Consider the following 163,580-nt stretch of genomic DNA (forward strand, 5'->3'; position numbering starts at 1 on the left):
TCTTCACGCAAAATTTCCTTAATCCGGTCAGGAGAAAATTCTACTTCTGATGCGTACTTTTTTCAGGGGGGATTACCACTTCAACGGCAGTTAATCAAATTTTGGTCACAAAAACCATTCATCAAAATGGCTGCCCAGAATGCACCATTTCCTCAAAAAATAGATACTTTTTGTGTTGTGCAGGGCGTCAGCACCCGATGGCCCTTGACCAGCCTATGGATGACGCGAAAGTAAATGCTAATGGGGGGATAAAGCATGCTTCTGCTGTACGAATGGGCTAGCCGTACAAGGATGCGCTCACTTAATGAGGAATGATGACTCAAGGCTACTGGCCATTTGCATACTGTCCCCGTAAGGAGCTCTACCATCCATTTTCGAGATGTCCAACAGCGCACCATTGCCGTAGCCGATCGGCATGATGATCATGGTGCGATGTGAAGGTCGTCGAGTCGAAGCGACGGATCTGCTGACCGACACCGGTGTCGGTGGAAGTGAACACGCTGGCCACCTTGCCGACTAATACACCTTCCGCCCGAACTCCGCTGGACTAGCGACCGGACTACCTTGTCTACGTTGCCATGCGCTGCTTTGAAGGCCTCAGGATTAAACAATAGGTGATTGGTCACCTGTCTGTGGGGGCATGGATATCAGGGTGCACCATGGTGCACAATCGAGAACGGAGCTATTCACCCGTAAAACCGGGTCATAGCGGAAGGAGACCACTACACGGATACACGCTTTAGGCCCCAAATGCCCAATAAGGGTTCGATTCCCTTCACCCGCTCCACTTCTTCTTTGCGCTTTCAGTCTTCAGAAAGCGACATGTCTGTGCAGTACCTTCTTACACCGCCCGACCACTTTTCTTCACGCTGTACATCACCGTATCGGCATGGTGCAACAATTGCTGCGCGACCTCTCCGTGATCCGGGTAGACCGCCACCCCAATGCTGGGCAGCACATGCAAGGTATGGCCCTCGATAAGTAATGGCTGACCGAGGTTCAGGCAAATTTTCTGCGACACAATCTGTGCATGGTCCGGATGCTTGAGGTTATCCAGCACGACCACGAACTCATCCCCGCTCATCCTCGCCACCGTGTCGCTTTCACGTACGCAATGTTTCATGCGCCTGGCAATCTGCTGCAGCAGGCAATCGCCGATGCCGTGTCCATATTGATCATTGATCTGCTTGAAATGATCCAGATCGACATACAACACGCCGACAAATCCGTGCTCTCGCCTCGCTTTGGCCAATGCCCGGTCGAGCCGTTCATACAGTGATTCGCGGTTGTAAAGTTGTGTCAGGGGATCGTACTGCGCCAAGTACTGCAAGCGGGCATGTAATTGCTTGCGCTCAATCGCTGCAGCCACTTGAGTCGACACATATTGCAGCAGCTCTTGATGCTGCTCGGTATAGCGCTCTTGGCCCAGCGAGCTTTTAACCAGCAGCGCGCCAATAATGCCCTTTTGCGTCGCCAGCGGCACACACAGCCTCGAAGGCGCATCCGGCAAACTGTGCAACATCGGTTGCCCGGTACGAATAACGTGCTCACTTAACTCAAGGGCTTCATTTTTTTGCCGTTGCGGGTGGTCATCCACGTGATAGGGAAAGCTCAACGTACCTTGAGCCTGATCCCACAAGGCCACGGAGAAATTCAACGCGGGCAGCCATTGCCCGATGAGCAGGTGCACGCGCTTGAAAAGCTGCATCAAATCTTCAGCACCATGGGCTGCCTCAGAGATATCAAACAACGCTTGCTGCCTCGATTCGGCGTGCTTGCGCTCGGTAATGTCACGCGCAACGGCGATGCGCATCTGCCAGGTCTCGGACCAGCGGGCAGACCACAATATATGCACGATCCGGCCGTCTTTGTGCAGGTAGCGATTTTCAAAATTAAGTTTGGGCTCGCCCCCCATGACCTCCTGAGCCGCTTGCAACGTGCGCGCTCGATCAGCGTGCAACACCAGCTCAATCATGTACGTTCCGATCAGTTCATCCTGGGTGTACCCGAAGATGCGCTCGCAGGCAGCACTTACAAAGATAAAACGCCCCTGACGGTCCACCACGCACACGGCATCAAGCAACAGGTCGATGAAACTGGATTGAGAAAGGTAGCTTTTAATATCCATTGGGCAGCTCTAAGCCAGAAGGTAAAACCTCACACTCCATCCTCTTCACACACCACTTCCCCCGGCTGTTTCCTTGCAGCTCAGGTCACACCAGACTCAACCATAAACCGGGTAATGCATGCGCCAATGCGCTGACCGCAAACCCGATGAACATGACGCCACACAAACGCGTAATCAGTAATTGATGGCGCTGATACAGCGCGCGAACGTGTCCGGCCCCGACAATCCCGACCAGAATGGCATAGGCCGCCGCTCCGCCCACGAAACTGAGGGCAATTAACCACGGCAACATCGCCCAAGTGAGCAACTCGGCGCGACTGGAAAGCAAGGCCGTGAACGTAGCAACGGCAACGGGATAGGCTTTGGGGTTGGTCAAGCCGAAGAAAATGCCGTGGGCAAAAGGCTGGCGGGCAGGACCCTGCTGCGCCCCGCTGCCAGGCTGTGCACGCACGGCACGCAAGCCCAGCCAGAAAAGGTAGAGGCCGCTGAGCAAACCCAGGACGTTGAATGCGGTACTGCCAAATTCCCGGGCACCGACAATGGCGACCAGTGCGGTGCTGCACCAAATCACATCGCCCAGCAGATGCCCGCACAAGAAACCCGCACCCGCGCGGCGACCACGGGCAGCGCCGATGCCAAACACTGCCAAAACACCCGGACCCGGCGTGATGCCATAAATGAAGCCCGAGGCCAGTACTGCCAACAACAACGAAGGTGTCATGCAAAAACGCTCCAGAAATCCTGCTCACGCTCTCCAAGTGCCCATGAGGCCGCTTGATTTTGCACGTTCTGAAACGTTATGTAACCGTATTGAGCAAAACAGTTGCTCGCCGGGTAAAACAGCTAGCGACGCCCCACCAGGTTCACCACGAGCCGATCCACCCACCCCCAGACACGTTGTTTGACGCGCCGCCATAAAGGCCGCGATTGCCACGCCTGCAAACTGACGGCCTGACTCTGGGCAAAGTCCGTGACAAAGCTTGCCGCTACGGCCTGAGTCAGCGCCGGGTCCAGCGCCTCCAGATTGGCTTCGAGGTTGAAGTGCAGGTTCCAGTGATCAAAATTGCACGAACCTATGCTGACCCATTCATCGATCAGCACCATTTTCAGGTGCAAAAAACACGGTTGGTATTCATAGATCTTTACACCCGACTTGAGCAGGCGCGGGTAATAACGATGCCCGGCATAACGTACCGAAGGGTGGTCGGTGCGGGGGCCGGTGAGCAACAAACGCACATCCACGCCCCGGTTGGCAGCCCGGCGCAGTGACCGGCGCACTTGCCAGGTCGGCAAGAAGTAAGGCGTTGCCAGCCAGATACGCTGCTGTGCGCTGTTAATAGCCCTGACCAGCGACTTCAAAATATCGCGATGCTGGTGAGCGTCCGCGTAGGCAACACGGCCCATGCCTGCGCCCATGGTGGGCACCCTGGGTAAATGAGGTAACCCGAAGTGCGTGGCGGGTTTCCAGGCTTTGCGACTGATGTTGGCGCGCCATTGGCGGTCAAACAGCATCTGCCAATCCAACACCAAGGGCCCTTGAATTTCGACCATTACTTCATGCCAGTCGCAGGTGTTGGTGTCGGGTTGCCAAAACTCATCTGTCACACCCGTACCACCGACCACGGCTAATCGTTGATCGACCAGCAACAGCTTTCGATGATCGCGATACAGATTATTCAGGCCTTTGCGCCAACTGATGCCGTTGTAGAAGCGCAGCTCTACCCCGGCATCAATCAGCCTGCGACGCAGCCCCAGGGTAAATGCCAGGCTGCCATACCCGTCGAACAGGCAACGCACGCGCACATCGCGCGCGGCGGCCTGCTCCAGCGCGACCACAATGGCCTCGGCACACGCGCCGCTTTCGACGAGATAAAGCTCAAGGTCAATGTGTGTCTGGGCGTCGGCCATCGCAGCGAGCATACGCGGGAAGAATTGCGGGCCGTCGATCAGCAACTCGAACTGATTGGCGTCGCGCCATGGAAACACTGCGCCGGCCATCTCAACGGGCCGTGAAGATCAAGACCGCACCCACCGGCACTGAAAAACTGATTGCGGACAAGCCCGCCAGTTTGCGCAGTGTTTCAAGCGCGGGCTGCAAACCGAAATCCTCGGCCTGCACCACCAGCGGTTCCAGCGTTACCACTTGAAACCGGTGTTCATCCAGGCGGGTGGCCAGCAGCTCAGCATCATAGGTGTGCTGTTTGCCACGCAAGCTGACCGTGACCGGCAAACGCAGCTCAAACTGTGCGCCCGGCGCCAGGTCGTTAATCGGTTGAAGGTCAATTTGCGCAGTGATTTGTGCTTCAGGAAAGTGCTTGAAATCGAACAACACATCACGCATGCGCTCATCCAGCAACGGCACCGCGCTGTTGATCGAATCCATCTCGATCCTCAATTGCGCCAGCCCTTTGCGATCCACTTTGCCGTGCAAAACCAAAAAACGATGCACATTGGCAACGTTGGCATTTTGCGTGGTGATAAACGATAGCCGCGACGACTCGCCATCCAGGTACCAATTGGCTTGCGCGGACAGGCTTACGCCCAGGGTCAGCAAGATCGCGCACACAGAAGACAAACACGCTTTAAACATAAGAACTCTTCAGCAATTAGACGTGGGCGAACATTACCCCGAGCCGGGGCACATGCAAGCGATGCGAGGGATTTTTTTAGCTTATGGGGTAGGACGCCAGCCGACTCCAACAGTTCATCAGGCGCAGAGCGGCGCAGCGTCTGTCATGCAAGCATCACCCAATTGTCATGGCGATGACATTGCACCTGCCTAGCCTGACGTTGCACCCCTCAGTCGATTGGCAGTCACCCTCGGCGGGCACAGGCCTGCATGGAGATTCGCAATGTCTCAAATCGCCCGCATTCGCGACACCGCTCAAGAACGACGCCTGCAGGCCGAACGCCTGATCGGCCCCGAAGCGTTGCGCGAGGCACAGGCCCTGCGTTTCCGGGTATTCAGTGATGAGCTCAAGGCCAAGCTGAAAGGAGAAGAAGGCGGCCTCGATCAGGACGACTTCGACAGGCATTGCGCACACATCGGCGTGCGCGATCTGAACAGCGGCCATCTGGTCGCCACCACGCGGCTGCTGGACCACACGGCGGCCCGCAGTATCGGGCACTTTTACAGCGAAGAAGAATTCAACCTGCACGGGCTGGCGCACCTGCAGGGGCCAGTCCTTGAAATCGGGCGAACCTGCGTCGACCTTGCCTACCGAAATGGCGGGACCATCGCCGTGCTGTGGGGCGAATTGGCGGAAGTCCTCAACCAGGGCAATTACTGTTACCTGATGGGCTGCGCGAGCATCCCGATGCAGGACGGAGGCGTTCAAGCCCACGCCATCATGCAGCGCTTGCGTGAACGTTACCTGTGCACGGAACACCTACGCGCCGAGCCGAAAAATCCGATTCCTAAACAGGAAATACCCACCAACGTCATCGCCGAAATGCCACCACTGCTCAAGGCTTATATGCGTTTGGGAGCGAAAATATGCGGCGAACCTTGCTGGGATGAGGACTTCCAGGTGGCAGATGTATTCATTTTGCTTAAACGTGACGAGCTGTGCCCGCGTTACGCCCGACACTTCAAGGCGGCCATGTAATGGACCGCATACGCCGTTATGGCCGAATGATCCGCGTATTGAGCGTAGTGGGACTGGGGCTGGGCATGGCCAGCGTGTTTGCCATGATGGAACGCCTGAAACTCTCCAGTACCCAGCACAGGCGCCAGTGCTGGTCGCAGTTTTTCATGGCGCGCCTGAGCAATGCCCTGCCCTTTCGCATCAAAGTGTTCGGCCAGTTACCGGACGCCTCGATGCTGTGGGTCAGCAACCATGTGTCATGGACCGACATCGCTCTGCTCGGCCAATTGACGCCACTGTCATTTTTGTCGAAAGCCGAGGTGCGCGGCTGGCCAGTCGCAGGATGGCTGGCCGTCAAGGCTGGCAGTCTGTTTATCCGGCGCGGTGCTGGCGACAGCCAATTGATCCGCCAACAGATGAGTCACCATTTGAGTCAGGGCTTGCCGCTGCTGATGTTTCCCGAGGGCACCACGACGGATGGCCGCTGCGTACGCACGTTCCATGGCCGACTGCTGTCAGCGGCCATCGACAGCGGCGCGCACCTGCAACCTGTAGCGATTCGTTATCTGCGTGAAGGCACGACTGACCCGATTGCGCCCTTTATAGGCAATGACGATTTGCTATCGCATCTGAGGCGGTTGTTCAGTCACGACACGGCTGACGTGGAGATCCACCTGCTCGAACCCATAGCGTGCCTGCATCAGGAACGGGCAGTCCTCGCTTTCCGTGCGCAACAAGCCATCGAACGCGTGCTCGCGGCCCCCCCACAGACGGGGCCTGCGAGTACAGCCCAGGCGGGTTTGTTACTGCATCACTAACTCAAGGCGCGGTCACCCGCTCAGCGCATGAGCGGCGTAAGCCTGTAGCTCAGGGTAGAACGCTCGAAAGTCTTGGCTTAAAGGCTGATACAGCGCATCCAGGTCCTGCATGGCACCCGCCAATTCCTGAGGGCGCGACAGGCGTTGGGCAATCCCGGTAAATACCCGTCCCAACGTTTGATAGTCCCGATAAGAACCCAACCAGTCATGAGCTGCCATGTGCGGGGCAATGACGGCCAATCGACCGGGCAACTGCGGCTCGGCACCCAGCACACGATAAAACCCCGCCGTGAAGCGCTCCAGCGGCACGTCGGCATAGTGCCCCCAATCGCGGGCCAGGCAATGGTCGAAGAACACGTCGAGTACGATGCCTGCATACCGCCGCCGCGTGCGACTAAACCGCGCCAGAGCCTGAGTCACCAGCGGGTGAGCGTCGGTGAAGGCATCGATGTTGCGGTGCAACTGAATGCCGGACTCAATCCCCGGCCTGAATTCGCCTTGCAGCGGTCCTTTGACAAAGTCGCCATACAGGCTGCCGAGTAATTCTTCAGGGCGCTGGCCGCCAAGGTGCAGATGTGCGAGATAATTCATGGCGCGCAGTTTAGCACTGCACCTCCAATATCGTTATAACCCGATATACCGATTTATACTGATATCAGATCAAAATCATATTTGTATATCGCGATATTACGATTTAAAGTTCGCTTCATCGCGATATAACGTTGTAACTCATTGAGCACTGCCACCATGAACATCGACCTCGACGAAATAATAAAAGCGCTGGCACACCCAGTACGCCGAGAAATCCTTCACCTGCTTAAAGAACCGGAAAAATCATTTCCCGATCAACTGCACTCCACCGAGCACGGAGTGTGCGCAGGTCAATTTGACCAGCACTGCGGCCTGTCTCAGTCAACGGTGTCAGCACACCTAGCAACGTTACAACGCGCTGGCCTGATTACTAGCCAAAAGCACGGCCAATGGCACTTTTTCAAACGTAACGAAGACACCATCCGAGCCTTCCTCGAACAATTCAACCAAACGCTTTAACAAGGATTTTCATGCCCCTCTCGCTCCTTATCCTGGCGCTCAGTGCCTTCGCTATCGGGACCACTGAGTTCGTCATCATGGGCTTGTTGCCCGATGTCGCTGCCGACCTTGGTGTGTCCATTCCCGGTGCTGGCTGGCTGGTAACCGGTTACGCGTTGGGCGTGGCCATCGGCGCGCCGTTCATGGCGCTGGCGACTGCCAAACTGCCACGCAAGGCCGCGCTGGTGGCATTAATGGGCATTTTTATCGTCGGCAACCTGCTGTGCGCAGTGGCCAGCGATTACAACGTACTGATGTTTGCCCGCGTAGTCACAGCACTTTGCCATGGCGCTTTTTTCGGCATTGGCTCGGTCGTGGCCGCGGGGCTGGTGCCAGCCAACAAACGCGCCTCTGCCGTCGCCCTGATGTTCACCGGTCTGACACTGGCAAACGTGCTGGGCGTGCCCTTGGGTACCGCGCTGGGGCAAGCCGCTGGATGGCGCTCGACATTCTTCGCCGTCACCGTCATCGGTGTGGTCGCACTGATTGGCCTGATCCGTTTCTTGCCAACCAGGCGTGACGAAGAAAAACTCGACATGCAAGCAGAGCTCAGAGCGCTCAAAGGCGCTGGCATCTGGCTGTCCCTGAGCATGACCGCTTTGTTTGCGGCGTCGATGTTCACCCTGTTCACTTACGTGGCGCCGTTACTGGGCGACGTTACTGGCGTGTCACCGCGGGGCGTGACCTGGACCCTGCTACTGATCGGTCTTGGCCTCACCGTCGGCAATATTATCGGCGGCAAACTGGCTGACAAGCGGCTGGCGGCCACACTGATTGGCGTCTTCATCGCCATGGCCGTGATATCGACTGTCCTGACCTGGACCAGCGTGGCCGTGATTCCAACCGAAATCACCTTGTTCCTCTGGGCCACCGCCTCGTTTGCGGCCGTACCGGCGCTGCAAGTCAACGTCGTGACGTTCGGCAAAGCCGCCCCCAATCTGGTTTCAACCCTGAACATCGGCGCATTCAACATCGGTAACGCATTGGGAGCCTGGGTAGGCGGCAGCGTGATAGCCCACGGCTTCGGCCTGACCAGCGTGCCGCTGGCTGCCGCAGCGCTGGCGGTCCTGGCGTTGTTGGTGACCCTGATTACTTTTCGCCAGGGCGGTAATCCCGAACTGGCCACTGCCACACACTGATACGAGAGGTTACAGACATGACCACCCTTTTCGACCCCATCAAACTGGGCGAGCTGGAACTGCCCAACCGCATCATCATGGCGCCGCTGACTCGCTGCCGCGCCGATGAAGGCCGCGTACCCAATGCGCTGATGGCTGAATACTACGTACAACGTGCCTCCGCTGGCCTGATCCTCAGCGAGGCAACGTCAGTGACACCGATGGGCGTTGGCTACCCGGACACTCCGGGGATCTGGTCTGACGCTCAGGTACGTGGCTGGACCAATATCACGAAAGCACTGCATCAAGCGGGCGGGCGCATCTTCCTGCAACTGTGGCACGTGGGGCGCATCTCCCACCCCACCTATTTGAACGGCGATACGCCGGTTGCACCGAGCGCTATTGCTGCTAAAGGCCATGTCAGCCTGGTGCGTCCGAAAGTTGATTTCCCCACGCCGCGTGCACTGGAAACAGCAGAGATTGCCGATATTGTCGAGGCGTACCGTACCGGTGCTGAAAACGCCAAGGCCGCTGGGTTTGATGGCGTCGAGATTCACGGCGCCAATGGGTATTTGCTCGATCAGTTCCTGCAGAGCAGCACGAACAAGCGCACGGATCAGTACGGCGGTTCAGTGGAAAACCGTGCCCGCCTGCTGCTGGAAGTGACTGACGCCGCTATCAGCGTCTGGGGGCCGGGTCGTGTGGGTGTGCACTTGTCGCCTCGGGCAGACCTGCACGATATGGGCGATGAGAACCTGGCTGAAACCTTTGGCTATGTCGCACGGGAACTGGGCAAACGCGGTATCGCATTCATCTGCTCACGTGAAGCAGAAGGTCCCGACAGCCTGGGCCCGCAATTGAAAGAGGCCTTTGGCGGCCCTTACATCGCTAATGAGCGTTTTACCCAAGACAGCGCCAACGCATTGCTGGCTGCTGGCAAAGCAGACGCCGTGGCCTTTGGCGTGCCTTACATCGCCAACCCGGACTTGCCTGAACGTTTCAAGGCGCACGCTCCGCTCAATGAGGCCCACCCGCAAACTTTCTACTCCCATGGACCGGAAGGCTACATCGACTACCCGACGTTGTAAGCCGCCCAAGCGTATTGCGACTTTAGATACGCCATAAAAAACGCCCAAGGCCTGATTGACCTTGGGCGTTTTGCTTTTAATAAGGGGGGTAACACGCAGACATGGTTCACAGAGTGCAAACGTCCGTCTATGGCATTGATACCAGATAAAAAAGGGGCGGTTTGACCCGCCCACATTTATTCCCTAATCCCTTTTTTCCCTTTCATCATCCTGATGAATCGCTTCCTGCGATGTCCTTCAACGTCCATCCTTGAGCGCTGTATCGATCCGTCGATACAGTTCTGATATTAGAGATTTCCAAACTTGCTGCAAGCACACCAGATATAGATTTTTATTACACGGCCGAACCCGAATAAACAGAAAAAACTATTAATATCAGATAGTTAAATATTAAACAGCGTAAGAAAATCTGATCACTCAACCTTTCACCAACCTTTCACTTACAAAAAGAGTAAGTAATGGCTTACAAAACAGCGAACCAAAAAACCATTTTTTCCGCTGACACTTCACTTCAAATACCAAAGTCTTAGACCTCCGCGGGAAATGCATGCCCTAACCAGTAACTTTTTCCTACCGATAGAGGTGATAAAGAGATCCACTCCACTCCGAATGTCCATGAACATAACGAGTGTGACGCATAAAAAAACCCCGGCTTTTAGCCGGGGTTCTGGGTGCTACAAGACTTACTGGAACAATGATTCGCTGGAAAGTCCATTACGTTCAAGAATCTCGCGCAAGCGCTTCAATCCTTCGACCTGAATCTGGCGTACACGCTCACGCGTCAGGCCAATTTCCAGCCCTACATCTTCAAGCGTACTGCTTTCATGGCCTCGCAGCCCGAAGCGGCGAATGACCACCTCACGCTGCTTATCGGTCAGCTCCGACAGCCACTGATCAATGCTTTGCGACAAATCATCGTCCTGCAACAGTTCACAAGGATCTGTAGGACGATCATCCGTCAGGGTATCGAGCAGGGTTTTATCGGAATCAGGACCCAAAGAAACATCCACCGAGGACACTCGCTCATTGAGGCCCAGCATGCGCTTGACTTCAGCAACGGGTTTTTCGAGCAGATTGGCGATTTCTTCAGGGGAAGGTTCGTGATCGAGCTTTTGCGTCAGTTCACGCGCTGCTCGCAGATAGACGTTGAGTTCTTTAACGACATGGATCGGTAAACGAATAGTGCGGGTCTGGTTCATGATCGCCCGTTCAATCGTTTGGCGGATCCACCAGGTGGCATATGTCGAGAAGCGGAACCCGCGTTCGGGATCAAATTTCTCGACTGCCCGAATAAGGCCCAGGTTGCCCTCCTCAATCAGGTCGAGCAGCGATAGCCCACGGTTGACATAACGACGGGCAATTTTCACGACCAGCCGCAAGTTACTTTCAATCATGCGCTTACGCCCGGCCGGATCTCCGCTTTGCGACAAACGCGCAAAATGGACTTCCTCTTCGGGAGAGAGTAACGGGGAAAAACCGATTTCATTGAGATACAACTGAGTCGCATCAAGCGCCCTGGTGTAATCAATGTACTTGTGCTGCTTTAAAGCAGATGAGCTTTTGGACTTGGTACGAACTGCTGGGGTTGAAGCATCTTCTTCTGACATCGAGTCCATGACGATATCAGGGTCCATAAGGAGCACCTCATCGTCGATGTCAAACCCCGGCGCTTCTTTGTTGAGAGCCATTTTATAGTCCTTTGTTGAGTTCGACCTCAAGCTCTAGCGTCGCCTGATCCTTGGCAAAGCTGGAGCCCATTCCTTTACTACATCAAGGAACGGGCTGGAAACTGATCAACGGCGCGGCAGGAATTGCAGTGGATCTACAGGCTTACCTTGTCGGCGAATCTCAAAGTGAAGTTTCACCCGGTCTGTACCCGTTGACCCCATTTCGGCAATTGTCTGACCAACCTTGACCTGTTGCCCCTCCCGAACCAAAAGCCTGCGATTATGACCGTAGGCACTGACATAGGTATCGCTGTGTTTAATGATGACTAATTCGCCGTAGCCCCTTAATCCACTCCCGGCGTAAACCACTGAGCCATCCGACGCAGCTAAAACAGGCTGTCCCAAATCTCCGGCGATATCAATACCTTTATTCAAACTACCGTTTGAAGAAAATTTACCGATCAAAATACCGTTCGCAGGCCAGCCCCACCCTTTGGGAGCAGGCCCGGCAGGCAATGGCGCCGGGGCGACCGCGGTCTTTGTTGCTGTGGCCTGGCGCTTGATGACAGTGGTTTTACTGCCCGATGAAGGCGAGGTGACAGTACTGGTCGCGACAGCTGTCGGACGGGTGCCGGCTCGTCCGTCAAAGCGGATGGTTTGCCCCGGCACGATCGTAAAGGGTGCCCCGATGTTGTTACGGGCAGCCAGCGCCTTCCAGTCCCACCCGTAGCGAAACGCAATGGAGAATAGGGTGTCGCCACGCCGGACCACGTATTGCCCAGTGGTCACGGCCGGACGCTGGGCCACCCCATTACGGTCGACAACACGCACGCCGTTTTTTGGCGAACTGGAACAGGCCGCCAGCAAGGCAAGCGTGGCACTCAGAAGTAAACCGACCACCAGTCTGTGATAGCTATTGGTTCTCATACGCTGCGCAATGACTGTGAGACTCACCCGCCGCTCCCTTTGATGGTGGCTAAATATTAGATGGCCAGTACCGGCCGAAATGTGGCGCAAGTATAACTGGCAACGCAGCTATTACAGACAGTAAAGCCGACGCTTAAACACGCCGTATAAAGCGCGTGTAAGGCTAAACAGAGCCTTGGCGTCGGGCTATATGACCCCCGCCTGCCCCTATAATTCAGCGCAGATGAATGAGGGTCAGGCCAACGGGCCATTCAAAAGCGGTACAAAACGCACATTACCGATAACGCGACGCGCAAAACCATGCTCCTCGCGCACAATTAACATCAGTTGTTGCACCTCACCCGCACCCACCGGGATCACCAGACGGCCGCCCGGTGCCAATTGATCCAGCAACGCCTGGGGAACATCGGTTGCAACAGCCGTTACGATAATACCGTTGTAAGGCGCCAGCGCTGGCCAGCCTTCCCAGCCATCGCCCCAGCGAAACACAACATTGCGCAAGTTGAGCGCCTGCAAACGCTCTTTGGCACGGTCCTGAAGCACCTTGATGCGTTCGACCGAGAAGATGCGTTCAACCAGTTGCGAAAGTACTGCCGTTTGATAACCGGAGCCGGTGCCGATCTCCATGACCTTGTCCAGCGGGCCGTCTTCAAGCAGCAGCTCGCTCATGCGCGCCACCATATACGGCTGGGAAATCGTTTGGTTGTTGCCGATCGGTAATGCGGTGTCTTCGTAAGCCCGGTGCGCCAGCGCTTCGTCCACAAACAGGTGACGCGGGGTGCGACGAATAACCTCAAGCACGTGTTGGTTGACGATACCTTCGTCAACCAGGCGCTGAATCAGCCGCTCACGAGTACGCTCGGAAGTCATGCCAATACCGCGATGCATCAGGCCACTCTGTTCACGCCCCATCAACCCAAGCCCTCAAGCCAACCATCGAGGCATTGGAATGCCTCGCCAAACGTGCGATCAAGCTGCAACGGCGTAATCGACACATAACCTTGCATGACCGCATGAAAGTCCGTCCCCGGTCCGCCATCTTCAACATCGCCCGCGGCAGCAATCCAGTACCCGGCCTTGCCACGAGGATCGACCACATGCACCGGCGCCGCTGCTCGCGCCCGGTGCCCCAGACGCGTGAGCTGGATACCGCGAATCTTGTCCAACGGCAAGTTGGGAATATTCACGTTGAGCACAGTTCGCGGCGGCAGGACCAATTGGTCATGGGCTTGCACCAGCTTGCGAGCGTAGTAAGCAGCCGTCGGCAAGTTCTCCAGCTGACGCGACACAAATGAAAATGCGAACGACGGCCGTTGCAGAAACCGTCCTTCCAGCGCGGCTGCGACGGTTCCCGAATACAGCACATCATCCCCAAGATTGGCCCCAAGGTTGATCCCGGAAACCACCATATCGGGTTGCGGGTCCAGCAGACCGTGAATGCCCAGATGAACGCAATCGGTCGGTGTGCCATTAATGCTGACAAACCCATTGGCCAAGGTATGCGGGTGCAGCGGACGGTCAAGCGTCAGCGAACTGCTAGCACCACTTTTATCCTGGTCGGGCGCAATCACCACGCACTCGGCATAATCGGCCAGTGCAGCGTGAAGCGCTGCAAGGCCCGGGGCACTCACCCCATCATCGTTAGAAATCAGAATACGCATAGGCTGTCCGTTTGACCCAACGGCACCAGATCAACAAGTTCGCGCACCAGAACAGTGGCGAAGCATCCGGCCGGCAGTACAAATTCCAGTTGCAGAATGTCAGGCTCTGGATAATGCCACGTCAACCGGCCAATGGGCAGCCGCAGAATGCGTCGTTCGTGACTCATGCCCGCACGGACCAGCCAATCGCGCAGATCAGCTTCACGCTCGGCAATCGACTGTTCCAGTTCATAGGGTGCGCCCCGGGTAGGAGAATCACCCTCGCCCCACTGCGGCCCGGTAGGGTGCAAGTCCAAAATGGCCAGACGCGGATCGCTGCACTCAGCCTCACCGGCGAGAAAGAAACTCCGGCTGTCGGTAAAGGCCAAGAGGTCGCCCACTTGCGCTTTTTGCCACGTTCCGTCGGCAACGCGAGCGGCCAATACTTGATTGAACAGATAACTGCGGGCTGTCGACAGCAGCCGTGAACGCACATTGCGCTGTTCGGGCAAGGCCTTGCGGGCGGCGTATTCACGCGCCTCCCCCAAATTGCCGCCCTGCCAGCCAAAACGCTGAGTGCCGAAATAATTGGGAATACCCTGGCGGGCAATCAGCTCCAGACGCTGCTGCAGCGCGTCCTTGTCACCCGCCAGTTGAGTCAGACGCAACGTGAAGCCGTTTGCCGCGTGGGCTCCGCGCTGCAACTTACGCTTGTGACGCGAAGTCTTGAGGATTTTCAGCGTGTCATTTTCAGCCGAAGACAGATCCGGATCAGCCTTGCCCGGTAACTGAACGCTAAACCACTGGCGGGTTAGCGCCTGACGATCCTTAAGCCCGGCATAACTGACCGTACGCAAGGGCACGCCAGCGGCCTTGGCAATCCGGCGCGCGGCCTCTTCAGTATTCAGCCCCCGCTTTTCGACCCACAGCCATAAATGCTCGCCATCCCCGGACAGGGGAATATCCAGCACTTCATCGACCTGAAAATCGTCAGCCGTGGCTTTGAGCACAGCCGTACCCAATGCGTCGCCATAAGCACGCGGGCCCAACAGATCACGTTCATTCATGCGCGAACCAACAATGCGATCGAATGCACGGCAATGCCTTCCTCACGACCGACAAAGCCAAGCTTTTCAGTGGTGGTGGCTTTTACGTTTACCTGGTCCAAATCAACCTCTAGATCCGCGGCAATCCGCGCGCGCATCGTTTCAATATGCGGTGCCATTTTTGGCGCCTGAGCAATGATGGTGTTGTCGACATTGCCGACCTTCCAGCCTTTGGCGTGGATAAGGCCTACCACGTGACGCAGCAGGACACGGCTGTCAGCCCCTTTGAAGGTAGGGTCGGTGTCCGGGAAGTGCTTGCCGATGTCGCCCAGTGCCGCAGCCCCCAGCAATGCATCACTGAGCGCGTGCAGCAGCACGTCGCCATCAGAGTGAGCCAAAAGGCCAAATTTATGTGGGATTCGCACACCGCCCAAGGTAATAAAGTCGCCTTCAGCGAAACAGTGCACATCATAGCCGTGGCCAATACGCATAAAAAAACGCCCCGATTAAGTCAGGGCGTGATTCTACCTACTTTGGCCCGCCTTGGGCGCTATTAGGCACCCAGTGCGTTGGCGTGATGGCGCAGGTGATCATCAATGAAACTGGCGATAAAGAAATAGCTATGGTCGTAGCCCGGCTGCACGCGCAACGTCAGCGGGTAATCGGCCAGTTCAGCAGCCTTTTGCAGCACGTCAGGTTTGAGCTGGACAGTCAGGAAGTCATCCCTGCCCCCCTGATCAACCAACAGCGGCAACTTCTCACGCGCCTGAGCCAACAGCGCACTGGCATCCCACTCACGCCAGCGCGAACGTTCTTCGCCCAGATAATAAGAAAACGCTTTTTGCCCCCAAGGACAATCCATCGGATTGCTGATGGGCGCAAACGCCGAAACGGACTGATAACGCCCAGGATTACGCAGTGCGCAAACCAGAGCACCGTGACCGCCCATCGAATGGCCGCTAATCCCGCGTCGCTGGGAAGCGGGGAAATGCGCTTCAACCAACGCGGGCAACTCCTTCACAACGTAATCATGCATCTGATAATGCTGAGCCCAAGGTTGCTGGGTAGCGTTCAGATAAAACCCCGCGCCCAGACCAAAGTCCCACGCACCGTTCGGGTCACCGGGCACACCGTCGCCGCGGGGGCTGGTGTCCGGCGCCACAAGGATCAAACCCAGCTCAGCCGCCATTTTCATGGCACCCGCTTTGTGCATGAAGTTCTCGTCGGTACAGGTCAGCCCCGACAACCAGTACAGCACAGGCAATGTCGCCCCCTGCTCGGCTTGGGGCGGCAAATACACGGCAAACACCATGTCACACCCGAGCACCTGCGAACGATGCCGGTAGCGCTTGTGCCAGCCACCGAAGCTTTTCTGGCAGGAAATATTTTCCAGTGTCATGGACAACTCCAGGCCGCCAGCCCCAATTGCGTGAGGCTGGCCGCTGCCGATTAGAAATGGATGACCGTACGGATGCTTTTACCTTCATGCATCAGGTCGAAAGCCTTATTGATGTCTTCCAGCCCCATGGTATGGGTGATGAAGGTATCCAGCGGGATCTCACCGCTTTGTGCCATGTCGACATAGCTCGGCAACTCAGTACGTCCGCGCACGCCACCAAAGGCAGAACCACGCCAGACGCGGCCGGTCACCAGTTGGAACGGACGGGTGGAGATTTCTTGCCCGGCACCCGCCACGCCAATGATCACCGACTCGCCCCACCCCTTGTGACAGCATTCAAGTGCCGCACGCATCAATTGCACATTACCGATGCATTCAAAGGAGAAATCCACGCCACCGTCCGTCATATCCACAATGACGTCCTGGATTGGACGATCAAAGTCTTTTGGATTGACGCACTCAGTGGCGCCCAACTGCTTGGCAATTTCAAATTTGGCCGGGTTGATATCAATCGCAATAATCCGCGAAGCCTTGGCTTTCACAGCACCAATGATTGCTGACAAACCAATCCCGCCCAGACCGAAAATAGCGACGGTATCGCCGGGTTTGACCTTGGCCGTATTAATAACGGCACCGATGCCCGTCGTCACGCCACAGCCGAGGAGGCAGACTTTTTCAAGCGGAGCATCCTTGGAGATTTTGGCCACCGAGATTTCCGGCAACACGGTGTACTCAGAAAATGTGGACGTGCCCATGTAGTGAAAAATGGGCTGACCCTTGTAGGAGAAGCGGGTAGTGCCATCAGGCATCAGGCCTTTGCCCTGAGTCGAGCGAATCGCCTGACACAAGTTGGTCTTGCCCGACAGGCAGAACTTACATTGACGGCACTCCGGGGTGTACAGCGGGATGACGTGATCGCCTACGGCTACCGATGTAACACCCTCACCGATGGCTTCAACGATTGCGCCGCCTTCATGGCCCAGAATCGACGGAAAAATGCCTTCCGGGTCTGCACCCGACAAGGTGTACGCATCGGTGTGGCAAACGCCCGACGCCACAACCCGCACCAGCACTTCGCCTGCCTTGGGCATGGCAACATCCACTTCCACGATTTCCAGCGGCTTTTTGGCCTCAAAGGCTACGGCAGCACGTGACTTGATCATCGATCGTCTCCAGCAAAGTAAAAACAAGACATGGAGTGTAAATCAGCGCTGACTGATTAATAATCCAGCCAAAAGCAAAACATTATTGCCAGGCAGGGACAATCCTCCATGAACGAGAACCGCTGGGAAGGTATAGACGAATTTGTAGCCGTCGCGGAATGCGGTCAATTCACAGCAGCTGCCGAACGTCTCGGGGTTTCGTCTTCCCATATCAGCCGTCAGGTAGCACGGCTGGAGGAACGGTTGCAGACCCGATTGTTCTACCGCAGCACCCGGCGCGTGACGCTGACCGAAGCCGGGCAGACATTCCTGCAACATTGCCAGCGGTTGCAGGATGGACACGAAGAAGCATTACGTGCGATAGGCGACCTCGCCGGCGAACCAAAAGGATTGCTGCGTATGACGTGCGCCGTCGCATATGGCGAACGCTTTATCGTGCCGCTGGTGACGCGGTTCATGGCCCTGTACCCACAATTGCGGGTGGACATCGAACTGAGTAACCGTCCACTGGACCTGGTGCACGAAAGCCTGGACCTTGCGATCCGGCTGGGCCGCTTGCAGGACTCAAGTTTGGTAGCCACCCGCCTGGCTCCACGGCGCATGTACCTGTGCGGCTCCCCTTCCTATCTGGAACATTACGGGCGCCCCCACAGCGTGTCGGAACTGGGCCGGCACAATTGTTTGATTGGCAGTTCGGACCTCTGGCAATTGCAACAAGACGGTCGGGAGTTTTCGCAGCGCGTGCAAGGCAACTGGCGTTGTAACAGTGGGCAGGCGGTGCTGGATGCGGCGTTGGTGGGGGTAGGGCTGTGTCAGTTGCCCGACTATTACGTGCTGGAACATTTAAAAAGCGGCGCGCTGGTGTCTTTGCTGGAGTCGCATCAACCGCCCAATACGGCAGTCTGGGCCCTCTACCCACAGCAGCGGCACTTGTCGCCCAAAGTCAGGCAGTTGGTGGATTATCTGAAAACAGCGTTGGCCGAGCGCGAAGAATACTCAACCAGCCAGCAGTGAGCTTACACCCACCCGTGGGCAGACATGCTTCGAGGGACAAGGATTGAACATCATCAGGCAATGATTGCCACCTTTGCGCCCTGGCAACAACGGCCTGGGCGCGACGATCAGGCCTTAGCGGTTGGACCAACGCAATCGCAGCCACTCAAGGTCTTCAGGGCGGGTGACCTTGATGTTGTCGGAACGCCCTTCAATCAAACGCGGGGACAAGCCTGCCCACTCCATCGCAGAAGACTCATCGGTGATGTTGGCATCGGCCACAAGGCTATCGGCCAGCGCACGGTGCAGTGCACCGAGGCGGAACATTTGCGGTGTATAGGCTTGCCAGATGAGCTGGCGATCGACGGTTTCGACGACACGACCATGTTTGTCGACCCGTTTTAGGGTGTCGCGCGCCGGGACGGCGAGTAAACCACCGACTGGATCATCCGACAGCTCACTGAGCAGTCTGTCCAAGTCCTCTCGGGCCAGATTGGGCCGTGCCGCATCGTGCACCAATACCCAGTCATCGTCAGTGGCCCCTTGAGCATGCAAATGCAGCAGCGCATTTAACACCGAGTCTGCACGCTCACGACCGCCGTCCACCCGCACGACACGTGGATCAACCGCACAAGGTAAACCCGGCCAGAAAGGATCATCGCAGGCGACACTGACTACCAGCCCCAGAAGACCGGGGTGATCGAGAAAACAGCCAAGGCTGTGTTCGAGAATACTGCGTCCGCCCAACTGCAAGTATTGCTTGGGACGGTCCGCGGCCATTCGGGCTCCTACGCCCGCGGCAGGAATCACGGCCCAAAAGGCCGGCGAGGTACTGCTCATTGGGCCAGCTGATAGAGGGTTTCGCCCTCCTTGACCATGCCCAACTCATGGCGTGCCCGTTCTTCAACGGTTTCCATGCCTTTTTTCAGCTCTGACACTTCCGCATCCAGCACGCGGTTGCGCTCAAGCAAAATTTCGTTTTCAGCACGCTGATCGGCGATTTGCTGGGTCAGGTCGGTAACCTGCGCCAAACTGCCATTCCCCACCCACAGGCGATACTGTAGGCCAGCCAGCAGCAAGAGCAAGATAAGGAACAACCAATTGGGACTGCGCATCGAATATCAGGTATCCAGTGAAAAGACAGCCATGCCGACAAACCTAAACCACGAATAGTACAAAGCCTGGACGAACCAGGCTTGTACGTGTAGCCACCAGATTAGTGTCAAACCACTCGCGCTGGCGAGCCTTCCTACACAATCTGCTGTCTTTTTATCACTTACCGCTTAGCCGCGAAACTCGCCACGGCCGTTGTACGTGGCTTTCGCCCCCAACTGCTCTTCGATACGCAGCAATTGGTTGTACTTGGAAACGCGATCAGAACGGCACAGGGAGCCAGTTTTGATCTGGCCAGCCGACGTCCCCACTGCCAGATCGGCAATCGTGGAGTCTTCAGTTTCGCCAGAACGGTGCGAGATCACAGCCGTGTAACCAGCTGCCTTGGCCATCTGGATGGCTTCCAGGGTTTCGGTCAGTGTGCCGATCTGGTTGAACTTGATCAGGATCGAGTTGGCGATCTTTTTATCGATGCCTTCTTTCAGGATCTTGGTGTTGGTCACGAACAGATCGTCACCTACCAGCTGTACTTTCTCGCCGATTTTATCGGTCAGGATTTTCCAACCATCCCAGTCAGACTCGTCCAGACCGTCTTCGATGGAAATAATCGGGTAACGCTGCGTAAGGCCCTTGAGGTATTCAGCGAAGCCTTCGGAGTTGAAGACTTGACCTTCACCCGACAGGTTGTACTTGCCGTCTTCATAGAACTCGCTAGCCGCACAGTCCAGTGCCAGCGTCACGTCGGTGCCCAAGGTGTAGCCGGCATTGGCGATGGCTTCAGAGATGACTTTCAAGGCATCTTCGTTGGAGGCAAGGTTTGGCGCGAACCCCCCTTCGTCACCCACGGCGGTGTTCAGGCCACGGGCCTTGAGCACAGCTTTGAGGTGATGGAAGATCTCGGTGCCCATGCGCAACGCGTCGGAGAAGGTCTTGGCGCCTACTGGCTGAACCATGAACTCTTGAATGTCGACGTTGTTATCGGCGTGCTCGCCACCGTTGATGATGTTCATCATCGGAACCGGCATCGAGTAAACACCCGGTGTACCGTTCAGGTTGGCGATGTGGGCGTACAGCGGCAGGTCCTGGTCTTGTGCGGCGGCCTTGGCGGCAGCCAGGGACACGGCGAGGATAGCGTTGGCACCCAACGAGCCTTTGTTTTCGGTACCGTCCAGCGCGATCATCGCGTGGTCGAGCGCCTTTTGGTCAACCGGGTCTTTACCCAGCAGCAAATCACGAATAGGGCCGTTAATGTTGGCAACGGCTTTCAGCACGCCCTTGCCCAGGTAACGGCTCTTGTCGCCATCACGCAGCTCCAATGCCTCACGGGAACCGGTAGAAGCACCGGACGGCGCGCATGCGCTGCCGATGATGCCGTTGTCGAGAAGCACGTCCGCTTCCACAGTGGGATTGCCACGGGAGTCGAGAACTTCACGACCTTTGATGTCGACGATTTTTGCCATTGTTGTAAATACTCCAAAGTTGACGAAAACGACGCAGCTGAGGGAAATCTGGTCATCGTCGGCAAGGGTCGAATAACAGGCAGCCTTGCAGACGATAAGGCTCGGGCCCTGAGGCCCGAGAAATCGTGCGGTACTTTACCGGAGAATCGAAGGTTAAGCGGTTTCTATTGTCGGAAAACTCTTAACCAACTCATCCAGAGCCTTCAGTTGAGCCAGGAAAGGCTCAAGCTTGTCCAGGCGCAAGGCACAAGGGCCGTCGCACTTGGCGTTGTCAGGGTCCGGGTGGGCTTCCAGGAACAGGCCTGCCAGGCTTTGACTGATGCCGGCCTTGGCCAGATCAGTCACTTGGGCGCGGCGACCGCCAGCAGAATCGGCGCGACCACCAGGCATTTGCAGCGCGTGGGTCACGTCGAAGAATACCGGGTATTCAAATTGCTTCATGATGCCGAAGCCCAGCATGTCGACCACAAGGTTGTTGTAGCCGAAGCTGGAACCCCGCTCACAGAGGATCAACTGATCGTTGCCCGCTTCTTCGCATTTGCTCAGGATGTGTTTCATTTCCTGAGGTGCGAGAAACTGGGCTTTTTTGATGTTGATCACGGCGCCAGTCTTGGCCATGGCCACGACCAGATCAGTCTGGCGCGACAGGAAAGCGGGCAACTGAATGATGTCGCACACTTCGGCGACCACGGCTGCTTGCGCAGGCTCGTGGACGTCGGTGATCAGCGGCACACCAAATGCTTGCTTGATGTCCTGGAAAATCCGCATGCCCTCTTCCAGGCCTGGGCCACGGTAAGAGCTGACAGATGAGCGGTTAGCCTTGTCGAAGCTGGCCTTGAACACATAAGGGATACCGAGCTTTTCGGTAACACGTACGTACTCTTCGCACACCTGCATGGCCATATCACGGCTTTCCAGCACGTTCATGCCACCGAACAAGACCATAGGCTTGTCGTTGGCAATTTCGATATTGCCTACGCGAATAATCTTTTGCGCCATGCTGTTTACGCCTTCTTCTCGTGTTGCGCCAAAGCGGCTTTGACGAAACCGCTGAACAGTGGGTGGCCATCACGTGGTGTCGAGGTGAACTCAGGGTGGAACTGGCAAGCCACGAACCATGGATGATCCGGCGCTTCTACCACTTCTACCAACGCACCATCGCCGGAGCGACCGGTGACTTTCAGGCCTGCTTCGATCAGTTGAGGCAGCAGGTTGTTGTTCACTTCGTAACGGTGACGGTGACGTTCAACAATCACGTCCTTGGCGTAGCAATCATGCACTTTGGAGCCAGCCTGGAGCTGGCAGTCCTGCGCACCCAGACGCATGGTGCCGCCCAGGTCCGACGTTTCAGTACGGGTTTCAACTGCACCGGTGGCGTCTTCCCACTCCGTGATCAAGCCGACAACCGGGTGGCCGCTGCTGCGATCGAATTCGGTGGAGTTGGCGTCTTTCCAGCCCAATACGTTGCGTGCGAACTCGATGACCGCTACTTGCATGCCCAGGCAAATACCCAGGTAAGGCACCTTGTTCTCGCGAGCATATTGAACGGCAGTGATTTTGCCTTCTACGCCGCGCAGGCCGAAGCCGCCCGGAACGAGGATGGCATCACAGCCTTCCAGCAGTTCAGTGCCTTTGTTCTCGATGTCTTCGGAGTCGATGTAACGCAGGTTGACCTTGGTACGGTTGGAAATACCGGCGTGGCTCATCGCTTCGATCAGCGACTTATACGCGTCCAGCAGCTCCATGTACTTGCCGACCATCGCGATGGTGACTTCGTGCTCCGGATTGAGCTTGGCATCCACGACCTTGTCCCACTCGGACAGGTCGGCGGTGTTGCACTGCAAGCCAAAACGCTCGACAACGAAATCATCCAGACCCTGAGCGTGCAGCATGCCCGGGATCTTGTAGATGGTGTCGGCGTCTTCCAGCGAAATCACGGCGCGCTCTTCAACGTTGGTGAACAACGCGATCTTGCGACGCGAAGATACATCCACGTGGTGGTCGGAGCGGCAGATCAGCACGTCCGGCTGCAGGCCGATGGAGCGCAATTCTTTAACCGAGTGTTGGGTCGGTTTGGTTTTCGTTTCGCCAGCGGTGGCGATGTACGGAACCAGAGTCAGGTGCATCAGCATGGCGCGCTTGGCGCCCACTTCGATGCGCAACTGACGGATAGCTTCGAGGAACGGTTGCGACTCAATGTCACCCACAGTGCCGCCAATCTCAACCATCGCTACGTCGGCATCGCCGGCGCCCTTGATGATTCGACGCTTGATTTCGTCAGTGATGTGCGGAATTACCTGAATGGTTGCACCCAGGTAATCACCACGGCGCTCCTTGCGCAGAACGTGTTCGTAAACACGGCCCGTGGTGAAGTTGTTGTTCTGGGTCATTGTCGTGCGGATAAACCGCTCGTAGTGACCCAAGTCCAGGTCGGTCTCGGCGCCGTCGTGTGTGACGAACACTTCACCGTGCTGGAACGGGCTCATGGTGCCCGGATCAACGTTGATGTAGGGGTCCAGCTTCAGCATGGTGACCTTAAGTCCCCGCGCCTCCAGGATGGCTGCCAATGAAGCCGAGGCAATGCCTTTCCCCAATGAAGAAACAACACCGCCCGTGACGAAGATGTAGCGCGTCATGAAAAACCCTAGAAGTCTGCGTTAAAGCGGTCAGAGCCGCCGGGGAAAGCGAAGGAAGGCCGAAGCCCCCAATCACCAGCATTAGTCACAGTGCACCTTTCGAAAAACTGCTGCGTTGAAACAGACCGATGGCAACCATCGGTGCGATACAAGCCACACATTTTTTTAAAATCGCCCAGCAAAGACTGCTTGGTAATCGGCAACTTCTGTAATTCCGGTGAATCTACAGAAGCTGTATCAAGAAGGGAGCGTAGTCTACCGGAAAGCCCCTTTCAGCTCAAACCTTGATCGCTTGAAGTTGGCAGCCACTTCAATTGCCAGTGTCCACTGGGGTCAGCGTCCAGTCCGGCGAGGTTTGCCACTGCCAATAACCGGTCATTTTGGTACAGAAGCGGCAATCTGCCACGGGCAAACGGCGGCACGCCACGTTCATTAAGCAAGCGCTTGAGGTCACGATGACCGCGCTCGGCCAGCGACATGACCTCCCCGCCTTGACGATAGCGCACCTGCAATGGCCCCTCGGGCACCTCGCCCTCTATACGTAACAGCCCGTTCCCGGGCAACGACAAGGGTTTAGCGGGCTGGTCCCACGTGATTGGCGCAGTCGGCTGACGCAGCCATTGACCCGATAGCCACCAAATTCGCCCGCCAGCGCGATGCAGTTCGCCGTCAGCCAGACACCAGGCAGGTCGCGCATCAACGCCAGCATCACGCAACGCCTCCCAACCAGCCCAGTGCGCGGTATCAGGCAATCGCGTAAGACCGGCCAGCCAATGCCGCAAAGCGTTGCGTTGACGGGCAGTCGACAAACGGTCGATAGGATCAAGCGTCAGAGATGGCAAACCCAGCCAGGCAAACGCTGTCTCGACAGCGGCAGCTGCCAGATCCTGCTCAGCGAGTTCGCTCAGCAACCCTTGCGCTTCGGCACAATGATCAGCCGCCCGCGACAACGTAGTAGTCACCTGCGGCCAACGCCTTGACAGTACGGGCATTACTTCATGGCGCAAGTAATTGCGGGACAAACCGATGTACTCATTGAATGGATCTTCAACCCAATGCAGACCGTTAGCTTGTGCGTAAGCCTCAAGATCGGCACGCGAAATGTCCAATAACGGACGCCCCAATACCCCTTGACCTAAACTGCGCTCGCGCGGCATGCCGGACAGCCCGCTCACACCTGCACCGCGCAACAACCGAAACAGCAGGGTTTCAGCCTGATCATCGCGATGTTGCCCCGTGAACAGCACTTCCTGAGGCCGGATAAGGGTCTCGAACGCCCCATAGCGTGCCTCCCGCGCCGCCCGCTCAATGCTTGCACCTGCTGGCACCTGAACATGCACAACAGTGAGCGGCACGCTCAGGGCATCACACAGCAACTGACAGTGCGCCGGCCACGTATCCGCTACCGCCTGTAGGCCGTGATGAACATGGATGGCAGTCAGCGGGGGAAATGAATGGGTTGGGTGCAGGTGAGCGAGAAGGTGCAGCAGGACAGTCGAGTCGAGACCGCCGGAAAGGGCAATCCGCCAAGCCGAGGCATTGCGCCACGGCTTGAGCGCTTCGAGCAACTGGATTGTCAGGTTTGACATCGCACAATCCTGCAGAAGCGACGGGATCGCCCCTGCATCTGTCAGTCTCGCCTTGATTACAGACCGTAACTCATCAAACGGTCATAACGACGCTGCAACAAAGTTTCGTTGTCCAGCTTCTTCAACATGTCCAACTGAGAAATCAGCTCTGCGCGAATCGTTGCAGACGCGGCTACAGGGTCGCGATGCGCGCCACCCAATGGCTCACCGATGACTTTATCAACGATGCCCAGGCCTTTGAGACGCTCAGCGGTAATCCCCATCGCCTCGGCGGCATCCGGCGCTTTCTCAGCGGTTTTCCACAGAATCGACGCGCAACCTTCAGGCGAAATCACAGCATAGGTGGAGTACTGCAACATGTTCAACTGATCGCAGACGCCAATGGCCAACGCACCGCCCGAACCACCTTCACCAATAACAGTGGAAATGATCGGGGTCTTCAGGCGCGCCATGACCCGCAGGTTCCAGGCAATGGCTTCGCTCTGGTTGCGCTCTTCAGCATCAATACCCGGGTAGGCGCCCGGCGTGTCGATGAAGGTCAGGATCGGCATCTTGAAGCGCTCTGCCATCTCCATCAAACGGCACGCCTTACGGTAACCTTCAGGGCGGGGCATACCGAAGTTGCGACGAACTTTCTCACGCACTTCGCGGCCTTTCTGATGACCAATCACCATCACTGGCTGATCGTCCAGACGCGCGATACCGCCCACAATGGCAGCATCGTCGGAGAAATGACGGTCGCCATGCAGCTCATCGAACTCAGTAAAGATGTGGTCGATGTAATCCAGCGTGTAAGGACGACGCGGATGACGGGCCAAACGGGCGATCTGCCAACTGGTCAGCTTGCCGAAAATATCTTCAGTCAGCGTTTTGCTTTTGTCTTGCAGGCGAGAGATTTCATCGCTGATGTTCAGCGAATTGTCATTACCGACCAGGCGCAACTCTTCGATTTTGGCTTGCAGGTCAGCAATCGGCTGTTCGAAATCAAGAAAATTCGGGTTCATAAGCATCCGTCTTGGGTCGGCGGCAAAGCATGCCAGCAGGCAGAAAGCCCAGTCTTGACTGGCACTTTCAACCCGACTGGGGCAGCCGGTTGATCTGTATCGCGCCTACCTTAAGGGACAGGCGCTCTCAGGTCGAGATTAAAAATTCAGGTCGAGATCAGGACGCGTCTCACGCCCCTGACCGTCAACGGTATTGGAGGAAGACGTTGTCTCGCCCAAACTGGTCACGCAAGGCTTGAATCAAGCTGTCTGCCGGATCGATTCTCCAGTTCTCGCCAAACTGCAACAGGGTCTTCGCATCCCCGCCGGTGTACTCCATGGTGATCGGACAGGCGCCGCGATGCTTCTTCAGCACCTCGCCCAACTGCCGCAACTGATCACCCTTGAGCGCCGCGTGATGGACTTTCAGGCGCAAGCTCTCGGCCAGGCTGGTACGCGCATCTTCCATGCTCATGACCCGCTTGACCCGCAGGCGCAAGCCGCCCGAGAAGTCATCGTTACTGACCTCCCCTTCAACCACCACCATCGCATCGGTCTGCAACAGCGACTGAGCGGAATGGAACGCTTCAGCAAACAATGAGGCTTCAATCCGGCCGGAACGATCATCCAGCGTGATGAACCCCATCTTGTCGCCTTTTTTGTTCTTCATCACCCGCAGGGCGATGATCATGCCGGCAACCGTCTGCGTATCGCGGGCAGGTTTCAAATCGATAATGCGCTGACGGGCGAAACGGCGAATTTCGCCTTCATACTCGTCGATCGGATGGCCCGTCAGGTACAGGCCCAAGGTGTCTTTCTCACCCTTCAGACGTTCCTTGAGCGTCAGTTCCTTGGCCTTGCGATGGTTGGCATAAACATCGGCGTCTTCTTCAACAAACACGCCGCCGAACAGGTCATCGTGGCCACTGTCGTGTGTACGCGCCGTTTGCTCGGCCGCTTTGATCGCCTCTTCCAGCGCCGCCAGCAAAACCGCACGGTTCTGATCAATGCTCGCCTGATAGGCTTTTGGCTCGTCATGGAAGCAAGGCCCCAGACGGTCCAGCGCGCCACTGCGGATCAAACCGTCAAGGGTGCGTTTGTTAATGCGCTTGAGGTCAACCCGCGCACAGAAATCGAACAGATCCTTGAACGGCCCGTCCTGACGCGCTTCGGTAATCGCCTCGACCGGCCCCTCGCCCACGCCCTTGATCGCCCCGAGCCCGTAAATGATGCGACCTTCGTCGTTCACCGTGAACTTGTATTCGGAGGCATTCACGTCCGGTGCGTCGAGACGCAGCTTCATCGTGCGCACTTCTTCGATCAAGGTCACGACCTTGTCGGTGTTGTGCATATCCGCCGACAGCACGGCCGCCATGAACGGTGCCGGGTAATGCGCTTTCAGCCACGCAGTTTGGTATGAAACCAACCCGTAGGCGGCCGAGTGAGATTTGTTGAACCCATAACCGGCGAATTTTTCTACCAGGTCAAAAATGTTACCGGCAAGGTCAGGATCAATGTTGTTGTTGGCGCAACCTTCAATGAAACCGCCGCGCTGCTTGGCCATTTCTTCAGGCTTTTTCTTACCCATGGCTCGACGCAGCATGTCCGCGCCGCCGAGGGTGTAACCTGCCATCACCTGCGCAATCTGCATCACCTGTTCCTGGTACAGGATGATGCCGTAGGTCGGGGCCAGAACCGGTTTCAGGCCTTCGTACTGATAATCCGAATGCGGGTATGCCAGTTCAGCGCGACCGTGCTTACGGTTGATGAAGTCATCCACCATGCCCGATTGCAGCGGCCCCGGACGGAACAGGGCCACCAGTGCGATCAAGTCTTCCAGACAGTCGGGCTTGAGCTTTTTGATCAGCTCTTTCATGCCGCGCGACTCAAGCTGGAACACGGCCGTCGTCTCGGCTTTTTGCAGCAACTGGTAGGTCGGCTTGTCATCCAGCGGAATAAACGCGATATCCAGCGGCGGCTCGTCGACCTTGGCACGGTCGCGGTTAATGGTTTTCAGCGCCCAGTCAATAATGGTCAGCGTGCGCAAGCCGAGGAAGTCGAACTTCACCAGGCCCGCGGCTTCAACGTCATCCTTGTCGAACTGAGTAACCAGGCCGTCGCCTTCTTCATCGCAGTAAATCGGCGAGAAGTCAGTCAGCTTGGTCGGTGCAATCACCACACCACCGGCGTGCTTACCAACGTTACGCACAATGCCTTCGAGTTTGCGCGCCATTTCCCAGATTTCGGCAGCCTCTTCATCCACTTTGATGAAGTCGCGCAGGATCTCTTCCTGTTCGTAGGCCTTTTCCAACGTCATGCCGACTTCAAACGGAATCATCTTCGACAAACGATCTGCCAGGCCGTAAGACTTGCCTTGCACACGCGCAACGTCGCGAATCACAGCCTTGGCCGCCATCGAACCGAAGGTAATGATCTGGCTTACAGCGTTGCGGCCGTATTTTTCTGCCACATATTCAATGACCCGGTCCCGACCATCCATGCAGAAGTCGACGTCGAAGTCGGGCATCGATACCCGTTCCGGGTTAAGGAATCGTTCGAACAGCAGGTCATATTCCAACGGATCAAGGTCGGTGATCTTCTGCACATAAGCCACCAGAGAACCGGCACCCGACCCCCGCCCAGGACCTACCGGCACGCCGTTGCTTTTGGCCCACTGGATGAAGTCCATCACGATCAGAAAGTAACCGGGAAATCCCATCTGGATAATGATGTCCAGTTCGAAATTCAGCCGGTCGACGTACACCTGCCGCCTGGCGTCGTAATCGTCGGTAGTGTCCTTGGGCAGCAGAACGCTGAGGCGCTCTTCAAGACCATCAAACGAAACTTTGCGGAAATACTCGTCGATGGTCATGCCATCGGGAATCGGGAAGTTAGGCAAAAAGTGCTTGCCCAACTTCACTTCAATATTGCACCGTTTGGCAATTTCGACGGTATTTTCGAGTGCTTCCGGCAAATCGCTGAACAGCTCAGCCATTTCCTCAGCGCTTTTCAGGTACTGCTGGTCACTGTAGTTCTTGGAGCGGCGCGGATCGTCCAGCGCTCGTCCCTCGCCAATGCAGACGCGGGTTTCATGGGCTTCAAAATCCTGCTGTTTGAGAAAGCGCACATCGTTGGTCGCCACCAACGGTGCACCAATCTTGTCGGCCAATGCCACGGCGGCGTGCAGATGCTCTTCATCGTTGGGACGATGAGTACGCTGTACTTCCAGGTAAAAGCGGTCAGGAAACACATCCATCCATTCGCGAGCCAGCGTCTCGGCTTCCTCAGTGTTACCACTGATCAACGCGACACCGATCTCGCCTTCCTTGGCTGCCGACAGCATGATCAGCCCTTCGGCGGCTTCGGCGACCCATTCACGCTCGATGATGACCTGGCCATTGCGCTGCCCATCAATAAAACCCCGAGAAATCAGCTCCGTCAGGTTTCGATAACCCACGCCGTTCATCGCCAGCAGGCTGATGCGACTCAACGGGTTTTCCGGGTCTTTATTGGACAGCCACAGATCCGCGCCACTGATCGGCTTGATGCCGCCACCCATGGCCGCTTTATAAAACTTGACCAGCGAACACATGTTGTTCTGATCAGTCACAGCCACGGCAGGCATGTTCATACCCGCCAAGGTTTTGATCAGCGGCTTGATCCGCACCAGGCCATCGACCAGGGAATACTCAGTGTGCAGGCGCAGGTGAACGAATGAAGCCGGCATGGTGATCCTGTCTATTAGCTTTGGGAAACAACAAGGCCCGGATTGTACCGGGCCTTGGCAAAAACATCAGCCTTGCGGCTAAACCTCGGTCAAGCCCTCGCGCGCTTCGCAGGCACGACGCACCGGACCGAAGGATTTGCGATGAATCGGTGTAGGCCCCAGACGCTCAAGCGCCTCAAGGTGTACCGCCGTCGGATAACCTTTATGACCGCCAATGCCATAACCTGGGTATTGCAGTTCAAAGGCTGCCATTTCGCGGTCACGGCTGACCTTGGCCAGAATCGACGCAGCAGCAATGGCTGGTACTTTGCTATCACCCTTGATTACGGCTTCAGCCGGCATGGCCAGTTTGGGACAACGATTGCCGTCGATCATCGCCAGTTTCGGGGTGATGCTCAAGCCTTCTACGGCGCGCTGCATCGCCAACATAGTGGCATGCAGGATATTCAGCTCGTCGATTTCTTCGACTTCTGCGCGGGCAATGCACCAGCTCAGGGCCTTTTCGCGAATTTCGTCGTACAACTTTTCACGGCGGGCTTCTGTCAGCTTTTTTGAGTCATTAAGACCGGCGATCGGCCGTGCAGGATCCAGAATCACAGCTGCCGTGACCACTGCACCACACAGCGGGCCGCGACCGACTTCGTCCACACCGGCCACAAGGTCTTCGACCAGATTGAAGTCCAATCCGATTTGCATAGTCACTTTACTCACTTGGATTGTGCGATCAGCTCAAGCACTGCTTTAGCGGCCTGATTGGACGCGTCGAGACGTAATGTTCGATGAATTTCGTCGAAACCCCGGGTTTGATCCTGACCATTGTCCAACAGTGGCAACAGCGTGCTGGCCAATGCCTCGGGGGTTGCAGCATCCTGCAGCAACTCGGGCACCAGCATCCGCTGAGCCAGCAAGTTGGGCAATGACACGTAAGGGCTTTTTACCAGACGCTTGAGAATCCAGAACGTAACCCGCGACAGGCGATAAGCCACCACCATCGGGCGCTTGTACAGCAACGCTTCAAGGGTTGCGGTGCCCGAGGCAATCAACACTGCGTCACAGGCAGCCAATGCCAGGTGCGAACGCCCGTCGAGCATGGTCAAGGGCAAATCGCGCCCTACCATCAACTGCTCGATTTGCTCGCGGCGTGCAGCACTGGCGCAAGGTAGTACAAAGCTAACCTCAGGTCGTGCTTCGCGAATTTTCTGCGCAGCGTCGAGGAATAAACCGCCCAGCTTGCCCACTTCCCCGCCACGACTGCCTGGCATCAGAGCGACCAACGGTCCGCCAGGTAATCCTAGCTCTGCACGTGCAGCTGCTTTATCGGCTTCAAGTGGAATGGTGTCAGCCAGCGAATGGCCAACGAAACGCACGGGCACACCGTGCTCTTCGTAGAATTTGGCTTCGAAAGGCAGCAACGTGAGCATCAAGTCGCAGCCTTCACGGATTTTCAGCACACGCTTTTGCCGCCACGCCCACACGGACGGGCTGACGTAATGCACGGTCTTGATCCCGGCACGGCGCAGCTGAAGTTCGATGTTGAGGGTGAAGTCCGGCGCATCGATTCCGATGAACACATCAGGCTTTTCGGCAATCAGGGTATGAACCAGCTCTTTACGGCGCTTGAGCAGCTCGCGCAGACGGCCGAGCACTTCAACCAGCCCCATCACAGAGAGACGCTCCATCGGGAAGTAAGAGCGCATGCCCTCTGCCTCCATCAGCGGACCGCCCACACCGATAAATTCGATTTCCGGGTGCTGAGCCCTGAGCGCCCGCATCAGGCCTGAGCCCAAAATGTCACCGGAGGCTTCACCTGCCACCAGCGCAACACGCAACTTGGCCATGATCAGCGGGTAATGCCGCGGGTCGAGGAACGAATGGATTCCACAAACAGCGCGACTTCAGGGAATTGCACAGAGGGCTCAGCCAATTCGGCAAGCGCTTGTTCTACCGTCAGACCCTGGCGATAAACCACTTTGTAGGCTCGGCGCAGGGCGTGAATAGCCTCTTCACTGAAGCCACGACGGCGCATGCCTTCAAAGTTCATGCTGCGGGCTTCGGCAGGGCTGCCAAACACTGTGACAAAGGCCGGAACATCTTTGCCAATAGCAGTGCCCATACCTGAAAAGCTGTGAGCACCAATGTGACAGAACTGATGAACCAGCGTGAAACCCGAGAGAATCGCCCAGTCCCCCATGTGCACATGGCCCGCCAGCGCGGCGTTGTTGACCAGAATGCAATGGTTGCCGATCACGCTGTCATGCCCGATATGGGCATAAGCCATGATCAGGTTGTGATCGCCAAGGGTCGTCTCGGCACGGTCCTGAACCGTGCCGCGATGGATAGTGACGCCTTCGCGGATCACATTGTGATCACCGATCACCAGGCGTGTTTCTTCGCCCTTGTACTTGAGATCGGGGGTATCTTCGCCCACCGAAGAAAACTGGTAGATACGATTGTGCTTACCGATTTTGGTTGGGCCTTTGAGAATTACATGCGGCCCAATCACTGTCCCCTCGCCGATTTCCACACCTGCGCCGACGATCGACCAAGGGCCGACCACGACGTCGTCGGCCAGTATGGCCGTCGGATCGATGATTGCGCGAGGGTCAATCAAACTCATAGTTTGCGTTCCGCACAGATAATTTCAGCAGAGCATACCGGCTTGCCATCAACTGTTGCCTGGCACTCGAATTTCCAGATGGAGCGCTTGCAGCTCAGGAACTTGGCTTCCAGGATCAACTGATCGCCTGGCAAGACTGGCTGACGGAAGCGCAGCTTGTCGGAACCGACGAAGTAATACAGCGTCCCGTCTGCAGGTTTCACGTCCAGCATCTTGAAACCCAGAATGCCCGCAGCTTGCGCCATGGCTTCGATGATCAACACGCCGGGCATGATCGGATGCGCCGGAAAGTGACCGTTGAAGAACGGCTCGTTGATGCTGACATTCTTGTAAGCACGAATGCGCTTGTTCTCGACATCCAGATCCACCACTCGATCCACCAGCAGGAAAGGGTAACGGTGAGGCAGATATTCGCGAATCTCGTTGATGTCCATCATTTCGTGGGGAAGCCTGTAATAAAGATTGGGCGCGCGCTACGAAGGCACGCTCCTCTAGCAAATCAAGAACGCAAACCCTTGGCCCTGCGCTCTTGATATGGAAATAGTATTAGCTTTCAGATGAAGCGATACCGTCGGGGGTCACTTCTCGACGCGTTTTTCCAGTTGTTTCAATCGTCGCGCGATATCGTCCAACTGACGAATACGTGCCGCACTCTTGCGCCATTCAGCTGCCGGCTGCATCGCCGTTCCGGACGAATACGCGCCTGGTTCGGTAATAGAGTGAGTCACCATGGTCATTCCGGTGAGGAAAACGTTGTCGCAGATCTCGATATGCCCCACCAAACCGACACCACCGGCCAACATGCAGTGCTTGCCGATTTTAGTACTACCAGAAATCCCGACACACGCGGCCATCGCCGTATGGTCACCGACCTGCACGTTGTGCGCGATCTGAATCTGGTTGTCGAGTTTGACGCCATTGCCAATGACCGTATCCGCCAGGGCACCACGGTCGATGGCAGTGTTCACACCGATCTCGACATCATCCCCAATGGTCACGCCGCCGATCTGGGCAATTTTTTGCCAGACACCCTTTTCGTTGGCAAAACCAAAACCTTCGCCACCCAGCACGGCACCCGACTGAATCACGACGCGCTTACCGATGCGAACATCGTGATAAAGCGTCACACGCGGAGCCAGCCAGCCACCCTCGCCGATTACACAGCGAGCACCGACAAAGCAATGAGTCCCGACAGTCACGCCCGCCGCAATTCGTGCGCCGCTTTCAATCACTGCAAAGGCGCCGATGCTGGCCGCAGGATCTACCACTGCATCAGCCGCAATCACAGCCGAAGGATGCACACCGGCAACTGCCTTGGGCTTGGGGTCAAACAGGTGGGAAATACGGGCGTAGGCCAGATAAGGGTCCGGTACCACCAAAGCATCACCGGCATATTCTTGCGCGTCGTCCGGCTTGAGCAAAACGGCTCCAGCCTGGCAATCGACCAGGAATTTGCGGTACTGCGGGTTGGCCAGAAAGCTCAACTGAGCTGGGCCAGCCTCTTGTAAAGTGGCTAGCCCAGTGATTTCTTTCTCCGCGCTGCCACGCAATGTGGCACCGAGGAACTCGGCCAATTGGCCGAGTTTTATAGTCGCAGTCATAATTACTTCAGCTGATTCATGCGCTCAATGACTTGGCGAGTGATGTCGTATTGAGGTTTGACATCAATCACTGCACCACGCTCGAACACCAGGTCATAAGCGCCTTTCTTGATGACTTCTTCAACAGCGCTGTCCAGTTTTGGCTTCAGCTGTTTCAGCATTTCACGGTCAGCAACGGCTTTGGCTTCGTTCAGTTCCTTGGACTGGAACTGGAAATCACGGGCCTTTTGCTTGAATTCAAGCTCCAGACGCTCACGCTCACCTTGCTGCATTTTGTCGCCGCCTTTGACCAGACGATCCTGAATGCCTTTGGCACTGCTTTCCAGGGACTTCAGTTTGGTCAGTTGCGGACCGAATTTCTTCTCGGCATCTACGGCGTAACGCTTGGCAGCGTCAGATTCCAGTAGCGCCATCTGATAGTTCAGCACAGCAATTTTCATGTCGGCAAACGCCGGACCTGCTACCAGAACCGAAGCCAGGAGAACCAATTGAGTCAACTTACGCACGATGCACTCCTACTAAATCCGTTGTTTATCTAAAGTCAGGCTTTTAGAAAGTCTGGCCGAGGGAGAACTGGAACACCTGGGTATCTGCGTCATCCGGTTTCTTGATCGGCATGGCCAAGCTGAAGCTCAACGGGCCAAGTGCAGTCACCCACGTTACGCCAACACCCACAGAGCTGGCCATATTACTAAAGCTGATATCGCAATCTTTGGTGGTCGACTTGCAGTTTGTGTCGAACACATTACCCACATCCCAGAACACCGACGTGCGCAGGGAGCGTTGATCTTTGACGAACGGCATAGGGAACAGGACTTCGGCACCGCCCTGGATCAGCACGTTACCGCCGAACGGTAGCGGATCTTGATCCGGGTCGCTCTTGTTGGGCGTGCTGCGCGGGCCCAGCGCACTGTCCTTGAAGCCACGAACCGAGTTGAAACCACCGGCATAGTAGTTCTCATAGAACGGCAGACCCGAGGTCGAACCATAACTGTCACCATAACCCAGCTCTGTGTGCAGACGCATGGTGTAGGTATCGGTCAACGGCTGGAACAACTGGGCACGGTAGTCCAGCTTATAGAACTGGAGGTCGCTGCCCGGAATCGTTGTTTCAAGCGTCAGGCTTTGCGAACTGCCGCGAGTCGGCAACACGCCTTTGTTCAGGGTCGATTCGGACCAGCCCGCAGAGGCCTTGAAGTTCAGGAACTTGTCGCCTTCCTTGTTGATGAAATCGAAGATTTCGTCAACGGTGTAAGTGCCTGTACTGATTTCATCCTGCTGCACGCTCAGACCATAGGTCAGACGCGAGGTATCACTGATCGGATACCCCATGGTGATACCGGCGCCCAGACTGTCAACCGAGTAGTTTGCTACATCAACATCAAGGTCTTTGTAGTCGGTCGTGCGGTAGAACGCGTTGTAACCCAGGCTCACGCCATCAGCGGTCCAGTACGGATCGACATAACTGAAGTTGTAACGACTCTGGTATTCACTGCGGGTCAAACCTACGCTGACGCGGTTACCCGTACCCAGGAAGTTGTTCTGGGTGATCGAACCACCCAGGATCAAACCGGCGCTTTGGGCAAAGCCGACGCTGGCGGTGATCGAACCGGAAGCCTGCTCTTCTACGGCGTAGTTCACATCAACCTGGTCGTCTGTACCGGGCACAGCCGGCGTTTCAACGTTCACTTCCTTGAAGAAGCCCAAACGCTCAAGACGAACCTTTGACTGGTCGATCAGGTATGTCGATGCCCAACCACCCTCCATCTGACGCATTTCACGACGCAGCACTTCGTCTTCCGACTTGGTGTTACCGCGGAAGTTGATACGGTTGACATAAGCACGCTTGCCCGGATCAACCACGAACGTGATGGCTACAGTGTGGTCTTCAGGGTTTGGCTGAGGTACGCCGTTAACGTTGGCGAAGGTGTAGCCTTCGTTACCCAGACGACGGGTAATCAGTTCGGAAGTAGTGGTCATCAGCTTGCGCGAGAACACTTGGCCCGGCTGCACCAGCAACAGCGACTTGATCTGATCTTCAGGGACCTTGAGGTCACCGCTCAGCTTCACTTCGCCAACATTGTATTTTTCGCCTTCGTTCACGTTGACCGTGATGTAGACGTTTTTCTTGTCAGGGGTGATCGACACCTGAGTCGAGGCGATATCCATGTTGATATAGCCACGGTCGAGGTAGTACGAGCGCAGGCGCTCTAGGTCACCGGACAGTTTTTCACGCGCATACTTGTCGTCATTCTTGAAGAAGGACAACCAGTTGGTGGTTTTCAGTTCAAACAGGTCAACAAGGTCTTCTTCCGGGAAGACGGTATTACCCACCACGTTAATGTGCTGGATGGCCGCCACGGTGCCTTCGTTGATGTTGACCTTGAGGGCAACACGGTTGCGAGGCTCGGACACGACTTCAGTGTCGACCGTTGCCGAGTAACGACCTTGGGCAACGTACTGACGCTGCAGTTCGTTACGCACGCCCTCGAGGGTGGCACGCTGGAAGATTTCACCTTCGGCAAGACCCGACTGTTTCAGACCTTTCATCAGGTCATCAGTGGAAATGGCCTTGTTACCGTCAATGGTGATGCTCGAAACGGAAGGACGTTCGACAACCGTAATGACGAGCACATTGCCATCACGACCCAGTTGGATATCCTGAAAGAAACCGGTTTTGAACAACGCACGAGTGGATTCCACCAACCGGCGGTCATCCGCTACCTCACCCACGTTCAGCGGCAACGCGCCAAACACGCTACCAGCGGAAACCCGCTGCAGCCCGTTGACACGAATATCAGAGATAGTGAAGGACTCGGCGTGAACTTCGGCGATCATCAGTACGGTGAGAACCGCAGTTAGCAGCAGACGTTTCATGAAGTCCTTTCTTATTCCAACTGGCAATAAACAAACTGCCGCAAAATGCGGCAGATTCGCAATTCAGCGAAGCGTTTACAGACGTCCCAGATCGTTGACCAAGGCAAGCAACATCACCCCGACCACCAAACTGATACCGATCTGCATTCCCCAACCCTGCACCCGATCCGACAAGGGACGACCACGCGCCCACTCGATCAGATAAAACAACAAATGCCCCCCATCCAGTACCGGGATGGGCAACAAGTTCAGAACCCCAAGGCTGATACTCAGATAAGCCAGGAAATTCAAGAAATCCGCGACACCCGACTGGGCAGAAGCGCCCGCCACTTTAGCAATGGTTATCGGTCCACTCAAGTTTTTTACCGAGAGCTCGCCGAACAACATTTTCTTGAGTGAGTCGAGCGTCAATACGCTCATCGTCCAAGTCCGTTTGGCGCCCTCGCCGATCGCGGCGAGCGGGCCGTAACTGACCTCGCGAATCATCTCCGGCGGCCAGTCCACACCTTTGACCCCAGCCCCCAGATAACCGGTTGCTGCCTTGCCCTCACCGCGAGCAGCCAGTGCAACTGGAATGTCAATCGGCATCCCGTCGCGCTCAACGCGCAATACGATTTTCGCCTCAGGACGAACCCGGACCCAGTCCACCACCTGCTGCCAGTCCTTGATCGGCTGATCATTCATGGCCAGCAGTTTGTCACCGGTTTTGAGGCCCGCAGCTTGTGCCGGCCCTTTTGGATCAAGCTCAGCTAATACGGCTGGCAACTCCGGACGCCAAGGACGAATTCCCAGCGAGCTGATTGGATCAGGCTCATTAGCGCCCTTCAACCAGTCATGCAGAACCAGCTCATGAGTGGACTCGGAAGTCCCTCCCGCCTCACGAACCGCCACTTGAATCGAACCGCTCTCGCCAAGGCGACGCACCAGCTGCAGATTTACATTGGACCAACCCGAGGTGGGCTCTCCATCAATCGAAACGATTTCCTGCCCGGCAACCAGACCTGCTTGCGCTGCCAGACTGCCGCCTTCAACAGCACCGATGACAGGACGGACTTGCTGGCTGCCCAACATGGCCAGAATCCAGAAAAATACCATCGCCAGCATGAAGTTTGCGACAGGGCCCGCGGCAACGATGGCAATACGCTGCCCGACTGTTTTGCGATTGAAGGATTGACTCAGCTGCTCAGCGGGCACCTCCCCTTCTCGCTCATCAAGCATTTTGACGTAGCCGCCCAACGGGATGGCTGCCACTACAAACTCCGTGCCCTGGCGGTCGTGCCAGCGCAGCAAGGGCGTGCCGAAACCCACAGAGAAACGCAGAACCTTGACGCCACAACGGCGCGCCACCCAAAAGTGACCGAATTCATGAAAAGTGACCAACACCCCCAACGCAACCAGGGTGCCAACAATCATATAAAGCGCACTCATCTACTTTCTCCGTGATCCTGTCCGGTTCCGGCAAGCAGCACTGATCAGCCCTGACGGCTCAACCATTGATCAGCCAACTCCCGTGCCTTGGCATCGGCGGCAAATACTGCCTCTAACTCATTAACGGGAACCACTGACTCAGTGCTTAAAACGTCTTCAATCAATTGTGCAATCTGCGGGTAGCGGATTCGCCCATCAAGGAAGGCCGCCACCGCCACCTCATTGGCCGCATTGAGCATGGCCGGCGCACTATCACCAGCGGCGGCAGCCTCACGGGCCAGGCGCAGACAAGGAAAGCGCTGTTCATCCGGACGCTGGAAGTCCAGGCGTGCAACAGAAAACAGATCCAGAGGCGCGACCCCCGAATCAATACGCTCTGGCCACGCCAAGGCATTGGCAATCGGCGTGCGCATGTCAGGATTACCCAACTGCGCAAGCACCGATCCGTCTACATAGTCCACCAGCGAGTGAATGACGCTTTGCGGATGAATCACCACCTCAACCTGAGCAGGCTTGGCATCGAACAGCCAGCACGCTTCAATCAACTCAAGGCCTTTGTTCATCATACTCGCCGAATCGACCGAAATTTTTCGCCCCATCGACCAGTTAGGATGAGCACACGCCTGATCGGGGGTGACATGCTCAAGGTCAGCCAAGGGCGTTTCCCGGAAAGGACCACCCGAGGCCGTCAGCAAAATCCGACGCACGCCCACCTGACTCAGCCCACGAGAAAAATCCTGCGGCAAACACTGAAAGATCGCATTGTGCTCGCTATCAATGGGCAACAACACCGAACCGCTACGACGCACCGCCTGCATGAACAAGGCGCCAGTCATGACCAGCGCCTCCTTGTTCGCCAACAGGATTTTTTTACCGGCATTGACTGCCGACAAAGTAGGGCGTAGCCCGGCAGCACCAACAATGGCTGCCATGACCGCATCCACTGAAGGCGCTGACGCTATTTCACACAAACCCTGCTCACCTGCCAACACTTCGGTGTTGAGGCCCGCCGCGCGCAGGTCAGCCTGCAGCTGACGAGCGGAGCGCTCGTCAGGAACCACTGCAACCTGAGGCTTGTGCTGAATGCACAAGGCCAGCAGTTCCGCGAGACGGCTATAACCGCTCAGCCCAAATACTTGGTAGCGATCAGGGTGGCGAGCAATGACATCCAGCGTGCTAAGCCCAATCGAACCTGTAGCACCCAGAACTGTAATCTGTTGAGGACGGCTCATGACGCGGCCATCCACAGCAACACGGCAAACACAGGAATGGCCGCGGTCAGACTGTCGATGCGATCAAGCACACCGCCATGCCCCGGCAGCAAATTACTGCTGTCCTTAATGCCGGCCTGACGCTTGAACATGCTTTCTGTGAGGTCGCCCACCACTGAAATCAATACGATGATGGCAGCGCCCGCCAAGGCAGCAAGCATCTGAGGCGCACTCCAACCGCGCACCACACCGACAACCGCCGTGATCAGCAAGCTCAGTATCAGACCGCCAAAAACACCTTCCCAACTTTTACCCGGACTGACTTTAGGGGCCAGCTTGCGCTTGCCGAACTTGCGCCCGGAAAAGTACGCGCCGATATCAGCGCCCCACACCAGAACCATCACCGCCATGATCAGCCAATTACCCAGCGGCATTGCCTTGATCATCACCAACCCTTGCCAGGCCGGTAGCAAGATCAGCAAGCCGATTACCAGCTTGACTGCAGTACTGGACCAGCGTGACGCGGAATCTGGAAAGGTGAGGACCAAAAACGTCGCCAACGCCCACCAAACCACTGCAGCCACCAATACCCACGGGGCAAGGTCAGGCAACAGGTGCAGGCCGAACAGCAACAAGGCCACGACGAATGCAAAACCGACACGTGCCGTTTGAGCGGCAAATCCGGCAAGGCGCGCCCATTCCCACGCCCCAAGGGTGACCACCAGCCCGATGAAGAGCGCGAAGTTGGACCCTTCAAGAAGGAAAAAGCCGCACAAAGCGATTGGCAGCAGGATAAGTGCAGTGATGATGCGTTGCTTAAGCATTAAACCCGGGCTCCAGCCTCAACCTGCTCGCTCGTTTTACCGAAACGACGCTGGCGAGAAGCGAAATCAGCCAGTGCATTACGCATGGCTTCGTGTTTGAAGTCCGGCCAGAACAGGTCGGAGAAGTACAGCTCGGAATAGGCCAACTGCCACAGCAGGAAGTTGCTGATACGGTGCTCGCCCCCTGTGCGGATACACAGATCAGGCAAAGGCAGATCACCCGTTACCAGGCAGGTTTGCAACAAGTCCGGCGTGATGTCTTCAGGCTGCAAATGACCGGCCTGAACCTCACGCGCCAGACGTTGCGCAGCCTGCGCAATGTCCCACTGCCCGCCATAATTGGCAGCAATTTGCAGGACAAAGCGCCCGCTGCCTGCGGTGATCGTCTCCGCTTCGCGCATTGCTGCTTGTAGCTCGGGATGAAAACGGGAGCGATCGCCAATAATACGCAGGCTGATGTTGTTTTCGTTGAGACGCTTGGCCTCACGACGCAGCGCCTTGAAGAACAAATCCATCAAGGCACTGACTTCAGCCGCAGGACGCTGCCAGTTTTCGCTGGAAAACGCGAACAGGGTGAGCACTTCGACCTTAGCCTCGGCACACACCTCAATCACGGCACGGACTGCATCCACGCCAGCTTTATGCCCAGCGACACCCGGCATAAAGCGCTTCTTCGCCCAGCGATTATTGCCATCCATGATAATCGCGACATGTCGCGGCACGGATGGCGACACAGCCTGCTTGGTCTTTTCCATAAAACGCCCTGACCCTTATACGGCCATCAGGTCCGCTTCTTTCTGCTTGGTAGCCGTTTCGATATCCGCGACAGCCTTGTCGGTCAGTTTCTGGATCTCGTCAGCAGCGCGACGCTCTTCGTCTTCACTGATTTCCTTCTCTTTGACCAAGTCTTTCAACTGGCTCAACGCGTCGCGACGGATGTTACGCACGGCAATACGCGCATCTTCAGCTGCGTCACGCGCCTGCTTAGCGAATACCTTACGGGTTTCTTCCGTCAGGGCCGGCATGGAGATCAACAGCAATTCGCCCAGGTTGGTCGGATTGAGGTTCAAACCAGCACTTTGAATCGCTTTATCCACGGCCTGAAGCATGTTGCGCTCGAAAGCCACGACTTGCAGGGTGCGAGAGTCTTTAACGGTAACGTTAGCTACCTGGCTCAGCGGGGTATCAGCACCGTAGTACGGCACCATTACGCTGCCCAAGATGCTTGGGTGAGCCTTGCCGGTACGAATCTGGCCAAATGCATGGCTCAGCGATTCCAGCGATTTCTGCATGCGCGTTTGTGCGTCTTTCTTGATTTCGTTGATCATTGTTGACCTTCCTCGATCAGAGTACCTTCAGCGCCGCCGTGAACGATATTGAGCAGGGCGCCGGGTTTGTTCATGTTAAAGACACGCAATGGCATCTGGTGGTCGCGGCACAGACAAATAGCTGTCAGGTCCATCACGCCCAGCTTGCGATCCAGCACTTCATCGTAAGTCAGATGATCGAACTTCTCGGCATGCGGGTCTTTGAATGGATCAGCGGTGTACACACCGTCAACCTTGGTGGCCTTGAGCACGACATCGGCGTCGATTTCAATGGCGCGCAAGCAAGCGGCAGAATCCGTTGTGAAAAATGGATTACCGGTGCCCGCAGCGAAAATCACCACTTCTTTCGCGTTCAAGTGACGCATGGCCTTGCGACGGTCGTAGTGATCCGTCACACCCACCATGGAGATGGCCGACATTACGATGGCGGAGATATTCGCACGTTCCAGCGCATCGCGCATCGCCAGGGCGTTCATCACGGTCGCAAGCATCCCCATGTGGTCGCCAGTAACGCGATCCATACCCGCAGCGCTCAACGCAGCGCCACGGAACAGGTTGCCACCACCAATCACCAAACCTACCTGAACGCCGATACCCACCAATTGGCCGACTTCCAGCGCCATGCGGTCGAGCACCTTGGGGTCGATCCCGAACTCTTCAGAGCCCATCAGGGCTTCGCCGCTTAGCTTGAGTAGAATGCGTTTATAGCGAGCTTGATAACCACTGCCCTGCTGAGCCATTGCGAATCTCTCCTGCCGCGTTTTATAAAAAATCTGTGCGAGGCCGTTTTCAGCCTGCGCTTACTCTAGCTCGGTGCTGCACAACAGCACCATCGGATCACGATTTTGTAAACCGGTTCCGCCGGGCAAGGTAAAACCTTCACCCATTTGAAAAGAGGCTGCGCGCGTGAGCGGGCAGCCTCTTGGGGTCGACAGTTGAAACCGTCTTATTGCTTGTTGGCTGCAGCCACTTGAGCAGCAACTTCTTCAGCGAAGTTGTCAACTGGCTTCTCGATGCCTTCGCCTACTTTGAAGTAAGTGAAGGAAACGATTTCAGCACCGGCCTTCTTGGCCAGCTCACCGACCTTGATTTCAGGGTTCTTGACGAACGCCTGCTCAACCAGGCTAGCTTCAGCCAGGAACTTGCTGATACGGCCTTTGACCATATTTTCAACAATGTTTTCTGGCTTGCCTTTGATTTTTTCTTCGTTCAGCTGCAGGAACACGGCTTTTTCGCGCTCGATTGCTTCTTCAGAAACTTCCGAAGGCAGCAGGAACTCAGGGTTGCTAGCTGCTACGTGCATGGCGATGTCACGAGCCAGTTCAGAGTTGCCGCCTTTAAGCGAAACCACAACACCGATTTTGTTGCCGTGCAGGTAAGCGTCAACCACGTCACCTTCAACACGCACCAGACGGCGAATGTTAACGTTCTCGCCAACTTTGGCAACCAGCGCTTCACGAGCAGATTCTTGAGCGGCGATCAGCGGAGCTGCGTCGGTCAGTTTGTCTGCAAACGCTTTTTCAACGCTGTCAGCCACGAATTTTTTGAAGTCGTCTTGCAAAGCCAGGAAGTCAGTTTGCGAGTTGACTTCAAGAATAACGGCAGACTTGTAATCGTCAGCAACTTTAACTGCGATAGCGCCTTCAGCAGCAACGTTGCCTGCTTTTTTGGCGGCCTTGATGGCACCCGAAGCACGCATGTCGTCGATGGCTTTTTCGATGTCGCCGCCAGCCTTGGTCAAGGCTTTCTTGCAATCCATCATGCCTTCGCCGGTACGCTCACGCAGTTCTTTAACCAACGCTGCAGTAATCTCTGCCATTTCAAAATTCCTCTTGGATAGGTTTTCAACCATTCCACCCGACCAAACGGGCGTTCAATTCGTGTGAAGCCTGCCTCGATGTAACCCTGCCAGCCGCAATTTGATACAGCAACGACAGAGGCCTGTCCAACAAATGGATTTCGAGGTGGCAAAAAGGGGGCCAAGCCCCCTTTTTGCGTACTGAGTAAACGCTAGGCGTTTATTACTCAGCCTTCAACCGCTGCAGCTGGAGCGTCTTCGACGAAAACGTCGGTGCCGCCAGCAACGTGGTTACGGCCACGGATAACAGCGTCAGCCATCGCACCCATGTACAGCTGGATGGCGCGGATTGCGTCATCGTTGCCTGGGATGATGTAGTCAACGCCTTCCGGGCTGCTGTTGGTATCGACAACGCCGATTACCGGGATGCCCAACTTGTTAGCTTCGGTGATCGCAATGCGCTCGTGATCAACGTCGATAACGAACAGAGCGTCTGGCAGACCGCCCATGTCCTTGATACCACCCAGGCTACGATCCAGCTTTTCCAGATCGCGAGTGCGCATCAGCGCCTCTTTCTTGGTCAGCTTGGCGAAAGTACCGTCTTCTGCCTGCACTTCAAGGTCACGCAGACGCTTGATGGAAGCACGGATGGTTTTGAAGTTGGTGAGCATGCCGCCCAACCAGCGGTGATCCACGTACGGCGAACCGCAGCGTGCTGCTTCTTCAGCAACGATCTTGCCAGCGGAACGCTTGGTGCCGACGAACAGAATCTTGTTTTTGCCCTGGGCCAGACGCTCTACGAAAGTCAGAGCTTCGTTGAACATTGGCAGGGTTTTTTCAAGGTTGATGATGTGAATCTTGTTACGCGCGCCAAAGATGTATTTACCCATCTTCGGGTTCCAGTAACGGGTTTGGTGACCGAAGTGCACACCGGCCTTCAGCATATCGCGCATAGTGACTTGGGACATGATAGTTCCTTAGTAAGTCGGGTTAGGCCTCCACGTATCCCAATGACCAACCAGCAGCTTCGAGCTGAAGGCACCCAGGTCATCGTGTCGACACGTGTGTGGGTTTGTGCTCACCGGGCTATACCCGGAAAGCGGCGCATTTTATAACACAAGACAGCCAAAAAACGAAACACGGATTCTGACTTTCTTCTACGCGCTTTTGCGCAAGCAGCGCAATAGCGCCAGAATGCGCCATTCCATTAAGAGAAGCGATGGCGCAAGGCTCATGATTAACGCCGACCGTCTGTTAGAATCTCGTTTTTTCGCGGTGTGGGACGCCAATTGTCACTTCACACCTGCAATCCCGTTGAAGAGCGCTAGCGCGCGAAGAGAGCCCGTATGACCGTCACCCTCAAAACCCCCGAGGACATCGCAAAGATGCGAGTCGCCGGCAAACTGGCCGCCGACGTCCTGGAAATGATCGCCGAGTACGTCAAACCCGGTGTTACCACCGAAGAACTGGACCGCATTTGCCACGATTACATCGTCAATGTGCAAAAGGCCATCCCTGCCCCGCTCAATTACAAGGGCTTCCCGAAGTCGATCTGCACCTCGGTCAATCACGTGGTCTGCCACGGCATCCCGGGCGACAAGGCCCTGAAGGACGGCGACACCCTGAACATCGACGTCACGGTGATCAAGGATGGCTACCACGGCGACACCAGCCGCATGTTCCACGTCGGTAAAGTACCGGTCTGGGCCGAGCGCCTGTCGCAAGTGACCCAGGAATGCATGTACAAAGCCATCGAAATCGTCAAGCCGGGCTGCCGCCTGGGCGATATCGGCGAAGTCATCCAGAAGCACGCCGAAAAGAACGGTTTTTCAGTGGTGCGCGAGTTTTGCGGCCACGGCATCGGCAAGGTATTCCATGAAGAGCCGCAGATCCTGCACTACGGCCGCGCGGGGACCGGCATGGAGCTAAAGGCCGGCATGACCTTCACCATCGAGCCGATGATCAACCAGGGCAAGGCAGACACCAAAGTACTGGGTGATGGCTGGACCGCAATCACCAAGGACCGCAAGCTGTCGGCCCAGTGGGAGCACACCCTGCTGGTGACCGACACCGGCTACGAAATCTTCACCCTGCGCAGCGATGACACCATCCCGCGCGTTTCGGCCTGATGTTTGCAGTCGCTTCTTTATAGATAGCCACAACCCAGCAATAGGAAAGCCAATCGATGCCGCAGGTGGATCCCGAACTTTTTGACCGTGGCCAGTTCCAGGCCGAGCTGGCATTAAAGGCAAGCCCCATTGCCGCATTCAAAAAGGCGATCCGCCAGGCACGTGAAGTGCTCGACGACCGTTTTCGCAAAGGGCGCGACATTCGTCGCCTGATCGAAGATCGCGCCTGGTTCGTCGACTGCATCCTGAATCAGGCCTGGGATCAGTTCAGCTGGAGCACCGACGCTGACATCGCCCTCGTGGCCGTGGGCGGCTACGGCCGTGGCGAGCTGCACCCCTACTCCGACATTGACCTGCTTATCCTGCTGGATAACGCCGATCACGAAATTTTTCGCGACTCCATTGAGCGCTTTCTGACACTCCTTTGGGACATTGGCCTGGAGGTCGGTCAGAGCGTGCGCTCGGTGGACGAATGCGCCGAGCAGGCGCGGGCCGACCTCACCATCATCACCAATCTGATGGAAAGCCGCACCGTGGCGGGGCCTGAACATTTGCGCCAACGCATGCTGGATGTCACCAGCACCGCGCACATGTGGCCCAGCAAGGATTTCTTCCTGGCCAAGCATGCCGAACAAAAAGCCCGGCATCACAAGTACAACGACACCGAATACAACCTGGAGCCTAACGTCAAAGGCTCACCCGGCGGCCTGCGCGACATCCAGACCATCTTGTGGGTAGCACGGCGCCAATACGGCACCCTGAGCCTGCGCGCACTGGCCGGGCAGGGATTTCTGGTGGAGAGCGAGCACGCCCTGCTCGCCTCCTCCCAAGAGTTTTTATGGAAGGTTCGCTACGCCCTGCACATGCTGGCCGGGCGCGCCGAAGACCGCCTGCTGTTCGACCACCAGCGCAGCATCGCTGAACTGCTGGGTTTTACCGGCGATGACACCAAGCACCTCATCGAAAACTTCATGCAACAGTATTACCGGGTGGTCATGAGCATCGCGCAGCTCAGCGACTTGATCATCCAGCACTTCGAAGAGGTGATTCTCGCCCCTGACGACGAAGCGCCGCCGACCCCTATCAACTCGCGCTTCCAGCTGCATGACGGCTATATCGAAGCCACCAGCGACAACGTGTTCAAACGCACACCGCTCGCCATGCTGGAAATCTTCCTGCTAATGGCCCAACGCCCGGAAATCAAGGGCGTGCGCGCCGATACGATTCGTCTGCTGCGTGAACACCGCTACCTGATCGACGATGATTTCCGTAACGACATCCGCAACACCAGCCTGTTTATCGAGTTGTTCAAATGCAAAATCGGCATTCACCGCAACCTGCGACGAATGAACCGCTACGGTATTCTCGGACGCTACTTGCCTGAATTCGGCTTTATCGTCGGCCAGATGCAGCACGACCTGTTCCACATCTACACCGTCGACGCCCACACGCTTAACCTGATCAAACACCTGCGCAAATTGCAGTACACCCAGGTGTCCGACAAGTTTCCGCTGGCCAGCAAGTTGATGGCCAAGCTGCCGAAACCAGAACTCATTTACCTGGCAGGCCTTTACCACGACATCGGCAAAGGCCGCCACGGCGACCATTCCGAGATTGGCGCCGTGGATGCCGAAGCCTTTTGCATCCGCCATCAACTCCCGCAGTGGGACACGCGCCTGATCGTGTGGCTGGTGCAAAACCACCTGGTGATGTCGACCACCGCCCAGCGCAAAGATCTGTCCGACCCGCAAGTGATCCACGATTTCGCCCAGACGGTCATCGACGAAACCCACCTCGACTACCTGTATGTGTTGACCGTAGCCGACATCAACGCGACCAATCCGACGCTATGGAACTCGTGGCGGGCCAGCTTGTTGCGCCAGCTCTACACCGAGACCAAGCGCGCTTTGCGGCGCGGGCTGGAAAACCCGGTCGACCGCGAAGAGCAGATCCGCCAGACCCAAAGCGCCGCGCTCGACACGTTGGTGCGCAATGGCAACGATCAGGACGATGTCGAGCAGCTCTGGTCGCAGTTGGGGGATGACTATTTTCTGCGCCACACCTCCTCCGATGTGGCATGGCACACCGAGGCCATCTTGCAACAACCGGCAGACGGCGGCCCGCTGGTGCTGATCAAGGAAACCACCCAGCGCGACTTCGAAGGTGGCACGCAGATATTCATCTACGCCCCCGACCAGCACGATTTCTTCGCCGTGACGGTGGCGGCGATGGACCAACTCAACCTGAACATCCACGACGCGCGCATCATCACCTCCAGCAGCCAGTTCACCCTCGACACCTACATCGTGCTCGATAACGATGGCGACTCGATTGGCAACAACCCCGAGCGCATCGAAAAGATCCGCAAGGGCCTGACCGAAGCCCTGCGCAACCCGGATGACTACCCGACCATCATCCAGCGCCGCGTACCGCGCCAGCTCAAGCATTTTGCCTTCGCGCCGCAGGTAACGATCCATAACGATGCACAACGCCCCGTAACGGTGCTCGAACTCAGCGCTCCCGACCGGCCCGGGTTACTGGCACGCATCGGCATGATCTTCCTGGAATTCGATCTTTCCCTGCAAAACGCCAAGATCGCCACCTTGGGCGAGCGCGTCGAAGACGTTTTTTTCATTACCGATGAGAACAACCAACCCTTGTCTGACCCACAACTGTGCATACGGCTGCAGGAAGCAATCGTCGAGCAATTAACGGTCAATAAAGATTCCGCCCCAGAACCGTGGCGCCTGAGCATTTAAGCGCCGCCGAGTGAGATCCGCACCCGATGAACAACGCTCTGAACCAGTTGCAGCCTTACCCGTTCGAAAAATTGCGCGCCTTGCTGGGCAGCGTGCAGCCCAATGCCGACAAGCGCCCGATTGCGTTATCGATTGGCGAGCCGAAACACCGCTCCCCCGATTTCGTGGCCAAAGCCCTGGCTGACAACCTTGACCAGATGGCGGTCTACCCGACCACATTGGGCATCCCGGCCCTGCGCGAGTCCATTGCCCACTGGGCCGAGCGCCGTTTCAACGTGCCCGCGGGCTGGCTCGACCCGGCGCGCAACATCTTGCCGGTTAACGGCACCCGCGAAGCACTGTTCGCCTTCACTCAAACCGTGGTCAACCGTGGCGACGACGCGCTGGTCATCAGCCCGAACCCGTTCTACCAGATCTACGAAGGCGCCGCCTTTCTGGCCGGGGCCACGCCGCACTACCTGCCATGCCTGGCTGAACACGGCTTCAATCCCGATTTCGACGCCGTTTCGGCCGACACGTGGCAGCGTTGCCAGATCCTGTTCCTTTGCTCACCTGGCAATCCGACAGGCGCACTGATCCCGCTTGAAACCTTGAAAAAGCTGATTGCGCTGGCCGATGAACACGACTTCGTGATTGCCGCCGACGAGTGCTACAGCGAACTCTATTTCGACGAAACCACCCCGCCAGTCGGCCTGCTCAGCGCCTGCGTGGCCTTGGGTCGTGAGGATTTCAAACGGTGCGTGGTGTTCCACAGTTTGTCCAAGCGCTCTAACCTGCCAGGGCTGCGGTCCGGTTTCGTCGCAGGCGATGCCCAAATCCTCAAGGCGTTCTTGCTGTATCGCACCTACCACGGCTGCGCCATGCCGGTTCAGACCCAACTGGCCAGTATTGCTGCCTGGAACGATGAAGCCCACGTGCGCACCAACCGCGACCTGTACCGCGAAAAATTTGACGCGGTGCTGGAGATTCTGAGCCCGGTCATGGATGTACAGCGCCCGGATGGCGGCTTTTATCTGTGGCCGAGCATTGAAGGCGACGATGCTGCGTTCTGCCGCGACCTGTTTGCCGAAGAGCACGTGACCGTAGTGCCAGGTTCGTACCTGTCACGCGAAGTCGATGGTTTCAACCCGGGCGCAGGCCGCGTGCGCATGGCACTGGTGGCCCCCTTGGCTGAATGCGTGGAAGCCGCAGGACGGATTCGCGCGTTTATTGAACGCCGCACCTAATGCTTTGAATCTGCAGGAGCGAGCATGTTCGCTCCTGCACTCAGGCACACGCACTGCTTACTTTACGGTCCCCAGATTCGCTTCACTCAAGTCCAGGTCACGCAGGATTTCGCTAAGCACTTCATCGCCAATTTCGTGATGACGACGCAGGCTGTAAAGCTCCAGACGCTGCGCCCTGAGCGCTTTAAGGCGCAAGCGCCCTTCCAGATCATCCATCTTCGATGCCAAGGCCTGGGCCTCTGCAGAATCATTGAAGACGTCAAGCTGATGCCGGTATTCAGACATGATCCGCGCCTTCAACTCAGCAGCCAACGCTGCCTGGGCAGCATCCGGCGGATCGTTAGGATCAATCACCTCTTCGGTCTCCAGGGCATGGATGGCCGCCTCTGCCGTACGGCGCCACGCCTCACGCACCTCATTGCGCATTGCGTCATCCGAGCTGCGGGCGATCCCGCGCAACAATAACGGCAAGGCAATACAGGCCACGATCAACGAGAGCAAAATCACACCGGCCGCAATGAAGATCAGCAGCTCACGCTCGGGGAAATCAAGGCCCTCATTGAGCAGCAAGGGGATCGACATCACACCCGCCAGCGTCACCGCCCCGCGCACACCGCCCACGGTCAGGATCCAGCAGGAGCGTGCAGTCGGCACCATCGTCAACTCTTCCTTACCGCGCCAGCGTCGCAGCAAACCTGACAAGCGCCAGATGCTCTGCACCCAGATAAAACGCAGCGCGATCAGGACCAGGAAAATCACCACCACATCCAGGATGCGATACATCAGCGTGGGCCAGAGGTGGGTTTCCAGCCTGACAACCGCCTTGATGATGTCGGGCAGTTGCAGACCCAGCAGCAAAAAAATCAGCCCGTTAAACGCAAACTCCAATAAGCCCCACACGCTGCGGTTCAGTAACCGGGTACTGGTTTGACGCGGCAACAAGTCCAGCCAGCTCTGCATCATCCCCGCCGCGACCGCCGACAAAATACCTGACGCACCCAGACGCTCGGCCAGTACGTACGCGGCAAAGGGCAACAACAGCATAAATACAACATGCGTCGCAGGGTCATCCCAGCCGCGAGCAATCATCCACGAGCGCATGCGCCCGACTACCCAGCTCAATGCCACACCGATGGCCAGGCCGCCACAGGCCACCAACATGAAAGTCACACTGGCATTGGCCAGCGAAAACACGCCTGTAATCGCAGCTGCCAACGCGAACTTGAACGTAACCAGACCTGTTGCGTCATTCATCAACGCTTCGCCTTGCAGCATATGCATCAAGGGCGCCGGCAAGCGGTTTTGCGCAATGGCTGAAACCGCCACCGCATCAGTCGGGGACAGGACAGCGGCGAGCGCGAACGCAACAGGTAACGGAATAGTCGGCAGCAGCCAGTGAATGAAATACCCCGCCCCCACCACCGTAAATAAAACCAGACCGACGGCCAGCGTCAGGATCGGCCCTCGCAAGCGCCAGAACTCGCGCTTGGGGATGCGCCAGCCATCCGAGAACAACAACGGCGGCAAGAACAGAAACAGGAACAGCTCCGGGTCCAGCGCCACGTGCAGCCCCAACGTCGGCCAAGCCAGCAAGGCGCCGGCAGCGATTTGCACCAAGGGCAACGGCAACGGGATCAAACGCCCCAATAGACGCGAGACACCCACCAGCATCAGCAGGATGAGGACGGTATAGGCGGTTTGCATATCAGCAGGGTTCCCGAACAAGCCGTTTTAAACAAAACAGCTTTTAACTAAACATAAGTGGCAACACTTTTCCATCAAGAGCCATAGTAGCCTTTAACCACTAACTCTGACCGCTGAACAAAAGTCGCAATGGCCTGATGACATGTCACATCACTGTGGCAACCTCTACGGCTGGCGCATCCGGCGCGCCGGTCGTGGCATAATCCGCGACCGCTCATTTTCCGCATCTCCAAAGGAGGGGCAATTTCCGTGACCGATTCGAGCAAGACGTTGCACCTTTTTGGCATCAAGGCCTGCGACACCATGAAAAAGGCTCGCACCTGGCTGGATGAACATGGGGTGCCATACGATTTTCACGACTACAAAAGCAGCGGCATCGACCGTGATCACCTGAACCAGTGGTGCAACGAGCACGGCTGGCAGGTGGTGCTCAACCGGGCAGGTACAACCTTTCGCAAACTCGACGACGAACACAAAGCCGATCTCGACCAAGCCAAAGCCGTTGAACTGATGCTCGCCCAACCCTCGATGATCAAGCGCCCGGTGCTCGATCTCGGAGACAAAACCCTGATTGGCTTCAAGCCAGATCTTTATGCGGCGGCCCTTCTTTAAAAGGCTTAAAGGCCACGGACCCGCCCATTTATTTTTGTAAGAGGTAATTGCATGTCTACTACCCTGTTCAGCGCAGCCTTCGGCGTCGGCACCCAAAACCGTCAAGGCGCATGGCTGGAAGTGTTCTACGCACAGCCCCTGCTCAACCCGTCGGCCGAGCTGATCGCCGCCATCGCCCCGATCCTGGGCTACACCGGCGGCAATCAGGCAATCACCTTCACCACGGCCCAGGCCGCCCAGATGGCTGAAGCCGCCAAACCTGTGGACGCGGCCCAGGCAGCCCTGCTGACCCGTCTGGCTGAAAGCCACAAGCCGCTGGTCGCCACGTTGCTGGCCGAAGACGCTGCCCTGACCTCCACCCCAGAGGCATACCTCAAGCTGCACTTGTTGTCGCACCGCCTGGTCAAGCCCCACGGCCTGAGCCTGGCGGGTGTGTTCCCGCTGCTGCCAAACGTCGCCTGGACCAGCCAGGGTGCCATCGACCTGAGCGAGCTGGCTGAGCGTCAACTCGAAGCCCGCCTGCGTGGCGAGCTGCTGGAAGTATTCTCGGTCGACAAGTTCCCGAAAATGACCGACTACGTTGTTCCGGCTGGCGTGCGCATCGCTGACGCGGCCCGTCTGCGTCTGGGTGCTTACATCGGGGAAGGCACCACCGTGATGCACGAAGGTTTCGTTAACTTCAACGCTGGCACTGAAGGCCCGGGCATGATCGAAGGCCGTGTATCGGCAGGCGTATTCGTCGGCAAGGGCTCGGACCTGGGCGGCGGCTGCTCGACCATGGGCACCCTGTCGGGCGGTGGCAACATCGTGATCAAGGTCGGCGAAGGCTGCTTGATCGGCGCCAACGCCGGTATCGGCATCCCGCTGGGCGACCGCAACACAGTGGAATCTGGCCTGTACGTGACCGCTGGCACCAAAGTGGCCTTGCTGGACGAACATAACCAACTGGTCAAAGTGGTCAAGGCGCGTGAACTGGCCGGTCAACCTGACCTGCTGTTCCGTCGTAACTCCGAAACCGGCGCTGTGGAATGCAAAACCCACAAGTCGGCCATCGAGCTGAATGAAGCCCTGCACGCTCACAACTAAGCGTCTGTCTGCCACTGACGGGGCCGGCTTCCGGCCTCGTCAACTGAGCCCTGAACACCATGTTTTTGTCTTCTCCCTGGCGGGCTGACTTTCCGGCCATCGCCGCCTTGCAGCGTCAAGACCAGACCTATCTGGACAACGCTGCTACCACACAAAAACCCCAGGCCCTGCTCGACGCACTGACGCACTACTACGCCAGTGGCGCCGCCAATGTGCACCGGGCCCAACATTTACCGGGCGCCCACGCAACCCAGGCGTTCGAAAACAGCCGTACAAAAGTCGCTAACTGGCTGAACGCCAGCGACTGCGGCACCGTGGTTTTCACCCACGGCGCGACCTCGGCACTGAACCTGCTGGCCTATGGGCTGGAACATCAATTTGCAGCGGGCGATGAAATCGTCATCAGCGCCCTTGAACACCACGCCAACCTGCTGCCGTGGCAACAGCTGGCCCAGCGCAAGCACCTCAAACTGGTGATTTTGCCGCTCAACGACGACGGCATCATTGACCTGCAAGCCGCCGCCGAACTAATCACCCCGCGCACCCGCCTGCTGGCCGTCAGCCAGCTGTCCAACGTCCTTGGCGTATGGCAGCCCTTGCCTGCCTTGCTGTCACTGGCCAGGGCACAGAATGCGCTGACCGTGGTCGATGGCGCACAGGGCGTGGTGCACGGTCGGCACGATGTGCAGGCGCTGGGTTGCGACTTCTATGTTTTCTCCAGCCATAAGCTCTATGGCCCGGACGGGCTGGGCGTGCTCTTCGGGCGCCATGACGCCTTTGCCCGCCTGCGGCACTGGCAATTGGGTGGCGAGATGGTGCAAGACGCCGACTACCACCACGCAACCTTCCGCCCGGCGCCCTTGGGTTTTGAAGCGGGCACCCCGCCGATTGCCAGCGTGATCGGCCTGGGCGCGACCTTAAGTTATCTGGCAAGCCTGGATCAGCGGGCCGTTGACGCTCACGAAGCCGCCTTGCACGCCCTGCTGGTAGAAGGCCTGAAGCAGCGCAAGGGCGTTCGCCTGCTGGGCAACCCGCAACTGGCACTCGTCAGTTTCGTGGTGGATGGGGTGCACAACGCCGATCTGGCGCATTTGCTCACCGAACAAGGGATAGCAGTCCGCGCTGGCCATCACTGCGCAATGCCACTCCTTAAAAGCATGGGTTTGGCAGGCGCCATTCGCGTCTCGCTGGCGCTGTACAACGATTCTGAAGACCTGGAGAGATTCTTCGTCGCGCTGGATCAGGCACTGGAGTTACTGCGATGACCTTACCCGCAGACGCGCAAGCGGCGCTCGACAGCTTTGAACAGTGTTCGGGCTGGGAGCAGCGCGCCCGCTTGCTGATGCAATGGGGCCAGCATCTGCCTGCGCTGGATGAGCACGCCAAGACAGATGCCAATCGCGTGCACGGCTGCGAAAGCCAGGTATGGCTGGTCGGTGAACTGAAAGACGGTCACTGGCAGTTTGCCGCCAGCAGCGATGCTCGCTTGATTCGCGGGCTGGTGGCACTGCTGCTGACGCGGGTTAACGGCTTGACGGGCGAAGAACTCAAACACGTGGATTTACCCGCCTGGTTCGAACAGTTGGGCCTAAGCCGTCAACTGTCCCCATCGCGCAGCAACGGCCTGAACGCCGTGTTACAGCGGATGCGGGAACTGGCGCTCAGCTAACAGCCCCGCAGCCCGGTCAGGCTGCCGGTTTTTCTGAGTTCACACCGTCAGACGCCGCTGCCGGTGGGAGCGGGTCAGGCTGAATACTCTGTTGATGCTTCAGCTTTTCTGAGGGGCGACGCACCCCCGCCACGATTTTGTCCACCGCCTTGGTGGCCGCGACCATGCCGAAGGTCGCTGTCACCATCATCACCGCGCCGAACCCACCAGCACAGTCCAGCTTGACGCCATCCCCGACAAAACTTTTCTGCAAGCAAATGCTGCCATCCGGCTTGGGATAGCGCAGTTGCTCAGTCGAGAACACACAGGGCACGCTGTAGTGACGGGTCACCGTGCGCGAGAACCCGTAATCGCGACGCAAGGTGGAGCGCACTTTTGAGGCCAGCGGATCGTTGAAAGTACGGTTCAGGTCGCACACTTGAATCAACGTAGGGTCGATTTGCCCGCCCGCACCACCGGTGGTGATGATCTGAATCTTGCGGCGCTTGCACCAGGCAATCAGCGCCGCTTTCGCATTCACGCTGTCAATACAGTCGATCACGCAATCGATGTCCGGGGTGATGTACTCGGCCATGGTTTCACGGGTCACGAAATCAGCCACCGCATGCACCGTGCACGCAGGGTTGATCTCACGCAGGCGCTCGGCCATCACCTCGACTTTGTCCCGACCAACGGTCGAGCTCAAAGCATGCAGTTGCCGATTGATATTGCTGACGCACACGTCATCAAGGTCGAAGAGCGAAATTTCACCCACGCCGCAGCGGGCGATGGCTTCGGCTGCCCACGAACCGACACCGCCCACGCCCACGATTGCCACATGGGCACAGCGCAGCCGATCCATGCCTTCCAGACCATACAACCGGGCGACACCGGCAAACCGCGGATCTTCTGTACTCATAACCACCACCCCAAAAACCGGCGCGCATTATAGGGGTGTCTTGCGACGCTTGAGTACATTTCCTACAAGACTTCCGACTAAGCCTGCTTTAATAACCTACTAAGCAACAAGATAAGAGCTACAAGTAATAAAGAAAGAACTTAAGTCGACTATCGCTGCCAAATGCCCAACCTTTCGCCGCCTGCTGTACGCCCAGTGAAAACGCAGTGTAGGATGCGCGCCGTTTGGCACCTGCCGACCGATCTTCGTTCCACTCCCTTTGGAACCCGAAATAGTTATGTCATCGCGTAAATTTGGACTCAATCTGGTGGTGGTTCTGGCCATTGCCGCACTCTTCACCGGCTTCTGGGCGCTTATCAATCGCCCGGTCTCTGCGCCCAACTGGCCCGAGCAAATCTCCGGTTTTTCGTACTCGCCGTTTCAACAAGGCCAGTACCCGCAGAAAGACCAGTACCCGTCCGACGATGAAATGCGTCGCGACCTGGAGATCATGAGCAAGCTGACCGACAACATTCGTACCTATTCGGTCGACGGCACGTTGGGGGACATCCCCAAGCTGGCGGAAGAGTTCGGTTTGCGGGTCACGATCGGTATCTGGATCAGCCCTGACAAAGAGCGCAATGAGCGCGAAATCCAAAAAGCCATCGAACTGGCCAACAACTCACGCAGCGTTGTACGCGTGGTGGTCGGCAACGAAGCCCTGTTCCGTGAAGAGATCACCCCCGAAGAGCTGATCGTGCTGCTCGACCGGGTGCGCGCAGCCGTCAAAGTGCCCGTGACCACGTCCGAGCAATGGCACATTTGGGAGAAATACCCGCAACTGGCCAAGCACGTAGACTTGATTGCCGCGCACATCCTGCCGTACTGGGAATTTATCCCGGTGGACAAGGCCGGTGAATTCGTACTGGACCGTGCCCGGGACCTGAAAAAGCTGTTCCCGAAAAAACCATTGCTGCTGTCGGAAGTTGGCTGGCCAAGCAACGGCCGCATGCGCGGCGGTGCAGATGCCAGCCCGGCCGATCAGGCCATTTACCTGCGTAACCTGGTCAACACCCTGAACCGCCGGGGCTACAACTATTTCGTCATCGAAGCGTTCGACCAGCCGTGGAAGGCCAGTGACGAAGGCTCTGTGGGCGCCTACTGGGGCGTGTACAACGCCGCCCGCCAGCAGAAATTCAACTTCGAAGGTCCGGTCGTGGCGATCCCGCAATGGCGCGTCCTGGCCATTGGCTCGGTGGTCATGGGCCTGCTGTCGCTCGCGCTGTTGCTGATTGATGGCTCGGCGTTGCGCCAGCGTGGTCGCACCTTCCTGACGTTCACCGCGTTCCTGTGCGGGTCGGTACTGGTGTGGATCGGTTATGACTACAGCCAGCAATACAGCACCTGGTTCAGCCTTACCGTGGGTTTCCTGCTCGGGCTCGGTGCCCTCGGGGTGTTTATCGTGCTGCTGACCGAAGCGCACGAACTGGCGGAAGCCGTGTGGATTCGCAAGAGGCGCAGGGAATTCTTACCGGTCGAGAGCGACGATGCTTACCGACCCAAGGTCTCTATTCACGTGCCGTGCTACAACGAGCCGCCCGCGATGGTGAAACAGACCCTCGACGCGCTGGCCAACCTCGATTACCCGGACTTCGAAGTGTTGATCATCGACAACAACACCAAGGACCCGGCGGTCTGGGAACCGGTCCGTGACTACTGCGCCACCCTAGGCCCGCGCTTCAAGTTCTTCCACGTGGCCCCGCTCGCCGGCTTCAAAGGGGGCGCGTTGAACTACCTGATCCCGCACACCGCGCCGGACGCCGAAGTCATCGCCGTCATCGATTCCGATTACTGTGTGGACCGTAACTGGCTCAAACACATGGTGCCGCACTTCGCCGATCCGAAAATCGCTATCGTGCAGTCACCGCAGGACTACCGCGATCAGACTGAAAGCACCTTCAAAAAGCTCTGCTACTCCGAGTACAAAGGGTTCTTCCACATCGGCATGGTGACCCGTAACGACCGCGACGCGATCATCCAGCACGGCACCATGACCATGACCCGCCGCTCAGTGCTCGAAGAACTGGGCTGGGCCGACTGGTGTATTTGTGAAGATGCCGAGCTGGGCCTGCGGGTATTCGAAAAAGGCTATTCCGCTGCCTATTCCCACAACAGCTACGGCAAAGGGCTGATGCCCGATACCTTCATCGACTTCAAGAAACAGCGATTCCGCTGGGCCTACGGAGCGATCCAGATCATCAAGCGCCACGCTGCCAGCCTGCTGTGGGGCAAGGGGTCTCAACTGACCCGGGGGCAGCGTTATCACTTCCTCGCGGGCTGGTTGCCGTGGGTGGCTGACGGCATGAATATTTTCTTCACCGTCGGCGCCCTGTTGTGGTCGGCAGCGATGATCATCGTACCGACACGCGTCGACCCGCCGTTGCTGATTTTTGCCATCCCGCCGCTGGCGCTGTTTGTGTTCAAGGTCGGCAAGATCATCTTCCTGTACCGCCGCGCCGTGGGGGTCAACCTCAAGGATGCATTTGCCGCAGCACTGGCCGGATTGGCGTTATCGCACACCATCGCCAAAGCGGTGCTGTACGGATTTTTCACCACCAGCATTCCGTTTTTCCGTACCCCCAAGAACGCCGACAACCACGGCTTCTGGGTGGCGATCTCGGAAGCACGGGAAGAAGTGTTCATCATGCTGCTGCTCTGGGGCGCCGCGGTCGGGATCTTTTTCGTCCAGGGGCTGCCAAGCAACGACATGCGTTTCTGGGTGGTGATGTTGCTGGTGCAATCGCTGCCGTATCTGGCGGCTCTGGTGATGGCCTTTATGTCCTCTCTGCCAAAACCGGTGGAAGCGTCTGAAGAACTGCCTGCTGCATAAATTGACAGCAACCACTAAACGGCGGCCTCTGGTCGCCGTTTTGCTTTAAGATAACCGCCCTTTGGCGCCAGCCCTGCAGGCGCGAGCGTGCTCGCGATCAATCCTGCGCCCTTACACGCCCAGCTTCGGAGTCCACCACCATGACGGCCCACGCCGACCTCTCGCCGACCCTGCAACTTGCTTGCGATCTGATCCGTCGCCCTTCCGTGACGCCAATCGACGCCGATTGCCAGAAGCTGATGATGCAGCGCCTGGGTGATGCCGGTTTCAAACTGGAACCGATGCGTATTGAAGACGTGGACAATTTTTGGGCCACCCACGGCAAACAGGATGGCCCGGTGCTGTGCTTTGCCGGTCACACCGACGTGGTGCCGACCGGCCCGGTGCAAGCCTGGCAGAACGACCCGTTTGATGCGCTGATCGACGAGCACGGCATGCTGTGCGGGCGTGGTGCTGCGGACATGAAAGGCAGCCTGGCCGCCATGCTGGTGGCCGCTGAACGCTTCGTGGCGGATTATCCGGACCACAAGGGGTCAGTCGCTTTTCTGATTACCAGCGACGAAGAAGGCCCGGCTCATCACGGCACTAAAGCCGTGGTTGAGCGTTTTGCTGCGCGCAAAGAGCGTCTGGACTGGTGCATCGTGGGCGAACCGTCGAGCACGACGCTGGTGGGCGACGTGGTTAAAAATGGTCGTCGCGGCTCTCTGGGCGCCAAGCTCACGGTACGCGGCGTTCAAGGTCACGTAGCCTACCCCCACTTGGCGAAAAACCCGATTCACCTGGCCGCCCCGGCATTGGCCGAACTGGCCGCCGAGCACTGGGACAACGGCAACGACTTCTTCCCGCCGACCAGCTTCCAGATCTCCAACCTCAACTCGGGGACTGGCGCGACCAACGTGATTCCCGGCGAACTGGTGGCCGTGTTCAACTTCCGTTTTTCCACCGAGTCCACAGTCGAAGGGTTGCAGCAGCGCGTGGCCGACATTCTCGATAAGCATGGCCTGGACTGGCACATCGAGTGGGCGTTGTCGGGGCTGCCGTTCCTCACCGAACCCGGCGCCCTGCTGGACGCCGTCTCGTCGAGCATCAAGCAAGTCACCGGCCGTGAAACCAAAGCCTCCACCAGCGGCGGCACCTCGGACGGGCGCTTTATTGCCACCCTCGGGACGCAAGTGGTTGAGCTGGGGCCGGTCAACGCGACAATCCACCAGGTCAACGAACGCGTGCTGGCCAGCGACCTCGACGTGCTGACCGAAATCTACTACCAAACCCTGATCAAGTTGCTCGCCTGATGCTCGCCTGCCCTATTTGCTCCGAACCGCTGACGGCGGTCGATAATGGCGTGGTCTGCCCGGCAGGCCATCGTTTTGACCGTGCGCGTCAGGGTTACCTGAACCTGCTGCCGGTGCAGCATAAAAACAGCCGCGACCCCGGTGACAATCAGGCCATGGTTGAAGCGCGTCGCGACTTCCTCAATGCGGGGCATTACGCCCCCGTGGCCAAGCGCCTGGCGGAACTGGCAGCCGAACGCACGCCGCAGCGCTGGCTCGACATCGGTTGTGGCGAGGGGTACTACACCGCCCAAATCGCTGAAGCCTTGCCTCACGCTGATGGCTATGCGCTGGATATTTCCCGCGAAGCCGTTAAACGCGCCTGCAAACGCAACCCGCAGCTGACCTGGCTTATCGCCAGCATGGCCCGCGTGCCGTTGGCAGACGCCAGCTGCCAGTTTTTGGCCAGCGTCTTCAGCCCGCTGGACTGGCTGGAAGCCAAGCGCTTGCTCAGCCCCGGCGGCGGCCTGATGCGTGTAGGCCCGACCCGCGGGCACCTGATGGAGTTGCGCGAGCGCCTGTACGACGAAGTTCGCGATTACACCGACGATAAGCATTTGGCGCTGATTCCCGAAGGCATGCAGCTGCAACACAGTGAAACACTGACATTTGAATTGCACCTGAGCGAGCCGCAGGACCGTGCCAATTTGTTGGCCATGACGCCACACGGCTGGCGCGCCAGTGCCGAACGTCGCGCAGCTGTCATCGAACACCCTGAGCCGTTAATCGTGACCGTGTCCATGCGCTACGATTTTTTCGTGCTTCAATAACCGACTTAACGGCCAAGGGAGCTCCCCTTGGCCCGACTAATCCGCGAGTGGATTTTTCAGACACGCAGTGAGGACATCCATGCGCCAACCCGATATCGAGATTTACCTGAAGGATTCCGACGTTACTTACAAAGACGTCGAAGCCTGGCTGTCAGACGTGCTGGGCGAATGCTCGAAATGGACTAAGAAAGGCAATACCTATAAATGCACGGCGGGCAAAGTGCCTGTGACATGGTTTCCCAAAGCCGTCGGCAAATGGAACAGCCTGCTCCTGGACAGTGACCAAACGCCGTGGGAAGACGACATCGCCTGCGCCAAGGCCGCGTTTGCGGCGCTCAACATCGAAGTGCGTTGCGCACCGGGCAGTTGGGCAGAAGAACAGGGCGAGGCAGACGCTGACCGCTGGATTCGCATCAGCGCAGACGGTGAAGAAGAAATCACCTGGAAAACCGGTTCCTGAAACACTCAAACGCGTAGTGGCTGCTGCAGGGTGTGACAGGCCAGCAGTGCCGAGGTCCGCAACAGCGGAAGTCCTGCGGCCTGTTACCCGGCCTGCAGCAGCGACTACACGTGGCGATTACAGGCCCACCACATCCTCGGCTTGTAGCCCTTTGTCCCCCCTCACCTGGGTGTATTCAACCTGCTGCCCTTCCGCCAGCGAGCGATGGCCTTCGCCGCGAATGGCACGGTAGTGCACAAACACATCAGCGCCACCGTCACACTGAATGAACCCATAGCCTTTGGCGTCGTTGAACCATTTCACATTGCCGGTTAACCGCGTAGTCATACTTGCATCCCCTTATTGTTTTTAATGGGCTTGCTCATTCAGCCCTTCGAGAACTTTCGCTCGAACTTATACTTTGCTGAAAACGTCTTACACTTCTTGGCGAAAGTGCACCGAGTATAAGTCAGCGAGAAAAACACTCAATCAATATTACTTCGCTGCTTTTTTGCCGATTTTCCAGAGATACGGCACACTACGCGACCGAGTAAGCACTCGTTTTAATCCACTCATGCAGAAGCCGTATGACCCGTTCCCCGTTTCGCCGTCTTGTGTTTGGCGCCCTGCGTCGCCTGCTGTACCTATGGGTACGCTCGGAGACCATTAATCAGTCGTCTTTCACCCTGAACCTGGACCGCAGCCGGCCAGTGTTCTACGTCCTGCAATCGCCCTCCATTACCGAACTGGCCGTGGTTGATGCCGAGTGCACCAAGGCGGGCCTGCCGCGCCCGGTGCTGCCGGTGGCCGTCGGGCAGATGGTCGAGCCTGCCGCGTTCTTCTACTTGACGCCCGAGCCCGACTGGCTGGGCCGTCAGGACAAGCGCGGCGCTCCGCCGACCCTCACCCGACTGGTGGACAGCCTGACGCTGCACCCCGGCGAAGATGCGCAAATCATCCCGGTCAGCGTGTTCTGGGGCCAATCCCCCGACAGCGAATCGAGCCCCTGGAAGCTGTTGTTTGCCGACAGCTGGGCCGTCACCGGGCGCCTGCGCCGTTTGCTGCGCATCCTGATTCTGGGCCGCAAGACCCGCGTGCAGTTTTCTGCGCCCATTCACTTGCGCGAACTGGTCGACCACAACAAAGGTCACGAACGCACCGTGCGCATGGCCCAGCGCATCCTGCGGGTGCACTTTCGCAACCTGAAAACCGCTGTGATCGGCCCCGACCTGTCGCACCGTCGCAACCTGGTCAAAGGCCTGATCAACGAACCGGCCGTGCGTCAGGCAATCCTCGATGAAGCGCGGCGTGAAAACATCTCGGTCGATAAAGCCAAGGCCCAGGCGCTGCGTTACGCCAACGAAATCGCCTCCGATTACACCTACACCGCTATCCGCTTTCTGGAAGTGGTGCTGAGCTGGTTCTGGAACAAGATTTACGACGGGATCAAGGTTAACCACATCGAAGGTGTGCAAGACGTCGCGCAAGGTCACGAAATCATCTACGTCCCGTGTCACCGCAGCCACATCGACTATTTGCTGCTGTCCTACTTGCTGTTCCGCAACGGCCTGACCCCACCGCACATCGCGGCCGGGATCAACCTCAACATGCCGGTTATTGGCAGCCTGTTGCGCCGCGGCGGCGCGTTTTTCATGCGCCGCACATTCAAGGGCAACCCGCTGTACACCTCGGTATTCAACGAGTACCTGCACACACTGTTCACCAAAGGCTTCCCGGTGGAGTACTTCGTCGAAGGCGGACGCTCGCGCACCGGGCGCATGCTGCAACCCAAGACCGGCATGCTGGCCATCACCCTGCGCAGCTTCCTGCGCTCGTCGCGCATGCCCATCGTGTTCGTACCGGTGTACATCGGCTACGAGCGGGTGCTTGAAGGCCGTACTTACCTGGGCGAACTGCGCGGGGCGAGCAAGAAGAAAGAGTCGATTTTCGACATTTTCAAAGTCATCGGTGCCCTCAAGCAGCGTTTTGGCCAGGTAGCCGTCAACTTCGGCGAGCCGATCAAACTGGCCGAGTTTCTCGACCATGAGCAGCCAGACTGGCGCCAGCAAGCATTGGGGCCGACGTACCGTCCTGAATGGCTCAACGCCACGACCCATCGTCTGGGTGAGAAAGTGGCACAGCACCTGAACGAAGCAGCCGCGATCAACCCGGTCAATCTGGTGGCGCTGGCGTTGTTGTCTACCAGCAAACTGGCACTGGACGATCGCGCCATGGCGCGGGTGCTGGACCTGTACCTCGCGCTGCTGCGTCGCGTGCCTTATTCACCGCACACCACCTTGCCCGAAGGCGACGGCCGTGCGCTGATTGAGCACGTGAAGGACATGGACCTGCTGTCCGAACAAAGTGATGCGCTGGGTAAAATCCTGTACCTGGATGAGCAAAATGCCGTCCTGATGACCTACTACCGCAACAACGTGTTGCATATCTTTGCCTTGCCGTCGTTGCTGGCCAGTTTCTTCCAAAGCGCTTCGCGCATGACCCGTGAGCAGATTCTGCGTTACACCCGCGCTCTGTATCCGTACCTGCAATCCGAGCTGTTTATCCGCTGGTCGCTGGACGAACTGGACGCCGTGGTCGATCAATGGCTTGAGGCCTTTGTGGAGCAAGGTCTGTTGCGCTTTGAGAATGATGTGTACCTGCGCCCGGCACCGAGTTCGCGGCACTTTGTGTTGCTGACGCTGCTGTCCAAAAGCATCGCCCAAACCCTGCAACGTTTTTACATGGCCATTTCGTTGTTGCTCAACAGCGGCCAAAACACCTTGAGCGCCGAGGAGCTGGAAGACCTGTGCACGATGATGGCTCAACGCCTGTCGATCTTGCATGGCCTCAACGCCCCGGAGTTTTTCGACAAGAGCCTGTTCCGTCACTTTATCCAGACCTTACTGGAAGAAGACGTCCTGCGGCGCGATGCCAATGGCAAGTTGAGCTATCACGAGTTGCTTGGCGAATTGGCCGAAGGCGCTGCCAAACGCGTCTTGCCTGCCGAGATTCGCCTGTCGATCCGTCAAGTGGCACTGCACCGGGCTGAAGACGCCGAAGAGCAGGGTCAACCGCCGCTCTCGCTCGAGAAACACCTTTAAAACGCGGTAAAGCCTGTGTTGATGCCCATGGCGTCACGCAGGCTTGCCCTATTCACCTCATCGTTTTGATGCCTACTGAAAGGAAGCCTCTTTATGAAAAAAGTCCTGATCCTCAGCCTCACAGCCCTGCTGGGCGCATGCAGCTCAATGCACTCAACACCTCAGGCCACCCTCGACGGCGAAGTGTTCTACCTGCAACGCATCGCCCTGCCACCTACCGCCACACTTGAAGTGAGCTTGCAGGATGTGTCGCTGGCCGACGCTCCGGCTGTCACGCTGGCCAAGCAAAGCGGTCCGATCAAGGGCCAAGTCCCGCTGCCGTTCCATTTGACGTATGACCCGGCGAGCGTCAAGCCCGGCCACACCTATGCCATCAGCGCCCGTATTGAAGACAATGGCCAACTGCTCTTCATCAACACGGAACGCAACAGCGTGGACCTCAACGCAAAAACCCTGCAGCCACTGCGTCTGCGCGTCGATCAAGTGGCTCACTGATCAACCCGCGCCAAGACCTGCCGTGCGCAGCGGCAGGTCTTGTGCAGAGACGTTGCTCAGACCTTTTTCACACGGAACCACGCCGCATACAGGGCTGGCAAAAACAGCAAAGTCAGCGCAGTCGCCACGATCAGCCCGCCCATAATCGCCACGGCCATCGGGCCAAAGAACACACTGCGTGACAGCGGGATCATCGCCAGCACCGCCGCCAGCGCAGTCAGCACAATCGGCCGGAACCGGCGTACCGTGGCCTCGATAATCGCCTGCCAGGCATCCAGCCCCGCCGCTTTATCCTGCTCAATCTGGTCCACGAGGATCACCGAGTTGCGCATGATCATCCCCGACAACGCAATCGTCCCCAGCATTGCCACGAACCCGAACGGCTGGTTGAACACCAGCAGGAACAGCGTTACACCGATCAGGCCCAGCGGCGCTGTCAGGAACACCATCGCCATGCGCGAAAAGCTGCGCAGTTGCACCATCAGCAAGGTCAGTACCACCACGATAAACAGTGGCACGCCGGCCTTGACCGAATTCTGGCCGCGCGCAGAGTCCTCTACCGTACCGCCCACTTCCAGCAAGTAACCGTCCGGCAACTCAGCCCGCACATTTTCAAGTGTGGGAAGAATCTGCTGCACCAGGGTCGCCGGTTGTTCCTTGCCATAAATGTCGGCGCGCACGGTGACGTTGGGCAGACGGTTGCGGTGCCAGATGATGCCTTCCTCGAAGCCATATTCCAACGTCGCGATCTGCGACAAGGCGACGCTCTGGCCGTTATCCGTGGGCACCGCCAAACTCGGCAGCGACGTCAGTTCCGTGCGCTCATGGGGCGTACCGCGCAACAGGATTTCAATCAACTCGTTGTCTTCCCGGTATTGGCTGACCGTCGAGCCCAACAGCGTGCTTTGCAGAAAGCGCGACAGGTTCGCAGTACTCACGCCCAAGGCCCGTGCGCGGTCCTGATCGACGTTCAGGTACACGACCTTGCTCGGCTCTTCCCAGTCCAGGTGCACGTTAACCACATGCGGATTTTCACGCACCTTGGCCGCCACTTTACGCGCCAGCGCCCGCACTTCTTCAATGTGCTCACCGGTCACGCGGAACTGCACCGGGTAACCCACGGGTGGCCCGTTTTCCAGGCGGGTGACCCGCGAACGTACCGTCGGGAACTGTTCGTTGAGCGTGTCAATCAGCCAGGTGCGCAAGCGCTCGCGGTCTTCAATGGTCTGTGCCAGCACCACAAATTGCGCAAAGCTGGCCGCGGGCAGTTGCTGGTCCAGCGGCAAGTAATAACGCGGTGAGCCTGTTCCGGCGTAAGCCACGTAATTGACAATGCCGGGATGGCCTTTGAGCAAGGTTTCCAGGCGCTGCACCTGTTCGGTGGTATTGCTCAGCGACGCGCCTTCAGCCAGCTTCAGGTCCACCATCAGCTCCAGACGGCTGGAGGCCGGGAAGAACTGTTGCGGTACGAACTTGAACAGCACGACTGAGCCCATGAACAGCACCACCGTCAGGGCAATCACGGTTTTGCGGCGGCGCACGCACCACTCCACCAGGCGCCGGATACGTTGGTAAAACGGTGTGCCGTACGGGTCGGGAGCACGCTCGCCCGCGCCATGTCTGGCAGCATGACGCTTCGCCAGGTCAGGGAGCAGCAACGCCCCCAAATAAGGTACAAACACCACGGCCGCGATCCACGACGCCAGCAACGCTATGGTCACCACCTGAAAAATCGAACGCGTGTATTCCCCGGTACTGGACTGCGCCATGGCAATCGGCAGAAAGCCCGCCGCTGTAATCAGCGTGCCGGTCAGCATCGGGAAAGCCGTACTGGTCCAGGCAAAACTCGCCGCCTTGAACCGGTCGTAACCTTGCTCCATTTTGATGGCCATCATTTCAACGGCGATGATGGCATCGTCCACCAGCAAACCCAGCGCCAATACCAAGGCCCCGAGCGAAATCTTGTGTAGACCGATACCGAAGTAATGCAGGGCTGCAAACGTCATGGCCAGCACCAGCGGGATGGTCAGCGCCACCACCATGCCGGTGCGTACGCCCAATGAAAAGAAACTCACCAGCAACACAATCACCAGCGCCTCGACCAACACCTGCACGAATTCCCCCACGCTGGTTTTAACCGCTGCGGGCTGATCCGAGACTTTGCTCAACTGCAAGCCGGCTGGCAGGTTTTTCTGGATTCGGGAAAACTCGGCCTCCAGCGCCTTGCCCAGCACCAGAATGTCGCCGCCGTCTTTCATCGCCACGGCCAGACCAATCGCGTCCTGGCCCATGAAGCGCATGCGCGGTGCGGGTGGATCATTGAACCCACGACGCACATCCGCCACGTCCTCGATGCGCAAGGTGCGTTCGCCCACACGTATAGGGAAACGCTCGATCTCTTCTACCGTTTTGAAATTACCGCTGACCCGCAGCTGCACGCGCTCGGTCGGGGTTTCAAAAAAACCGGCGGTTGAGACCGCATTTTGTTCTTCCAGTGCTTTTTGTACCGCTTCCAGCGGCAACCCCAGCGTGGCCAGTTTGAGGTTTGAGAGTTCGATCCAGATTTTTTCGTCCTGCAAGCCGAGCAGTTCGACCTTGCCTACATCTTTTACCCGTTGCAGCTGGATCTGGATGCGATCGGCGTAGTCCTTGAGCACCGCGTAGTCGTAACCTTCGCCGCTAAGGCTGTAGATATTGCCGAATGTGGTACCGAATTCGTCGTTGAAAAACGGCCCCTGAATCCCCGGCGGCAAGCTGTGCCGAATGTCGCTGATCTTTTTTCGAACCTGATACCACAGCTCGGGGATTTCGTTGGAGTGCATGGAGTCTCGGGCCATGAACGTCACTTGCGACTCGCCGGGGCGCGAGAACGAAACAATGCGCTCGTACTCCCCGGTTTCCATCAGCTTCTTTTCGATGCGCTCAGTGACCTGACGCGACACTTCTTCAGCCGTGGCGCCCGGCCACAATGTTCGAATGACCATGGCCTTGAAGGTGAACGGAGGGTCTTCACTCTGGCCTAATTTGGTGTAAGAAAGCCCGCCGACGATGGCCAGCAGCAACATTAAAAACAGCACGATCTGACGATTACGCAACGCCCACGCCGAGAGGTTAAAGCCCATGGCGATTACTCCTTCGCCGCGATGTTGATCGTTCGGTTGGACCGATCAACAGGCCGTATCTCCTGCCCGTCGTGCAACACATGGACACCCGCCGCCACCACCCAATCTTCGGGCGACAGTCCTTCCAGTACCGGCACGCTGCTCTCGCCATACGCTCCGACCCGCACGGCCACGTGCTGCAAGGTGTTGCCCTGGCCGACACGCCAGACGTAGGTTGCGCCGTTTTCCGCGCTGAGGGCTGAAAGCGGCACGGATAGCGCGTTCACGCCATCCTGCGCAATGAACACCCGCGCACTCTGCCCCAGTTCGGCAGGCACAGTGCCCGCCGTGAACGCTATGCGCGCGGCAAAGGTGCGCGATTGGGGATCAGCCGAGGGCGACAGTTCGCGAATCCGCCCGCTAAAGCGCTGACCGGGTTGCGACCACAGCTCAACCGACACCGGCAGTCCGGTCTTGAATCGGCCGAAAGCCTGCTCCGGCAGGCTGATCAACACGTCACGCTCTCCGTCGGCGGCCAACGTGAAAACGGTCTGTCCTGCTGATACGACTTGTCCGACTTCAACCTGGCGCCGCGCAATCACGCCGTCTTGCGGGGCGCGCAGTACGGCGTAGCTGGCCTGATTACTGGCCACGTCCTGTTCCGCCTTCAGTTGCTGAAGCTTGGCTTCGCCCGCACGGTAGAGATTTTCAGCGTTATCAAACTGCGAGCGGCTGACCATCTGCCGCTCCAACAGGGTTTTGTAGCGGTCGCGCTCCGAACGCACCAGATTCAGGTTGGCTTGCGCGGCCGCCACCTGAGCGCGGGTGGCATCGAGCTGCAGGCGGACGTCTTGGGGGTCCAGCTCGGCCAGCGGTTGATTGGCCTTGACCCGCTCGCCCTCATCGACCAACCGTTTAGTGACCTTGCCAGGAATGCGAAAGGCCAGCTGCGGGTCAAACCGGGCACGGACTTCGCCCGGATAACTGTGGGTGGCCAGTGCCGAAGGCTGGGGTTGCACCACGATTGCGGGACTGATGTTCACCTGAACAGGCTCCTCATGCCCGCACGCGGCTAACAACAACACCAAACAGACAGGCACAGCGCGGGGCAAGGCATGACGCAACATGGAGACGACCTTTCGCTTATGGGGCTTGGAATATTTATACTGGCCGGCATGTTATTAATACCAAACTCACCAGTCCAGTAATAAACGGAAATGTCTGATCATCCTTTAATGCCCAATGCCCCCGGGCGCCCCAAAGACATGGCAAAACGCCATTCCATCCTTGAGGCGGCCAAATCTCTGTTCTTGAGCAAAGGGTTTGCCAGCACCAGCATGGACGCTGTAGCCAATCTGGCTGGCGTCTCGAAACTGACCGTCTATAGCCACTTCACCGATAAAGAAAAGTTGTTCTCGGCCGCGATCATGGCCACGTGCTCAGAGCAGTTGCCCGATTTGTTTTTTGAGTTGCCCGCTGGCGTACCGGTTGACGCTGTGTTGTTAAACATTGCGCGAGGGTTTTACACGCTGATCAACAGTGAGGAGTCACTCAACCTGCATCGTTTGATGATGACGTTGGGCAGCCAGGACCCGAAGCTGTCGCAGATTTTCTTCGAAGCCGGACCAGAGCGGATCGTGCTGGAGATGGGACGACTGCTCAACCATATACACCAGACCGGCGCGTTGCACATCGACAAGCCTGAGGCGGCAGCGGAACACTTTTTTTGCCTGATAAAAGGCGGGCCTAACTTCCGCCTGTTGTATGGCTACGGCGAACCATTAACCACCGATGAGGCGCACACCCACGTGCAGGATGTCGTGGACCTGTTCATGCGCGCCTACCGACCGGTTTGAAAGGGCTGAGCTCCCCCCATCCGCACAGGGAGACTCGCACCTTGCATCGCGTTAGGGTTTCAACGCTTTCTTCGGATAAATATCGTAACGGCTCGATTTTCCGTCCAGCGCGTGGCTGGGTTTTGGCCCGGCAATGCACGGCGCTTTGCGCGGGCGCTTGACCACCACGCGGTGAGTGGCCAGTGCCAACGCGGCCTCAAGCAGGGCGGGCGCATCGTTGTCGTCCCCCACCAACGGGCGGAAAAGGCGCATTTCCTTCTTCACTAATGCCGTTTTCTCACGGTGCGGAAACATGGGGTCGAGGTAAATCACCTGCGGCGGTTCGCCTTCCCAACTGCGCATCACCTCAATGGAGTTGCCTTTAAGCAAGGTCATGCGCGACACAATCGGCGCCACCTCAGCGTCATTCAGCCCTCGCGCCAAGCCATCTTCGAGCAAAGCACCAATCAAAGGCTGGCGCTCGATGAGGCTCATTTCGCAGCCAAGGCTGGCCAGGACAAACGCGTCCTTGCCCAACCCTGCCGTGGCGTCCAGCACCCGCGGGCGTACGCCCTGCTGAATGCCCACAGCCTTGGCAATCATTTGCCCGGTGCCCCCCCCAAACAAGCGCCGATGAGCCGCGCCGCCTTCCACGAAATCAACACGCACCGGGCCCGGCGCATCCGGCCCCAACTGCTGCAACTGCAAACCCTGGGCTGAGACTTGCAGGGCGAACTCGGCATCTGTTTGGCCCATCGTCAGGCCGAGGCGCCCGGCCCACTGCTCAGCCAAGGCTTGATATGCCTCGTCCAGTGCCTCGACGATGATGCGACAGCCCGCTGTTTGCTCACTCATTTAAAAACACGCTCAAAAATTTAATGATCGGCAAACGCTGCCGATAAATGAAATATCCGGCATTTTGCCAGACCCGGGCGTCGACCGAGAGCTATGTCAGACATTCATTCCACATCGATAGGCTTTATCGCACCGATTAGCGATTTTGGCCGTCACAATTCGCAAATCACGGGCAGCGTCAATCACCTGTGGAAGGACTTCTACGCCCAGGCATTGGTCGAGCAGTCCGGTACTGACGAATGTTTAGCGCTCGAAACCGAGCCGCTTGAGGTGGAGGAAGACGTCGAACCACGCGGTGGGAGTGACCTGCTGAGCAACATCGTGACGCAGCGCCATTGCGAGGTGAAAGATACCGAATTGCGCCCGCCCGAAGCGCTGTTCTTACCGATCGCCGAATTCGAGCTGGATTTGCTGCCGCCCATTGCCAAGCCGTATCCACCGGATGAGCTGTTTGCCCAACAGCAGCAACAAGACTTCGACAGCCACTGGGTGCGTCCACTGGTGATGGCGGCCGGTCATCCATTGCCTGAGCCGGGCCCGGCCCCCGCGCCGCGTCCGCTGCATCTGCCGATTGCCGAGTTCGAGCTGGACTTGCTGGACAAACCCGCCGAACCGTTCGATGCCATGACGCTGATTGAACAGCAGCGGGCCATGGACTTCGATCTGGCATGGGCACGTCCGCTGATCGTCAACAACCTGCGCCTGGCCGCTTAAAGCAGCCCCAACTGTTCGGTGGTTTGCGGGGCATACAGCGTTGGCAATGCAGGCAAGCCCGGTAAACGTTCGCTTAATTGCGCGTGAAAACGCCGCGCCAGCTCAGGCGCCAGGTGATTGTCTGGCGTATGAAGAAACACATAGGGCGTACGCCCCTCCTCGATCCAGCCCGCCACTTTTTCAATCCACGGCACTAAAAACTCATCGTTGGCGTGCAGTTCAGGCCGGCCAATGAAGCGCACCTGCGGGCATTGGGTAAAGGCTGCCGGCCGGGGTGGCACGCGCGGCTTCTTCGATTGGGCGTGAAGCACTGCAGGATCGGTCGAAGTGCAACTGAACAGCGCACGGGAATCAAGGCAGATGCGCTCCACCCCCCGGTCCATCAACACGCGATTGAGCACCCGTTCAGCGTCACCGCGTTCGAAGAACGCCGGATGACGCACCTCCACCGCCAATGGCCGCTCCAGCGCGTCTATAAAGCTCACCAGCTCGGCAAGACGCTGAGGGCCGAAGCTCGCTGGCAGTTGCAGCCACAGCGGGGCGACACGCGCTCCCAGCGGCTGCATGAGCTGCAAGAAGTCATCCACGGCGGCTTGTTGAGTGCGCAAATCACCGCCATGGCTTATTTCACGTGGAAACTTGGCGGTAAAGCGGAAATGTTCGGGCAAGCTCTGCACCCAGCGCTCGACAGTGCTGGGCTTGGGGTTGGCATAGAACGTGGTGTTGCCCTCGACGGCGTTGAACACGTGGGCGTACAGGCTGAGAAACTCCGTAGAGCGGGCATTCTGCGGGTACAGGCCTTCGCGCCAGGTGTTATCACTCCAGGACGGGCAACCAAGGTAATACGGGAGTAAAGGGTGAGTCATGGCTCAAATGTACAGGTCCAGCCCCAGCACTTCGGTGTCCCACTCAACAAAACCGGCGGTGGTCAGGTAGCTGGTGAGGGCGCTGGCGACTTTTCTGTTCATGACGCGCTGAAAAATCATGTCTTGCTGACGCGCAGGCACTTGGCTGACACGTTCGCCCGAGGACGATCCACGCGAAGGTTGCGGGGCGTTTTCGAAGACGATTTCACTGTCTTCCACCGACTCGTCAACCTGCGCGCTGCCTTTACGCGGCTTGCGCTTGATCGGGTAGGACTGTGAGGAAAAGCCGTCTATTCGCATGGCTGCAAGCTCGGTAGCAATGATGGCAATTTAGCGGCACCGGCCGAACTAAGCAATTGCCCAAGTGAACACTAGACTGCAAAACCCCGAAAAGGTTTAAAACCCGCTATCGATCAGTGTAGATGCTGGCGGACCGGGGCATAGGCCACGCGTGTTTCCAGGAGGTTGGGCGGGTGCGTTGCACCCGAGCGCCATGCAAACAAGGGGGCCGTTCAGGGGCGGGCTTTGGGGGTCGCGACTTTGTCGCGCAGGTACACCGGCTGTGCATCGTCGGCGACGATGGCTTCACCACGGGCCCAGGCAAAACGGGCCAGGGTCAACAGGTCTTCAGCGTGTGGCAACATGCCCGCCTCCATGGCGTATGGCTTGAGGCTCAGGCGGTCGGCGTAGCCCCAACCGGTGCCCGCGCCGAACCAGTCGCCGCTGGCGCCCTCAGGCAAGTGTGCCGCTTCAGGCGCCAGTACCGCTTCAGCCCCCACCAGGCGCATCTCACCCGCGTCTTCGCGGTAGCACCCCCAATACACTTCATCCATACGCGCATCAATCGCGGCCGCTACTTGAGTGGCACCGTGCTCACGGTGGGCGCGCTGTGCCAGCACCGCCAGGTTCGAGATGGGCAATACCGGGCGGTCCAGCGCAAATGCCAGGCCCTGAACCACACCGATGGCAATCCGCACGCCGGTAAACGCGCCCGGCCCACGACCGAACGCAATCGCGTCGACCGCCGACAATTCAACGCCCGCTTCAGCCAGCAAGGTCTGGATCATCGGCAACAGCTTTTGCGCATGCAGGCGCGGGATGACCTCGTAGTGGCTCGTGACCTTGCCATCGTGCAGCAAGGCAACAGAGCAAGCTTCAGTCGCGGTATCCAGGGCCAGCAAGGTGCTCATCGGTGTTCCCGTCAGAATCAAAATTTAAAAAGTGCCGCAGTATAAACAACAACAGCCCGCAAGCGGGCTGTTGTCTCAGAGCAAATCGACGATCAGCTCAGTGCTGCAAGCACCTTGGCGGTGATGGCTTCAACCGAACCCACACCTTCAACGTGGCTGTACTTCGGCTTGCCGTTGGCCGCGGCAAGCTTCTGGTAGAACTCCACCAGCGGCTTGGTCTGAGAGTGGTAAACCGACAGACGATGACGCACGGTTTCTTCGGTATCGTCTTTACGCTGAACCAGATCGTCACCGGTCACGTCGTCTTTGCCTTCCGCTTTAGGCGGGTTGTAGACGATGTGGTACACACGGCCCGAAGCTTCGTGGACACGACGACCAGCAATGCGCTGAACGATTTCTTCGTCTTCTACGGCGATTTCCAGCACATGGTCCAGTTCAACACCGGCTTTGACCAGGGCTTCAGCTTGCGGAATGGTGCGCGGGAAGCCGTCAAACAGGAAACCGTTTTTGCAGTCTTGCTGGCTGATACGCTCTTTCACCAGGTTGATGATCAAGTCGTCGGAGACCAGACCACCGCTGTCCATGACGCTCTTGGCGATCAGGCCCAGCTCGGTACCGGCCTTCACAGCTGCGCGCAGCATGTCGCCTGTGGAGATTTGCGGGATGCCAAATTTTTCAGTGATGAACTTTGCCTGAGTACCTTTACCGGCCCCGGGAGCTCCCAGCAGAATGACGCGCATCGATGTGCTCCTCAAATTTTTTATTTAAATGACAACAGACTCGCCTCTTTGGGCCAATCTCAGAATCGGGTGATGGCCATCAAAATGGCCAAGGGCTGACCAAGATACACAGCAGGCCCGGCCCACACAAGACAGCAAAAGTAGGAAAAATCAGAGGCTGATACGCCCTTGCGACGGGGTGTCACAGGTCGCTACCTAACAATAAAGTGTCGCGCCCCAAACGCAGCAGCAGAAGATCCGGCCTCTGCCGCACACGCTGGGGCACACCAACTGAACCGGCTTTTTTCTTAACCGGTGTTACGCAAGCCCGCTGCAATTCCGGCCACAGTTACCAACAATGCCTGTTCCAGAGGGCTGTCTTGCGCGGCCTCCTGACGTCGCGAACGCGCCAGTAATTCGGCCTGCAACAGATGCAGCGGATCCAGGTAAGTGTTACGCAAGCGTATGAATTCCAAGGTTTCAGGGCTGTGCGCCATGAGTTGCGACTGCCCGGTCAAACCCAATACCACGCCACACGCATGCGACAATAAGTCGCGCAAGTGCGCACCCAACGGCAGCAGTTCAGGGCTCACCAAACGTTCGTCATACAGCCGGGCGATATCCGCATCGGCCTTGGCCAACACCATCTCCAGCATGTCGATGCGGGTGCGAAAAAACGGCCACTGCTCGCGCATCTGTGCTAACTGCTGGCCCTCACCGCGCTCAAGGGCATTGTTGAGCGCCGTTTCCCAACCCAGCCAGGCGGGCAGCATCAGGCGCGTTTGCGTCCAGCCGAAAATCCACGGGATTGCCCGCAAGCTTTCAATTCCGCCCGCACGCCGTTTGGCCGGACGGCTGCCCAATGGCAAACGGCCGAGTTCCTGCTCCGGGGTGGACTGACGAAAATACTCAACGAACTGCGGATTGTCCCTCACCACCGCGCGATAGGCTTTCACCCCGTCGGCGGCCAATTCGTCCATCAGCACACGCCAGCCCGGTTCAGGTAAGGGGGGTGGCAACAAGGTCGCTTCGAGCACGGCGGCCAGGTACAGGTTGAGGTTTTGCTCTGCGATATCAGGCAGACCAAATTTGAAGCGGATCATCTCCCCCTGTTCCGTGGTGCGGAAACGGCCTGCTACCGACCCCGGCGGTTGCGACAAAATCGCCGCATGCGCCGGACCGCCACCACGTCCCACAGTGCCACCACGGCCATGGAACAACAGCAATTCGACGTGTTGATCGCGGCAGATGTTGACCAGCGTTTCTTGCGCCCGATACTGCGCCCAGGCCGCTGCCGTGGTCCCTGCATCCTTGGCCGAATCGGAATAACCAATCATCACTTCTTGCGGCCCCTGCAACCGCGAACGGTAGCCGGGCAATAGCAACAGACGCTCTATGACCGGGCCGGCATTGTCCAGGTCGGCCAACGTTTCGAACAAGGGTACAACCCGCATGGGGTGCTCCAGCCCCGCCTCTTTAAGAAGCAACTGCACCGCCAGCACATCCGAGGCGGCGCCGGCCATCGAGATGACATAAGACCCCAGCGAAGCCCCCGGCGCGGCGGCGACTTCCTTGCACGTGGCCAGCACTTGCGCCGTCTCGGCACCTGGTTTGAAATAGCCCGGCAGCAAAGGCCGACGGTTGGCCAGTTCACGAATCAGGAAGGTCAGGCGCGTGTCTTCATCCCAGTCTTCGTAACGCCCAAGCCCCAGGTAATCGGTAATTTCAGTCATTGCCGAGGCATGTCGCGCCGCGTCCTGACGGACATCCAGGCGCACCAAAAACAACCCGAACGTCACGGCACGCCGCAAGAAATCAAGCAACGGGCCCTGCGCAATCACTCCCATGCCGCAGGCATGCAGCGATTGATAACACAGCTGCAACGGTGCCAGCAGATCACCGTTGTCATGCAATACGCCGTCGGGCGCCGGTTGGTTCACGCTCAACGAACCGTGCGCCCAGTTTCGCGTAATGCGCAGACGCTCACGCAGCTGTTTTAGCACTGCCCGATAGGGTTCGGCACTGTCCCCGGCCGCGGCCAGCAAGTCGGGCGTGGCCTGTTGCATCGATAAGTCGGCGGCCAGTTTATCGAGGTCACGCAAGTACAGATCGGCGGCCATCCAGCGGGCCAGCAACAACACTTCGCGGGTAACACTGGCCGTTACATTCGGGTTGCCATCACGATCCCCACCCATCCACGAGGCAAAACGGATCGGTGCGGCATCCAGCGGTAAATGCTGCCCCGTGGCTGCGTGCAAAGCTTCGCTAGCCTTGCGCATCATGTTCGGCACGGCCTGCCACAGCGAATGCTCAATGACCGCGAACCCCCATTTGGCCTCATCAACCGGTGTAGGGCGGGTGCGGCGGATTTCTTCGGTGTGCCACGCTTCGGCAATCAGCCGTTGCAGGCGCTGCTCAATGTGGGATTTTTCACTGCGGGTCAGGTCGCGATGATCTTGTGCGGCCAGTTGCGCAGCAATCGCATCGTACTTTTGAATCAGCGTGCGGCGCGTCACTTCAGTCGGGTGCGCCGTGAGCACCAGCTCGATTTGCAACGTGCTGACTTGTTGCGCCAGTGATTCAGGGCTGTGCCCTTCGGCCAGCAAGCGTTCGAGCAAGGTAGGCAAGACCAGGGCTTCAAAGGGTTCGGGCTGGCCCTCTTCGCGGCGATGAATGAGCTCGTACTGCTCCGCAATATTGGCCAGGTTCAAAAACTGGTTGAAGGCGCGTGCCACCGGCAGCACTTCTTCATCACTCAAGTCCCCGAGAATCGTGCTCAATTCTTCGCCGGTGGTACCACGGCGGTCGTCCTTGGCGCCCTGACGAATGCGCTCGATCTTGGCGAGAAACGCTTCGCCGTACTGGTCACGGATCGTATTCCCCAACAACTCACCCAACAGGTGAACGTCATCGCGCAAGCGTGCATCAATATCGGTCATCAGCAATTTCTCCAGCGGTATCCGGGGACAGCTCCTGCCTCAAGAGTGCGTCGCAAGCGCCCTCCGTGGCAAGCCGCAAGGCGGATAAAAAGAGTCGCTGGCTGACGCGTTTCAGCACAGTCTGGACGATGGCACTTTAATACCCCCTTGCGCCCGGCAAACCCTTACGGCGCCTCGCGTACGCTCTAAGTCGGGGCTTTTGCCCAAGTGCTCAACCTTGAAAACACCTGACTGAGCAGTCACAAGTTTTTAGGCAATCTGCCACCTTTTTTTTTGAACTATTCAAAAATCGCTTCGGTCACACCCAGTAACCATCACTGCCGGGGCAGGGAAATCAACACTCCGGGTGACATCACAGGCAATCCTGTTTGACGCCACTGACGTGATGGAATTTGAAGTTTTTCAGGAGTTACCTAATGGAGTTGAAGACCATGATGACCCGCACTGTCAAAACCACCTCACCTCGCCTGCGCGGGCTAAAACTGGCTGCGCTGGCAATCGGTACCAGCTTCGTTCTGGCCGGTTGTGCTGGCAATCCACCCTCGGAGCAATACGCAGTGACTCAATCGGCGGTGAATAACGCCGTGAGCGCTGGCGGTACTGAATACGCCCCGGTTGAAATGAAGGCTGCGCAAGACAAGCTCAAGCAAGCCGAGCTGGCCATGCACGACAAGAACTACAAGGACGCCAAGCGTCTGGCTGAACAAGCCGAGTGGGACGCCCGTGTAGCCGAGCGTAAAGCCCAGGCCGCCAAAGCCGAGAAGGCCGCTCAGGATGCTCAGAAAGCCGTTCAGCAACTGCGTCAGGAAGGCATGCGCCCGCTGCAGTAAGTCGCCTGTTTTGACTGCGGCTGACGACACAGCATTCCTCATCGATAGAAAGGACTAAATATTATGCGCAATACCGTACTGATCCCTGCCCTCCTGGCTCTAAGCGTTGGCCTGGCGGCGTGCTCGCACCAGCCAAACGTGAACCTGGAAAATGCCAAGACCAATTTCTCGGCCCTGCAAACCAACCCTGAAGCGACCAAAGTCGCAGCGTTGGAAACCAAAGACGCCAGCGAGTGGCTGGACAAAGCGCAGAAGGCTTACCTGGACAAAGAAGACGAGTCCACGGTTGACCAGTTGGCTTACCTGACCAACCAGCGTGTTGAAGTGGCCAAGCAAACCATCGCGTTGCGCACTGCTGAAAACAAAATCAAAAACGCTGGCTCCGACCGCGCTCAAGCGCTGCTGGATGCCCGTGATGCACAAATCAAGCAACTGCGTGGCCTGAACGCCAAGCAAACCGAGCGCGGTACGCTGGTAACGTTCGGCGACGTACTGTTTGATTTCGATCAGGCAAGCCTGAAGGCCAACAGCCGTGACAGCGTCACCACGCTGGCCAACTACCTGATCAAAAACCCTGACCGCAAAGTGATTGTTGAAGGCTATACCGATAGCAAAGGGTCGGCGGCTTACAACCAGGGCCTGTCCGAACGTCGCGCCAATGCGGTTAAAAACGCACTGGTACGCGCCGGTGTCGAACCTTCGCGCATCGTCGCGCAGGGCTATGGCAAGGAATACCCGGTTGCCGATAACGCTAGCAGCTCTGGCCGTGCCCAGAACCGTCGCGTTGAAGTGACCATCTCCAACGACAACCAGCCAGTCGCGCCGCGTTCGTCGATGCAGTAAGCCTACACGCGTAAACACAAAAGCCCCGCCTGAGTCATCAGGCGGGGCTTTTTGCTGCGTGCGTTAGAGCGCCGCGACGTTACTGCTCCAGTTTCGGGGTTTCCTGGCCCAGGCAGTGGACGGCTTGTTTTTTGTTGTTGACCAGCACGCCGGTCAGGCCTTTTTGCTCGGTGTCGAACAGCACGATGATCCCGTCCACGCACTGGGCAACCTGATTGGCCGGAGTCAGAGAGATTTTGTAATCCTCACCCGGAATCGTCTTGAGCATGGTGAAGTCGTTGAGCAGCAACGCATCTTCCGGTTTGGCGAAATGCAGGTAGCCGTAGTACCACAGGGCGCTTACGGTGCCGATGATGGTGCAAATACCGGTAATGATCAGCGGGATAGCGTTACGTTCTTCACTCATGGTTGGCTCTCTGGTTCAACGTTTTTCGAATTCGGGGGGGGCGGGGTAATTGGGGATTTCACCCAAGCGCCTCACGCCCGTGAAATGTTGCGGGTCTTGCAGGTAGCGCAGCATGACCTCGCGCCAGGTCGGGTCGCCAAAGGTCTGCACATGCCCGCCACGGGTCAGTTGCAACACCTTGGGCGGGGGCGCAGCTTGATACAGCCGGATGCCATTGGAAAGCGGCACAACCGGATCGTCCACGCTGTGGAAGATCAACAAGGGCACACCCTCCAGGTTCGCGATGGCATACAAGGCGCTGTCCGCGTCCGGCACCAGCCAGGACAGCGGCACTTGCAGCGGCCAGGTCAGCCACGACGTGCTCAGGGCAAACAGCCCCACTTCGCGGTAACTGGCGGGCACTCCGTCGAGCACCATGGCGCTGACACGTGCGCGTTGCGCCGGGTGTTCACTCAAGTAATGAACCGCCATCGCCCCGCCAAGGCTCTGTCCCAACACAATCAGCGGCTGGCCGTTGACCGATGGCTCTTTTTGCACCCAGTCAAAGGCCGCGTCGATGTCCTGATACACCTCGGGCAACCGGGGCGAGCCTTGCGACAATCCGTAACCGCGATAGTCGAGCATCAGCACCTGATAGCCCTGTGCAGGCAGCCAGGCTGTGGCGCCCAAGTGATAAGCCAGGTTGCCGCCGTTACCATGCAGGTGCAGCACCGTGCCTTTGAGCGGTACGCCGGGCTTGGCAGGCAGCCACCAGCCGTGGAGCCGTGTGCCATCAGCGGCGGTCAATGTCACATCGCGGTAGTCCAGCCCCGCCACCGTCGGCGTGATCGGCTGGCCAGGTTCCGGATAAAACAGCAGGGAGCTGCATCCGCTGAGTGCCAGCAGCAGCCAGCATGCAGCCAGGGTTTTGATCAAACGAGCCACCATGTGTAAATGCGCCGTCGCTGTCGAGGTTCGAGCGGCCTTGAACCCGCTTAGAGGATGTTGGAGTAATCCGCTTCGATCCGGTCCAGGCTCAAGTGGTTGAGGAAGTTGGAGAAGCACATCCAGGCCGCCAGTGCGTTCATGTCGCGGAACTGTTCCGGCAGGTACTTGGGCGCAACCACCAGGCCTTCGTCGACCAGTTGGCGCAGGGTCCGCATGTCTTCCAGCGTGGTTTTGCCACAAAACAGCAGCGGCACTTGTTCCAGCTTGCCTTTACGCACGGCCAGCTGAATGTAGTTGTAAACCATGATGAAGCCCTTGAGGTAGGACAAGTCTTTGGTAAATGGCAGGCCATTTGGCACCGAGCCACGGAAAACCCGACTCGCATTGCCGTAGCTTTCCGGCATTTCAAAGCCTTGCTCACGGAAGAATTCATACACCTGCATGAAGTCCGCGCCCTCCTCCACCATATGAATGGCGCGGGTGCGGTTGGTCAATTTGCGCAGGCGACTCGGGTAGGAAGCAAACGTGATGATCTCCATCAAAATGGCCAGGCCTTCCTGAGTGACCGTCGACGAGGGCGGACCTTTGGCGAGGAACGTACAGATCGGCTGGTTAAGGCCATTGAGCGTAGTGCCCACATGAACCAGCCCTTCGTGGACCTCAAGCGCACGCACGTCGCGGTGGTTGAACATCGCATCGGTGCGGATCTTGATGTAATCAGCACCCGCCGCCGCATCCGCGACAATGCCGTCAGACTCAAATACCCGGATGGTTTCTTCGGCCTCGCCAAATACCTTGTTCAGCCGCGTTTGCAACAGGTGCACGGCGTCTTTGGCAGTCAGGGTTTTAGCTTCGTCCTTGAGCGCACCGCGGTCGTCGATGTTGTCCAGGTAGTCAGACATCATCAACCCCAGGTCCGCCAGCGTCGGGTCGCCCGCATGAAACGCATCGGACGCAGCGCCATACAGCTCTTGCGAGATCAGCCCGAAATCTTCGGTGCCGCGCGCTTCGAGCATGCGCACCACCATGCGGTACTCCTTGCACATGCGGCGCATGATTTGCCCGACCGGGTTGAACTGGCCCAACTGGCGAGTGATATCACGTTCGATGTTCTGAAATTCGAGCTTCACGGCGCCCGAATCGAAAGACAACGGCCGCCCCAGGTAATAATCCCGATCAACCGCTGGCATTTGTTTGCCCTTGGCCTTGAGAAACCCCTGACGGATGCTGTCGTCCCACTTCACCGCATCCAACACGCGGATCGGGGTCTGAGCCAGCACGATGCGGTCTGACAATGTGCGAATCGTGCGTTGGTAATCGTCCACCCGGTGCTCCTTGAAAAAGGCGGTTACTTGGCCGCGCGCTGATAGCGGGCGGTTTCGACAAAGACGTCGGAGTTGGCCGGGTCATCCAGGTAAGCAAAGACTGTAGACGATGGACTGTCGATCTGAACGCCTGCGCCTTCGGGGGTTTCAACCGTGTCGCCGGCCAACGCCGACTGGCCGATGGCCTGACGGATTTGCTCAAGGTCCAGCTCGTAAATCACCAGCTCGCCCCCGTCGGTCAATTCAAACCCGTTCAGCGTGAAATTACCGCCCAGTTTGGCCGGTACGGCTGCCGAGGCGTACCAGCGGTTGCCGTGTTTGGCGACGATGAATCGGTAGCGTTGACGCGCCTTGGGTTCACCTTTGGGGTACACCTCGGCCTGATAGTGGGTTTTATCGATGGCACTGATGCTCAGGCGTCGCGCCTGCCCCCAGGCATCCTTGCTGGTCCATTTGCCGAGCAGTGCCTGAGGCGCCGTTTGCGCCTCCAGCGGCGCTTGCTTGAACGTCACCAGACAGCCGTTCAACAGTAAACACGCCACCGCCAACAGCATTACACGCCAACCTTTCATGCCTGCATCCTTCTATAGAGCGGCCAACACCAAGTGCATGTAGCGCGTAAGGATAGCGAGCCTTTGTGCATCGGCTGCTGGCTGCGCGCCATTAAGTAGGGCCTGATATTCCATCCGACCGATAATCGCCGTCAAGACATTGGCATCGTGCTGCGGCTGTTTGGAGCCCAGAACTTGAAAGATCTGACACGTACCCTGCAGAAAAATCTGCTCGTGGGCCCGCACCAGCACCGCCAGCCGGGGGTTAAGCAGGGCCGCCTGATGAAACGCCTGCTCGGCGCGCAACTGATCGCGTCGGGTCATCAACTGGTGCTCAACATAGTTCGCGGTCATGGCGGCAATCTCATCCGCCAGTTGCGAGCGCGACTGCGGACTGCCATCACCATACGCCACCAGTTCGCGCAGCTTGCCTTCGGTGCTTTGCCATAACTTGGCCATAAAGGCGGCACTGCGTTCGACATACTGCGCAAAGGTGTCGTTGATCAGGTCATCAATGTCCTTGAAGTAATACGTGGTAGCCGACAGTGGCACCCCGGCTTCGGCAGCGACCGCCCGGTGCCGGACGCCACGTGCACCGTCGCGCACCACGATACGCATGGCCGCATCCAGAATCAGTTGCCGACGCTGTTCACTGCCATGGCGACTGGCTTTGCGGCCCTGGTATTGAACACTCTCGGCCACCGCAGTGGCGACATCGACGGCACCCGTTTGAGCCTTGGCAAGGTTCACGAAGGTTTCCTTTGAAGAAGACGAAAAAAGCCTGAAAACCGCAGGCACCGGGTTTACCACAACGTTGGCGCCGCACGCCGTTTCACGGGGCATCCTTGTACGACAGGCAATAAAAAGCCGCCCTGAACGGCGGCTTCTTATTCAGCATCGTTACGCTTGCGGGCGCATGTGCGGGAACAGGATCACATCGCGGATCGACGGGGAGTTGGTCAGCAGCATCACCAGACGGTCGATGCCGATACCTTCACCTGCCGTTGGCGGCATGCCGTATTCCAGTGCACGCACGAAGTCGGCGTCGTAGTGCATGGCTTCGTCGTCACCGGCGTCTTTGTCGGCCACTTGTGCCATGAAGCGCTCTGCCTGGTCTTCCGCGTCGTTCAACTCGGAATAGGCGTTGGCGATTTCACGGCCACCGATGAACAACTCGAAACGGTCAGTCACGTTCGGGTTTTCATCGTTGCGACGGGCCAGCGGGGACACTTCGAACGGGTACTGCGTGATGAAGTGCGGCTGTTCCAGCTTGTGCTCGACCAGCTCTTCGAAAATCATCACCTGCAGCTTGCCCAGACCTTCAAAGCCCAACACCTTGGCGCCAGCCTTTTTAGCAATGGCACGGGCCTTGTCGATGTCGTTCAGGTCGTCAGCGGTCAACTCGGGGTTGTACTTGAGGATCGAGTCGAACACAGACAGACGCACAAACGGTTCACCGAAGTGGAACACTTTGTCGCCGTACGGCACATCGGTGCTGCCCAGAACCAGCTGCGCCAGCTCGCGGAACAGCTCTTCGGTCAGGTCCATGTTGTCTTCGTAGTCGGCATACGCCTGGTAGAACTCAAGCATGGTGAATTCTGGGTTGTGGCGCGTCGAAACCCCTTCGTTACGGAAGTTACGGTTGATTTCGAAGACTTTCTCGAAGCCGCCAACCACCAGACGCTTGAGGTACAACTCAGGCGCGATACGCAGGAACATTTCCATGTCCAGCGCGTTGTGGTGAGTTTCAAACGGCTTGGCTGCCGCACCGCCCGGAATGGTTTGCAACATTGGTGTTTCGACTTCAAGGAAGTCGCGCGCCATCAGGAAGTTGCGGATATGCGCGATGACTTGCGAACGCACACGGAAAGTGTGGCGCACGTCTTCGTTGACGATCAGGTCAACGTAACGCTGGCGATAACGTTGCTCGGTGTCGGTCAGGCCGTGGTGCTTGTCGGGCAGCGGACGCAAGGATTTGGTCAGCAGGCGCACGTGGGTCATTTCAACGTACAGGTCGCCTTTGCCGGAGCGGGCCAGGGTGCCTTCGGCGGCGATGATGTCGCCCAGGTCCCAGGTTTTGACTTCGGCCAGGGTTTCTTCCGGCAGGGTCTTGCGGTTGACATAGACCTGGATGCGACCGGTCATGTCCTGAATCACCATGAACGAACCACGGTTAAGCATGATGCGACCCGCAACCTTGACCGGGATGGCGGCTTCAGCCAGCTCTTCCTTGGTCGCTTCGGCGTACTTCTTCTGCAGGTCGGCGCAGTAGCTGTCACGACGGAAATCATTCGGGAAGGCATTGCCTTTGGCGCGCTCGGCAGCAAGTTTTTCCTTGCGCAGGGCGATCAGGGCGTTTTCTTCCTGTTGCAAATCTTGCGGGTCGAGTTGTTGGTCGCTCATGTTTTAAAAATTCCATCACAGGTTCGTTGCCCCCGCCTTGCGGCAGGGGGAAGCGGGCTTCGGCGCGCCGTCAAGGCATCGCGTCAGCTGCGCACTTTACGTTTGTTGCGCGACTTACAGCCCTTGTTTCAGGCTGGCCACCAGGTACTCGTCGATGTCGCCGTCGAGCACTTTGTCGCAATCGCTGCGCTCGATGTTGGTACGCAAATCCTTGATGCGCGAAGCGTCAAGTACATACGAGCGGATCTGGTGACCCCAGCCGATGTCGGACTTGGTGTCTTCCAGGGCCTGGGAAGCGGCGTTGCGCTTCTGGATTTCCTGCTCGTAGAGACGTGCCCGCAACATTTTCATCGCGGTGTCTTTGTTTGCGTGCTGGGAACGTTCGTTCTGGCAGCTCACCACGGTGTTGGTCGGAACGTGGGTAATACGCACGGCCGAGTCAGTGGTGTTTACGTGCTGACCACCCGCACCGGAGGAACGATAGGTGTCGATCCGCAGGTCCGAGGGGTTAATGTCGATTTCGATGTTGTCGTCGATTTCCGGCGAAACGAACACGGCCGAGAATGAGGTATGACGACGGTTGCCCGAGTCGTACGGGCTTTTGCGAACCAGACGATGGACGCCGATCTCGGTGCGCAACCAACCGAAGGCGTACTCGCCTTTGATGTGCACGGTCGCACCTTTGATCCCGGCCACTTCACCGGCGGACAATTCCATGATGGTGGCATCGAAGCCGCGCTTGTCGGCCCAACGCAAATACATCCGCAACAGGATATTGGCCCAGTCTTGCGCTTCGGTGCCACCAGAGCCTGCCTGAATGTCCAGGTAAGCGTTGTTGGCGTCCATCTCGCCACTGAACATGCGGCGGAATTCGAGTTTTTCAAGGGACTCGCGCAGGCGTTCGACTTCAGCCGACACGTCATCTACAGCGGCCTGGTCTTCTTCCTCGGCGGCCATCAGCAGCAGGTCCTTGGCATCCGCCAGGCCTGTGTGCATCTCGTCGAGGGTTTCTACAATTTGCGCCAGCAGGGAGCGCTCGCGCCCCAGTTCCTGGGCGTACGAAGGGTTGTTCCAGACACTCGGATCTTCAAGCTCGCGATTGACCTCGGTCAGACGCTCATGCTTTTGATCGTAGTCAAAGATACCCCCGAATGGTTTCGGAGCGCTCTGACAGGTCCTTGATGCTGTTAAGGATTGGGTTGATTTCCATGGCTGGCGGCACTCGTAGGCGATTTTTACAAAGCCAAAGAGTATACCGAAAATATACCGTTACAGCAGCCCGCCCAGCGGGGTAATGCAGGCCAATTGCCGCAGCCTGTCAGCGTTATCGGCCGTAGGTATACCCTTCGCCTTGCCAACCCTTCTCATGGCGCAACTTGGGAAAAATCTCCCAATTTAAAGGAAACGGACTACACGCCTGCGCATTGCACATCAAACCTGGCTCGCTATACCTAAAACAACAGCGCCACGAACACCCCCCTCGCCTGCGCCTTTGCACGCGCACGGGTTAACCCTGCGGACACACCAGGAGCATGACGATGAATAACCCGAGGCTTAGCCCGCACGGCTTTCAACGCAACTCACGGCATGTGAACAAACGCAACCTTGAACTGCTGCTGTCATTCGCCACCCCACAGGGCAATCTGCTGGACATCGGCTGCGGCACCGGCAACAGCCTGTTGTTTGTGGACGCCAACAATATCGAACATTACGTTGGCATCGATCACTCCAAAGACAAGATCGCCTACGCCAACCTGGTGCATGCCGCACCGAACGTGCGCTTCATCGTCAGCGACTTTCTGGACTGCAACCTTGAACGCCTGCCGGTCTTTGATGCGGTGGTGTGTGCCGGTTGCCTGCAAGGCTTCGTGCCCAACGAACAAGCCGTAATCGACAAGCTGTCGTCAGTGGTCAAACCGGGCGGTCAGGTGTTTTTATCCTGCGCGTTCGATTTCGATTACTTGCCCGATGAGCGCTTCATTCAGGAGCGGGCGCTGATGGAAATTCGCCATCAATACCCCTGTATCAGCGAACCCGTGGTGTTTGATGATTTCCGGCTCAGCCGCAGTGCCCTGCTGGACACACTGAACGACTTTGAAATCATCCGCTCACAGCGCATTGAAGAAACCGTTGAATTCGAAAACCTCAACGATTTCAGGGACTGGCATTGGGGGGCGAGCGCGAAGGTGCGCAACCAGTTTGACGAAACTATCCGTGAGCAGGCCATCACTGACTATTACCAGACGCTTTATACCCACTATTGCGCGGGGCGCTATAAAACGGCGTATTCCTCAGGCCTGATGTTGCTCAGAAAAAGACGCGCGTGAAGGCTTTCAAACGGTATCGCCGCAAGCGAAGTAACAGGCTGCGACAAGCGCCGCACCTGGCTTTTCAAGTCGCGGCGACAGGCACCGGCGGCGTCGGTTACTCGATGCCGACCTGATTACGGCCATTGTTTTTAGCCAGATAAAGGCCTTTGTCGGCCGCCGAAATCAACTCTCGGCAGTTGCCGCTGTGCTGCGGGGTCATGGTGGCCAGACCGATGCTGATGGTCAGGCTGCTGCCGTCGGCCGGAGCAATGTGCGGGATTTTGAGCGCCGCCACAGCCTGACGCAGCTTTTCAGCCACCAGCCGTGCACCGCCTTGAGAGGTGTTGGGCAATACAATCGCAAACTCCTCCCCCCCGTAACGCGCCGGCAAGTCCGAAGGCCGGCAGCTGGCATCACGGATCGACGCGGCCACTTTGCGTAGGGCTTCGTCGCCGTCCAGATGACCAAAGGTGTCGTTGTAGGACTTGAAGTAATCCACGTCGATCATCAGCAATGACAACTGGGTTTGCTCACGCAGGGCCCGGCGCCATTCCAGTTCCAGGTATTCATCGAAGTGGCGGCGATTGGACAGTCCGGTCAAGCCGTCTGAATTCATCAGGCGCTGCAACACCAGATTGGTGTCCAACAGTTGCTGCTGGCTGACCCGCAGTGCGCGGTAGGCAGCATCGCGTTGTAACAGCGTCATGTAGGAGCGCGAGTGATAGCGAATGCGGGCCACCAGCTCAATGTTGTCCGGCAGTTTCACCAGGTAGTCGTTGGCGCCCGCTGCAAAGGCTGCACTCTTGATCAGCGGGTCTTCCTTGGTCGACAACACGATGATCGGGATATCTTTGGTGGCCGGGTGGTTGCGGTATTCGCGCACCAGCGTCAAACCATCGAGCCCAGGCATGACCAGGTCTTGCAAAATCACCGTCGGTTTGATGCGAATGGCCTGGGCAATGGCATCGTGCGGGTCGGCGCAAAAGTGAAAGTCGATGTTCTGCTCAAGGGCCAGGCCCCGGCGCACGGCTTCGCCGATCATCGCCTGATCGTCCACCAGCAATACCATGGCGGCGTTTTCGTCAGTTTTGACGTCGTCCATCTGCAAGTCATTCATGCGCGTTCACCTGAATTACCACCTTCAAGCCAGTCCTGCCGGGTTGTGTCAGTCATGTATGAAAGATCTCCAGCAAGCGTGGCGCAATCGTGTCCAAGGGTCGAATTTCAACAGCCGCATCAATCGCCGCTGCCGCTTTGGGCATGCCGTATACCGAACTGCTTTGCTGGTCCTGGGCGATGGTCAAAAACCCTTGCTGGCGCATGAGTTTAAGCCCCTGCGCGCCATCGCGACCCATGCCGGTCAACAATACGCCCACGGCCTCACCGTCCCAGTACCGGGCCACACTCTCGAAAAACACATCAATCGAGGGCCGATAAATTTCGTTCACCGGCTCGGCGGTGTAAGCCAGCGTGCCGTTTTTTAACAGGCGGATATGGTGATTGGTCCCGGCCAACAACACCGTGCCGGCTTGCGGCGTTTCGCCATCACGGGCCAGCCGGACATTCACCCCGCACGAGCTGCTCAGCCATTCGGCCATACCGGCGGCGAACACCTGATCCACATGTTGCACCAGCACAATCGCCGCCTGAAACGTCCGCGGCAGGCCTTTGAGCAGGGTTTCCAGCGCTGCGGGGCCGCCCGCCGACGATCCGATGGCCACCAACCTGCGCTGCTCCAGTGATTTGCGCGGCGGAGCCTCGACGGCATGCACCCGCTTAGGGGGCTGCTGGCCCATCAACCAGCCAATGTTAATGATCTTGCGCAACAACGGCGCCGCAGCTTCTTTAGCATCGCCTGCGCCCAATGCCGGGGTATCGACAACGTCCAGCGCGCCGAAACCCATGGCTTCAAACACGCGGTGCACATTCTGCTGCCGGTCAACGGTGACGATCACAATCGCACACGGGCTTTGCGCCATGATCTGGCGCGTGGCCTCCACGCCATCCATGACCGGCATAATCAGGTCCATCAAAATCAAATCGGGCGTGTCCTCGGCACACAGGCGCACCGCTTCTTCGCCGTTACACGCCACCCACACCAAATGATGCTTGGGCTCGAATGCCAACGCCCGGCGCAAGGCCTCTACCGCAAGGGGCATGTCGTTGACGATGGCAATTCTCATGTCTGGGCTCCTCCAATGAGCTCAACCACTGCATCAAGCAGCGCATCGTCATGGAAACTGGCTTTCGCTAAATAGTAGTCGGCTCCTGCATCCAGGCCGCGCCGACGGTCTTCTTCACGGTCTTTATAAGACACGACCATCACCGGCATCGATTGCAGGCGGTTGTCGCGACGCAACAGGGTGACCAGCTCGATGCCGTCCATGCGCGGCATGTCGATATCGGTAATCAACAAATCGAAATGCTCGGCACGCAGCGCGTTCCAACCATCCATACCGTCCACCGCGACCGCCACGTCGTAACCGCGATTGAGCAACAGCTTGCGCTGCAGTTCGCGCACAGTGAGCGAGTCGTCGACCACCAGAATGCGCTTGCGCGCCACCTCGGCGGTGTGCCGGTTGCGCCGGTCAATGCGTTCCAGACGCCCAGTGTTAAGGAGTTTATCGACCGAGCGCAGCATGTCTTCAACGTCCACAATCAGCACCGGCGAGCCATCGTCGAGCAGTGCACCTGCCGAAATGTCCTGCACCTTGCCCAAGCGCGGGTCCAGGGGCAATACCACTAAAGTGCGCTCCCCGATGAACCGTTCGACCGCCACGCCGTAGACCACCTCGCGCTCACGAATGACCACCACCTTCAGGGTCTCGTCATCATTCTGGCCGGCAGGACGCTGTAGCAACTGGCTGGCGGCAACCAGCCCCACGTGCTGCCCTTCGTGCCAGAAGTGCTGGCGGCCTTCGACCTGCACGATGTCCTCAGGCGCAAGGTCGCGCATGCGTTCGATGTGCGCCAGCGGAAAGGCATACGCTTCGTCGCCCACTTCAACGACCAGGCTGCGCACCACCGACAGGGTGAGCGGTACTTCAAGATGGAAACGACTGCCCTGCCCGCTGACCTGCTCCAGCACAATCGACCCACGCAGCAGGCGCACCATGTGCTGCACTGCATCCAGCCCGACGCCACGCCCCGACACTTCAGTCACGGTGTCGCGCAGGCTGAACCCCGGCAGGAATAAAAACGTCAGCAGTTCTTCTTCACTCAACTGCGCGGCCGTGGCCTCGGTGGACAACTGGCGCTGCACGATGGAGCGGCGCAAGCGCTCAAGGTCGACGCCGCCGCCGTCATCGCTCAACTCCAGCACCAGCAGCCCGGCCTGATGCGAGGCACGCAAGCGAATCTCTCCTTCGGCCGGTTTTCCGGCGAGCAACCGCTGCTCGGGGGATTCAATGCCGTGGTCCACCGCGTTGCGCAGCAGGTGCATCAGGGGCGCTTCGAGCTTTTCCAGCACGTCACGGTCCACCTGGGTTTTCTCGCCTTCAATTTCCAGGCGGATCTGTTTGCCCAAGCTGCGCCCCAAATCACGCACCATGCGCTCTTGCCCGGCCAGCACATCGGCGAACGGGCGCATGCGGCAGGCCAGCGCCGTGTCATACAGCAACTGCGCACGTTGACTGGCGTGCCAGCCAAACTCGTCCAGTTGTGCGGTCTGCTCAGTGAGCACGTGCTGCGACTCGGCCAATAAGCGCCGGGCTTCGCTCAGCGCCTCTTCGGCCTCAGGCGTAAGGTTGAGCACCTTGAGCTGATCGCCCAAATGGTCCAGCGCCCGCAAACTGGTGGTTTGCATGCGCTTAAGGCGTTGCATCGTCGCCAGATAAGGCTTGAGCCGCTGGGTTTCCACCAGCGACTTGCTCGACAGGTCAAGCAAGCTGTTAAGGCGCTCGGCCGTGACGCGCAACACCCGCTCACCGCCTTCGGTCAATCGCTGCGGGCGGCGCGCCGGTTCTGCCGCAGGCGCAAGCTCGGGCAGCGGCGCCAGCTCGACCGGCGCAGGCGCCTCAGACACCACAGGTTCGGGCGCAAGCAACAAGTGCGACACATCAAAGGGCGGTGGCGCCACGCGCGCCGCAGGCGCTGAAGGCTCGACCAGCCGGTTCATCAAGGCTACATACGCCTCAATGTCAACCGACGTGACCGTATTGCCCGGCGTTGCAATGCGCATTAACAAATCCGTGCCCTGCAACAAGGCATCAATGTGCTCGGGTTGCAGGTACAAGCGCCCTTCCTGCGCACTGACGAGGCAATCTTCCATGACATGGGAAACGCTGACCCCGGCCTCCACACCGACAATCCGCGCTGCACCCTTGAGCGAGTGAGCCGCGCGCATGCAGGCTTCCAGCTGATCGGCCTGGGTCGGGTTACGCTCCAGCGCCAACAAACCGGCATTGAGCACTTGGGTCTGGGCTTCGGCCTCCAGACTGAACAACTCCAGCAACGAGGCGTCGCGCATTTGCTCGGGGGTCATGTGAGGCTCCGGGTAATCGCACCGAGCAACTGCTCTTCATCCAGCCAGCGCAGGCTGCGGGTTTTCCATTGCAAGACACCACGGGTGTAAATGGCGCTGGCGTGATCGCCCGACAGCGACGCAGCAGTGAGCACGCGTTCTTCAATCGTGTGAATGCCATCGACCTCGTCCACCGGCACCACCACCGGCCCGCCGGGTGCAGCCACAATCAGCATGCGAGGCATCACCCGCTGCGCGGTCGTCACACTCACTGTCGGGTCCAGCCCCAGCAACTCCACCAGCGACAGACAAGGCACCAGCGCGCCGCGCACATTGGCCACGCCCATCAGGGCACGGGAGCGTTGATGCGGCAGCGAATGAATCGACTGCAAAGGCGCAACTTCATCCAGGCAGCGGGTCGCCAGCCCCAACCACTCGCCGCCCATGCGAAACACCACCAGCGAGCGGGTCGCATGGGCGTGTTCCAACGCCTGTGGCGCGGCAAATTCCTGCTCGTCCTGAACAAAGGCATAACGATCGAGCAAGCGCGTGGCGGCCGCCGCATACACGGCACAATTACGGCAATGAATGTGTTGGGGCAGCAACGGGCAGGATTTATCGCCGTACACGCCAATGCGGTTCCAACAATCATCAATCGTCTGGGCTTCGGTATGGATCAAACTTTGGGCGGACAGACCGTTCATGATTTGCGCTCACTGTGAAGGGCACGCTCGTTACGCGCAGCCCGGGCCTGCAAACGCTGGGCGCCGGCCACATCGCCCTGCGAGGCCAGCAACGCCGCCAAATGCGCCAGCGCCTCTGCATGTTGGGGTTCCAGGTACAACGCCTTGCGATAAAACCCTTGGGCCTGCGCGGTTTGACCTTCGACATCGCTGAGCAGGCCCAACCAGTAAAACACCTGGGCTTGCGGGCCATGCTGGTGCAATGCCTGTTCGCACAAGGCGCGGGCTTCGCGGCTTTTGCCTTCATTGGCCAACCGCGCAATGGTCTCCAGCACGCCGTCAGCCTCCTGCACGGACGCATGCGCTGCCTGAATGGGCGGCGGTTGCGGGGTGAGCGGGCGCGCCGCAAATGGACGACTGACCGCCACCACGGGCAGCGGCAAGGGCCGAACCTGCGGTGTGCGTTCGACTTGGGTTGGCAACACGGCGGGCAGCGCTTGGCTGTGACAAAAGGCAAAAGATTGCGCAGCGCTGATCGAACGCATGCCCAGGCCGTGCAGCAAACTGCCCTCGGCCGGGCCGATAAACAGCACCCCGTCCAGACGCGTCATGCGCGTGAGGGCGTCCAGTGCCTGCTGTTGGGTGTTGAGGTCGAAATAAATCAACAAATTGCGGCAAAACACAAAGTCATAGGGCGGTTGACTCGCCGTCAGGGCCGGGTCCAGCACATTACCGACCTGAAAGTGGATCTGATTACGCACCCGCGCCGACACGTGATACCCATCCGCCTCGAGGGAAAAATGCCGCTCGCGAAAACTGATGTCCTGGCCGCGAAACGAATTCTTGCCATACACCGCACGCTGGGCGCGTTGAATCGAAAGCGGGCTGATGTCCAGCGCATCGACCTTGAACTGATGCGCGGCAAACCCGGCGTCAAACATTGCCATCGCAATCGAATACGGCTCCTCGCCAGTGGAGCACGGCAGGCTCAACAGACGCAGCACCCGTGGACGCGTTTGCGCTGCCAGCCGCTCACGGGCCAGGCGCCCCAGCGTAGAAAAGGATTCGGGGTAACGAAAAAACCAGGTCTCGGGCACGATCACAGACTCAATCAGCGCTTGCTGCTCGTCGGCCGAGGCATTGAGCCGCTGCCAATACTGATCGTGATCCTGCATGTTGAGCGCGGTGCAACGCTGGCGCACGGCCCGTTCAATAATCGCCGGGCCCACGGATGCCACATCAAGCCCGATGCGCCGTTTGAGGAAATCAAAAAACCGTTGATCGGCACTCATGGGCGGGCCTGCCGGGTCGCGTCGAGGCTCTGCTCGGGGAACAACAACAACCCGCGCACGGCAGGCGTCAGCAACTCATCCACGCGAATCCACTGCAACAGGCCGTCCTTGTCTTTGCGCACCGGTCCCAAATACGGCGCCTCGCGGTTATCCAACCCGTACGGCTGAAAGTCCGCCGGGTCACAGCGCAGGGTTTCACTGGCCTGTTCCAGCACCAGCCCCAGCAAGTGACCGTGATGGCGCACCAACACCAACCGCGTGCTGGTGCGGGCCACGGCGGGTTGGCCGAACGTCATGGCACTGACATCAATCACCGGCACCATGTGCCCGCGATGAGCAAACACCCCGGCCACCCACGCGGGGGCGTGGGCAATGGGCTTGAGCGGTAAACGCGGCAACACCTCCACCACGTCAACCGCCTGCAGGGCATAGCGTTCAGTGCCGATAAAAAACACCAAAAACAGGCAATGCTTCGACGCCTTGACGGCTTCGCGCGGCGCGAGAGGAGCACTCATCAGACTTTGAAACGCGACACGCCGCTGCGCAGCCCGACCGCCACCTGACTCAACTCATCAATGGCAAAGCTGGCCTGACGCAGGGACTCAACCGTCTGGCTGCTGGCATCCCCCAATTGCACCAACGCGTGGTTAATTTGCTCGGCGCCGGTGGCCTGGGCCTGCATGCCTTCGTTGACCATCAACACCCGCGGCGCCAGCGCCTGAACCTGATGAATGATCTGCGACAACTGCTCGCCCACCTGCTGCACCTCCGACATGCCGCGGCGCACCTCTTCGGAGAACTTGTCCATGCCCATCACCCCGGCCGACACCGCCGACTGAATCTCGCGCACCATCTGCTCGATGTCATAGGTGGCCACGGCGGTCTGATCCGCCAGACGACGCACTTCCGTCGCGACCACGGCAAACCCGCGCCCGTACTCACCGGCCTTCTCGGCTTCAATCGCAGCGTTGAGTGACAGCAAGTTGGTCTGATCGGCCACCTTCACGATGGTCACCACCACCTGATTAATATTGCCGGCCTTCTCATTCAGAATCGCCAGCTTGGCGTTCACCAGATCGGCGGCGCCCATGACCGAATGCATGGTGTCTTCCATACGTGCCAGCCCTTGTTGGCCGGAACCGGCCAAAATCGACGCCTGATCCGCCGCCGACGTCACCTCAGTCATGGTGCGCACCAGATCCCGGGACGTGGCCGCGATTTCGCGGGACGTCGCGCCGATTTCCGTGGTAGTGGCGGCGGTTTCAGTGGCCGTGGCCTGTTGCTGCTTGGACGTGGCGGCAATCTCGGTCACCGACGTGGTGACCTGCACCGAAGAACGCTGCGCCTGCGACACCAGCGCCGTCAGCTCGGCCATCATGTCGTTGAAGCCCGTTTCGACGGCACCGAACTCGTCTTTACGCTCAAGGTTCAGGCGCTTGCTCAAATCCCCGGAACGCATGACTTCAAGGATCGACACAATGCGCTGCATCGGCGACATGATAGAACGCAATAACAGGAAGCCCAGCAGCCCCGCCGCCAGCACCGCAATCGCCAGCGAAATCAACATACTGGCCTTGGCCGTCAACACCGCAACGGAAATGTTGTTACTGGCCCGGATAGCGGCGTTCTGGTTTTCTTGAATCACCTTGTTGAGCTGCTGACGACCGGCACTCCAATTGGGGGTCAATTGTGCGTTCAACAGGCTGCGAGCCTGCGGCATGTCGTTCTTTTCAAACAGCCCGAGAACCGCGTCCAGCGACTGGTCGTACTTTTTATGAAGCGCGACAAAGTCTTCATACAGCGACTTGTCTGCGTCACCGCTGATGGTGGCGCTGTAACCGGCGAGTTCTTTTTCAAGACGGGTTTCGTAGGAGGTGTAGAGCTCTTTTTCGTCCTTGGTCAGGGGACGGCCCTCGCCTTCGTTCATCAGGTGCAGGGTTTGCACGTAACTGTCGACCCAGGCACTGCGGATCATGGAGCTGTGGTACAGGCCCGGGATCGAGTCGGTGCGGACTTTGTCTTCACTGGTTTCGATTTTGACCAAGCGTGAATACGCCGCGACGATCATCAACAGCATGATGGCAATGATTACGGCAAAGCTCGCCAAGATGCGTTGGCGTAACGTCCAGTTCTTCACAGTCGATCCTCGGGGTGCCGTTGAAATGTGGGGGAGTATAGCCGAGGGTTAGGGAGGATTCGTACGGGGTTTGAGACCGATCTCACATCGATTAGCTAAAAAACTTACTCGGTAATGCATCTGCTTTAGTGGCAAGACACACCGAGGTCTTTCTTGATCTTGATCTTGATCTTGATCTTGATCTTGATCTTGAAAAGTTTCCCTGCCGCCACACGATCGCACGCACACCGCAAAGGCCCCTCACAGCAGGCTGAACGCAGGTGCTGTTGCGGGGGTGGGTCGGCAGGAGCCGAGCCAGCCGTGCTGGGCCATGGATGGCCCGTCACGGCGTGCCCCCGCAACAGTGCCGGAGTGAAGGCACCGTCGAGCCTGAGCGAGGCGGCCGTATGGCAGGGCAAGGACCTTTTGCTTACTTTTGGGGCTGTTTGCCAAAAGTGAGCCGCCGTAAGGGCGGAACCCGTAGAAGGCCTTCACACATCCAACGGATATGTACACAGTTGCTTTAACAGGAACAGGGCGTACATATCCGGCATCAGCGCCTAACTGGATGATTGGTTTCGCTCTTACAGCGAGTCCCTTTTGTCAAACAGCCACAAAAGGAACCAAAAAGGCCTTGCCCTGCCATACGGCCGCCTCGCCTAGGCTCGCCGGTGCCCTCGCTCCGGCGATATAACGGGGGCACGCCGTGACGGGCCATCCATGGCCCAACACGGCTGTCTCGGCTTCCTGCCTCGTCACCCCCGTCATACCGCCTGCGCTCGGCCTTCTGTGAGGGGCCTTTGCGGTGTTCTCACGTTTGAGTGGCGGCAGTAAAAGACCTTCTGCGGTGTTCCCAGGGTTGAGTGGTAGCAGTAAAACGGGTTGGGAGATCGCGTTTAAAAAACGCCGTCTGGAAAGACTCAACTCGGCTGCAAGCGCCACCCCAACACGTTGAGCAAATCACACCCGTCACGCAACAACACTGCTGCGGTGGCTGCCAGATGCTTGAGGTCAACCGCATCCGCCTCCTGCACCTCGCGGCTGGAAAAGGTTTCCATCAATTGGGTAACCGCCAGCACACGGGCCGTGGCATTGGCATGCAACACATCAAGCGGGGCGTTTCGGTCAATCAATAAGGCGGGGATCGTGCAGTCGATGGCTGTTAGCGGGATATATGGGGAATGGCTCATGAGTGATTCCTTAAATTTCGTATTCAAGTCACCCTCTTCCGTCGCCAAACGAAAGCAGGTGGCCGCTGTACGCAGGTTGGCGAACCGGTAAATTTAAGAAAACCCGGCAGATCCGAAGATCTCCCACGCACAGCAGCCATATAGCATCGCGATGCAAAATACACGCTTTGCCAAAGACAACAACTGCCCTTCGAAAATTATCTGTCCAGATCGCCAAACCCGGTCGCCCCGAGGGGCGAGCGCAGACTATAGGCGTGACCGAACAACCTCATCAATCAGCAAACCTGTACGAAACCTCCCGCAATTACGTGCGTACAAATCGTAGTGCGACGTCACGCCCGTGCAGCACACGGCGGCTAGGCCGCCTGGTGAACCTGACTTTCCAGCTCAGCCTTGAGCCCCGGCTCCAGCTTGAGCTGTTTGGCCAGTTCGTCCAGGTAGGCACGCTCCATGAAGTGTTCTTCGTCCACCAGCATCACGCTGGCGATGTACATTTCGGCCGCCATTTCCGGGGTGCTTGCCGCACGTGCCACTTCGGCCGGGTCCAGCGGTTTGTTCAGTTCGGCTTTTAACCAGTCCTGCAAACCCGAGTCGCCACTGATTTTGTGAAACTCGCCTTCGATCAATTCACGCTCACGGTCGTCGATGTGGCCATCGGCTTTGGCCGCCGCGACCAGCGCCTTGAGGATGGCCTGGCTGTGCTGTTCAACTTGCACGGGCGGGATGCGGTCGATGGTTTGCGGTTCGGTTTGCGGCGCGGTGCCTTGGCTGGCCTGCCAGTTGCCGTAGGCTTTGTAGGCTAATACGCCCAGCGCCGCCAAGCCGCCGTAGGTGATGGCTTTGCCGCCGATTTTGCGCGCGCTTTTGTTGCCCAGCAGCAGGCCCATGGCTCCAGCCGCCAAGGCGCCGCCGCCCGCCCCCGAAAGCAGGCTGCCTAGCCCGCCCGATCCACCGAGCAATCCGCCAAGTGCGCCTTTGTCGGCACCCGCGCCGGGTTTTGCAGCACCCGTTTTGTTTTGCAATAACTCTTGGCCAGACTTGAGTAACTGATCGAGCAATCCACGCGTATTCATACACAGCCTCTAGCAACAGGGTTGGGGGAGTCAGCAGGCCGACAGAGTAGTTCGCGGCCACGCAACGCAGTCAGTTGGTTTGCTTCCAGATGTTGCGCCAAGCTTGCCAAACCTACATTAATTGAACCTGAAGACGGCCCGGCACTACCCGCGCAGGCGCGGGGTGGGCCGGGCTGGGTTCATTCGCGCAGGTCTGATTCGTGAATGGGTTGATCGCGATGGGTGGCGCGCTGGTATTGCGCAGGCCAGGTCGCCTGTTTGCCGCCCAGGTCGTCATCGGCATGCAGCGGCCAGTAAGGGTCGCGCAGCAGTTCGCGGGCCAGCAGGATCAGGTCGGCCTGGCCGGTGCGCAGGATGTGTTCGGCCTGCGCTGGTTCGGTAATCATGCCGACCGTGCCGGTGGCGATGCCCGATTCTTTGCGGATGCTTTCGGCAAAGCGGGTCTGATAACCCGGCCCGACGGGGATTTCGGCGTTGGCCGATGTGCCCCCCGAAGACACGTCGATCAGGTCGACACCCAACGCTTTGAGCCGCCGCGCCAGTTCGACGGTTTCGTCGGGGTTCCAGCCGTCTTCTACCCAGTCGGTGGCCGATACCCTGACGAACAGGGGCAGTTCTTGCGGCCACACTTCACGCACCGCCTCGGTCACTTGCAGCACCAAACGAATGCGGTTTTCGAACGAACCGCCGTATTGATCGCGGCGCTGGTTGCTCAACGGCGAGAGAAATTGATGCAGCAAGTAGCCGTGAGCAGCGTGGACTTCAACCACCGAAAACCCGGCTTCAAGCGCGCGTTTGGCGGCGCCGGCAAAGGCCTGGATGACGTCCTGGATCTGGCTTTCGTCCAGTTGCGTGGGCACGGTGTGGCGTGGGTCAAAGGCGATGGGCGATGGCCCGACCGGCACCCAGCCGCCGTCTTCCACCTTGATGCTGCCTTGTTTGCCTAACCACGGCCGCCAGGTGCTGGCCTTACGCCCGGCGTGGGCCAACTGGATGCCAGCGACGGCGCCTTGGGCGCGAATAAAGCGGGTGATGCGTTGCAGCGGTTCGATCTGTTGGTCATTCCACAGGCCGAGGTCTTGCGGCGTGATGCGACCATCGGCCGTGACAGCGGTGGCTTCGGTGAAAATCAGCCCGGCACCGCCCACGGCGCGGCTGCCCAAGTGGACCAAGTGCCAGTCGTTGGCCAACCCGTCAACACTGGAGTACTGGCACATGGGCGACACCGCAATGCGGTTCAAGAAGGTCAGTTGGCGCAGGGAATAGGGTTCAAGCAGCAGGCTCATGGGTCACCTCTCATGTCAGTGGGCAAGCTCCAGACGGCTTGACGTCGGTTTGCCGACCAAGCTCTACCCAGAGATTAGTCGACAACACTGAAAGAGGTGGGGTTCAAATCCGCCGTGGCTCAGCGCGGCTCGATGTGGGCGATCATCAGCTGCACGGTCTCGTTGCCACGAAACTCATTGAGGTCGAGTTTGTAGGCCAGTTCAACCCAACGGATGGTCGGATTGGGCCACACCTCGCGGTCGATGCCGAACGCAATGCCGTCCAGTTTGACGCTGCCGCATTCGGTTTTGAGTACCACTTTAAGGTGCCGTTCACCGACGATGCGTTGCTCAACCAGCTGGAACACGCCGTGAAACAGCGGCTCGGGGAAGTGTTGCCCCCATGGGCCGGCATTGCGCAAGGCGCGGGCCAGCTCAAGGTGAAACTCTTCGACGGTCAGGCTGCCATCGGACAGCAGGCGCCCCATGAGGTCTTCTTCACGCAGTTGTCGCCGCACTTCTTCATCGAACGCCTGGCTGAACCGCTCAAAGTTCGCCACCGGCAAGGTCAATCCGGCGGCCATGGCGTGGCCGCCGTATTTGGCGATCAAGTCAGGGTGTTGCGCTGCAACCACGCTCAACGCGTCGCGGATGTGAAAGCCCGGCACAGAACGCCCCGACCCTTTGAGCAAGCCGTCACCCGCATCGGCAAACGCAAACGTGGGCCTGAAATAGCGCTCTTTGAGGCGCGACGCCAGAATCCCGATGACCCCTTGGTGCCAGTCCGGGTCGAACAGGCACAACCCGAACGGCATCGAGTCGACCGGTAATTCCTTGAGCTGGGCCAGCGCTTCGCGCTGCATGCCTTGCTCAATGGATTTGCGGTCCTGGTTCATGTCGTCCAGTTGGGCGGCCATGGCGCGCGCGGCGTTGGCGTCGTCGGTGAGCAGGCATTCGATGCCCAGGCTCATGTCGTCCAGGCGCCCCGCCGCGTTCAGCCGTGGGCCGATGATGAAGCCGAGGTCGGTGGAGGTGATGCGCGCAGGGTCGCGTTTAGCCACTTCCAGAATGGCCTTGAGCCCCGGCCGTGCGCGACCGGCGCGAATCCGTTCCAGGCCCTGATGCACCAGAATCCGGTTGTTGGCGTCCAGCGGCACCACGTCCGCCACACTGCCTAATGCCACCAGATCCAGCAGTTCAGCGATGTTCGGCGCCTTGCTGTGTTCGTATCGGCCCAAGCTGTTCAAACGCGCACGCAGCGCAATCAGCACATAGAAAATCACCCCCACCCCGGCCAATGCCTTGCTGGGAAACTCGCAGCCCGGCTGGTTAGGGTTGACGATGGCATCGGCGGCAGGCAATTCAGTGCCCGGTAAGTGGTGGTCGGTGACCAGCACCTTCAGACCGGCCTTTTTCGCCGCTGCGACCCCTTCTACGCTGGAAATGCCGTTGTCGACCGTGATGAGCAACTGCGGCTCGCGGGTCAGGGCAACTTCGACGATTTCCGGGGTCAGCCCGTAGCCGTACTCAAAGCGGTTGGGCACCAGGTAATCGACATGCGCGGCCCCCAGTAACCGCAGGCCCAGCATGCCGACGGTGCTGGCCGTCGCGCCATCGGCGTCGAAATCGCCGACGATCAGGATGCGCTGACGCTGGTCCAGCGCCTGCACCAGCAAATCCACGGCGGCATCAATGCCTTTGAGCTGCTGGTACGGAATCAACCGCGCCAGGCTCTTGTCCAGTTCAGCGGGCGACTGCACGCCACGGGCGGCGTACAACCGTGTCAGTAACGTCGGCATTTCGCCCAGAAAAGGCAGGGTTTCAGGCAATGGACGAGGTTCGATGCGCATAGGCGGGGGATGTGTCTCTGTGTCTGAAGGTTGAAAGATTCACGCAGGGCGAGGATTAACCGCGCTCGCCGGTCAACCACTGCAATTGCACTTCGTGCTGGCCGCGATCATCGGTCACGAATATCGTGCCTTCGCTGATCATCACGTCCCACTTGATGACCCGGGGCATGTCTTTGGCCAAGGTTTCGAGGACGTCTTGCGGCACGGCCGCCACGTTGACGTTTTTCAGGTTTTTGATCGCCGGGATCACTTTGCCTTCCCAGACGCGCAGGCTGCCGTAGGCCAGCAAACTGGTGCGTTCTGTGCGGCGCGAACACCAGGTCAGGCGCTCGGCGTCAGGCTGGCCGACTTCGATCCAGTGCAAAACACGGTCATCCAGGCTTTTTTCCCACAGCGCCGGTTCGTCTACATCAGACAGGCCGCGGCCGAAGGACAGTTGTTCGTTGTACCAGAAGGCATATGCCAGCAAACGCACGGTCATGCGCTCTTCGGTTTCCGAAGGGTGACGGGCGATGGTCTGTTTTACGCTCTCATACACACCGCGATCCAGATCGGTGAGGTTGAGTTCAAACTTATAAGTCGTGGACGGCTGGGCCATGAACGGGCTTCTTGATACGGAGAAAGGCGGCAAGTCTACCCGATACGCCAAGGATCAACGAACTCTGCGGCTTCTTGCGCGCCCGCTCCTATGTTAAAAGGCTGTACTCGCACGCTCCCGGACAAGGATTACTCATGCCCCTCGCTGCCAAACCCCTTTCGGGCCTTAAGGTTGTCGAACTCGGAACGCTGATCGCCGGGCCGTTTGCTTCACGTATTTGCGCCGAATTCGGGGCGCAGGTGATTAAGGTCGAATCCCCGGATGGGGGCGATCCCTTGCGCAAGTGGCGCAAGCTGTACGAGGGCACGTCGCTGTGGTGGTTCGTGCAGGCGCGCAACAAAAAATCCCTGACGCTCAACCTCAAGCACCCCGAAGGCATTCAGGTGCTCAAGGCGTTGCTGGCCGACGCGGATATCCTGATCGAAAACTTCCGACCCGGTGTGCTCGAGAAGCTTGGGCTGGGGTGGGACGTGTTGCATGCCTTGAATCCCAAGTTGGTCATGGTCCGCCTGTCGGGCTTTGGCCAGACCGGGCCGATGAAGGATCAGCCAGGGTTTGGCGCCGTGGGGGAGTCGATGGGCGGGTTGCGTTACATCACCGGCTTCGAAGACCGGCCGCCCGTGCGCACCGGCATTTCCATTGGAGACTCGATTGCCGCGCTGTGGGGCGTGATCGGTGCATTGATGGCCTTGAGGCACCGCGAGGTGAATGGCGGCCAGGGCCAAGTGGTGGATGTGGCGTTGTATGAAGCCATTTTCGCGATGATGGAAAGCATGGTCCCCGAATTCGATGTGTTCGGTTTTATTCGCGAACGCACGGGAAATATCATGCCCGGTATCACACCTTCTTCGATCCATACCAGCCTGGACGGCAAGCACGTTCAGATTGGCGCCAACGGCGATGCCATTTTCAAACGGTTTATGCAGCTGATTGGCCGTGACGATTTGGCAAACGACCCGCTGTTGGCCAGCAATGACGGGCGCGACGCGCGACGCGATGAGCTGTACGGCGTGATTGATCGTTGGGTGGCCTCGCTGCCGCTGGAGGCGGTGCTTGAGCAATTGAATACGGCGCAGGTGCCGGCCAGCCGTATTTTCTCGGCGCAAGACATGTTCAGCGACCCGCAGTTTCTGGCGCGGGAAATGTTTTTGAGTGCCAAGCTGCCCGACGGCAAGGACTTTAAAATGCCAGGCATTGTGCCCAAGCTCTCCGACACACCCGGATCGGCTGAGTGGGTGGGGCCTGAGTTGGGTGCCCATAACAACGAAGTGCTCGGTGCGCTGGGCTACGACGCCTCGGCCATTGCGGCACTGAAACACAACGGCGCCATTTAGCAGAGGGGTTCATCTCCCTTTTCAAACGCAGTAGAAGGAACACCGCACCATGACGATTCGCTCACGGCGGCCATGCCGTTGGGCTCAACTCATTCCGTGGGCGCTGCTGGGCTGGGCGTGCATGAGTTCAGGGGCCGAAAAACTCACGTGGCTGATGCGCGACTTGCCCCCGCTAACCGTCTTTGAGGGCCCGCAAAAAGGTCAGGGGGTGATTGATCAACTCATGCCCTTCCTGATCGCCAACCTGCCTGAATACGAACATGTGGTGGTGCAGGTCAATCGGGCCCGCGCCATGCAAATGCTGCAAGACCCGACCCTGACGTGCGACCCGGCGCTGGTGTGGAATCCGGCACGTGCGCGTTCAATCGCCTACTCAGCGCCGGTCATGGGCTTACACAGTAACGGGCTGGTAATCCGCAGCAGCGATCAGCCGAAGATCGCGCCTTATGTCACCGATCACGCCGTGGACCTCAAGCGCATGCTCAATGCCCAAGGCATGCGGCTGGGGGTGGTGGCCAAGCGCAGTTATGGCATGTGGATCGATGAACAACTGGCGCACAGCGAAGACCGCCAGGTGTTTGTTCACCACGGCAATGATGCGCTGGGCAGTCTCTTGCAAATGCAGCATGCAGGCCGACTGGAAGGTGTTTTGGGGTATTGGCCCGAGATTCAGTCCAAGTCCCGGCAACAAGGTTTGCCGTATGAGACGCTGCTGTTCTATCGGATTTTGGGCGCGCCCGCTTATCAGCCGATTTATATCGGTTGCTCCGACACCCCTGCCGGCCACGAAGCGTTGGTCCGGATTAACCGGGCATTGGCAACGTTGGGGCCGGACGCCTTGCGCGAGGCAGAAGCTCGGTGGCAAGAGCCCGGCCAGCCAGACGACTACTTGAATGGACAAACAGCCCCGCCTAAACGTCCGCTCTCGCGCTGACAAATTTTGCTCAAAAAAAACCCCGAGCAGTGGGGAGTCAACTCGGGGTTTAACAGGATCATGTGATCCGCTCGACAGGCTTCAGGCATCGGAGCAAAACGCTTGATCCCGTCGATGAAAAATCTGACAAGCCAGTAGGAAAAAAGGTTCCCTGGTGCAGCAATCATATTTGCTCAGTGGGCCAAAGCGTTGAAACACGGAACCTGATAAGCCTGCAACAACTGGTTCAAGCGACTCAATGTGACGGGTTTGGCCAGGCAACCTAGCACCTTAAGGCCTTGACTGCGTGCCAGATGCGCGGCCGTTTCAACCACCTGCGGCGCAGCACTGGATTGAATGATCAGTGCCGAAGCATTTCGGTGCTCCGCCAGTTCACGGATCAACTCAAGCCCGGAGAGGTTGTCCAGGTAAAGGTCGCAAATGGCGATATCGATAGCACCGCGCACAGCGAGGGAATGACGTGCTGCTTCCAGGCTTGAAGCCGTGAGCACATCAAAGATGCGGCATGCGTTCAACATTTGATGGATGGCCATCAACTGAAACGGATTGTCTTCAAGGATCAGTACTTTCAGATTTTGCATCATCAGCCTTTACAGCAGCGGAACGATTTCTCGAATGGAGCGCACTGTAGAAGGCTCGAACTGAACAAAACATAAGACAAATCTTGAATTTCGGTAAGAAAACCCTACGCAGCACTACATCTTCGGGCCCGTAGACAATTGCCTCAAGGTAGATCCCACTTTCTGAATTCCGCCCCATCAAACCACCCCCCCACCAGCCCTTCCAACTGCCCGGTGGAAGAATAAAAGGGAACAGTCCACTGATAAATCTCAGTACTGCAGGCCTTGAATACCAGTACGCGTTTTTTATAAAAGGGCTTTCGGCTTCGAATAACGCTCAATAACTCTTGATGTAACTGCTCAGCCAACGGCGGCGGATAAAGATTAACTTCAAGACTGGTTAACCCTTGAATCCGCTCCAGCTTGACGGACAAACGCTCTTCATAACTGCGGTTGCAGGTGACCAGCTCACCTTTTACGCCGACGACAAAAATGGGGCTGGGTATACCGTCCAGGTAGCGGCGCTGGAAATGGATGCCTTCTCGTAACTGTGCTTCGCGCGCTTGCCCGAGCCTAATTTGTTTATGCAGGCGCCTATTGCATAAAAACAGCACCAGGCCTGCCACCAGCAAAGCGGTCACTGGCACATACAACCAGGGTGAGTGATAAAAAGAGCCCTCGACGAACGGCGCTTTACCCACCCCGCCCAGCCACTTGCTTCTCAACGTCCGGATTTCCGTCATGGTCATGGCTTCCAGCGCCTTGTTCACAATGCTCAAGAGCTCGGGGTGCTTTACATGCACTGAAAACGTATCAGCCGACCAGCGACCATCAACGGTGCGGCCCACCTTGAGGCGGCCCGGCGGATAGAGGTACGCCTGTGTCTCGCTTTGAATCGTTGCATCTGCCTCGCCTTTTTCCACCAGGCTCCTGGCCTGATCGAAACTGGCAACCGTGCGTATTTCAACCTCCGGATGCTCGCGCCTGATCATGGCTTCAAGGGCATGCCTGGCGGGCAGTGCCAAAACTTTGCCGGACAGCTGTTCCAGCGAGCCCAGCCGGGAATCATGGGTGCGAACGATAAACACCCACGGCGCCCCGCCGTAGGAGTACGTGAAGTTGAGAAACGCCTTGCGCTCCGGACTGATCGATAACGTGGCATTCATCTGCCCTTGACCGCTCTTGAGCAGGCTCAACGTTTGAGCGGTCGAAAACGACTCTTCATGAACGAATTGCAGACCGGTCATGCGTGAAATGCGCGCGAGGATATCAATGCTCAAGCCTTCCCACTCACCCACGGCGTTCTTGAAGGTGTAAAGCGGAAATTGCTGGCTTACCACCGTGACCACCGGGTTGGCCTTGATCCATTCACGCTCATTGGGGAGCAAATCTATATGTTGCTGGGCAATGCTTCCCTCTAACCCGTGGGTCCAGCGTGAAAGGATAAGCTCCGAGAGGGTGTCATCCACGCTGTCGAGTACCTGATTGATCAGGTACGTTAATTGACGGTCTGCAAGACGGGTAGCAAAGGCGAACCCCGAGACCGGTATGGCGCTGTCATCGATGATGCGCAATCTTGAAAAAGGGCGGATGCTCTTGAAGGCCTGAACAATGATTTCATTACCGATGAAAGCATCGATATCCCCTTCTATCAGTGCCTCCATGGCACTGTGCATATTGGGCGTGATGATGATTTCGCTGTCTGGATAGAACGCGTGGGCGGCTTGAATATCGATGTAACCGTCCACGAAGCCGATCTTTTTGCCGGCCCATTCAACGATGGATTCAGATTCCGAATCACGCCCGACAATGACTGGCTGATCAACCATGTAATGCTGCGAGAACTCGATGCCCTCGATCCCTCGCTCAAACCCACTGGCGCTGGTCAATACATCAATCTTGCCCGCCAGCAGTTCGGCGACAGCCTGATCGCGCTTGCGGTAGCCAAGCACCTCGACCTCAGCCCCTAACTTGTCCCGAATAATGCTCAGATAATCGGCGCTGATACCTTGATAACGATTTCGGTCGTTGGTTATATCGATGGGTTCGTAATCATCGATCGTGATCCCCACGCGAAGCTTCCCGTGCTCTTGCAGCCAACGCTTTTCTTCGCTGTCCAGACGCAACGGCTTGAAACTGGCAAAGCTTGGGGGCAGCTTGAAGGGTAATCCGTGTGCGGCATCGACCGTCTGCATAAAACTCAGCAACCCGATAACCAGCACGGCGTAGATCCATGATTCAAATGCCTGAAGAGTACGTGACATGGCAGCTTCCTTGACCGACAACTCGCCAGCCTTGGAGGGCGAGAACGGCGCAAGTTTGCCACGCAGAAACAAAAAAGCCCGTCAGGCGACGGGCTTCAATGTATGTAGGACAAGACCTTTTACAAGGCTTTACCCCGGTTGCCATGCTGGCTGACAAAGGCTTGAACGGCTTTGAGATCGTTTGCCAGAACGGTGTAACGCTCTTCTCGCGCAAACAAATCAGAAAGATGCGCTGGGAGTTGCAATGCCTTTCCTACGCCTGCCTTCTCAACCGCCTCAGGGAACTTCACCGGGTGAGCCGTGCCCAGAATCACCATGGGGATGTCCAGGCTGCGGCGGCATTCACGTGCTGCCTTCACGCCAATGGCCGTGTGCGGGTCCAGCACTTCGCCGGTTTCTGCGAACACCTGGGCGATCGTTTCACAGGTCTGGGTGTCATCAACGGCCAACGAATCAAACAGGCGGCGGGCTTCGGTCCAGCGATCGTCTTCAACGCTGAAGTGGCCGGTTTGCTTGAACGTGTCCATCAGCTCGGCAACCAGCGCACCGTTACGCCCGTGCAGGTCGAACAACAAGCGTTCGAAGTTCGAGGACACCATGATGTCCATCGACGGCGACAGGGTCGCGTGCAGGGTTTCTTTGGCGTACTGGTTGCCGCTCATGAAGCGGTGCAGGATGTCATTGCGGTTGGTGGCAACAATCAACTGATTGATCGGCAGCCCCATGTTGCGCGCCAGGTAACCGGCGAAGATGTCGCCGAAGTTGCCCGTGGGCACCGAGAACGACACGGAACGGTGTGGCCCGCCCAGTTGCAAGGCCGCGTGGAAGTAGTAAACGATCTGGGCCATGATCCGCGCCCAGTTGATCGAATTCACGGCAACCAGACGCGTGCCCTTCAGGAAACCCTGGTCCGCGAAGCTGGCCTTGACCATTTCCTGGCAGTCGTCGAAGTTGCCTTCGATGGCCAGGTTATGGATGTTGTCACCAAACAGCGTGGTCATCTGGCGACGCTGCACTTCAGACACCCGGTTATTGGGGTGCAGAATAAAAATGTCCACGTTTTCGCAGTGCTTGCAGCCTTCAATCGCCGCCGAACCGGTGTCACCGGAGGTGGCGCCGACAATCACCACCCGCTCACCGCGCTTTTCGAGCACGTAGTCGAGCAAGCGACCCAGCAGTTGCAGGGCGAAATCCTTGAATGCCAGCGTCGGGCCGTGGAACAGCTCCAGCACCCATTCATTGCCATTGAGCTGACGCAAAGGCGCGACGGCCGCGTGGGAGAACACGCCGTAGGTTTCTTCGAGAATCTTTTTGAAATCGGCATCCGGGATGCTGCCTGTCACAAACGGACGCATCACGCGAAATGCCAGCTCGTGGTAAGGCAGGCCGGCCCACGAGGCGATTTCTTCCTGGGTAAAGCGTGGCAGGTTTTCCGGCACGTACAGGCCGCCATCACTGGCCAGACCGGCCAGCAGGACATCTTCAAAATTCAGGGCCGGTGCCTGGCCGCGGGTACTGATATAGCGCATTAGGGCGAACCTTCAAGGTGAGCGGCAAGCCGTGGCGTCATGGCCCCCGTCAACGCCGGATGGCGCGTTAGCGGGGGCAAGCGCCTACAGCCTGCCGCTGGTCATTAATTTAGATGTTCCACGCGGATGCGGACCACTGAACCGACTACGCCTTGCAACGCTTCCAGCGCGGTGATGGCGTCGTTCATGTGCTGCTCAAGCACGCGATGGGTCAACAGAATCATGGGCACCAGGCCGTCATGCTCTTCGACTTCTTTCTGCATGATCGATTCGATGTTGATGCCGCGCTCGGACAGGATGCTGGCCACTTGCGCCAGAACGCCGGGATGGTCCTTGGCCTGAATGCGCAAGTAGTACGCGCTTTCGCAGGCTTCGATCGGCAGAATCGGATGATCAGACAGCAAGTCTGGCTGAAAGGCCAGGTGCGGCACACGGTTCTCGGGGTCGGAGGTCATGGCACGTACCACGTCGACCAGATCTGCCACGACCGAGGAAGCGGTTGGCTCCATGCCGGCGCCAGCACCGTAGAACAAGGTCGAACCTGCGGCGTCACCGTTGACCATCACGGCGTTCATTACGCCGTTGACATTGGCAATCAGGCGGTCGGCCGGGATCAGAGTTGGGTGAACCCGCAGCTCAATGCCGCTGGCCGTGCTGCGGGCAACGCCTAGGTGCTTGATGCGGTAGCCCAATGCTTCGGCGTAGTTCACGTCAGCGGTTGTCAGCTTGGTGATGCCCTCGGTGTAGGCTTTGTCGAATTGCAGCGGAATACCGAACGCGATAGACGCCAGAATTGTCAGCTTATGGGCAGCGTCAATGCCTTCAACGTCGAAGGTCGGATCGGCTTCGGCATAACCCAGCGCTTGCGCTTCTGCCAGAACGTCTTCGAAGGTCCGGCCTTTCTCGCGCATCTCGGTGAGGATGAAGTTGCCCGTGCCATTAATGATGCCAGCCACCCAGTTGATGCGGTTTGCAGACAAGCCTTCGCGGATTGCCTTGATGACCGGAATGCCGCCCGCGACCGCCGCTTCGAACGCAACAATCACGCCCTTCTCCTGGGCTTTGGCGAAAATTTCGTTGCCATGAACGGCAATCAGCGCCTTGTTGGCCGTGACCACATGCTTGCCGTTTTCAATGGCTTTGAGCACCAGCTCGCGGGCAACGGTGTAACCGCCGATCAACTCGATCACGATGTCGATTTCAGGGTTGGTTGCAACAGCGAATACATCGTTGGTAATGGGGGTACCGGTAATGTCGCACTGAGTGTTTGGCGTACGCATCGCAATTTGCGCAACCTGGATGCCACGCCCGGCACGGCGGGCAATCTCCTCGGCGTTACGCTTAAGTACGTTGAAGGTGCCGCCACCGACGGTCCCTAGTCCACAGATGCCTACTTTGACCGGATTCACGCTGAACTCCCCATAAAACGGCCGACGCTGGGTCGGCCGTGGAAAACAACCGTGGTCTGCCACGGTTCTCTATTAATGGACGGGTCATTGAACGACCCGCCCATGCTCGTCAAAGGCTTACTGTGACGAGGCAGGATTATTTAACACTGAGTGCCAGCTTGCCAACCTGTGCAGCCGGCTGATACCCCGGAATGACCTGGCCATCGGCCAAAACGATTGCCGGTGTACCGTTCACGCCAATGGACTGACCCAGTGCGAACTGCTTGGACACGGGGTTGGCGCACTTGGGCGCATCAACCGTTTTGCCATTGGTCATTTTGTCCATGGCGCTTTTCTTGTCCTTTGAGCACCAGACCGCTTGCAACTGTTGATCACCGGCCGAGCCCAAACCCTGACGCGGGAACGCTACATAGCGCACTTCAATGCCCATTTTGTTCAGCTCAGGCACTTCTTCGTGCAGCTTGTGGCAGTACGGGCAGGTGGTGTCGGTAAACACCGTGATGTGCGATTTGGTTTCGCCTACCGCCGGGTACACAACGGTTTCTGCTGCAGGAATCCCGTTGATCAGCTTGGCGACGCTGACGCGCTCGGCCTTTTCGGTCAGGTTGACCGGCTTGCCGTCTTTGAGCTGAAACATGTAGCCCTGCACGATGAACTGGCCGTCAGCGCTGGCATACAGCACACGGCTGCCTTTGAGCTTGACTTCGTACAGGCCCGCCATCGGGCTGGCACTGATGCTTTCGACCGGAACGTCCAGTTGCAGCGTTTCAAGGCTTTTACGAATGGCTTGCTCGGCGCCGGTATCGGCAAACGAAAAGGTACTGACCAACGCAATGGCTGCGGCGGCAAAGATCTGGGTCACGCGCATGAGAACTCCTGAAGGCGGACAAAACGGCCGAATGTGAATACCCCGGGGTAAAAAGGGGTGTAGCGGCTCGTTTTCTAAACCGGCAAAGCCTACCACAGTTGGCCCGCAAGGCCGACTGTGGCTGATGCAAGGCCTGAGACGGTACTTCATCCACGCGGATGGTGTTTGGCGTGCAAGTCTTGCAAGCGGGCGCGGGCCACATGGGTGTAGATCTGGGTGGTCGAGAGGTCGCTGTGCCCAAGCAGCATTTGCACCACCCGCAAGTCCGCCCCGTGATTGAGCAAATGGGTTGCGAAGGCGTGGCGCAGCGTATGCGGCGACAGTGATTTGTCGATACCGGCTACTTTGGCCTGGTGCTTGATGCGGTGCCAAAAGGTCTGGCGGGTCATTTGCTCCCCGCGCTGACTGGGGAACAGCACATCACTGGGACGGCCGCTCAAGAGTTCATGCCGGGCGTCACGCAGGTAGCGTTCAACCCACACAATCGCCTCTTCTCCCATGGGCACCAGCCGCTCTTTACTGCCCTTGCCCATGACCCTCAGCACACCCTGGCGCAAGTTGACCTGCTCCAGCGTCAGGCTGATCAACTCGGTGACCCGCAACCCGCAGGCATACAAGACCTCCAACATGGCGCGATCGCGCTGGCCGATGGCTTCGCTCAGGTCAGGGGCGGCCAGCAACGCTTCGACATCGGCCTCGGACAAGGATTTGGGCAAGGGTCGACCCAGTTGAGGCATATCGACTTGCAGCGTCGGGTCCACCGCAATCACTCTTTCGCGCAGCAAGTAACGATAGAACCCACGCGCTCCTGACAGAAACCGCGCCGTAGAACGCGGTTTGTAGTGTTGATCGAGGCGCCAGGCCAGATGGTCGAGTAGCAACTCGCGCCCAGCGTTGGGCAATCCGATCCCGCGCTCCTGTAACCAGCCATTGAAGAGCGCCAAATCACTGCGGTACGCGTCACGGGTGTTGTCAGACAGGCCTTTTTCCAGCCACAAGGCATCCAGAAAACGGTCAATAAGCGGGTCATCTATAGCTGGCATTGGCGCTCGAAACGCGCAGGCATCGAGCCGCGCATAAATAAATAGTGAACAGTGAAAGTGGCCACTAGTCTTTCATAGCCGGCTCGCCGCATAAACAGAAAGCATCTATCACACACCCCCAAGGGACGCTTTATGAATGAACAACAGATCCTTCTGGCGTTTGGGGGCATCGGAATCGCTGCGCTGGGCTGCCAATGGCTGGCCTGGCGCCTGAAACTGCCGGCCATCCTGTTCTTGTTGCTAACAGGCATCGTGCTTGGACCGGTACTGGGTTGGCTAGACCCGCAAACACTGTTTGGCCCGCTGCTGATGCCGCTGGTGTCGTTGTCGGTGGCCTTGATCCTGTTTGAGGGAAGCCTGACGCTGCACCTGTCCGAATGGCGTGAAATTGGCACGGTTGTCCGTCGTCTCGTCACCTTGGGAGCACTGTCGACCTGGGCCGTCATTACCGTGGCCACTCATTGGCTACTGGGTTTTGACTGGCTACTGGCATTGTTGTTCGGCACCCTGACGCTGGTCACCGGGCCGACGGTCATCGTACCGATGCTGCGCGTGGTGCGGCCCAAGGCGTCGATTGCCAATATTTTGCGCTGGGAAGGGATTGTCATTGACCCGATTGGTGCCTTGCTCGCCGTGGTGGTCTATAGCTTCATCATTGCCCGCGCTTCGGGCGATGGCTTGAGCCACAGCTTGCTGACATTTGGCGGCGTGATTGTGTGCGGCAGCCTGTTCGGGATCGTGGGCGGCTGGGTATCAGGGCACGTGTTACGCAAGCAATGGCTGCCCGAATACTTGCAAAGCCTTGCCACATTGGCGACCGTGCTGGCCGTGTTCATTGCCTCCAATCAGGTCATGCATGAGTCCGGTCTGCTGGCCGTCACGCTGATGGGCATGTGGATGGCCAATATGAAAGGTGTGGATGTGCGCAACATTCTGCACTTCAAGGAAAACCTCAGCGTTTTCCTGATCTCAGGCCTGTTCATTCTGCTCGCCGCGCGCCTTGACCTGCACGCCATGATTGGCTTGGGCCCGGCAGTGCTGGTCTTGCTGCTGGTCATTCAATTTATTGCACGCCCGCTGAATGTGCTGCTCTCGACATGTGGCTCAAAACTGAACTGGCGTGAGCGCACCCTCCTCGCCTGGATTGCACCGCGTGGCATTGTGGCCGCTGCGGTATCGGCCATTTTTGCCATCCGCCTGGACGAAGCCGGTCACCAAGGGGCACTGTTACTGGTGCCTCTGACCTTCGCAGTCATCATCGGCACTGTCATCGTGCAAAGCGCTACAGCCCGACCGCTCGCACGCTTGCTCAAGGTGGCCGAGCCACCTCCCAGCGGTTTTTTGATTGTCGGCGCCAACGGCCCGGCCCGCGTGATAGGCAAAGCCTTGCAGCAATTGGGCAGTCGGGTGCTGCTGACGGATTCGAGTTGGGAGAACATTCGCGCGGCCCGCATGGAAAACCTGCCGACTTACTTCGGTAACCCGGCGTCAGAGCATGCCGAATCGCACCTGGATCTGGTCGGGTTAGGGCACCTGCTCGGGCTGTCCCCTTCCGGCGAACTCAATGCGCTGGCCGCCATGCGTTTTCGTCATGAGTTCGGGCCGCATCGCCTGTTTGCACTGGCCAACAGCCAGGAGAGCCGTCGCTCGGATAAACACCGGGCCAGCCATCAACACCGGGGGCGGGCGCTCGGGGATCATGCGCTGACGTACAGTCAATTGCTGAGTGAACTCAATCAGGGCGCGCAGATGTACAGCACACACCTCACAGACGCGTTCACCTGGGAAGACTATCAGGCGCTGCACGGGGAACGTGCAAACCTACTGTTTGCCCGGGACACATCAGGCTGGATACACGTGATCACGCCGCAAAGCGACGTGATCCCCGAGGCTGGCTGGACATTACTGGCATTGATCAGGCCCGCGTAACGGGCGCCAGTTATTACTGGGCAAAGCCCGGCAGCACGGGCACAGGGCGCTTGTCGTCGTCGATGGCCACAAAGCTGAACAAGCCCTGGATCGCGAGTTCACGCCCGTCGCTGCTCATACTCTCAACGTACACCTGCACCTCTACTTTAAGGCTGGTGTTGCCCACTTTCACCACGCGCCCCACCAACTCAACGATTGAGCCCGCTGCGATCGGGTGATTGAAATTGATGGGGTCAGTGGACACCGTCACCAGTGGCAGGCGACAGAAACGGGTCGCGGCAATGAACGACACCTCATCCATCCAGGCCAGTGCAGTGCCGCCAAACAGCGTGTTGTGGTGATTGGTGGTCGAAGGGAATACGGCTTTTGTGATGCGGGTGACTGACAGTTCTGTACGACGTTGAATCTCTTGCTCACGCGGAGTCATGCTTTTTACTACCTACAACTGGACAAAGGTCTGACAAATTTCAGGCAACAAAAAAGCAGCCCGAAGGCTGCTTTTTTCTGCATCAGGAAGCTGGACTTAAGCCAGTTTTTCCTTGATGCGAGCTGCTTTACCGGACAGGTCACGCAGGTAGTACAGCTTGGCTTTACGAACGTCACCGCGACGCTTCACAGCCATGCTGTCGATTTGCGGGCTGTAGGTCTGGAAAGTACGCTCTACGCCAACACCGTTGGAGATTTTACGAACAGTGAAAGCACTGTTCACGCCACGGTTACGCTTGGCAATCACTACACCTTCGAAAGCTTGCAGACGCGAACGATCGCCTTCCTTCACTTTCACCTGAACGACGATGGTGTCGCCCGGGGCAAAAGGAGGGATCTCTTTAGTCATCTGCTCTGCTTCGAGTGCAAGGATGATTTTGTTAGTCATGCTGTGCTCCTAAGGTAGATCGTCGGATCTACCATCGATACGTTGTTAACTATCGTCCCGCGCGAGGATGTATTCCTCGAGCAGCTTCTTCTCTTCTCCAGAAAGCGAGCGGCTTTCCAGAAGATCGGCGCGTCGTTCGTAGGTCCGCCCAAGGGACTGCTGCAAACGCCAACGCCGGATGTGTGCATGATTGCCACTAAGCAATACGTCGGGAACACGCTGATCCGCATACACCTCCGGTCGGGTGTAGTGCGGGCAATCAAGCAGACCATCCGTAAAGGAATCTTCCTCGGCGGAGTCCGCATGCCCTAAAGCTCCAGGCAGCAGTCGTGTAACCGCATCAATCAGAACCATTGCCGGCAGCTCGCCGCCAGACAATACATAGTCGCCAATCGACCACTCTTCATCGACATAAGCGTCTATAAAACGCTCGTCAATGCCTTCATAACGACCTGCAATGAGGATTAATGCTTCCTCATTCGCCAGTTCGCGTACCGCCGACTGATTCAGTTGACGGCCTTGGGGCGACAGATAAATTACCTTCGCCGCCTCTCCGGCTGCGTTTCTGGCCTGAACCAGCGCATCTTCCAGAGGCTTGATCTTCATCACCATGCCCGGACCACCGCCAAATGGGCGATCGTCCACAGTGTGATGCCGGTCCGTTGTGTAGTCTCGCGGATTCCAACAGGTGAGCTGCAAGAGCCCTTGTTTCACCGCGCGACTGGTGATGCCGTAGTCGCTGATGGCGGAAAACATTTCGGGAAACAAACTGATCACTTCTACGCGCAATTTAGCCACGCTTAGAAGTCCGCATCCCAATCCACCTTCATCTCGCCCGCTTCCAGGTCGATGCTCAACACGCATTGCTCTGTATAGGGCAACAAGCGATCACGATCGTCCAGGCTACCTGGGCAAGGTTTGACTTCCATGACATCGTTCGAGCCAGTTTCCATCAGATCAACAACCTTGCCGAGCAATTGCCCTTCGAGGTTGGTCACTTTAAGACCCTGCAGCTGGTACCAGTAGTACTCGCCTTCGGTCAGCTCAGGAAACAGGTTGCGCGGCACGCAGATCTCAAATTCGCGAAGAAGACCTGCTTCATCACGATCATCAAGACCCTTGAGCTTCACGACCAGAAACTTGCCGTTATGAGAACGGCCACTGACCAGCTCTGCCTGTCGTACATCATTGCCACGCCGAAGCGTCAGCTTTTTGTAGTCCAACAGGTTATCAATTGGATCCGTAAAGGAATAAACCTTCACTTCGCCGCGCACGCCGTGAATTGAGTAGATTTTGCCGATAACGATCAAATCATCAGCAGTTTCAGGCGTCACGCTCATATTGCTCAGGCCGCAGCCTTAGCGTTTTCTTTAACCAGCTGAGCAACACGCTCAGACAGTTGGGCACCAACGCTCAGCCAGTAGGCGAGGCGGTCTTCTTTAACGGAGAAACGAACTTCTTGACCACGAGCAACCGGGTTGAAGAAGCCAATTTGTTCCTTGTGGGAACCGTCACGTGGGTTACGGCTGTCGGTAACGGTCAAGTGGTAAAACGGGCGCTTTTTGGAGCCGCCAAGGGCAAGACGGATTGTTAGCATGTGTAGATCTTTCCTGTAGTCGGTGCTGCAAATCTAAATGCACAGCGGGCATAGGTGCCCGAAAGGCCGCATATTCTAAGGAATATCCGGACTTTTGCAAATGTCTTTTTCTGGCGCCTACGTGGCGTTACATCCAGATCTGCTATAAGGCCGCCACGAATGGCGGCAAGTCAGCTCCCGCACAGTGCGGGTTTGCTGGAGATCTCGCAGGACTGCGAGCTGTGCAAGCGCAAGCGCTTGCACAGGTGAATTACATTTTCGGCATGCCGCCGCCGGGCATCATCGAGCCCATGCCGCGCATCATTTTGGCCATGCCGCCTTTGGTAGAAAATTTCTTCATCATCTTTTGCATCTGCTTGTGCTGCTTGATCAAGCGCCCGATGTCCTGCACTTGCGTGCCGGAACCCATGGCAATACGACGTTTGCGCGAACCGCTGATCAGGTCAGGGTCACGACGCTCGGCCGGGGTCATGGAGTTGATGATGGCTTCCATTTGCTTGAATTGCTTTTCTGCTGCGCCCTGGGCATTGCCCATTTGCGCCAGATTCACGCCACCCATGTTCGGCAGCTTGTCCATGAGGCCGCCAAGGCCGCCCATGTTTTTCATCTGTTGCAGTTGATCGCGAAAATCTTCGAGGTCGAAGCCTTTGCCTTTCTTGAGCTTTTTAGCCAGCTTGTCGGCTTTTTCTTTATCGAGGGTCTGTTCGGCTTGCTCGATAAGGCTGAGCACATCGCCCATGCCCAAAATACGTGACGCAATACGATCCGGATGGAACGGGTCGAGCGCATCGCTCTTCTCGCCCATGCCGAGGAACTTGATCGGCTTGCCCGTGATGGCGCGCACCGACAGCGCCGCACCGCCACGGGCGTCACCATCGACCTTGGTCAGGATCACACCGGTCAGCGGCAGCGCATCACCAAAGGCCTTGGCCGTGTTGGCGGCGTCCTGGCCGGTCATGGCATCTACCACAAACAGGGTTTCAGCTGGCTTGACCGCCGCGTGCAACTCCTGAATCTCAGCCATCATGTCGGCGTCGATGTGCAGGCGACCGGCGGTATCGACGATCACGACATCAATGAACTTGAGCCGCGCTTCATTTATAGCTGCTTGCGCAATGGCCACCGGCTTCTGGCTGATGTCGGACGGGAAGAAAGTCACGCCCACTTCACCCGCCAGGGTTTCCAGCTGCTTGATCGCCGCCGGACGATACACGTCGGCGGACACGACCATGACGGTTTTCTTTTTGCGCTCTTTAAGGAAGCGCGCCAGCTTGCCGGCGGTGGTGGTTTTACCCGCGCCCTGCAAACCGGCCATCAAAATCACGGCAGGCGGCGTGACGTTGAGGATCAGGTCCTCGTTCGCCGCACCCATCAGGCTTTCAAGTTCAGCCTGGACGATCTTCACAAACGCCTGGCCCGGCGTCAGGCTGCGCGACACTTCAGTGCCGACAGCGCGCTCTTTGACCGCGTTGACGAAGTCTTTGACCACTGGCAAAGCCACGTCGGCTTCCAGCAACGCCATGCGCACTTCGCGCAGGGTGTCTTTGATATTGTCCTCGGTCAGCTTGGCCTTGCCGGTGACATGGCGCAGCGTCTGCGAGAGACGGTCGGTTAAATTTTCAAACATGCGCGATCCTTTCAGGCCCAAAGTAGACCGGGGTTATTGCGGCCCAGCCCGTGTAAAACTGATGCTCGGCGAGCCTGCGGCGTGGGCAGGTCGCGGATTATAGCGAAGACTGATCGCGGCGGACACCTTACCGTCAGCTTATGTGGCTTTCGTGTTCAGGCGGTTGTATGCCAAACTCAGCCCTTTCGGGCTTGCCTAACAGGATTTATGCTCCCCTTGTCACCGAGTTTGCTCCCCAGCCTCGCCGCCGCGTGTCTTTACGCCGCTGCGACTTTCTATCAAGGCAATTGCTTGCGCCATGGCGCAAAGGCAAACAAACGCCTGTTGGTGACGCTCGGCATTCTTGCCGTCATCACTCACGCCGCGAGCCTTTTTACCCATTTGATGACCCCTGCCGGTCTGGAGCTGGATTTTTTCAGCGCCGCCAGCCTGATTGCGGTCGCCGTGATAGCAGTAACGCTGGTCGCCTGCGCCCGCATCCCGGTCGAGAATCTACTACTGCTTCTATACCCGCTGGGGGCCCTGACAGTGCTGCTGTCCGAATTCGCCCCGCCCGGCACGGTACAAGTCATTAATGAAGAGCCCGGTATCCTGGCCCATATCCTGCTGTCGATTTTGGCTTACGGCATGTTCACCATTGCGGTGTTTCAGGCGCTGCTACTGTCACTGCAGAACCACCAGCTCAAACACAAGCACCCCAAGGGCCTGATCAAAAACTTCCCGCCCCTGCAAACCATGGAAAGCCTGCTGTTTGGTTTCTTGTGGGCAGGCTGGACGCTGCTGTCGCTGTCGCTGATCTCGGGCTGGCTGTTCCTGGGCAACCTGTTTGCTCAACATCTGGTGCATAAAACACTGCTGGCGTGCCTGGCCTGGATCGTGTTCAGCGTGCTGTTGTGGGGTCGCCATCACCTCGGGTGGCGAGGCCACAAAGCCATCCGCTGGACGTTTGCCGGGTTCTGCCTGCTGATGCTGGCCTACTTTGGCAGCAAGCTGGTTCGCGAATACATTCTGCATATTTGACGGGCGATGATTATGGATAGCTTGCCCCCCGGGCCGCTGCTGGCCTTATTGGCTCTGGTGTTTGCAGGGCTGGGATTTTTTATTGGTCTGCTGTCGCGCAAGTCGCGATCCGTGGTTCAGCGTGCCGAGCCCCACTCGCTTCACAGTGCCCTGCCCCAGGAAGACGATGAACCCAACAATCGTCCGCCCTTACTGGCCGGCATTCACGCGCTGGATAACATCACGGTCAATGACATCCTGATCCCGCGGAGCGAGGTCGAAGGCCTTAACCTCGACGACCCGATAGAGGACCTGATCGAGCAGTTACGCCAAACCAAACGCACGCGCCTGCCGGTGTTTCATAACGACATTAACCAAGTTGAAGCGATCCTCAACACGCGCCATATCCAGCACATGCTGCCGGACGCCAGCCTGACCAAAGAGGCGATTCTGGCCGTTTGCCACGAACCCTACTTCATCCCTGAAAGCACCCCGCTGCATTTGCAACTGCTGAACTTTCACAAACAGCAGCGTCGGATCGGCATCGTGGTGGATGAATACGGCGAAGTACTCGGGATTGTGACCCTTGAAGACATCCTCGAAGAGATCGTAGGCGAGTTCGAAAACGAGCAAAACGTCGACAACCCGCATATCGAGCCGCTGCCCAATGGCCGCTACGTGGTAGACGGCGCGGCATCCATTCGCGAGCTGAATAAAAGCCTGGGCTGGCAGCTGCCGTGCGACGGACCGAAAACCCTGAACGGGCTGGTCACCGAAGCCCTGGAAACCATCCCGGAAACCACGGTATGCCTGAAGATCGGCCGCTATCGACTGGAAATCCTCGAAACCGAAGACAACCGTGTCAGCCGCGTATTGATCTGGCACAACAGCGTCAAGCCCGCGGCCTGATCGCCGCGCAGGGCCTTGTTCGATTCCGGCACGGCTCCCTATAATCATCCACGCTTACCCAAGCCCCGCCAACAGGCGTGCTACCCGCGCGCCGCGTCCCCGGCGGGTTGTTGTTCGCAGTACCTGCGTGCGTTCCCATCCCGAACGGCGCTTGCACCCTGTTATCCCTCGGGGCCAACGACCATAACAATCGCTCAGCCTCGCCTCGCTCCCCGCGCAGGCCAGCCATGAGCACATAACTGTCAGGGATATGCACATGACCACCAGCACCACTTACAGCGAAGCTGCGTCCGAGAAACCGGCCAATTCAGCCACCCGTGTGGCCACCGCCAGCTTTATCGGAACGGCCATCGAATTCTACGACTTTTATGTCTACGCGACGGCCGCCGCGCTGGTCATCGGGCCGGTGTTCTTTCCGCAGACATCCGGCACCGCGCAAATGTTGTCGGCTTTTCTGACCTTCGGCATCGCTTTTCTCGCACGCCCGCTGGGCTCATTTCTGTTTGGCCATTACGGCGACCGCATCGGTCGCAAGTCCACGCTGGTGGCCTCGCTGCTGCTGATGGGCGTGTGCACCACGCTGATTGGCGTGCTGCCGGGCTATGCCACGATCGGTGCCTGGGCCCCCATCCTGTTGTGCGTGCTACGTTTTGGCCAAGGCCTTGGTCTAGGTGGGGAATGGGGCGGAGCAGCGCTGCTGGCCACTGAAAACGCGCCAAAAGGCAAACGTGCCTGGTTCGGCATGTTCCCGCAGCTAGGCCCCTCGATTGGTTTTCTGGCGGCCAATGGCTTGTTTTTGACGTTGGCCATGACCCTCAGCGATGAGCAGTTCCGCGCCTGGGGCTGGCGAATTCCATTCCTGCTGAGCGCAGCCCTGGTGATGGTAGGTTTGTATGTGCGCCTCAAACTTGAAGAAACGCCGGTATTTGCCAAAGCCGTGGCGCAACACGAACGGGTAAAAATGCCGATCATCGAGCTGTTCAGCCAATACTGGGCGCCGATGCTGCTGGGCGCGGCTTCAATGGTGGTGTGTTACGCGCTGTTCTATATCTCGACAGTGTTTTCCCTGAGTTACGGGGTGTCGACCTTGGGCTACACCCGCGAAACGTTCCTTGGCCTGCTGTGCTTTGCCGTGCTGTTCATGGCAGCGGCAACGCCGCTCGCGGCCTGGGCCAGCGACCGCTGGGGACGTAAACCGGTGCTCATCGTCGGTGGCGTACTGGCATTGCTGTCGGGTTTTTTGATGGAGCCGTTGCTCACCCACGGCACCACATGGGGCGTGGCGCTGTTTTTGTGTATTGAACTGTTCTTGATGGGCGTTACGTTTGCGCCGATGGGGGCGCTGCTGCCGGAGCTGTTCCCCACCCGCGTGCGCTATACCGGCGCGTCGGCCGCGTACAACCTGGGCGGGATTGTCGGCGCGTCTGCGGCACCGTTCTTCGCCCAAAAGCTGGTCAGCATGGGTGGTTTGAGCTGGGTAGGCGGGTACGTATCAGGGGCAGCGCTACTCAGCCTGATTGCTGTGCTGTGCCTGAAGGAAACAAGGGAAGCTGACCTGAACAGGGTCGCGTGAAGATGCTTTAAAACTCGTCGTCGCTGCCGCCAAGTGCGGCAGCGACGCACAAGGGTTTACAGCTCGACAACCACGGCCTGGGCGGCACGTGTGGCTTTGGCACGCGCGGCCTCAATCGACTCGTCACGGGCCAGGGCTACGCCCATGCGACGCTGACCGCTGACTTCAGGTTTGCCAAACAGGCGCAATGCCGTATCAGGCTCGCTCAGCGCGGCACCCAGGTTGGCAAAAGCCGTCTGGGTGGACTGGCCTTGCACCAGAATGACCGCCGACGCGGACGGCCCGAACTGACGAATCAAGGGGATCGGCAGCCCCAGTATGGCGCGGGCGTGCAGCGCAAACTGCGACAAGTCCTGAGAAATCAGCGTGACCAGCCCCGTGTCATGCGGACGCGGCGAGACTTCGCTGAACCAGACCTGATCACCTTTGATGAACAGCTCGACGCCGAACAAACCGCGCCCGCCGAGTGCCTCTGTGACGGCCTTGGCAACGCGCTCGGATTCAGCCAGCGCAATCGGGCTCATGGCCTGCGGCTGCCACGACTCTTGATAGTCGCCGTTCTCCTGACGATGCCCCACCGGCGCACAGAATGTCGTGCCGCCGACGTGGCGCACAGTGAGCAAGGTGATTTCGTAATCAAAGTCGATAAAGCCTTCGATGATGACGCGACCTTTACCCGCGCGGCCGCCCTCTTGCGCGTAATCCCAGGCTTTTTGCACATCATCAGTGCTGCGTAGCAGGCTCTGGCCTTTGCCCGAAGAACTCATGACCGGCTTGACCACACAGGGAAACCCGAGGTCTTGCACGGCACGGTTGTAGTCTTCGAATGTATCTGCAAAGTGATAGGGCGAGGTCGGCAGGTCCAGCTCTTCGGCGGCCAGACGACGGATGCCTTCACGGTTCATGGTCAACGACGTGGCGCGGGCTGTGGGGATGACGGTAAAGCCTTCAGCCTCCAGTTCGACCAATGTGGCGGTAGCGATGGCTTCGATTTCCGGCACGATGAAGTGCGGTTTCTCAGCTTCGATCACGGCCCGCAAGGCGGCGCCGTCGAGCATGTTGATCACGTGGCTGCGGTGCGCCACTTGCATGGCGGGGGCATGCGCGTAGCGATCAACGGCAATCACTTCGACACCCAAACGCTGCAATTCGATGACAACTTCTTTACCCAGCTCGCCGCAGCCGCACAGCAATACGCGGGTCGCGGTCGGCGACAGTGGAGTTCCGATACGGGTCATTTCAGGTCCTCAAGGAAACAAATCATCGAAGGCGCTCGCCAGGCCAGCGCCTGCTGGGGGAGAAAGGCCGGCATTTTACATGATCCGGGCCGCGTGACCTTATTGGGCCGTTGCTTTGCGCATTCTCCAGGCCATGGCCAGCCACACGCAGGTCACGCCCGCAAACTTCGAGCCCATGGCCGTCAGGATCACGCCGGGGGTAAAAGCATCGATCATGCCAAAGAAAATGAAGGTATCAATCGGTATGCTCAGCGCTGAACTAATCCACAGCCGGTCATGCAATGGGCGCTTAGTGACGGTGAACACCAACCAGTCAATGCACTCTGACACGGCAAACGCAGTGGCGCTGGCCAAGGCAATGGAAGGGTCGGAAGTGATATAGGACAAAACCAGCGCCGCCAGCATGGCCACTAGGGCCCCATGACCAAAGCGGGTTTGCACCATGTCGCGCAGGATGAATACCAGCCCGCCCCAGGCCGACCAGATGATGTCCAGATGCGGCGCCGTAGAAAACGCGTAGTTGATGAGCACAACGCTGGCGATATACGCGATGAGATACAGCATGGTAACGGGAGACACCTCTGGGCAAGGCGCACAGGGTACTTGAGTCATGCCTGTATTTGTAGTCGCTGGCGCAGCGACCACACAGGTCAAACCGGGCCGTTCATCATCCACATCACGCCACTGGACGCGGCCCGCTCATGGCACAACACCAGCACGTCGCGGCGCTCAGCGTTGGTCATGCGGCTCCAGCGGGTGATTTCAGCCACGGTACGCTGGCATCCGGTGCACACGTCATTGTCGTCCAGCGCGCAAATGCTCACGCAGGGGGACGCTACCGGACGCTCCTGTTCACTCACGATGACTGCTCTGCAAGGTCGCGGGCGTAACGCTGGGCATTTTTCACGTAATGGGCGGCACTGGCTTGCAGCAACGCTTTTTGCTCGTCAGTCAGGTCGCGGACCACTTTGCCTGGCGACCCCATGACCAGCGAACCCTCTGGGATAACCTTGCCTTCGCCGATCAGCGCGTTCGCGCCAATGATGCAGTGTTTGCCAATTTTGGCGCCGTTAAGGATCACTGCATTGATGCCGATCAGGCTGTAATCGCCGACTGTGCAGCCATGCAGCATGGCGTTATGGCCGATGGTCACGCCCGTGCCCAAGGTCAGCGGATAGCCCATGTCGGTATGCATCACGGCACCGTCCTGCACGTTGCTGTCCTTACCGATGAGGATCAGTTCGTTATCACCCCGTAACACGGCGTTAAACCACACGCTGGCGCCCTCTTCCAGCCGCACGTTACCGATCAGCGTGGCATTGGGTGCTGTCCAGCTGTCAGGGTGGGTGTCGACGCATGCGTCGCCCAAACGGTATTTCATGGCAAAGTCCTCAAGGCAGGCATGACCCTGTGAGCAGGGTTCTAGAAAGTGATAAAACGTTCTGGCGGGGTATGCAGGTTGATATTCACGTCGTCATAAAGCAAGTTCATCAACTCGACGATCATGATCGCGGTCAGCCCCCAGATCTTGTACACACCAAAGCGGTAACTCGGCACATACCAACTGCGGCCTTGATAGTCGATACGGTGCGTGTGTTCACGGGGGTCCTGGCGGAAGAAGTCCAGAGGAACGCTGAACACAGCCGCGATTTCCGCATCGTTGGCCAGGTATTCGACATAGTCAGGAACAACCCCGACATAGGGCGTCACTCGAATGCCGTGCAGGGAAATCAATGGGCTCAGCGGGCCAATGACTTCCACCAGCCCCGGCGGCAGACCGATTTCTTCTTCAGCTTCGCGCAGGGCCGTAAACACAAGGTCCGGGTCTTCGGGGTCACGTCGGCCACCGGGGAAGGCCACCTCGCCCCCATGGGTTGAGAGGCCGCTGGCGCGCAGGGTCAATATTAATTCAGGCTTATCACTGCGGGTCACCGGCAGCAATACGGCAGCCTCGGGGAAATTGCGCTCTGTCACCAGCGTTCGCGGGGTGTAGCGGCTCACGCGGCCAAGCAGCTCGTCCAGCATAGGTCATCTCGATCCGTCACTTATCGGGCATCATGCACCAAATCACCCAATGCACCCAAGCCCCACACTGTCGCAGCACGCCACGCGGCACTTGCCCAAGCCCCGCCTGAACCGCCAAGATAGGCGCCACACCAGAGAGCTCAGCATGAAATTTTGCAGCCAGTGCGGCCATTCCGTCAGCCAACACATCCCGCAGGGTGATTCGCGCCTGCGCTACGTGTGCGACCACTGCCAGACCATTCACTACCAAAACCCGAACATCGTTGCCGGGTGCGTACCAACGTGGGGCACCCAAGTGTTGCTGTGCAGGCGCGCGATCGAACCCCGTAAAGGGTTCTGGACGCTGCCCGCCGGCTTCATGGAGAACGGCGAAACCGTTGAGCAGGCCGCGCAACGTGAAACCCGCGAAGAAGCCTGTGCCGAAGTCGCGAACCTGAGCATCTATACCTTGATCGATGTACCGCACATCAATCAGGTGCATATTTTCTACCGTGCCGAACTGCTGAACCGCGATTTTGCGGCCGGTGAAGAGAGCCTTGAAGTGCGCCTGTTCGACGAAGCCGATATCCCTTGGTCAGAGCTGGCTTTTCGCACGGTCAGCCGTACCTTAGAATGCTTTTTCGCTGACCGGCCGGGGCAAACCTATCCGGTGCGCAGCGAAGCCGTGCCGCCCTTGGCAGGCTTGGTCAAACCTCAACAGTAAACGTGTTCGTCACCCCACTGCACCTCTAGGGATACCGCTCCATGCGTTGGTTGTTTACCGCACTCTGTCTGTCATTTGCTGTTACGTGCCAAGCCGCCGTTGTCGTCACCATCAACGGCAAGCCCGTCGATAAAAATGAAGTGATCCAGCCGCATCTTTCGTCGCAGCCCGCCCGCGCCGGTCAGCCGGTGGAAAAAATCCTCGTGCTCAAGTCGGCCCGTCAGTTGCAGTTGATCAGCAACGGCAAACCCATCAGGACATACCGCATCTCATTGGGCAAGCAACCCAAGGGGCCAAAAACCCGCGAAGGCGACAAGCGCACTCCGGAAGGCCTTTACTGGGTCGACTGGCGCAAGAAAAGTGAGAAATTCAACCTCGCCATGCACATCTCTTATCCCAACATCAGCGATGCCGCACAGGCCCGCCGTGAAGGTGTGAGCCCGGGTTCAATGATCATGATTCACGGCACACCGGACACCGAAGAAAACCCGGAAAACCTGTTTCATACGCTGGATTGGACTGACGGCTGCATCGCCATGAAGAACTATGAAATGCGTGAGGTGTGGAACCTGACCAAAGACGGCACGATGGTCGAAATTCGCCCGTAACCCCTCTCGCGCCATAAAAAAACCCGCTGACCGTTACCGGTTCAGCGGGTTTTTTATTGCAGTTCCCGACTAAAAATCAGCCAGCCGCCACACCTCATAAGCAGGCGTTTCGTACGGGTGGCTGAGCTTGAGCGCAGCCACCACTGCCTGGATCAGCTCATCGGCAACCACCAGCTCAACTTTCCATTCCCCAACATATTCAACCGTGCCGGTTTGCCCGATGAACGGCTGACTGCCGTCCAGCGCGCGAAACTGGCCTTGGCCCAGGGTCTGCCAGGCACAGTGGTCGTAGTTGCCGATACGGCCGCCACCGGCAGCGAATACGGCATCCTTGACCCCATCTATGTGGCTGGGAGGCACGAAAAAGCTGAGCTTGTACATCGCGCTTAATCCACCCAGACGCGAGCGTTACGGAACATGCGCAACCATGGCGCATCTTCGTTCCACTCTTCAGGACGCCACGAGTTTTGCACGGCACGGAAAACACGCTCCGGGTGCGGCATCATGATGGTCACGCGACCGTCACGGCTGGTCAGACCGGTAATCCCGCGCGGCGAACCGTTCGGGTTGGCCGGGTAGCTTTCAGTGACTTTGCCGTGGTTATCGACGAAACGCAGCGCTACTGCGCCGGACAGGTCCGCTTGCAACATGGCTTCTTCACTGGCGAATTCAGCATGACCTTCGCCGTGCGCAATGGCGATTGGCATGCGCGACCCGGCCATGCCTTGCAGGAAGATCGAGTTCGACTCCTGCACCTGCACCATGGCTACACGGGCTTCGAACTGCTCGGAGCGGTTACGCACAAAGTGCGGCCACAACTCGCTGCCCGGAATCAGCTCACTGAGGTTGGACATCATCTGGCAACCGTTGCACACACCCAGCGAGAAGCTGTCGGAGCGCTCGAAGAAGCTCTGGAACGCATCCCGCGCACGGGTGTTGAACAGCGCGGACTTGGCCCAGCCTTCACCGGCACCCAGCACGTCGCCGTAAGAGAAGCCACCGCAGGCCACCATGCCTTTGAATTCGTTCAGGTCGACACGACCAGCCAGAATGTCGCTCATGTGCACGTCAATGGCGTTGAAACCGGCCCGGTCAAACGCTGCCGCCATTTCAACCTGACCGTTGACGCCCTGTTCACGCAGAACCGCCACTTGCGGGCGAATGCCTTTCTTGATGTAAGGCGCGCTGATGTTGTGGTTGACGTCAAAGCCGAGCTTGACCGTCAGGCCCGGGTTGTCTTCTTCCAGCAGCACGTCGAATTCCTGATCGGCGCACTCGGCGTTATCACGCAGGCGCTGGATCTGGTAGCTGGTTTCTGCCCACTGACGTTGCAAAGCACCACGCTGGCCTTCGAAAACAGTTTCGCCCTTGAGGCTGATGGTGACTTCGCTGTTGTTCAGCGGCTGGCCGATCACGGCCACGCATTCACCCAGGCCAGCAACGCTGAACTGAGCCAGTACTTCGGCCGTCGCATCCTGACGCACCTGAATCACTGCGCCCAGCTCTTCGTTGAACAGGATGGCCGGGATTTCACTGACGTTTTGCGTCAGGCAATCGAGGGTCAGGCTCAAGCCACAATGACCGGCAAACGCCATTTCCAGCACGCTGGTCATCAGGCCGCCGTCGGAACGGTCGTGGTAAGCCAGCAAATGGCCGTCGGCATTGAGGCCCTGAATCACGGCAAAGAAGGCTTTGAGGTCTTCGGCGTCGTCGACATCTGGCGCCTGCTTGCCCAGCTTGCCGTAGGTTTGCGCCAGGATGGACGCGCCCATGCGGTTCTGGCCACGGCCCAGGTCGATCAGGATCAAATCCGTCAGGCCTTTGTCCATGCGCAATTCGGGGGTCAGCGTCTGGCGGATATCCACCACTGGGGCAAATCCGGTAACAACCAGCGACAGCGGCGAGGTGACGCTTTTCTCGGTACCGTCTTCGTTCCAGCGGGTTTGCATCGACATGGAGTCTTTGCCGACCGGAATGGTAATGCCCAGCTCAGGGCACAATTCCATCCCGACAGCCTTAACGGTGTCGAACAGACGGGCGTCTTCACCCGGGTGGCCGGCGGCAGACATCCAGTTGGCCGACATTTTGATGTCGGACAGCTTGCCAATTCGCGACGCTGCGATGTTGGTCAGGGTCTCGCCGATGGCCATGCGGCCCGAAGCCGGCGCATCCAGCAGTGCAAGCGGTGTGCGCTCGCCCATGGCCATGGCTTCGCCGGTGTAGACGTCAAAACTGGTGGCGGTGACGGCCACGTCAGCCACCGGCACTTGCCATGGGCCAACCATTTGATCGCGAGCCACCAGACCGGTAATGGTGCGGTCGCCAATGGTGATCAGGAAGCTCTTGCTGGCTACCGCCGGGTGATGCAGAACGCGCTCGACGCACTCGCCGATGCTCAGTGTAGCCGGGTCGAAATCATCGCCCAGCTCCTGCTCGCGCACTGCCGAACGGTGCATGCGGGGCGCTTTGCCCAGCAGTACTTCAAGCGGCATGTCCACCGGGTTGTTGCCGAAGTGGCTGTCGGTCACAGTCAGTTGCGGCTCGGCCGTGGCTTCACCAACAACGGCAAACGGGCAACGCTCGCGCTCGCAAATGGCCTGGAAGCGTTCGAAGTCCTCAACGCCCACCGCCAGCACGTAACGTTCCTGTGACTCGTTGCTCCAGATTTCGTGCGGGGCCATGCCCGGCTCGTCGTTCGGAATGTTGCGCAGTTCGAAACGGCCACCGCGGTCGCCGTCGTTCACCAGCTCCGGGAACGCGTTGGACAGACCGCCCGCGCCCACGTCATGGATGAAACTGATCGGGTTCTTGTCACCCAACTGCCAGCAACGGTCGATGACTTCCTGACAGCGGCGTTCCATTTCCGGGTTTTCGCGCTGTACCGAAGCGAAGTCCAGGTCAGCCGAGCTTGCGCCCGTGGCCATGGAAGAGGCGGCACCGCCACCCAGGCCAATCAGCATGGCCGGACCGCCCAGCACGATCAGCTTGGAGCCGACAGTGATTTCGCCTTTTTGAACGTGTTCGGCGCGGATGTTGCCCATGCCGCCCGCGAGCATGATCGGTTTGTGATAACCGCGCACTTCGTCGCCGTGGGGCGTGCTGATCGATTGCTCAAATGTACGGAAGTAGCCGGTCAGCGCAGGACGGCCGAATTCGTTGTTGAACGCAGCGCCGCCCAGCGGGCCTTCGATCATGATGTCCAGCGCGTTGACGATGCGCTCCGGCTTGCCGTACGGCACTTCCCACGGCTGTTCAAAGCCAGGGATTTGCAGGTTGGATACGGTAAACCCGGTGAGGCCGGCCTTTGGCTTGGCGCCACGGCCGGTAGCGCCTTCATCGCGAATCTCGCCGCCGGAACCGGTGGCTGCACCCGGGAACGGGGCAATGGCTGTTGGGTGGTTGTGCGTCTCGACTTTCATCAAGATGTGCACCGGCTCCTGCACCGCACCGTACTGACGGGTGTCAGGGTTCGGGAAGAAGCGCCCGGCCACGCTACCGACAATCACCGACGCGTTGTCTTTATAAGCTGACAGCACACCTTCGCTGTGCATCACGTAGGTGTTTTTGATCATGCCAAACAGGCTTTTTTCCTGACTTTGGCCGTCGATGTCCCAACTGGCGTTGAAAATCTTGTGGCGGCAATGCTCGGAGTTGGCTTGGGCAAACATCATCAGTTCGATGTCATGCGGGTTGCGGCCCAGACCGTTGAACGCATTGACCAAGTAATCAATTTCGTCTTCTGCCAGTGCCAGGCCCAACTCGACGTTGGCCTTCTCCAGCGCAGCACGCCCGCCACCCAGCACGTCAATCGCTGTCAGCGGCTTGGGTTCGGCATGACTGAACAGACCGGCAGCCTGCTCCAGGTTGCCCAGCACGATTTGCGTCATGCGGTCGTGCAATGCATCGGCAATCAGCTGCGCGTCGGCGTCGCTCAATTGACCGGCTACATAGAAGGCAATGCCGCGCTCCAGGCGCTGGATCTTGGCCAGGCCACAGTTACGGGCAATATCGCTGGCCTTGCTCGACCAGGGCGAGATGGTGCCAAACCGCGGCAACACCAGGAACAGTCGGCCACTCGGCTCTTGAACCGGCACACTTGGACCGTACTTGAGGAGACGAGCCAGTACCAGTTGCTCGTCGCTGGTCAATTCGCCTTTAACATCGGCGAAGTGGGCGAATTCAGCGTACAAACCGCTGACAGCTGGAACCTTTTGGCTCAGTTGTGCGAGAAGTTTGTTGTGGCGAAAGGCAGAAAGGGCAGGAGCGCCGCGCAGGATCAACATCTTCGGGACAGCCTCGGGAGGGGTGTGCTTTGAGGCCCGGCATTCTAACGTAAACCGTTGGCCTCGGCACCCGAAACGGCACACCAAGCGCACGCCAAACGTCGTTAATCGATCAGGGCCTTATTCTTTGTGGCTATCAGCGCGCTGACGGCTGGTCGATTTAGCTCTTTGAACGGCCTGCAAAGCCCCATTTCACAAGGGTTTGGGCGGTTTTGGAAGTTGTTATCAGAATGGCTACATATTGTCGAGATATGGCACCCGCCCTGCTTTGCGTATACTGCGCGCATGTTTTCTTTATCAGCAATCCGCCCGCGCTGCGCCAAATGGCTCTTCGCAACCGGACTCTTCCTGATGCTCGGTGCCTGCGTTGAAAAACCCAGCACTCTTGAGCGTGTAAAGGAGGACGGGGTACTGCGGGTGATTACTCGTAACAGCCCGGCCACTTATTTTGAAGACCGCAATGGCGAAACCGGCTTTGAATACGAGTTGGTCAAACGCTTTGCCGACGACTTGGGTGTCGAACTCAAAATCGAGACCGCCGACAATCTGGACGACATGTTTAACCAGTTGGGCCAGCCTGACGGCCCTGTGCTGGCTGCTGCCGGACTGGTCAGCAGCGAGAATCGCCTCAAACAAGCCAAGTTTTCCCACCCCTACCTCGAAGTGACGCCACAGATCATCTACCGCAACGGGCAGTCGCGCCCGACGTCTGCTGCTGATCTGGTGGGCAAACGCATTACCGTCCTTAAAGGCAGCTCTCACGCAGAACAGCTCGCCGAACTGAAGAAACAATACCCCGGCATTGAGTACGACGAATCCGACGCCGTGGAAGTGGTCGACCTTTTGCGCATGGTCGATGAGGGGCAAATCGACCTGACCCTGGTGGACTCCAACGAAGTGGCCATGAACCAGGTGTACTTCCCCAACGTACGCGTCGCGTTTGATCTGGGTGACGCCCGCAGCCAGCGCTGGGCAGTGATGGCTGGCGAAGACAACAGCCTGCTGAACGAGATCAATGCTTACCTCGACAAAGTCGAAAAGAACGGCACGCTGCAACGCCTCAAGGACCGATATTACGGCCATGTGGACGTACTGGGCTATGTCGGTGCCTACACCTTCGCCCAGCACTTGCAGCAGCGACTGCCCAAGTATGAGAAGTTTTTCAAGGACGCTGCCAAGAAAGAAGGCATCGACTGGCGTCTACTGGCAGCGATGGGCTATCAGGAATCCCTCTGGCAACCGACTGTGACCTCAAAAACCGGTGTTCGGGGGCTGATGATGTTGACGCAGAACACCGCACAGGCCATGGGTGTAGCCAATCGACTGGATGCAAAACAAAGCATTCAGGGCGGCGCCAAGTACCTGGCACTGATCAAAAGCGAGCTGGACGATGACATCCAGGAGCCGGATCGCACCTGGTTTGCCCTGGCAGCCTACAACGTGGGCGGTGGGCACCTCGAAGACGCACGCAAGCTGGCCAAGAAAGAAGGCTTGAATCCGAACAAGTGGCTGGACGTTAAAAAAATGCTGCCTCGCCTTGCGCAGAAGCAGTGGTACAGCAAAACCCGCTATGGCTACGCCCGCGGCGGCGAACCGGTGCACTTTGTGGCCAACATCCGTCGTTACTACGACATCCTGACATGGGCCACGCAGCCACAGCTTGAAGGCGACCAGGCAGCCGACAGCAAACTGCACATTCCCGGCATTGATAAAACCAAGCCAAAAGAAGAACCCCAGTTGTAACTGCGATTCTTCATCGCTGTCGCAATTCGAGGCTTCGATCGCTTACCCAGCGATCGAGCCTGCACGCATTGCGCACACTACCTTACTTGAAAACGCTCACGCTCTCAGTGCCTGGCGGCGGCCACGATCAACGCTTTCATTTCCGAGACGGCTGACTTGAAGCCTACGAACAAAGCATGTGCCACCAACGCATGACCGATGTTCAGCTCATTGATGCCTTTGATTGCGGCCACGGCCTCAACGTTGTGGTAATGCAAACCGTGACCGGCGTTGACGATCAGCCCTTGAGCCAGGCCACAGGCCACACCTTGCGCTACCCGCTGCAGTTCTTGCGCCACGTCGGTGGGGGTTTGCGCATCGGCATAACGACCGGTGTGCAATTCAATCGCCGGTGCACCGACGCGTCTCGACGCCTCGATCTGACGCTCATCGGCATCGATAAACAGTGACACCTCACAGCCAATCCGACTCAGGCGCTCAACCGCAGATTTGATCCGGGCTTCCTGCCCCGCCACGTCCAGCCCACCCTCAGTGGTCAGTTCCTGACGGGTTTCAGGCACCAGACAGATGTGCGCCGGACGAATGCGCTCGGCAAACGCCATCATTTCTTCGGTCACGCCCATCTCGAAATTCATGCGGGTTTGCAGCACATCCTTGAGCAATAACACGTCACGCTCTTGAATGTGACGACGGTCCTCACGCAGGTGCACGGTGATGCCATCGGCGCCCGCTTCTTCAGCGTCCAGCGCGGCCTTGACCGGATCAGGGTAACGCGTGCCCCGAGCCTGACGCAGCGTGGCTACGTGGTCGATATTCACGCCGAGAAGGATGCGATTGCTTTGGGTCACGAGGGCTCTCCTGAAGAGTTGAAGATTCGACGCACAGCATACCGGTCTATTCAGGGCTTGCGAAACAACTCACGGCTGGCCAGCGGCTTGCCCGCCAAATGAACGGCCAACGCCTGGCGCATCAAACGTTTGGCCGCCGACAATGCACCCGCCGTGGTCCAGTCAGCCTGCGCCATGGCCTGCAACTCAGCGCCGTGAAACAACCCCGGCTGCACCAGGTAAATACGCTCCAGCCCGGCATCGACCTGCAAACGGTACATGCCGTCGCTGGCTATCGGCGCGCCATGAATGTCCTGTGAAAGCGAAAAGCCGTAGCCCAAATCATCCAGCAAGCGCCATTCGAAGGCCCGCAGCAAGGGTTCCAGCGGTCGACCTTCAGCCAATGCCAGCAGGGTCGCTGCATAGTGATCAAAGACCGCAGGGTGCGGATCTTCAGCCGGCAGCAAGCGCACCAACAGCTCATTAAGGTAAAGACCGCTGAACAGCGCTTCGCCATTGAGCCAGGTGGAGACCCCGGCGCTCTCCATGCGCCCGACATTTTTCAGCTCGCCGCGCCCGCGAAATTCGATTTCCAAAGGGACAAAAGGTCGCGCCAGAGAACCGGCCTTACCCCGTGCACTGCGCAGCACTGCCCGCAAACGACCTTGCGGCGTGATGAAATCCACCAGCGCGCTGGTTTCACGGTAGGGTCGACTGTGCAGGACGTAGGCAAGCTGTGCGGCGGGGGGGGAACTGGACATGGCAGGCACGCCTCTGTGAAAACGAAAAGCGCCCTCACCTTGCCCCTTTGGGAAGAGGGACTGGAAGTAAAAGCACATCTGCGCAGCACTGCTGCTCCCCCCGCTCCTGCAGGAAAGGGGGGAATGAAAAGCTGCCGTTACAGGTCGCCGTAGCCCAACGAACGCAGGGCGCGCTCGTCATCGGACCAACCACCCTTCACTTTCACCCACAGGTTAAGCATGATTTTGGAGTCGAACAGCAGCTCCATGTCCTTGCGCGCCTCAGTACCGATACGCTTGATGCGTTCGCCCTTGTCGCCAATGATGATTTTCTTCTGGCCGTCACGCTCCACCAGAATCAAGGCATGAATATGCAAGGTTTTACCTTGCTGCTTGAATTCTTCGATCTCAACGGTGATCTGGTACGGCAGCTCTGCCCCCATCTGACGCATGATCTTTTCACGCACCAGCTCGGCAGCCAGGAAGCGGCTGCTGCGGTCGGTGATCTGATCTTCGGGGAAGAAATGTTCGTTTTCCGGCAGATGGTCGGCAATCACACGCTCAAGCGCGTCAAGGTTGTGGCCATGCTGGGCGGAGATCGGGATGATTTGCGCGTTTGGCAGTTGCTCCTGCAACCAGCTCAGGTGCGGCATCATCTCGGCCTTGTCCTCGATGCGATCGGTCTTGTTCAACGCCACGATCAACGGGCCCGTCACGTACTGCACGCGCTCCAGCACCATCTGGTCTTCATCGGTCCACTTGGTGCGGTCCACGACAAAGATCACCACGTCGACGTCTTTCAACGCTGCCGAAGCGGTTTTGTTCATGTAGCGGTTCAGGGCTTTCTCGCCACCCTTGTGCATCCCCGGCGTGTCCACGTAGACCGCTTGCACATTGCCTTCGGTTTTAATGCCGAGCATGTTGTGTCGGGTGGTTTGCGGCTTGCGCGAAGTGATCGCCAGCTTTTGGCCGAGGATATGGTTCAGCAGCGTGGATTTACCCACGTTTGGTCGGCCAACAATGGCGACATAGCCACAGCGTGTTGCAGTTGAATCAGTCATGGCCATTCTCCACGCCAAGGGCAATCAGTGCTGCAGCGGCCGCTACCTGTTCGGCAATGCGACGGCTCACACCCTGACCCCGGCTTTTTTCATTCAATAAGGCAATTTCGCACTCTACAAAGAAAGTGCGGCAATGCGGTTCGCCCTGGATATCCACCACTTCATAACGCGGCAGCTCACAGGCACGCGACTGCAGGAACTCTTGCAGTCGGGTTTTCGGGTCTTTGTTGGTGTCGACCAGGGTCAACGTCTCGAACTCGCTGGCCAGCCAGGCCAGTACGCGGTCACGGGCCACTTCCATGCCTGCATCCAGGTAGATGGCGCCGATCAGTGCTTCAAGGGCATCAGCCAGAATCGACTCGCGGCGGAACCCGCCGCTTTTCAGCTCACCCGAGCCCAGACGCAGGTACTCGCCCAACTCAAAGCCACGGGCCAGTACGGCGAGGGTTTCGCCTTTGACCAGACGCGCACGTAAACGCGACAGCTGGCCTTCGCGCGCCAGCGGGAAGCGATCAAACAGCGCTTCACCGGCTACAAAATTGAGGATGGCATCACCGAGAAACTCAAGACGCTCGTTATTGCGCCCCGCGAAGCTGCGGTGTGTGAGGGCCAGAACCATCAGTTCCTGGTCCTTGAAGGTGTAACCGAGCTGCTGCTCTAAACGACTTAATGAAAAACTCACGATTTACCCACGCTGAGTTCGTGGCCGAATGTCACCACCGGACCGATATTAGGGATCAGTGATGCTCGTTTATCGCATAGCAAATGGACGGGGAACAGGCTGTTCGCCGCCGTCACACTTAACGCTTTGTTCAAATCCACATCCTGAATACTGTTGCCGCCCTGCCTGACGCTGCACGGCGGTTGTAAGAACCGTCAGACGGCCGATTTATTCGGACACCTGAAAAGCATTCGGCGCTGTTAATAACAGCGCCGTCTTGGCTACTTGATCAGACCCACTCGCGAGAAGTTCGGCAAGTGGCTCGTTTTCGGTTCGGGCCAGCTCATCCAAACAGCGAAAGCCTTACCGACGATATTTTTGTCGGGGACCATGCCCAACTCGTCCTTGGGAATGTTCGGATCATCCCAGTAACGGCTGTCGTTCGAATTGTCGCGGTTGTCGCCCATCATGAAGTAATGCCCGGCCGGAACCGTCCATTCATGATCGGGCGGTGTGCGGTAGCGGCTCATTTCCTTGCGGATCATGTGCTCCACTTCGCCCAGCTTCTCTTTGTACAATTGTGCGCTGCCCAGTGTATTGGGCTCAGCACCCACCAGTTGCTCGGCAACCAGCTGATCGTTGACGTACAGCTTTTTGTCACTGGTATAACGGATCTTGTCGCCCGGCAGGCCCACTACACGTTTGATGTAGTTGACTGTCGGATCGCTCGGGTAGCGAAAGACCATGACATCGCCACGCTTCGGATCACCCACCTCGATGATTTTCTTGTCGATCACCGGCAAGCGGATCCCGTAAGAAAACTTGTTCACCAAAATGAAGTCGCCCACATCCAGCGTTGGTTTCATGGAACCGGACGGGATCTGGAACGGCTCAACCAGAAACGAACGCAGCACCAGCACGATGAACAACACCGGGAAAAACGACTTGCCGTATTCGACCAGCAGCGGTTCCTTGTTGAGCTTCTCGATGACCTGCATATCGGCCGGCTTGACGCTGGCCTGATAGTTGGCAATGGCCTTGCGCCGGCGCGGGGCCAGGAAGACCAGATCGAGCAGCGCCAGCAAACCGCAGACGGCTACAGCAATGACCAGCAACAGCGGGAAATTTAGTGACATAGGACCTAACTATCCAACCTGAGCACTGCAAGGAAGGCTTCTTGTGGAATTTCCACGTTACCCACTTGCTTCATGCGTTTTTTACCGGCCTTTTGCTTTTCCAACAGCTTGCGCTTACGGCTAACGTCACCACCGTAGCATTTGGCCAGTACGTTCTTTCTGAGTGCCTTGACAGTGGTTCGCGCCACAATCTGTCCGCCAATAGCGGCCTGGATTGCAACATCGAACATCTGACGCGGAATCAGTTCTTTCATTTTTTCGGTCAGTGCACGCCCTTTGTAGTGAGCGTTGTCACGGTGAACGATCAAGGCCAGCGCATCGACCTTCTCACCGTTGATCAGCACGTCGAGCTTCACCAGGTTGGCAGACTGGTAACGGTCAAAGTGGTAATCGAGCGAAGCATAGCCGCGACTGGTGGATTTGAGACGGTCGAAGAAGTCCAGAACCACTTCGTTCATCGGCAAATCGTAGGTCACTTGTACCTGTGTACCCAGGAACAGCATGTCGTGTTGAACGCCACGCTTCTCAATGCACAGGGTAATGACGTTGCCCAGGTGCTCTTGAGGCACAAGAATGTTGGCACGCACGATAGGCTCGCGCATGTCTTCAATCATGGACAGGTCAGGGAGCTTGGACGGGTTGTCGACGTAAATCGTTTCACCGGTCTTGAGCAGCAACTCGAAAATAACTGTGGGCGCGGTGGTGATCAGGTCCAGGTCGTACTCGCGCTCCAGGCGCTCCTGAATGATCTCCATGTGCAGCATGCCGAGGAAGCCACAACGGAAGCCGAAGCCCAAGGCGTCGGAGCTTTCAGGGGTGTATTGTAGCGACGAGTCGTTAAGCGTGAGCTTTTGCAGCGCATCACGGAAGTCTTCGAAGTCGTCGGAGCTGACCGGGAACAGACCGGCGTACACCTGCGGCTGAATGCGCTTGAAACCTGGCAGAACGTCTACATCCGGGGTGGAACTCAAGGTCAGGGTGTCGCCCACTGGGGCACCGTGAATGTCCTTGATACCCGCGATGATGAAGCCCACTTCACCGGCTTTGAGGTCGGCTGTCGCCGTGTGTTTCGGGTTGAATACACCGACGCTGTCCACCAGGTGGATCTTGCCGGTGGACTTGACCAGAATCTTGTCGCCCTTTTTCACGCGGCCATGGCGCACGCGAACCAGGGACACAACGCCCAGGTAGTTGTCGAACCAGGAGTCGATGATCAACGCTTGCAGCGGATCTTCGATGTTGCCGGTCGGCGCAGGAATGGTGTGTACCAGACGCTCAAGCACTTCATCGACGCCCAGGCCGGTCTTGGCACTGCACGTCACGGCATCAGTCGCATCGATACCGATGATTTTCTCGATTTCTTCCTTAACCCGATCAGGATCGGCTTGCGGCAGGTCGATCTTGTTCAGTACCGGCATGACCTCAAGGCCCTGCTCGATGGCGGTGTAACAGTTGGCAACGGACTGGGCCTCTACGCCCTGCCCCGCATCGACCACCAGCAAGGCACCTTCACATGCCGCCAGCGAACGGCTGACTTCATAGGTGAAGTCAACGTGGCCGGGGGTGTCAATGAAGTTCAACTGATAGGTATTACCGTCTTTTGCCTTGTAATACAGAGTAACGCTGTGGGCCTTGATGGTGATCCCGCGCTCACGCTCGAGGTCCATGGAGTCCAGCACCTGGGCTTCCATTTCACGGGCAGTCAGGCCGCCGCACATCTGAATGAAACGATCGGCCAGCGTCGACTTGCCATGGTCAATGTGGGCGATGATGGAGAAATTGCGGATATGACTCAAATCACTCACGGGTCAACACTCAAAAAAAGTCGCAGGCAGACTGCCCGCCGAAAAATAGCCGGGAATTGTACCTGTGATCGCGACGAGCGTCACGTTTACAGGCCAATGCTCCCCCACAAAAAAGCCCCTGTCGCGGGACAGAGGCTTTTGGTTCGAGCTTTACAGGTCGATCAACCCGCCCGTCGCAACAACCAGACGCCCGCCAGCGCGCAAATGAGGGCTGGCAAAATCACCGCAAACAGCGGGGAGAAGCCAAACACCAGGCTGGACGGCCCCAGCAGGTCTTGCGCGATCTTGAACGTGAAGCCCACCAGCACACCGGTAAACACACGCTGCCCGAGGGTAACCGAGCGCAACGGTCCAAAAATGAAGGAAATCGCCATCAACACCAGGGCTGCGGTGACCAGCGGTTGCAACACTTTGACCCAAAATGCCAGCCAGTAACGGCCGTTGTTCAAGCCCTGATCTTTCAGGTAATGGATATAACTCCACAGACCACTGATCGACAGCGATTCAGGCGCCATCACCACGGTATTAAGCAATTGCGGGCTTAGCGCCACGTCCCAGCGCTCGACCGGAGCGCTGACCACTTCGGTGCTGCGATCATGAAACAGCGTGGTCGTGACCTCCGAAAGCTGCCAATGATCTTTGTCAAACTCGGCTTTTTTGGCAAAGCTCGACGACAACATGTGACGTTCGTCATCAAAGCGGTAGCGCGTCACACCAAACAACGTGCCATTGGGCTGCACGGCGTTGATGTGGATGAACTCATCACCCTGACGGTGCCACAGGCCATGCTTGGAGCTTTGCGCATCCCCGCTGCCCAACGCCAGCGCCCGATTAGCCTGCGCAGTGCTTTCAGTGGCCGGGGCCACGTACTCACCCACCAGCACGCCAGCCACCATCAGCACCAGCATGGGTTTCATCACGGCCCACACGATCCGGCCGATGGACACGCCCGCCGCACGCATGATGGTCAGCTCACTGTTGCTGGCCAGACTGCCCAGCCCGATGAGGCAGCCGATCAGCGCCGCCATCGGCAACATTTCATACATGCGCCGAGGCGCCGTCAGCAGGACATAACTCAAGACATCCATGACGGTATAGCTGTCACTGATGTTGCCCGTCTCGTCGATGAACGCGAACAGCGACGCCAGCCCCAGAATAATGCCCAGCACAGCCAGGATCGCCAAAAAGACGCTGCTACCAATGTAGCGGTCGAGCTTACCCACGCGTCATCTCCTTCACGCTACGGCGACTAGCCAGCTTCAAGCGCAGCGGCTCCCAGTACAGCAACAACAGGCCAACGGCCAGGAACAGCAGGTGCACCCACCACAGCCCGAGTGTCGGCGACAGCTTGCCTTTTTCCAGGGCGCCGCGCGCCGAAATCAGAATGGTCAGGTAAGCCATATAAAGAAGAATCGCCGGTAACAGCTTGAGGAAGCGGCCCTGACGCGGGTTCACGCGTGACAGTGGTACAGCAATCAGGGTCACGACAAACACCAGCAGCGGCAATGAAATACGCCATTGCAGCTCGGCAATTGCACGCGGTTCGGGGTTGCCGATCAGGTCAAGGGTCGGGATTGCGTCGCGGTCAGTTACTTCGTCACTGGCATCCGGCTTGGGCAGCAGCACGCCATACGTGTCGTATTTGATCGCGCGATAGTCGGCCAGACCCGGGTTACCGTCATAGCGGTAGCCATTATTGAGAATCAGCCAGCGACTGCCATCGGGACGGACTTCCTGATGGCCTGTTTCTGCAACCAGCACCGAGATGCTGCGATCCTTGGCGTCCTGACCAAGGCTCTTTTGCGAGATGAACACGCCCGAGAGGTTGGTGCGGTCGTTGGTCAGCTCTTCGGTGTAGGTCACGCGCGAACCGTCACTCAATGCCTGAAAGCGGCCTGGCACCAGCGTGTCGAACTCGGTCAGGGCGTCTTGTTTGTTCAGCAGCAACTGAAACTGATTCGCCCCCTGCGGCGCCAGGCTCAGGCTCAGCCAGGCCACAATCAGCGCCACGAAGGCAGCGGGGATCATGGTCATGCCCAACAGACGCTGCTGGCTCATGCCCGTTGCCGAGAGCACGGTCATTTCGCTTTCGAGGTAGAGACGCCCATAGGCCAGCAAAATGCCGAGAAACAGCCCCAACGGCAGAATCAACTGCATGAAGCCCGGCAGACGGAAGCCCATGATCAGGAACAGGGAACCCGGATCCAGAGCGCCAGAAGCAGCCTGCGCCAGGTACTTGATGAAACGCCCGCTCATGATGATGACCAGCAGCACAGCGCTGACAGCGCTCAATGTAAGCAGGACTTCGCGGGACAAATAACGGAAGACGATCAAACCAGACACTCCAGGGTCGTCAGGCTAAGGCGGCCAAACAAGCGGCATTACCAGTTGGCCAGGCATTCATCATAGATGAGCCGGGCCGACTAAAAAGATGGCGCATTATCCTGTGAATGACCCCGCCTGTCACTGCGCTTGCTAACCCAAGGTTACAAAGCAGCAATTGCAGACCATGCAAGGGTTGTCAGCCGCGACCGACGGGGTTCAAACTGCCCGCCTTGACGCAGGCCCGCTTAGACAGGTGAAGCGTTTCATCCATAGGCACTCAAACCCACGCGTTTGTGCGCACGTTGACCATTTGATTCAGGGACCCGGACATGGAACTGGTTGTAAAAAGCGTTAGCCCAGAAACGTTGAAAACGGCCACGCTCGTGGTCGCCGTCGGCGAAGGCCGCAAGCTCGGCCCGACCGCCAAGGCCCTCGACGAACTCACCGGCGGCGCGATCAGCGCAGTCCTCAAACGCGGCGACCTCGCCGGCAAGACCGGTCAAAGCCTGTTGCTGCACAGCCTGCCTAACATCAAGGCCGAACGCGTGCTGCTCGTAGGCACAGGTAAAGACGAAGTACTGGGCGACCGCCCCTTCCGCAAAATCATCGGCGGCGCCCTGAACGTCCTCAAAGGCCTGGGCGGCAGCGATGCGGTCTTCGCCCTCGACGAACTGGTGGTCAAGGACCGCGACAGCTACGGCAAGACCCGCTTGCTGGCAGAAACCCTGGCAGACGGCGAATACTCCTTCGACCGTTTCAAAAGCCAGAAAGCCGAACCCCGCGCACTGAAAAAAATCACCCTGCTGACCATCAAGGCCGCACAGGCCGAAGTGCAACTGGCGGTGACCCACGCACTGGCCATTGCAGCCGGCATGTCCTTCACCCGTGATCTGGGCAACCTGCCGCCAAACATCTGCCACCCGACATTCCTGGCGGAACAGGCCAAGAACCTGGGTAAAACCTTTAAGGGCCTGAAGGTCGAGATTCTCGACGAGAAGAAAATCAAGGACCTGGGCATGGGTGCGTTCTACGCGGTCGGCCAGGGCAGCGACCAGCCGCCCCGCCTGATTGTGATGAACTACGCGGGCGGCAAGAAATCCGAGAAGCCGTTTGTGCTGGTGGGCAAAGGCATCACCTTCGACACCGGCGGCATCAGCCTCAAGCCGGGCGCGGGCATGGACGAAATGAAATACGACATGGGCGGCGCTGCCAGCGTTTTCGGCACCCTGCGCGCTGTACTCGAACTGAAACTGCCGATCAACCTGGTGTGCATTCTGGCGTGCGCCGAAAACATGCCGAGCGGCGGCGCGGCCCGTCCGGGCGATATCGTGACCACCATGAGCGGTCAAACCGTTGAAATCCTCAACACCGACGCCGAAGGCCGCCTGGTGCTGTGTGATGCGCTGACCTATGCCGAGCGCTTTAAACCGCAGGCAGTGATCGACATCGCCACCCTGACGGGCGCCTGCATGGTAGCGCTCGGCGCACACACCTCGGGCCTGATGGGCAACAACGATGAACTGATCGAGCAACTGCTGGACGCGGGCAAGCAAGCCGATGACCGTGCATGGCCACTGCCGCTGTTCGACGAATACCAGGAGCAGCTGGACAGCCCGTTCGCCGACATGGCCAACATTGGCGGCCCGAAAGCCGGTGCAATCACCGCAGGCTGCTTCCTGTCCCGTTTTGCCAAGGCGTACAACTGGGCTCACCTGGACATCGCAGGCACGGCCTGGGTCAGCGGCGGCAAAGACAAAGGTGCCAGCGGCCGCCCCGTGCCCTTGCTGACGCAATACCTGCTGGATCGCGCCAACGCTTGACACTGTTGATCGCAGGCTGCGTCGCGCAAGGGCGGCGCAGCCCCGATTCAGGAACCGCAATGACCTCTGAAAAAACCAAAATCGACTTTTATATCCTGCCCAGCGCAGACCCGGCGGCGCGACTGGATTTCGCCTGCAAACTCACTGAAAAGGCCTGGCGTCTCGGGCATCGGATCTACCTGCACTGCAGCGACTCCGCTCAGCGCGAAGACCTCGACCAACGCCTGTGGCGCTTTAAAGGCGAGAGTTTTGTGCCCCACAGTAACGCCGAAGACGAACCTGATGGCGTGATCGTCATGGGCATCGCCGATGCGCCTGCCGGCCATCAAGACCTGCTGATCAATCTGGACGTGAAAGTCCCCGAATCCTTCAAGCATTTCGCCCGTGTGGCGGAAGTTGTGGTCGAAGACCCCGCCGTTCGACTGGCTGCACGGGAGAGTTTCCGTTTCTACCGTGAACAGGGCTATCCTCTGCAAGACCACAAGTTACAACGACTCTGAGCACACGATGGACACCCCAAATACGCCGAAAAAAGCTGCACACCTGCTCGATGATCTTGAGTCTATTCGCCAACTGCTGGATGACGAAGGCCTGCAACCGCCACTGCTGACCGAGATGGTGGGTGAACAGGGTGCGCAGATCCCCTTGCTGGACGAGGTCATTGAACACACACCGGTCCCCCAGCCAGCAGCCCACCCCGCACCTGCCAGTACGCCTGCCGCCGATAAAGCCCCCGACGCCCTGTTGGTCCATCTGGACCGCGAACTGCGCACCGCCGCGCAAGCAATCATGCAAGACGTCATCAACGACTACGCCCCACACATCGAATCCGAAATCAAACGTCGCCTCGACGCACACATGGAGCGCCTGATCAGCCAGCATCAAAACTGATGCCCGATCCCTGATCGCGCGATGACCTGTATTCACCGCGCACAACTCGCCCTATGCGTCCCGCCCCGCTATACTTGCCGGCTTTCCTGAATTAATGCCAATAGGGTCCCGCCGCGCATGGATAAGACCTACCAGCCGCACGCCATCGAAACTTCCTGGTACAAAACCTGGGAAGAAGAAAACTATTTTGCCCCGCAAGGCGCGGGCGACCCGTACACCATCATGATCCCGCCGCCGAACGTCACCGGCAGCTTGCACATGGGTCACGGTTTCAACAACGCGATCATGGACGCCCTGATCCGTTTCCGCCGCATGCAGGGTCGCAACACCCTGTGGCAGCCGGGCACCGACCACGCCGGTATCGCGACCCAAATGCTGGTGGAGCGCCAAATCGAAGCGCAGGGCCTGAACCGCCACGACCTGGGTCGCGAGAAGTTCCTCGACAAGATCTGGGAGTGGAAAGACCAGTCCGGCGGCAATATCAGCCGTCAGATCCGTCGCCTGGGCTCGTCCGTCGACTGGAGCCGCGAGCGTTTCACCATGGACGACGGCCTGTCCGAAGCCGTGAAAGAAGCGTTCGTGCGCCTGCACGAAGACGGCCTGATCTACCGTGGCAAGCGCCTGGTCAACTGGGACACCAAATTACACACAGCGATTTCCGACCTTGAAGTGGAAAACCACGACGAGAAAGGTTTCCTGTGGAACCTCAAGTACCCGTTGGCCGACGGCGCCAAGACCGCTGAAGGCAACGATTACCTGATCGTTGCGACCACGCGCCCGGAAACCATGCTCGGCGACGCCGCCGTGGCGGTTAACCCGAACGATGAACGCTACCAAGCCCTGATCGGCAAGTTCGTCGAGCTGCCGCTGGTTGGCCGTCGCATCCCGATCATCGCTGACGATTACTGCGACCCTGAATTCGGCACCGGCTGCGTGAAAATCACCCCGGCCCACGATTTCAACGACTACGAAGTCGGCAAGCGCCACAACCTGCCCCTGCTGAACATCTTCGATAAAAACGCCAAGGTCTTGCCCGCTGCTCAAGTATTCAACCTTGACGGCACACTGAATGAGACCATCGACGGCACCCTGCCAGCCAAATACGCCGGTCTGGACCGTTTTGAAGCGCGCAAGCAGATCGTCGCAGACTTTGACGAGGCCGGCCTGCTGGTCAGCGTTGACGACCACGCCTTGAAAGTTCCGAAGGGCGACCGCTCCGGCACGATTATCGAACCGTGGCTGACCGATCAGTGGTACGTGTCGACCAAACCGCTGGCCGAACCTGCGATCGCCGCAGTTGAAGACGGGCGCATCGCCTTCGTGCCCAAACAGTACGAAAACATGTACTTCTCCTGGATGCGTGACATCCAGGACTGGTGCATCAGCCGTCAGCTGTGGTGGGGCCACCGGATCCCGGCCTGGTACGACGAGTCGGGCAAGGTGTATGTCGGTCGCGACGAAGCCGAAGTCCGTGCCAAAAACAATTTGGGCCCGGACGTTGCGCTGCAACAGGACAACGACGTGCTCGACACCTGGTTCAGCTCGGGCCTGTGGACGTTCTCTACCCTTGGCTGGCCGGAAAAAACCGACGCGCTGAAAACCTTCCACTCGACCGACGTACTGGTCACCGGCTTTGACATCATTTTCTTCTGGGTTGCCCGGATGATCATGCTCACCATGCATTTGGTGAAAAACGAAGACGGCACCCCGCAAGTTCCGTTCAAGACCGTGTACGTTCACGGCCTGGTGCGTGACGGTCAGGGCCAGAAGATGTCCAAGTCCAAAGGCAATGTTCTGGACCCGCTGGACATCATCGACGGTATCGAACTCGAAGACCTGGTGGCCAAACGCACCACCGGCCTGATGCAGCCCAAACTGCTTAAGAAAATCGAGAAGCAGACCCGCGACGAATTCGCTGACGGCATCGCCAGCTACGGCACGGACGCACTGCGCTTCACCTTCTGCTCGCTGGCCTCCACCGGCCGTGACATCAAGTTCGACATGGGCCGCGTCGAAGGCTATCGCAACTTCTGCAACAAGATCTGGAACGCTGCCCGTTACGTGCTGGACAAGGGCGAAGACTGCGGTCAGAACGGCGAAGCCTACGAACTGTCGCTGGCCGATCGCTGGATCATTTCGCAGTTGCAGCGCACCGAAGCCGAAGTAACCCGTCACCTCGACCAGTTCCGCTTCGATCTGGCAGCACAAGCGCTGTATGAGTTCATCTGGAACCAGTATTGCGACTGGTACCTTGAACTGTCCAAGCCGGTACTGTGGGACGAAAATGCGCCGGTTGAACGTCAGCGCGGCACCCGGCGCACGCTGGTTCGGGTACTGGAAGTGGCGCTGCGCCTGGCGCATCCGTTCATGCCGTTCATCACCGAAGAAATCTGGCAGCGCATCGCGCCGCTGGCGGGCGTTGAAGGCAAGACCATCATGCTGCAACCGTGGCCGGTGGCGAACGAAGCGCGCATCGACCAGGCCGCCGAAGATGATATCGAATGGCTCAAGGGCCTAATGCTCGGCGTGCGTAACATCCGTGGCGAAATGAACATCGGTCCCGGCAAACCGTTGCAGCTCTACGTGAAAAACGTCAGTGCCGAAGACCAGCGCCGTCTGGCCGAGAACGATGCCTTGCTGAAAAAGCTGGCTAAACTCGAGTCGATCACCGTGCTGCAAGACGGCGCCGAAGCCCCGCTGTCCGCCACCGCGCTGGTCGGCGAGATGGAAGTGCTGGTGCCAATGGCCGGGTTGATCGACAAAGATGCAGAACTGGCGCGCCTGGACAAGGAAATCCAGCGTTTGCACGGCGAAGTGGCCCGCGTAGGCGGAAAACTCTCCAACGCCGCGTTCGTTGACAAGGCCCCGGCCGAAGTCATCGACAAGGAACGCGCCAAATTGGCCGAAGCCGAACAGGCTTTGAGCAAGTTGGCAGAACAGCACGCGCGGATTTCCAGCCTGTAAACACGCTGCGCACCTGATCGCGGGCAAGGCCTGATGCTCCTGTGGGAGCCTCGGGGCTTGCCCGCGATTGCTTTTGTGGAATGAATTGAACATGACAACCCCACGCACTTCCAAAGCCACACGCCATCAGCCCAAGGCTGCCAGCGAAGCCAAGCCGGCTGCACCACGGGTCAAACCCAGCTTGCACCCGCGCAATCGCCATCAGGGGCGTTACGACTTCCCGCAACTGATCTCGGTGTGCCCCGAACTGGGTCAGTTCGTGATCATCAACCCGTACGGCAAAGAGAGCATCGACTTCGCCAACCCGGACGCCGTGCGGGTGTTCAACCGCGCCCTGCTCAAAGCGTTCTACGGCATTGCGCACTGGGACATCCCGGCTGACTACCTGTGCCCACCCGTCCCGGGACGCGCCGATTACGTGCATTTTCTGGCGGACCTGTTGGCCACCCTCAATGACGGCGTGATTCCGCGTGGCCCGAGCGTGCGCGTGCTGGATATCGGCATGGGCGCCAACTGCGTGTACCCGCTGATCGGTCATAGCGATTACCGCTGGCAGTTCCTCGGCACGGAGGTCGACACCATCGCCCTGAAGGCGGCCAAAGCCATCGTGCAATCCAACGGTTTGAACAAAGCCATCAGCCTGCGCCAGCAACCCAACCCGCAGAAAATCCTGCTGGACGTGCTGCAAAGCAGTGAGCGTTTTGACCTGAGCATGTGCAACCCGCCGTTCCACGCGTCATTGGACGAAGCACAGCGCGGCAGCGAGCGTAAATGGCGGGCACTGGGCAAGGCAGACCCAAAACGCAAGTTGCCGGTCCTGAACTTTGGCGGCCAGGCCGCAGAGTTGTGGTGTGAAGGCGGCGAGCAGCGCTTTGTCACGCAGTTGATCCGCGAAAGCGTGCAAGTGGGCCGTCAGGTGCTGTGGTTTAGCACACTGGTGTCCAAAGCCTCCAACTTGCCGGCCATCCAGACCGCCCTGAAAAAAGCAGGCGTTCGCGAGAGCCAGGTGGTGGACATGTCCCAGGGCAACAAGCAAAGCCGTTTTGTGGCCTGGACCTTCCACGATAAAGAACAGCAACAACTGTGGCGCGAGAAGAACTGGAAATAACCGGCAACAAGCGCCCACAAAAAAGCCGCGCTCCGGATCGCTCCGGGGCGCGGCTTTTTAACAAGTGTCTTACTTGTTAACAGCGTCAGTCAGGCCTTTGGCCACAACGAGTTTGATCACTTTCTTGGCAGCGATTTCGATGGTTGCGCCAGTCGAAGGGTTACGGCCAGTACGGGCAGGACGCTCGGTCACTTTCAGTTTGCCAATACCTGGCAGAGTGATTTCGCCGCCATTTTCCAATTGATCAGCAACGATCTGAGCCAGTTGGTCCAGAGCGTTACGCGCGGTAGTTTTCGGCGCGTCGATAGCTTCAGCGATATCGGCGATCAGTTGGTCTTTAGTAATAGCCATTGAGATGTTCCTTCCCTATCAAATTCATTTGGTTTGCAGAGTGCAAAGTCAGCTATCGAGCCAGATATTGGGGGTCTGGCACGCCCGTTTGCTTTCACGACGAATCGCGGATGTAGAGTGCTGAAACGGAGTTTGGTTCGACCTGACACATGCTGAATCCGCGCTTTGCGCCGTTACCCAGCGCAAGACCGGGCAAAACTAGCACAGAGACGGCCAAATATCCGCCTCTACCTGCCCATTTGGTCAGCTTTATCGCGTTAAAACCGTAAAAAAACGCCTCCCGGCCGACAGAAGCACCCTAAACCCCGGTGCGAAGGCCGTCCAAAGGCTCAGGTGCGTTACACTTGCCGCTTTCGCGGGGCCTGCCCCCTGTCTTCTGATCACTCGCCGAGAAGCCCATGCCGATCCGTCATTGCATCGTCCATCTGATTGAGAAAAAACCCGACGGTACGCCCGCTGTTCTCCACGCCCGCGACACCGAATTGGCCGAGTCGCAGGCCATCGAGAACATGCTCGCGGACCTCAACGAAAGCTATAACGCCAAACAAGGCAAGGCCTGGGGCTTTTTCCATGCCGAATCCGGCGCGCATCCGTTCAGCGGCTGGCTCAAGGAGTACCTGGATGGCGGCACCGACTTCACGGCCTTCAGCCGCGTAGCCGTCGAGCACCTGCAAAAGCTGATGGAAGAGTCCAACCTGTCAGTGGGCGGCCATGTACTGTTCGCCCACTATCAACAAGGCATGACCGATTATCTGGCCATTGCCCTGCTGCACCACAGCGAAGGCGTGGCGGTGAACGCAGAGCTGGACGTGACCCCGTCGCGTCATCTGGACCTTGGCCAGTTGCACCTCGCAGCGCGGATCAACTTGTCCGAGTGGCAGAACAACAAACAGTCCAAGCAGTACATTTCGTTCATCAAAGGCAAAAACGGCAAGAAGGTGTCAGAGTATTTCCGCGACTTCATCGGCTGCCAGGAAGGCGTCGACGGGCCCGGCGAAACCCGCACCCTGCTTAAAGCCTTTAGCGATTTCGTGGAAAGCGAAGACCTGCCAGAAGAGTCCGCACGCGAGAAAACCAAAACCCTGGTCGATTACGCCAGCAGCCAGGCCAAAATCGGCGAACCGATGGGCCTTGAAGAGCTGTCTGAGTTGATCGACGAAGAGCGCCCGAAAGCGTTTTACGATCACATCCGCAACAAAGATTACGGCCTCTCGCCGGAAATCCCGGCAGACAAACGCACCCTCAACCAGTTCCGCCGCTTCACAGGCCGTGCCGAGGGCCTGTCGATCAGTTTTGAAGCCCATTTGCTGGGCTCCAAAGTGGAATTTGACGAAGAGGCCGGCACGCTGATCCTCAAGGGCTTGCCGACCCAACTGCTCGACCAGCTCAAGCGCAACAAATAATGTTCAACGGGATCCTGAAAAAAGTCCTGTTCGTGCTGGTGGTCGTGGTGATTTTTCAGAACTGGGGCAAGATTGAACGCGTGCTCAACCCTTCGGGCGTTGTTGCCGAGCAGACCCGGGCCAACGCCCGTGTTGTGCTCTACGCCACCGAGTGGTGCGGGTATTGCAAAGCCACCCGCCGCTTTCTCGACGAAAAAGGCATCCCGTACACCGAATTCGATATCGACAAAGACCCTGTCGCGCGCAAGGCGTATGAAGCGCTGGGCGGACGCGGGATTCCGATACTCGATGTGAATGGCACGCTGATTCGCGACTTCAAGCCCGAGGCGATCCTCGACGCATTGAAATAAACGGCGCACCGCCTGCCAAGGGCGACAACGGATAAATGCCTGCCCCTCACCCGCGCAGACCGATTACCGCTATGCCTGGCTTTTTACCAGGCACTCCTTGGCGCTCTTCCTGAGCTTTTTGATCAGCCGCTCCTGACGCAGCGCCTCGCCTTTGTCGGGCCAGCATTCGACATACACCAGTGCTACCGCCGGGCTGGACGCAAAAAAGCGCGCACCCTTACCGCTTTGATGCTTGGCAAAACGCTTATGCGGGTCATCGCTGATACCGCAATACAACGCCCCGTTGGCAGCCCGCACCAGGTACACAAACCAGGGTTTACTCGCGGCTGTCGCTTCACAAGATTCGGTTACTGCGGTCACTGTTACAGCCCTTGGCCGCGCGCCTGAAAGGCCTTGAGACCTTTTTTCGCCTGGGCCCGGATCGCATTTTTCACCAGCGGCGTCCAGCCCAGCAGCGTGCCTTTGATACCCAGCGCCTGACGCGACCAACGCCACAGGTCGAAATGGTCATGGTGCTCGCAGATTTTGCCGTCGCGAAAAACAAAGCGCGCCTGAATGTCGTTGATGACAATCGCCCCGGTCTGGCTGAACACATAAGTAGCCACCCAATGCGCGCTGCCCTGCTGATCGTCCGCCTGCACTTGGTTGAAACTGAGGGTGAAATCCTTGGCCCGGGACGTGAGCATGCGCCACATGTCACGAGCGTCCTGCCCACGCAACTCGCCAAACACCGGGTCGCTGAACAGCACGTCTTCGGTGTAACACTGCGCCATGGTTTCGGCATCCAGCTGCTGGAATGCTTGATAGAAACGAGTGATCAACGCGTGGTGGGCTTGGCTCATGACGGGGTCCGTGCAGGATGGAATTCGTGCACGATAATCCGACATGAGCAGAAACACTATGGCTTCAGATCTTCTCGCTGACGACATTGACGTATTTCGCACGCCCGGCCCCCAGTCCGGCGATGATCGCACCGATGCCCACGACGCCGAAAATCCACCCCAGGGCGTTCCAGCCACCGGTCAATTCGTGGACCAGCCCCACGGCAAACGGGCCCATGGAGGCCACGGTGTAGCCGATGCCTTGCGCCATCCCCGACAAATTGGCCGCGACGTGGGCGTCTCGCGAACGCAACACGATCAGGGTCAGCGCCAAGCTGAATGTCCCGCCCTGCCCCAGCCCCAACACAATGGCCCAGCCCCACAAGCCGTTAAGCGGCGCATACAGGCACCCAAACAAACCGGCCAGGGTCATCCCCATCACCAACACAATGGCCAGACGCTGATCCTTGCCCCGCGTGGCCAACCAGGGCGCGGTCAACGCGGTGGCCAGTTGCACGATCACTGACCCGGACATCACCAGCCCGGCTTGCGTCGGGGTCAACCCACGGCCAATCAGGATCGACGGCAACCAGCCAAACACGATGTACGACAAGGACGATTGCAAGCCCATATACAGCGTGACCTGCCACGCCAACGGGTCACGCAATAAACCGCGCACCCGGTAAGCCACGTTATGCGCGCCCTGACGCTTGCCCACTTGCGGCAGCCAGAAGAACGCGGCCAACACCGCCGGTAACGCCCAGAAACCTAACCCTATCGCCCAACTGTTATCAAAATAATGGCTCAGCGGCACGGTCGCCCCGGCAGCCAGCGCAGCGCCCAGACAGAGTGCCATGGTGTAAACCCCGGTCATGGTGCCAGCATGCCCGGCGAAGTCCCGCTTGATGATGCCGGGCAACAGCACACCGATTACCCCGATGCTGGCACCGGCCAGAATGCTGCCGGCAAACAGACCGTTTTCCCCCAGGTAACTGCGCAGCACGATGCCGCCGCCGAGTGTCAGCAAGATCCCCAACACCACGCGCTCGGTGCCGAATCGCCGGGCCAGTATCGGCGCCAGGGGCGCGAAGATGCCGAGGCACAACACCGGCAAGGTGGTCAGCAAGCCTGCTTGCGCGGCCGACAACCCCAATTGATCAGAGACCTCGCCCAACAGCGGCGCCATGCTCGACAACGCCGGGCGCAAGTTCAACGCCACCAGCACCAGGCCCAGCAGCAACAACCAGGGGCGCACCACCACAGGAGGCGCTTGTTGGACCACTTCGTCGTCCACCTCGGCATCAATCAGCAATTGATCCAGATCTTCCAGATGGCGTGCGGGTTCGGGGCTGTCGTTATGGTGTGGCGGATTGCTCGTCATGGCCTGCTCCGGTTCAAGGTTTATTGTTCAACGTCCGGCAAAACGCCATCGCCCGTTGAGGGTCTTATTGTTCGACAGCAGCCTGCCGTTCGATGTGCCGATCGAACACCGACGGGCGGCGCGGGTGAATAGTCGATGTGTGACGCAACTGGCTGCAGACGCCACTGGAGCTGTCGTGATACAGCTCGCTGAGCGCCGGGTTGTGCACGGCAATAATCAGGCGCAGGAGAAATAGCAGGTCGCAGCCGATGTCGGTATTGAGAGCGCCGCAGTGTTGCTGGCGCGGACCTCAAAAGATTCGGGACATCTTAGCCAGACGAAGACGCCGGGGGCAATCCGGGCGTGTGAGGTAGGAGGCTGCGCGCTTTGATGTGATCAAAGCGCGCAGCCTGCGGGTGTCACGACAGGCCTAGTGCAAGATCTGGTTCAGAAACAACTTGGTCCGATCGTTTTGCGGGGTGTCGAAGAAATCGTTGGGCGCGGCCTGCTCAACGATTTCACCTTTATCCATGAAGATCACCCGATTCGCCACGGTCCGGGCAAAGCCCATTTCATGGGTCACGCAGAGCATCGTCATACCGTCTTGTGCCAGGCCGATCATGGTGTCGAGCACCTCCTTGACCATTTCCGGGTCCAGTGCCGACGTCGGTTCGTCAAACAACATGATCTTGGGCTTCATGCACAACGCCCGGGCAATCGCCACCCGCTGTTGCTGCCCACCCGACAATTGCCCTGGGTATTTGTGCGCCTGTTCGGGAATGCGCACCCGTTCCAGATAATGCATGGCAATTTCTTCGGCTTGCCGCTTGGGCATCTTGCGCACCCACATCGGTGCCAGCGTGCAGTTTTGCAGGATGGTCAGGTGCGGAAACAGGTTGAAGTGCTGAAACACCATGCCCACCTCACGGCGCACGCTTTCGATCTGTTTGAGGTCATTGGTCAGCTCGACGCCATCCACCACGATGCGTCCCTGCTGGTGTTCTTCAAGGCGATTGAGGCAACGTATTGTGGTGGACTTGCCCGAGCCCGAAGGCCCGCACAGCACTATCCGCTCCCCTGGCTGCACATTGAGGTTGATGTCTTTAAGTACATGGAACTGGCCGTACCATTTGTTCACCCCAAGCATCTGGATGATGCCTTGTGGCTCGGCAGTCTGTTTGATGGCTTCACTCATGACGCACGTCTCCTAATGCTTGTGGCCTGTGTCCAGCTTGCGCTCCAGGTGCATGGAGTAGCGGGACATACCGAAACAGAAAATCCAGAACACCAGGGCCGCGAATACATACCCTTCGGTCGCCATACCCAGCCATTTGGGGTCCGCTGCTGCTTGCTTGACGCTGTTGAGCAGGTCAAACAGGCCAATGATGATGACCAGGCTGGTGTCCTTGAACAGGGCAATGAAAGTGTTGACGATGCCGGGGATTACCAGCTTCAAGGCTTGCGGCAAAATCACCAGCCCGGTGCTGCGCCAGTAACCGAGGCCCATGGCAGCCGCGGCCTCGTACTGGCCCTTGGGGATCGCTTGCAACCCGCCGCGCACCACTTCGGCCACGTAAGCCGACTGGAACAGAATCACCCCGATCAACGCCCGCAGCAGCTTGTCGAAGTTCATGCCTTCGGGCAGAAACAGCGGCAGCATCACTGACGACATGAACAACACCGTGATCAACGGCACCCCGCGCCAGAACTCGATAAAGGTCACGCATACCACGCGGATGGCGGGCATATCGGAGCGACGGCCCAGCGCCAGCAACACACCCAGCGGCAAGGCACCGGCAATGCCCACCGTGGCAATCACCAGTGTCAGCATCAGACCGCCCCACTGGCTGGTGGCAACAGGGCTCAAGCCCCAATAACCACCGTGCAGCAAGGTGTAGGCCAGCAGCGGGTACACCACCAAAAAGCCCAGTCCGTAGACCGTCTTGTGCTTGAAGCGCGATACGAACAGCGGCGCGGCCCCGAGCACCGCCAGCCAGACGCTCAGGTCCACCCGCCAGCGCAACGCGCTGGGGTAGTAGCCGTACATGAATTGACCAAAGCGTTGCTGAATAAACACCCAACACGCGCCGTCTTTGGTGCAGTCTTCGCGGGTGGTGCCAACCCAGTTGGCATCGAGAATCGCCCAGTTCAGCAACGGCGGCACGATCAGCCACACCAGATAGCACGCCAGCAGGGTCAGCACGGTGTTGAACGCATTGGAAAACAGATTGGCCCGAGCCCATGCCAGCAGGCCAATGCGCGTGCCCGGCGCAGGCAAGTCGGGTTTGAAAACATGAGTGGTCATGGTCGCGCCCTCATCGTTCGATCAGCGCAATGCGCGAGTTGTACACGTTCATCAACAGCGAAATGCTAAGGCTGATGGCCAGGTACACGCTCATGGTGATGGCAATGACTTCGATTGCCTGGCCGGTCTGATTGAGAACCGTCCCTGCAAACAGCGACACCATCTCCGGATAACCGATACCTGCGGCCAGCGAAGAGTTTTTCACCAGGTTCAGGTATTGGCTGGTCAGGGGCGGAATAATCACCCGCAACGCTTGAGGAATGATCACCTTGCGCAGCGTCGGTCCCGATTTCAGGCCCAGAGAATGCGCGGCTTCAGTCTGACCATGGCTGACTGACTTGATACCCGAGCGCACGATTTCAGCAATAAATGCAGCGGTGTACACCGTGAGGGCAAGGGTCAGGGCCAGCAGCTCCGGGATCAGCACCCAGCCACCCACGAAATTGAAGCCTTTGAGCTGCGGTATTTCCCAATGCACCGGGCTGCCCGTCAGCCACACGCAAATACCCGGAATCACTACCAATAGCCCTAGCGCCGCCCAGAACTTATGAAATGGCATGCCGGTGTCTTCAAAGCGCTTGTTGGCCCAACGCACCATCAGGACCACAACCACGAGAGCCAGCAGAACGCTAAATACAAATGGCCAGAAGGCCTCGGTGGCCATCGCTGCGGGCATGTTCAGCCCGCGATTGCTCATGTAGAAGGTGTCAGCAATGTTGTGACTGTTGCGCGGCAGCGGCATGGTCAGGAACACAGCGAAATACCAGAACAGAATTTGCAGCAGGGGCGGAATATTGCGAAACACCTCAACGTATACCGTCGCCAGCTTGTTGATCATCCAGTTGGGTGACAGCCTCGCGATGCCAATAATGAAACCCAGCATCGTCGCCAATACCACGCCAATGGCCGAAACCAGCAAGGTATTGAGCAAGCCGATGACAAAAACACGGGCATAACTGTCGGACTCGGTGTAATCGATCAAGTGTTGCGCGATGCCGAATCCGGCACTGCGCTCCAGAAAATCAAACCCCGACGTAATGCCCCGGTGCTGCAAGTTGGTCTGGGTGTTGTCAAACAGATACGCGCCCAGCCAGACCACCAGCACCACAGTGACGATCTGAAATACCCACCCACGCACACGTGGATCGCTCAGGCTAAGCCTGGGCTTGAGTGCGCCGACTTTAGTCTGCATGTTGAACCCCTGAAAAAAATGGACATAACATCACCCGGCCTTGGAGCGGCCGGGTGACAGCGCTATCAGCGCACAGGGGGTGCGTATTGGATCCCGCCGTTGTTCCACAGGGCATTGAGCCCGCGGTCGATGGCCAAAGGTGTGCTTTTGCCGAGGTTTTTCTCAAACACTTCGCCGTAGTTGCCAACCTGACTGACGACCTGCACGACCCAGTCCTTGGGCAGTTTCAAGTCTTTGCCGTATTCACCATCAGCGCCCAACAAGCGTGCAACGTCCGGGTTTTTCGTGGACTTGGCTTCTGCCACCACGTTTTTGGAAGTAATCCCGGCCTCTTCCGCATTGAGCATGGCGTAGAGGGTCCATTTGACGATGCTGAACCAATCCTCATCGCCCTTGCGTACCACCGGCCCCAAGGGTTCTTTGGAAATGGTTTCAGGCAACACCACGTAATCGCCAGGTGTCGCCAGTTTGGTGCGCTGCGCGTACAGCTGCGATTTGTCGGAGGTCAGCACATCACAGCGCCCGCTTTCCAGCGATTTGGCGCTTTCGTCAGAGGTGTCGAAGGTAATCGGCGTGTATGTAAGGTTATTGGCGCGGAAGTAATCAGAGACATTGAGCTCAGTGGTCGTGCCCGCCTGAATGCAAATGGTGGCGCCGTCCAGCTCCTTGGCGCTTTTGACCCCCCAGTTTGTTGTTCACCAAAAACCCCACGCCGTCGTAGTACGTCACGCCGGCGAACACCATGCCCATGCCTGCATCACGGGAGCTGGTCCACGTGGTGTTACGCGACAGAACATCCACCTCGCCCGATTGCAGCGCCGTGAAACGCTCTTTGGCATTCAACTGGCTGAACTTGACCTTGGTCGCGTCACCAAACACAGCGGCGGCCACGGCGCGGCAAATGTCCGCATCAATCCCGAGAATTTTCCCGGACGCGTCCGGCACCGAAAAACCGGGCAGCCCGTCACTCACACCACATTGCACAAAGCCTTTCTTTTTCACGCTGTCCAGCGTTGCACCCGCATGGGCAAAACCGCTCATAGTGAGGACTACGGCTGCTGTGGCCAGGGCCAAAGTGGATTTCAACTGCTTCATTCAAACCTCCAAGTCTTGCTTTTATTGTGTTTGAACAAGACCCGCCGCCCCCTTGTGAGGCACTGTTGACCTGTGTTGGCATTAAATGAGGTCAAGCGGCATAAGCCTTGAGCGATGGGTGCATCGCACAAGCCTTCAAACTGAAGCGCTCACTTGAGCGGTTGAACTCCTTGTCCAGCTTCACCTTCGGGCTTTTTGCTATCCCCCCGACGGCAGTTGCCTGTTAGTGTTACCGCCGGAAATATGCAGAGACGCCCATAGCTCATAGCAAAGCGCGTACCAGTCACACGCCCTGCGACATTGCGCGCTTATTTTCAGAAAAATCGTTCAAGCAATAGACATTTTCGCCAAACGTTAAACGAACTCGTACTCAAGCCGCGCCCCCTGATGGCACGCCTGCACAACGATGGAGCAACCATGACCGAGCCTCTTATCCTCGACCCCCCAAAGCCCGCTGATGCCTGTGTTATCTGGCTTCATGGCTTGGGCGCGGATCGTTATGACTTCTTGCCGGTGGCCGAAGCGCTGCAAGAAAACCTGCTGACTACACGTTTTGTTTTGCCGCAGGCACCCACTCGCCCAGTCACCATCAATGGCGGGTATCCCATGCCCAGCTGGTACGACATCAAGGCCATGAGCCCGGCCCGATCAATCAGCGAAGACGAGTTAAATGAATCTGCCCGGATGGTCATTGAGCTGATCGATCAACAGAAAGCACACGGGATAGATGCCAACCGTATTTTTCTGGCCGGGTTTTCTCAGGGCGGCGCCGTGGTATTTCACACCGCGTACCTGAAATGGCAGGGCGCATTGGGTGGCGTAATTGCCCTCTCCACCTACGCGCCAACCTTCAGCGATGAAATGGAATTGTCCGCCAGTCAGCAACGCATTCCGGCCTTGTGCCTACACGGTCAGTACGATGATGTAGTCCAAAACTCCATGGGTCGCACGGCGTATGAACATTTAAAGAGCCGCGGCGTAACCGTGATCTGGCAGGAATACCCCATGAGCCATGAAGTGTTACCTGAGGAAATCCGGGACATAGGCGTCTGGCTCAAGGCGCGTCTGAGTTAAAACCGAAACATCCTGTCGTTCACTACGCCGAGCACGCGACTTGCATTACACTGCCCGGCGTACACTCCTTAACCAACTGATGAGATGACCGTGCTCAAAGCACTCAAAAAAATATTCGGTAAAAGCGAGGCTGAGCCGCTCGCGCCTGCTTCCACAGCACCTTCCAGCAGCCCCGGCCCGCGAACCGACGCGCAACACAGCGCCCAGCCTGCTCCCGCTGATGCCTCGGTGACAACGCCCGACGCACAGCCTGCTGCACCTTCGGCACGCAGCGAAAAACCAAAGCCGACCAAACCGCGCCGGGAAGCGACCCCCAAGCCACCGGTCATCCCCTGGAAACTCGAAGATTTCGTGGTAGAGCCTCAAGAAGGCAAAACCCGCTTTCACGACTTCAAGCTCGCGCCCGAGCTGATGCACGCTATCCAGGACCTGGGTTTTCCTTATTGCACACCGATTCAGGCGGGCGTATTGGGTTACACCCTCTCAGGCCGTGATGCGATTGGCCGCGCACAGACCGGTACCGGCAAAACCGCCGCGTTCCTGATTTCGATCATCAGTCAACTGACGCAAACCCCGCCGCCCAAAGAACGCTACATGGGCGAGCCCCGCGCCTTGATCATCGCGCCGACCCGCGAGCTGGTGGTGCAAATTGCCAAAGACGCAGCCGACCTGACCAAATACACCGACCTCAATGTCATGACGTTCGTAGGCGGCATGGACTTCGACAAACAACTCAAACAGCTTGAAGCCCGTCACTGCGACATTCTGGTAGCCACCCCGGGCCGCCTGCTGGACTTCAACCAGCGCGGCGAAGTGCATTTGGACATGGTTGAAGTGATGGTCCTCGACGAAGCCGACCGCATGCTGGACATGGGCTTCATTCCGCAGGTGCGCCAGATCATCCGCCAGACCCCGCCCAAAGCCGAACGCCAGACCTTGCTGTTCTCCGCGACCTTCACCGAAGACGTCATGAACCTCGCCAAGCAATGGACCACCGACCCGGCAATCGTGGAAATTGAATCCGAAAACGTGGCCAGCGACCGTGTGGAGCAACACGTCTACGCCGTAGCCGGGGCCGATAAGTACAAGTTGTTGTTCAACCTGGTGAATGACAACGGTTGGGATCGTGTCATCGTATTTGCCAACCGCAAGGATGAAGTGCGCCGCATCGAAGAGCGGCTGGTACGTGACGGCATCAACGCCGCGCAACTGTCGGGCGACGTACCCCAGCACAAACGCATCAAGACGTTGGAAGGCTTCCGTGAAGGTAAAATCCGCGTTCTGGTCGCCACCGACGTGGCGGGTCGCGGCATTCACATCGACGGCATCAGCCACGTGATCAACTTCACCCTGCCGGAAGTGCCGGACGACTACGTCCACCGCATTGGCCGAACCGGGCGTGCGGGTGCAGACGGCGTATCCATCAGCTTTGCCGGTGAAGACGACTCGTATCAACTGCCTGCTATCGAAACCAAGCTGGGCCGCAAAATCAGCTGCGAAACCCCGCCCACCGAACTGCTGCGCCCCGTGGTACGTGCCACCCGCAAACCCCACGACCCGACCGAAACGGCCTGATCGATCCGGCCAGCCCCTTGCTCGCGATAGCGGAACGCCTGCTTCGCGAGCCGGACTGGCACGTCTGGCACTGACTAATCGCGCAATGCCAGCTCCGCTTCGCGCTGCGCAATGGCCGCCTCCAGCTCGGGCGAGCGCTTGGCCCACTGCTCGGGTGGTATCGGTTTAGACCACTCAACAATCTCCGGCCAGGTTAATTCTGGAGGGGGGTTTAGTTTTAGCTTGTGCACGGCGCTAATGAACAACACATTAAATACAAATACACCGAAAAAGCCTTCCCATAGCAATGCCAACGGCCAGCCCTTGCGACTGGCAGCCTCGCCCAGTTGCTCCCAATAGGTTGCTAATACCCCCTTGGTGTACGGATGATATTGGGGTGGAGTATCAACTGCGTCGGGCCCGATTTCCATGTAACTACGCATACACTCCCAGACCATTTTTGAGGCCCTGGTACTGCCACTGGCAAAAGAAAAACGGCAGTATTTAACTTTCTCATCCGCCTCAGGGTCAGGATTTTTGAACACCACGAGCAATCCCCCGCCTGTTGAATATTTTCCTGCTTGAGTCATTGAATAACACTCAGTCGCTTGGGCGACAACGGTTTCCCACGGAACAATCCAATATTCGCTAGCATTAATCGGAACGCAAACTTCTCGACGCTGGCGATTAAAACGAGCAGGCAAAGGCACCGGCTTTTTCAAGACAGTGACAAGAAGATAAATAGGATAAGCAAACAAAATGATGCCCAAGTAAAGAACATCCCAATCACCCCAAAAAAAGGCAACCGCAGTAAAAATTAATACATTTACCCATAACACGACGATAGCCTGACCTATTGCGAATAAACCGACATCCATATAAACGTCATTTTTTATCCACACACTACCCAGCACGTCATTCGCAACTTCTCCGGTTGGCACTGCTAACGGCGCCAAATATTCGTTTTGTGAAAAAAAACCTTTCTGACTTGTACCTGCTGGCGGAAGAGTCATTCCCTAATACTCAAGGGCTTTAAACTTTTACCATGGTCTTCGATACGCACACGTAAACGCTCAGCTTTATTCAATTCTGGAGTTGGAGCATCGCGTACCGCCACCAAACCGATGAGCGGAGAGCAAGTAAATGCGAGCCCTTCTTGCCCCCCAATAAACTCTGACAGGTTCAACATTGAAGTGATGGGGGTTCGGTATCGTATACGCACCGATACCAGACGAGGTTGAGTCCCAAGAACATCAGGCACAAGGTTAAACAGTCCCGACAAACGTATACCCTGCCCTTCCTTATACGGTATCCAGTTACACGTACTGGTTTCAATCCAATACTTACCTATATCCCGCATCGGTCTCGGCGGGACGACAAGATGGCCAGAGCCGTTATTTTTAATCATGTTTCTATAAGCAATCGTATCAACAGGATCACCCACTATAGAAATATCAACATACGAGCCATAAAAACCAGCACCTGGCAAATCCACTGTCAGAGATTCAACTGTCGAGACATATCGAAAACCGTCCCAGTTATCCACTAACTCTTGGCTGGACCCGTTTTCAAAACTGAGGCGCGGCGTAAACAGTATATTCTGTAACTCCATCAACTCTTTAGCCTGGGCTTCGTACGCAATAACTTCCCACTTCCCCGCCCTCAACTTTGACCAACAGCAATGAGCAAGAAAATTCTGTAAGGGCGTCCGCTGCATGAACCAAGAAACCACATAAAACACGCCTAAGACCGCTAATACCACATTAATCGGTCCCAACCATCTTAAATAACTGGCCTGTGCTAGCGCGACCCCATAGCTTGCAACCATGCTTTTAGAGGTGTGTATTATACCGAGCATCGCCTGTACGCCAGACGCTATAGCAAATCCCGCAGATACTGTCTGCCGCACTTTCAACCACGGATCTAAATTTCCCTGCATGTTATCTAGTTGAATTTGAAGTGCTTTGTATTCCATAAATGCTGCTATGGAAGAAAGAAAGCCAAGAATGCCACCCAGCATTGTCATAACGGAGGCGATGTATGAAGTTCTACCGGCCTTCAAAGAAATGACTTCAACGCCTCTCCCTCCCCAAAAACCCTTCCTGACCTGAGCGTCAATCACCGCCACCAGCGCGGCTGCGGCATATAACGTGGCAGACGCCGTCTCGTACTGACGCTGTTGATCCACCCCTTCCAGCACCTGCGCCTGGCTCAGATAGCGCCCCGCATTCCAGCTATTGAGCAGCAATGCCGCCAATGCAATCACGCCGCCGCTATTTTGCACCGCAGGCGAGTTAACGATACTGGCGACGTGCCCTGTGCCGATGGCTTTACCGGTTATTTTTGCCCACTGAGTAAGTTCTTCGGCAGCTTTACCGACCAGTTGCAACACCTGCCGCCCGCCCTGATCGATCAGGCGCAAGCCGGTTTCACTGCCCACGCGCGCGGCAACCATGATGCTCATCCACGCCCCGCTTAACGGCGTGCCGGGCTCACCTCCCAGTAACAGCAATGCTGCCCCCAAGCGTTTGATAAGGGTATTCCACGCACTGTCAGCCTCGCGAGCAAGTTCGGCGAGGCTGGCAAGGATCGGCACGCCCAGCGGGCCGAGTATTTTGATCAAGGCCTGTTCGGCGTTGGCCTGGTTTTCCAGACTCAATGCCGTCATCAACTCTGCGGACCGGCTGATGCCGATGACAGCCGCCTCCAGTGTCGGGCTCCAGCCGTAGAACAACTGACGTAACGCGCCTTCATCGGCACTGCGCACGTAGTCGGCATATTGCTCGGCACCCTGTTTGCGCAGGCATTGCGCACTCAGACAGGCAATGGCCAAGCGGCCAAGCCATGTCAGGTGAGCGGGGTCGTGGAAATCGACAACCCAGGTGCCGCTATGGTGCCGGGCCAAATACACCCCCCGGTCGGCATAGAGTCGGGTGTGGCGCTGTTGAACCTGAGCAAAATGGGTGGGGGCAGTGTGATCAAGCCACGTATTCATGGCCGGTAAGTCAATGTACTGCTCAACCTTTTCACTGACGAAACGGTTTTCCAGATTAGCCACTTTTGATGCTCGGTAATCGCGCACCAACGCTTCAACTTCCGTGTGCAAATGAGCAGGAATGAATTCACGCACCGGCGCTACCGTACGTTTTATTTGAGCCTGCACTTCTTCCAGCCTGACAGCACCTTCCCAATACTTTGAATGACGCCCGCGCTTTTGATTCAACCGTGCTTCTTCGCGAAACAGCTCTTCGAGTTCATGATCAACCCTCAGCAGTTGCTCACCTTGCTCAGGGGTCAGCTCAAGGAGGTGCTCGCGGTAGCGATAACTCACCTGTCCCGCAATTTCAGCGCCATCTTCGGTAATCAGGCTGCGTATGAATCCGCCGATGCTCAAGCGCAGCTGGTGGTCCTGCTGCCATTGCTCATGCTGGCTTTCGACCTGTTCCTGTTCATGATTGATATCACGCAAAACGCCCAGATCGTCATCCAGGCAAGCCAGTACGGCATATAAGCCTTGAGCCTGCTGCTGGGCGAGTTCCAGCTGTTGCCGAACGCTGATCGGCGTCCACGGCACTGCGCTCCACTCACCGGGCGGCGTGTCGTCTGCGGTGATATCCGGATGGCCGGCCGCTACGCTGGCGCGTTCTTGGTTCCAGCGCCGGGCATCGGTTAATGCCGTGATGTTGTGCTGAATGTTGTCGGTGGGCCGGTTTTCGAACAGTCGCTGTGCCAATTGCTGTTCGTGGGCCTTATGCGCTGGGCCGTTGCGTAAATGGTCAAGGGTGACGGCCCGCGCATAGGTTTCAGGTATCAGTTCGCCCATGAGCTCATTCGCTTTATTAAGCGGTACGCAGTGAGGGGCCTGCAATTCATTGGCAAGCTGGCGTAAATCGAGTGCGCGCATGCGCTGGGCACGTACTTGCGGGTCATACAAGTTCTGGCAAGCCTCGGGCGAAAGGGGGTATTCGCTGTAGAGCATCGAGACCGGCTCATGCTTGCTCAGCGTAAGGCCATGGAGGTTGCCGCGTTCAACCCGCGTGTCATCGGCCTGTAGCGCCTGCTCATATAGGCATCCGTTGATCGCCACGGCATAGCGCTGCAGCCCTTTGCTGCCTTGCCACACATACACAAATCCTTCACGCAGCAATCGCGCGGCCATGGGATGACTGTCGGGAACAATGCCCGGTTGAGAGGCGCTGTGTGTCGCCGCCTGTTCGCTCAGCGCGTACCGTACCGGCAGCACAAAAAGGTAAGGCTGGTGAGCCGGGCACTGGCCGCCGGCACTATGAATGTCGATATGTTCATGGCCACGGGCAGCCCGGTCAGCCGCCTCCAGTTGTGAGAGCCTGGCGAGTCGTTGCTCAGTGCTCATAGGGCAACCTCTGCGCATGCAATTTGGCGTTTGAACTCGTCCAGCACCTTGTCCAGGCGCTCTTTAGGTGAAAGCTCGCGAGCTGCCAGTAACTGGCGATACCGCGTGTGAGCGGGGCCGTCAGGGAAAGTGTCACCAAAATGACCGTAAACACTGACCCAGCGCATCACCTCATCCACAGCCCCAAACCCCTGACGCTCGGCATGGCCGCAGCAAGCAATCGCCCATTGCTTGCGCGCAGCTAACGCCAGCCCGTGCACATATTCCGGAAAATACTGCTCAGCATGTTCCAGTACGCGCTGCAGGATGACACCTCGCCCTTCTTGGCCGAGGTGCTCGATCTGTGGGACGTTGAGTTTCAACCAAGGGATATGCGCATAGTCGGCCCCGGCCTGCGCAGGCCCATTACGACGGAACTCACAACCAGGCAAGCGAATCAGGCTGACGGGGCCCATCACTTTTTCACGCACACCGGCAGGCAAGTCTTGCAACCACAATCGGGCAATCCGGGGGTCGTAATAACGGAATAACACGCTCACATCGCCGTCTACCCGGGCGTGAACCAGGCTGCGCAAGTGCGCAATCAAAAGGTCTTCGTCAACATCACTTTCCAGCCAGATGCCTGCATTGTCCTGCCAATGCATTTCAAAGGTGTGCGCCAACGGGCTGTGAGCTTCGACGCAGACTAATAACGGACTGCAAATCGTCAACTCAGCGTATTGGGTCATACGGTACAAAACATGAGGGATTGATCCGGGGGCCAGGTCCACCAATCGGACGGGAAGGTTTTCGATCTGGCAACTGTCGAGCAGCAAGTAAGCGCGGCTCATGCTTGAATGCTCGGCATTTTTTCGCAAACCGGGCAGATCGGCTTTGCTCCACGTGCGGCCGCCCTCAGTGCCTCAATTTGCGGAGCTGGCGCCAGGGCGATCAGCGGCTCAACAAGATCAGGTATGCCCGGTATCGGCACGCCCCCCAACTGGATCGGTGTGCTGCAAAAAATGCCCGCCGCATTGATCACGAGATGATGA

The 163,580-nt window shown here is 58.0% G+C and carries 145 protein-coding genes and 4 pseudogenes; 43 read left to right on the forward strand and 106 right to left on the reverse strand.

Going from position 1 to position 163,580, the window contains the following annotated elements; all coding sequences use genetic code 11:
• The coding region (locus tag CJF39_RS23150; RefSeq protein ID WP_212555974.1) for a hypothetical protein at nt 1–234 on the forward strand (234 nt) is incomplete at its 5' end.
• Between the two features lie 607 nt (nt 235–841).
• Here the strand turns inward: CJF39_RS23150 and CJF39_RS04750 are convergent.
• The 4 genes from CJF39_RS04750 to CJF39_RS04765 all read right to left on the reverse strand — a co-directional run bounded on the left by CJF39_RS04750 (nt 842) and on the right by CJF39_RS04765 (nt 4,718).
• Entirely contained in the window at nt 842–2,128 is a 1,287-nt protein-coding gene (locus tag CJF39_RS04750; protein ID WP_094992393.1) for a diguanylate cyclase domain-containing protein, read from the reverse strand.
• Between the two features lie 85 nt (nt 2,129–2,213).
• Complete coding sequence (locus CJF39_RS04755; RefSeq protein ID WP_094992394.1) at nt 2,214–2,849, reverse strand: LysE family translocator; 636 nt, start codon at nt 2,847–2,849, stop codon at nt 2,214–2,216.
• A gap of 122 nt (nt 2,850–2,971) precedes the next feature.
• Nucleotides 2,972–4,126, reverse strand: a complete 1,155-nt coding sequence (locus CJF39_RS04760) for a phospholipase D-like domain-containing protein (RefSeq protein WP_094992395.1) — start codon at nt 4,124–4,126, stop codon at nt 2,972–2,974.
• Nucleotide 4,127: 1 nt separating this feature from the next.
• Complete coding sequence (locus CJF39_RS04765; RefSeq protein ID WP_094992396.1) at nt 4,128–4,718, reverse strand: YceI family protein; 591 nt, start codon at nt 4,716–4,718, stop codon at nt 4,128–4,130.
• Between the two features lie 262 nt (nt 4,719–4,980).
• Between CJF39_RS04765 and olsB the strand changes: the two genes are divergently transcribed.
• Nucleotides 4,981–5,736, forward strand: coding sequence for an L-ornithine N(alpha)-acyltransferase (gene olsB / locus CJF39_RS04770; protein ID WP_094992397.1), 756 nt, complete (start codon nt 4,981–4,983; stop codon nt 5,734–5,736).
• Nucleotides 5,736–6,533, forward strand: a complete 798-nt coding sequence (locus tag CJF39_RS04775) for a lysophospholipid acyltransferase family protein (protein ID WP_094992398.1) — start codon at nt 5,736–5,738, stop codon at nt 6,531–6,533. Before olsB ends, CJF39_RS04775 begins: the two co-directional genes overlap by 1 nt.
• A gap of 12 nt (nt 6,534–6,545) precedes the next feature.
• Here the strand turns inward: CJF39_RS04775 and CJF39_RS04780 are convergent, their stop codons facing one another.
• Nucleotides 6,546–7,124, reverse strand: a complete 579-nt coding sequence (locus tag CJF39_RS04780) for an ACP phosphodiesterase (RefSeq protein ID WP_094992399.1) — start codon at nt 7,122–7,124, stop codon at nt 6,546–6,548.
• A 156-nt stretch (nt 7,125–7,280) separates the two neighbouring features.
• Between CJF39_RS04780 and CJF39_RS04785 the strand changes: the two genes are divergently transcribed.
• Genes CJF39_RS04785 through CJF39_RS04795 form a run of 3 tightly spaced genes read left to right on the forward strand, consistent with a single transcriptional unit; the run spans nt 7,281 to nt 9,828 of the window.
• Complete coding sequence (locus CJF39_RS04785; protein ID WP_094992400.1) at nt 7,281–7,583, forward strand: ArsR/SmtB family transcription factor; 303 nt, start codon at nt 7,281–7,283, stop codon at nt 7,581–7,583.
• Between the two features lie 11 nt (nt 7,584–7,594).
• Entirely contained in the window at nt 7,595–8,761 is a 1,167-nt protein-coding gene (locus tag CJF39_RS04790; RefSeq protein ID WP_094992401.1) for an MFS transporter, read from the forward strand.
• 17 nt (nt 8,762–8,778) lie between these two features.
• Nucleotides 8,779–9,828 (forward strand): alkene reductase, encoded by a 1,050-nt coding sequence (locus CJF39_RS04795; protein ID WP_094992402.1) that lies wholly within the window; start codon nt 8,779–8,781, stop codon nt 9,826–9,828.
• Between the two features lie 683 nt (nt 9,829–10,511).
• On the opposite strand, the gene rpoS is transcribed toward CJF39_RS04795, so the two are convergent.
• The 8 genes from rpoS to CJF39_RS04835 all read right to left on the reverse strand — a co-directional run bounded on the left by rpoS (nt 10,512) and on the right by CJF39_RS04835 (nt 17,670).
• Nucleotides 10,512–11,516, reverse strand: coding sequence for an RNA polymerase sigma factor RpoS (gene rpoS / locus CJF39_RS04800; RefSeq protein WP_094992403.1), 1,005 nt, complete (start codon nt 11,514–11,516; stop codon nt 10,512–10,514).
• A gap of 105 nt (nt 11,517–11,621) precedes the next feature.
• Nucleotides 11,622–12,449, reverse strand: coding sequence for a peptidoglycan DD-metalloendopeptidase family protein (locus tag CJF39_RS04805; protein WP_047278248.1), 828 nt, complete (start codon nt 12,447–12,449; stop codon nt 11,622–11,624).
• A gap of 207 nt (nt 12,450–12,656) precedes the next feature.
• On the reverse strand, nt 12,657–13,292 hold the full coding sequence (locus CJF39_RS04810) for a protein-L-isoaspartate(D-aspartate) O-methyltransferase (protein ID WP_169964272.1): 636 nt from the start codon (nt 13,290–13,292) through the stop codon (nt 12,657–12,659).
• A 41-nt stretch (nt 13,293–13,333) separates the two neighbouring features.
• Nucleotides 13,334–14,083: a 5'/3'-nucleotidase SurE gene (gene surE, locus CJF39_RS04815; protein ID WP_094992405.1), complete on the reverse strand. Its 750-nt coding sequence runs from the start codon at nt 14,081–14,083 to the stop codon at nt 13,334–13,336.
• On the reverse strand, nt 14,071–15,129 hold the full coding sequence (gene truD, locus CJF39_RS04820) for a tRNA pseudouridine(13) synthase TruD (protein WP_094992406.1): 1,059 nt from the start codon (nt 15,127–15,129) through the stop codon (nt 14,071–14,073). The genes surE and truD overlap by 13 nt, the downstream gene beginning before the upstream one ends.
• A complete protein-coding gene (ispF, locus tag CJF39_RS04825) occupies nt 15,126–15,599 on the reverse strand; it encodes a 2-C-methyl-D-erythritol 2,4-cyclodiphosphate synthase (RefSeq protein WP_070412640.1) in 474 nt (157 codons plus the stop codon). Before ispF ends, truD begins: the two co-directional genes overlap by 4 nt.
• A gap of 62 nt (nt 15,600–15,661) precedes the next feature.
• Nucleotides 15,662–16,507 (reverse strand): S-formylglutathione hydrolase, encoded by an 846-nt coding sequence (fghA, locus tag CJF39_RS04830; protein WP_094992407.1) that lies wholly within the window; start codon nt 16,505–16,507, stop codon nt 15,662–15,664.
• A 50-nt stretch (nt 16,508–16,557) separates the two neighbouring features.
• A complete protein-coding gene (locus tag CJF39_RS04835) occupies nt 16,558–17,670 on the reverse strand; it encodes an S-(hydroxymethyl)glutathione dehydrogenase/class III alcohol dehydrogenase (RefSeq protein WP_094992408.1) in 1,113 nt (370 codons plus the stop codon).
• A 108-nt stretch (nt 17,671–17,778) separates the two neighbouring features.
• On the opposite strand from CJF39_RS04835, the gene CJF39_RS04840 reads away from it, so the two are divergent.
• Nucleotides 17,779–18,684 (forward strand): LysR substrate-binding domain-containing protein, encoded by a 906-nt coding sequence (locus CJF39_RS04840; RefSeq protein ID WP_094992409.1) that lies wholly within the window; start codon nt 17,779–17,781, stop codon nt 18,682–18,684.
• 114 nt (nt 18,685–18,798) lie between these two features.
• On the opposite strand, the gene ispD is transcribed toward CJF39_RS04840, so the two are convergent.
• From ispD to rpsB, 23 genes and pseudogenes are all read right to left on the reverse strand, one after another.
• Nucleotides 18,799–19,503 (reverse strand): 2-C-methyl-D-erythritol 4-phosphate cytidylyltransferase, encoded by a 705-nt coding sequence (gene ispD, locus CJF39_RS04845; RefSeq protein ID WP_094992410.1) that lies wholly within the window; start codon nt 19,501–19,503, stop codon nt 18,799–18,801.
• Entirely contained in the window at nt 19,500–19,778 is a 279-nt protein-coding gene (gene ftsB, locus CJF39_RS04850) for a cell division protein FtsB (protein WP_047277176.1), read from the reverse strand. Before ftsB ends, ispD begins: the two co-directional genes overlap by 4 nt.
• Before the next feature lie 168 nt (nt 19,779–19,946).
• Nucleotides 19,947–21,236 (reverse strand): phosphopyruvate hydratase, encoded by a 1,290-nt coding sequence (gene eno / locus CJF39_RS04855; protein ID WP_094992411.1) that lies wholly within the window; start codon nt 21,234–21,236, stop codon nt 19,947–19,949.
• Nucleotides 21,237–21,389: 153 nt separating this feature from the next.
• Entirely contained in the window at nt 21,390–22,235 is an 846-nt protein-coding gene (gene kdsA, locus CJF39_RS04860) for a 3-deoxy-8-phosphooctulonate synthase (RefSeq protein WP_094992412.1), read from the reverse strand.
• A gap of 5 nt (nt 22,236–22,240) precedes the next feature.
• On the reverse strand, nt 22,241–23,872 hold the full coding sequence (locus CJF39_RS04865) for a CTP synthase (protein ID WP_094992413.1): 1,632 nt from the start codon (nt 23,870–23,872) through the stop codon (nt 22,241–22,243).
• 272 nt (nt 23,873–24,144) lie between these two features.
• On the reverse strand, nt 24,145–25,461 hold the full coding sequence (tilS, locus tag CJF39_RS04870) for a tRNA lysidine(34) synthetase TilS (protein WP_094992414.1): 1,317 nt from the start codon (nt 25,459–25,461) through the stop codon (nt 24,145–24,147).
• A 56-nt stretch (nt 25,462–25,517) separates the two neighbouring features.
• Nucleotides 25,518–26,465 (reverse strand): acetyl-CoA carboxylase carboxyl transferase subunit alpha, encoded by a 948-nt coding sequence (gene accA / locus CJF39_RS04875; protein ID WP_094992415.1) that lies wholly within the window; start codon nt 26,463–26,465, stop codon nt 25,518–25,520.
• A 184-nt stretch (nt 26,466–26,649) separates the two neighbouring features.
• Complete coding sequence (gene dnaE / locus CJF39_RS04880) at nt 26,650–30,171, reverse strand: DNA polymerase III subunit alpha (RefSeq protein ID WP_094992416.1); 3,522 nt, start codon at nt 30,169–30,171, stop codon at nt 26,650–26,652.
• Nucleotides 30,172–30,249: 78 nt separating this feature from the next.
• Nucleotides 30,250–30,867, reverse strand: coding sequence for a ribonuclease HII (gene rnhB / locus CJF39_RS04885; protein ID WP_094992417.1), 618 nt, complete (start codon nt 30,865–30,867; stop codon nt 30,250–30,252).
• Nucleotides 30,868–30,878: 11 nt separating this feature from the next.
• Nucleotides 30,879–32,009: a lipid-A-disaccharide synthase gene (gene lpxB, locus CJF39_RS04890; protein ID WP_094992418.1), complete on the reverse strand. Its 1,131-nt coding sequence runs from the start codon at nt 32,007–32,009 to the stop codon at nt 30,879–30,881.
• Nucleotides 32,010–32,011: 2 nt separating this feature from the next.
• Nucleotides 32,012–32,788, reverse strand: coding sequence for an acyl-ACP--UDP-N-acetylglucosamine O-acyltransferase (gene lpxA / locus CJF39_RS04895; RefSeq protein ID WP_094992419.1), 777 nt, complete (start codon nt 32,786–32,788; stop codon nt 32,012–32,014).
• On the reverse strand, nt 32,785–33,225 hold the full coding sequence (fabZ, locus tag CJF39_RS04900; protein ID WP_047277196.1) for a 3-hydroxyacyl-ACP dehydratase FabZ: 441 nt from the start codon (nt 33,223–33,225) through the stop codon (nt 32,785–32,787). The genes lpxA and fabZ overlap by 4 nt, the downstream gene beginning before the upstream one ends.
• Nucleotides 33,226–33,334: 109 nt before the next feature.
• Nucleotides 33,335–34,389 (reverse strand): annotated as a pseudogene (gene lpxD, locus CJF39_RS04905) (UDP-3-O-(3-hydroxymyristoyl)glucosamine N-acyltransferase).
• 2 nt (nt 34,390–34,391) lie between these two features.
• Nucleotides 34,392–34,895, reverse strand: coding sequence for an OmpH family outer membrane protein (locus tag CJF39_RS04910; protein WP_016781988.1), 504 nt, complete (start codon nt 34,893–34,895; stop codon nt 34,392–34,394).
• A gap of 43 nt (nt 34,896–34,938) precedes the next feature.
• Nucleotides 34,939–37,266: an outer membrane protein assembly factor BamA gene (bamA, locus tag CJF39_RS04915; RefSeq protein ID WP_094992420.1), complete on the reverse strand. Its 2,328-nt coding sequence runs from the start codon at nt 37,264–37,266 to the stop codon at nt 34,939–34,941.
• 75 nt (nt 37,267–37,341) lie between these two features.
• On the reverse strand, nt 37,342–38,694 hold the full coding sequence (gene rseP / locus CJF39_RS04920) for a sigma E protease regulator RseP (protein WP_094992421.1): 1,353 nt from the start codon (nt 38,692–38,694) through the stop codon (nt 37,342–37,344).
• A 44-nt stretch (nt 38,695–38,738) separates the two neighbouring features.
• On the reverse strand, nt 38,739–39,926 hold the full coding sequence (ispC, locus tag CJF39_RS04925) for a 1-deoxy-D-xylulose-5-phosphate reductoisomerase (RefSeq protein WP_094992422.1): 1,188 nt from the start codon (nt 39,924–39,926) through the stop codon (nt 38,739–38,741).
• Nucleotides 39,923–40,729 (reverse strand): phosphatidate cytidylyltransferase, encoded by an 807-nt coding sequence (locus CJF39_RS04930; RefSeq protein WP_094992423.1) that lies wholly within the window; start codon nt 40,727–40,729, stop codon nt 39,923–39,925. Before CJF39_RS04930 ends, ispC begins: the two co-directional genes overlap by 4 nt.
• Entirely contained in the window at nt 40,729–41,484 is a 756-nt protein-coding gene (gene uppS / locus CJF39_RS04935; RefSeq protein ID WP_094992424.1) for a polyprenyl diphosphate synthase, read from the reverse strand. Before uppS ends, CJF39_RS04930 begins: the two co-directional genes overlap by 1 nt.
• A gap of 15 nt (nt 41,485–41,499) precedes the next feature.
• Nucleotides 41,500–42,057, reverse strand: a complete 558-nt coding sequence (gene frr, locus CJF39_RS04940; protein ID WP_047277208.1) for a ribosome recycling factor — start codon at nt 42,055–42,057, stop codon at nt 41,500–41,502.
• The gene (pyrH, locus tag CJF39_RS04945) at nt 42,054–42,797 is read right to left on the reverse strand and encodes a UMP kinase (RefSeq protein WP_047277210.1); all 744 of its coding nucleotides are present in this window, start codon (nt 42,795–42,797) and stop codon (nt 42,054–42,056) included. The genes frr and pyrH overlap by 4 nt, the downstream gene beginning before the upstream one ends.
• Before the next feature lie 206 nt (nt 42,798–43,003).
• Nucleotides 43,004–43,876 carry a translation elongation factor Ts gene (tsf, locus tag CJF39_RS04950; protein WP_094992425.1) on the reverse strand — a complete coding sequence of 291 codons (873 nt, stop codon included), beginning with the start codon at nt 43,874–43,876 and terminating at the stop codon, nt 43,004–43,006.
• Between the two features lie 206 nt (nt 43,877–44,082).
• On the reverse strand, nt 44,083–44,823 hold the full coding sequence (gene rpsB / locus CJF39_RS04955; protein ID WP_047277214.1) for a 30S ribosomal protein S2: 741 nt from the start codon (nt 44,821–44,823) through the stop codon (nt 44,083–44,085).
• Nucleotides 44,824–45,201: 378 nt separating this feature from the next.
• On the opposite strand from rpsB, the gene map reads away from it, so the two are divergent.
• Genes map through dapC form a run of 3 tightly spaced genes read left to right on the forward strand, consistent with a single transcriptional unit; the run spans nt 45,202 to nt 49,969 of the window.
• The gene (map, locus tag CJF39_RS04960; protein WP_094992426.1) at nt 45,202–45,984 is read left to right on the forward strand and encodes a type I methionyl aminopeptidase; all 783 of its coding nucleotides are present in this window, start codon (nt 45,202–45,204) and stop codon (nt 45,982–45,984) included.
• A gap of 56 nt (nt 45,985–46,040) precedes the next feature.
• Nucleotides 46,041–48,743 carry a [protein-PII] uridylyltransferase gene (locus tag CJF39_RS04965; protein ID WP_094992427.1) on the forward strand — a complete coding sequence of 901 codons (2,703 nt, stop codon included), beginning with the start codon at nt 46,041–46,043 and terminating at the stop codon, nt 48,741–48,743.
• A 26-nt stretch (nt 48,744–48,769) separates the two neighbouring features.
• Nucleotides 48,770–49,969 (forward strand): succinyldiaminopimelate transaminase, encoded by a 1,200-nt coding sequence (gene dapC / locus CJF39_RS04970; RefSeq protein ID WP_094992428.1) that lies wholly within the window; start codon nt 48,770–48,772, stop codon nt 49,967–49,969.
• A gap of 57 nt (nt 49,970–50,026) precedes the next feature.
• On the opposite strand, the gene CJF39_RS04975 is transcribed toward dapC, so the two are convergent.
• Complete coding sequence (locus CJF39_RS04975; protein WP_094992429.1) at nt 50,027–51,673, reverse strand: Na+/H+ antiporter; 1,647 nt, start codon at nt 51,671–51,673, stop codon at nt 50,027–50,029.
• Nucleotides 51,674–51,922: 249 nt separating this feature from the next.
• Between CJF39_RS04975 and CJF39_RS04980 the strand changes: the two genes are divergently transcribed.
• The 4 genes from CJF39_RS04980 to CJF39_RS04995 are packed head-to-tail and all read left to right on the forward strand — an operon-like array spanning nt 51,923 to nt 55,040.
• Entirely contained in the window at nt 51,923–52,285 is a 363-nt protein-coding gene (locus CJF39_RS04980) for an ArsC family reductase (protein ID WP_094992430.1), read from the forward strand.
• A 51-nt stretch (nt 52,286–52,336) separates the two neighbouring features.
• Nucleotides 52,337–53,371 carry a 2,3,4,5-tetrahydropyridine-2,6-dicarboxylate N-succinyltransferase gene (dapD, locus tag CJF39_RS04985; RefSeq protein ID WP_094992431.1) on the forward strand — a complete coding sequence of 345 codons (1,035 nt, stop codon included), beginning with the start codon at nt 52,337–52,339 and terminating at the stop codon, nt 53,369–53,371.
• Between the two features lie 59 nt (nt 53,372–53,430).
• Nucleotides 53,431–54,636, forward strand: coding sequence for an aminotransferase class V-fold PLP-dependent enzyme (locus tag CJF39_RS04990; RefSeq protein WP_094992432.1), 1,206 nt, complete (start codon nt 53,431–53,433; stop codon nt 54,634–54,636).
• Nucleotides 54,633–55,040 (forward strand): SufE family protein, encoded by a 408-nt coding sequence (locus CJF39_RS04995; RefSeq protein WP_094992433.1) that lies wholly within the window; start codon nt 54,633–54,635, stop codon nt 55,038–55,040. Before CJF39_RS04990 ends, CJF39_RS04995 begins: the two co-directional genes overlap by 4 nt.
• A gap of 103 nt (nt 55,041–55,143) precedes the next feature.
• Here CJF39_RS04995 and tcdA read toward each other — a convergent pair.
• Nucleotides 55,144–55,938: pseudogene (gene tcdA, locus CJF39_RS05000) on the reverse strand (tRNA cyclic N6-threonylcarbamoyladenosine(37) synthase TcdA); the annotation flags it as partial.
• Between the two features lie 277 nt (nt 55,939–56,215).
• On the opposite strand from tcdA, the gene CJF39_RS05005 reads away from it, so the two are divergent.
• From CJF39_RS05005 to CJF39_RS05020, 4 genes are all read left to right on the forward strand, one after another.
• Nucleotides 56,216–58,807, forward strand: a complete 2,592-nt coding sequence (locus CJF39_RS05005; protein WP_094992434.1) for a glycosyltransferase — start codon at nt 56,216–56,218, stop codon at nt 58,805–58,807.
• A gap of 140 nt (nt 58,808–58,947) precedes the next feature.
• Complete coding sequence (dapE, locus tag CJF39_RS05010; protein WP_094992435.1) at nt 58,948–60,099, forward strand: succinyl-diaminopimelate desuccinylase; 1,152 nt, start codon at nt 58,948–58,950, stop codon at nt 60,097–60,099.
• Entirely contained in the window at nt 60,099–60,908 is an 810-nt protein-coding gene (locus CJF39_RS05015) for a putative RNA methyltransferase (RefSeq protein ID WP_094992436.1), read from the forward strand. Before dapE ends, CJF39_RS05015 begins: the two co-directional genes overlap by 1 nt.
• Nucleotides 60,909–60,987: 79 nt before the next feature.
• Nucleotides 60,988–61,368 carry a hypothetical protein gene (locus tag CJF39_RS05020; RefSeq protein WP_094992437.1) on the forward strand — a complete coding sequence of 127 codons (381 nt, stop codon included), beginning with the start codon at nt 60,988–60,990 and terminating at the stop codon, nt 61,366–61,368.
• Between the two features lie 117 nt (nt 61,369–61,485).
• On the opposite strand, the gene CJF39_RS05025 is transcribed toward CJF39_RS05020, so the two are convergent.
• The gene (locus tag CJF39_RS05025; protein ID WP_094992438.1) at nt 61,486–61,695 is read right to left on the reverse strand and encodes a cold-shock protein; all 210 of its coding nucleotides are present in this window, start codon (nt 61,693–61,695) and stop codon (nt 61,486–61,488) included.
• A gap of 239 nt (nt 61,696–61,934) precedes the next feature.
• On the opposite strand from CJF39_RS05025, the gene plsB reads away from it, so the two are divergent.
• Entirely contained in the window at nt 61,935–64,448 is a 2,514-nt protein-coding gene (gene plsB / locus CJF39_RS05030; protein ID WP_094992439.1) for a glycerol-3-phosphate 1-O-acyltransferase PlsB, read from the forward strand.
• 93 nt (nt 64,449–64,541) lie between these two features.
• A complete protein-coding gene (locus CJF39_RS05035) occupies nt 64,542–64,943 on the forward strand; it encodes a YbaY family lipoprotein (protein ID WP_094992440.1) in 402 nt (133 codons plus the stop codon).
• A 56-nt stretch (nt 64,944–64,999) separates the two neighbouring features.
• Here the strand turns inward: CJF39_RS05035 and CJF39_RS05040 are convergent, their stop codons facing one another.
• Both CJF39_RS05040 and CJF39_RS05045 read right to left on the reverse strand, forming a co-directional pair.
• On the reverse strand, nt 65,000–68,065 hold the full coding sequence (locus CJF39_RS05040) for an efflux RND transporter permease subunit (RefSeq protein WP_094992441.1): 3,066 nt from the start codon (nt 68,063–68,065) through the stop codon (nt 65,000–65,002).
• 5 nt (nt 68,066–68,070) lie between these two features.
• On the reverse strand, nt 68,071–69,171 hold the full coding sequence (locus tag CJF39_RS05045) for an efflux RND transporter periplasmic adaptor subunit (protein ID WP_094992442.1): 1,101 nt from the start codon (nt 69,169–69,171) through the stop codon (nt 68,071–68,073).
• A 90-nt stretch (nt 69,172–69,261) separates the two neighbouring features.
• On the opposite strand from CJF39_RS05045, the gene CJF39_RS05050 reads away from it, so the two are divergent.
• Nucleotides 69,262–69,900: a TetR/AcrR family transcriptional regulator gene (locus tag CJF39_RS05050; protein ID WP_094992443.1), complete on the forward strand. Its 639-nt coding sequence runs from the start codon at nt 69,262–69,264 to the stop codon at nt 69,898–69,900.
• A 51-nt stretch (nt 69,901–69,951) separates the two neighbouring features.
• Here the strand turns inward: CJF39_RS05050 and CJF39_RS05055 are convergent, their stop codons facing one another.
• Nucleotides 69,952–70,734 (reverse strand): class I SAM-dependent methyltransferase, encoded by a 783-nt coding sequence (locus CJF39_RS05055; protein ID WP_094992444.1) that lies wholly within the window; start codon nt 70,732–70,734, stop codon nt 69,952–69,954.
• 93 nt (nt 70,735–70,827) lie between these two features.
• Between CJF39_RS05055 and CJF39_RS05060 the strand changes: the two genes are divergently transcribed.
• Nucleotides 70,828–71,448, forward strand: a complete 621-nt coding sequence (locus CJF39_RS05060; protein WP_094992445.1) for an energy transducer TonB — start codon at nt 70,828–70,830, stop codon at nt 71,446–71,448.
• Here CJF39_RS05060 and CJF39_RS05065 read toward each other — a convergent pair.
• The 5 genes from CJF39_RS05065 to ppc all read right to left on the reverse strand — a co-directional run bounded on the left by CJF39_RS05065 (nt 71,445) and on the right by ppc (nt 77,162).
• Complete coding sequence (locus CJF39_RS05065; protein ID WP_094992446.1) at nt 71,445–72,314, reverse strand: DUF72 domain-containing protein; 870 nt, start codon at nt 72,312–72,314, stop codon at nt 71,445–71,447. The two genes, CJF39_RS05060 and CJF39_RS05065, sit on opposite strands and share 4 nt — an antisense overlap.
• A 3-nt stretch (nt 72,315–72,317) precedes the next feature.
• Nucleotides 72,318–72,614, reverse strand: coding sequence for a hypothetical protein (locus CJF39_RS05070; protein ID WP_094992447.1), 297 nt, complete (start codon nt 72,612–72,614; stop codon nt 72,318–72,320).
• A 212-nt stretch (nt 72,615–72,826) separates the two neighbouring features.
• Nucleotides 72,827–73,504 (reverse strand): tRNA (adenosine(37)-N6)-threonylcarbamoyltransferase complex dimerization subunit type 1 TsaB, encoded by a 678-nt coding sequence (gene tsaB, locus CJF39_RS05075; protein WP_094992448.1) that lies wholly within the window; start codon nt 73,502–73,504, stop codon nt 72,827–72,829.
• Nucleotides 73,505–73,596: 92 nt separating this feature from the next.
• On the reverse strand, nt 73,597–74,244 hold the full coding sequence (gene adk, locus CJF39_RS05080; protein ID WP_094992449.1) for an adenylate kinase: 648 nt from the start codon (nt 74,242–74,244) through the stop codon (nt 73,597–73,599).
• A gap of 287 nt (nt 74,245–74,531) precedes the next feature.
• The gene (gene ppc, locus CJF39_RS05085; RefSeq protein ID WP_094992450.1) at nt 74,532–77,162 is read right to left on the reverse strand and encodes a phosphoenolpyruvate carboxylase; all 2,631 of its coding nucleotides are present in this window, start codon (nt 77,160–77,162) and stop codon (nt 74,532–74,534) included.
• A 416-nt stretch (nt 77,163–77,578) separates the two neighbouring features.
• Here ppc and CJF39_RS05090 point away from each other — a divergent pair, with 416 nt between their 5' ends.
• Together CJF39_RS05090 and CJF39_RS05095 are read left to right on the forward strand one after the other, a co-directional pair.
• Nucleotides 77,579–77,992, forward strand: coding sequence for a DUF4398 domain-containing protein (locus tag CJF39_RS05090; RefSeq protein WP_094992451.1), 414 nt, complete (start codon nt 77,579–77,581; stop codon nt 77,990–77,992).
• Nucleotides 77,993–78,055: 63 nt separating this feature from the next.
• Nucleotides 78,056–78,835: an OmpA family protein gene (locus CJF39_RS05095; protein WP_094992452.1), complete on the forward strand. Its 780-nt coding sequence runs from the start codon at nt 78,056–78,058 to the stop codon at nt 78,833–78,835.
• Between the two features lie 79 nt (nt 78,836–78,914).
• Here the strand turns inward: CJF39_RS05095 and CJF39_RS05100 are convergent, their stop codons facing one another.
• From CJF39_RS05100 to prfB, 7 genes are all read right to left on the reverse strand, one after another.
• Entirely contained in the window at nt 78,915–79,241 is a 327-nt protein-coding gene (locus tag CJF39_RS05100) for a hypothetical protein (protein ID WP_094992453.1), read from the reverse strand.
• A 15-nt stretch (nt 79,242–79,256) separates the two neighbouring features.
• Nucleotides 79,257–80,168, reverse strand: coding sequence for an alpha/beta hydrolase (locus CJF39_RS05105; RefSeq protein WP_170942641.1), 912 nt, complete (start codon nt 80,166–80,168; stop codon nt 79,257–79,259).
• Between the two features lie 47 nt (nt 80,169–80,215).
• The gene (locus CJF39_RS05110) at nt 80,216–81,493 is read right to left on the reverse strand and encodes a flavohemoglobin expression-modulating QEGLA motif protein (protein WP_047295153.1); all 1,278 of its coding nucleotides are present in this window, start codon (nt 81,491–81,493) and stop codon (nt 80,216–80,218) included.
• Nucleotides 81,494–81,516: 23 nt separating this feature from the next.
• Nucleotides 81,517–82,065 (reverse strand): hypothetical protein, encoded by a 549-nt coding sequence (locus tag CJF39_RS05115; protein ID WP_094992454.1) that lies wholly within the window; start codon nt 82,063–82,065, stop codon nt 81,517–81,519.
• A 12-nt stretch (nt 82,066–82,077) separates the two neighbouring features.
• Complete coding sequence (locus CJF39_RS05120) at nt 82,078–82,794, reverse strand: TetR/AcrR family transcriptional regulator (protein WP_094992455.1); 717 nt, start codon at nt 82,792–82,794, stop codon at nt 82,078–82,080.
• 150 nt (nt 82,795–82,944) lie between these two features.
• The gene (gene lysS / locus CJF39_RS05125) at nt 82,945–84,447 is read right to left on the reverse strand and encodes a lysine--tRNA ligase (RefSeq protein WP_047277273.1); all 1,503 of its coding nucleotides are present in this window, start codon (nt 84,445–84,447) and stop codon (nt 82,945–82,947) included.
• A gap of 114 nt (nt 84,448–84,561) precedes the next feature.
• Nucleotides 84,562–85,657 (reverse strand): peptide chain release factor 2 gene (prfB, locus tag CJF39_RS05130; protein ID WP_097191388.1). Its coding sequence is split into 2 segments (ribosomal slippage): nt 84,562–85,584 and nt 85,586–85,657, totalling 1,095 coding nucleotides; the frame shifts between segments, so codons are not numbered across the junction.
• Nucleotides 85,658–85,985: 328 nt separating this feature from the next.
• Here prfB and CJF39_RS05135 point away from each other — a divergent pair.
• Nucleotides 85,986–86,774: a class I SAM-dependent methyltransferase gene (locus tag CJF39_RS05135; protein ID WP_170942643.1), complete on the forward strand. Its 789-nt coding sequence runs from the start codon at nt 85,986–85,988 to the stop codon at nt 86,772–86,774.
• Nucleotides 86,775–86,871: 97 nt separating this feature from the next.
• Here the strand turns inward: CJF39_RS05135 and CJF39_RS05140 are convergent, their stop codons facing one another.
• The 12 genes from CJF39_RS05140 to CJF39_RS05195 form a co-directional block, all read right to left on the reverse strand.
• Nucleotides 86,872–87,873, reverse strand: coding sequence for a response regulator (locus tag CJF39_RS05140; protein WP_094992457.1), 1,002 nt, complete (start codon nt 87,871–87,873; stop codon nt 86,872–86,874).
• A 52-nt stretch (nt 87,874–87,925) separates the two neighbouring features.
• Nucleotides 87,926–88,939, reverse strand: a complete 1,014-nt coding sequence (locus tag CJF39_RS05145) for a chemotaxis response regulator protein-glutamate methylesterase (protein WP_094992458.1) — start codon at nt 88,937–88,939, stop codon at nt 87,926–87,928.
• The gene (locus CJF39_RS05150) at nt 88,936–91,239 is read right to left on the reverse strand and encodes a hybrid sensor histidine kinase/response regulator (RefSeq protein ID WP_094992459.1); all 2,304 of its coding nucleotides are present in this window, start codon (nt 91,237–91,239) and stop codon (nt 88,936–88,938) included. The genes CJF39_RS05145 and CJF39_RS05150 overlap by 4 nt, the downstream gene beginning before the upstream one ends.
• A complete protein-coding gene (locus CJF39_RS05155) occupies nt 91,236–91,922 on the reverse strand; it encodes a chemotaxis protein CheW (protein WP_094992460.1) in 687 nt (228 codons plus the stop codon). The genes CJF39_RS05150 and CJF39_RS05155 overlap by 4 nt, the downstream gene beginning before the upstream one ends.
• Nucleotides 91,919–93,193, reverse strand: coding sequence for a CheR family methyltransferase (locus tag CJF39_RS05160; protein WP_094992461.1), 1,275 nt, complete (start codon nt 93,191–93,193; stop codon nt 91,919–91,921). Before CJF39_RS05160 ends, CJF39_RS05155 begins: the two co-directional genes overlap by 4 nt.
• Nucleotides 93,190–93,708, reverse strand: coding sequence for a chemotaxis protein CheW (locus tag CJF39_RS05165; protein WP_094992462.1), 519 nt, complete (start codon nt 93,706–93,708; stop codon nt 93,190–93,192). The genes CJF39_RS05160 and CJF39_RS05165 overlap by 4 nt, the downstream gene beginning before the upstream one ends.
• The gene (locus tag CJF39_RS05170) at nt 93,708–95,330 is read right to left on the reverse strand and encodes a methyl-accepting chemotaxis protein (RefSeq protein WP_094992463.1); all 1,623 of its coding nucleotides are present in this window, start codon (nt 95,328–95,330) and stop codon (nt 93,708–93,710) included. The genes CJF39_RS05165 and CJF39_RS05170 overlap by 1 nt, the downstream gene beginning before the upstream one ends.
• An 899-nt stretch (nt 95,331–96,229) precedes the next feature.
• On the reverse strand, nt 96,230–96,499 hold the full coding sequence (locus CJF39_RS05175; RefSeq protein WP_094992464.1) for a short-chain dehydrogenase: 270 nt from the start codon (nt 96,497–96,499) through the stop codon (nt 96,230–96,232).
• Between the two features lie 356 nt (nt 96,500–96,855).
• Complete coding sequence (locus tag CJF39_RS05180) at nt 96,856–97,572, reverse strand: tellurite resistance TerB family protein (protein ID WP_094992465.1); 717 nt, start codon at nt 97,570–97,572, stop codon at nt 96,856–96,858.
• A gap of 179 nt (nt 97,573–97,751) precedes the next feature.
• Nucleotides 97,752–98,858 carry an NADH:flavin oxidoreductase/NADH oxidase gene (locus CJF39_RS05185; protein ID WP_094992466.1) on the reverse strand — a complete coding sequence of 369 codons (1,107 nt, stop codon included), beginning with the start codon at nt 98,856–98,858 and terminating at the stop codon, nt 97,752–97,754.
• A 119-nt stretch (nt 98,859–98,977) separates the two neighbouring features.
• A complete protein-coding gene (gene recJ, locus CJF39_RS05190; protein WP_094992467.1) occupies nt 98,978–100,687 on the reverse strand; it encodes a single-stranded-DNA-specific exonuclease RecJ in 1,710 nt (569 codons plus the stop codon).
• A gap of 55 nt (nt 100,688–100,742) precedes the next feature.
• The gene (locus CJF39_RS05195; protein WP_094988811.1) at nt 100,743–101,285 is read right to left on the reverse strand and encodes a YaeQ family protein; all 543 of its coding nucleotides are present in this window, start codon (nt 101,283–101,285) and stop codon (nt 100,743–100,745) included.
• A 134-nt stretch (nt 101,286–101,419) separates the two neighbouring features.
• Here CJF39_RS05195 and CJF39_RS05200 point away from each other — a divergent pair, with 134 nt between their 5' ends.
• The gene (locus tag CJF39_RS05200; protein ID WP_094992468.1) at nt 101,420–102,619 is read left to right on the forward strand and encodes a CaiB/BaiF CoA transferase family protein; all 1,200 of its coding nucleotides are present in this window, start codon (nt 101,420–101,422) and stop codon (nt 102,617–102,619) included.
• Nucleotides 102,620–102,668: 49 nt separating this feature from the next.
• Nucleotides 102,669–103,553 carry a TIGR02285 family protein gene (locus CJF39_RS05205; protein ID WP_094992469.1) on the forward strand — a complete coding sequence of 295 codons (885 nt, stop codon included), beginning with the start codon at nt 102,669–102,671 and terminating at the stop codon, nt 103,551–103,553.
• Nucleotides 103,554–103,726: 173 nt separating this feature from the next.
• Here CJF39_RS05205 and CJF39_RS05210 read toward each other — a convergent pair whose 3' ends face one another.
• From CJF39_RS05210 to xerD, 6 genes are all read right to left on the reverse strand, one after another.
• Nucleotides 103,727–104,134 carry a response regulator gene (locus CJF39_RS05210; protein WP_094992470.1) on the reverse strand — a complete coding sequence of 136 codons (408 nt, stop codon included), beginning with the start codon at nt 104,132–104,134 and terminating at the stop codon, nt 103,727–103,729.
• A 143-nt stretch (nt 104,135–104,277) separates the two neighbouring features.
• The gene (locus CJF39_RS05215; RefSeq protein ID WP_094992471.1) at nt 104,278–106,377 is read right to left on the reverse strand and encodes a transporter substrate-binding domain-containing protein; all 2,100 of its coding nucleotides are present in this window, start codon (nt 106,375–106,377) and stop codon (nt 104,278–104,280) included.
• Between the two features lie 119 nt (nt 106,378–106,496).
• Complete coding sequence (gene thrC / locus CJF39_RS05220; RefSeq protein WP_094992472.1) at nt 106,497–107,906, reverse strand: threonine synthase; 1,410 nt, start codon at nt 107,904–107,906, stop codon at nt 106,497–106,499.
• A gap of 104 nt (nt 107,907–108,010) precedes the next feature.
• The gene (locus CJF39_RS05225; protein ID WP_094992473.1) at nt 108,011–109,315 is read right to left on the reverse strand and encodes a homoserine dehydrogenase; all 1,305 of its coding nucleotides are present in this window, start codon (nt 109,313–109,315) and stop codon (nt 108,011–108,013) included.
• Between the two features lie 136 nt (nt 109,316–109,451).
• On the reverse strand, nt 109,452–110,183 hold the full coding sequence (locus CJF39_RS05230; RefSeq protein ID WP_094992474.1) for a DsbC family protein: 732 nt from the start codon (nt 110,181–110,183) through the stop codon (nt 109,452–109,454).
• Between the two features lie 146 nt (nt 110,184–110,329).
• Entirely contained in the window at nt 110,330–111,226 is an 897-nt protein-coding gene (gene xerD / locus CJF39_RS05235) for a site-specific tyrosine recombinase XerD (protein WP_094992475.1), read from the reverse strand.
• Nucleotides 111,227–111,358: 132 nt separating this feature from the next.
• On the opposite strand from xerD, the gene CJF39_RS05240 reads away from it, so the two are divergent.
• Nucleotides 111,359–113,155: a cation:proton antiporter gene (locus tag CJF39_RS05240; protein ID WP_094992476.1), complete on the forward strand. Its 1,797-nt coding sequence runs from the start codon at nt 111,359–111,361 to the stop codon at nt 113,153–113,155.
• Nucleotides 113,156–113,168: 13 nt separating this feature from the next.
• On the opposite strand, the gene CJF39_RS05245 is transcribed toward CJF39_RS05240, so the two are convergent.
• The 6 genes from CJF39_RS05245 to ffh form a co-directional block, all read right to left on the reverse strand.
• Nucleotides 113,169–113,582, reverse strand: a complete 414-nt coding sequence (locus CJF39_RS05245; RefSeq protein ID WP_047277358.1) for an acyl-CoA thioesterase — start codon at nt 113,580–113,582, stop codon at nt 113,169–113,171.
• Nucleotides 113,583–113,678: 96 nt separating this feature from the next.
• Nucleotides 113,679–114,029 carry a 50S ribosomal protein L19 gene (rplS, locus tag CJF39_RS05250; RefSeq protein WP_003440273.1) on the reverse strand — a complete coding sequence of 117 codons (351 nt, stop codon included), beginning with the start codon at nt 114,027–114,029 and terminating at the stop codon, nt 113,679–113,681.
• Nucleotides 114,030–114,074: 45 nt separating this feature from the next.
• Nucleotides 114,075–114,827, reverse strand: coding sequence for a tRNA (guanosine(37)-N1)-methyltransferase TrmD (gene trmD / locus CJF39_RS05255; RefSeq protein WP_094992477.1), 753 nt, complete (start codon nt 114,825–114,827; stop codon nt 114,075–114,077).
• A 2-nt stretch (nt 114,828–114,829) separates the two neighbouring features.
• Nucleotides 114,830–115,369: a ribosome maturation factor RimM gene (gene rimM / locus CJF39_RS05260; RefSeq protein ID WP_094992478.1), complete on the reverse strand. Its 540-nt coding sequence runs from the start codon at nt 115,367–115,369 to the stop codon at nt 114,830–114,832.
• Nucleotides 115,370–115,374: 5 nt separating this feature from the next.
• Nucleotides 115,375–115,626 (reverse strand): 30S ribosomal protein S16, encoded by a 252-nt coding sequence (gene rpsP, locus CJF39_RS05265; RefSeq protein ID WP_019411651.1) that lies wholly within the window; start codon nt 115,624–115,626, stop codon nt 115,375–115,377.
• Between the two features lie 250 nt (nt 115,627–115,876).
• Entirely contained in the window at nt 115,877–117,253 is a 1,377-nt protein-coding gene (ffh, locus tag CJF39_RS05270; RefSeq protein ID WP_094992479.1) for a signal recognition particle protein, read from the reverse strand.
• Nucleotides 117,254–117,460: 207 nt separating this feature from the next.
• Between ffh and CJF39_RS05275 the strand changes: the two genes are divergently transcribed.
• From CJF39_RS05275 to CJF39_RS05285, 3 genes and pseudogenes are all read left to right on the forward strand, one after another.
• The gene (locus CJF39_RS05275) at nt 117,461–118,273 is read left to right on the forward strand and encodes a cytochrome C assembly family protein (RefSeq protein ID WP_094992480.1); all 813 of its coding nucleotides are present in this window, start codon (nt 117,461–117,463) and stop codon (nt 118,271–118,273) included.
• Between the two features lie 93 nt (nt 118,274–118,366).
• Nucleotides 118,367–119,161: pseudogene (locus CJF39_RS05280) on the forward strand (transporter associated domain-containing protein); the annotation flags it as partial.
• Between the two features lie 256 nt (nt 119,162–119,417).
• Nucleotides 119,418–120,734 (forward strand): MFS transporter, encoded by a 1,317-nt coding sequence (locus tag CJF39_RS05285; RefSeq protein ID WP_094992481.1) that lies wholly within the window; start codon nt 119,418–119,420, stop codon nt 120,732–120,734.
• Between the two features lie 56 nt (nt 120,735–120,790).
• On the opposite strand, the gene purT is transcribed toward CJF39_RS05285, so the two are convergent.
• The 5 genes from purT to CJF39_RS05310 all read right to left on the reverse strand — a co-directional run bounded on the left by purT (nt 120,791) and on the right by CJF39_RS05310 (nt 123,997).
• On the reverse strand, nt 120,791–121,972 hold the full coding sequence (gene purT / locus CJF39_RS05290) for a formate-dependent phosphoribosylglycinamide formyltransferase (RefSeq protein WP_094992482.1): 1,182 nt from the start codon (nt 121,970–121,972) through the stop codon (nt 120,791–120,793).
• A gap of 99 nt (nt 121,973–122,071) precedes the next feature.
• Nucleotides 122,072–122,536: a VUT family protein gene (locus tag CJF39_RS05295; RefSeq protein ID WP_094992483.1), complete on the reverse strand. Its 465-nt coding sequence runs from the start codon at nt 122,534–122,536 to the stop codon at nt 122,072–122,074.
• Nucleotides 122,537–122,622: 86 nt separating this feature from the next.
• Nucleotides 122,623–122,832: a DUF1289 domain-containing protein gene (locus CJF39_RS05300; protein WP_094992484.1), complete on the reverse strand. Its 210-nt coding sequence runs from the start codon at nt 122,830–122,832 to the stop codon at nt 122,623–122,625.
• Nucleotides 122,829–123,353, reverse strand: a complete 525-nt coding sequence (locus tag CJF39_RS05305) for a gamma carbonic anhydrase family protein (RefSeq protein ID WP_094992485.1) — start codon at nt 123,351–123,353, stop codon at nt 122,829–122,831. Before CJF39_RS05305 ends, CJF39_RS05300 begins: the two co-directional genes overlap by 4 nt.
• A gap of 41 nt (nt 123,354–123,394) precedes the next feature.
• Nucleotides 123,395–123,997 (reverse strand): CoA pyrophosphatase, encoded by a 603-nt coding sequence (locus tag CJF39_RS05310; RefSeq protein WP_094992486.1) that lies wholly within the window; start codon nt 123,995–123,997, stop codon nt 123,395–123,397.
• Nucleotides 123,998–124,142: 145 nt separating this feature from the next.
• Between CJF39_RS05310 and CJF39_RS05315 the strand changes: the two genes are divergently transcribed.
• Nucleotides 124,143–124,700, forward strand: coding sequence for an NUDIX hydrolase (locus tag CJF39_RS05315; protein WP_094992487.1), 558 nt, complete (start codon nt 124,143–124,145; stop codon nt 124,698–124,700).
• A gap of 41 nt (nt 124,701–124,741) precedes the next feature.
• Nucleotides 124,742–125,308 carry a L,D-transpeptidase family protein gene (locus CJF39_RS05320; RefSeq protein ID WP_094992488.1) on the forward strand — a complete coding sequence of 189 codons (567 nt, stop codon included), beginning with the start codon at nt 124,742–124,744 and terminating at the stop codon, nt 125,306–125,308.
• Between the two features lie 69 nt (nt 125,309–125,377).
• Here CJF39_RS05320 and CJF39_RS05325 read toward each other — a convergent pair whose 3' ends face one another.
• Together CJF39_RS05325 and purL are read right to left on the reverse strand one after the other, a co-directional pair.
• Entirely contained in the window at nt 125,378–125,689 is a 312-nt protein-coding gene (locus CJF39_RS05325) for a Nif3-like dinuclear metal center hexameric protein (RefSeq protein ID WP_094992489.1), read from the reverse strand.
• 5 nt (nt 125,690–125,694) lie between these two features.
• Complete coding sequence (purL, locus tag CJF39_RS05330; protein ID WP_094992490.1) at nt 125,695–129,591, reverse strand: phosphoribosylformylglycinamidine synthase; 3,897 nt, start codon at nt 129,589–129,591, stop codon at nt 125,695–125,697.
• A gap of 285 nt (nt 129,592–129,876) precedes the next feature.
• Here purL and mltF point away from each other — a divergent pair, with 285 nt between their 5' ends.
• The gene (mltF, locus tag CJF39_RS05335; RefSeq protein WP_094992491.1) at nt 129,877–131,334 is read left to right on the forward strand and encodes a membrane-bound lytic murein transglycosylase MltF; all 1,458 of its coding nucleotides are present in this window, start codon (nt 129,877–129,879) and stop codon (nt 131,332–131,334) included.
• 104 nt (nt 131,335–131,438) lie between these two features.
• On the opposite strand, the gene pdxJ is transcribed toward mltF, so the two are convergent.
• The 8 genes from pdxJ to lptF all read right to left on the reverse strand — a co-directional run bounded on the left by pdxJ (nt 131,439) and on the right by lptF (nt 139,898).
• Nucleotides 131,439–132,182 carry a pyridoxine 5'-phosphate synthase gene (gene pdxJ, locus CJF39_RS05340; protein ID WP_094992492.1) on the reverse strand — a complete coding sequence of 248 codons (744 nt, stop codon included), beginning with the start codon at nt 132,180–132,182 and terminating at the stop codon, nt 131,439–131,441.
• Between the two features lie 50 nt (nt 132,183–132,232).
• Nucleotides 132,233–132,922: a DNA repair protein RecO gene (gene recO, locus CJF39_RS05345; RefSeq protein ID WP_094992493.1), complete on the reverse strand. Its 690-nt coding sequence runs from the start codon at nt 132,920–132,922 to the stop codon at nt 132,233–132,235.
• A 137-nt stretch (nt 132,923–133,059) separates the two neighbouring features.
• Complete coding sequence (era, locus tag CJF39_RS05350; RefSeq protein WP_094992494.1) at nt 133,060–133,962, reverse strand: GTPase Era; 903 nt, start codon at nt 133,960–133,962, stop codon at nt 133,060–133,062.
• On the reverse strand, nt 133,955–134,644 hold the full coding sequence (gene rnc, locus CJF39_RS05355) for a ribonuclease III (RefSeq protein ID WP_047278350.1): 690 nt from the start codon (nt 134,642–134,644) through the stop codon (nt 133,955–133,957). Before rnc ends, era begins: the two co-directional genes overlap by 8 nt.
• 260 nt (nt 134,645–134,904) lie before the next feature.
• A complete protein-coding gene (gene lepB, locus CJF39_RS05360) occupies nt 134,905–135,759 on the reverse strand; it encodes a signal peptidase I (RefSeq protein WP_094992495.1) in 855 nt (284 codons plus the stop codon).
• A 5-nt stretch (nt 135,760–135,764) separates the two neighbouring features.
• Nucleotides 135,765–137,564: a translation elongation factor 4 gene (gene lepA / locus CJF39_RS05365; RefSeq protein ID WP_094992496.1), complete on the reverse strand. Its 1,800-nt coding sequence runs from the start codon at nt 137,562–137,564 to the stop codon at nt 135,765–135,767.
• 161 nt (nt 137,565–137,725) lie between these two features.
• Nucleotides 137,726–138,787, reverse strand: coding sequence for an LPS export ABC transporter permease LptG (lptG, locus tag CJF39_RS05370; RefSeq protein ID WP_094992497.1), 1,062 nt, complete (start codon nt 138,785–138,787; stop codon nt 137,726–137,728).
• A complete protein-coding gene (gene lptF, locus CJF39_RS05375) occupies nt 138,780–139,898 on the reverse strand; it encodes an LPS export ABC transporter permease LptF (RefSeq protein ID WP_094992498.1) in 1,119 nt (372 codons plus the stop codon). Before lptF ends, lptG begins: the two co-directional genes overlap by 8 nt.
• Before the next feature lie 320 nt (nt 139,899–140,218).
• Between lptF and CJF39_RS05380 the strand changes: the two genes are divergently transcribed.
• The 5 genes from CJF39_RS05380 (at nt 140,219) to rlmF (ending at nt 146,672) form a co-directional block, all read left to right on the forward strand.
• A complete protein-coding gene (locus CJF39_RS05380; RefSeq protein WP_094992499.1) occupies nt 140,219–141,709 on the forward strand; it encodes a leucyl aminopeptidase in 1,491 nt (496 codons plus the stop codon).
• Nucleotides 141,710–141,768: 59 nt separating this feature from the next.
• Nucleotides 141,769–142,209 carry a DNA polymerase III subunit chi gene (locus CJF39_RS05385; RefSeq protein WP_094992500.1) on the forward strand — a complete coding sequence of 147 codons (441 nt, stop codon included), beginning with the start codon at nt 141,769–141,771 and terminating at the stop codon, nt 142,207–142,209.
• A 7-nt stretch (nt 142,210–142,216) separates the two neighbouring features.
• Nucleotides 142,217–142,600 carry a DNA polymerase III subunit chi gene (locus CJF39_RS05390; RefSeq protein ID WP_094992501.1) on the forward strand — a complete coding sequence of 128 codons (384 nt, stop codon included), beginning with the start codon at nt 142,217–142,219 and terminating at the stop codon, nt 142,598–142,600.
• Nucleotides 142,601–142,717: 117 nt separating this feature from the next.
• Nucleotides 142,718–145,564: a valine--tRNA ligase gene (locus tag CJF39_RS05395; protein WP_094992502.1), complete on the forward strand. Its 2,847-nt coding sequence runs from the start codon at nt 142,718–142,720 to the stop codon at nt 145,562–145,564.
• Between the two features lie 91 nt (nt 145,565–145,655).
• Nucleotides 145,656–146,672: a 23S rRNA (adenine(1618)-N(6))-methyltransferase RlmF gene (rlmF, locus tag CJF39_RS05400; protein ID WP_094992503.1), complete on the forward strand. Its 1,017-nt coding sequence runs from the start codon at nt 145,656–145,658 to the stop codon at nt 146,670–146,672.
• Between the two features lie 69 nt (nt 146,673–146,741).
• On the opposite strand, the gene CJF39_RS05405 is transcribed toward rlmF, so the two are convergent.
• The gene (locus CJF39_RS05405) at nt 146,742–147,023 is read right to left on the reverse strand and encodes an HU family DNA-binding protein (RefSeq protein WP_094992504.1); all 282 of its coding nucleotides are present in this window, start codon (nt 147,021–147,023) and stop codon (nt 146,742–146,744) included.
• A gap of 398 nt (nt 147,024–147,421) precedes the next feature.
• Here CJF39_RS05405 and yejK point away from each other — a divergent pair, with 398 nt between their 5' ends.
• Together yejK and CJF39_RS05415 are read left to right on the forward strand one after the other, a co-directional pair.
• Nucleotides 147,422–148,426, forward strand: coding sequence for a nucleoid-associated protein YejK (gene yejK / locus CJF39_RS05410; protein ID WP_094992505.1), 1,005 nt, complete (start codon nt 147,422–147,424; stop codon nt 148,424–148,426).
• Nucleotides 148,426–148,776, forward strand: a complete 351-nt coding sequence (locus CJF39_RS05415) for a glutaredoxin family protein (protein WP_094992506.1) — start codon at nt 148,426–148,428, stop codon at nt 148,774–148,776. Before yejK ends, CJF39_RS05415 begins: the two co-directional genes overlap by 1 nt.
• 69 nt (nt 148,777–148,845) lie before the next feature.
• Here CJF39_RS05415 and CJF39_RS05420 read toward each other — a convergent pair whose 3' ends face one another.
• From CJF39_RS05420 to CJF39_RS05450, 8 genes and pseudogenes are all read right to left on the reverse strand, one after another.
• Nucleotides 148,846–149,136 (reverse strand): GIY-YIG nuclease family protein, encoded by a 291-nt coding sequence (locus tag CJF39_RS05420; RefSeq protein WP_094992507.1) that lies wholly within the window; start codon nt 149,134–149,136, stop codon nt 148,846–148,848.
• 2 nt (nt 149,137–149,138) lie between these two features.
• The gene (locus CJF39_RS05425) at nt 149,139–149,618 is read right to left on the reverse strand and encodes a nuclear transport factor 2 family protein (protein ID WP_094992508.1); all 480 of its coding nucleotides are present in this window, start codon (nt 149,616–149,618) and stop codon (nt 149,139–149,141) included.
• Nucleotides 149,619–149,682: 64 nt separating this feature from the next.
• The gene (locus tag CJF39_RS05430; RefSeq protein ID WP_094992509.1) at nt 149,683–151,002 is read right to left on the reverse strand and encodes a CynX/NimT family MFS transporter; all 1,320 of its coding nucleotides are present in this window, start codon (nt 151,000–151,002) and stop codon (nt 149,683–149,685) included.
• Between the two features lie 40 nt (nt 151,003–151,042).
• Nucleotides 151,043–151,186 (reverse strand): hypothetical protein, encoded by a 144-nt coding sequence (locus CJF39_RS22955; protein ID WP_169964115.1) that lies wholly within the window; start codon nt 151,184–151,186, stop codon nt 151,043–151,045.
• Between the two features lie 201 nt (nt 151,187–151,387).
• Nucleotides 151,388–152,152 (reverse strand): amino acid ABC transporter ATP-binding protein, encoded by a 765-nt coding sequence (locus CJF39_RS05435; protein WP_094992510.1) that lies wholly within the window; start codon nt 152,150–152,152, stop codon nt 151,388–151,390.
• 12 nt (nt 152,153–152,164) lie between these two features.
• Complete coding sequence (locus CJF39_RS05440) at nt 152,165–153,262, reverse strand: amino acid ABC transporter permease (RefSeq protein ID WP_094992511.1); 1,098 nt, start codon at nt 153,260–153,262, stop codon at nt 152,165–152,167.
• Between the two features lie 10 nt (nt 153,263–153,272).
• On the reverse strand, nt 153,273–154,454 hold the full coding sequence (locus CJF39_RS05445; protein ID WP_094992512.1) for an amino acid ABC transporter permease: 1,182 nt from the start codon (nt 154,452–154,454) through the stop codon (nt 153,273–153,275).
• Between the two features lie 65 nt (nt 154,455–154,519).
• A pseudogene (locus tag CJF39_RS05450) lies at nt 154,520–155,549 on the reverse strand (amino acid ABC transporter substrate-binding protein).
• Nucleotides 155,550–155,966: 417 nt separating this feature from the next.
• Here CJF39_RS05450 and CJF39_RS05455 point away from each other — a divergent pair.
• Together CJF39_RS05455 and rhlB are read left to right on the forward strand one after the other, a co-directional pair.
• On the forward strand, nt 155,967–156,623 hold the full coding sequence (locus CJF39_RS05455; protein WP_094992513.1) for an alpha/beta hydrolase: 657 nt from the start codon (nt 155,967–155,969) through the stop codon (nt 156,621–156,623).
• A gap of 84 nt (nt 156,624–156,707) precedes the next feature.
• Nucleotides 156,708–158,198, forward strand: coding sequence for an ATP-dependent RNA helicase RhlB (rhlB, locus tag CJF39_RS05460; RefSeq protein ID WP_094992514.1), 1,491 nt, complete (start codon nt 156,708–156,710; stop codon nt 158,196–158,198).
• A gap of 74 nt (nt 158,199–158,272) precedes the next feature.
• On the opposite strand, the gene CJF39_RS05465 is transcribed toward rhlB, so the two are convergent.
• The 4 genes from CJF39_RS05465 to CJF39_RS23155 form a co-directional block, all read right to left on the reverse strand.
• A complete protein-coding gene (locus CJF39_RS05465; RefSeq protein ID WP_094992515.1) occupies nt 158,273–159,190 on the reverse strand; it encodes a DUF6708 domain-containing protein in 918 nt (305 codons plus the stop codon).
• Entirely contained in the window at nt 159,187–162,549 is a 3,363-nt protein-coding gene (locus tag CJF39_RS05470) for a toxin VasX (RefSeq protein WP_249275318.1), read from the reverse strand. The genes CJF39_RS05465 and CJF39_RS05470 overlap by 4 nt, the downstream gene beginning before the upstream one ends.
• Complete coding sequence (locus tag CJF39_RS05475) at nt 162,546–163,379, reverse strand: DUF4123 domain-containing protein (RefSeq protein WP_094992516.1); 834 nt, start codon at nt 163,377–163,379, stop codon at nt 162,546–162,548. Before CJF39_RS05475 ends, CJF39_RS05470 begins: the two co-directional genes overlap by 4 nt.
• Nucleotides 163,376–163,580, reverse strand: a 205-nt coding sequence (locus tag CJF39_RS23155; protein WP_212555975.1) for a hypothetical protein, incomplete at its 5' end; no start/stop codon positions are given. The genes CJF39_RS05475 and CJF39_RS23155, both read right to left, overlap by 4 nt.

Origin of the sequence: Pseudomonas lundensis (assembly GCF_002269125.1) — a bacterium.
In the GTDB taxonomy this organism is placed as follows: domain Bacteria; phylum Pseudomonadota; class Gammaproteobacteria; order Pseudomonadales; family Pseudomonadaceae; genus Aquipseudomonas; species Aquipseudomonas lundensis_A.

Coding starts and splice junctions, on each gene's coding strand:
- ppc (WP_094992450.1), bottom strand. CDS start 77,162: ATGACCGATATTGATGCACGCTTGCGCGATGACGTTCACCTGTTGGGT.
- rpoS (WP_094992403.1), bottom strand. CDS start 11,516: ATGGCTCTCAACAAAGAAGCGCCGGGGTTTGACATCGACGATGAGGTG.
- CJF39_RS05425 (WP_094992508.1), bottom strand. CDS start 149,618: ATGAGCCAAGCCCACCACGCGTTGATCACTCGTTTCTATCAAGCATTC.
- olsB (WP_094992397.1), top strand. CDS start 4,981: ATGTCTCAAATCGCCCGCATTCGCGACACCGCTCAAGAACGACGCCTG.
- CJF39_RS05185 (WP_094992466.1), bottom strand. CDS start 98,858: ATGAGCCTGCTGCTTGAACCCTATTCCCTGCGCCAACTGACCTTCTTG.
- CJF39_RS05140 (WP_094992457.1), bottom strand. CDS start 87,873: ATGAATGACTTGCAGATGGACGACGTCAAAACTGACGAAAACGCCGCC.
- tsaB (WP_094992448.1), bottom strand. CDS start 73,504: ATGAGCACCTTGCTGGCCCTGGATACCGCGACTGAAGCTTGCTCTGTT.
- CJF39_RS05230 (WP_094992474.1), bottom strand. CDS start 110,183: ATGCGCGTGACCCAGATCTTTGCCGCCGCAGCCATTGCGTTGGTCAGT.
- CJF39_RS04780 (WP_094992399.1), bottom strand. CDS start 7,124: ATGAATTATCTCGCACATCTGCACCTTGGCGGCCAGCGCCCTGAAGAA.
- surE (WP_094992405.1), bottom strand. CDS start 14,083: ATGCGTATTCTGATTTCTAACGATGATGGGGTGAGTGCCCCGGGCCTT.
- CJF39_RS05295 (WP_094992483.1), bottom strand. CDS start 122,536: ATGCTGTATCTCATCGCGTATATCGCCAGCGTTGTGCTCATCAACTAC.
- pyrH (WP_047277210.1), bottom strand. CDS start 42,797: ATGGCTCAGCAGGGCAGTGGTTATCAAGCTCGCTATAAACGCATTCTA.
- CJF39_RS05380 (WP_094992499.1), top strand. CDS start 140,219: ATGGAACTGGTTGTAAAAAGCGTTAGCCCAGAAACGTTGAAAACGGCC.
- lysS (WP_047277273.1), bottom strand. CDS start 84,447: ATGAGCGACCAACAACTCGACCCGCAAGATTTGCAACAGGAAGAAAAC.
- fghA (WP_094992407.1), bottom strand. CDS start 16,507: ATGACACTGGAAAATATTTCCTGCCAGAAAAGCTTCGGTGGCTGGCAC.
- dapC (WP_094992428.1), top strand. CDS start 48,770: ATGAACAACGCTCTGAACCAGTTGCAGCCTTACCCGTTCGAAAAATTG.
- thrC (WP_094992472.1), bottom strand. CDS start 107,906: ATGCGCTATATCAGTACCCGCGGCCAGGCACCGGCCCTGAATTTTGAA.
- CJF39_RS05065 (WP_094992446.1), bottom strand. CDS start 72,314: ATGACTCACCCTTTACTCCCGTATTACCTTGGTTGCCCGTCCTGGAGT.
- CJF39_RS05070 (WP_094992447.1), bottom strand. CDS start 72,614: ATGCGAATAGACGGCTTTTCCTCACAGTCCTACCCGATCAAGCGCAAG.
- fabZ (WP_047277196.1), bottom strand. CDS start 33,225: ATGATGGACATCAACGAGATTCGCGAATATCTGCCTCACCGTTACCCT.
- recO (WP_094992493.1), bottom strand. CDS start 132,922: ATGTCCAGTTCCCCCCCCGCCGCACAGCTTGCCTACGTCCTGCACAGT.
- CJF39_RS05305 (WP_094992485.1), bottom strand. CDS start 123,353: ATGAAATACCGTTTGGGCGACGCATGCGTCGACACCCACCCTGACAGC.
- kdsA (WP_094992412.1), bottom strand. CDS start 22,235: ATGGCGCAAAAGATTATTCGCGTAGGCAATATCGAAATTGCCAACGAC.
- accA (WP_094992415.1), bottom strand. CDS start 26,465: ATGAACCCGAATTTTCTTGATTTCGAACAGCCGATTGCTGACCTGCAA.
- CJF39_RS05105 (WP_170942641.1), bottom strand. CDS start 80,168: ATGGTGGCTCGTTTGATCAAAACCCTGGCTGCATGCTGGCTGCTGCTG.
- ftsB (WP_047277176.1), bottom strand. CDS start 19,778: ATGCGCAGTCCCAATTGGTTGTTCCTTATCTTGCTCTTGCTGCTGGCT.
- CJF39_RS05180 (WP_094992465.1), bottom strand. CDS start 97,572: ATGAATACGCGTGGATTGCTCGATCAGTTACTCAAGTCTGGCCAAGAG.
- dapE (WP_094992435.1), top strand. CDS start 58,948: ATGACGGCCCACGCCGACCTCTCGCCGACCCTGCAACTTGCTTGCGAT.
- CJF39_RS05175 (WP_094992464.1), bottom strand. CDS start 96,499: ATGAGCCATTCCCCATATATCCCGCTAACAGCCATCGACTGCACGATC.
- rplS (WP_003440273.1), bottom strand. CDS start 114,029: ATGACTAACAAAATCATCCTTGCACTCGAAGCAGAGCAGATGACTAAA.
- CJF39_RS05150 (WP_094992459.1), bottom strand. CDS start 91,239: ATGACCCCCGAGCAAATGCGCGACGCCTCGTTGCTGGAGTTGTTCAGT.
- CJF39_RS05415 (WP_094992506.1), top strand. CDS start 148,426: ATGTTCAACGGGATCCTGAAAAAAGTCCTGTTCGTGCTGGTGGTCGTG.
- rseP (WP_094992421.1), bottom strand. CDS start 38,694: ATGAGTGCGCTTTATATGATTGTTGGCACCCTGGTTGCGTTGGGGGTG.
- CJF39_RS04930 (WP_094992423.1), bottom strand. CDS start 40,729: ATGCTTAAGCAACGCATCATCACTGCACTTATCCTGCTGCCAATCGCT.
- CJF39_RS05195 (WP_094988811.1), bottom strand. CDS start 101,285: ATGGCCCAGCCGTCCACGACTTATAAGTTTGAACTCAACCTCACCGAT.
- CJF39_RS05045 (WP_094992442.1), bottom strand. CDS start 69,171: ATGTTGCGTCATGCCTTGCCCCGCGCTGTGCCTGTCTGTTTGGTGTTG.
- CJF39_RS05275 (WP_094992480.1), top strand. CDS start 117,461: ATGCTCCCCTTGTCACCGAGTTTGCTCCCCAGCCTCGCCGCCGCGTGT.
- CJF39_RS05160 (WP_094992461.1), bottom strand. CDS start 93,193: ATGAGTGCCGATCAACGGTTTTTTGATTTCCTCAAACGGCGCATCGGG.
- rimM (WP_094992478.1), bottom strand. CDS start 115,369: ATGAGCGTGACGCCTGAAACTGCTGATGATTTGATCGTTATCGGCAAA.
- CJF39_RS05455 (WP_094992513.1), top strand. CDS start 155,967: ATGACCGAGCCTCTTATCCTCGACCCCCCAAAGCCCGCTGATGCCTGT.
- CJF39_RS05210 (WP_094992470.1), bottom strand. CDS start 104,134: ATGCAAAATCTGAAAGTACTGATCCTTGAAGACAATCCGTTTCAGTTG.
- CJF39_RS05325 (WP_094992489.1), bottom strand. CDS start 125,689: ATGTACAAGCTCAGCTTTTTCGTGCCTCCCAGCCACATAGATGGGGTC.
- map (WP_094992426.1), top strand. CDS start 45,202: ATGACCGTCACCCTCAAAACCCCCGAGGACATCGCAAAGATGCGAGTC.
- CJF39_RS05205 (WP_094992469.1), top strand. CDS start 102,669: ATGACGATTCGCTCACGGCGGCCATGCCGTTGGGCTCAACTCATTCCG.
- CJF39_RS05310 (WP_094992486.1), bottom strand. CDS start 123,997: ATGCTGGACGAGCTGCTTGGCCGCGTGAGCCGCTACACCCCGCGAACG.
- CJF39_RS04835 (WP_094992408.1), bottom strand. CDS start 17,670: ATGATCAAGTCACGTGCTGCCGTAGCCTTTGAGGCCAAAAAGCCGCTG.
- CJF39_RS05320 (WP_094992488.1), top strand. CDS start 124,742: ATGCGTTGGTTGTTTACCGCACTCTGTCTGTCATTTGCTGTTACGTGC.
- bamA (WP_094992420.1), bottom strand. CDS start 37,266: ATGAAACGTCTGCTGCTAACTGCGGTTCTCACCGTACTGATGATCGCC.
- lpxB (WP_094992418.1), bottom strand. CDS start 32,009: ATGGCCAAGTTGCGTGTTGCGCTGGTGGCAGGTGAAGCCTCCGGTGAC.
- CJF39_RS05405 (WP_094992504.1), bottom strand. CDS start 147,023: ATGGCTATTACTAAAGACCAACTGATCGCCGATATCGCTGAAGCTATC.
- CJF39_RS05145 (WP_094992458.1), bottom strand. CDS start 88,939: ATGAGAATTGCCATCGTCAACGACATGCCCCTTGCGGTAGAGGCCTTG.
- CJF39_RS05465 (WP_094992515.1), bottom strand. CDS start 159,190: ATGACTCTTCCGCCAGCAGGTACAAGTCAGAAAGGTTTTTTTTCACAA.
- dnaE (WP_094992416.1), bottom strand. CDS start 30,171: ATGCCGGCTTCATTCGTTCACCTGCGCCTGCACACTGAGTATTCCCTG.
- ffh (WP_094992479.1), bottom strand. CDS start 117,253: ATGTTTGAAAATTTAACCGACCGTCTCTCGCAGACGCTGCGCCATGTC.
- truD (WP_094992406.1), bottom strand. CDS start 15,129: ATGAATGAACGTGATCTGTTGGGCCCGCGTGCTTATGGCGACGCATTG.
- CJF39_RS05090 (WP_094992451.1), top strand. CDS start 77,579: ATGGAGTTGAAGACCATGATGACCCGCACTGTCAAAACCACCTCACCT.
- lepB (WP_094992495.1), bottom strand. CDS start 135,759: ATGTCACTAAATTTCCCGCTGTTGCTGGTCATTGCTGTAGCCGTCTGC.
- CJF39_RS04755 (WP_094992394.1), bottom strand. CDS start 2,849: ATGACACCTTCGTTGTTGTTGGCAGTACTGGCCTCGGGCTTCATTTAT.
- CJF39_RS05005 (WP_094992434.1), top strand. CDS start 56,216: ATGTCATCGCGTAAATTTGGACTCAATCTGGTGGTGGTTCTGGCCATT.
- rpsB (WP_047277214.1), bottom strand. CDS start 44,823: ATGTCCCAAGTCACTATGCGCGATATGCTGAAGGCCGGTGTGCACTTC.
- CJF39_RS05155 (WP_094992460.1), bottom strand. CDS start 91,922: ATGAACGGTCTGTCCGCCCAAAGTTTGATCCATACCGAAGCCCAGACG.
- frr (WP_047277208.1), bottom strand. CDS start 42,057: ATGATCAACGAAATCAAGAAAGACGCACAAACGCGCATGCAGAAATCG.
- era (WP_094992494.1), bottom strand. CDS start 133,962: ATGACTGATTCAACTGCAACACGCTGTGGCTATGTCGCCATTGTTGGC.
- CJF39_RS05390 (WP_094992501.1), top strand. CDS start 142,217: ATGGACACCCCAAATACGCCGAAAAAAGCTGCACACCTGCTCGATGAT.
- CJF39_RS04765 (WP_094992396.1), bottom strand. CDS start 4,718: ATGTTTAAAGCGTGTTTGTCTTCTGTGTGCGCGATCTTGCTGACCCTG.
- CJF39_RS05435 (WP_094992510.1), bottom strand. CDS start 152,152: ATGAGTGAAGCCATCAAACAGACTGCCGAGCCACAAGGCATCATCCAG.
- CJF39_RS05100 (WP_094992453.1), bottom strand. CDS start 79,241: ATGAGTGAAGAACGTAACGCTATCCCGCTGATCATTACCGGTATTTGC.
- tilS (WP_094992414.1), bottom strand. CDS start 25,461: ATGTCAAACCTGACAATCCAGTTGCTCGAAGCGCTCAAGCCGTGGCGC.
- purT (WP_094992482.1), bottom strand. CDS start 121,972: ATGACCCGTATCGGAACTCCACTGTCGCCGACCGCGACCCGCGTATTG.
- rhlB (WP_094992514.1), top strand. CDS start 156,708: ATGACCGTGCTCAAAGCACTCAAAAAAATATTCGGTAAAAGCGAGGCT.
- dapD (WP_094992431.1), top strand. CDS start 52,337: ATGTCTACTACCCTGTTCAGCGCAGCCTTCGGCGTCGGCACCCAAAAC.
- rnhB (WP_094992417.1), bottom strand. CDS start 30,867: ATGCAAATCGGATTGGACTTCAATCTGGTCGAAGACCTTGTGGCCGGT.
- recJ (WP_094992467.1), bottom strand. CDS start 100,687: ATGCGCATCGAACCTCGTCCATTGCCTGAAACCCTGCCTTTTCTGGGC.
- purL (WP_094992490.1), bottom strand. CDS start 129,591: ATGTTGATCCTGCGCGGCGCTCCTGCCCTTTCTGCCTTTCGCCACAAC.
- tsf (WP_094992425.1), bottom strand. CDS start 43,876: ATGGCAGAGATTACTGCAGCGTTGGTTAAAGAACTGCGTGAGCGTACC.
- CJF39_RS04750 (WP_094992393.1), bottom strand. CDS start 2,128: ATGGATATTAAAAGCTACCTTTCTCAATCCAGTTTCATCGACCTGTTG.
- CJF39_RS05240 (WP_094992476.1), top strand. CDS start 111,359: ATGAATGAACAACAGATCCTTCTGGCGTTTGGGGGCATCGGAATCGCT.
- CJF39_RS05285 (WP_094992481.1), top strand. CDS start 119,418: ATGACCACCAGCACCACTTACAGCGAAGCTGCGTCCGAGAAACCGGCC.
- CJF39_RS04840 (WP_094992409.1), top strand. CDS start 17,779: ATGAACGAGAACCGCTGGGAAGGTATAGACGAATTTGTAGCCGTCGCG.
- CJF39_RS04990 (WP_094992432.1), top strand. CDS start 53,431: ATGTTTTTGTCTTCTCCCTGGCGGGCTGACTTTCCGGCCATCGCCGCC.
- CJF39_RS05035 (WP_094992440.1), top strand. CDS start 64,542: ATGAAAAAAGTCCTGATCCTCAGCCTCACAGCCCTGCTGGGCGCATGC.
- xerD (WP_094992475.1), bottom strand. CDS start 111,226: ATGCCAGCTATAGATGACCCGCTTATTGACCGTTTTCTGGATGCCTTG.
- CJF39_RS05015 (WP_094992436.1), top strand. CDS start 60,099: ATGCTCGCCTGCCCTATTTGCTCCGAACCGCTGACGGCGGTCGATAAT.
- CJF39_RS05470 (WP_249275318.1), bottom strand. CDS start 162,549: ATGAGCACTGAGCAACGACTCGCCAGGCTCTCACAACTGGAGGCGGCT.
- CJF39_RS05060 (WP_094992445.1), top strand. CDS start 70,828: ATGTCAGACATTCATTCCACATCGATAGGCTTTATCGCACCGATTAGC.
- CJF39_RS05315 (WP_094992487.1), top strand. CDS start 124,143: ATGAAATTTTGCAGCCAGTGCGGCCATTCCGTCAGCCAACACATCCCG.
- CJF39_RS04785 (WP_094992400.1), top strand. CDS start 7,281: ATGAACATCGACCTCGACGAAATAATAAAAGCGCTGGCACACCCAGTA.
- CJF39_RS05135 (WP_170942643.1), top strand. CDS start 85,986: ATGAATAACCCGAGGCTTAGCCCGCACGGCTTTCAACGCAACTCACGG.
- ispC (WP_094992422.1), bottom strand. CDS start 39,926: ATGAGCCGTCCTCAACAGATTACAGTTCTGGGTGCTACAGGTTCGATT.
- adk (WP_094992449.1), bottom strand. CDS start 74,244: ATGCGCGTCATTCTGCTGGGAGCTCCCGGGGCCGGTAAAGGTACTCAG.
- CJF39_RS04865 (WP_094992413.1), bottom strand. CDS start 23,872: ATGACGCGCTACATCTTCGTCACGGGCGGTGTTGTTTCTTCATTGGGG.
- CJF39_RS05440 (WP_094992511.1), bottom strand. CDS start 153,262: ATGACCACTCATGTTTTCAAACCCGACTTGCCTGCGCCGGGCACGCGC.
- CJF39_RS05445 (WP_094992512.1), bottom strand. CDS start 154,454: ATGCAGACTAAAGTCGGCGCACTCAAGCCCAGGCTTAGCCTGAGCGAT.
- CJF39_RS04795 (WP_094992402.1), top strand. CDS start 8,779: ATGACCACCCTTTTCGACCCCATCAAACTGGGCGAGCTGGAACTGCCC.
- CJF39_RS05215 (WP_094992471.1), bottom strand. CDS start 106,377: ATGTCACGTACTCTTCAGGCATTTGAATCATGGATCTACGCCGTGCTG.
- ispD (WP_094992410.1), bottom strand. CDS start 19,503: ATGAGCAGTACCTCGCCGGCCTTTTGGGCCGTGATTCCTGCCGCGGGC.
- CJF39_RS04965 (WP_094992427.1), top strand. CDS start 46,041: ATGCCGCAGGTGGATCCCGAACTTTTTGACCGTGGCCAGTTCCAGGCC.
- CJF39_RS05020 (WP_094992437.1), top strand. CDS start 60,988: ATGCGCCAACCCGATATCGAGATTTACCTGAAGGATTCCGACGTTACT.
- plsB (WP_094992439.1), top strand. CDS start 61,935: ATGACCCGTTCCCCGTTTCGCCGTCTTGTGTTTGGCGCCCTGCGTCGC.
- rlmF (WP_094992503.1), top strand. CDS start 145,656: ATGACAACCCCACGCACTTCCAAAGCCACACGCCATCAGCCCAAGGCT.
- CJF39_RS05095 (WP_094992452.1), top strand. CDS start 78,056: ATGCGCAATACCGTACTGATCCCTGCCCTCCTGGCTCTAAGCGTTGGC.
- CJF39_RS04975 (WP_094992429.1), bottom strand. CDS start 51,673: ATGCAAACCGCCTATACCGTCCTCATCCTGCTGATGCTGGTGGGTGTC.
- CJF39_RS04760 (WP_094992395.1), bottom strand. CDS start 4,126: ATGGCCGGCGCAGTGTTTCCATGGCGCGACGCCAATCAGTTCGAGTTG.
- lpxA (WP_094992419.1), bottom strand. CDS start 32,788: ATGAGTTTGATTGACCCTCGCGCAATCATCGATCCGACGGCCATACTG.
- CJF39_RS05055 (WP_094992444.1), bottom strand. CDS start 70,734: ATGAGTGAGCAAACAGCGGGCTGTCGCATCATCGTCGAGGCACTGGAC.
- yejK (WP_094992505.1), top strand. CDS start 147,422: ATGCCGATCCGTCATTGCATCGTCCATCTGATTGAGAAAAAACCCGAC.
- ispF (WP_070412640.1), bottom strand. CDS start 15,599: ATGCGTATTGGCCACGGCTATGATGTGCACTGTTTCGCTGAAGGCGAC.
- uppS (WP_094992424.1), bottom strand. CDS start 41,484: ATGGAAAAGACCAAGCAGGCTGTGTCGCCATCCGTGCCGCGACATGTC.
- CJF39_RS05245 (WP_047277358.1), bottom strand. CDS start 113,582: ATGACTCCGCGTGAGCAAGAGATTCAACGTCGTACAGAACTGTCAGTC.
- CJF39_RS04995 (WP_094992433.1), top strand. CDS start 54,633: ATGACCTTACCCGCAGACGCGCAAGCGGCGCTCGACAGCTTTGAACAG.
- eno (WP_094992411.1), bottom strand. CDS start 21,236: ATGGCAAAAATCGTCGACATCAAAGGTCGTGAAGTTCTCGACTCCCGT.
- CJF39_RS05050 (WP_094992443.1), top strand. CDS start 69,262: ATGTCTGATCATCCTTTAATGCCCAATGCCCCCGGGCGCCCCAAAGAC.
- CJF39_RS05395 (WP_094992502.1), top strand. CDS start 142,718: ATGGATAAGACCTACCAGCCGCACGCCATCGAAACTTCCTGGTACAAA.
- mltF (WP_094992491.1), top strand. CDS start 129,877: ATGTTTTCTTTATCAGCAATCCGCCCGCGCTGCGCCAAATGGCTCTTC.
- CJF39_RS05475 (WP_094992516.1), bottom strand. CDS start 163,379: ATGAGCCGCGCTTACTTGCTGCTCGACAGTTGCCAGATCGAAAACCTT.
- CJF39_RS05200 (WP_094992468.1), top strand. CDS start 101,420: ATGCCCCTCGCTGCCAAACCCCTTTCGGGCCTTAAGGTTGTCGAACTC.
- rpsP (WP_019411651.1), bottom strand. CDS start 115,626: ATGCTAACAATCCGTCTTGCCCTTGGCGGCTCCAAAAAGCGCCCGTTT.
- CJF39_RS05040 (WP_094992441.1), bottom strand. CDS start 68,065: ATGGGCTTTAACCTCTCGGCGTGGGCGTTGCGTAATCGTCAGATCGTG.
- CJF39_RS04810 (WP_169964272.1), bottom strand. CDS start 13,292: ATGACTTCCGAGCGTACTCGTGAGCGGCTGATTCAGCGCCTGGTTGAC.
- CJF39_RS05025 (WP_094992438.1), bottom strand. CDS start 61,695: ATGACTACGCGGTTAACCGGCAATGTGAAATGGTTCAACGACGCCAAA.
- CJF39_RS05165 (WP_094992462.1), bottom strand. CDS start 93,708: ATGAGTGCTCCTCTCGCGCCGCGCGAAGCCGTCAAGGCGTCGAAGCAT.
- CJF39_RS04775 (WP_094992398.1), top strand. CDS start 5,736: ATGGACCGCATACGCCGTTATGGCCGAATGATCCGCGTATTGAGCGTA.
- CJF39_RS04790 (WP_094992401.1), top strand. CDS start 7,595: ATGCCCCTCTCGCTCCTTATCCTGGCGCTCAGTGCCTTCGCTATCGGG.
- CJF39_RS05385 (WP_094992500.1), top strand. CDS start 141,769: ATGACCTCTGAAAAAACCAAAATCGACTTTTATATCCTGCCCAGCGCA.
- CJF39_RS05115 (WP_094992454.1), bottom strand. CDS start 82,065: ATGAAAGGTTGGCGTGTAATGCTGTTGGCGGTGGCGTGTTTACTGTTG.